This is a genomic window from Pseudomonas sp. LBUM1669 (assembly GCF_059695705.1).
In genome coordinates this window covers 4,659,545-4,887,367 of sequence record NZ_CP166784.1, presented here as the reverse complement: position 1 = coordinate 4,887,367, position 227,823 = coordinate 4,659,545, and the positions used below count along the sequence as shown (strand labels likewise).

Here is a 227,823-nt window from a genome sequence, read left to right as displayed (position 1 = left end):
TGCGGCTTGAGTTCGGTGTAGTCGTAGCGTGCGCCAGGCAGGAACGTCCAGTTGCCCCAGCTGATCTGATCCTGGGCGAACAGGCTGTAGCTGTTGATGGTCGGGTCCGGGAAGTCGCTGGCCGGTTTCAGGGTGTCGGCGGCACTCGGCGCACCGATGACCCGGCAGGCACCGGCCACGGTCAGGCACGTGCCGCTGCCGGTGCGCAGGCCGGTGACTTTGTCCTGTTTGAGGGTGGTGCCATAGGTTACGAGGTGCTCGGTGTCGGCAATGGCGAACGACTTGTCAGCCTGGGCATCGAACACCCATTGGCGATCCTTGTAGTTGGTGTCGCGGTTGCGCAGCACGGTACGCGATGGCGCGTAGATTTCTTCGGTGCTCTGGTCGGTCTTGGCGATCTGGTAGTTCAGCGACCACTTGATGTTGTCGGCCAGCACGCTGTCCAGACCGAAGCTGTGCTCCAGGCCAAAGCGTTCGCGGGTGACTGTGTCGTTGCCGTTGCGGGATTTATAGAAGCCGAAACCGCGTCCGGCGTTGAACGGGCCGCCCACGGCACTCAGCTGGTTGGTGTCGCGGTCGTCCTTGTAATGCTCGTAGGTCAGACCGAAGCGTGCGTCTTCGGCGTAGTCCCAGCCCAGTTTGGCCAGCACGTTGGTGGTGCGCACGTCCTCGGGGTTGGCCTCGGTGCGGTTCAGGCCGATGCCGCCGGTTTCGCCGTAGGATTCGGTTTCATGGCCGTTGCGTTGGCTCAAGTGCAGCAAGCCGTCGAAGTCACCGGTGCGACCGGCCACCGTGCCGGAGGTCAGCCAGCTGTCATCTGCCGAGCTGTAACCGGTTTTCAGACGTGCGCCGACGTCCTTGCCCGGCTTGATGATGTCATCCGGGTCCAGCGTGTAGTAGCTGACCGCGCCGCCGATGGCGTTGCTGCCGTAAAGCACCGACGCCGGGCCGCGCAGGATTTCCACACGTTTGACGATCTCGGGATCGACGTAGTTGCGGTTGGTCTGGGCATAAGGGCCGTTGAAGAAGCTGTCGGGCACTTGCACGCCGTCGATCTGGGTCAGTACGCGGTCGCCGTCGATGCCGCGGATGTTGTAGCCCGTGAGACCGGCACGCTGGCCAGCGCCGCCGACCGATACGCCCGGCTCGTAGCGCACCAGATCCTTGATGTTATTGACGTTGTTGCGGTCCAGGTCTTCGCGGGTCTGGACCGTCACCGTGCTCGGCACGCTGCTCACGTCCTGTTCATTTCGGGTGGCGCTGATGGTCACCTGATCCAGGTTGATGGCGCCGCTGTTGCTGCGCTTTTCCAGCACGATGTTGTTACTGCCCAGTTTGCGATAGCTCAGGTTGGTCCCCACCAACAGGCGATCGAGGGCTTTTTCCGGCGGCAACGAACCGCGCACACCCGGCGAGGCGACGCCGTCCGCCAGTTCGGCCGGCAAGCCGACTTGCCAGCCTGTCACCGTGGTAAAGGCATTGAGTGCCGAGACCAGCGACTGTTGCGGGATGGCGAACGAGTAGTCGCCCATGGTGCGCGTCGGCTGCCCGACGGCGGTGGCGGCCATGAGCGGCGCGGCACCGGCCATCAGGATGGCGGCCGTCAGCAGCGACAGCACGCGGGAAGGTGAAGAGGACTGGCGGGTATGGCGAGAGGACATCGATAGCGCTCCGTGTCGCACGAATCTTTATAGGTGCTGATTGGCATGTCGAGATGCGAATCAATTGCATTGGCTATAACGAGACGAACGAGCTTCGGCTATCGAGTAAAAATAATTCTCATTTAGTTCAGGATCACCAAAGCCGGAAATTCCTGGAGTCGGGCGGAGGTGATGTGAGCGAGGGAACGGACCACGTCCAGCGGTTGGTCGAGACGGTAATTGCCGGTCACGGCGACGTCGGCCAGCTGCTCGTTGGTGTTGATGATCCAGCCCGGGTAATAGCGGCGCAGCTCCGTCAGCACCTGGCTCAGCGGGCAGTTCTCGAACACCAGGCGCCCCTGGACCCACGCCAGATCAGTGGCCGCATCGAGCTTGGCCGGGCGATCAAAACCGTTGGGGCCGATGCGCACGCTTTCTCCGGCGGACAAGCGAATCCGCGCGTCGTCGCGAGTCGCTCGCAAGTCGACATCCCCACGCTGCACCCGAACCTGTGCCACACCGTCCAGATAGCGCACCGCAAACGCGGTATCGCGCACGCTGGCCTTGACCGGGCCGGCATCGATTTCCAGCGGCTGGCCGCGATTGGCCGGCACCTCGAAAAACGCCTCGCCCTGATACAACCGGGCCACGCGCTGTTGATCGTTGATGGTGCTGGAGAACGCCGAGTTGGTATTGAGCAGGACTTTCGAGCCGTCCTCCAGTTGCAGGCGCTGGCGTTCACCGACCACGGTCAAGTGATCGGCCTGGAGGCGCATCGGCAGGTTGCTGAAACTGAACAGGCCGAGGATCAACACGGCGGCGGTGGCCAGCGGTTTCCAGTGCGGACGCAGCCGCGACAGGACCGTCACTTTCGGCGGCCGGGCGGCCAGGTTTTGGGCGCATTCCACCACTTGCGGGCCATCCCAGATTGCCTGAGCCTTGGCGAACGCTTCGGCATGCAACGGGGCGGCGGCCAGCCAGTCATGAAACTGTCGGGTCTGTTCTTCGCTCGGACTGCCCAGCACGATCAGCCAGTCCAACGCCTGGTCCATCGCGCTTGCGGGGTCCCGCGCCGGTGAGGGCGGAGGGGGGGCGGGGGGAGGCACTGGAAGCGTGTCCGTCACGGTGTTTCCTCGGCAGTGTCTGTGCACGGCTGTTTTATGAGTGAAGCTTGAAAGTGGGCAAGGGTAGCAAAGCCCGAAAGCCAGCGCAGTCGATCCCGGCAGGTAGAGAATAAACCTACAGACTCAGTCGCCGTTTAACCGCTCGGCGACTCCGATGCAGATCGCCATGATCAGCTTCAGTTCTTTCTGCACGGTGCTCAATGAGACGTTGAGCTTTTCGGCGATTTCCAGATAACTGTGCCCGTGCAGCCGGCTGAGGATGAAAATCTGCTGCTGACGATGGCTGAGTTCACTGAGGCTCACGTTCAAACGCTCCAGCAATTGTTCGGCATGGGCAGTATCCTCGGCACTGCTGGCGGGGGCGGCAACGCTTTCCAGCACGTCCAGTGGCACGTCGTCGAGCATCGTGCGCGACTGAATGCGCCGCGCACGCAAATGGTCCAGCGCCAGGTTGCGGGCGGTCTGGAAAACGAAGGGTTCAAGGTGATCGATGGCCCGTTCACTGAGCGCCCGGGTCACTCGCAGGTAGGTCTCCTGCAAGAGGTCTTCGGCGGTGCTGTGATTGTTGACCATCCGCTCCAGCGTGCGCAGCAGAGAAACTCGCTGGGCGATGAAGACGTGATTGAAGCGAGATTGACTCACGGGAGAACCTGATCCATTTCGAGCGAATGATAATGCTTATCATCCGCTCGAGTGGTCAAGTATTGATTTGTGGTCGCTATGTAAAGCCGTCCAAACCCTGTGGGACCGGTTTACTCAGCGTTGCACAGCGCCAGGCAGTTATCGAGCATGCGGTTGGAGAAGCCCCATTCGTTGTCGTACCAGGCCAGTACCTTGAGCAGCTTGCCGCTGGACTTGGTGTGGTTGGCGTCGAAGATCGACGACAGCGGGTTGTGGTTGAAGTCGCTGGAGACCAGCGGCAGGGTGTTGTAGCCGAGAATCTTCGAGTGCTGGGCGGCTTCTTTCAGCAGCGCGTTCACTTCATCGGCCGATGCTTCGCGCTTGAGCTGCACGGTCAGATCCACCAGCGACACGTTAATCACCGGAACACGTACTGCCATGCCGGTCAGTTTGCCCGCCAGTTCCGGCAGCACCAGACCGACCGCTTCAGCGGCGCCGGTCTTGCTCGGGATCATGTTCTGGGTGGCCGAACGGGCGCGGTACGGGTCCGTGTGGTAGACGTCGGTCAGGTTCTGGTCGTTGGTGTAGGCGTGGATCGTGGTCATCAGACCGCTTTCGATACCCAGTTCGCGGTGCAGCACCTGCGCCACCGGGGCCAGGCAGTTAGTGGTGCACGAGGCGTTGGAAATGATCTGGTGCGATTGGCGCAGAATGTCGTGGTTGACCCCGTACACCACGGTGGCGTCGGCGCCTTTGGCCGGGGCCGAGATAATCACTTTGCGCGCGCCGGCCGTAATATGTGCGGCGGCTTTGGCACGGTCGGTGAACAGACCGGTGCATTCGAACACGACATCAATTTTTTCCGCGGCCCAGGGCAGGTCGGCCGGGTTGCGAATGGCGCTGACGGCAATGCGGTCGCCGTTGACGGTCAGGCTTTCCTGATCGTGCTGGACATCAGCGTCGAACGTGCCGTGAACGGTGTCGTACTTGAGCAGATGAGCGTTCATCGCGCTATCGCCCAGGTCATTGATGGCAACGATCTGCAGGTCTTGGCGATAACCTTGGGTATACAGTGCGCGCAGGACGTTGCGGCCAATTCGGCCAAAACCATTGATTGCGATTCGAAGAGTCATTTAACAGGGCCGCCGTCGTTTTGTTGTTGGAATTACAAGATTATTCGCATAAAAATAGAAAACAAGCCTTTTTAATGGCAATATTTTGTTCAATCTACAACGAGCGACCTGAATCAACTGGTCCGACCGATCAAGAAAACCGTCTGTCATCCCATCGACACCGGCTCTTGCTCAGCATAGACAATCAGGTCGCCACATCCGTTAGCCTGGAGTTCTACACATGCATCCCCGCGTAATTGAGGTCACCGAACGGCTTATCGCCCGCAGCCGTGCAACCCGTGAGGCTTACCTTGCGCTCATTCGCGATGCAGCCAGCGACGGTCCGATGCGCGGCAAGCTGCAATGCGCCAACTTCGCCCACGGCGTGGCCGGTTGCGGCACTGAAGACAAGAACAGTCTGCGGATGATGAATTCCGCCAACATTGCGATTGTTTCGTCATATAACGACATGCTCTCGGCGCATCAGCCGTACGAAGTCTTTCCTGAGCAGATCAAAAAAGCCCTGCGCGAAATCGGCTCCGTCGGCCAGTTCGCTGGCGGCACCCCGGCCATGTGCGATGGCGTGACCCAGGGCGAGCCAGGCATGGAACTGAGCCTGCCGAGCCGTGAGGTGATTGCGCTGTCCACCGCGGTGGCGCTGTCCCACAACATGTTCGATGGCGCGCTGATGCTCGGCATTTGCGACAAGATCGTCCCGGGCCTGATGATGGGCGCGTTGCGTTTCGGTCATCTGCCGACGATCTTCGTGCCGGGCGGGCCGATGGTCTCGGGCATTTCCAACAAGCAGAAAGCCGATGTGCGTCAGCGTTATGCCGAAGGCAAGGCCAGCCGCGAAGAGCTGCTGGAATCGGAAATGAAGTCCTACCACAGCCCCGGCACCTGCACCTTCTACGGCACCGCCAACACCAACCAGTTGCTGATGGAGGTCATGGGCCTGCACTTGCCGGGCGCCTCATTCGTCAATCCGAACACCCCGTTGCGCGACGCGTTGACCCGCGAAGCGGCGCATCAGGTCACGCGCTTGACCAAGCAGAACGGCGATTTCATGCCGATCGGCGAAATCGTCGACGAGCGCTCGCTGGTCAACTCCATCGTGGCGCTGCACGCCACCGGCGGCTCGACCAACCACACCCTGCACATGCCCGCCATCGCCATGGCGGCCGGCATTCAACTGACCTGGCAGGACATGGCCGACCTCTCCGAAGTCGTGCCGACCCTGAGCCACGTCTACCCGAACGGCAAAGCCGACATCAACCATTTCCAGGCGGCGGGCGGCATGTCGTTCCTGATCCGCGAACTGCTGGAAGCCGGGCTGCTGCACGAAAACGTCAACACGGTGCTGGGCCACGGCTTGAGCCGTTACACCATGGAACCGTTCCTCGAAAACGGCGAACTGGTCTGGCGCGAAGGCCCGATCGAAAGCCTCGACGAAAACATTCTTCGCCCAGTCGCGCGCGCATTCTCGCCTGAGGGCGGCTTGCGGGTGATGGAAGGCAACCTCGGGCGCGGTGTCATGAAAGTCTCGGCCGTGGCCCTGGAAAACCAGGTCGTAGAAGCGCCAGCCATGGTGTTCCAGGATCAGCAGGATTTGGCCGATGCCTTCAAGGCCGGTTTGCTCGAGAAGGATTTCGTCGCGGTGATGCGCTTCCAGGGCCCGCGCTCCAATGGCATGCCGGAGCTGCACAAGATGACGCCGTTCCTCGGCGTGCTGCAGGATCGCGGTTTCAAAGTCGCGCTGGTGACCGACGGGCGCATGTCCGGCGCGTCGGGGAAAATCCCGGCGGCGATTCATGTCAGTCCCGAAGCTTATGTCGGCGGCGCTCTTGCGCGGGTGCAAGAGGGCGATATCATCCGCGTCGATGGCGTCAAAGGCACCCTGGAGCTTAAGGTGGACGCCGACGAATTCGCAGCGCGCACGCCAGCCAAGGGCCTGTTGGGCAACAACATTGGCAGCGGTCGCGAACTGTTTGGTTTCATGCGCATGGCCTTCAGCTCCGCAGAGCAGGGCGCCAGCGCCTTTACTTCTGCCCTGGAGACGCTTAATTGAAACTGGCTTTGGTCGGTGACATCGGTGGGACCAACGCACGTTTCGCGTTGTGGAAAAACCAGCAACTGGAAGCGATCCAGGTGCTGGCGACGGCCGACCATGCCAGCCCGGAAGAGGCGATAGCCCTCTACCTGCGCGGGCTTGGCCTGGCGCCGGGTTCGATCGGTTCGGTCTGCCTGTCGGTGGCCGGCCCGGTGAGCGGTGACGAATTCAAGTTCACCAACAATCACTGGCGGCTCAGTCGCAAAGATTTTTGCAAGGCATTGCAGGTCGATCAGTTGTTGCTGGTCAATGATTTCTCGGCGATGGCGCTGGGCATGACCCGTTTGCAGCCGGACGAGTTTCGGGTGGTCTGCGAAGGCACGCCCGAGCCGCTGCGGCCTGCCGTGGTGATCGGTCCGGGCACGGGCCTGGGCGTCGGCACGTTGCTGGACCTGGGTGAAAGCCGTTTTGCCGCATTGCCAGGGGAAGGCGGTCACGTCGATCTGCCCCTGAGCAGCCCACGTGAAACTCAGTTGTGGCAGCACATCTTCAACGAGATCGGCCATGTCAGCGCTGAAACCGCGTTGAGCGGCAGCGGTTTGCCGCGGGTTTACCGGGCGATTTGTGCGGTGGACGGTCATGAGCCGGTGCTCGATACCCCGGAATCGATTACCGCTGCCGGTCTGGCCGGCGATCCGATTGCGCTGGAAGTGCTGGAACAGTTCTGCTGCTGGCTCGGCCGTGTCGCCGGCAACAACGTGCTGACCACCGGTGGACGCGGTGGCGTTTACATCGTCGGCGGGGTGATTCCACGGTTTGCCGATTTTTTCGTCGAAAGCGGCTTCGCCCGCTGCTTCGCCGACAAGGGCTGCATGAGCGATTACTTCAAAGGTATTCCGGTGTGGCTGGTGACGGCGCCGTATTCCGGCCTTGTCGGTGCGGGTGTGGCGCTCGATCAGGCCTGAGACCGAGTCGCCTCATTCGCGGGCAAGCCTCGCTCCTACAGAATTGGAGTCGTTCACAAAAATAGCGACCAACCCTATACCTGTAGGAGCGAGGCTTGCCCGCGAAGAGGCCGGAACAGACAACCTGGATTTACGCTCGATCAGGCATAATCCGCCCAATTCAAACAACAAGGACGCCGCCCCGTGAGCTCAGTCAACAAGTCGATTTTGTTGGTCGATGACGATCAAGAGATACGCGAGTTGCTGGACACCTACCTGACCCGCGCCGGTTTCCAGGTCCGTACCACGCCCGATGGTGCAGGCTTTCGCCAAGCGATGAACGACGCGCCGAGCGATCTGGTGATCCTCGATGTGATGCTGCCGGACGAAGATGGTTTCAGCCTCTGCCGCTGGATCCGCCAACACCCGCGTCAGGCGCAGGTGCCGATCATCATGCTCACCGCCAGCTCCGACGAGGCCGACCGCGTCATCGGTCTGGAACTGGGCGCCGATGACTATCTCGGCAAACCCTTCAGCCCTCGTGAATTGCAGGCGCGCATCAAGGCTCTGTTGCGCCGCGCGCAGTTCGGTCAGGAGCGTTCCGGCGGTGAAGTGCTGGCGTTCGATGACTGGCGGCTGGACATGGTCAGTCACCGGTTGTTTCACATCGATGGCGAAGAAGTGATTCTCTCCGGCGCCGATTTTGCGCTGCTGAAACTGTTCCTCGATCACCCTCAGGAAATCCTCGATCGCGACACCATCGGCAACGCCACCCGTGGCCGCGATCTGATGCCGCTGGATCGTATCGTCGACATGGCGGTCAGCCGTTTGCGTCAGCGCCTGCGTGATACCGAAAAACCGGCGCGACTGATCCGTACGGTGCGTGGCAGCGGCTACCAACTGGCCGCCAATGTGGTTGCCAGCAATGGCCACTGAGTTTTTCCGCACGCTCGCCGCCCGCGTACCGGTGCCGCGATCGTTGCTGGGGCGCATGTTGCTGCTGACCTTGTTGGCGGTGCTGTTCGCGCAGACCTTGTCGAGCGTGATCTGGGTGTCGCAACTGCGTGCCACGCAGCTTGAAGGCCTGGTGACCAGCGCCCGCAGCCTGGCCCATTCGATGACGGCCAGCGTCAGTTATTTTCGCTCGTTGCCGGTCGCGTTTCGTCCCTTGGTGCTCGACCAATTGCGCAGCATGGGCGGCACCCGTTTCGTGGTGACCCTCAACGACAAGCCCTTGGGCATGGACGTGCTGCCGATCACCCCGCGCAAGGAAGCCGTGCTCAAGGCGGTGGACCAAGTGTTGCGCGAGTCCCTCGGCCAAGACACGGATATCTCAGTGACCTTCGTCAGCCCCGAAGACCTGCGGATCTTCAACAGCGGGCTGAAACTCGATGAACTGCCGCGCTCCTGGGCGCATTACGCGCTCACGCTGGAGCCGGTGAACCCGCCGGTGCTGGTCACGCAAATCCAGATGGCGCCGGGCGAGTGGCTGTACATCGCCTCGCTCTTGCCCGAGCCTTACACCAGCCTTGAAGAGCAGGGCCTGCCGGCGCAGCAGGTGTGGTTCATCGTGCTTACCAGCGGCTTTTTGCTGTTGTTCATTGGCCTGCTGGTGCACTGGCAGAGTCGTCCGCTCAAGCGCCTGGCGCGGGCGGCGCGGGACATGTCCCTTGGTGCCGAAGTCGAACCGGTGGCCGAAGGCGGCGGCAGTGAAGTGGTTGAAGTGGGCCGCGCTTTCAATGCGATGCGCGAACGGATCAGCCGTTACCTGACTGAGCGCAGCCAGTTGTTCAGCGCGATTTCCCATGACCTGCGCACGCCGATCACCCGCTTGCGGTTGCGGGTCGAATTGCTTGAGGACGAACAGCTGCAAGCCAAGTTCGGCCGTGATCTGGATGAGCTGGAGCTGTTGGTCAAAGGCGCGCTGCAATGCGTGAAAGACACCGATATTCACGAAAACATCGAGCCGGTGGATCTTAACCATGTGCTCGATTGCCTGGTGGAACCGTACCTGGCGCCCAACGGCAATGGTCGCGTGACCCAACAAGGGCGGGCGTTGGCGGCGTACCCGGGCAAACCGCTGGCGCTCAAGCGCTGCATCGGCAACCTGATCGACAACGCGTTGAAGTATGGGCAGAACGCGCATTTGCATATTGATGACGACGAGAGCGCCTTCATCCTGCATGTCGATGACGAAGGGCCGGGCGTGCCGGAGCAGCGGATGGAGCAGGTGTTCGAACCGCACTTCCGGTTGGCCGGGCAGCAGCAGGGATATGGTTTGGGGTTGGGAATTGCGCGCAACATTGCCCACAGCCATGGTGGCGAGGTCAGCCTGCAAAACCTGCGTGAAGGCGGGTTGCGGGTGACGTTGCAGTTACCTCGTTCGATCGATTGACGCAGACCCTGTGGTGAGGGGATTTATCCCCGTTGGGTGGCGTAGCCGCCCCAAAAACTGCAATTGCGGTGTATCTGGTATATCGAGTGCAATGGTTTCACGGCTGCTTCGCAGCCGAACGGGGATAAATCCCCTCACCACAGGTTCATCACTCGCCGTAGAACCCGGCTGAATGTCACAAGCCGGTGACATAACTCGCCCCCTTCGTTACAAGCCCCGCACTGCCCGTTGTTTAGACTGCCCCCAGTCAAAACAACAAAAAAGGCACCTCATGGACACCTTCCAACCTGCATTCAGCAGTTGGCTGAACGCACCTGCCCATCAGCAATGGCTCGCGGCCGAAGGCCTGCGTCTGCTGGCGTTTGCCAAGGCTTCAAAGCTTGCTGAAGGCTTCGGCAATCTCGATGAAAAGGGCCGTCTCCCGGCCAACGCCCACGCCGAAACCATGAACACCGCACGCATGACCCACAGCTTCGCCATGGCGCACATCCAGGGCTTGCCGGGTTTTGCCGAGCTGGTCGATCACGGTATCCAGGCGCTCAGCGGCCCATTGCGCGATGCCGAACACGGCGGCTGGTTTGCAGTCGCCCATCACCGCGATGACAACACCGGCAAGGCGGCCTACCTGCACGCCTTCGTGGCTCTCGCGGCGAGTTCGGCGGTCGTCGCTCGGCGCCCCGGTGCACAAGCGTTGCTCGATGACGCGATCAATATCATCGACATGCATTTCTGGAGCGAGGAGGAGGGCGCGATGCGCGAATCCTTTGCTCGCGACTGGAGCGGTGAAGAAGCCTACCGCGGCGCCAACAGCAACATGCACGCCACCGAAGCCTTTCTCGCCCTGGCGGATGTCACCGAAGACAAACGCTGGCTGTGCCGTGCTCAACGCATCGTCGAGCGAGTGATTCATGGTCACGCCGCTGCCAACGACTATCTGGTGGTCGAGCATTTCGATCGCGATTGGCAGCCGCTGCGCGAGTACAACCACGACAACCCGGCCGACGGTTTCCGCCCCTACGGCACCACGCCGGGTCACGGTTTCGAATGGGCGCGGCTGTTGCTGCACCTCGAAGCGGCACGCGTGCAAGCCGGCATGCTCACGCCGGGTTGGCTGGCCACCGACGCGCAAAAACTCTTTGACCACAACTGCCGTCACGGTTGGGATATCGACGGTGCGCCGGGCATTGTCTACACCCTCGACTGGGGCAATCGCGCGGTGGTTCGCCATCGTTTGCACTGGACCCATTGCGAAGCCAGCGCCGCCGCCAGCGCGTTGCTTAAACGCACTGGAGATACGCAATACGAAACCTGGTACCGGCTGTTCTGGGAATTCTGTGACAGTCATTTCATCGACCGCTGCGATGGCAGTTGGCACCATGAACTCGACCCGCAAAACCGCCCGAGTGCTGATATCTGGGCCGGTAAACCGGACCTGTATCACGCCTGGCAAGCCGTCCTGATCCCGCGCCTGCCGCTGGCGCCGAGCATGGCCACGGCCTTGGGGCAGTTGTCCCAGAGCGCTCCTGTGTAACCATGTGGTGACATTCAAGCGTCCCTTCGTTACCTGCGAGGGGATAACTCCTGTTTAAAATCCTATGCAGCGCAAGCACCAGACTTGCATGCATAACAACAAGAAAGGTAATTCTAGATGAATGCGATTTCTCGCCTCGCTACTGTCATTTCTCTTGCCTCATTGCTTCCTATCTCTGCATTCCCTGTCAGTGCGCTTGCCGCCGATTCCAAAGGTTCGGTAGAAGTCGTTCACTGGTGGACGTCCGGTGGCGAAAAAGCCGCCGTCGATGTTCTTAAAGCCCAAGTCGAAAAAGACGGCTTCACCTGGAAAGACGGCGCCGTCGCCGGTGGTGGCGGTGCTACTGCCATGACCGTACTCAAAAGCCGCGCCGTGGCCGGTAACCCGCCGGGCGTCGCACAGATCAAAGGTCCGGACATCCAGGAATGGGCCAGCACCGGTTTGCTCGATACCGACGCGTTGAAAGACGTTTCCAAATCAGAGAAATGGGACAGCCTGCTCGACAAGAAAGTCTCCGATACCGTGAAGTACGAGGGTGACTACGTGGCCGTGCCGGTGAACATTCACCGCGTCAACTGGCTGTGGATCAACCCGGAAGTCTTCAAGAAAGCGGGCATCGAAAAAGCTCCGACCACACTTCAGGAATTCTACGCAGCGGGCGACAAGCTCAAGGCTGCGGGCTTCATTGCGCTTGCCCACGGTGGCCAGCCTTGGCAGGACAGCACCGTGTTCGAAGCGGTGGTGCTTTCGGTCATGGGCGTCGACGGTTACAAGAAAGCCCTGGTCGACCTGGACAACGCTGCACTGACCGGTCCTGAAATGGTCAAGTCATTGACCGAGCTGAAGAAAGTTGCGACCTACATGGACGTCGACGGCAAAGGCCAGGACTGGAACCTGGAAGCGGCCAAGGTCATCAACGGCAAGGCCGGCATGCAGATCATGGGTGACTGGGCCAAGAGCGAGTGGACAGCGGCCAAGAAAGTCGCCGGCAAGGACTACGAGTGCGTAGCGTTCCCGGGCACCGACAAGGCCTTCACCTACAACATCGACTCCCTTGCCGTGTTCAAACAGAAAGACAAGGGCACTGCTGCCGCTCAGCAGGACATTGCCAAGGTCGTGCTGGGTGAGAACTTCCAGAAAGTCTTCAGCATCAACAAGGGCTCGATCCCGGTTCGAATCGACATGCTGGGCGACATGGAGAAGTACGGTTTCGACGCCTGCGCCCAGACCGCTGCCAAGGACTTCCTGGCGGACGCCAAGTCTGGCGGCCTGCAACCGAGCATGGCGCACAACATGGCAACCACGCTGGCGGTACAAGGCGCGTTCTTTGATGTCGTGACCAACTTCATCAACGACCCGAAAGCCGATCCGGCCACGGCCGCCAAGCAACTGGGCACGGCCGTCAAAGCTGCCAAGTAATGCTTGGCCCTGTAGGAGCGAGCCTGCTCGCGATCGCGGTGTATCAGTTGATATATCCAGAGTTTGACACTCAGCTATCGCGAGCAGGCTCACTCCTACAAGGGAAGCATTTCTAACGTATTTTTTTTCTCTCGTACTGGATTTCCCCATGAGTTCTGTTGCTGTGTTCAGCAAGGCCTCGCCGTTCGATGCACTGCAGCGCTGGCTCCCGAAACTGGTGCTGGCGCCCAGCATGTTCATCGTCCTGGTGGGCTTCTATGGCTATATCCTGTGGACCTTCGTCCTGTCGTTCACCACGTCGACCTTCCTGCCGACTTACAAATGGGCGGGCCTGGCGCAATACCAGCGGCTGTTCGAAAACGACCGTTGGTGGGTAGCGAGCAAGAACCTGGCGGTTTTCGGTGGCATGTTCATCGGCATCACGCTGGTGATCGGTGTGCTGCTGGCGGTGTTTCTTGACCAGCGCATTCGTCGCGAAGGTTTCATTCGCACCATTTACCTGTACCCGATGGCGCTCTCGATGATCGTCACCGGTACCGCCTGGAAATGGCTGCTCAACCCGGGCATGGGCCTGGATAAATTGCTGCGTGACTGGGGCTGGGAAGGCTTTCGCCTGGACTGGCTGATCGACCCGGATCGCGTCGTGTATTGCCTGGTGATCGCTGCAGTCTGGCAAGCCTCGGGCTTCATTATGGCGATGTTCCTCGCCGGCCTGCGTGGCGTTGATCAATCGATCATCCGTGCTGCCCAGATCGATGGCGCGAGCATGCCGCGCATTTACCTCAAAGTGGTGTTGCCCAGCCTGCGCCCGGTGTTCTTCAGCGCGGTCATGATCCTGGCCCACATCGCGATCAAGAGTTTCGACCTGGTGGCGGCAATGACGGCCGGTGGCCCGGGTTACTCCTCCGACCTGCCTGCGATGTTCATGTATTCCTTCACCTTCAGTCGCGGCCAGATGGGCATGGGCTCGGCCAGTGCGATTCTGATGCTCGGTGCGATTCTCGCAATCATCGTGCCTTACCTGTACTCCGAGCTGAGGACCAAGCGTCATGACTAATTTCGCTGCCAAACCTTCCATCAGCCTGAGTCGCATCGCGATCTACGGCGTGCTGATCCTCGCTGTATTCCTTTACCTGATACCGCTGGTGGTCATGCTGTTGACCAGCTTCAAGACACCGGAAGACATCAACTCCGGCAACCTGCTGAGCTGGCCGACCGTGGTCAGCGGCATTGGCTGGGTCAAGGCCTGGGGCACGGTTGACGGGTACTTCTGGAACTCGATCAAGATCACCGTCCCGGCGGTGCTGATCTCCACCGCCATCGGTGCGCTGAATGGCTACGTGCTGTCGATGTGGCGCTTCCGTGGCTCGCAACTGTTCTTCGGTTTGCTGCTGTTCGGCTGCTTCCTGCCGTTCCAGACCGTCCTGCTGCCGGCCTCGTTCACCCTCGGCAAGATGGGCCTGGCCAGCACCACCACCGGCCTGGTGTTCGTGCACGTGGTCTACGGCCTGGCGTTCACCACGCTGTTCTTCCGTAACTACTACGTCAGCGTTCCCGATGCGCTGGTGAAGGCGGCGCGGCTCGATGGCGCGGGTTTCTTCACCATCTTCCGCTTGATCATCCTGCCGATGTCCACCCCGATCATCATGGTCTGCCTGATCTGGCAGTTCACCCAGATCTGGAACGACTTCCTGTTCGGCGTGGTGTTCTCCAGCGGTGATTCGCAACCCATCACAGTAGCGCTGAACAACTTGGTCAACACCAGTACCGGGGCCAAGGAATACAACGTTGATATGGCGGCGGCGATGATCGCCGGGCTGCCGACCCTGCTGGTCTATGTGGTCGCAGGCAAGTATTTCGTGCGCGGGCTGACGGCCGGCGCAGTCAAGGGGTAATCATGGCTACGCTCGAACTTCGCAATGTAAACAAGACTTACGGTCCCGGCCTGCCGGACACCCTCAAGAACATCGAACTGTCGATCAAGGACGGTGAGTTCCTGATCCTGGTCGGACCTTCGGGTTGCGGCAAGTCGACCCTGATGAATTGCATCGCCGGCCTGGAAACCATCACTGGCGGCGCAATCATGATCGATGACCAGGACGTCAGCGGCATGAGCCCGAAAGATCGCGACATCGCCATGGTGTTCCAGTCCTACGCGCTGTACCCGACCATGAGCGTGCGCGAGAACATCGCGTTCGGCTTGAAGATTCGCAAAATGCCCGCCGCCGACATCGAAGCGGAAGTGGCGCGGGTGTCCAAGCTGCTGCAGATCGAACACCTGCTCAACCGCAAGCCCGGTCAGCTCTCCGGTGGTCAGCAACAGCGTGTCGCCATGGGCCGTGCCCTGGCGCGTCGGCCGAAGATTTACCTGTTCGACGAGCCGCTGTCCAACCTCGACGCCAAGCTGCGCGTCGAGATGCGCACCGAAATGAAACTGATGCACCAGCGCCTGAAAACCACCACGGTCTACGTGACCCACGACCAGATCGAAGCAATGACCCTGGGCGACAAAGTGGCGGTGATGAAGGACGGGATCATCCAGCAGTTCGGCACGCCGAAAGATATCTACAACAACCCGGCCAACCTGTTCGTGGCGAGCTTCATCGGTTCGCCGCCGATGAACTTCATCCCCCTGCGTTTGCAGCGCAAGGAAGGTCGTCTGGTGGCGCTGCTCGACAGCGGCCAGGCGCGTTGCGAATTGCCGATGGGCATGCAGGACGCTGGTCTGGAAGACCGCGAAGTGATCCTCGGCCTGCGCCCGGAACAGATCGTTCTGGCGGGCAACGAGCCGAACGGTTTGCCGACCATTCGCGCCGAAGTCCAGGTCACCGAACCGACCGGTCCCGACACCCTGGTGTTCGTCAATCTCAACGACACCAAAGTCTGCTGCCGCCTGGCGCCGGACGTCGCGCCGAACGTGGGCGAGACCCTGACCTTGCAATTCGATCCATCGAAAGTGCTGTTGTTCGATGCCAAGACCGGTGAGCGCCTGGGGGTGGCCGGTCAACCAAAAGCCGAGAGCCACAGCGCGAACGTCGCCCAATTCAAAGGCCGCTGAAGATCAAAAACTGTAGGAGCCAGGCTTGCCGGCGAAGGCGATTTCAGGGACGCCTTCGCCGGCAAACCTGGCTCCTACAGGGGGGATATGCGGTGAGCGGCCTGTCGCGCATCGCACCTGATGTAACCGCGTTAAATAAAAACAGTTAATAACAATAAAACGAGGATGTAGGGATGAAGAAGAACAACAACGCTCAGCTTATCTGCCAGTTGTCCGCGGTTGCGGCCATGATGCTGGCCGGTAGTGTGCACGCGGCTGACGCGTTCAGCGCCGATTCCGAATGGATGACCGGTGATTGGGGTGGCGAGCGGACCAAGCTGATCGAGCAGGGTATCGACATCAAGATGGACTACGTCGGTGAAGTCGGCGGGAACCTTCACGGCGGATACAACAACGACAAGACAGCGCGTTACGCCGACCAGTTTGGCCTGGGCGTGGCGCTGGACCTGCAAAAGCTGTGGGGCTGGGATAACACCCAGGCCAAGATCCAGTTCACCAACCGTAACGGTGAGAACATCTCCAATGACCGTGTCGGCGATCCGCGTGCCGGCACCTTGAGTTCCTCCCAGGAAGTCTACGGCCGTGGCCACATGGTCCGTCTGACCCAACTGTGGATCAAGCACCAGTTCCTCGATGGCAAACTGGACGTCAAGGCCGGTTACTTCGGCGAAGGCGAAGACTTCAACACCTTCCCTTGCGAGTTCCAGAACCTGGCGTTCTGCGGTTCCCAGGTCGGTAACTGGGCGACCAACATCTGGTACAACTGGCCGGTCATGCAGGCTGCGGTTCGCGTGAAGTACAACATCTCGCCTGAGTTCTATGCGCAGATCGGCGCGTACAACCAGAACCCGTCGCAACTGGAGCACGGTAACGGCTTCAAGCTCAGCGGCAGTGGTACCAAGGGCACCGTGTTGCCAGTCGAACTGGTCTGGTTGCCGAACCCTGGCAACCTGCCGGGCGAATACCGTGTCGGTTACTACAAAAGCACAGCCAAGGCCGATGACGTTCGTGAAGACGACAACGGTAATGACGCCGCAACCAGCGGCAACGCCTATCGCAGCCACAGCAGCAAATCCGGCTACTGGTTCGTGGCGCAACAACAACTCACCACCCACAACGGTGACGCGTCTCGCGGTCTGAACATCGCAGCCAATGCCACGTTCCACGACAAGGACACCAACGTCGTCGACAACTACCAGTCGCTGATGCTGGTGTACAAGGGCCCGTTCGATGCACGTCCGAAGGATGACTTCGGTATTGGTGCCGCCCGTATCCATGTCAACGATGACGTGAAGAAAAACTCAGAGTTGGTCAACGCCTCCAACAACGTCACGGACTATCAGGACCCGCTGTTCGCGCCGCTGCGTAACACTGAGTACAACTACGAGATCAACTACGGCTTCCACGTTACCAACTGGCTGACCGTGCGTCCCAACCTGCAATACATCACTCACCCGGGCGGTGTGGATGAAGTCGACAACGCGCTGGTGGCCGGCCTGAAAATTCAGTCGGTGTTCTAACGCTGTTGCGATAAGCTCCTCTCTATGTGCGCATTTTTGCGGACAGCCCAGGCTGTCCGCTTTTTTTTGGGGCGGCGCACCCCGGGTGATTTTCAGGACAGTGGCACATGCATGAGCATCCGCTACAACGCTTCTTCAAATCCTTGCGCGAACGTCCGGTGTTTGCTTGGGAGCGCTATCAGAAGCGCGACGTGCTGGTGATCGACCATCCGCTGTGTCAGGCGGTGTTCAGCCGGCAGGGCGCGCAGTTGCTGCATTTCCAGCCAAAGGGCCAGAAACCCTGGCTCTGGTGCGCGGCGAAATGGCCGCAGGTCGGTGCGATTCGTGGCGGCGTGCCGGTGTGCTGGCCGTGGTACGGCCGTCATCCGAGCGAAAACGCCTGGCCTTCCCATGGCTGGGCACGGTTGATCGATTGGAAGCTGCTCGACAGCAGCCATGACGACGAGGGCGTGCGGCTGCATTGGCAACTTCAGCTCTGCGACTGGCAAGTGGACCTGCACGCCCACTTGGGCGAACGCATGGAATTACGCCTGAGCACCGAGCATCAGGACAGCCTGCCGTGCCAATTGAGCCAGGCGTTGCATGCGTATTGGCGTATTGGTGATGTGGGCGAGATAGCGCTGTCCGGGCTCGATGGCGCCCACGGTTACGACCAGTTGAACCGCCAGGTTTGCCAGCAGGAAGGCGAGTTGAGAGTCGAAGGCGGGTGTCAGCGGGTGTTCCAGCATGACGGTGAATTGCAGCTCAAGGACCATGCCTGGCAGCGCGAGTTGTGCATCGACACCGGTGACCATGCGGACACGGTGGTCTGGCATCCAGGGACGCGCCCACTATTGGGTGTCAGCTGGAACGAGATTTCCGGGTTTGTGTGCGTGGAAGCGGCGAGTGGCGGGACTGATAGCGTGAGTTTGGCGCCGGGGCAGAAGGCGCATTTGAGTTTGCAGGCGCGGGTTGGAGCATGATTTTTCGGTGTTGCGGCTGACGCCTTCGCGAGCAAGCCCGCTCCCACAGAGGAATGCATTTCATGTGCGGGAGCGGGCTTGTTCGCGAAGACGCAGTGCCAGTCAGCGAAAGTGTCGGGTTAATTGAACTCGTCGCCCACCGGATACCGACTCGCGTTCAGGCTCTCTTTGATCTTGCGCAAATGCGGCTGGAAATCCACGCCCCGGCGCAAGGTCATGCCGGTGGCTAGCACATCCAGCACGGTCAGCTGGATGATCCGCGACGTCATCGGCATATAGATGTCGGTGTCTTCCGGCAGCGGAATGTTCAGGCTCAAGGTGCTGGCCTTGGCCAATGGCGAACCCTCGGCCGTCAGCCCCAGCACCGAAGCCCCGTTCTCCCGGGCAATACGCGCCACTTCCACCAATTCGCGGGTGCGGCCGGTGTAGGAAATGATCACGAACAATTCGCCGGTATGCGCCACCGACGCAATCATGCGCTGCATCAGCACGTCGGCGTGGGCGGTGACCGCCAGGTTGAAGCGGAAGAATTTGTGCTGCGCATCCAGGGCTACCGGAGCCGAGGCGCCGAGGCCAAAGAAATGGATCTGCCGGGCCTGGATCAACAGGTCGACGGCGCGGCTGATAAGGTTCGGGTCCAGCGCCTGCAAGGCACTGTCCAGCGATGCGATGGCGCTGCCGAAAATCTTCTTGGTATACGCCTCCGGATTGTCATCAGCCTCGACCGCACGGCTGACATACGCCGCGCCGCTGGCCAGGCTCTGGGCCAGTTGAAGCTTGAGCTCCGGGTAGCCACTGACGCCAAACGAACGGCAGAAACGGTTGACCGTCGGCTCGCTGACTTTAGAGGCCTGGGCGAGGGCGGCGATGCTGAACCGGGTGGCCTGCTCTGGGTTGAGCAGGATCACTTCGGCGACTTTGCGTTCTGCCTTGTTCAGGTCTTCAAGGCGATTCTGGATTTGTTCCAGTAAATTTCGCACGCGGTCCATATGGTTTCCTAGGTTCGCCTACAAGAGTGCTCTGCGATGCAAGCAAGCGTGCTGCTATGCAAATTGGGACTTTGATACGGCCCCAAACGGTGGCCTATCCTACTGATGGCTCCGACCGACCACCACTCGGAATCTGTATTTTGCGAAAATGTTGTGGTTATTACTACATTTTCCCTTGAGTGATGCCTTGAAAAAAGGTATTTGTAGCTTAACTTGATAAAAGAACAAACATCATGCCTTCGATTACGGTTGAACCGTGCACCTTTGCCTTGTTCGGCGCCCTCGGCGACCTGGCCCTGCGCAAACTGTTTCCTGCCCTTTATCAACTCGATGGCGCAGGCCTGCTGCATGAGAATACGCGGATTATCGCGCTGGCCCGTGAGCCTGGCAGCGAGCAGGAACACTTGGCGTTCATCGCCTCCGAACTGCGCCGTTATGTAGGTGCCAAAGAGCTGGACGAAGCTGTGGTCGAACGCTTCCTGGCCCGTTTGAGCTACCTGCATGTCGACTTCCTCAAGGCCGACGATTACGTCGCCCTGGCCGAAATGGCCGGCAGCGCCCAGCGTGTGATTGCCTACTTCGCCACGCCGGCCGCCGTTTACGGCGCGATCTGCGAGAACCTGTCGAAGGTCGGTCTGACCGAAAACACCCGCGTCGTGCTGGAAAAACCCATCGGTTCGGACCTGGAATCCTCGCGCAAGGTCAACGATGCCGTGGCGCAGTTCTTCCCGGAGAACCGCACCTACCGCATCGACCACTACCTGGGCAAAGAGACCGTCCAGAACCTGATCGCCCTGCGTTTCGCCAACAGCCTGTTCGAAACCCAGTGGAACCAGAATTACATCTCCCACGTGGAAATCACCGTGGCCGAGAAGGTCGGGATCGAAGGCCGCTGGGGTTATTTCGACAAGGCCGGTCAGCTGCGGGACATGATCCAGAATCACCTGCTGCAACTGCTTTGCCTGATCGCCATGGACCCGCCGGCCGACCTGTCCGCCGACAGCATCCGTGACGAGAAAGTCAAAGTGCTCAAGGCCCTGGCGCCGATCAGCCCGGAAGGCCTGACCACGCAGGTGGTGCGCGGCCAGTACATCGCCGGGTACAGCGAAGGTAAATCGGTCCCCGGTTACCTGGAAGAGCCCAACTCCAATACCCAGAGCGACACCGAAACCTTCGTCGCCCTGCGTGCGGATATCCGCAACTGGCGCTGGGCCGGCGTGCCGTTCTACTTGCGTACCGGCAAGCGTATGCCGCAAAAGCTGTCGCAGATCGTCATCCACTTCAAGGAACCGTCGCACTATATTTTCGCCCCCGAGCAGCGCCTGCAAATCAGCAACAAGCTGATCATCCGCTTGCAGCCGGACGAAGGCATTTCCTTGCGTGTGATGACCAAAGAACAAGGCCTGGACAAGGGCATGCAGCTGCGCAGCGGTCCGTTGCAGCTGAATTTTTCCGACACCTATCGCAGCGCACGGATTCCCGATGCCTACGAGCGGTTGTTGCTGGAAGTGATGCGCGGCAATCAGAACCTGTTTGTCCGTAAAGATGAAATCGAAGCCGCGTGGAAGTGGTGTGACCAGTTGATCGCCGGGTGGAAAAAATCCGGTGATGCGCCCAAGCCGTATGCGGCTGGGTCCTGGGGACCGATGAGCTCCATTGCTCTGATCACGCGGGATGGGAGGTCGTGGTATGGCGATATCTGAATTGAAACTGCCTCAGGGCGTCAGCGCCCATGAGTTCAAGAGCCCGGTGCTGCTGGCCGATGGTCTGGCGCTGAATGTAGCCAAGCAACTGAGTGACGCCATCGACGCTCGCGGCACCGCGACGCTGGTGGTGTCCGGTGGCCGCAGCCCGGTGGCGTTCTTCCAGAACCTGGCCAAGCAGAAACTGGACTGGTCCAAGGTGGTCGTCACCCTGGCCGACGAGCGCTGGGTGCCGGTCGAGCATGCCGACAGCAATGCCGGTCTGCTCAAGCGTTATCTGTTGCAAGGCCCGGCGGCCAAGGCTCAGTTTCTGAGCCTGTACAGCGCCACCGCGAACCTTGAACTGGCCGCCGAGCAGGCCGACCGTTTGCTCGCCGAGTTGCCGCCGATCGACGTGCTGATCCTCGGCATGGGCGATGACGGTCACACCGCTTCGCTGTTCCCCAACAGCCCGAACCTGATCGATGCCTTGAAAGCCGACGGCACCCGTCGGTGCTATCCGATGCTGGCGCCGACCGTGCCGCATCAGCGCCTGACCATGAGCCGCGCGCTGCTGGCCTCGGCCAAGACCACCGTTTTATCGATTTCCGGTCAGTCCAAGCTGACCACTCTGAGTGCCGCATTGGCCGGTGACGATGTCGCCGCCATGCCGATTCGCGCGTTTCTGCAACCTACGTTAGAGATCTACTGGTGCCCATGAGCCAAGGAACAGCCGCTATGACAACCCCATCCCCGACCGTTTCCATGGCGGACAAAGTTGCCCTGATCGACAGCCTCTGCGCCAAGGCGCGGATCCTGCCGGTGATCACGATCGCTCGCGAGCAGGATATCCTGCCGCTTGCCGACGCCCTGGCTGCCGGTGGCCTGACTGCCCTGGAAGTGACGCTTCGTTCGCAGTTCGGCCTCAAGGCCATCCAGATTCTGCGTGAGCAGCGTCCGGAGTTGGTGACCGGTGCGGGTACTGTGCTGGATCGCACGATGCTTGCCGCTGCCGAAGCGGCGGGTTCGCAGTTCATCGTCACGCCGGGCATCACCCGTGACCTGCTCGAAGCCAGCGTCGACAGCCCGATCCCGCTGTTGCCAGGCATCAGCAACGCGTCCGGCATCATGGAAGGCTATGGCCTGGGTTATCGCCGCTTCAAGCTGTTCCCGGCGGAAGTCAGCGGTGGCGTCGCGGCCATCAAGGCCCTCGGCGGCCCGTTCGGTGAAGTGAAATTTTGCCCGACTGGCGGCGTCAGCCCGGCCAATATCAAGAGCTACATGGCGTTGAAAAACGTGATGTGCGTGGGCGGTAGCTGGATGCTTGATCCGGAGTGGATCAAGAACGGCGACTGGGCCCGCATTCAGGAATGCACCGCCGAGGCATTGGCGCTGCTGGACTGATCGGCTTTTACCAAACACTTCGTTGTGTGTTCTACGGCTTTACGGTGCGCTTGGTCGGTGCACCGTTTTTTTTTGCCTGATGAAATACCACTTGTAGGAGCGAGGCTTGCCCGCGAAGGCGTCAGTACAGTCAGCATTGAAGTGACTGGTCTGGCGCCTTCGCGGGCAAGCCTCGCACATAAGGGACATCAAGCGATACATAGTTACCGCCTCTCGCCGCCCATCCAGCGTTAACCTGCGTTCATCTTATGGAAGAGAGAACGTCATGGACGACAACAACTCCGTTGCACCCCCACCCCCGATTCACCTGCTGTCTCCCGAGCAAATTGCCGGCCCGTATTTCCGCAATCCGAAACTGATCCGGCGCAACATCAGCGAAAGCGCCGATGGCATTCCCCTGGTGCTGCGACTGGCGATTGTCGATGCCATGACGGGGGAGCCGGTGACCGGGGCCTTGGTCGATATCTGGCATTGCAATGCCCGTGGTGCGTATTCGGGCTGGAGCAAGGTCAACCCGGACCAGGAAGTCGATGTCGGTGACATCGGCTCGGTTCCGCGCACTGACGACGACACCTACCTGCGTGGCGGGCAATTCACCGACAAAAAGGGCGTGGTTCGGTTTACCACCATCTACCCGGGGTTCTATGCCGGCCGCACCTTGCACATCCATGTCGCCGTGCGCATCACGTCCGGCAACAATTTTCTCGAGGAGCGGCATGTTGCCTGGGTCGGTCAGCTCTACTTTCCCGAACCCGCCTCGCGTTCGGTGCTCAACGTCCGGGAGTACAGCGGCCGATCGGTCTCGCCGCTGAGCAACAATGAAGACACGTATTACCGGGATCAGGGCGGCGAGGCCTCGACATTGACAGTCCACACCCTCGGTCGAGACTCGAACGAGGATGGCTTTTTCGGGCATACGACCATCGGTATCGACACGTTCGCCGCTTCGACGCAAATCAAACCGGAGGACTTCGACAAATACACGGTATGACGTCAGCGCAACTCGCTCAGCGCACGGGCCAGCAGATCCATGTCGGCAGCGGTGGTTGTGAGCCCCGGTGTAATGCGAATGCATGGCCCGCTCGCCGCGCCGCTGCGGACCACGGTGAACAGGTTGTAGTCGCTGAGCAGCCGCTCGGCCATTGCCTGTTGATCGGTATGCCGGGTAAAGCGCATCGAGGTAATGCCGCAATACAGTCGCGGGTCATCGGGTGTCATGACCTCGATCTCCGGTAGCTCGCGAACTGCGTTGACCCAACGGTTGCGCAGGTAGTTGAGCCTTGTGCTCTTGGCAGCGGCGCCGCCCATAGCGAGATGCTCCTCGAACACCAGGGGCAGCGTCAGCAAGGCCGGGATGTTCGGCGTGCTGTAGGGCGTGCGGGCGCGAATATCGGTGACCGGGAAATGCATCTCGCCCATGTCCGGGTCGATGTCGGCCAAGCGCTCTGGGGCAATGTAGATAAAACCCAGCGTCAGGGGCGCGCCGATCCATTTGTGCAGATTGAAACCGGCGAAAGAAACACCCAGCTCATCCAGGTTGAACTCAATCTGGCCGAGGGCATGCGCGCCATCGAGAATCACGTCGATGCCGTGTTCTTTGGCGGCGGCAACAATGGCCTGCACGGGCATGACCAATCCAGTGCGATGGGTGACATGGGTCAGAGCCATCAATTTGAGCTTTGGATAACGCGCGAAGGCGTCACGATAAGTGGCCAGCAAGCTGTCGAAAGTTGCGGGATGCGCGTGGTCGATTTCGATCACTTCGACGCCGTGATGCCGCGCCAGCCAACGCATCGCGCCTTTGACCGTGTCGTACTCCAGATCGCAAATCAGCACCTGATCGCCCGGTTGAAGGCGATTGTAATTGCGGATCAGCGACTGCAGGCCGTCCGAAGCGTTGCGGCTGAGGGCCACGGTTTCGACTGGAACGTCGATCAGGCTGGCGAGCTGCGCCCGGATCTCAACACTATCGATCTGTTCGAAACGCTGGCGCACATACACCGAGTTGCTGCGGTTGATCAGCTCGATGTTGCGCTGGTACTCCTCGACCACGGTGCGCGACATACGCCCGAAGTACCCGTTTTCCAGGTTGATGGGCCCGGGTTCGACAGAGTAGCGGTCGGCAAAGGTCTTCCAGAAATGTTCATCACGGGCGCGACGGGTGTTCTCGGGCATGAGCTACTCGGCTTTTTTGATTGCAATGTCAGTGGCGCGGGGCAGGTTTGCCGTGTTTGGCGCGCAGCGGTTCGAGCAGGTCCGACAGACCGTTGTGGTCGATCTCCTGCATCAGGGCCAGCAATCCGCCCAGTTCGCCATGCGGGAAACCTTCCCGGGCGAACCAGTTCAGGTATTGGCCAGGCAAGTCGGCAATGATTCGACCTTTGTATTTGCCGAAGGGCATTTCACGGGTGATCAACAGTTCGAGCTTTTCAGGGTTCATCAATCGGTCGTCTTGATTCATCAGGCTGGAAAAATACAGGCATTCTGCATGCAGGCCAATTGACAGTTCATGCAAAAAAAGCGGATACAGATTTCTTTGTTTAAGATAAGTGATTGAAATATAACGGATAAATTATCAGTTCGAAGCTGGCATGCCGGGTGCAACAGCTATTGCATCTTTCATCAACCCGCAAGGAATTGAAAAATGACCGACATGAATAAAGAAGCGATCTCTGTACTCAACGACCTGATTGAAACCAGCAAAGACGGTCAGGAAGGGTTCAAGACTTGCGCTGAAGACATCAAACACCCTGAACTCAAAACCCTGTTCGTGCAACGCTCCGCCGACTGCGCCACCGCTGCGGCCGAACTTCAGAGCGCCGTGCGTTCGATGGGTGGTGATCCGGAAACGTCCACCAGTGTCAGCGGTGACCTGCACCGTCGTTGGGTCGACGTTAAAGCGATGTTCACCGGCAAGGATGAAGAAGCCGTGCTGAACGAAGCTGAACGCGGTGAAGACCATGCGCTGAAGGCTTACAAAGAAGCCATCGAAAAAATCAACAAGCACAACCTGGTGGGCATTCGTGACCTGGTTGAACGTCAGTACCACGGCGTGCAACGCAATCACGACCAGGTAAAAGCCCTGCGTAACCAGGCTCGCGCTCGCTCTTAAGCGCTCGTAGCCTGTCAAAAACGCCAGCCAGTCTGGCGTTTTTTTGTGTCTGGGATTTAACGCTGGACGGGAGATAGATAGCTCGCTAATAATTTGTTTTTCAAGTGACTTCAGTGAACCCGACTATCGTTAAAAACGTCCTTTCAAGAGTCTTCTACGTGCCTATCACTTTGCAGGCTTTGTTTGCGCCTGACCGTCGCGCTCTACAGTTCGCAATCAAAACCTTGATCGGTGGTGGCCTGGCCCTGTGGCTGGCATTGCGCTGGGGTCTTGAGCAACCCGCCTGGGCACTGATGACGGCGTTCATCGTCGCTCAGCCATTGTCTGGAATGGTGGTGCAGAAGGGGCTGGCGCGGCTGCTGGGCACATTGGTCGGAACGATCATGTCGGTGGTGTTCATGGGGTTGTTCGCCCAAACGCCTTGGCTGTTTTTATTGGCATTGGCGTTGTGGCTAGGCCTGTGTACGGCGAGTTCGACATTGCTGCGCAGTGCCTGGTCCTATTCATTTGTGCTGGCCGGTTACACGGTGGCGATCATCGCGTTACCGGCCATTACCCATCCGCTGACGGTGTTCGACCAAGCCGTGGCGCGCTGCACGGAAATCTGTCTGGGCATCCTGTGCGCCACGGCGGCCAGCGCGTTGCTGTGGCCGATGCGCGTCGAACGACAACTGGCGGATCAGGCGCGATCCGCCTGCAACAGCGGGATGATTGCTGCGCGAGCAACGCTGGCCGGCGATGCCCAGGCACGTAAAGGTTTGCTGGAAATCCTCGGGCGGATCGTCGCGGTCGATGCCCAGCGCGAACATGCCTGGTTTGAAGGTGGCCTGGGTCGGCAACGCGCACGAGCCATCAGCGGCTTGAGCCAGAAGCTCTTGATGCTGCTACGCATCGCCCGTTCGGTGCGCCGTCAGTGGAAGCAGCTAGAACCACAAGAAGCCGAGCAACTGTTGCCGTGGATGACCGAAGTTCAGGTTGCGCTCAGCGGCGACGATACGGCGACCCTGCAAGCGTTGCGGCCGAGGTTGCTCGATGCCTCCCATGACCCGCACATCAGCTGCGCGCAGAGTTACTGCCTGGCCCGTTTCACCTTGCTGCTCGATACCGCGATGGCGGCCACTGCGGCGATGAAAGCGGTGGAGGAGGGGCGCGAAACGGTCGATCCGCCACGCACCCTGGCGCCGCACCGCGACCTGTCATTGGCGCTGGTGTTCGGCGCGCGCAGTGCCTTGGCGTTTCTGGTGGTGTCGTGCTTCTGGCTGGCGACGGCCTGGCCCGCCGCGTCGGGCGCCTTGTTGCTGACGTGCGTGGTGTGCAGCCTGTTTGCCAGTCGCGAGAACGGCGCGCAGATCGGTATGAGTTTCATGCGGGGCATTTTCCTGGCGATTCCGACGGCGTTTTTCGTCGGGCAGATTCTGCTGCCGCAATGGAGCGGATTTGCCTTGCTCTGCATGGGTATGGGCGTGCCGTTGTTTTTCGGTGCGCTGGGCATGGCCAAGCCACAGATCGGCGCCACGGCCACTTCGTTCTGTCTGCATTTCATCGTGCTGGTGTCGCCGCTGAACGCGATGAAATTCGACGTCGCCACGTTCTTCAACAGCGCCCAGGCGATGGTGGTCGGTGTCGGCGCGGCGGTGCTGGCGTTTCATTTACTGATTCTGCGTAACCCGACGTGGCATGGCCGCCGCTTGCTGGCAGCGACGCTCGACGATCTGGTGCGGTTGACCCGACGTAACCTGCGGGGTGCCGAAAGCTGGTTTGGCGGACGCATGGCCGACCGCTTGCTGCAACTGGCGCGGCACTATCCCGAGTTGCCGGAGCCGGCGCGCAGTCGCTGGGATGACGGCTTGCTCGGCCTCGATATCGGCGATGAATTGTTGCATCTGCGGTTGAGCCTGGCGGTGGCGCAGGCGCCGGTCAGCGCACCTCAGCGGCGTTATCTCGAGCAGCTGGAGAAAGTCCTCGAGCAGGGCCCAGCGGGCAACCACGCCGATGCGCTGGAACAACCCAGCGAAGCCTTCTTGAAGACCTTGTACGCGTTGCCACCCAGCGACGCGGTGAAACTGGCTCAGGGCGCCGTGCTGCAATTGCAAAGCAGTTGGCGCGCCTGGTGCCGTCAACAGGAGCAAAGCCATGGGTTTGCGTGAGTGGTCGGTGGGCGGTGTGCTGCTCAGTCCGTTTCTGATTTATGTGCTGCTGGCACTGCTGGTCACCGCAGCCTTGCGCATGCTCTTGCGCCTGACACCGGTCGGCCGCTGGATCTGGCACGAAGCATTGTTTGATTGCGCCTTGTACGTTTGTGTATTGACCGTGATCACCGTCGTCCTCGGACCTTTATAAGGAGTTGAAAATGCGTACTCCAGTACGTGTCGCGGTAACCCTGTGCCTGGTGGCGGTGGCGATCTTTGCCGGCTTTCATTTGTGGCAGTACTACATGCTCACGCCCTGGACCCGGGATGCGCGGATCCGCGCCGACGTGGTGGTCATCGCCCCGGACGTCTCGGGGTGGGTGCGTGAGCTCAAGGCGTTCGATAACCAGCGGGTCAAGGCGGGCGATCTGTTGCTGAGCATCGATCGTGATCGTTTCGAAGCGGCGCTGGAGAAGGCCCAGGCGGTGGTGCAGACCCGCCAGCAACAGCTCAATCTGCGCGAACGCGAAGCCAGTCGCCGTGCCAGCCTCGGGCCGCAAGCCATCAGTGCCGAGCTGCGTGAGAACGCGCAAATCAACGCCGGCATCGCCCGTGGTGAATTGCGTGAAGCTCAGGCGGAAGCCAAGGTCGCGGAACTCAATCTGGCGCGCAGCCAGGTCCATGCGCCTCGCAACGGTCACATCACTAACCTGCGCCTGGCCCAAGGCAATTACGTGAATGCCGGGCAACCGGTGATGGCGTTGATCGATGATTCGACCTTCTATGTACAGGCGTATTTCGAGGAAACCAAGTTGTCGCGGATTCGGGTTGGCGATCCGGTGAAGGTCTGGTTGATGAGCGCGGGCGAAGCGCTGGACGGGCATGTGGAAAGCATCAGCCGCGGGATTACCGATCGCAATACCACCCCGGACGGGCAGTTGCTGGCGGAGGTAGAGCCGACGTTCAACTGGGTGAGGCTGGCGCAGCGGATTCCGGTGCGGATCAAGATTGATAAATTGCCGGAGGGAATGAATCTGAGTTCGGGGATGACGGCGAGTGTGCAGGTGCAGGAAGGGCAGTGATACCGAGGTGTCGCCCTTCGCGAGCAAGCCCGCTCCCACATTTGACCGCATTCCCATGTTGGACACGGTCAAATGTGGGAGCGGGCTTGCTCGCGAATGGTGCAGACAACACCTTAGCCGATGCTGATCGCCGGCAGCTTCGGCAGCGTTACCGTCTGCTGCTTGCGCGGTGCAAGAATCTCGGCCTCGCCATCCACCACCAATTCATCGCGCTGGTTAAACACTTGTGTGGCAATCCGAACACGAAATTTCGGCAGTTTCTCGAGGATTTCCAGGCGCACGGTCAGGGTGTCGCCAATCTTCACCGGCTTCTGAAAGCTCATCTGCTGACTGATATAAATAGTCCCCGGCCCAGGCAACTCGCAAGCCACGGCAGCGCTGATCAGCGCACCGCTGAACATGCCGTGAGCGATGCGCTCCTTGAACATGGTGCCGGCGGCGAATTCGGCGTCCAGGTGCACCGGGTTGTGATCACCCGACATCGCGGCGAACAACTGAATGTCGCGCTCTTCGACGGTCTTGCTGTAGCTGGCGGTCTGGCCTACTTCGAGGGCTTCGTAAGGGGTGTTGGTAACCTGGGTCATCTGTTTCAATTCCTGTGACAAATAAAAAATCCACAAAAAAACTATTCCGATCTGGGTGGCCGGCGGTGGCTCAGCGCCTGGGCGATCCAGTTCAACACGTCATTGATCACTTCATCGCGGTTGCTCTCGTTGAACAGTTCGTGCCTTGCCTGCGGGTAAATAGTCAGTTGCAGGTTCTGGCTCCCGGCCGCGCGCAGCGCATCGACCAGACTTTTCAGACGTTTGCCTTCGCTCACCGGATCACATTCACCGCCAATCACCAGCAACGGCAGGCCCGGATCAATCTGAGCGAGATTGGACGCTTTGCTGATTTGCTGCAACCCACCGAGCAAATCGATCCACAGCTGATTGGTGCAACGAAAGCCGCAGAGCGGGTCGTTGGCGTACAGATCGACTTCCGCCGGATCGCGGCTGAGCCAGTCGAAACGCGTGCGTACCGGTTTGAATTTTTTGTTGAACGAGCCAAACGACAGCCACTCGATCAGCGCGCTGCGGCCTTTGGGACCCTGGCGCGCTTTTTCGACACGGGCAATCTGACGTGCCGCGCGATAGAGCGCGATGGGCTGGAAGTTCGAACCGCTGAGCACCGCACCGTGCAGGCTGGCGCTGTGATGCAGCAGGTAGGCCTGGGCGATGTAGCTGCCCATGCTGTGGCCGAGTAGCACGATCGGCACGCCGGGATGTTGCTGGCCGATGTGCTGGTTGAGGCTGGCCAGGTCGCCGACCACTTTGCACCAGCCATCGTCATCGGCGAAATGGCCGAGTGTCCCGTTTTCGGCAGTTTTGCCATGTCCACGCAGGTCCGGCGCGTAGACGCCGTAACCCTGCGCGCAGAGTTTTTCCGCCAGGCGGGCGTAGCGACCACTGTGTTCGGCCATGCCATGGGCCAGCAGGATCACGGCTTTCAAAGGCGGATCGGGCAGCCACTGGTTGACGTAGAGGCGGCTGCGGTCACTCGCGGTCAGCCAGAAAGTGTCGTGGATCATGGCGATTCCTTTGCATGGGGCTGCCGGGTGGGAAAACAGCTTCGATGCATTGTATAGCGCATCCTGCGCTTGCCGTCTGATCAGGCCACGCCGCTGCAGCAAGATTCACACGGTCAATGACGCCCATTGGCATATTTGCCTGATTCGCCATAACTGCTAGTGTCCGTGAAGCCCCGCTTTTCAGAAGTGACAGAAAAGCGGCCCCGGATAGGCTCAGGTAAAGAGGACAAGAACAATGCAACCTGATTTCTGGAATGACAAACGCCCGGCCGGCGTGCCCCTGGATATTGACCTTGGGGCCTATAAGTCGGTGCTTGAGGTGTTCGAGCGTTCCTGCAAGAAATTCGCTGATCGCCCCGCCTTCAGCAACATGGGCGTGACCCTGACCTACGCCGAACTGGAACGCTACAGCCTGGCGTTCGCCGGTTATTTGCAAGCTCACACCGATCTGGTGCCGGGGGATCGCATTGCGGTGCAGATGCCCAACGTCCTGCATTACCCGATTGCCGTGTTCGGTGCCTTGCGCGCCGGGCTGATTGTGGTCAACACCAACCCGCTGTACACCGCGCGGGAGATGCGTCATCAGTTCAAGGACTCCGGTGCCCGGGCGCTGGTGTACCTGAACATGTTCGGGGCCAAGGTCCAGGAAGTGCTGCCCGACACCGATATCCAGTACCTGATCGAAGCGAAAATGGGCGACATGATGCCCGGCGCCAAGGGCTGGCTGGTCAATACTATGGTCAGCAAGGTCAAGAAGATGGTCCCGGCGTATGCCTTGCCGCAGGCGATTTCCTTCAAGAGCGCGCTGCGTCTGGGCCGGGGACTGGGTATCAAGCCGCTGAACGTCAGCCTCGACGACATCGCGGTGTTGCAATACACCGGCGGCACCACCGGCCTGGCCAAGGGCGCGATGCTGACCCACGGCAACCTGGTGGCGAACATGCAACAGGCGCGGGCCTGCCTCGGGCAGTTCGGCAGTGACGGTCAGCCGTTGCTGCGCGAAGGTCAGGAAGTGATGATCGCGCCTCTACCGCTGTACCACATCTATGCCTTCACAGCGAACTGTATGTGCATGATGGTGACCGGCAACCACAACGTGCTGATCACCAATCCGCGCGACATCGGCGGCTTCATCAAGGAGCTGAAGAAATGGCGGTTCTCGGCGCTGTTGGGGCTCAATACGCTGTTCGTTGCGCTAATGGACCACCCGGACTTCAAGACCCTGGATTTCTCCAGCCTCAAACTCACCAACTCCGGCGGCACTGCGCTGGTCAAGGCCACCGCCGAGCGCTGGGAGCAGCTCACCGGTTGCCGCATCACCGAGGGCTATGGCCTGACCGAAACCTCACCGGTGGCCTGCACTAACCCCTACGGCGACAAATCGCGGATCGGCACGGTCGGCCTGCCGGTGCCGGGTACCACGCTGAAAGTGATCAACGATGAAGGCGTCGAGCAGCCGCTGGGCGAGCGTGGCGAACTGTGCATCAAGGGCCCGCAGATCATGAAGGGTTACTGGCAGAAACCGGAAGCCACCGCCGAGGTGCTGGATGCCGAAGGCTGGTTCAAGTCCGGTGATATCGCGGTGATCGACCCGGACGGTTTTGTGCGCATCGTCGATCGCAAGAAAGACATGATCATCGTCTCGGGTTTCAACGTGTACCCGAACGAGATCGAAGACATCGTGATGGCTCACCCGAAAGTCGCCAACTGCGCGGTGATCGGTGTGCCGGACGAGCGTTCGGGGGAGGCGGTGAAGCTGTTTGTGGTGGCCCGTGAATCGGGGGTCAGCCTTGAAGAACTGAAGGCGTACTGCAAGGAAAACTTCACGGCGTACAAAGTGCCCAAGCACATTGTGTTGCGTGAGTCGTTGCCGATGACGCCGGTGGGCAAGATCCTGCGGCGGGAGTTGCGGGATATCGCGTAGTCGGTGAATGGCCGCGCTTCGCGCGGATCGCGGGCAAGCCACGCTCCTACAGGTTTTGTGCCGTTCACCGATACTGTGAACACCATCGAACCCGTAGGAGCGAGGCTTGCCCGCGAAGCTTTTAAAGATCTGAAGCCCCCGGTTTCAGGGGCTTTCGGGGCTTTTATAGAATTTTTGCTCTAAAATGACTGCTAGCAATTCATGAGTCACAATTGTGACCATAGAGGCCGCTTTTGGCTCTGGTCGACCCTTGGCAAAGCTGCTACTCTCGGCGCGCTTTGTGACGTCTCGGGCTTATAAAAGCGCAAGATTCACCGACAAACACACACCAATAATAATCGCATCAAATGCGGTGCAGAATTCGCGTTGCTGAGGAGTGGGCTTCCATGAACGAAGACTTTTGGAAGGATAAGTACCCTGCCGGGATTGCTGCCGAGATCAATCCAGACGAGTATCCGAATATTCAGGCAGTGTTGAAACGTTCCTGCCAGCGCTTCGCCGACAAACCGGCATTCAGCAACTTGGGCAAGACAATCACCTATGGTGAACTGTACGAATTGTCCGGTGCCTTTGCCGCTTACCTGCAACAGCATACCGACTTGCAGCCGGGCGATCGAATCGCCGTGCAACTGCCCAACGTGTTGCAGTACCCGGTCGCCGTATTCGGTGCCATTCGCGCCGGGCTGATCGTGGTCAACACCAACCCGCTGTACACCGCGCGGGAAATGGAACATCAATTCAACGATTCCGGTGCCAAAGCGCTGGTCTGCCTGGCCAACATGGCGCATCTGGCGGAAATCGTCGTGCCGAAAACCGGCGTCAAGCACGTGATCGTCACCGAAGTGGCCGACCTGCTGCCACCGCTCAAGCGCCTGCTGGTCAACAGCGTCATCAAGTACGTGAAGAAGATGGTCCCGGCGTATCACTTGCCCAAGGCGATCAAGTTCAACGACGTGCTGAGCAAGGGCCACGGCCAGCCAGTGGCGGAAGCCAACCCGGTCAGCAGCGACGTTGCCGTCCTGCAATACACTGGCGGCACCACCGGCGTGGCCAAGGGCGCGATGCTGACCCATCGCAACCTTGTCGCGAACATGCTGCAGTGCAAGGCGCTGATGGGTTCCAACCTCAACGAAGGCTGCGAGATCCTGATCACACCGCTGCCGCTGTACCACATCTATGCGTTCACCTTTCATTGCATGGCGATGATGCTGATCGGCAACCACAACATCCTGATCAGCAACCCGCGCGATTTGACGGCGATGGTCAAGGAACTGTCGAAGTGGAAGTTCAGCGGGTTCGTCGGCCTCAACACCCTGTTCGTGGCGCTGTGCAACAACGAAGCGTTCCGAAAGCTGGACTTCTCGGCGCTGAAAGTCACCCTGTCCGGCGGCATGGCCCTGCAACTGGCTGCCGCCGAGCGCTGGAAAGCGGTCACCGGTTGCGCCATCTGTGAAGGTTACGGCATGACCGAAACCAGCCCGGTAGCCACCGTGAACCCGATTCAGCACATTCAGATCGGCACCATCGGTATTCCGGTTCCGTCCACCGTGTGCAAAATCATCGACGATGCAGGCGTTGAACAGCCGCTGGGCGAAATCGGCGAACTGTGTGTGAAAGGTCCGCAAGTGATGAAGGGCTACTGGCAGCGTCAGGACGCCACCGATGAAATGCTCGACAGCGAAGGCTGGTTGAAAACCGGTGACATCGCGCTGATCCAGCCGGACGGCTACATGCGCATTGTCGATCGCAAGAAAGACATGATCCTGGTGTCCGGTTTCAACGTGTACCCGAACGAACTGGAAGATGTGCTGGCGACCCTGCCGGGCGTGCTGCAATGCGCGGCCATCGGCGTGCCGGACGAGAAGTCGGGCGAAGCCATCAAGATCTTCATCGTGGCCAAGCCGGGCGTGACGTTGACCAAGGAACAGGTGATGGAGCACATGCGTGCGAACGTGACCGGCTACAAAGTCCCGCGCTCCGTGGAATTCCGCGATGCGCTGCCGACCACCAACGTCGGCAAGATCCTGCGCCGCGAATTGCGCGACGAAGAGCTGAAGAAGCTCAACGCCAAGAAAGTCGGCGCGTAACAAACAAGAAGCCCCGCAGATGCGGGGCTTTTTTTATAGCGCTATCAGGACCGCTTTTGTGGCGAGGGAGCTTGCTCCCGCTCGACTGCGAAGCAGTCGCAAACCCGGCGTATGCGGTGCATCTGACGAAACGGGGTTGCAGGTTTCAGGGTTGCTTCGCAGCCCAGCGGGAGCAAGCTCCCTCGCCACAGGGGATGTGTTATTTACAGGCGAAACGGCGCGAAATTGACGTTGGTGCCCGCCGGGCGCATGTCCTGCAGGTATGAGTCCTTGTCCGCACTCAGTTCCAGGCTCAAGGCGGCTTTGCGCTTGCCTTCGTTGCGCACCACCAGGCCTTCAAGCTTCTCGCGCAGGAACACCGTCGGCACTTTCAGGTGCAGCAGTTCGTCGGTTTCCGGCGTGTGCATCAGCAGGTGAACCCATTCGTACTGACCAATGGCCAGGCGCGCCACCGGGATATCGAACCACCAGATGTTGCGGTTGCGGTTCAGTTCGGTGAAATGGCAGTTGTTGACGCCAAGCACAGCACCGCCGAGTTCCTGGTTTCTGCGGGCAATGGCCTGCTTTTTATCGAGTTTCATAACATTCCTACGGGATTGGATCTTCAGCGCCATGGCCTGAATACGTTGCGCATTCTCGGGGGTTGGTCGGCAAACATAAAGCCCAACCTGCACTGAACGATGAAATGTGTGGCTGAAAATAAATGAAACTCCGCGCAAACGCCTCCGGTCAACCTTGTGTAACGACTTTTCTCGTTCAATTGTTCACAGGAGAAACACCATGAGCAGCACTGGCGATAAAGTAAAAGGCATGGCCAACGAAGCCGTCGGCAACGTCAAGCAAGGTGTCGGCAAGGCAACTGACAACACCAAGCTGCAAACTGAAGGTAAGGTCCAGGAAAGGAAAGGCGAGGCCCAGCAAGCGGTCGGTAAAGCCAAGGACGCAATCAAGAAAGGCGTCGACAAGGCGTGATTCGGCCTTTGCTGAGCAACAGGAACGGCCATCCACGGATGGCCGTTTTTGTGTCAGCCTGAACTTGCGCACGGAAATTGTTTCAAAGTCGCCAAGTAGGCTACTTTGATGTAGAAAACGGTCCTTGAGTCGCCTCGACTTCAACCCTTTTTGCGGCGAAAGGAGACGCTAATGTTTTTCCCACACATGAAAGGCCTGCGCCTGCACCGTGTCATGGTGCGCACGGTCACCGAGTTCGTTGACGACGAGATGTCGACCTATGCCTCGGCGTTGGCCTATCAGATGCTGTTCTCGCTATTTCCCTTCATTCTGTTCCTGATCGCCCTGATCGGTTTCCTGCACCTTCCTGACTTCTTCTCCTGGCTGCGCCTGCAATCGGAACTGGTCCTGCCGCCTCAGGCGCTGGAGCAGGTGAACCCGGTCATCGACCAGCTCCAGCAATCCAAAGGTGGGTTGCTGTCGGTCGGTATCGTGATTGCGCTGTGGACCGCGTCTGCCGGTGTGCGGCTGATGATGAGCGCGATGAACGCCGCCTACGACGTGGTCGAAGGCCGGCCGGCGTGGAAGCGTTTCCCGCTGTCGATTTTCTACACCATCGGCATCGCCGGCATGCTGCTGCTGGCCGCCGCGTTGATGGTGCTCGGGCCGCAGGTGATGGGCTGGATCGCCTCGCAAGTCGGCCTTGAAGAATTCATCGTGACCCTCTGGACCATCGTGCGCTGGCCGGTGGTCGTGATTCTGTTGATGATGGCGGTGGCGTTGATTTATTACGTCATGCCCGACGTCAAACAAGAGTTTCGCTTCATTACCCCGGGCTCGGTGCTGGCGGTGGTAGTGTGGATCATCGCGTCGCTGGGTTTTGGTCTGTACGTCAAGGAGTTCGCCAACTACAACGCCATGTATGGCAGTATCGGCGCGATCATCGTGCTGTTGCTCTACTTCTATATTTCCGCCGCAGTGCTGTTGCTCGGCGCGGAGATGAATGCCGTGATCGAACACATGTCGACCGAAGGCAAGGACCCTGGCGAAAAAGTCCCCGGTGAACTCGACCACGAACCCAAACACCACGTTTCTGGACTGGGTCGGGATCACTCGATCAAGCCGCACACTGACGAAGCCATCAAATGATCCGTGAAATTCTGAAAATGGGCGATGAGCGCCTGCTGCGTATTGCTCCGCCGGTGCCGGCCGAGATGTTCGACAGCCCTGAGTTGTGGCTGCTGATCGACGACATGTTCCAGACCATGGAAAGCGTCGGCGGCGTTGGCCTGGCTGCGCCGCAGATCGGAGTCGATCTGCAACTGGTGATCTTTGGGTTCGAGCACAGCGAACGGTACCCGGACGCAGAAGCGGTGCCGCAGACCATTCTGATCAACCCGCTGATCACGCCGTTGAGCCCGCTGATGGAAGAGGGCTTTGAAGGTTGCCTGTCAGTGCCTGGCCTGCGCGGCGCGGTGGATCGTTATCAGCAGATTCGCTACGAAGGGTTCGATCCCAAGGGCCAGCCGATTGTGCGGATCGCCGAGGGATTCCATGCGCGGGTGGTGCAGCATGAATGTGATCACCTGATCGGCCGGTTGTACCCGTCGCGGATTACCGACTTCAGTAAATTCGGGTTCACCGAAGTGATGTTCCCGGATCTCGACCCTAACGCAGACGACTGAAACCACCACAAATCAAATGTGGGAGCGGCGGTGCGACGATTCGACTTGCTCGCGAATGCAGAGTGTCAGTCGACATCAATATTGACTGACATGGCCCCTTCGCGAGCAAGCCCGCTCCCACAGGTGATCTCCATCAGTCTGACGTCGGTTGTTTGGCCAGGCCCATGGCAATCATCGGTTTGCTGCGCGCGTAACGGCTCAAGCGTTCGACCATCGCATAGGGCAGGGCTGGGTCGAAGGTAAATCCACGACGCTCATAAAAGCCGCGCAGGTCCGGATGACAAAATAACCACACCGGACCTTCGACCTCCTTCACCGCCTCAGCGATCAAGGCGCCGGCGATCCCTTGTTCGCGACAAGCCGGATCGACGAACAAACCCGTCAACCAATGCCCGCCTGCCACCGGCCGTAAACACAGCGCGCCAATGATCTCCTCGCGTCTGGCGACCCACAGCTGAGCGTCGCGAACCGCTTTCATCGACGATTGGTGGGCGCGATAAAACTTGTTCATCAATGGCCATAATGGCTCGGCGAGCAGGGAGTACTGGGTGTCGGGCATGGGTTTGATCTGTCGGTGCGCAAAGCGGGCGATTATAAAAGAACGCGCGGCGGGGGATAGGTGTATACCTGATCTCACATCCCGTATGAGTGGAGTACGTATCATGGCCAAAGGCATGGATTCAAAAAAAGCGGCAAAGAAGAAACCGGCGAAAACCGCCGATGAAAAGCGCGCAGACAAGAAGGCCAAGAAGGTGGATGTGTTCGGTCATTGAGGTCCAGTCACCTTCCGTTCCCCCTGTAGGAGCTGTCGAGTGAAACGAGGCTGCGATCTTTTGATCTTCCGTATCAAGATCAAACGATCGCAGCCTCGTTTCACTCGACAGCTGCTACAGGTGATTGTCGAAACAAAAAAATAATCTGCAAGATTTCCCTGCGCCATTGCACAGAGGGGGACTGGTCCCCGATCTGAGCAACGCCATGCCCCATTACTTCGATGCCGCCCACCGAGAAGAAATCGAAACCCTGCGCCAACGCCTCACCGCTCGCACCGAATGGCCGACCTGGCTGTTGCTGGTCGGCGTGTATGTCGGTTGGTTCAGCATTGTCCTGACCAGTGATCGGTTGGGGCTGTGGTGGAGCACATTGTTGCTGATTCCGCTGGTGGTGCTCTGGTTGTCGGTGCAGCACGAATTGCTTCACGGGCATCCGACCCGTTGGACTTTGCTGAACAAACTCCTCGGCTACGTACCATTCGCCGTCTGGTATCCCTACACCCTGTATCGCGACAGCCATTTGCTGCATCACCGCGACGAAGACCTGACCCTGCCCGGCCACGACCCGGAAAGCCGTTACCTGACGGCCGAGCAGTGGCAGGGCAGTTCGCTCTTCGAACAAAGCCTGCACTGGCTGAACAAAACCGTGCTCGGGCGCTTCATGCTCGGCGCACCGCTGGCGTTGCTGGCGCTGGCGAAGGAAGAATTTCAGCGGCTGATCAACGCTGAGCGACAGGCGTGGCTGATGTGGCTGACCCACGGCGCGCTGACCTTGCTGATGCTGGTGTTCATTGCGCGCTACAGTGTGTTGCCGGTCTGGCATTACCTGTTGCTGATCAGCGTGCCGGCGCTTTCGATAGCGATGATTCGCTCCTACTATGAACACCGTCCGCACCCCCAGCCCGAGCAACGCACCGTGCTCAACGAGGCGGCCTGGCCGTGGCGCTGGCTGTTCCTGAACCTCAATTTTCACCTGGTGCATCACGACTTGCCGGGCCTGCCCTGGTACGACTTGCCACGCGCCTACTACGCGCGCCGCGAACAATGGGTGGCGCGTAGCGGCTGGTTTCTGGTGCAGGGTTATGGGCAGTTGTGGCGGGAGAATGGAGTGAAAGCCATCGATAGCCCGCGGCATCCATTCCATTGATTTTTCATGATCGACACCTGACCCCTGTGGGAGCTGTGGCGAGGGGATTTATCCCCGCTGAACTGCGAAGCGGGCCCAAGATTTTGGGGCGGCTGCGCCATCCAGCGGGGATAAATCCCCTCGCCACAAGGGCTCGCTCCCACAGGGGCGTTTCGTAGCCGGGGAGATTTTTGATGACTGAACACATCGCCGAGCTCCTGATGTACGTCGCCCCCGAGCCGATCCGCGCGGCGAACGAGCGTTGGCTCTCGCGCATCCTCGAACACCTGGGGCACGCCCGCATGAGTGCCGAAGGTCTGTCGCTGCCCGAACTCTGGTTATCGCCGGATCTGCTGCTGACCCAAACCTGCGGCTACCCGCTGATGACCGCATTGCGCGGCAAAGTCCGGGTCATCGGTCGGCCCCGTTATGAACTCCCCGACAGCAACGGTGGCAACCATTGCAGCCTGCTGCTGAGCCGCGCCGATGATCCACGGCTGACCTTGCCTGAGTTGCGCGGCAGTCGCGGGGTGATCAATGGCGAAGACTCCAACAGCGGCATGAACCTCTTGCGGCACAGCCTGGCGCCGCTGCATCGCGACGGGCAATTTTTTTCCAGTGTCGCCATCAGCGGCAGCCACCGCGAAAGCCTGCGCTGGCTGCGCGAAGAGGGTGCAGACCTGGCGGCCATCGACAGTGTGACCTTCGCCTATCTGGCGCGGCATGCCGACAAAGAAGTCGCCGGTCTACGCGTCGTCGCTCGAAGCGCGTTCAGTCCGACCTTGCCGTACATCACGGCCGCAACGCTGACCGATGAACAGGTTGAAGCGTTTCGGCAGGTGATCAACACCTCATTGAATGAGTTGCCCGATGTCGCGCAAATCCTCGGCCTGGAAGAAGTGCTGCCCGCCACCGAGACCGACTATCAAGTGATTCTCGACTATGAGCAGGAGGCTGAAGCGTTGGGATATGGGCGGTTGCGGTAGGGGCGTGGAAGAACGCAGCCTCGTTTCACTCGACAGCTGCAACAGATGGACACCAATCTCCTGTAGCAGCTGTCGAGTGAAACGAGGCTGCGTTCTTTTAACTGTTTAATGCATTAATAGAATATAAAAATGCATTTTAAGTATTTTTAAAGAATAAGGGCCCTTGCTAGGATCGCGTCACCGGATCACCGGACATTCAGCGACCCCTAACCCTTGGAGCCTCTATGTCCGGCGCCGACGCTTCCCATCGCAACAACGTGGGCGGATTGTTCCGCGCCCATTACCCTTGGCTGTGCGCACGCCTGCGCCGACACCTGGGCAGCAATCCCAGTGTCGAAGACATCGCCGCCGAAACCTTCGTGCACCTGCTCGAGTCGCCAGCGCTGACGCCAATCCGCGAGCCTCGCGCCTTGCTCACCACCATCGCCCGTCGCCTTGTTTACCAGCACTGGCGTCGCCGCGATCTGGAGCGCCAACACCTGGAACACCAGCAGCAAACCGACCTTGTCGGTGGGCGATCGCCTGAAGAATTGCTGCAGTTATCCCAAACCCTGAACAGCCTGGACCGAACCCTCGATCGCTTGCCCGGCAAAGTCCGGGCGACGTTCCTGATGTCCCGCATCGACGGTCTGACGTACCCGCAAATCGCCGCCGAGTTGGGCATTTCCCAGCGCTCGGTCAGCGTCTACATGACCCGCACCCACGCCTTGTGCGCCCAGCACAGCGCTAACCAATCCTTGACCCAGAGGTCCGCATGAGATCGATCAAAACCCTGCTCGGCAGTTCGTTGCTGGCCCTGAGCCTGGTGGCTTCCCAGGTTCCGGCAGCCGAAAAAGCCGCACCGATTCACTTCGGTGACATCACCTGGGAGAGCGGAAGCCTGATTACCGAAATCCTGCGACTGATCGTCGAGAAGGGCTACGGCTACCCGACCGATACCTTGCCGGGCAGCACCGTCAGCCTTGAAGCGGCATTGGCCAAGAACGACATTCAGGTGATCGGCGAAGAGTGGGCCGGGCGCAGTCCGGCGTGGGTCAAGGCGTCCGCCGAGGGCAAGGTGTTTGGTTTGGGCGACACGGTCAAAGGCGCCACCGAAGGTTGGTGGGTGCCCGAGTACGTGATCAAGGGCGACCCGGAACGCGGCATCAAACCGTTGGCCCCGGAGCTGAAATCCGTCGCCGACCTGGCCCGTTACAAGGACGTGTTCCGCGACCCGGAAGACCCGAGCCGCGGTCGTTTCCTCAACAGCCCGACCGGCTGGACCTCGGAGATCGTCAACAGCCAGAAACTCAAGGCCTATGACCTGACCGCCAGCTACGTCAACTTCCGTACCGGCTCCGGCGCGGCGCTGGATGCCGAGGTCGCTTCATCGATCCGTCGCGGCAAACCGGTGCTGTTTTATTACTGGTCGCCAACACCGCTGTTGGGCCGTTTCAAACTGGTAAAACTCGACGAGCCGCCGTTCGATGCCGGAGCCTGGAAGACCCTGGCCGATGCCAATCACCCGAACCCAAAAGGCACGCGCTCGATGCCGGCAAGCCTGGCGATTGGCGTGTCCGCGCCGTTCAAGGCGCAATACCCGGACCTGGTGGCGTTCTTTGAAAAGGTCGATTTTCCGATCGATCTGCTGAACCAGACGCTGGGGCAAATGAGCGAAAAACGTCAGCAACCGCGACAAGTGGCCGAGGCGTTTTTGCGCGATCAGCCGCAGATCTGGAAAGCCTGGGTGCCGGGGGAGGTGGCAACCAGGGTGAGTGCGAGTCTGTAAGTTTTCCTGATGTTTTAGCGGTGCTTGAGCGACCTCATTCGCGAGCAGGTCGCACCGTCGCTCCCACAGTGGATCTCGGGTGTACACAAATACGTTGTCCACTGACGATCCTTCTGTGGGAGCGAGCCTGCTCGCGATGGTCTTGAGACCCCCACCGACTCAGCCACCAACGCCAAATTTCTTCGCTGAACCGATTTTGTCCTCAGTACTGGCCGACTAGTGGCCTTGCTTCCCTGTACCGACTGTCTACGCTAACCCGTAGTTATCCATGTCGCTCGTCATATGACGATGGCGTCGCAAGAGTGCACACCCAAGGCACCGACACGGATCAACTAAGGAGCTGTTCGGCAAAGGGAGTTACTTATGAATACGTTAGGGCTGGCCCGGTCCCGGGCTATCAAGAGAAGGATGTCTTGATAAGAGCGTTGCTGCATGGACTCTCCGATTGAACATCATTGATCACCTGACACTTCCTCCCTTGGAGGAACGCGTGTGCCTGTTCCATAGAACGTTGTGGTGGATCCGTTGAAAGACCTAAGAACTTTCTTCAATCAAAGAACGCGCTGAAGGTGATACGACCATGTTTAACCTACATCACAAGGCTGACCTGCTGGAAATCCAACGATTCAGCTGTGCGCTGACCGAGGCCAGCGCCAAGTTGGCGGCGGTCAGTCGATCAATGGCGATGATCGAGTTCACCCCGGAAGGCATCGTGCTCGAGGCCAACGACAACTTTTGCAGTGTCATGGGCTACAGCGCCGACGAAGTGCGCGGCAAACATCATCGGATTTTTTGCGAAGAAGCTTTTTATCGCAGCGAGACTTACGCAAAGTTGTGGCGGGACCTGGCCCGTGGCGAACCGGTGAGCGGGACTTTCTTGCGCTTGAACCAGAGTGGCAAGGAGGTCTGGCTCGAGGCCAGTTATATGCCGGTGTTCGGTGCTGATCGCCAGGTTAAAAGCGTGATCAAAGTCGCCTCGGACATCACTGCTCGCATCAATCAGGAGCATGAAAACGAAAGCCTGCTGGCTGCCATCGGTCGTTCCATGGCCGTGATCGAATTTACCCCCGATGGCAAAGTCATCACGGCCAACGAAAACTTCCTGAAGACGATGCATTACTCGCTCCACGAAGTGGTGGGCCAGCACCACAGCCTGTTTTGCCACCGCGCCGAAGCTGAGTCGACGGCTTACAAGGCGTTCTGGGCGTCACTCAATCGGGGCGAATATCACTCGCATCGATTCGAACGCAAAGACAAACACGGCCATACCGTATTTCTCGAAGCCTCTTACAATCCCTTGTTCGACGCCAAGGGTCGGTTATACAAAGTGGTGAAGTTTGCCAGCGACATCACCCAGCAAGTCACCACCTTACAAACGGCTGCGGAGTCGGCGCACAGCACCTCGGTACAAAATGACGCCTGTGCGCAGAAAGGTTCTCAGGTGGTGCAGCAAACGGTGCAAATCATCCAGGACATTTCCCGGGACCTGAACGAAGCCGCGCTCAGTATCGATGCGGTCAGCAAACAATCCGACATCATCGGCACCATCGTGCAGACCATCCGCGGCATTGCCGACCAGACCAACTTGCTGGCGCTCAACGCAGCCATCGAAGCCGCACGGGCGGGGGAGCACGGTCGAGGGTTTGCGGTGGTGGCCGATGAAGTGCGCAGCCTTGCGGCACGCACGAGCCAGGCGACGCTGGAGATCGTCGATGTGGTGCGCAGGAACCGCGATCTGTCGTTGAGCGCGGTGTCGAGCATGCAGTCGAGCTTGAGCCGAACCGGACTTGGGGTGGAACTGGCGAACGAAGCGGGAGAGGTGATCCTCGAGATTCAGCAAGGGTCGCGGCATGTGGTGGATGCGATCAGTCAGTTCAGCTCGACGTTGCAGATAAACTAATTGAACGTAAACCGCCCCTCAACGAAGTTTGTTCGTCCAGGGGCGGGTGAAGGTGCGAGTTCGGCGGTTTTAGCTCGTTTGTGTTGGTGGCGTGTTTCCTAGATTAAAACGGCCTTTGATCTCTGCTGTTTTCTTAGGATCGCCCTCCCATACAGCAGTGAATTCAAACACTCCTTTAGCTCTTTTATTTTTCGAATCGTACTCGGTTATTTGGATGTGCCCTGCAGTCCCGAGCCAGGAGTTTTCTTCTCGGTCAGGGTGATAGTGGCCACCATAAGCAGGGCGGTCGGGGTTGTCGTTGTTAGGGAAATCGTATCTCTTGGCGGTTATTGGGCCTGATTTATCCCTAATATAGATTGCGACTAAACGAAGGGAGGGAGGCACCTGTCCGACGACCTCAAATTGGCTGCCGGTGATGATGGATTCAGGAACTTGTGTAGTGATTTTATGCTCAGTACCATCCGCGTTTTCAACGATGGTTGCTTCAAAAGCGTAATCGACCTGGCTCATGACTGGTTACCCTTCCTTCGGTATTTGGATCCAAAGATGTTGTGAATTAACTTCCTGAATTCGCTTAGGCAAGCGCATATGCGAAATCGAAAGCAATTCATGAACTAACTTTCAGATCAGGAGTAGGTATGATTTATCGGATCAAGACAGACGACTACTGTCAGAAATTACAGGTTGGGACGATTAGATGAAAAAAGTCGACGGATGGTTGTCTTTCGGTGGATAAGGAGAGGGCCCGCTCCAAGGGCCCTTCTTGTAGTTGAGCGCCGTTAAAGCGAAGCAAGAAACTTGTCGACCACCTGGCTGCTGCCTTTTTCACTGTTAGCGCTTTCTTTCTCGGCCTGCGCCAGTTTGATCTTGTCCTCCATGCGCTCGGCCATCTCTTTAGCGATCGCCTGCTGTTTTTCCGGTGGCATTTGCTCCACTTCTTCTTTCGTCAAACCCATCTCTTCCAGAATGGCGTCTTGCATGCGCTCTTCCGGGGTTTTGCTCATGTATTCCTTGAAGGCGTCCGAGGCTAATTGAGTCTCAGCTGGAAGTTTGGCCGACGAGGCTTGCAGCCCCACGCGTGTTTTCGCGAACGCTTCATCCACGTTGTCGCTGATTCTGCTCGCCTCACTGACTTGCTGCGTGGCGTTTTGGGTGGCCGATTGCTGTATCTGCGCGGCTTTCGCCTGAGCGTTGATTTGCATCGTTTGCAGCATCGCACCCTGAAGTCCGGCAGCGGCTTCGGCGGTAGGATCTTCGCCGGGCTTCTTGGGGAGCGGCACCGTTAACGTTTGCTGTTTAGCACTGACCAACATGATGAGTAGACCTTGTAGGCATTTGTGGTGCGGTGCTTCGAGCAAATAGTATGCCTGTAAGGAAAAATCACTATAAATCAGTCAGTTAATACGTAATGGCCGAGTGGGCTACGTGGGTTTTGCGGTCAGCCTTTGCCGCCTGACGGCAAACAGGGCGGGCATCAAGGCAAGCCGTTGCAGCCGTACTTGAGGAAGCCCGGACGTTGGGCCAGTCGTTGAAAGTACTCGTCGATGGCCGGGTAGTCGGGCCGCTCCATCGGCGTCATCAGCCAACGGTTGACGGACAGCCCGATGACAATGTCGGCAAGGGTGAAGCGTGGCCCGGCGACGTAAGCTTTGGTTGCCGCGAGCTGATGTTCGAGGATGCCCATCTTCTGGTTCCAGCCGCGCACGCCGGCCGCAATGTGATGCGGGTCCTGGAACTCCGGATCCTTGCGCACCAATGCCGTGAATGCGTAGCTCCATGAGGCATTGAGTTCGGTGGCTTGCCAATCCATCCATTGCTCGACCCGAGCGCGCGCGGCCGGTTCGTGGGGTAGCAGATCGGTGTTCTGGTGTTTGCCGGCCAGATAACGGCAGATGGTGTTGGACTCCCACAACACACCGGCGTCGTCGATGATCACGGGCACCAGCGCGTTGGGATTGAGCCGGAGAAACTCCGGCGTGTGGGTGGACGCATAACCGCCGCCCCAGTCCTCACGTTCGTAGGCAATAGCCAGTTCTTCACAGGTCCACAGGACCTTTCTGACGTTGATGGACGACGCTTTACCCAGAATTTTCAGTGCATGTTCCATTGAGCTACTCCGTTAGCGATTCGACGCTTCAGGAATCTGACAGACATTGCGCGGTTTTCAAACCGGATCCGGCAGCGCCGAGGCGGGCAAACCAAACGTGCGATCAAACAGCCAGTTGAACGCGAAGGTGTAGCACGGGATGAAAATGATCAGCGCCAAGTCCAGAAGGAAGGCCTGCACCAGGCTGATGTTCATCCACCAGGCGATCAGCGGGATGAGAAACACTATCAAGGTTAGTTGAAATCCCACGGCATGGGCGATGCGCCGTTTAACGGTGCGCGCGCGCGATGGCTGACGACTTTCCCAGCGCTCGAACAGCGTGGTGTAGATGAAATTCCAGGTCACCGCGATTGTGGTGATGATGACCGCCAACGGGCCGGTGCTGCCAGGTGAGGTGCCGGACAGCAGCGCCAGGCCCAGCGCCGAGAAGGTCATGCCAAAGACTTCGAACAGCGACACGTAGACCAGTTTGCGTTTAACGCCTTGCATGGAGTTTTGCCTCTTTCTTGCGAACTTGAAGCCAGTAGCACTGGCGAAGGCGACGAAAGATAGCTTCAATAGGCCTGACAGAAAAAGTCAGCAGCTTTCAGTTTTATTGATAGGAAGAGGAATGAATTTCAACAGTGACAGCATCGAGTTGTTCCTGGCCGTGATCGAGCGCGGTTCGTTTTCGGCGGCGGCGCGTGCGCTGGGTAAAGTGCCGTCGGCGGTGAGCATGGGCATTGCCAATCTGGAAGCCGAGCTCGGATATCCGCTGTTCGATCGCAGCCATCGCGAACCGGTGCCGACGGCGATGGCCAGTGCGCTGGTGCCGCACGCGCGGTTGATCGCCGAACAGCTCAAGCAGCTGCAGGTGCATGCAATCGAATTGTCGCTGGGGTTGGAGAGCAAGTTGTCGATTGGCGTCGTAGCGGACCTCGACAAGCGCCGTTTGCTGGCCGCGATCAAGGTCATCGCCGAGCGTCATCCGCTCCTGGAAATCGAAGTGCTCAGCGCGCCCCAGGACGATGTGCTGGCGATGCTCCACAGCGGTCGCGTCAGCGTTTGCCTGGCGTTCGCGGGGTTGAGCATGAACGTACTGGAGCGATTCCAGTTCGTCGGCACCGAGAGCGTGATCGCCACACTGGCGGCGGACAACCCGCTGTTTCAGGGCGAGGATTTGTTTCTGGAGGATCTGGTTCACGTGCGGCAAATCATCGTTGCCAGTCGCGACCTGCCGATCAGCGAAACCCGGCCTTTGGTGGGCGAATCCTATTGGCGCACCGACACCCTCGCCATGGCGCTGGAAATGGTTGAAGCCGGGTTGGGCTGGGGCAATTTTCCGCTGTCGGTCGTCCAACCGCTGCTTGATGCCGGAAGACTCAAGCGCCTGAGTTTCCGCAACATCGAGAACGGGTTGGTGCTGCCGGTGCATGCGGTGTGGCTCAAGAGCCAGCCGTTGCAGAAAGGCGCGATGGCGTTTGTCGAACTGATGGGTCGCTGAGGCAATCCCTTGTGGGAGTGAGCCTGCTCGCGATTTGGTCCTGACAGTCAACATTGATGGTGACGGACCCACCGCCATCGCAAGCAGGCTCGCTCCAACATGGGTCAGGTACTCTCGCGCACCTTCAACTCAAACCCCATGTCCTGCACCGGTTTGGCCACGGTATTCCCCGCCAGCAAGGTCAGCATCAACTCCGCCGAGCGTCGGCCAATCGCCTCGCGCGGGGTGCTGATGCTGCTCAGGCGCGGGACCATGTGCGCCGAGGCGGGCAGGTCGTTGAAACCGAGGATCGCCACTTGTTCGGGGATTTTGATCCCGCAACGCATGGCTTCAAGCAGGGCGCCCTGGGCCAGGTCGTCGTTGCCGAAGAAGATGGCATCCACGTCGGGATGACTCGCCATCAGTTGCAGAAACAGTTCGCCGCCCAGGCCGACGGACGACGCTCGTGGGGTCAGCACTTCCAGGTCGGGGTCATACAAACCGGCCTTTTGCAGGGCTTTGCGGAAACCTTCGCCGCGCAACAACGTGCGTTGATCCAACTGCGCGCCGATGTAGGCCAGGCGTTTACGCCCACGAGACAGCAAGTGTTGCGCCGCCGTTTCACCCGCCGCGAGTTGCGAAAAACCAACGCAATTGAGCCCGGCGGCGCTGTCCAGTTCCATCATGTACACGCACGGAATGTTGCTCGCCTCGATCATCCTCCGCGAACTTTCGGTGCGGTCGAAACCGGTCAGCAGCAAGCCACGGGGCTGATAGGCCATGTAATTGCGCAACAGGTTTTCTTCTTCATCACGCGAGTAATGGAAGTTGCCGATGAGCACTTCGAAGCCCTTGGGGCGCAAAACCTGATGAATGGCTTCTAGCGTATCGATGAACAGCAAGTTGGACAGCGAAGGCACCAAAACCACCACCGAATGGCTCTGGGCCGAGGCTAAGGCGCGGGCGGCAGGGTTGACCACGTAATTCAGTTCAAGGGCCGCTTTCTGCACTTTTTCCACCAGTTCGGTGGCCACCGTGCTGACGCCGCGCAAGGCGCGGGAGGCGGTGATCGGGCTGACACCAGCCAGGCGCGCAACTTCGTTCAGGGTAGGGCGGCCAGTGGTGCGCGTATTTTTATCGTTTTTAGGGGAGATCATCGGACGGCTTGCCAAACAAAATTCGAGGCACTAAGGTAGCGCTGTCTCGATGCAGCTGCAAATGCGTGAGCGGGGTTTGCCTGAACCTCGCTTTTTGGCCTTGGGTCCGAACATGCTGCAACCCACAAAAATGACAAGAAGGCGTCGGCAACTTCTGCTTTTGATCCAGTGTCATAACTGGCAAAGGTAGCGCTGTCTGCGCGCTGAGGTGTTACATGAATAATTCCATCACCGCCCTGGTCATCATGGGCGTTGCCGGTTGCGGCAAGACTTGCGTCAGCGAGGCCTTGTGCCAACTCAGCGGCGCGACCGCCATTGAAGGCGACACTTTCCACCCTGCCGCCAATATCGAAAAGATGAGCGCGGGGATCCCCCTGAACGACGACGACCGTGCCGGCTGGCTCGACAGCCTGTGCGATGAACTGCGCCGCGTCGACGCTAAAGGCCAGCGCCCGGTGCTGACCTGCTCGGCCCTCAAACACAGTTACCGTGAACGTCTGCGCAGCGCCTTGCCGGGCCTGGGCTTCGTGTTTCTTGAGCTGACCCCTGAAGTCGCCGCTGACCGTGTTTCCCATCGGCCGGGCCACTTCATGCCTTCGACACTGATCGACAGTCAGTTCGCCACCCTTGAATCCCCTGTTGGCGAGCCCTTGACCCTGGCTCTGGACGCGTCGAACCACAGCGTCGAGCAATTGGCGAAGCAAGCGCATGTCTGGTGGCAGGCCCATGGCCTGAAACAGGCCGTATGAGTTTTGCTCGAAGAGATAGCGCTGTCCTGTTGGCTTGCGAATTACCCGCTTTAATAACAACAACAACCAGGAGACACCCCTAATGTTTGGCATGTCCCACGAGACGTTCCTGCTGCTCGATGCAGTGGTCACGGTGATCGGGCTTATCGTCCTGATCACCAAGTTCAAGTTTCACCCGTTCATTGCCCTGATCATTGCCGCAGCCTTTCTCGGGCTGACCTCCGGCATGCCGATCGGCACCGTCATCAAGGCGTTCCAGGACGGCTTCGGTGGGGTGCTCGGTTTTGTCGGGATCATCCTCGCGCTGGGCACGATGCTCGGCAAAATGATGGCCGAGTCGGGCGGGGCGGATCAGATTGCCCAGACCCTGATTCGCGCGTTCGGCAAGGACAAGGTGCAGTGGGCAATGATGTTCGCGGCCTTCCTGGTCGGCATTCCGCTGTTCTTCGAAATCGGCTTCGTGCTGTTGATCCCGCTGGTGTTCATCGTCGCCCGGCGCACCGGCGTGTCGATCATCAAGATTGGTATCCCGCTGCTGGCTGGTTTGTCCGCGGTCCACGGTCTGGTGCCACCGCACCCGGGCCCGTTGCTGGCCATCGGCGTGTTCGGTGCCGACATCGGTAAAACCATTCTGTACGGCCTGATCGTTGCGCTGCCGACCGCCATTATTGCCGGTCCGATCTTCGGTACGTTCATTGCCAAGTACATTCCGGGCCATGCCAATCAGGAACTGGTGGATCAACTGGCTCGCGAGCCTCAGGCCGACACGTTGCCGAGCTTCGGTATCACCCTGGTCACCGTGTTGCTGCCGGTGTTCCTGATGTTGCTCAAGACGTTTGCCGACGTGGTACTGCCGGAAGGCAATTTCGCGCGCTCGTTCATGGACCTGATCGGTCACCCGATCTCCGCGCTGCTGCTGGCGTTGCTGCTGTCGCTGTACACCTTTGGCTACAAGCAGGGCATGGGCTCGAACACGATTCTGAAATTGCTCGACGCCAGCCTGGCACCGACCGCCGCGATCATTCTGATCATCGGTGCCGGTGGTGGCTTCAAGCAGATGCTGGTGACCAGCGGTGTGGGTGACGTGATCGGCCACATGGCGGTGAACGCGCAGATTTCGCCAATCCTGCTGGCCTGGCTGGTCGCAGCGGTAATTCGCGTGGCCACCGGTTCGGCCACCGTGGCGACCATTACCGGCGCTGGCATCGTGGTGCCGGTGGTGGGGATGATTCCAGGTGTAAACCGTGAGCTGCTGGTGCTGGCCACTGGCGCCGGTTCGCTGGTGCTGTCGCACGTCAACGACGCCGGTTTCTGGTTGGTGAAGCAATACTTCAACATGACCGTGGCTGAAACCTTCAAGACCTGGACCGCGATGGAAACCATCCTGTCCATCGTTGCGCTGGGCTTTATCCTGCTGTTGTCGATGTTCGTTTAAAAGCTTCGCGGGCAAGCCTCGCTCCTACAGGGATGTGTGAAACTGTAGGAGCGAGGCTTGCCCGCGAAGGCAATTTAGTTGGCGCTGGTTTTCTGAACCAACCCATCCGCCCGGAACATCCCGCGAATCCCGCGCACGGCCTGACGAATCCGGTCCTGGTTTTCGATCAGCGCAAAGCGCACATGATCATCCCCATACTCACCAAACCCGACACCCGGCGAGACGCAGACTTTCGCTTCGGCGAGCAGTTTCTTGGCGAACTCCAGCGAACCCAAGTGCGCATACGCCTCTGGAATCTTGGCCCAGACGTACATCGACGCTTTCGGATTCTCGACCATCCAGCCCAGTTCATGCAGGCCTTTGACCAGCACGTTGCGACGCTGCCGATACTGCTCGGCGATGTCTTTGACGCACTGCTGATCGCCTTCCAGCGCCGCAATGGCCGCGACCTGCAGCGGGGTGAACGTGCCGTAGTCGTGGTAACTCTTGATCCGCGCCAGGGCGTTGACCAGTTCGGCATTGCCGACCATGAAACCGATGCGCCAGCCCGCCATGTTGTAGCTCTTGGACAGAGTGAAAAACTCCACCGCAATGTCCTTGGCGCCCGGCACCTGCATGATCGACGGGGCTTTCCAGCCGTCGTAGACGATGTCGGCGTAAGCCAGGTCGTGCACCACCAAGACGTCGTACTGCTTGGCGAGGGCGATCACCCGCTCGAAGAAATCCAGCTCCACGCATTGAGCGGTCGGGTTCGACGGGAAGCCGAGGATCATCATCTTCGGTTTCGGGATCGAGCCGCGAATCGCGCTTTCCAGTTCGGCGAAGAAGTCCACGCCCGGGATCAGCGGCACCGAACGCACCTGGGCGCCGGCAATCACGGCACCATAGATGTGAATCGGGTAGCTGGGGTTCGGCACCAGCACGGTGTCGCCCTGGTCGAGGGTGGCCAGCATCAGATGCGCCAGGCCTTCCTTGGAACCGATGGTGACAATGGCTTCGGTTTCCGGGTCGATGTCGACCGCGTAACGATCCTTGTACCAATTGGAAATGGCCCGGCGCAGACGCGGAATACCCTTGGACGTTGAGTAACCGTGGGTGTCTTCGCGCTGGGCGACGGTCACCAGTTTTTCGACGATGTGCGGCGGAGTAGGGCCGTCAGGGTTGCCCATGCTGAAGTCGATGATGTCTTCGCCGCGACGACGGGCGGCCATCTTCAGCTCGGCAGTGATGTTGAATACGTAAGGGGGGAGTCGATCTATGCGCGCAAAGCGGCGCGGCGAACCTGGGTTAGCCATTGTTGCCTCGGTAACGTGAGCGCCCGGAACCGTCCGAGCGACGCTGGCCACTGCGGTGGCCTGTGGCGGAATGTAAGGGCTGTTGTGGCACACTGTCCAGCGACTCTGTAAACAAATTTGTCCGAAGGAACCCGGTTGATGGAATTTACCAGCGGCTTTCTGCTGAGCCTTTCGCTGTGCCTGGATATCGGCGTGGCCAACATCGCGATGATTACCCTGGCGATGCAACGCGGCTATTTTCAAGGCTTCGCGCTGGGGCTGGGAACCTGCGTCGGCGACCTGATTTACGCGGTGCTGGCGTTGGCGGGCATGACCGTTTTGCTGCAATACGAGACCGTGCGTTGGGTGCTGTGGATCGGTGGTTCTGCGTTGCTGGTGTACTTCGCGGCGAAGATGATCTACTCGGCGATTCACCATGAGGCAGTGCTGGCCCAGACCGCCGAGGTGGGGCAGAACTCTCACCGGAAAGAATTTTTCCGCGGAATCTTCCTCGCCATGTCGTCACCCAGCGCCATTCTCTGGTTCGCGGCGGTGGGCGGCACGCTGATCGCGCGTTCCGGTGGCGGCGGGGCCGTCAGCTCGGCGCTGTTTCTCGGCGGATTTCTCTGCGCCGGTCTGCTCTGGAGTGCCGGTTTGTGCTTCGCGGCCAGCCACGGTGGCAAGTTGCTGGGTGACAAGTTGCTGCGCTACTCCTACATGGCATCAGCGGCGATCTTCTGCTATTTCGCGGTGTACGTGATTCTATCGGGTTACAACGAGTTCATCGTCAAGGCTGCCGTCGAGCAGGTGCCGGGGCTCTGACTGGGCGAATCGGGTTTGGCTTCTATACTCCCAGCCGAACCCACTTTTTCGTCTCAGGAGTTGAGTCATGGATGAATTAAAAGACGTAAAACCGGCCGAGCCACGCTTCGAAAACGGGCACTTCTTGCTCATTGCCGGGCTTGGCGGACGATTTACCCAGGAAACTTCCAAGAAAATCCCCGAACTCTGGGAAAAATTCATCCCCGAAATCGGACAGATTCCCGGTCAAAAAGGCGAAGTGACCTACGGCATTTGCTGCAATCCGGATGGGAAGGGCGGTTTCGAATACATTGCAGGCGTCGAAATCAGCAAGCTCGACGACCTGCCGGAGAAGTACCGCTGGGTCGAGGTTCAACCCCAGCATTACGCGGTGTTCGAGCACAAAGGCACACTGGAGCAGTTGCCCGCGACCTTTCAGTACATCTGGAAAACCTGGCTGCCACAGTCCGGCCATCAAGCGGCAGACGCCCCGGAATTCGAACGCTACAGCGAAGACTTCAACCCGAAGCTCAACACCGGCGTGCTGGAAATCTGGCTGCCGCTCAAACAGAAATGAACCGAGCCCCGGACGGGCACTTCACCGTGCCCGTTCGTGGCTGTCGCTGACGCCTCGCATCACCCCCGCACAACCTCCGTTCCGCTCGATCTATACGCCGTCTTAATACCGCTGCCCCCAATCAGTGTCCGTCCTTGATACCCCCTCACCTAACCTGCACGGCGCAGATAAGAGCGCGTATCCAGTGCGTTTTTTGCTCTGGCGCGCTCTACCGGGACCCGATCGCGGGTGCCTTCGTTTAGTCAGGGGGAGCTGTCTTGTTATCACTCGAGTTCATCTACATCGCCAGCGGCCTGTGTGCCGCCCTGTTGTTCGCCTACCTGGGTTACGCCCTTATTCGTGCAGAAAAGTTCTGATGGCCGCAGTCATTGCGGCACAGGCTTTTTTATCAGCCCGCCAGGGCGGTCTTGAGAAAGGAAATCGGCAATGTACGACCTGATTTTTATGGGGGTTAGCGTGGTGTTTTTTGCTGCGACAGCCATGGTCATCGTCGCCATGGGCAAGATTTGAACGGAGCATCGACATGTTGAGCACTATGCTGGAATTTGCGGTGATTCTCGGGTTGATGACCGGGCTCGCCGTCTTGATGGGGAAGTGGCTGACGCGGGTTTTTACCGGGCAAAAGCATGCCTTGGCCGAGCGCGCCACTTATCGTTTGCTGGGGATCGATTCGACCGAAACCATGGGCTGGGCGCGTTATGGCTCGGCCCTGTTGCTGTCGAACGCGGCAATGATGTTGCTGGGTTACATCGTGTTGCGCCTGCAAGGTTTCATGCCGCTCAACCCCTTGGGGCTGAGCGCGCAAACACCGGATCTGGCGTTCAACACCGCGGCGTCGTTTATCACCAACACCAACTGGCAGGCGTATTCAGGTGAAACCAGCCTGTCCAACTTCAGCCAGATGGCGGTCATTACCTTCCTGATGTTCGTCGGCGCAACAGCGGGCGTTGTGGCGGCGGCGGGTTTTATTCGCGGCCTCAGTCGGTCGAATTCCGCTGATATCGGCAATTACTGGGTGGACTTCACTCGCACGCTGTACCGGGTGATGTTGCCCCTGTGTTTCGGCATGGCGCTGGTGTATGTCTGGCAAGGCATGCCCCAAACCCTGAGCTCCCAGGCCCTGGCCACCACCCTCGAAGGCGCGCAGCAGCAGTTGATCGTCGGCGCGGTGGCGAGCTTTGAGTCAATCAAACACATCGGCACCAATGGCGGCGGCTTCTTCAGCATGAACGCTGCACACCCGTTCGAGAACCCGACGCCACTGACGAACATGCTGCACATCCTTAGCATGCTGCTGATCCCGTCAGCGTTGACATACACCTTCGGCAGCATGCTGATGCGTCGACGTCAGGGCTGGGTGTTCTTTGGCACGTTCCTGGTGATGTTCGTCGGCTTTCTGAGCATCGTTTACACGGCCGAACAAAGTGGTAACCCGCTGCTGACCCGAGTGGGCGCGGACCAAGTGCTGTCGGCCACCCAGAGTGGCGGCAACATGGAAGGCAAGGAACTGCGTTTCGGGATTGCCGACACCAGCCTGTTCGTGACCACCACCACCGGCGCAACCACCGGCTCGGTGAACGCCATGCATGACTCGCTGACGCCCATGGGCGGCTTCGTACCGCTGGCGCAGATGATGCTCAACTGCGTGTTCGGCGGCGACGGCGTGGGCTTTATCAACCTGATCCAGTACGCCCTGCTGACAGTGTTTCTGGTGGGCATGATGATCGGCCGCAGTCCCGAATTCCTCGGCAAGAAGATCGAGGCTCGGGAGATCAAGCTGGTCATGCTCTCGGTACTGGCGCACCCGATCTGCATTCTCGGCTTCACCGCGCTGGCGGCACTCTGGCCGGACACCCTCAACAGCCTCAACAACCAAGGGCCCCATGGCTTCAGTGAGGTGTTGTATGCCTACACCTCGGGCACGGCCAACAACGGTTCGGCGTTCGCCGGATTGAATGCCAATACGCCGTTCTTCAACACCACCATCGGTCTTGCCATGTTGCTCGGACGCTTCTTCACCATGCTGCCGATGCTCGCAGTCGCAGGTTCCCTGGCGATGAAAAAGAACATCCCTGCCGGTGCCGGCACCATCCCGACCGCCACACCGCTGTTCATGTTCCTCGTGGTGTTCGTGGTGCTGGTCGTGGGCGGCCTGACTTTCCTGCCGGCGCTCGCGCTCGGCCCACTGGTCGAGCAACTGCAGTTGCTGTCTGGCCAGACCTACAAGTGAGGGCGCAGTGATGACTCAAATTCAACCACAAACCAAAGTGCAGTTTCTGTTTGTCGGCCTGTTACGCCCGGTGCTGATATCGGCGGCGTTCTTCATGCTGCTGACCGGGCTGGCCTACCCGTTGTTCACCACCCTGGTGGCCAACGTGCTGTTCCCGTTTCAAGCCCAGGGCAGTCTGGTTGAACGGGACGGTCTGGTGATCGGTTCGGCGGTGATCGGCCAGCATTTCACCCGGCCCGAGTATTTCCAGGGGCGCGCAAGCATGACACTTGGCGCCGATCCACTGGACCCGAGCAAGAGCGTGGCGCAGCCGTATAACGCAGGTTCCAGTGGCGCCAGCAACCTTGGCCCGACCAGCCAGAAGTTGATCGACACCGTGGCCCTGCGCGTCGAAGCCTACCGCCGACAGAATGGCCTGGCAGCCGATGCACAGGTGCCGGTGGATGCCGTCACCTCGTCGGCTTCAGGCCTGGACCCGCACATTTCGGTGGCCAACGCACAGATTCAGGCGGCGCGCGTCGCATGTCTGCGCCACCTGCCCGAAGCCGACCTGTTGAAACTGGTGAATACCCACACCGAGCAACGCACCTTCGGCCTGCTCGGCGAGCCACGGGTCAATGTGCTGCAACTCAACCTCGCGCTGGATGCTTTGAAGCCTGCGCATCAGCCACCCCTTGCGGCCAGTGAGTAAGAGAAACAACCATGAGTAAGCAAGCTCGTTTGCCTTTGTTCGACCGTGGGTTGTTGCTCACGGCGTGCCTGGATGCCTTCAAGAAGTTGCTGCCCCAGGCGCAGTGGAAGAACCCGGTGATGTTTGTGGTGTACCTGGGCAGCATTCTCACCACGCTGTTGTGGTTTCAATCACTGGGCGGCAAGGGTGAAGCCCCCAGTGGTTTCATTCTGAGCATCACGTTGTGGCTGTGGTTCACCGTGCTGTTCGCCAACTTCGCCGAAGCCCTGGCCGAGGGCCGCAGCCGGGCGCAAGCAGCCAGCCTGCGTGGGATGAAGCGCCAGACCCTGGCCAAGCTTCTGAAACAACCCCGGCATGGCTCCGCCTGGATGCCGATGCCTTCCGGCGAACTGCTCAAGGACAATGTGGTGTTGATCGAGGCGGGCGATCTGGTGCCCCTCGATGGGGTGGTGATCGAAGGCGTGGCGTCGGTGGATGAAAGCGCGATTACCGGAGAATCGGCACCGGTGATCCGCGAGGCAGGCGGCGACTTTTCATCGGTCACCGGCGGCACCAAAGTGCTGTCGGACTGGTTGGTGGTGCGTATCAGCGTCAATCCCGGCGAGTCGTTTCTGGATCGCATGATTTCCATGGTCGAATCCGCGAAACGCCAGAAGACACCCAACGAAGTGGCACTGACCATTTTGTTGGTGGGCCTGACGTTTCTGTTTCTGCTGGTGATCGTGACCCTGGGCCCGTACTCGATGTTCGCGGTGGGCATGAGCGGCGGCGACGTGGTCAGCGCAACGGTTCTGGTCGCGTTGCTGGTCTGCCTGATCCCTACGACCATTGGCGGTCTGTTGTCGGCGATCGGCGTAGCGGGCATGAGCCGGATGATGTCGGCCAACGTCATTGCCACCTCCGGGCGAGCCGTGGAAGCGGCGGGTGACGTGGATGTCTTGCTGCTGGACAAGACCGGCACCATTACCTTGGGTAATCGCCAGGCCAGCGGTTTCCTGCCGGCACCCGGGGTCAAGGAATCGGAATTGGCGGACGCGGCGCAACTGGCCTCGCTGGCCGACGAAACACCGGAAGGACGCAGCATTGTGGTGCTCGCCAAGCAGAAATTCGACCTGCGGGCGCGGGACCTCAATGCCCTGGGGGCGAGCTTCGTACATTTCACCGCGCAAACCCGCATGAGCGGCGTCGATCTGGCCGGTGGCCGGAGCATCCGCAAGGGCGCGGCAGATGCCATTCGCCAGCACGTCGAGGCGCTGGGCGGCAGCTTTCCGCCGGGATTGCAGATTAAGGTCGACGAAGTCTCGCGCCGGGGCAGTACGCCACTGGTCGTGTGCGATGGTGAAAAGGCATTGGGCGTGGTCGAGCTCAAGGACATAGTCAAGGGTGGCATCAAGGAGCGTTTTGCCGAGCTGCGGCGCATGGGCATCAAGACGGTCATGATCACCGGCGACAACCGCCTGACGGCGGCTGCGATTGCCGTGGAAGCCGGGGTTGACGACTTTCTTGCCGAGGCCCGGCCGGAAGACAAACTGCAACTGATCCGCGACTACCAGGCCCAGGGCAAGCTCGTGGCGATGACCGGCGACGGCACCAATGATGCGCCGGCACTGGCCCAGGCGGACGTGGCGGTGGCCATGAACAGTGGGACTCAGGCCGCCAAGGAAGCGGGCAATATGGTCGATCTGGACAGCAACCCGACCAAGTTGATCGAGGTGGTTGAAGTCGGCAAACAGATGCTCATGACGCGCGGCGCGTTGACCACCTTCAGCGTGGCCAACGATGTGGCCAAGTATTTTGCTATCGTACCGGCCGCATTCGTCGCGACCTATCCGCAACTGGGCGCCCTGAACGTGATGCACCTGAGCAGCCCGAATTCGGCGATTCTCAGCGCGGTGATCTTCAATGCCCTGATCATCGTGTTTCTGATTCCGCTGGCGCTCAAGGGCGTGACCTACCGAGCCATCGGCGCGGCGGCGTTGCTCAATCGCAACCTGCTGATCTATGGCCTGGGTGGCGTGCTGGTGCCGTTCGCGGGGATCAAGGTGATCGACATGCTGTTGGCCGGGCTTGGCTTGGTTTGAAAGGACTGACGGCCCGGCGCCCTCTGTGGCGCCGGGCCGTTTAAAAGGATTGTCATGCTCGAAACTGATACGTCCACCGCTTCACGTGACGGCCGTCCTGATCCCGACGCGCTGCTGGAGAAGCTGCAACAAGACGAACAGGCTGCCCTGCGCGGGAAACTGCGCATCTATTTCGGTTCCAATGCCGGGGTAGGGAAAACCTGCGCCATGCTCACCGCGGCCCAACGCGAAGTGGCCCAGGGCCGTGACCTGGTGGCTGGGGTGATAGAAACCCATGGCCGCCGGGAAACCGCTGAACTGCTCAACGGTCTGGAACTGCTGCCGCGATACAACGTGATGCATCGCGAGTGCACCCTCAGCGAGTTCGATCTGGATGCCGCGCTGGCGCGGCGTCCGGCGGTGCTGCTGGTGGATGAATTGGCCCACAGCAATGTTCCCGGTTCGCGTCACCCCAAGCGCTGGCAGGATGTCGAAGAACTGCTGCGCGCCGGCATCGACATCTGGACCACCCTGAACGTCCAGCACCTGGAAAGTCTCAACGATATTGTCAGCGGGATCATCGGCACCCGGGTGCGTGAGACCGTGCCCGATCATCTGTTCGACGCTGCCCATGAAGTGGTGGTGATCGACCTGCCACCCGATGACCTGCTGCGCCGGCTCAAGGAAGGCAAGGTCTACCTGCCGCCCCAGGCTGAGCGCGCGTCCCGGCATTTCTTTCGCAAGGGCAACTTGCTGGCCTTGCGTGAGCTGGCGCTGCGGCGCACCGCCGATCGTGTCGATGCACAGATGCGCGACTATCGCCGCGAGCGGTCCATCAACACCCTTTGGCCCGCGCGCGAGCGTTTACTGGTGGGCGTGGCAGGGTACCCTTCGGATGAGCGACTGGTTCGTGAAGCAGCGCGCTTGGCACAAAAGCTCGAGGCAGACTGGATTGTCGTCCATGTGCCTTCGGCGCAGCGTCGTGGTGCGGGGGCGAGCCGTTATGCCGCCGCCATGAAGACCCTGGCGCTGGCCGCCGAATTCGGCGCCGACACCGCCACCTTGTCGGGCATGGACGTCGCCGAGGCCTTGGTGGCGTTTGCCCGTGAACACAACGCCAACCGCCTGGTGCTGGGGCACTACCCGCGCAAGGTCTGGCAGTTCTGGCACCAGTCGGTCAGTGACCGCATCAGCCGTCGGCATCCCGAGATCGATCAGATTGTCATCGCTCATGGCCCGTTGCCCATCGTGGTTGCGGTGGCGGTCAATACTGACGCCGCGCTGCCGCCCAGCAGGGCGCCGGCGTATCTGTGGGCCAGCCTGGCCTGTTTCGCCGCCACGGCAGTGGCAGCCTTGCTGTTGCAGGTGTTCGATCTGGCCAACGTGGTCATGCTGTTTTTGCTCACGGTGGTGCTGGTCGCCTTGCGCTATGGGCGAGGGCCGGGTGTCTGGGCGGCGATGCTGGCGGTGCTGTGTTTTGATTTCTTTTTCGTCCAGCCACGCTGGTCGTTCACGGTCAACGACACCCAGTACTTTTTTACCTTCGCCCTGATGCTGGGGATTGCGTTGATCACCGGCCAGCTCACGGCACGCTTGCGCCATGAGGCTCGCACGGCGGCCGGACGTGAGCGGCGTGCGACTTCGTTGGCGAGGCTGGCGCGAGATTTGTCGGCGGCGCTGACGGTGGAGCAGATCACGGAGGTGGCGCTGCGTACTTTCAGCGGCGTATTTGAAGCGCGGGTCGGGCTGACACTGCCGGACGCCGCAGACAGTGTCCGTGCTCGTGGCGCGGGTGCATTCCCGATTGATGAAAGCATTGCCCAATGGGTTTACGACCATGGGCAACCCGCTGGCCAGGGCACCCATACGCTGGCGGCCGCGCAAGGCCGCTATTTGCCGTTGAAGGCCCCCATGCGCGTGCGCGGGGTATTAGTGCTGGAGCTGGCTGAACCGGAACGGTTGAACGAGCCTGAAGAGCAGCGTTTGCTCGAGGCCTGCATGAGCCAACTGGCAATCGCGCTGGAACGGGTGCATTTCGTCGAAGTGGCGCAAAGCACGTTGGTGCAGATGGAGGGCGAGCGCATGCGCAATACCCTGCTGGCCGCAATCTCTCATGACCTGCGCACGCCGCTGACCACCATTATCGGTGCGGCCGATGCAGCGGCGCCCCATGCGCCGCCCGGACCGCTGACACCGTTGCTGGACGGTATCCGCGATCAGGCCAGCGCCATGCAGCGGTTGATCGAAAACCTGTTGGACATGGCCCGGATGCAGGAGCGCGGTGTGCGCCTGAACCGGCAATGGCACTCGCTGGAGGAAATCGTCGGCAGCGCCTTGCGTCAACTGCGCGAGCCGTTGGCGCGGCATGTGGTGCGCACCGCGCTGTCGCCGCTGTTGCCGTTGGTGGAAGTCGATGCGCTGTTGATCGAACGCGTGCTGGTCAACCTGCTGGACAACGCTGCCAAGTACACCCCGGCCGGAACGCTGGTGCAGGTTACGGCCCGGCAAGAGCAGGACAGCATTGTGCTGGAGGTGATCGACGCCGGTCCCGGTTGTCCTCAGGGCAGCACCCCTCAGAGTTTGTTCGAACCGTTTACCCGGGGTCAGCAGGAGTCGGCCGTGGCCGGTATCGGCCTTGGGCTGGCGTTGGTCAAACGGATTGTCCTGGCCCATGGCGCAACGATCGAGGCGCAACCCCAGGCCACCTCGGGCATTCGCTTTGTCATCACACTACCGGCGGGTCACCCGCCTTCCATGGAATCGCTATGACCAGTGCACGCATCCTCATTGTCGAGGACGAGGCCAATATCCGCCGCTTCATCGGTATCGCGCTGCAGGACGAAGGTTTTCAGGTGTTCGAGGCCGACAACGTCAAACGCGCCCTGATCCACGCCGCCAGCCGTCAACCGGATCTGGTGATTGTCGATCTGGGCTTGCCCGACGGTGACGGCAAACAATTGATCAGCGAGTTGCGGGGCTGGATGACGGTGCCGATTCTGGTGCTGTCGGCCCGTGATCGTGAAGAGGAAAAAGTAGCGGCACTGGATGCGGGGGCGGACGATTATCTGGTCAAGCCCTTCGGCGTGCCCGAGCTGCTGGCGCGTATCCGCGCCCAGTTGCGCCGGCATGTACAGAACGGGACCGCCGCCGTCACCAGCAAGGTGACATTCGGCCTGATCGAAGTGGACCTTGCCACGCACGAGGTCCGGCGCGAGGACCAATCGGTGCATCTGACACCCATCGAGTATCGCTTGCTGTGCGCGCTGATTCGCGGGCAAGGCCGGGTCATGACTCATCGTCAGCTACTGTTGGAAGTGTGGGGCCTGGATTACGTCGATCGTGCGCACTACCTGCGGGTGCACATGGCGCACTTGCGGCAAAAACTGGAGGCCGATGCGGCGCAGCCGCAGCATTTCATCACCGAATTGCAGGTAGGTTATCGCCTGGTGGGGCTGTAAGGCACGGCGGGCGCTGGTTGCAGCGCCTGGCCGTGGGTCGCTCACTTGTCTTTCTTGATCCGGCGCTCGTGCAGGAAATCGATGTACAGCGTGATGAAGCCGAACGAAGAGATGCTGAATAACACGAGAAGGCCGATTTGAGTCGTGCTCATGATCAAAGTCCTGTGAGTGGGACGAGGAGCGCTCAACCTGCCGTGGCTGGGCGTCATCAATCGTCGAGGCACAGATAAATAGTACGAACCCGGGGCCTTGGGTAGCGGTTATATGAAAGCTTTACGGCGCCGTTCTTGAACCCTATGCACTTCATACGAGAGGTGGATAGGGAGCGTTCGAAAGGGAAGCAAGTATTGCTAGAATCCGCGAGCGTTATCCTGTCATCTCACTCGCCCCAAGGTCGCTGCGATCCACCATGAACTCGTCGAACCCTGTTATCCGAAACGTCCTGCCTGCTGATCTGGACCGCTGCTACGCCATCGAAATCGTTGCCTACGAAGGCGACGAAGCCGCCACCCGGGAAAAAATCGCCACGCGTATCGCCACCTGGCCCGACGGTTTTATCGTGGCCGAAGTGGACGGCGTTGTAGCCGGTTTCATCAACTCCGGTGCGGCGTTTCAGGTTGAAATGTCAGACGAAGCGTTCAAGGAACTGATTGGCCACGACCCGGCCGGGCCGCACGTCGTGATCATGTCGGTGGTGGTGCACCCGGATTATCAGGGGCAGGGGCTGGCGAAGCGGTTGATGGGCGAATTCATCGAGCGCATGCGCGCGATGGGCAAGGCCAGCATCCACCTGATGTGCAAGGAGCGGCATATTGCGCTGTATGCCGGATTCGGCTTTGCCTACATCAAGCCTTCTGCCTCCGACCATGGCGGCATGGCGTGGCATGAGATGGTGTTGGAGTTGTAACCAACCTCTACCCAGCACCGAAGATCCAATGTGGGAGCGGGCTTGCTCGCGAAGGCGGAGTGTCAGTCACGAATGATGTCGTCTGACACTCCGCCTTCGCGAGCAAGCCCGCTCCCACATTGATTTGTGTCGTGTCAGTAGAGACTGTCCCGCACCCGTGCCGGCGCTTCCCGGTCATACGTTTCGGCATCGAACTGCCCGTCGTTCAACCGCTTGTGGAACGCTCCCGCGGTCGGCAGTGCCGAGCGATCCAGATGCTTCTCGGGGTTCCACACGTCCGAACGCACCATCGCTTTCGAGCAATGGAAGTACGCCGCGTCCACCGTCACCAGCATCACCGTGCGCGCCGGTTTGCCGTTCACCGCGAAGCTCTCCAGTAACGCCGGCTCAGCGCTGATCTGCGCCGTGCCGTTGACCCGCAACGTCTCGCCGATCCCGGGAATGATGAACAGCAGCGACACCCGCGAATCGAGCACCACATTGCGCAGCGTATCGATGCGGTTGTTGCCCGGACGATCCGGGATCGCCAGGGTCTTCGGGTCGATGATCCGCACAAACCCCGGTGTGTCGCCCCGGGGCGAACCGTCCAGGCCGTCGGGGCCGACCGAGCTGATGATGACCAGCGGCGAGGCGCGGACCATTGCCTGATAGTCCTCGTTCAGAAAGGCAATCTGTTTGCGTACGGCGCGGTCGTGAGGTTGGCCGTAGATCGCTTCCAGTGCTTCGATGCTGTAGAGCATAACCACCTCAGAAAATCAGACTCATGCGCCGTTCATAACCGATCCGGCCCCTGTACGCCTCGCCGCTGTCGACCCAGCCGAATTTTGCATAGAGCGCGATGGCGGCCTCATTGTCCGCATCCACTGAGAGTTCCAGCGCCTTTATTTCCGGAAACGCCTGCCGAGCCACGTCGGGCAGGGCTTGCAGGCAGGCTTTCCCATAACCTTTGCCCTGCGCGCGGTGATCGACTTGCAACGCATGCAAGGTCGCACTGTGTTCATCGGCCCAGGCCGGCAACACGGGCGGGCGTTTGAGCAGCAGGAAGGCCACGGGAGTCTCCTCGGCCAGCAGCGCAAATCCCTTGACGCCGGGGCCGGGCTTGGACAGCAAAGTGTGCAACGCACCGTGGATGTCGCCGGAGAACTTGATCTGCTCTTTATTAACTTCGATGGCCTCGACCTGCTGGCGCTGGCGCACGTTCAGGCTTTCGTAAGGCACGAGTCGGGTTGTCACTGGAGTGTCCTTTTTCCAACAAAATAGGTGTCGGATTCTAACGAGTTTGCGTTCATGGATTATTTTTATTTCGACTGTCGATCTGGCGGTGCGCCAGACGACTAAGGGAGTCTTCACAACAAAAACCACGGAGAACCACCATGAATGCTACCCACGAAATCCAGGCCCTGATCGACACCTATCGTGAAGCGGTCATCGCCAAAAACGTCGAGAAACTCATGCCGTTGTATGCCGACGACATCGTCTCCTACGATGCGGTCAAGGCCCTGCAATTCCGCGGCAAGGCGGCTTACCGCGCGCATTGGGAAGAGTGCATGGAAATGTGCCAGGGCGCGCACAAATTCGACTTCGACCACATGAACATCGTCGCGGACGAGCACATCGCCTTCGCCCACTGGTTGGCCCATTGCGGCGGCACCAACGAGCAAGGTGAAACCCAGGCCTGCTGGATGCGCGTCACCGCCTGCTATCGGCGCGTCGACGGACAATGGCGCATCGTCCACGAACACTGGTCGGCCCCGTTCGACATGACCAGCGGCACGGCGCTGTTCAATCTGGAACCCTGATCGCCGGCTGTTTATCGGGAAGCAGCGCTAAAACGTCAATCAGCAGCCATAGTTGATCAGTTCGATCCGGGAGAGCCCACATGAAGTATCTATGCCTGGTCTACAGCAACGAGCAGGAATTGCACTCGCTGCCGGACAGCCCCCATGACGCCGAGTGCATGGCCTACGCCGAGGCGATCGAGGGCAGCGGCCGGATGATCGCGGCCGAGGCGCTGGAGTCGGTACAAACCGCGACCACGGTGCGTATGCGCAACGGCAAGCTGTCGATCACCGACGGTCCGTTCGCCGAAACCAAGGAGCAGTTGGCCGGCTTCTACCTGATCGACGCCAAGGACCTCAACGAAGCGATCCAGGTCGCCGGCAACATCCCGGCGGCCCGGGTCGGCAGCGTCGAGGTGCGTCCCGTTCGCCAATTGAATCCTTGAGTAAAAATCACAAGACAGGAGACCTGCATGAGTCCGCAACCCTATAAGCATCAGCCTGCCGAATTCGAGTTGTCCATCAGTCGGCTGATCGACGCGCCGCGCCGCAAAATCTTCCGCGCCTGGACCGAGCCGGCCCTGCTCGTTCAATGGTGGGGGCCGCACGGTATGACCACGCCGGAATGCGAAATGGACCTGTGGGTTGGCGGCCAGTTTCGCACCCTGATGCGCGCGCCGGACGGGACTGAGTATCCGACCATGGGGGTGTTTCTGGAGATCGTCGCGCCTGAGCGCCTGGTGTTCACCGACGCGTTCACTCCTGGCTGGATTCCTTCGGGTAAACCCTTCATGTCGGCCGAAGTGACCCTCGAAGACAGGGACGATAAAACCCTCTACACCGCCCGGGCCATGCACTGGTCCGAAGAAGACCGCCAGGCCCATGAGGCCATGGGGTTTTACGATGGCTGGGGACAGAGCCTCGATCGGTTGGAGACGCTGGTGACTGAAGGCATGCCGGACTGATGATTGACGCTTCGGTCACGGCTCGGGTCGAGCAGGTCTACCGCGAGGACTCGCGGCGGATTCTGGCGACGCTGATCCGTTTGCTCGGCGATTTCGACCTTGCCGAAGAGGCCTTGCACGAGGCATTTTTCGTCGCGGTCGAGCGCTGGCAGCGTGACGGCGTGCCGGACAACCCGCGCACCTGGCTGGTGTCCACCGGGCGCTTCAAGGCCATTGATGTGCTGCGTCGGCGCGCGCGTTTTGCCGCGTCCCGGCCGATGTTGATCGCTCAACTGGAGGAGCTGGAGCAGGCCGACTGGAGTGAGGAAGACGTGGAAGATGATCGCTTGCGGCTGATCTTCACCTGTTGTCACCCGGCCCTCGCGTCGGATGCCCAGGTGCCGCTCACGTTGCGCGAAGTGTGCGACCTGACCACAGAGGAAATTGCCCGCGCCTTTCTCTCGGCACCGGCAACCATCGCCCAGCGGATCGTGCGCGCCAAAGCGAAAATCCGTGACGCCAAAATCCCTTATCAAGTGCCGACGCTGGCAGAACTGCCCGAGCGTCTCGACAGTGTGCTGCGGGTGATTTACCTGGTGTTCAACGAAGGTTACTCGGCCACTGTCGGCGCCGAACTGACCCGCGAGGACCTGACACGCGAAGCGATCCGGCTCGGGCGGTTGTTGATGGAGTTGCTGCCGGAATCGGAAGTGATGGGGCTGCTGGCGTTGATGCTGTTGCATGAATCACGACGCCCGGCCCGGACGTCGGCGAGCGGTGAGTTGATTGTGCTGGATGAACAGGACCGCTCGCTGTGGGATGCCGGGATGATTGCCGAAGGTTGCGCGCTGGTGGAAGCGGCGCTGACCACCGGAACCTTCGGGCCTTATTGCCTGCAAGCCGCGATTGCGGCGGTGCACGCCGAGGCGCCCACGGCGGGGGAGACTGACTGGCAACAGATTGTGGGGTTGTATGACGTGCTGTTGGCGGCGGTGCCTTCACCGGTCATCGAGTTGAACCGGGCGGCGGCGATCTCCAGGCGGGATGGGCCGTTGGCGGGGTTGGTGTTGGTTGACGGGATTCTGGATCGGGGTGATTTGCTGGATTACCACTTGGCGCATTCGGCAAGGGCGGATTTTTGTCGGCAGTTGGGGAGGAGTGAGGAGGCGCGGATGGCGTATGAGCGGGCGCTGGAACTGACGCAGCAGGTGCCGGAGCGGCGGTTTATTGAGGCGCGGATCAAGGCGTTGAAGTGATGTGAATGTGCGGACCTCTTCGCGAGCAAGCCCGCTCCCACATTCAATCCGGTTGATTCAGGAGGAACTCGGTCAAATGTGGGAGCGGGCTTGCTCGCGAATGGCGGCACCGCTATTCCAGCATCTTGCCGAGCAACCAGCTCCCCGCCGGCCCCGGCGGATGCAGCCGCGACCACAAGGCATCGACAAACACCGGTTTTGGCCAGCCGCGCACGTCCAGTTCCACCAGTGACCCGGCGCCAAACCTCCCCACCAACCACCGCGGCAAGGGTGCCCAGCCAAACCCGCCCTGGGCCATTTCCAGCAGCATCAGGTAACTCGGCGCCGACCAGACGCGGCCCTTCGCGCGGCTTTCATACGGATTGACGATCGTCGCCAGGCGCAATTCCCGGTGCAGTTGCAACACGTCCTGATTGAGGTTACTCAGCGCCGCCAACGGATGCTCGCGGGACACGAACAGGGCAATTTCCGTGCGTTCCTCCACGGTCGAGCTGACCAGGTCCGGCGGGTAGCTGTCTTGTTTTTCCGCAAAGGCCACATGCGCCCGACCGCTTTGCACCAGCGCCATCAGGTCGTCGCATTCGGCGATCAGGCATTCGAGTTCTAGGTCCGGATAACGCTGCTCGAACGCACTGAGCGCCGCTTCGAAACGGTCGGACTGATAGGTGTCGGAAATCGCCACCGTCAGCTTCGGTTCAACCCCTTGGGACAGTTGGCTGGCAGTCATTTCCAGGCGGCTGGTGGCGGCCAGGATCTCCTCGGCCCGTTGCAGCATCACGTGCCCGGCCGGGGTCAGGCTCGGTTTGCGGCTGCTGCGGTCGAAGAGCGTCAGGTTCAGATCGATTTCCAGGCTGGCCACCGCGGCACTGATGGTCGACTGACTGCGCCCCAGTTTGCGCGCCGCCGCAGAAAACGAACCCTGCGTCGCCGCCTGGACAAACGCCTGCAACACTTCCTGAGATGCCATGAACTATCGCCTTGATCGATGGTTATTGGTTATGAAGTATCGGCGCGAGGCTGGATCATGGCAACCACAGTCACTCAGGGAGCCCTGATCATGAGCGCCAACAAATCCATCACTGAACGTATTTTTCAGGCCATCGGTTTCGAGGTGTTGGCCATTTTGATCTGTACGCCGCTGCTGGCGTGGATCATGGACAAACCGATGCTCGAGATGGGCGTCGTCACGTTGGTCATCGCCGCCCTGGCGCTGGCCTGGAACGTGGTCTTCAACGGGTTGTTCGACCGTTTGCTCAAACGCTACGGCGTCGTGCACAACGCTTGGGTACGGGTTGTCCATGCGCTGTTGTTCGAAGGCGGGCTGGTGGCGATGGGGGTGCCGCTGATTGCCTGGTGGCTGAACGTCAGCCTGTGGCAGGCGTTCGTGCTGGATATCGGCGTGTTGCTGTTTTTCCTGCCGTACACCTACGTTTATCACTGGGCGTATGACGTGGTGCGTGAGCGCATGTTGATGGTGTCTACTGCTCGCTAATCCAGAGTGAACCGTTTTTGTGGCGAGGGAGCTTGTCGGATCGCCGCACCGTCCCGCTCGAGTGCGAAGCGCTCGCAAAATCTTCGACAGTTACCGAGATTTTGGGGCTGCTTCGCAACCCAGCGGGAGCAAGCTCCCTCGCCACAGGTTTAGGGGTTACAGGAACATTCCGCCGGACGCTTCCACGCGCTGGCCGTTGATCCACTGGCTGCCCGGCGCCAGCAGTAAAGCAATCGCAGCACCGATGTCATCCGGCTGACCCACCCGACCCAACGCGGTATTGCTGGCGACGTAGCTGTTCACGTCGCTGTTATCGCGCACGGTGCCGCCGCCGAAATCGGTTTCGATGGCGCCCGGTGCCAGGGTGTTCACGGAAATGCCGCGGGCACCGAGTTCCTTGGCCTGGTAGCGGGTCAGCACTTCCATCGCGCCTTTCATCGCTGCGTAAGCGCCGTAACCCGGCAAGCTGAAACGGGTCAGACCGCTGGACACGTTGAGGATGCGCCCACCGTCCGCCATCAGCGGCAGCAGGTGCTGGGTGAGGAAGAATGGCCCTTTCAGGTGGATGTTCATCAGTAAATCGAACTGGGCGACAGTGGTGTCAACGAAGTTTGCATTCAGGCCGATACCGGCGTTGTTGAGCAAGAAGTCGAAGTGCTGGCGATCAAACCGGCTGCGCAACACATCGGCGACCTGGGTGGCAAACGCTTCGAAGCGATCGCTTTGGCTCACATCGAGTTGCAGCATCACCGCCCGAGCGCCGAGGCTCTCGATTTCGGCGACCAGGGCCTGCGCCTCATCGGCCTTGCTGTTGTAGGTGCCGATAATGTCAATGCCTTGGGCGGCCAGATGCAGGGCTGCGTTTTTGCCAAGGCCGCGGCTGGCGCCAGTGATCAGTGCGATTTTAGTGTTCATGGGGCTTGCTCCAGAGCAGTGAGTGACGCTGTGGAGGAAGTTTATTTATCCGCCCTGAAGTGATAAACAGGATGAAATCGGAATCACTGGTCGGTTAATCCGAACAATACAGGGGCAGCTCATGAACAAGCTGGAACTGCTGCGCACCTTCGTTCGCGTCAGCGAAATGTCGAGTTTTACCTTGGCGGGCGAGAGCTTGGGTCTGCCCCGATCCACGGTGTCCGAGCATGTTCAGGCATTGGAAGCGCTGTTGGGGGCACGCTTGCTTCAACGCACTACACGCCGGGTTCAAGCCACTCAGGACGGCCTGGTGCTGTACGAACGCAGCAAGGATTTGCTGTCACACATGGACGACATCGAAGGCCTGTTTCGCCAGGACCCGGCGTCACTGGTCGGACGCATTCGCATCGACATGCCGAACTCTCTGGCCCGCCAGGTGGTGATGCCGCAGCTGCCGGACTTCATGGCGCGCCACCCCAGCCTCGAACTGGAAATCAGCACCACTGACCGGCGAGTGGATCTGCTTCGGGAGGGCTTTGATTGCGTGTTGCGGGTAGGGTCGCAGCCGGACCAGTCGGTGGTCGCTCGCCGCGTGTGTGATTTCGCCATGGTCAACTGCGCGAGCCCGGCGTATCTGCAGCGCTACGGGATTCCCGAAACGCTCGAAGACCTGGCGCAGCACCGGATGGTGCATTACGTCGGCGTATTGGGGTCGCGGTCGGACGGGTTTTTGTACGAGGTCGAGGGCAAGCCGCAGCAACTGCCGATGGCGGGCAGCGTCACGGTCAACAGCACCGATGCTTATGAGCTGGCGTGTCTGGGGGGATTCGGTTTGATTCAGGCGCCGGTCAAGGGCATGCAATCGCACTTGAGCCGCGGTGATCTGGTGGCGGTGTTACCGCAGTTCAGTGCACCGTCGATGGAGGTCTCGCTGCTCTACGCCCGGCAACGGCATTTGCCGCTGCGGGTGCGAGCGTTCATGGACTGGCTGGCCAATGTCATCCAGTCCACAACCTGAAGAAGTACTCGGTCAACTGTGGGAGCGGGCTTGCTCGCGAAGGCGGCGTGTCAGTCAACTCATCTGTTGAATGTGAATCCGTCTTCGCGAGCAAGCCCGCTCCCACAGGGTTTTGTGTCAGACGTGGAAATAACCTACGCAGCTATCAAACGGCAGGCGTTTGAGCTCGATCTTGTTCAGGTCCAGCACTTCACGCAGGGCTTTGGTTTCGCCCGGGAAGTTGCGGTAGGCCACTTCGTCCAGGACCACGATCGCGCCTTTTGGCATGTACGGCAGGAAGGTTTCCAGCGCGACTTTGGTCGACTCGTACAGGTCGGTGTCGAGGATCAGCATGGCCACGACCAGGTCCGGACGGGTCTTGACCCACTCTGGCACGGTCTTGACGATGTCGCCTTTGACCAGTTCGCAACGCGGGATGCGGTTGACCGGGCGCAGCAGGTCGTTGGCGTCGATCATGTCCTGGATCAGCGACTGGTCGGTGTCGGAGAACATGGTCTCGTTGACGTCGGCCGGGTCTTCTTTTTTGTCGATGCTCTGGAAACCTTCGAACGTGTCGAAGCCCACGATCGAACGGTTGATCGCGTAAGGCTCGAGAATCATCGACAAGTGCATGTACAGCATCAGCGAGTTGCCCTTGTACACGCCGCACTCGATGATCGCGCCCGGTACTTCAGCGACTTTCTTGAACAGTTCCATGCGCGACAGCGCAGCGGTCACGCCGATGCGGTTGGCGAAGACGAACGGTGCGTCGGCCACGTACTCGGCATCGACCCTTTTCAGAACGTTGGCACGGGTTTCGTTGTACTGGGCCTCGGCAGGCGTGATGCGACGCTTGGTCATTGCTGGATTCCTTGGAAATTCGAGAAGTCGTGGGCGTGGAAATAGTCTTTGAAACCGGCGCCGACATCAGGGCAGGCGCTGTCGACGTTGATCGCGCCGCGCTTGTGCTTGAGGTCGTCGAGGTGCATCAGGCGGAAGTCCACACTGAAGCGGGTTTGATTGGTGTGGTTGGCGACCGTGCCGTGCAGGTGTGAGCCGGAGAAAATCAGCATCTCACCGGTGTTGCCGGCGATGCGCACTTCCGACGCGGTGTTGATCGCTTCCATCGGCACCGGGTGCACGCGGACTTCCTCTTTGAGGTTGTCCTTGGCCTTGTGCCGCTGGTTGCTGATCCAATCGTTGAGGCTCCATTCGCTGGAGGTGTTCTTCACCGGCACGTCGAAGTAACCGGCGTTGATCATCATGGTCTGGTCGGGGCTGATGGTGTGCACCGGCATCCAGGTGTTGATCTGGCAATCGACGCTGCCGTACCACGTGTCGCGATGCGGTTTGTAGGCATAGCTGACACCGGCGTGCAGATAGTCATAGTTCGGCACCACGCGAATGCGCGGCACGTCGAAAATGTATTCGTGCGGGTCGACGCCGATCTCGTCGATAAACGACAGGATCAGGTCCTTGGCGCGCTGGCTGTTGGTGAATTGGCCCTTGAGGCGTGTCACCAGAACCACGAATTCTTCCACCGGCATCAGCGTGTGCAGGGCCTTGTGGTTGGTCTCACCGTCGAAGGCGGCGGTGATGCTTTCCTGGGCGAACTCACACAGCTCTTTGGCCGCACGCAGTTGAGTGTTCAGGAAAATGTCGCCGGCGTAGATGGCTTCTTTGAAGTCAGCTTTGTGTTGAAGCTGATTGATGTACAGATTCACGATTCCACTCCTGAATGCATCGAGTCTCTTATGAGTCGGCCACACGTTAGCAAACTGAAGTGCAATCCGGCGGGTGGTGGATCAATAAAAACGCAAACACCTGAATTTGCGACGAAATGCGTTGTCCCGCGCAAAAAAATCCCTGTAGGAGCGAGGCTTGTCCGCGAAGGCGGTGTGTCATTCAACGATATTGTCGACTGACACACCGCCTTCGCGGGCAAGCCTCGCTCCTACAGGGGGTATGTGTTGACTAGAAAAGTTGGGTAAACAGCCAGTACAAACTGCCCGACAACAGAATCGCCGCCGGCAAGGTCAGCACCCAGGCCATCAGCAGGTTGCGGATGGTCTTCATCTGCAAGCCGCCGCCGTTGGCGACCATGCTCCCGGCCACGCCCGAGGACAACACGTGTGTGGTCGACACCGGCAAGCCGAACATGTCCGCTGCGCCGATGGTCAGCATGGCCACGGTTTCGGCCGAGGCGCCCTGGGCGTAGGTCAGGTGGGTCTTGCCGATTTTTTCGCCAACGGTCACCACGATGCGCTTCCAGCCGACCATGGTGCCCAGCCCGAGCGCAATCGCCACGGCGATCTTCACCCACAGCGGAATGAAGCGCGTCGAGTTATCGATCTGTTGCTTGAACAGTTGCAGTTTGCCGGTGGTGTCGGCGTCGAAGTTGCCGACTTTGTTCTTATCCATCAGGCGAATGGTTTCGCTGGTCAGGTACATGTCGTTTCGCACGTTGCCCACGGCCTCGGCCGGTACTTTGGACAGCGATCCGTAACCCTTGACCTGCGCGCCGATGCTGCCAGTCAGGGCGGCGAGGGCCGGGATCAGTTGCGGCGTGGCTTCCTTGCTGCGCACGTATTCGGAGAGCACCGGACGCGGATCGGCCGGGGCCGGCATCGGCGCGCTTTTCACCAGCGCTTGCTGGGTGACTTCGGCGACAGCGGCGAACTGCAGCGCCTGGTCGGCCGGCATGGTGCGGTTCAGCGCATAGGCCATCGGCAGCGTGCCGACCAGAATCAGCATGATCAGGCCCATGCCTTTCTGGCCGTCGTTGGAACCGTGGGCGAACGAGACGCCGGTGCAGGTCACGATCAACATGCCGCGAATCCACCACGGCGGTGGCGTGTTGCCGACCGGTGCTTTGTACAGCGCGCGATTCTTGACGAACGCACGCAAGGCCAGCAGCAACAGCGCGGCAAAGCCGAAGCCGACCAGCGGCGATAACAGCAACGCGTACCCGATCTTGGTCGCCTGTGCCCAGTCCACGCCGCTGGTGCCGTCGTGGCCGTGCATCAGGGCATTGGCCACGCCGACGCCGATGATCGAACCGATCAAGGTGTGCGACGACGAGGCCGGCAAGCCCAGCCACCAGGTGCCGAGGTTCCACAGGATCGCCGCGATCAACAGGGCGAAGATCATCGCGAAACCGGCGGATGACCCGACCTGCAGAATCAGCTCTACGGGCAGCAGGGCGATGATGCCGAACGCCACCGCGCCACTCGACAGCAGCACTCCGAGGAAGTTGAAGAACCCGGACCACGCCACCGCAAAGTTCGGCGGCATCGAGTTGGTGTAAATCACCGTGGCCACGGCGTTGGCGGTGTCGTGGAAACCGTTGACGAATTCAAAACCCAGTGCGATCAACAGCGCCACGCCCAACAGCAGAAACGGCGTCCAGGTGGTGACCACCGTGCCGAGTTCGTTCATGTCGTGCATCAGGCTGTAAGCGGTGAACAACAGCCCACTGGCCAGCACCCCGAAAAACACCACGAGGGTGAACAGGCTGGGTTTTTTATCGAGCTGCGGTTTGGCGCTACTGGCGGGAGCCTGGGTTTTGGCGGTGTAGGAAGGCGTGGCCATGGTGGACAATCCTGAGGAAGGAAGGAGTGTCCGTCATGATCGTTGCCAAATGTTACAGAGGAACTGCCTTGGATCAGGGTTTGGGGTTTTTGCATTCGCGTTAATCAGAATTTACCCCGGGTTTGAGGCAGGGCACGACTGTGGCGAGGGAGCTTGCTCCCGCTCGACTGCGAAGCAGTCGCAAAACCTGCTGGCAGGGTGTGGCTGGAAGAATGCCGGGGCCGCTGCGCGACCCAACGGGAGCAAGCTCCCTCGCCACAGGGGTTCGATGGTGTTCCCGAAATCAATAATCCTGGCGCTTTCGAAACGCCCAACGCCCCGCAATCACGGTAAACGTCGCGACCAGCGCCACCAGAATCCAGAACCCCTCCGGATCCCCCGACAATGGCACCCCACCCACGTTCATGCCAAAAAAACCGGCAATGATGTTGATCGGCAGCGCCAGCACCGTCACCACGGTCAGGGTGAACAGCGTGCGGTTGCTCTGCTCGTTCAGGTTGGCCGCGATCTCTTCCTGCAACAGTTTGATCCGCTCGCCGAGCGCCGTGAGGTCGTTGATGATCAGCGCAAACTCCTCGGTGGACTTGCGCAGCTCCTTGACGTCATCCTTCTGCAACCAGGGCGGCGGCCGGTTGAGCAACCGCAATAACGAGCCCGGCTCCAGCGCCAGCAAGCGTTGCAGACGCACCAGCACCCGGCGATTGGCACCCAGTTCTGCTCGGTTGCTCGACAGTCGCGAAGACAGCAACTCATCTTCGATGTGATCGACACTGAGGCTGGTCTTGCGCACGATCTGGGTCAGCACCTCGCCCTGATCGCGCAGCAAATGCACGAGCAATTCCAGCGGTGAGCGAAAGCACTCACCGGCCTTTACTGACGAGCGCAGCTTGTCCACCGAGTGCAGCGGTTGCAGGCGCGCGCTGATGATCAGCCGGCTGCGGGCGCACACCCACAACGTCGATACATCCGACGACACCATGCTGCTGAGGTTGAACACCACGTCGTTGACCACCGCCAGCAACGCCGAATCCACATGTTCGATGCGGGTGGATCGCGAGCCTTCGTGCAAGGCTTCGAAAAACTCGTCCGGCAGTTCCAGATGGCTTTTCATCCAGCGCTCGCAAGCCGCATGCGCGAGGTTCAGGTGCAGCCACAAGAATTCGTCGCTCTCATCCGGCTGTTGCAGGCATTGCAACGCCTTGGCCGAATCAATCTCCCGGCCACGCTCGCCGGGGCGAAAACTGAAACCGTAGAGCAGACCGAACAAGTCCGGATCGCGATGGCTTTGGTCGATGCTGTGGTTCATGAGGGCTCGCAAGGGGAGGCGCCTGTCGCGGGTTTCACAGGTTCACTTGAGCCGCATCATCGCAAGCCAGGATGACGGTTGTGTAACGGAAAAATAACCGCAAACGATTGCATTACCGGTGGTCGGAATTGATTCAAGAACCGCTCTGGCATGCCGATCCCGCTTAAGTTACCTTGCGCGGCTTCGGCCATGAGCCAAGTTTCAGACAGGGATGTCCGCACACCTTTCACGCTGTGTTTGCTGCGTGTCTCACCCCCTGTCATGAGTATCACTCGATGCTGCAAAAATCCCTGAGAGCACAAATCCTCGCCTTGTTGAGCGGCAGCCTGCTGGCCATGCTGTTGATCGCCCTGGCTTGCTTTCACTTTCTGTCCAACGGCGTTCAGAACTACGCGAACCTGATCGAAGGCCCGTTGCGCACCTCGCAGTTGATCGACGAAGCCAACCTGCAGTTCAAGGTGCAGGTTCAGGAATGGAAAAACGTCCTGTTGCGTGGCAAGCAACCGGCCGACCTGGACAAATACTGGAAGCAGTTCGAAGACCGTCAGCGCGATGTACAGGGCATTCTCGGCGAACTGGCCGCACAGAAGGGCATCGAGCTACAACTCAAGACCCGCATCGAACGCCTGCGTGACGAACACCGTTTGCTGGGCGCTGCCTATCAAAAGGGCCGTGATGCCTACGTGGCGGCCGGTGCCGACCCAACGGCTGGCGACGCTGCGGTCAAGGGTGTCGACCGTGCCGCCAGCGAACAGATGACCGAGTTGGTCAGCGAATTGCGCAAGCAGGGGACCGAGCAATCGAAGCAGATCAGCGCCGAAGCCGATCGCACGGTGTTGCTGGGGCTCATTGTGATGCTCGTCTCGGGGCTGCTGATCGGGCTGTTGAGCCTGTGGCTGGTCAATCGCTACCTGGTTGAACCGATCCGCAAACTGATCGACTACGTCGCGCAACTCAGCCAGGGCAAGTTTGCCGACCGTGTGGCCAGCACCCGTCAGGATGAGCTGGGCAAGTTGGCGGTCGCGGCCAACACCTTGCGTGATTTCCTCGCCGAAACGTTCAGCCGTTTGCAGCGCAGCGCCAAGGACCTGGACAGCGCCAGCGGTGAATTGAATTCGATCGCCGGCCTCATGGCCAGTGGCACCAACGAGCAGTTCAACCGCACCGATCAGGTGGCCACGGCGATGACCGAAATGTCGGCCACCGCACAGGAAGTCGCCCGTCACGCCGCCGATGCGGCACGTGCCGCCGACGATGCCGACCAGTCCGCCCAGCAAGGCGAAAAAGTCATGCAGGGCACCATTCACACCATCACCCGGATGCGCGGCGAAATTGCCAATACCGCCACGGTCATCCGCCAGCTGGAAACCGACAGCGGACGCATCGGCAAGGTGCTCGAAGTGATTCGCGGCATCGCCGAACAAACCAACCTGCTGGCGCTTAACGCGGCAATCGAAGCGGCCCGTGCCGGTGAAGCCGGGCGCGGTTTTGCGGTGGTCGCCGATGAAGTGCGCAGCCTGGCCCAGCGCACGGCGGCGTCGATCATCGAGATCAACCAGATCATCCAGACCGTGCAAACCGGTGCGGTGGACGCGGCCCAGGCAATTGAAAGCGGTCAGTCGCGCAGTGAAGAAAGTGTTGAGCAAGTGACCCAGGCCGGCGCCATGCTGGAGCGGATCACCCACGCCGTAGAGGCCATCCGCGACATGAACCGCCAGATCGCCACCGCCGCCGAAGAGCAGACCTCGGTGGCCGAGGACATTTCACGCAACCTGACTGAAATCACCAGCATCGCCAGCACCAACCTGGACAACGTGCAGCGCACTGAAGCGGCTGGCCGTAATTTGCACGGGTTGTCGGGGCAGTTGAATGAAGTGACGGCGCGTCTGAGCGCGTAATGGAAATGGTTGTGTAGCGGTTTGCTTGCGCAGTCGTTACACCGTCGATTCCAAGTCCGCTCCATGGGACTGCGCAAGCTTCACTGTCTGAAGCCGACAGGCAAAAAAAAGCCGCACGATCCGAAGATCGTGCGGCTTTGTTTTTTGCGTGTATCAGGTGTCTTGTTTGTCGCTCAGGACTTTGCCGGTGGTGGCATCGAAGTCCACGTCGAATTCTTTGCCATCAGCGGTTTTCAGTTCCACTTCGTACTCGTAGTTGTTGAAGTGGTTGTCCAGATCGGTGTCGGTGATGGTCGCACCCGGGTGCAGTTTCAGAGCAGCCTGGTTCATTTCTTCCAGTGGCTTGATCTTGCCGCTCTTGACCAGCTCAGGGATCTGGTCGACGCGAACGTCAGCCTGAGCCAGGCCAGCGGTGAGGGTCAGGGTAGCGGCAGTGAACAGGGCAGTCAGGGTTTTCATGGGGTTCTTTCCTTGGGGTGATCTGTTTAAGTGAGTCCAGATTAACTGTGGCAACTTAATTCACCCTTAATTCCAAAAACCGTGTCGTTTGGAAGGTTTCGCGGGCAATCCGACTTGCCCGCGAAGAAAACGACGCGGTGTCGTGCCAGCTACCGATCAGTACCCGTTGTTCTGCAGCAACTGCGCCACCGTCCCGGCCGCCGGGCGTTTGTAGAACTTGAGCAATTCGCTGGCGCGGTTGGTGAAGATGCCATCGACGCCGGCGTCCATGACTTTCTGGTAATCAACCGCTTCGTCGATGGTGTAGACGTGCACCAGCAGGCCCTGATCGTGGGTGTATTGGTTCATCCACGGTTTCACCAGGTCCGAATAGCTCTGGTCGCCACCCTTGGTCAACGCAGCCGAAGGACCGGTGCCGATCGCACCCTGCGCCTTGGCGTACTCGACCCATTGCTGGAATTCGGCTTTGTCTTTCGGTTCCTGTTTGGCGTAGTAAGTGGCCTTGTCCTTGTCGCCGGACTCGGCAAACGTCACTTTGGATTTCGGCTCGATGCTGCCTTCGCCGACCCACAGCAGCAGGATCTTCGGCACTTGCGGCATTTCCTTCTCGAGCAGTTCGAGGCTGCTCTTCTCGAAGGTTTGCAGCACGACCTTGCCTTTGCCCTGGCCGACCGCCAGATTGCTTTTCGCCAGTTTGGAGCCGGCCGGGCTCAGCCAGCCGCGATCCTGCAATTTATCCTTGAGGTCGCGCTCGAGGCCGGGGAATTGCTTTGGCTCTTTGGTTTCGATGTACAGACCGGGCTTGTGCAGCGGATTGCCCTGGGCGATGTCGATGATTTCGTCGAGGGTCAGAATCTTCAGGCCGACGTAGGAAGGACGTGCGCGATCCGGGTACGCGGCGTTGAACCAGCTGCCGGCATCCAGGGTTTTCAGTTCGGCGAGGGTGAACGCGTTGGCCGGGCTGTCCTTGCGATCGGGGAATTTGGTGGCGACGTCGGTGGTGCGTTGCAGGTTGTTGTCGTGCAGGGCGAATAGCACGCCGTCTTTGCTGCGTTGCAGGTCCAATTCCAGGTAATCGGCGCCCAGGTCACGGGCCAGTTTATAAGACGCAGCGGTGGATTCAGGTGCATCGTAGGACGCGCCGCGGTGGGCGATCACCGCCGGGTGCGGGATGCCCAAATGGGTGGCCAGGGCAGTCGGGCTGGGCTCGTTGGCGGCCTGTGCCTGGCCGAAGCCCAGCAGCATGCTCAGCAGCAGGGCGCTTTTGGTGAAGGTAACAGGCATGGTCGAGGTCCTTTCGCGATGAGTTTTCAAAGACGTCTCTTTTAACAACTGAGCGCCGCCAGCGCTATCGCCAGACCGACATAAACGTGTTTAAAGCAGATTTTTTCAGCGCTTTTGTGCGGTTCTTTGCAGTACTCTTGGCCTCGGCGTTTCCCCGGCAGAGGGAAATCCGATTGCTTGTCCTTGCGTGTAAACCATCGTTCACCGGTCGTTAACGACCTTTTGTGAGGTTTATATGCGCATCACTTCCGAGCTTATCTGCCAGGCCGCCGACCAACTCAAAGGCTTCGTCGGACTCAATCGCAAGACCGGCCATTACATTGTGCGTTTCAGCGAAGACTCGTTTGGCATGGACGTGGCTGATGACGGGATCATTCCCACCCGTGAGTTTGTCTGGGCGTCGGGGCCGGGGCAGGCGATGACGCTCAAGCGTGAGCTGATTCAGTTGTTGCTGGACCAGAATATTGATGACCGGATCAACGTGACCGAGCCGTTGCGGGTGTACATGAATCGGCGGGAAGTGCCGGAGATTTCGGCGGTGCGGAGTCTTGTTCAGGGCTGAAGTTTTGCTGTGTCTGGACTGGCCTCTTCGCGGGCAAGCCTCGCTCCTACGGGTTATCGGTGCCCTCTGTAGGAGCGAGGCTTGCCCGCGAAGGCGGCCTGAATAGCACCGCATCATTCACTGCTTGAACGCATACGCCCGCTCCACCTTGCACACCCGCGTATGACACGCCGAATACCACGTCGACCGCCCCCGCTCACGAATCTCACTGTGCTCAGGATGATGTTTCCACGCCAGAATCGCCGCCTCGCTGGCCCAGTAGGAAACGGTAATCCCCAGCCCATCCTCGCCCCGAGCCGATTCAACACCGAGAAACCCCGGTTGCTCGCGGGCCAGTTCCACCATGCGTTCGGCGGCCTTGGCGTAGCCTTGATCGCTGTCGGTGCGCACAGAGGTAAAAATCACCGCGTAGTACGGCGCTGATGGCGTATCGGCAATCATGCTTGTTGCCTTTTGCAGGCTTCGACCAACGCCCGGGCCAGCGGCGGCAGCGTGCCGTTGAGCGCGGTGCGTTCGGGTTGGAACAGGGTGGCGACGAAAAACGGATGACCCTGGAGCTCCACCGCCCGCAAGTCGCCGGTCGAGTCATGGCCAACGGCGCACAACTCTTGGGTCAGCAGCTCACGCTCGAACGCTGGATTCACGCCATAGCGGCAGCGGTATCCCTCAACGATCTCGGCGCTTTCGTACACGTTGGCGATCAACGAGCCTTCAACCAGATGAATGCTGTCGGTGGCTTCCACCAATGAACAGGTCAGCGGCGTGAGTAACGCGCGCGCAGCATCGGGATGGGTTTCGCCGTGCTCGGCGTCTTTCCAACCCAATACGTTTCGAGCGAACTCAAGCACCGCGTGTTGAAAACCGCCGCAGGTGCCGAGGAACGGTCGCTGCTGTTCACGGGCAAAACGGATCGCCCGTAATGCGCCGTCCATGTCGCGGTAAGGGCTGGCGGGCACGCACCAGAAACCGTCGAAGTGTTGCAAAGGGGTGGCGGTGCTTATGTGATCGGTGGCCAGCCACTGAAATTGCACGTCCAGTTTCAGCTGTTCGGCCGCCAGGCCGAGCGCAACGGGGATGGCTTGGTGGGCGGTGACCTGTGGGTCGTAGTCACCGATCAGGGCGATGCGGATGGCAGTGCTTTCCATGAATGATCTCGACGCTTGTTGATACCTGGCGGCCACTATAGATTGGCGTTCACGCATTCAATATTGGCGTTATCCCAAGTGATCAATGCAGCGACGCACTATCGACTCGACTACCCAGACCTGGCGCTGATTCTCGCCTTGGTGCGCGGCGGCTCTCTGGCTCGGGCGTCGGCGCTATTGAAGGTCGACGTCTCGACGGTGTTTCGCGCCGTTCGCCGACTGGAAGCCGCGCTGGGCCAGCAACTGTTCGAAAAGAGCCGCGCCGGCTACCTGCCGACCACGCTTGCACAGACCCTGGCCGAGCAAGCTGAACGGGCGGAACAAGCGCTGGACGCGGCGCGCATTGGCGTGGAGCAGGGCGGTGAAGTCATCAGCGGCACGGTGCGGCTGACCTGCACCGACTCCGTTCTGCAAGGCTTGCTGCTGCCAGCACTGGCGCAGTTCATGCCATCCTACCCGGCGCTGACCCTCGAACTGAGCACCTCCAACGACTTCGCCAACCTCAGCCGCCGGGATGCCGACATCGCCTTGCGACTGACTCGCACACCGCCCGAGCATTTGGTCGGACGACGTCTGGCGGATATTTCCTATCGGGTCTGTGCCAGCGCGGCGTACCTGAAATCGGTCGATCCTGAAGACTTGGCCTCACTGACCTGGATCGCGCCGGATGACTTTCTTCCCGACCATCCCACCGTTGCCTGGCGGCGCCAGCAACTGCCCGGCGTCACGCCCGGTTATCGCTGCAACAGCATGTTGTCGGTGACCGAGTTGGTACGTGCCGGGCTGGGCGTCGCGGCGTTACCGGACTTTTTGATCGGTGACCACCTGCAACCGCTGACCGGTCCGTTGCACGGCTACGACACCGCGCTGTGGTTGCTGACCCGTCCGGACTGCCGTGCGTTGCGCTCGGTGGTGACGTTGTTCGATGAGCTGGGGCGGGCGCTTCAATTACCGTGACCGGGTGCTAATTCTTCGGATGATCTTTCACTAAATGCTGATGCATTTCCGAGGTGAGGTTTTCAATGCGCTCGGTCAGGGTCTTGGTCATTTCCGTCAGCCGGGTGTTCTGCTCAAGCAACTCCAGCAGTTGCGCGGTGTTCTGTGCCGCTTGTGCCTGTCGTTCGCTGTTGGCCACGGCGATGGATTCGCGGTGCAGCGCGTCGGCATCGGACTGGGCTTTGTCCCGCGCCGCCTGACGGGTCTGGGCCAGCAGAATCAGGGGGGCGGCATACGCCGCTTGCAGGCTGAACGCCAGGTTGAGCAGGATGAACGGATAAACGTCGAACTGGGTCACGCCAGAGACGTTAAGGCATATCCAGACCGCGACGATCAGCGTTTGGGCGCCCAGGAAAGTCGGTGTACCGAAGAACCGCGCAAAGGCCTCGGCGCGCAGGGCAAACTTGTCGTTGCCGAACGTCGGCGCCAAGTGAGCGTGGGCGCGGTGAAAGCGCAGGTGATCGACGGCAGCGACGGGTTTGGTTTCGTGGGTCGGGGTGGTCATGATGCTCTCTGCATGGCGCTGGGACTGACGCTCACTATAGCCCCCGCGCCAGTTTCATTCTGAAACACATTGCCGCGTTTTATTCAGCGCGTCCCGTGATCGATCTTCCGGCAGAGATTGTCATTTATGGCAGCTCGATTCAGCGCTGATAACAGGCCAGGAACATGTCCAGCGCCGACTCCACCACGGTGCTTTGCATTTCGTCTGAAAGCGCCGGAAGCCCCATGGAAATCTGCGGCCAGAACGCAAAGGATTTGAGCATTCCCTGGATCTGCTGCGCGGCAAATTCGGGATCGACCGGCTTCAATCGACCGTCCGCCTGGGCGGCTCGGATCCACACGGTCAGGCCCTCTTCACGCTCACCCATCCGGGCCACCATGTTCTGCGCGCGCTCGGGAGAATGGATGGTGGCAGCGATCGCCACCCGCGCCAGGTCGAGAAAATTGTCATCGCCCAGCATCTGCAACTTCGCCTGCAACATCAGGCGCATTTGCTCGCGCAGAGGCAGGTCAGGGCGGTAGGACGTTTCCTGTTCGGCCGTCACCCTTGCCCACAGTTGATTGAGGATCTCGGCGAACAATTCTTCCTTGCTGGGGAAGTGGTTGTACACCGTGCGCTTCGACACGCCGGCGGTGGCGGCGATCTTGTCCATGCTGGTGATGTCGAAACCGTTGGCACGGAATTCGGCAATCGCCGCCTGGATGATGGCTTCGCGTTTTCGGTCGGTGAGGCGCTGTGGAGCTGTCATAAGTACGCTTCGGCAGTGGGCAGAGAAGAATTACACTCGGCAGTTTACTTGTGATCGGCTTTGATGCAACCTAGAAACTACACTGTGCAGTGTAATGTTTCGTTAATCCTGCACAGTGAACAATAGAATCTTCGGCTGATGCGTGCGTGCTTTGGCCATTTATCGTCCCACCGTGAAACACCGCTCTGTGCGGTTTTTCTGGAGTTCCTCAGTCATGGCCAATTCAATTTCCCCTGCGGACAACGCCTCCACGCCTGAAGCTTCCCGTCAGGCACAAGGGCTGTTTCAAAATCATGTGCCTGTGCAACGTGAAGGCTTCCGAAAAATGCTGCGCATCATGTGGAGCATGATTTTCCACAAGCCGCGCAACACCCGCCCGACAGCGCCCGTCCCGGTGCAAGCCCTGACCCAGGCCGCGTTGATTGCTGCCCCCAACCACAGCGTCTATCGCCTCGGTCACTCCACCGTACTGCTGAAACTGCGGGACAAATTCTGGATCACCGACCCGGTCTTCGCCGAGCGCGCCTCACCGGTGCAGTGGGCCGGCCCCAAGCGTTTTCACCAGCCACCGATCAGTCTTGAAGAATTGCCGCCTATAGAAGCGGTGATCCTGTCCCACGACCACTATGACCACCTCGATTATCAAACGGTGCTCAAACTGGCGGACAAGACCAACTACTTCCTGGCACCACTGGGCGTGGGCGACACCCTGATCAACTGGGGCGTCGATGCGAGCAAAGTGCGCCAACTCGATTGGTGGCAGGGCACGGAAGTGCATGGCATCCAGTTTATTGCCACACCGTCCCAGCACTTTTCCGGGCGCGGCCTGTTCGATGGCAACAGCACGCTCTGGGCCTCGTGGGTGATGATCGATGGCGACACGCGGATCTTCTTCAGCGGCGACAGCGGTTATTTCGATGGCTTCAAACGCATCGGCGAACAGCACGGCCCGTTCGACCTGACCCTCATGGAAACCGGCGCCTACAACGTCGAGTGGCCGCACATTCACATGCAGCCTGAAGAAACCCTGCAAGCGCACATCGACCTCAAAGGACGCTGGTTATTGCCTATTCACAACGGCACCTTCGATTTGTCGATGCACGCCTGGTTCGAGCCCTTCGACCGGATCCTCGCGTTGGCCTGGGAACGTAATGTGTCGATCACCACGCCGCAAATGGGCGAGGCGTTCAACGTCATGTATCCGCAGCGGGGGAGAACCTGGTGGTCCGGATTGGAAAATGAAAGCGATCTGGTCGTCACTCAGAACGCCTGATCCTCTGCCGTCGGGCCGCTCGCCATGGAGCGGCCCGCGATCTTCGCCACCGTCAGGTCGCGAACATTCCCGTCGAGAATTTCATCCATTTCCCCCGCCGACAGCCCTAGCCTTTGCGCCGCTTCCACCTTGCCCAACTGACCGGTGTCGAGCAGCATGCCGATCTTCATGAGGAACTCGGCCTTGGCCCTCATCTCCCCCGCATCCGCATCACCCGAAGACGGATGACCGTGCCTGTCGCATTCATCGATTCCATTCATCTGCTGACTCCTCACTCAACCATCGCGTAGTCCGCCCGACCCACCGGATCAGGCGTCGACCCTTTCACATTCATCCCCCGACCCGGCGCAAATCCCGGGAAGAACACCAGGCCTTCGGATTCAAACCGATACGCCAACGCCAGCCGGGTGACGTCCAGCACATCGCGTTCATCCTCAAATCGCACAATGGCGTCCACGGAGACACCGGATTCCTCCGAGAGCTCCTCCACACTCCAACCCAGCATCGCTCGGGCCTGGGCACAGTGGGCCGGGGTGAATTGGAAAAGGGCGATACGTTCCAAGGTGATTTTCATCGCAAGAGAGGCCATGGTGTTCTCCGGGCTCGAGAGTGCTAATCCAAAAAGTACTGTGATTTTGTACAGTTGTTTTGCGCCCGGATCAAACTCATTTTTTGATTTTTACTGTTTCGCCCCCTCCATCCAGACGGACGGTGCCTGTCCCAGCACACGGCGAAACATGGTCGAGAATGCCGCCGGGCTGTCATAACCGAAATCCAGTGCAATACGCGTCACTGGCGTACCCGCCGCCAACCGCGCCAGGGCCAGCACCACACAGGCCCGCTGGCGCCATTGGCTGAAACTCAGGCCTGTCTGTTGGCGGAACAGCCGATTGAACGTGCGCAAGCTGATGTGCAAATGATCAGCCCATTGTTGTGGCGATTGATGCGCGTCGGGCCGCTGCAAAAAGCCTTGGCACAACCCCAGCAACCGCACATCGACCGGTAGGGGAATGTGCAACGGCAAGTGAGCACTGCGCGCCAGCTCATGCAGCAACAAGTCGATCAGCGCGCCATCGCGCCCGGCCTCGTCATACGCCAGCGGGACCTCCACCGCCTCCATCAACAAGTGCCGCATCAACGGCGACACACTGATCACCTGGCAACGAGCCCCCAGATCAACCGTGCCTGGTTCGATGTACAAACTGCGCGTGCTCACCCCCAGCATCAGCACTTCATGCGCCACTCCCGCCGGAATCCACACCGCCCGCTGCGGCGGCACCACCCAATTGCCGTCGTGCGTGCTGACCTGCATCACCCCCGTCGCGCCGTACAGGAGTTGTGCCCGCCGATGCGTATGACGGGGCAACACCTGACCGTGGGAATAATCCGTACCGACCGCCACCACCGAGCGGGGCGTGTCATCCAGCAAATTAATCGAAACATTGCGCATTGAGCGGATTCTCGCGGTTGGCGTAAACGCGAACATTATTGGCTGACTTGCTGAAGCTGGCCAAGGCGCAGCGCTCTATTGTCGACCGTTCTCAATCAACGGACGACGCGTGATGGTTTATCTCTTATTGGCATTTTTCGGCTGCATGACCGGTGTCACGGCGGTGTTGTTCGGTTTTGGTGGCGGCTTCGTCGTGGTGCCATTGCTCTACCGCCTGCTCACGGCCAGCCACGGTGTCGACGACTCTATCGGCCAATCGGCGATGCACATTGCAGTGGCCACTTCGACTGCCGTGATGATCGTCAATGCGCTGATCGCCACCCGAAAACATCACCGCGCCGGTCATCTCATTCGCCATTACCTGTGGCCGTTGGGCGGATTCATCGGCCTGGGCGCAATCGTCGGAGCAGGCGCCGCGATGTGGGTGAGTGGTGAGTTGATCCGTTATGCGTTCATCGCGTACCTGGGCGTAACCATCGTCGACTGCCTGTTTCGACGCGGTTTTCTCACAGCGTCCGACACCACAATCCCACGGCGATTGGGGAGGGCAGAAGTGTCTGGCGGTGGCGTAGGAATCGGCGCGATCGCGACGTTTCTCGGCGTGGGCGGCAGCGTCATGACCGTGCCGTTGTTGCGGCGTTGCGGGCTGAGCATGAGTCAGGCGACGTCCATGGCCAATCCGTTAAGCCTGCCGGTGGCGCTGGCCGGGACGCTGACTTACATGGCGATGGCGGGGTTCAGTGAGTTTGATCTGGGACCGTGGTTTATCGGCTATGTGGATCTGCTGGCGTTTGCGGTGTTGACGATGGGATCGTTGGTGGGGATTCGGCTGGCTACGCCTTGGATCGGGCGGATACCGGATCGGGTGCATGCGCGGGTGTATGTGGGTTTGCTGCTGTTGGTGATGCTGAGTATGTGGGCCAGCTAAATCACCGCTCTATTTCAGGGTTGGTATCCGCAGTTTTTTTCGCAAGAATGAATCTTTGCGCTGACACCATTTTTCGCGGGAGGATGTCATGTCCGTGCGAGAGGACTGACCATCACACACAGTATTAATCACAGGACCAGGGATGTTGATCTTCAATTGCACCGAAGCTGCCAGCAACTTTTTCAGTCGCGTCCACAAGGGCAAGAAAATCAGCCCTGTGGAGAAGCCACCATCGCCCGTTATCGAGGACGATGAGCCGGTTGAATTTGCCGAACAGTGGCTGGTCCACGCCATCACCGTTCAGCGCAAGCACGTGTTGTTCGTCATCCACGTGCAAACCCGTTATTGCATGATTTTCGCGGACGCGAAAAAAGCGGATATCGACGGTTTTGTTCACCGTTTTGCCGAGCGCTGGATAAACGGCCTGATGCGCCATGCGGTGCAGCACGACATCCTTCGCTGGGTAGATGACGAGCCGATGATGGAGCGTTTCCTGGAGAGTTGCGGTGAGTACGTATTTTACAAACGCGGTCATCGCGGTGCGCAAAAGCACATCAATGAAATCGCATGGGTATTTGAGGACTGCGCCGCCGAATGGGGAACGTTGCCCTCGGACGAGTTCTCGGCTGCGCGCTTCGATGGCGATATGAACGACACCCCACGAAGTAGCAAAGGGCACAAGGACTATTACTACCCCGATGAGGAAATGATCGTTCATTGGTTGCGCCGTTATGGCGGCCTTGATGAGCCTAAGGTTCAGGCAGCCCGTGAACGGCGCATGGAAGTGAAACGGGAAATATGGGCGTTCGAAAGGCAGCTTAATCTCGAAGCGCAATGAGCCGTCGTGATAACGCCGTGATCCGGTTTCTTAACCCTTGAACCCCGGCGCTTCCCGAATAATGAAGTGATCCAGGTTCTCAATATTCGCACTGAACACCCCGAACGTCTGCTCGGGGTTTTTCTTGCTCGGCACCTGTTTCAGCTCCGGCGTCACGCCATAAAAGAAGCAATACAACTCCGCCTCACTGTCGATGGCATGCTTGATCTCTTCCAGAAACGCTTTGCGCTTGCGGTAGTTCTCGATCAGCTTCTTGCTCAGGTAAACGTTGACTGAATAAGGCTTCTTCTTCGCCTCATCCGCCTGCTTGAACCAGACCTTCTGTTCGAAATCGATGCGAAAGCTCTGGGTGTAATCCTTGATCTCCTTGATCTTGCCCCAGTAAATCAGCCCCTTATTGTCCGTCAGGTATTCGATCTTCTTGAAGAACGACCCATAAGGCGCCGTGTGCTCGCCAATCTTCAGCGGCATGCGCTTGAGCAGGTCCTTGTCCTCGAAGTTCGACACAAAACACTCCACCGGGTGGGCGAAGACACTGGTCTTGTCCGGTGCCGTTTCGCGGCTCGGGTGCTCTGTGTGGCTAGCCACAGTGGTTGGCTTCGGATCGTCCCGCACCACATCCGCCGCCACCGCCGGGTTCGACGGCTTACGCACATACTCACGCCGCGTCAGCAACAACTCCGACGGGAAATGCTCCTCGCGACTGTCATCCGTTTCCGCACCGTCCGCGTCCACACCTGACGCCGACGCCTTGAGACTGACATAAGGACACTCCGCCACATGCCGAGTACTGGGCGTGTTCTTGAAGTGCGGGGTGCGCACGTAATTCACGTTCTTGGCGTTGAACGTCGTCAGCACATTCAACCCATCGAACGCCGCCCTGCAGGCCTCATTGGGACATTGGAAGTGTTCCTTGGCGGAATCGAACTCCATCGTCTCGTCGAAATTCAAATCGCGCACGTCATAGATCGACAGCTTGTCGTCGAGGCTGAGGCAGTAGGCGAGGTCGAATTTCATGGCGGGTCTCGGGTCCTTGAGTGGGGAAGGGTATTAATAGCGGGAGGCGGGGCGGGTTGCACTGACTGTTTTCAACACACCGCAAAATCTGCGGCAACACACCAAACCTGTGGGAGCGAGCCTGCTCGCGATTCCCAACATCAACTCAGTCTATCTACCTCGCGCTGACTCAGTAGCAACACGATAACTGTGGCGAGGGAGCTTGCTCCCGCTGGGCTGCGCAGCAGACCCAAACCTGGCAAGCGCGGTGCATCAGACAGATCAAGTTGTTTGCTGGGCGACTGCTTCGCAGCCGAACGGGAGCAAGCTCCCTCGCCACGAATTGCATTCAGCTCGATTACTCACGTCTCAGCCGTGTGACGTTGTCATAAAGCCAAGCAGTAAACTCATTCCTATCGCTTGAGTAGTGACAACGTCTATGACAATTAGGGCATAACGCCACGGCGTTGTTCGGACGATCCGAGCCTTTCTTGGCCAAATGCTTAACATGATGGACTTCAAGGTAAGGCAATCCGTCAGAGCGCAGAAAAGGAGCTTTTTGCTTGCATCCTTCGCAGCAGCCTTCGGATTGTTTCAATATCCAATCGGAGATCTTCTTCGCCCGTGCATACCTAATCGTTGCGGTGCTGATCTGTGTGGGATTCAGAATTCCTTCCGGCACGTCGTCAGCATGGGGTGGAGCAGCCTCTAACAGCCTATAAGTTACCTGTTGGTTCGCTGGCTCGGGTGTAAGACGGAAGCGGTCGATATTTTTCTCTGCAAGTATTTTTCGAACCCGGCTGCTGATTCCGGTGCCGACGTTTTTTGCAGGTACATAGCCAACAATGTGTCTCAGACCCATTTGCGCCATTACGGCCGAAATGTTTTGCATGCGGTACTCAACCGATGAAGCACTGCGCTTGCTCAACGGTCCTTCGCGCAAAAGACGATTCTCGTCAGCCTTTTTTATCGGTTGATTGCTCAATTCGAGACTCAGCATCTTTAGGTAAGCATCAACCGAAGCCTCTAGCTCTCGGTCATCCCAGCCAGTTCTTTCTTTTGGAGTGTCCATACAATCGCCGAGGGTTGAAAACCCTCGGACGATACTGAGTGGCCATTACGACGTCTACGAAAATTCCTACAGAAAAGACCGACGTATCGCTCAATCGATTCATACAAAGACACCGCTGCGCTAACCCACCGAATGCTTCGACGATTGAAAGGCCTCCAAAACCTTCCGCCACCAAGGCTTCACCACCGGCACCCGCCGCCGTGTGCGATTGAGCAACAGATAAGGCATGTCCCGTAGCCGAATCCAACCTTCATCCTGCCAATGCAACAGACTCAACGACATTTCCGGCCAATCCAACAAACTCAACATCGGTCGATCCGCATTCTTTGACGGCGCCGCATCGCGCAAGGCCGGCACCACTTGATGAGTCAGCCACTCGCGCAACAGCCGATTCCCCGGCGCGTAGTGATAAACCAACAATGCATACACACCGGACTCGCTAAGCATCAGCCGATTTTCCGGTTGTCCGTGGTAGTCGATCAGCAAGGTGTGCCGCTGATCCTCATCCAGTTTGCTGACTACGCGATCGCTCAGATGGAAACCCATCAAACGCCCCAGATCGCGGGCGCAGAACCATGGTTGATTTTCCAGGAGGAGGGCGTGGAGTTCGAGGTTTAGGCGGGTAAAAACAGTGGGGATGTAAGGATCAGACATGATCGGCCTCCTGGAACGGAAGCAAATTGTCTGCGGTGCAGATGTAGGTCATTTCCTTCAATAGGAAGGGAAAACGCTTAGGCATATCCATTACCTCTACTTGATAGCTTTCTTAGGGCTAAGGCGCCGGGAGTTAAGAAACCCCAAGTAGAAGGCCGGACATATTCCCCTTACGGGTCTTGTATTAGCCCACTCCCGGCATAGCAGAGGATTCTTCGCACCCACGAGAATACCGTAGGCACAAAAAAGCCGCATCTTTCGGGAGCGGTCAGGCCGCTACTTGAGGCGTTTCTTAGGCGCCGGACCTTTGAGGGTATTGGCTGGATGTGATGCGGTCAAGTGGGGCGTTGCAACAAAAAAACAGACTGGCTGAATAGCTTGATTTTGCAGAATTTCAGCTACTCTCAAGAATCATTTTATGGGTGGGGGAGATTGATTGTTGCTTTAAGAGATAAGCGTCAGCCGATCTACGACATGACCAAGGAGTAAGTAAATGTTTAAGAAAATAAAAACAATCAAAGGGATGGCAGTTTATTCTGATTTTGATTGGGATGCTTCAGTTAGAGAATCTAATGGGCGAATTAGCGAATTTAAAGGGATTAATATTATTTACGGAAGGAATTACTCTGGAAAAACTACACTTTCAAGGATATTTAGGTCCTTAGAGACTGGTGTTATTTCGGATAAATATACGGCGCCAAAATTCGAGCTTGAATTAACTGCTGGTGGAAGCGTAGATCAAGGGCATGTACCTTTAAAGCAAGCCAAGGTGAGGGTGTTTAATGAGGATTTTGTTAGGGAAAATTTAAAGTTCATAATTGATCCTGATGATAGTATAAATTCATTCGCTATATTGGGGGAAGATAATAATCGATTAGAGAGTGAGATAAAGCTCAAGGAGGATGAACTTGGCTCAGAGGAGGGGGGTGTAGGGAAATCGAGTGTGGCAAAGGAGAAATTGATAGCGTTAAATGTTGCGCGTAAAAATGCTGAAGATGCGAAAAACTCCTTGGATTTAAAAATTTCTGAGAAGGCAAATAATAAAGAGACTGGAATAAAGCATAATAAATTTTTTGGAGATGCTACGTATAATGCACCTAAGCTGGTAAAAGATATTGATGCAGTATTGGATCAGAATTTCCAGTGTGTTAAGGATGATGATGCTCCAGCTTTAGAGTCATTACTTAAAGAGGAGGTCAAGGCCGAGATAAATGAATTTTCAGTTTTTGACCCAGCGTTTGATAGATTGGCCGCTAGAACTAAATTATTGATTGAGAAGAAAATCTCAGTAACTCAGCCCCTAAGGGAGTTGCTGGAGGATAGTCTATTAGAGGATTGGGTTCGAAAGGGGCGCTCGCTACATAAAGATAAAAGGGATAGTTGCGGTTTTTGCGGGTCGCCATTGCCTCAAGACTTATGGAGTAAACTCGACTTTCACTTTAATAAAGAGTCTGAAGAACTTAGGGGGAGTATATTAAGTCTTGTGTTTGATATTGAGAGCGAGATAAAAAGAGCGGTTTCATTGCCAAAAATAGACGTGGCTTCTTTTTATGCCTCCTTTCGGGTTGAAGTGCTGAGTGCTGAGGTTCAGATTAACTTGTTGCTAACTGAATATCGAACCATTTTGGAAGGTTTGGTTGATGCTTTAAAAACCAGGTTGGGCGATATATTTCATTCGAAGGAATTTGTTGATGTTAAAGATCTTGGCCCGGCTATCGTAGCTGTTGTTGAACAATTAAATTTGATTGTTAATAAATCGAATGAATTTACAAAAGTCCTTGGTGGCGAAAAGAAAAGTGCTCAGATTGGCCTAAGATTGAGAGATGTATTTCGATTTGTCACAGATGTCAATTTAAGTGAGGAGAGAATAAAAATCGCTGAGTTGGAGAAAAAGCGTGCTGATTCTGACTTGGAGTGGAAGGCTGCTAAAGCAGAAGTTGATGAGCTTGTTCGTGACCTTGATAAGCTAAAAGCTCAGCTTAAAGATGAAAGTAAGGGGGCAGACCGAGTTAATGAATATTTAAATGACTTTTTTGGCCATAAGGCATTATCGCTTAAGTCAGAGGAGGTCGAGTCTGGATATAAGTTTGAAGTTGTGAGAAATGGAGTTAAAGCACACCATCTTAGTGAGGGTGAGTGCAGTTTGATTGCGTTTTGTTATTTTATGGCTAAGTTGCATGATGTTGAGACGAAAGGACATAAGCCTGTTATTTATATAGATGATCCAATCTCAAGTCTCGATAGTAATCACATATTTTTTATATTTAGCTTGATAAATAGTGAGATCGTGAGATCTGGCAATTTTGGGCAGCTTTTTGTGTCGACGCATAACCTTGACTTTTTAAAGTATCTTAAGCGACTTGTCCCTAAAGACATAGCGGGGAAAGGTGAGGAGCGAAGATACTTCATAATTGAAAACGCAGGCGCTGTTAGCACCTTGAGGCTAATGCCTGGATATCTAAAATCCTATGTGACTGAATTTAATTATTTGTTTCATCAGATCTTTAAGTGTGCAAATGCCGGTGACGTGCCGGCAGAAAATGAGCACGATTGTTATTATAACTATGGAAATAATGCTCGAAAGTTTTTGGAAGCCTTCTTGTATTATAAATACCCAAATGCGGACGAAAAAGACTCGACCAAGCTGGAGAGGTTTTTCGGTGACGATAGTCGCTCATCGTTGCTCACGGAGCGGATTCACAATGAGTATTCCCATCTAGCTGGAGTATTTGAGAGAAGTATTAGTCCGGTTGATGTTCCTGAGATGAAAAGATCTGCTCAATTTATTTTGAATAAAATGAAGGAGAAAGATTCTGATCAATATTCCGCATTTATGGAAAGTATCGGAAATCCCGTTGCAAGTTTTTAGATCTTTACTTTAAGTGGTTATATCATTTGAGAGTGAGATAGAAAATAAAAAGCCCTGACCTAAGTCAGGGCTTTTAGAGGGCTTATCAAATAAAGTAGATTCGATGAAATCTAGATTGGTAGGAAATCAATCCCAGCTCAACGCCCCACCAGTCTGATACTCAATAACCCGCGTCTCAAAGAAATTCTTCTCTTTCTTCAAGTCCATAATCTCGCTCATCCAGGGGAACGGGTTAGTCGTCCCTGGATACTCTTCCTTCAGACCAATCTGGCTCAAACGACGGTTAGCGATGAACTTCAGGTAGTCCTCCATCATCGCCGCGTTCATGCCCAACACACCACGAGGCATGGTGTCGCGAGCGTATTCGATCTCCAACTGAGTCCCCTGCAGAATCATCTGCGAAGCCTCTTCCTTCATCTCAGCATCCCACAAGTGCGGGTTTTCGATTTTGATCTGGTTGATCACGTCGATGCCGAAGTTCAGGTGCATGGATTCGTCGCGCAGGATGTATTGGAACTGCTCGGCGACGCCGGTCATTTTGTTGCGGCGGCCCATGGAGAGGATTTGGGTGAAGCCGCAGTAGAAGAAGATGCCTTCCAGAACGCAGTAGTAGGCGATCAGGTTGCGCAGCAGTTCTTTGTCGGTTTCGACGGTGCCGGTTTCGAACTTCGGATCGGAGATCGAACGGGTGTATTTGAGGCCCCAGGTGGCTTTTTTCGCGACCGATGGGATCTCGTGGTACATGTTGAAGATCTCGCCTTCATCCATGGCCAGCGATTCGATGCAGTACTGGTAGGCGTGGGTGTGGATCGCCTCTTCGAAGGCCTGGCGCAGGATGTACTGGCGGCATTCCGGGTTGGTGATCAGGCGGTACACGGCCAGGACCAGGTTGTTGGCAACCAGGGAGTCGGCGGTGGAGAAGAAGCCGAGGTTGCGCATGACGATGCGGCGCTCGTCGTCGGTCAGGCCTTCCGGGTCTTTCCAGAGGGCGATGTCGGCGGTCATGTTGACTTCTTGCGGCATCCAGTGGTTTGCGCAACCGTCCAGATACTTCTGCCAGGCCCAGTCGTACTTGAAAGGTACGAGTTGGTTGAGGTCGGCGCGGCAGTTGATCATGCGCTTTTCGTCGACGGCGACACGGGCGGAGGCGCCTTCGAGTTCGGCGAGGCCTTCGGCGATGTCGAGGTTGTCCAGGGCAGCTTTGGCACGGGCGATGGCGGCAGAGTCGGTCGCGGTGACGGCGCGAGCTTCTTGAGCGGCGACACCACCAGCGGTGTCGAGTCGGTCCATGTTGGCTTCAGTCGCGTGGCCGGCGTTTGCGCCTTTTACCACGGTCTCGCCGCTGTCTTCTTTGTCGAATTCGTCCCAGCTCAGCATGACGTGTCGTCTCCTGCGTGAGGGCCAGATGCCCGTGTGAAAACTGATTGGTTGTTTTTCACACGGCCGTACTGGCCGCGTTGGATAGCGTTTTTTGCAGCGGTACACGCAGGCAAATAAACATAATTTTGTACGGGGTTCCGAGAGCCTCTGAGAGGCGCAGAAATCGGTGAGGACTTCGGCGTGGGCTTCAGACTGGCTTTTCGTCCCTGTAAGGGAATATTGCAGGCCCGTTTAAGCCGGCATTATAGGGAAATTTTTGCCGGCGTGGTGCGGCGAATCGGCTCATGGAGTGGCCGAAAGGGATGGTTTTTGGAGCAAACCGAGGTATTACAGGGCTTTGGCCGGTGCAGATTTTTTTTCGTTAATTTTGACGCTGAATCGAATTTGTTCAAAAAACAGCCAAAAACTGCGTTTTTCACTACATCTTGTGTTTTGCAAGGGGTTTCACCGCTTCAAAACACAACTGAGCCCGGCCGAAGCCGGGCTGGAATCGACCGTTAGCGATCAGCTGACAGGGTCCGATTCGGTGCAGTCACGATCAGCCGTTGGTGCAGCCGTTACCCATGATGCTGTAGCGCAGGATGTGGCGTTGACCTTGGGAGTCGTCGTATTCCATTTTTACCGGAACAACTTCGCACACATTGGGGACTTCACTCATGGAGATAACTTTGGCGACGTCCAAGTGAGTCGAGTAAGTGTATTCCTCGATGGCTGGTTTCTGCTGTGCGACATCAGTCGGGACCTCGTCTGCCATGGCGGTTGCGCACAGGCTGCTGAGGGCCAGAACTAATAAAGCTTTCATTTCAGATTTACCTTTTAGAGGTCGAATGGGGTCACGCAACCTTTTTGGGGTTGCGTGTGGAGCTTGATTAAAGAGTCTTGGATTAACTGCCTTCGTGGGGGCTGCAACTTGGTTAATCACGTTGCCTTGTTGGCGAGGCGGATTTTAGGCGTGGGGGGTGCATTCATATAGGTGGGGTTTTGATAAACACCTTTGACGGATTTCGTAACAATCAGCGAATAAGGTGGTAGGAAGGAATAAATGGCGGTTTCGGCGGAGGGGTTATTCAGGGAGACCGCGTTATCGTTTTTCGCGGGCAAGCCTCGCTCCTACAGGGGTTGCGGTGTGTTTGGGAGGTGTGTTCTGGGCTTATCACGGTAATTTGTAGGGGCTTGTTACTACCATCGTCGAATGGTTCTATAGGCGCGGCCCGGCTACAACTGGAGCCATACAAAAACAACTATTCCACCGAGGTAAGAAAGATGAGTGCGGCTTCTCTGTATCCCGTTCGTCCCGAGGTTCTGGCCAATACGCTGACTGACGAGGCAACCTACAAAGCCATGTACCAGCAGTCGGTCGTCAACCCGGACGGCTTCTGGCGCGAGCAAGCCAAGCGCCTCGACTGGATCAAGCCTTTCACCACGGTGAAACAGACCTCCTTCGACGATCACCATGTCGACATCAAATGGTTCGCCGACGGCACCCTGAACGTTTCCTACAACTGCCTCGACCGTCATCTGGCCGAGCGCGGCGATCAAGTCGCGATCATTTGGGAAGGGGATGACCCTGCCGAAAGTCGCAACATCACCTACCGCGAGCTGCACGAACAAGTCTGCAAGTTCGCCAACGCCTTGCGCGGCCAGGATGTACACCGCGGCGACGTGGTGACTATCTATATGCCGATGATCCCCGAAGCCGTGGTCGCCATGCTGGCCTGCACCCGGATCGGCGCGATTCACTCGGTGGTGTTCGGTGGTTTCTCGCCGGAAGCCCTGGCCGGTCGCATCATCGACTGCAAATCCAAAGTGGTGATCACCGCTGACGAAGGCATTCGTGCCGGCAAGAAGATCCCGCTCAAGACCAACGTCGACGACGCGCTGACCAACCCGGAAACCAGCAGCATTCAGAAGGTCATCGTGTGCAAGCGCACCGGTGGCAACATCAAGTGGAACCAGCACCGCGACATCTGGTACGAAGACCTGATGAAAGTGGCGGGCAGTGTCTGCGCGCCGAAAGAGATGGGCGCCGAAGAAGCGCTGTTCATTCTTTACACCTCCGGTTCCACCGGTAAGCCCAAGGGTGTGCAGCACACCACTGGCGGTTACCTGCTTTACGCCGCCATGACCCACGAGCGCGTGTTCGACTACCGCCCGGGCGAAATCTACTGGTGCACCGCCGATGTCGGCTGGGTCACTGGCCACAGCTATATCGTCTACGGCCCATTGGCCAACGGCGCGACCACGCTGCTGTTCGAAGGCGTGCCGAACTATCCGGACATCACCCGGGTGGCGAAGATCGTCGACAAGCACAAGGTCAACATCCTCTACACCGCGCCGACTGCGATCCGCGCGATGATGGCGTCGGGTCAAGCCGCTGTTGAAGGTGCTGATGGCAGCAGTTTGCGCCTGCTCGGTTCGGTGGGTGAGCCGATCAACCCGGAAGCCTGGGACTGGTACTACAAGAATGTGGGCAAGTCCCGTTGCCCGATCGTCGATACATGGTGGCAGACCGAAACCGGCGGCAACATGATGAGCCCGCTGCCGGGCGCTCACGCCCTCAAGCCGGGTTCGGCGGCACGTCCGTTCTTCGGTGTGGTGCCAGCGTTGGTCGACAACCTGGGCAACATCATCGAAGGCGTCGCCGAGGGCAACCTGGTGATTCTCGATTCGTGGCCAGGCCAGGCGCGCACGCTGTACGGCGACCATGACCGCTTCGTCGACACCTACTTCAAGACCTTCCGTGGCATGTACTTTACCGGCGACGGCGCACGTCGCGACGAAGACGGTTACTACTGGATCACGGGGCGCGTGGACGACGTGCTCAACGTGTCCGGCCACCGCATGGGCACCGCCGAGATCGAAAGCGCGATGGTCGCTCACCCGAAAGTCGCCGAGGCTGCCGTGGTCGGCGTGCCGCACGACATCAAAGGGCAGGGCATTTATGTCTACGTCACGTTGATTGGTGGCGAAGAGCCGAGCGAGCAACTGCGTCTGGAATTGAAAAACTGGGTACGTAAGGAAATTGGCCCGATTGCTTCGCCGGATGTGATCCAGTGGGCGCCGGGGCTGCCGAAAACCCGTTCGGGCAAGATCATGCGCCGGATTCTGCGCAAGATTGCGACCGCCGAATACGATGGGTTGGGGGATATTTCGACCCTGTCGGATCCGGGTGTGGTGCAGCATTTGATTGATGAACACAAGATCATGAACGTCGCGTAACCCGCCGTTCCTGAGTCATCGAAGCCCCGCCGGCATTGCGCCGGGTGGGGCTTTTTCATGTCTGGTGTTTTTGTGTGGGTAGTTCGGGCCTCTTCGCGGGCAAGCCTCGCTCCTACGGGGCTGCGTCGTATGCAAATGAAATGATCAACCAAACCTCGTAGGAGCGAGGCTTGCCCCCGAAGAGGCCCGTTCAGACACCGCATAAACAACGCCCAATAATTATCGGCTTCACTTGTAGGCGCTTTCCCACTGTTACCCACCCCTATTCAAGTAACTGAATGTGTAACCGTGCGCTCCGAGACGGGGCATTGGGAAACGCCAACCCCCATTTCCGGGGCTCTCCAGCCCAGCCAAAAAATAAGAGATAACGCTGCGCTTGCCGGATTAGAAGGGTTTGCCAATAATAGGCCCGCAATTTGCAATGTAGATCGGTTCACTGTCTTTTGCTCTTGCATGAATTTGCAAGGCTGTCAACGCGCTCAAACGGCTTTCTCGGTGCTTCTGTAATTAGTTGTCGCATTGAAGAAATATCGGCTTCGGGCCTGTCGTTAGAATGCCGATCACTCGCTCGTTGTGGCTCGCGTTGAAAAAAGCGCGCGATTCCTACGACGCAGCATCGCTTACCGGTTCCACTCATTCGCATATTGGGCTGTCGCTCACTCTGCCGTTTTAGCCCTTTACCGATGGAGTCCCAAGATGAAGAAACTCGTGCTGCTTGGCGCACTGGCACTGTCCGTGCTGTCCCTGCCGACTTTCGCTGATGAAAAACCTCTGAAAATCGGTATCGAAGCGGCTTACCCTCCGTTCGCGTCCAAAGCACCGGACGGCAGCATCGTTGGTTTCGACTACGACATCGGCAACGCCCTGTGCGAAGAGATGAAGGTCAAGTGCGTGTGGGTCGAGCAAGAGTTCGACGGTCTGATCCCGGCGCTTAAAGTGCGCAAGATCGACGCGATCCTGTCGTCCATGTCGATCACTGAAGACCGCAAGAAATCCGTGGACTTCACCAACAAGTACTACAACACCCCGGCTCGCCTGGTCATGAAGGCTGGCACTCAAGTCAGCGAAGGTCTGACTGAGTTGAAGGGCAAAAACATCGGCGTGCAACGTGGTTCGATCCACGAGCGCTTCGCCCGCGAAGTCCTGGCCCCGCTGGGTGCCGAGATCAAGCCTTACGGTTCGCAGAACGAAATCTACCTCGACGTGGCTGCTGGCCGCCTCGACGGCACCGTGGCAGACGCTACGCTGCTGGATGACGGTTTCCTGAAAACCGACGCCGGCAAAGGTTTCGCCTTCGTTGGCCCGGCCTTCACCGACGTCAAATACTTCGGCGACGGCGTGGGTATCGCGGTTCGCAAGGGCGACGCGCTGAAAGACAAGATCAACACCGCGATCGCTGCCATTCGCGAGAACGGCAAGTACAAGCAAATCCAGGACAAATACTTCGCCTTCGACATCTACGGCAAGTAACACGTCCCGGCGACAAGTCCGAAATGGCGCAAGCAACAGGATCTCTGAGGTTTGCGCCATTTTTTCATCCCAACATTCGAGGACCTGAATCATGTTGAAAGGCTACGGGGCTGTCATCCTCGATGGCGCATGGCTGACGCTTCAGCTCGCCTTGTCGTCCATGGTCCTGGCCATCTTTCTGGGCCTGATCGGCGTTGCATTGCGTCTGTCGCCGGTTCGCTGGCTGGCCTGGCTGGGCGACCTGTATTCCACGGTAATCCGCGGTATTCCCGATCTGGTACTGATCCTGCTGATTTTTTACGGCGGTCAGGACCTGCTCAATCGCGTGGCGCCGATGCTCGGCTTTGACGATTACATCGACCTGAACCCGCTGGCCGCCGGTATCGGCACCCTGGGCTTCATCTTCGGTGCGTACCTGTCGGAAACCTTCCGTGGCGCCTTCATGGCGATCCCCAAAGGTCAGGCAGAAGCCGGCATGGCCTACGGCATGAGCAGTTTCCAGGTGTTCTTCCGGGTATTGGTGCCGCAGATGATCCGTCTGGCCATTCCGGGTTTCACCAACAACTGGCTGGTACTGACCAAGGCCACCGCGCTGATTTCGGTGGTGGGTCTGCAAGACATGATGTTCAAGGCCAAGCAGGCGGCAGATGCCACCCGCGAGCCTTTCACCTTCTTCCTCGCAGTGGCGGCGATGTACCTGGTCATTACCAGTGTCTCGTTGCTGGCATTGCGTCACCTTGAGAAGCGCTACTCGGTAGGCGTAAGGGCGGCTGATCTATGATCTTCGACTACAACGTCATTTGGGAGGCCTTGCCGCTGTACTTTGGCGGCCTGGTGACCACCCTCAAATTGCTCGCGCTGTCGCTGTTCTTCGGTCTGCTGGCGGCTTTGCCACTTGGCCTGATGCGTGTCTCGAAGAATGCTGTCGTGAACATGAGCGCCTGGCTTTTCACCTACGTGATCCGCGGCACGCCGATGCTGGTGCAGCTGTTCTTGATCTACTACGGTCTGGCGCAGTTTGAAGCGGTACGTGAAAGCTTCTTGTGGCCGTGGCTGTCCAGCGCGACGTTCTGTGCGTGCCTGGCCTTTGCGATCAACACCAGCGCCTACACCGCTGAAATCATCGCCGGCAGCCTGCGCGCCACGCCGAACGGCGAGATCGAAGCCGCCAAGGCGATGGGCATGTCGCGCTACAAAATGTACAAGCGCATCCTGCTGCCGTCGGCCCTGCGCCGGGCGCTGCCGCAGTACAGCAACGAAGTGATCATGATGCTGCAGACCACCAGTCTGGCGTCCATCGTGACCCTGATCGACATCACCGGTGCCGCGCGCACGGTCAACGCCCAGTACTACTTGCCGTTCGAGGCGTACATCACGGCTGGCGTGTTCTACCTGTGCCTGACCTTCATTCTGGTGAAGCTGTTCAAACTGGCCGAGCGCCGCTGGCTGGGCTATCTGGCCCCGCGGAAGCACTGATATGGAACGCATCGATCATTCATTGCCGTGGAACCACCTGGGCAGCGAACGCCAGATTTCGGTGTTCCGCTTCGGCAAAGGCGAGCGCAAGGCCTACATCCAGGCCAGCCTGCACGCCGATGAATTGCCGGGGATGCGCACGGCCTGGGAGCTGAAAAAGCGCCTGACCGAACTCGAAGCCCAAGGCCTGCTCAACGGTGTGATCGAACTGGTGCCGGTGGCCAATCCACTGGGCCTGGGGCAACTGTTGCAAGGCAGCCATCAAGGTCGTTTCGAGGCGGGCAGTGGCAAGAACTTCAACCGGGATTTCGTCGAGCTGAGCGCGCCAGTGGCCGCTGAGCTTGAAGGGCGCCTGGGCGATGATCCTCACGCCAATATCCGCTTGATCCGTCAGGCCATGAGCGACGCACTGGCGGCATTGCCTCCGGCGGCGAGCCAGTTGCAAGGCATGCAGCGCATCTTGCTCAGCCACGCTTGCACCGCTGATGTCGTGCTGGATTTGCATTGCGATGCCGAAGCGGCGCTGCACATGTACGCCTTGCCGCAACACTGGCCGCAATGGCGCTCGCTGGCCGCGCACCTGAATGTGAAAGTGGGGCTGCTGGCGGAAGATTCCGGCGGCAGTTCCTTTGACGAGGCTTGCTCGCTGCCGTGGCTGCGTTTGTCGCGTCAGTTTCCTGATGCACAGATTCCGCTGGCCTGCCTGGCGACTACCATTGAGTTAGGTGGTCAGGCCGATACCGGTCGCGCAGACGCCGAGGCTTACGCCGAAGGCATTCTGGCGTTCCTCGCCGAGCAAGGCTTGATCAGCGGCGAATGGCCGAAGCCTGCGCAAGAAGCGTGCGAAGGCCTGCCGTTCGAAGGCACCGAATTGCTGTTCGCGCCGCACCCGGGCGTGATCAGCTTTTTGCGTAAACCCGGCGAGTGGATCGAAGCCGGCGACGAGATTTTCGAAGTGATCGATCCGTTATCGGATCGGGTCAGCACGGTGTGTGCTGGTACGTCCGGGGTGCTGTTTGCCATTGAACGGCTGCGTTATGCCCAACCCGGTTTCTGGCTGGCCAAGGTGGCGGGGCGCGAAGCGCTGCGTCACGGGCGCTTGCTCAACGACTGACTGACTGTTTTTGTGAGAACCGACCGCATGTACAAACTTGAAGTCCAAGACCTGCATAAACGCTATGGCAGTCACGAAGTGCTCAAGGGCGTGTCCCTGAAAGCGGCGGCTGGCGATGTGATCAGCATCATCGGCTCCAGTGGCTCCGGCAAAAGTACCTTCCTGCGCTGCATCAACCTGCTGGAGCAGCCGCACGCAGGCAAGATTCTGCTCAACAACGAAGAGCTGAAACTGGTCGCCAACAAGGACGGCGCGCTGAAGGCGGCCGACCCGAAACAGCTGCAACGCATGCGTTCGCGCCTGTCGATGGTGTTCCAGCATTTCAACCTGTGGTCGCACATGACCGCACTGGAAAACATCATGGAAGCGCCGGTTCACGTGCTGGGCATGTCCAAGGCCGAAGCCCGCGAGAAAGCCGAGCACTACCTTAACAAGGTGGGCGTGGCCCATCGCAAAGACGCTTACCCGGGCCACATGTCCGGCGGCGAGCAGCAGCGCGTGGCGATTGCCCGTGCGTTGGCGATGGAACCTGAGGTGATGCTGTTCGACGAACCGACGTCGGCCCTCGACCCGGAACTGGTTGGCGACGTACTGAAGGTGATGCAGGCCCTGGCGCTGGAAGGCCGGACCATGGTCGTGGTGACGCACGAAATGGGCTTTGCCCGTGAAGTGTCGAACCAGTTGGTGTTCCTGCACAAAGGCGTCGTCGAAGAAAGCGGCAACCCGCGTGAGGTGCTGGTCAATCCACAGTCTGAACGCTTGCAACAATTTCTCTCGGGCAGCCTGAAGTAAACCGAACTCCCGTTGCGCACCGGGATAGTGCATGCTTCGCAACCTGGAAGCTGACCTAGATCCCTTGTAGGAGCGAGGCTTGCCCGCGAATGCGGTGGTTCAGACAGCCATGATGTTGACTGATGCACCGCATTCGCGGGCAAGCCTCGCTCCTACAGGGGATCGTTGTTGGTTTTGAGATTTGCGTTCATTTACGGGCTAGCATTGGCCCATGCCTTCATCACTGTTTTCGTTTCGGATTGCCCGCCATGACTGCCCATCGAATTGGTTTCCTGATTTGGCCCAGCACTAAAGCACTGACGCTTGCGCTGGCTGAGGAGGCCTTGCGTGTTGCCCAGCGTGTGCATCCGGATGTTGTCTACGAATTGTCGTTTCTGCAGGCCGAACCGCCGACCGAAGGCGCCTGGCAATTGCCGGGTGAGCCGTGGGCCGGCAAGCTCGAAAACTTCCAGAAACTGTTTCTGCTCGCCGATGAGCCGCCGACCACCCTCGCGCCGGCGCTCAGCAGTTCGCTGAAACAACTGGTGCGCGCCGGTTGCGTGATCGGTGGTTTGTCCGCCGGTGTCTACCCGTTGGCGCAATTGGGTTTGCTCGACGGTTACCGCGCTGCCGTGCATTGGCGCTGGCAGGACGATTTCGCCGAGCGTTTCCCCAAAGTGATCGCCACCAGCCACCTGTTCGATTGGGATCGCGATCGACTGACCGCGTGTGGCGGCCTGTCGGTTCTCGATCTGTTGCTGGCCGTGCTGGCCCGTGATCACGGCGCCGAACTGGCCGGTGCCGTCTCCGAAGAACTGGTGGTCGAGCGTATCCGCGAGGGCGGTGAACGCCAGCGCATTCCGCTGCAGAACCGCCTCGGTTCCAGCCATCCAAAGCTCACCCAGGCGGTGTTGCTGATGGAAGCCAACATCGAAGAGCCGCTGACCACCGACGAAATCGCCCAACACGTGTGCGTGTCCCGTCGACAGCTGGAGCGGATCTTCAAGCAATACCTCAACCGCGTGCCGAGCCAGTACTACCTGGAGCTGCGCCTGAACAAGGCCCGGCAGATGTTGATGCAAACCAGCAAGTCGATTATCCAGATCGGCCTGTCGTGTGGCTTTTCTTCGGGGCCGCACTTCTCCAGCGCCTACCGCAACTTCTTCGGCGCCACGCCGCGGGAAGATCGCAACCAGCGGCGCAGCAGCAGTCCATTCGAGTTGTCGTCGGTGCCGTCCGAGCGCGGCTGATTTACTCGTCGATCTCGGAACCCTCTGAGGTGGACACCTGCATTTCACCTCGGTTGATGACCTCGTCCACGCCAAAATCCGCACGGGTCAGTTCAAAGTAGCGGACCAGTCGCGCAAGGCTTTCCTCCGAAAACGGATTGCCTCTCAAGGTGATGTTTTCAGCCACCTCCACTGGCAATTCCAGCAGGTCGCTCGGCACCTCGGTAATCGCATTCATGCTCAGGTCGGCCCAGTCCAGATCCGTCAGCTGAAGCAGGCCATCGGGTATGTCAGTGATGCCGGCGTCGTTGAGCAGCACGGTCGACAGTTCGGGCATTTGGCTTAGATCCGGCGTGCGCCCCAGCGGGTTGAAGCCCAGGTCGAGGTAATCCAGCTGCACCATTCCCGCCAATGCACTTGCCGTCTCTGCCGACAGGCTGACCCGGCACTCGGGAAGCGACAGCGTGCGCAGTCGCCCCATATTGAAGACCGAATCGGGAATGTCACCAAGGTCACACTCGCGCAGCCTCAGGCTCTTGAGGTTGGAAAAGGATTCGAGGAAACGCCCGAGTCGCGTAGCACCCTGGGCACTGTGCACCTCCAGCGCGGAAACATGACTGAAGTCTGCACTCAGGGTCGGCAGTTCTCCATTGATGACCGGACGAACCCTGAGTTCGAACGTCGGCTCAAGTGTGTCGTTGAAATCATCCAGTTCAGACTCACGCTGCCAGCACTTCTCAAGCGCCTGCTTGAATTCGTCTCGGTTGGCGTGCTCGGCAGCAAGTTGGTCGGCGCTGAATGCTTCGCCTGTCACGGGGTGCCGGTCCGGAACATCGGCGGTCCAGGCAGACAAATCATTTTTCAGTTGGGTGAGCTCTTCTTCAAGACGCGTCAGGTAGGTGCGGCCATCCTCCAGGCTTCCCGGCAATTCGTAGACGAACTCGCTTGCCTGCTCGACTTCCATGCTGGGGTACAGCGCCTTGACCCGATCAACATCGGCCTCGGGGGCAAAGACACCCATGTCGTAGGCGGTCTCGAAGTGGTGTTGTTTGATCAATTCTCGGGCGCTGTTCGAAAGCGGGTTGTGTGTGAGGTGCAGGCCGCGCTTGTCATACAGCGAACTCTCGAATAACCCGGCAGGCAACTCGCTGATGCGGTTGTTCATCAGCAGGAGGGTTTCAAGCTTCGGGTGTTGTAGAAGGCTGGCCGGAATCCCTGTCAGGCCGGTGTCGCTCAGGTCCAGGTGCTCCAGTTCGCTCATCGTGTCGATACGCGGCAGGGTTTCAAACGTATTTTTGTACAGGTCCAGCATGGCCAGTTTGTTCAATGACGTCAGTTTCGACCAAGCGGCGGCGTCGACCGTGATGCCGCAATCGTTTAACACCAAGGCGTGAAGGTCTGGCATTCGACTGATGGGGTCGGGGAGGGTGGCCAGGGAAAAGCGGCGCAACTCCAGGCGGCGCAGCCCGCTGAAACCCTGTAGAAACGCGGGAATGTCCTGCGCGCTGCGGGTACCTTCCAGGGACAGCAGCGACACATGGCTGAAGTCGGCATTCAGTGACGGCAAGTCGCCGAGGATCGGCTCTGCAAACCTGAGCACATATTGGGTCACGCCCTCCGGTGTGTCGAAATCCCGGTTGGACTGTCGGCGCCAGCTACGCTGGACTTCCCGGGCCAGCAAGCGGCGATTGTTTCGCTCGGCTTGTTGCTCCAGCTCGCTGAGTGGGTTCCCGGTTTCAGGATGGGCAGTGGGTGAGTCACTGACCCAGGCACGCAGGTCCTGATGCAGTCGGGCCAACTCCCTCCTCAAACGTGAAAGTTCTACGCGAGCACCATCGGGATGAAGTTGCAGTCCCTGAACAATGGACTGCATTTCTTCCGGAGGCAGGTTGGGGTAAACCTCGCGAACCCGGTCGTTGAGCGTCGGTGTCTCGCGGTTGATTCGACTGTAGCCCTCGGCACCACCGGGCAGGCGCATCGTGGTCGGGTCATAGAACGGTTTTCGATGGGGATTTTTTGCGAACAGCCTGCGTAAACCCGGTTGCTCCAGCGCGTGTTCGGCGATGCGCTGTTTAAGTGCCCGGGCGTCTGCGATCGAAGGGTTCAGCTTATTGCGTTGCGCATCCGGCAGCGCCCGGAACAGGGCCTGATAAAAATCCCCCGGCGTCGAACCATCGTCTTGGTGAACCTGGTAAGTCCCGTCTTCAGCGCGAATCAGTATTTTCTGAATCGGCGCATCGGGCTGTCCAATGCTGTCGCGTAACGTCCCCTCGGCCGAGTAGTCCCGCACTTCGATACGCAACTCGGCTGGTAAATCGGGCAGTGAGTTCAGGCTTTGCAAGGCCAGTCGGTGGGTGTCGGTGGTGTCCAGCGCTTCGGAATAAAAGCCTTCACTGGCCCGGGTCGCGCGCACGGCTTCCATGGCTTTGAGCGCAGCATCCTTGAGTCGCTGGGGTGTGCGGCCGGAGTGCAGCTGCTTCAGTTCGGTGCCGGACGCGTTGCTCACCAGTTCCTCTGCGATATCGGTGGGTAATCCCTTTACGTCATCGAGCAGCCGCTGGACTTGCAGGTCATCGGTTTTTTCCAGTTCGCGATAGCGTAGATCGAACAGCGATCTGCGGTAATTGCGGGTGAGTTCGGCGGTCCGCTGTCTGAAGGCTGATGTTTGGGCTTGCGGGGTCGGCATCGGCGTGTCGACAGGCCAGGCGTCGTAGCCGCTCAGCAGCTGATGTTGCAGGGTCACATCGGCCTTTCGATAGTGCTCGGGTTGATCACTGCCGATCTGCTCGATAAAGGTGTCGATGTCCCGGTTGATCTTGAAGCGCTTGATCGTGTCGGTCAGCAGCGAAGGTGGGCGGTAATGTTCGGCATGCATCTCGCGCACGGCGTTGTCGTGAAAACCGCTGACCCGCAGGACCTGCTCGCGCTCGGCGTTGCTGAACGACTCGACATCCTCGCCGAGACGACGCATGACCGTTTCCCGATCCCACTCCAGCGGTTGCTCCAGCTCGGTGTGCCAGGCGCCGTGGTTGTTGTGCAGTAAAGAAGGCTGATAAGCATCGGCGCGGGTTGGGTGCTCGATCTGAAACGCGCCGGATGTGCCGTCGGGTTTCACGGCATACAGTTTTCCTTCCAGGGGCAGCAGCGTCTTGCCCCCGTGGCGATACAGGCCAAGCTGATCGGGTTTTGCGCCTTCGGGCAGGCTCTGTGCGTGTTCGTAAGGGGTTAGATCCTGCTTCCAGTAGCGGACTTTTCCTTTCGGTGTTGCGACGGGTTTGAGCGGGTCGACCAGCGCGACCGCTTCGCGCGAAAGCAAGCGGCTGAAGGCGCCTGCAGCGATCACACCACCCACCGCGAATGTACCCACCTCAACTACTGTTTCAGCGAGTGCGATCAGATGCCCGACGGCCTCTTTTTTCAGTCCTTCGGCCAACTCCACAATGCCTTCGAAGGTTTCATCGAGTAACTGGTAGGCCATGTAACCCAGCATCACTTCGCCCAGAAGCGGGACGAACGGCAATGCCACGAACGTCGCGATTTCAAGGAGTATCGATGCCACTTTGCTGAAGGCGTCCCACGATGCCCATCGTGCGTTTCGGTCGGCAGAGGCGGTGGAGACGGCCAGCGTGCTGGCATCGTTGAGGATCTTGTTCAGTTGTCGCTGATAGAGAAGATTCCACAGGTCCGCGTTGAACGGCGTCATCGAGAACCGCAGGTTGGGCCTGTCGATGGGCGTTTCACGCCAGCTCGGCAGTGGGTCGCCACGCATGTGCTGGTGCCAGGTCACGCGCTGGAGGCGGCGGTTGAGATCCGCGAAAAAATGCCCCCTTTCCTTATGCTCGACGAAGCGGCTGAAAAATGTCTGGTAGGCCGATGCGCGCAGCTTGCGGGTCAGCTCGTTCATGAACGCCAGGGTGTTCGGGTATTCCTTGAGCGGATGCTCGGGATCGTCGGGAATGTAGGCGATGATCCGCGTTCCCTTGCGTGCGCGCTCCAGGCTCGCTGCGAAAATGACAATCCCGGTCAGGGAGGAGGACATGATGGTCAGGTCATGGCCGTACAGCGGTTGGCCATTGAGGCGCGCCCCCGAACGTCCTTCCACAAGGCGCAGGATCGAGTGATAGGCATCCTCTGGAATATCCTTGCGGATATGGGCCATTTGCAGCGCCGCTTTGAGTGCCGTTTTGTGCGAGCTGATCACCTTCGCTTTCAACACCGCGCCAGCCACCGGGTTGGTCAGCCCCAGGTTGTCTTTGAGGTACGTGTTGTACCGGGCGCCGATGTCCAGTTCCCGGCACAGCCGCACAAAGGCTGCGACGGTCAGTTTCTGTTTGATCGCCGGCAGCGTATCGAACTGCCCTGCGGGCGATGGTTCGGTAATGAACGTCGAGGCGGGCTCGTAAGCATCAGCCGCCATTTCCGATTCCTGGAAGTTATGCAGGGCGGCGTCGAGCAGCGACACGGTCCAGGTGCGTGCGGCGCCCGTCTTGATTGCGAACCAGGGCACTGTTTGCGGGATGTACAGGCGCAGGAAAGTGGTGTTGACGTCCAGTTCCAGATCAAATCGGGTTTTCAAGGCTTCGCTTAGAAGAGGTTCGGCGAAGGCGCGTGCGCTTTGCAGTTTCGACAGCGTTGAGTCCAGGCGATTTCGCTGGGTCCAGTGTTCCTGACTGAGCTTTTTCAGCGACTGGTGTTGCAGGGATGTCGCGGTGCTGTGCCAGTGCGGCGTGGCAAGCGAGGCGGTTTTGAGGGCATCTCGTGTGGTGGCCGATGCTTCCAATACCCAGGTCGGCAGATTGTTGAACAGGTGATGGTAGTGATCGTCCGGCTGCGTGGCGGATTCATTGCCGGTGGCATTAGAGGGGCGATCGTTTTCGTGTCGACTCATGCGCTATTCCCTTAGCGTTTGGATGAGTCGCCAGCAAAACAGACGATGACGGGTCTGGTGCGGTACATATTTACCGCACCACTGGACAAGCCTGCCTATAACCTGTGCCGGCGGTTTAAACTGCGCCTTTGCGACCCTATATGTCGCATTGCCGTAAACCCGGCTGAAACCGGGGTTTGCGCTATAAGAAGTTGTCGCTTGGCGACAAGGCCGGGCTGAAAACTGTCCTTACAATCCCCCCATCGCTCGCCAGTTTCCGGCGAGTGTTCCTCTTCAGGAGACTCCGATGTCCGTTGAGCACGCTGCGGTAGAACGCGCCGATTTCGACCAGGTAATGGTTCCCAACTACGCGCCTGCCGCATTCATTCCTGTGCGTGGCGCCGGTTCCCGTGTCTGGGACCAGTCTGGCCGCGAGCTGATCGACTTCGCCGGCGGGATTGCCGTTAACGTATTGGGCCACGCGCACCCGGCGCTGGTCGGTGCCTTGACCGAGCAGGCGAACAAGCTGTGGCACGTGTCCAACGTGTTCACCAATGAGCCGGCGTTGCGCCTGGCGCGTAAGCTGATCGACGCGACCTTTGCCGAACGCGTGTTCTTCTGCAACTCCGGCGCCGAAGCTAACGAGGCCGCCTTCAAGCTGGCCCGTCGCGTCGCGTTCGATCGTTACGGCAGCGAGAAGTACGAAATCATCGCCGCGCTCAACAGCTTCCACGGCCGTACCCTGTTCACCGTGAACGTTGGTGGTCAGTCGAAGTACTCCGACGGCTTCGGTCCTAAAATTACCGGTATCACCCACGTTCCTTATAACGATCTGGCGGCTTTGAAAGCGGCTGTTTCGGATAAGACCTGTGCCGTGGTGCTGGAGCCGATCCAGGGCGAAGGCGGCGTCTTGCCGGCCGAACTGGCTTACCTGCAAGGCGCCCGCGAGCTGTGCTCCGAGCACAACGCGCTGCTGGTGTTCGATGAAGTGCAAACCGGTATGGGCCGCAGCGGCAAATTGTTTGCCTATCAGCATTACGGCGTGACCCCGGACATCCTGACCAGCGCCAAGAGCCTGGGCGGCGGTTTTCCGATCGCGGCGATGCTGACTACCGAAGACCTGGCCAAACACTTGGTCGTTGGCACTCACGGCACCACTTACGGCGGCAACCCGCTGGCGTGCGCTGTCGCTGAAGCCGTCATCGACGTGATCAATACCCCTGAAGTGCTGAGCGGTGTCAACGCCAAGCACGACAAGTTCAAGGCCCGTCTGGAGCAGATCGGCGAGAAATACGGCCTGTTCACTCAGGTGCGTGGCCTGGGCCTGTTGATCGGTTGCGTGCTGAGCGATGCCTGGAAAGGCAAGGCCAAAGACATCTTCAACGCCGCCGAGCGTGAAGGCCTGATGATTCTGCAAGCCGGCCCTGACGTGATTCGTTTCGCGCCAAGCCTGGTGGTTGAAGACGCCGATATCGATGCTGGCCTGGATCGTTTCGAGCGCGCTGCGGCCAAGCTGACGCAAGCCTGATAGACCCTTCGGCGCCGGGCTTTCCGGGCGTCGAACCCAATTTTTATGCCGGACCCGCTCTTCTGTAGGAGCGATGCTTGCCCGCGAAGGCGGCGTGTCAGCCACCATCATCATCGGCTGACACGCCGCCTTCGCGGGCAAGCCTCGCTCCTACCAGGGGCCGGCTTATTTCCCCCAAAAGAGTTACGAGAAAGGAGTGACACCATGCTGGTGATGCGCCCCGCGCAAATGGCTGATCTGGGCGAGGTACAGCGTCTGGCTGCGGACAGCCCGATTGGTGTCACTTCCTTGCCGGATGACGTTGAACGCCTGAGCGACAAGATCGCGGCAAGCGAAGCCTCGTTTTCCGCTGAAGTCAGCTTCAACGGTGAAGAGAGCTATTTCTTCGTCCTCGAAGATTCGGTCACCGGCAAATTGGTCGGTTGCTCTGCAATCGTTGCCTCCGCCGGTTATTCCGAGCCGTTCTACAGCTTTCGCAATGAAACCTTTGTGCACGCCTCCCGCGAGCTGAAGATTCATAACAAGATTCACGTGCTCTCGCAGTGCCACGATCTGACCGGCAACAGCTTGCTGACCAGTTTCTACGTGCAGCGTGAGCTGGTGGGTTCGCCTTGGGCCGAGCTCAACTCCCGTGGTCGCTTGCTGTTCGTCGCCAGCCATCCGGAGCGTTTTGCCGATTCCGTGGTGACCGAGATCGTCGGTTACAGCGACGAAAATGGCGATTCGCCGTTCTGGGACGCCATCGGTCGCAACTTCTTCGACCTCAACTACGCCGAAGCCGAGCGTCTGTGCGGCCTGAAAAGCCGGACCTTCCTCGCCGAACTGATGCCGCATTATCCGATCTACGTGCCTTTGCTGCCGGACACCGCTCAAGAAGCGATGGGCCAGGTGCATCCGCGCGCGCAGATCACCTTCGACATCCTGATGCGCGAAGGCTTCGAGACCGATCACTACATCGACATTTTCGACGGCGGCCCGACGTTGCATGCCCGCGTCTCCGGGATCCGTTCGATCGCGCAGAGCCGTGTGGTGCCGGTGAAAATCGGCGAGGCGGTCAAAGGCGTCGGTCGTCAGTACCTGGTGGCCAACGCCCAGTTGCAGGATTACCGCGCCGTATTGCTCGAGCTCGATTACGCGCCGGGCAAACCCGTGACCCTGAATCTGGAAGCGGCCGAAGCCCTGGGCGTCGGTGAAGGTGCCAGCGTGCGCCTGGTGGCGGTTTAACGACTGCTTGAGTGTTTAGAAAGCAGCGAAGTTTCGCGGGTGGCGCAAGCGGCCCGTTTGAGGAGATAGCATGATCGTTCGTCCTGTACGCAGCAGCGATTTACCCGCTCTGATCGACCTGGCCCGCAGCACCGGCACCGGCCTGACCACCTTGCCGGCCAACGAAGAACGTCTGGCCCATCGGGTCGGCTGGGCCGAGAAGACCTTTCGCGGTGAAGCCGGGCGGGGCGATGCAGACTACCTGTTCGTGCTCGAAGACGACGACGGCCGCGTGGTGGGCATTTCCGCCATCGCCGGCGCTGTCGGCCTGCGTGAGCCTTGGTACAACTTCCGGGTCGGCCTGACGGTCAGCGCCTCGCAAGAGCTGAACATCTACCGCGAGATCCCGACGCTGTTCCTGGCCAACGACCTGACCGGCAACTCTGAATTGTGCTCGCTGTTCCTCCACGCCGATTACCGCACAGGCCTCAACGGCCGCATGCTGGCCAAGGCGCGGATGCTGTTCATCGCTGAGTTCTCGCAGCTGTTTGGCAACAAGATCATTGCCGAGATGCGCGGCGTGTCCGACGAAGCCGGGCGCTCGCCATTCTGGGAGAGCCTGGGCCGTCACTTTTTCAAGATGGAATTCAGCCAGGCCGATTACCTGACCGGCGTGGGCAACAAGGCGTTCATCGCCGAACTGATGCCGAAATTCCCGCTGTACACCTGCTTTCTCTCGCCAGACGCCCGCAACGTCATCGGTCAGGTTCACCCGGACACCGAGCCGGCGCTGGCCATGCTCAAGAGCGAAGGTTTCAGCTACCAAGGCTACGTCGACATCTTCGACGCCGGCCCTGCGGTCGAGTGCGAAACCAGCAAGATCCGCGCAGTGCGCGACAGCCAGGCACTGGTGTTGGCCATCGGCACACCGGGTGATGACGCTACACCGTTCCTGATTCACAACCGCAAGCGCGAAGACTGCCGGATCACTGCCGCACCAGCACGCTTCGCCGCCGGCACGCTGGTCGTTGATCCGCTGACCGCCAAACGTCTTCAACTCAACGCCGGCGATCAAGTGCGCGCCGTTCCGTTGTCTGCTGCCAGGGAGTCGAAATAATGAATTCGCTATACATCGCAGGTGAATGGCTGGCCGGTCAGGGCGAAGCCTTCCAGTCGCTGAACCCGGTGACCCAGCAAGTGCTGTGGACCGGCGAAGGCGCGACCGCCGCTCAGGTTGAGTCGGCCGTGCAAGCGGCTCGTCAGGCGTTCCCGGGCTGGGCCCGTCGCACCCTGGACGAGCGCATCAGCGTGCTGGAAGCTTTTGCTGCTGCGCTGAAGAACAACGCTGACGAACTGGCCCGCACCATTGGTGAGGAAACCGGCAAGCCGTTGTGGGAAGCAGCAACTGAAGTGACCAGCATGGTCAACAAGATTGCGATCTCGGTGCAGAGCTACCGCGAACGTACCGGCGAGAAGAGCGGCCCGCTGGGCGACGCCACCGCCGTGTTGCGCCACAAGCCGCACGGCGTGGTGGCGGTGTTCGGGCCTTACAACTTCCCGGGTCATTTGCCGAACGGTCACATCGTGCCGGCACTGTTGGCCGGTAACAGCGTGCTGTTCAAGCCCAGCGAATTGACCCCGAAAGTCGCCGAACTGACGGTTAAATGCTGGATCGAAGCGGGTCTGCCAGCGGGCGTGTTGAACCTGCTGCAAGGCGCTCGCGAAACCGGTATCGCCCTGGCGGCGAACCCGGGCATCGACGGTCTGTTCTTCACCGGTTCGAGTCGCACCGGCAATCACCTGCATCAGCAATTCGCCGGTCGTCCGGACAAGATCCTCGCGCTGGAGATGGGCGGTAACAACCCGCTGGTGGTGGATCAGGTCGCAGACCTCGATGCTGCCGTTTACACCATCATCCAGTCTGCATTCATTTCCGCCGGTCAGCGTTGCACCTGTGCCCGCCGCTTGCTGGTGCCGCAGGGCGCCTGGGGCGATACGTTGCTGGCGCGTCTGGTGGCGGTCAGTTCGACGATTGAAGTCGGTGCGTTTGATCAGCAACCGGCACCGTTCATGGGCTCGGTGATTTCTCTCGGTGCTGCGAAAGCGCTGATGGATGCGCAAGAACACCTGCTGGCCAATGGCGCTGTGGCGCTGCTGGAAATGACTCAGCCTCAGGCGCAAGCCGCGTTGCTGACACCGGGCATCCTGGACGTGACGGGCGTCGCCGATCGTCCTGACGAGGAGCTGTTTGGTCCGTTGCTGCAAGTGATCCGCTACGCTGATTTTGAAGCAGCAATTGCTGAAGCCAACGACACTGACTATGGGCTGGCGGCTGGTTTGCTGTCGGATTCCGAAGCGCGTTATCAGCAGTTCTGGCTGGAAAGCCGTGCCGGCATTGTGAACTGGAACAAACAGCTGACCGGTGCTGCGAGCAGCGCGCCATTCGGCGGCGTCGGCGCCTCGGGCAACCACCGCGCCAGCGCCTACTACGCCGCAGATTATTGCGCGTACCCGGTGGCGTCGCTGGAAACCCCGAGCCTGACCTTGCCGACCGCGCTGACCCCAGGCGTGCGCATGTCGTAAGACCGCTTTCGCGGGCAAGCCTCCCTCCTATAAAGGTTACGCAAAACCTGTAGGAGCGAGGCTAGCCCGCGAAGGCCACAACCCGGTCTTACTGAATAGTTACCAGATGCCTATAACAACAGATTCTCGTGGAGCCTCGCTGATGAAATCCTATGAAGTCAATTTTGACGGTCTAGTGGGGCCGACCCATAACTACGGCGGCCTGTCCTACGGCAACGTCGCGTCCCAGAGCAACAGCCAGCAGTCTTCGAACCCGAAGGAAGCTGCGCTGCAAGGCCTGGCGAAAATGAAAGCGCTGATGGAAATGGGCTTTCAGCAAGGCGTTCTGGCACCCCAGGAGCGTCCTGACATCGCCGCCCTGCGCCGACTGGGCTTCAGCGGCACCGACGCGCAAGTGATCGAGAAAGCCGCCAAAGAGGCGATGCCTTTGCTGGTCGCCAGTTGCTCGGCGTCGAGCATGTGGGTGGCCAACGCCGCCACGGTCAGCCCGAGTGCCGACACCGCCGATGGTCGCGTGCATTTCACCGCAGCCAACCTCAATTGCAAGTACCACCGCAGCATCGAACACCCGACCACCAGCCGCGTGCTGGGGGCGATGTTCGCTGACCAGACGCACTTCGCTCACCACGCCGCGTTGCCGGCGGTGGCGCAGTTCGGTGACGAAGGTGCGGCCAACCACACGCGTTTCTGCCGTGAATACGGTGAAGCCGGCGTCGAGTTTTTCGTGTTCGGTCGCAGCGCGTTCGATAACCGCTACCCGGCACCACAGAAGTACCCGGCGCGTCAGACTCTTGAAGCCTCACAAGCGGTTGTTCGCCTGCACGGCTTGAGCGATGACGGCGTGGTCTACGCCCAGCAGAACCCTTCGGTGATCGATCAGGGCGTGTTCCACAACGACGTGATCGCGGTGGGTAACGGCGAGGTGCTGTTCTATCACGAGGACGCATTCCTCGACACCGAGCAAATGCTCGCTGAATTGCAGGGCAAACTCGCAAAAGTCGGTGGGAAATTCCAGTCAATCTGCGTACCGCGTTCTGCCGTCACCGTCGAAGACGCCGTTCGTTCCTACCTGTTCAATAGCCAGCTGCTGACGCGTTCTGACGGTTCGATGCTGTTGATCGTGCCGGAAGAGTGCCGTGGCAACGAACGCGTGTGGCAATACCTGCAAGGTTTGACCAGCTCCGGCGGCCTGATCCGCGAAGTGAAAGTTTTCGACCTGAAACAAAGCATGCAGAACGGCGGTGGCCCGGCTTGCCTGCGGTTGCGTGTCGCCCTGAATGAAACCGAACTGGCGGCGGTCAACCCAGGGGTTATCATGACGGCACCGTTGTACGGCACGCTGACCGAATGGGTCGACAAGCACTACCGCGACCGCATGACCGAAAACGATCTCGCGGACCCGCAATTGCTGCTTGAGTGCCGGACGGCACTGGATGAACTGACGCAAATCCTTAAACTGGGCGCGGTTTATCCTTTCCAGATCAATTGAACGTCGAGAGCGTAAAAAACATGAGCGATACCCTGCAGCTGATCCTTGAAGACACCGACGGCACGCAACTGGAAACTTCCTGCACCCGCGTCGCGGTCCTGTGGCAAGGCAAAGAGCTGTGGATCCAGCAGGACGGCCGTGGCCAGTTGCTGATCGGCGTGGACGTTGAAGAAGGTGATGCTGAATACGCAAACCTGCTGCTGCGCCCATTGGCGACTAATCTGGTAAGTCTGCAACTGGAAATGGAACCGGCTGAAGTCGGCGACGAAGACCATGTGCACGGCCCGGATTGCGCACACGACCACTAAGGAAACCGCTCTATGCTCGCCCTCGGCAAACTGCTTGAACTGACCCTCGCCGGCCGCGAACCGGCGGAGAAGACTCAACTGACTGTCGAAGGCGTGCGCATGCGCTGGTTGAGCGAAGGTGCGCTGGAAGTCCGGCCGCCTGAAGCTCGCGACAATGGCCTGGACTTGCTGCTGTCAGCGGGAATCCACGGCAATGAAACAGCGCCGATCGAGCTGCTCGATCGCCTGTTGCATGACATCGCCCGCGGCGACTTGAAACCGCGCGCACGTATTCTGTTCCTGTTCGGCAACCCGGAAGCGATTCGCAAAGGCGATCGCTTCATCGAGCAGGACGTCAATCGGCTGTTCAACGGCCGTCACGAACAAAGCAGCGGCTCCGAAGCCTTGCGCGCTTGTGAGCTTGAGCGGCTGGCGGCGAGTTTCTTCAGCCTGCCGGACCGTAGCCGTCTGCATTACGACCTGCACACCGCGATTCGTGGCTCGAAAATCGAGCAGTTCGCGTTGTATCCCTGGAAAGAGGGGCGCCAGCATTCGCGCCTGGAGCTGGCCCGCTTGCGTGCTGCCGGCATGGAAGCGGTGCTGTTGCAGAACAAGCCGTCGATCGTGTTCAGCTCCTACACCTACGACAAGCTCGGTGCCGAGTCTTTCACCCTTGAGCTGGGCAAGGCGCGGCCGTTCGGGCAGAACGACGGGGTTAACGTCTCGCTGCTTGAGACCCGCCTCCAGCAGATCATCGAAGGCACCGAGCCTGCGGTGACCGACGAAGCCCTGGACGGTTTGCAGTTGTTCAGCGTGGCGCGGGAAATCATCAAGCACAGCGATAGCTTCCGCCTGCACTTGCCGGCGGACATCGAGAACTTTTCGGAATTGGAAGTGGGTTATGTGCTGGCCGAAGACATTGCCCAGACCCGCTGGATCATCGAAGAGAAGGGCGCCCGGATCATTTTCCCGAACCCCAAGGTCAAAAACGGCCTGCGTGCCGGCATCCTGATCGTGCCCGCCACCGACGAAAACCTGGCATAACAGACGCAGTGGTCCCCTGTAGGAGCGAGGCTTGCCCGCGAAAGCGATTTTAAATTCAACATCAATGTTGATGATGAAATCGCCTTCGCGGGCAAGCCTCGCTCCTACGGGGGCTGGCTCGGTGTTTAGACGGCTACCGCGCGTGGCTCGCTGCGACGCAACGCACGCATCTTGTGCAGCGTATCCGCGCAGGTCTTCGCCGCTTCCTGGCCTTTATGCACAAAATGCTCGAAGAAGAACTTCTGATGTTCTTCGCCGGCATGGAAGTGGTGCGGGGTTAAAACCACCGAGAACACCGGCACTTCGGTTTCCAGCTGAACCTGCATCAGCCCGCTGATCACCGACTGGGCGACGAATTCGTGACGGTAGATGCCGCCGTCGACCACCAGGCCCGCAGCGACGATGCCGGCATAACGGCCGGACTTGGCCAGCAGCTTGGCGTGCAGTGGAATTTCAAAGGCGCCGCCGACTTCGAAGAAATCGATCTCCGATTCCTGATACCCCTGGGCAATCATTTCGGCAACGAAGCCCTTACGGCTCTGGTCGACGATTTCCTTGTGCCAGCAGGCCTGGATGAACGCAACGCGCTCGCCCTGATGGTTTTTGCTTTTGCTATCGATTGCGGTGGGTTGCATGTTCTGACTCCTGTTTATGTAAAAAACAGGGCATATGAATCGAATGGGATTTAAGGGTACGCACGCTCGCACGAATGCCCGCGGACGGCCCTTTGGCGCCAATCCCGTTCTCTCTTCATCCGGACTATGACCGTCGGCCCCGGGATCACACCGGGTCTGCTGACCTTGCCGCCAGACACCGCCGAAGCCGTGTCTGTCACCAAGCGCTCGCGGGCTATGCGCATTGCGCGCAATTACCGCCGGTGGGGAGTTGCACCCCGCCCTGAGAACGTTTTGCCGCCAGATTGTTTGGCGGCGCAGCGTTTTTAACACATATTTCGTGCCTGTGCATTGCGGCTATCTGATGATTGCTATCGACTTTTTCGCTCACTTGACGGGTCTTTTCATTCGCCTGGGGTTGATTAATCGTTGTCATGGCCGCAGTAATTCCTACCTGAAAGGGATTTCCCCTGCTTACCGAGGCCCGATTCATGAGCGTTATCGATCTACGCAGCGACACCGTCACCCAACCGACCGCCGGGATGCTCGACGCGATGGCCAGTGCGGCCACCGGTGACGACGTCTATGGTGAAGATCCGACGGTCAATCGCCTGGAAGCGGAATTGGCAAAACGGTTGGGTTTTGCCGCTGCGTTGTTCGTGCCGACCGGCACCATGAGCAACTTGCTGGGCCTGATGGCTCATTGCGAACGGGGTGACGAATACATCGTCGGCCAGCAAGCGCACACGTATAAGTACGAAGGTGGCGGCGCGGCGGTGCTCGGTTCGATCCAGCCGCAGCCGCTGGAAGTGCAGGCCGACGGCTCGCTGGACCTGGCGCACGTCGCCGCCGCGATCAAGCCGGACGACTTCCATTTCGCCCGCACGCGGTTGTTGGCGCTGGAAAACACCATGCAGGGCAAAGTCCTGCCGCTGGAGTATCTTGCCCGGGCACGCAGCTTTACCCGTGAACATGGCTTGCAGCTGCACCTTGACGGCGCCCGGCTCTACAACGCGGCCGTCAAGTTGGGGGTTGATGCCCGCGAGATTACACAGCACTTCGATTCGGTCTCGGTCTGCCTGTCCAAAGGCCTGGGCGCGCCGATCGGTTCGGTGTTGTGCGGCTCGGCAGAGTTGATCGGCAAGGCTCGCCGCCTGCGCAAGATGGTCGGCGGCGGCATGCGCCAGGCCGGTCTTTTGGCGGCGGCGGGGCTCTATGCGCTGGATAACAACGTTCAGCGTCTGGCCGACGATCACGCCAATGCGCAATTTCTGGCTGACGGACTGCAAAAGGCCGGTTACGACGTCGAGCCGGTGCAGACCAACATGGTTTATGTGCAAATGGGCGACAAGGCCGAGGCGATCAAGGCCTTTGCGGCCGAGCGTGGCATTAAGCTGAGCGCTGCCGGACGCCTTCGGATGGTCACGCACATGGACGTCAGTCGCGCTCAAATCGAGCAAGTTGTGGCGACATTCGTCGACTTTTCTCGCAACTGATCGCCTTGGCGGTCCAATTGACTGTTTCTATCGTATAAACACGCTGTACCCCGCGCGCTGGGCCGATATAATGCGGCCCTTTGCCGTCGCTTCGTCTGTTGACGTTTCGCACAGGCCTTTGGCCGCAGCCTCCGTGGAAGAACCTAATGAAAAGCGCAGAAATCCGTGAAGCCTTCCTTCGCTTCTTCGAAGAGCAAGGCCACACCCGTGTAGCCTCCAGCTCTTTGATTCCGGGCAACGACCCAACCCTGCTGTTCACTAACGCGGGGATGAACCAGTTCAAGGACTGCTTCCTGGGCCAGGAAAAGCGCGCGTACACCCGTGCGACAAGCAGTCAGAAATGCGTGCGCGCCGGTGGCAAGAACAGCGACCTGGAAAACGTCGGTTATACCGCTCGTCACCACACGTTTTTCGAAATGCTGGGTAACTTCAGCTTCGGCGATTATTTCAAGCACGACGCGATCACCTACGCCTGGACCTTCCTGACCGGTGTCCTGGAACTGCCCAAGGAAAAACTTTGGGTAACGGTTTATGCCTCGGATGACGAGGCCTATGACATCTGGACCAAACAAATCGGTGTGCCAGTCGAGCGCATGATTCGCATCGGCGACAACAAAGGCGCGCCGTACGCGTCCGACAACTTCTGGACCATGGGCGATACCGGCCCGTGCGGCCCTTGCACCGAGATTTTCTACGATCACGGCGACCACATCTGGGGCGGCCCACCGGGTTCGCCGGAAGAAGATGGCGACCGTTACATCGAGATCTGGAACAACGTGTTCATGCAGTTCAACCGTACCGCCGATGGCGTGTTGCATCCGCTGCCAGCGCCGTCGGTAGACACCGGCATGGGCCTGGAGCGGATCAGTGCGGTGATGCAGCATGTTCACTCCAACTATGAAATCGATCTGTTCAAGAACCTGCTGAGCGCTTCGGCCAAGGCGATTGGCTGCAGCAACGACGACCAGTCTTCGCTCAAGGTTGTCTCCGACCACATCCGTTCGTGCGGTTTCCTGATTGCCGACGGCGTATTGCCGTCCAACGAAGGCCGCGGCTATGTACTGCGCCGGATCATTCGTCGGGCATGCCGTCACGGTAACAAGCTGGGCGCGACCGGTAGCTTCTTCTACAAGATCGTCGCGGCGCTGGTGGCCGAGATGGGCGAAGCCTTCCCGGAACTCAAGCAGCAACAGGCCAATATCGAGCGCGTACTCAAGGCCGAAGAAGAGCAGTTCTCCAAGACCCTGGAGCACGGCTTGAAGATTCTCGAGCAGGATCTGCTGGAACTTAAAGGCACCGTGGTGCCGGGCGACGTGGTGTTCAAGCTGTATGACACCTACGGTTTTCCGATGGACTTGACCGCTGACATCGCTCGCGAACGCAACCTGACGGTCGACGAAGTCGGCTTCGAGCGCGAAATGGAAGCCCAGCGTGTGCGGGCGCGTTCGGCCAGCTCGTTCGGCCTGGACTACAACACGTTGGTCAAGGTTGACGTGGCGACCGAGTTCACCGGCTACAAGGCCACCAGCGGTTCGGCCAAAATTGTCGCTGTCTATAAGGAAGGCCGGTCGGTCGACGTGTTAAGTGAAGGCGAAGAGGGCGTGATTGTTCTCAATCAGACCCCGTTCTACGCTGAGTCCGGCGGCCAGATTGGCGATTGCGGCTATCTGCAAGTCGGCAGCAGCCGTTTCGACGTGCGCGATACCACCAAGACTGGCGGTGCGTTCTTGCATCACGGCGTGCTGGTGTCGGGCAGCCTGACCATCGGTGCGCCGGTAGAAACTCATGTTGATGCCGAAGTGCGCCACGCGACGTCGCTGAACCACTCGGCCACTCACTTGCTGCACGCCGCGTTGCGTAAAGTGCTGGGCGATCACGTTCAGCAGAAAGGCTCGTTGGTCGACAGTCAGCGCCTGCGCTTTGACTTCAGCCACTTCGAAGCCATCAAGCCTGAGCAACTGAAGGCCCTGGAAGACATCGTCAACGCCGAGATTCGCAAGAACTCCGCCGTTGAAACCGAAGAAACCGACATCGAGACCGCCAAGAAAAAAGGCGCCATGGCGCTGTTTGGCGAGAAGTACGGCGACAACGTGCGCGTGCTGAGCATGGGCGGTGATTTCTCCGTCGAGCTGTGCGGTGGCATCCACGCCAACCGTACCGGCGACATCGGCCTGCTGAAAATCATCAGCGAAGGCGGTGTTGCTTCGGGCGTGCGTCGTATCGAGGCAGTCACCGGTGCTGCGGCACTGGCCTACTTGAACGCTGCAGAAGAACAACTCAAGGAAGCGGCCAGCCTGGTCAAGGGCAGCCGCGACAACCTGATCGACAAGCTGTCGGCTGTGCTGGAGCGCAACCGTCTGTTGGAGAAGCAACTCGAGCAGTTGCAAGCCAAGGCGGCCAGCGCAGCGGGCGACGATCTGTCGGCCTCTGCCCTGGACGTCAAAGGCGTGAAAGTGCTGGCCGTGCGTCTGGACGGTCAGGACGCCAAGGCGCTGCTGGCGCTGGTCGATCAGCTGAAAAACAAACTCGGCCGCGCAGTGATCCTGCTCGGCAGTGTCCATGAGGAAAAGGTCGTTCTGGTTGCAGGCGTAACCAAGGACCTGACTGGCCAACTCAAAGCCGGTGATTTGATGAAGCAAGCCGCTGCGGCAGTGGGCGGGAAGGGCGGCGGTCGTCCGGACATGGCGCAAGGCGGTGGTACTGACGCTGGCGCACTGGACGCGGCACTCGCCCTGACTGTTCCATTTGTAGAGCAGGGTTTATAAGGCAGGGTGTCCGCCCCGTCGTCTAGTGGCGGGCCGGAACGCTGTTTGAGTGATTATTTGGGCGCCCTTCATGGGCAGAGGCGGCTTTGAAATGGCTTTGATCGTACAGAAATTTGGAGGCACCTCAGTCGGCACTGTCGAGAGAATCGAGCAGGTCGCCGACAAGGTTAAGAAATTCCGCGATGCCGGCGATGACCTGGTGGTTGTCCTGTCTGCAATGAGCGGCGAAACCAACCGTCTGATCGATCTGGCCAAGCAAATCAGTGGCGACGGCCAACCGGTTCCGCGTGAGCTGGATGTGATCGTTTCCACGGGCGAGCAGGTGACGATTGCACTGTTGGCCATGGCGCTGATCAAGCGCGGCGTGCCTGCGGTGTCGTACACCGGCAATCAGGTGCGGATTCTGACGGACAGCGCACACAATAAAGCGCGTATCTTGCAGATTGATGACCAGAAGATTCGCGGTGATCTGAAGGCAGGTCGCGTGGTGGTTGTCGCCGGTTTCCAGGGTGTCGACGAGCACGGCAACATCACCACCCTCGGTCGTGGCGGTTCCGACACCACCGGCGTGGCACTGGCGGCGGCCTTGAAGGCTGATGAATGTCAGATCTACACCGATGTCGATGGCGTCTACACCACCGACCCGCGTGTGGTGTCCGTGGCCCAGCGCCTGGACAAGATTACCTTCGAAGAGATGCTGGAAATGGCCAGCCTCGGTTCCAAGGTGTTGCAGATCCGTGCGGTGGAATTCGCCGGCAAGTACAACGTTCCGCTGCGCGTACTGCACAGCTTCAAGGAGGGTCCGGGCACCCTCATTACTATTGATGAAGAGGAAACCATGGAACAGCCGATCATTTCCGGCATCGCTTTCAACCGCGATGAAGCCAAGCTGACCATCCGTGGCGTGCCAGACACCCCGGGCGTGGCGTTCAAAATTCTCGGCCCGATCAGTGCCGCGAACATCGAAGTCGACATGATCGTGCAGAACGTTGCGCACGATAACACCACCGACTTCACCTTCACCGTGCACCGCAATGACTTCCAGGCCGCACAAACCGTGCTGGAAAACACCGCGCGTGAGATCGGTGCCCGTGAAGTGGTGGGGGACATCAAGATCGCCAAGGTCTCGATCGTCGGCGTCGGCATGCGTTCCCACGCAGGCGTGGCCAGCCGCATGTTCGAATCCCTGGCGAAAGAAAGCATCAACATCCAGATGATCTCGACGTCGGAAATCAAAGTCTCCGTTGTGATCGAAGAGAAGTACCTGGAACTGGCTGTGCGCGCCCTGCACACGGCTTTCGAACTGGACGCACCAGCTCGCCAAGGCGAGTAATGCGTTTGCCGAAGGGCGCGGTCTGACCGCGTCCTTTGTCTTTTTTGAATAGCGCGACCCAGGAACTGTTCTTTTGCTCGCGCTGGTCAATACTCAGGCATGTAGGGCTGCGATCGTTTTCGGTTGTAGGTCGAGTGCCTTTTTTTTGCAGACTGTTGTCCCTGAAATGAAATGCGTGAGGAGAAAGGTATGCTGATTCTGACTCGTCGGTGCGCAGAAAGCCTGATTATTGGTGATGGCGAAATCACCGTGACCGTGCTCGGCGTCAAAGGAAATCAAGTGCGTATTGGCGTTAACGCACCTAAAGAGGTTGCGGTTCACCGTGAGGAAATCTACTTGCGGATAAAGAAAGAGAAGGACGACGAACCAAGCCATTAATTTTTATCGTTTTTTATGTTTGCAAACGGGGAAGAAGCTGGTTAATATACGCCCCGTGTTGCGGAGAGCTGGCCGAGTGGCCGAAGGCGCTCCCCTGCTAAGGGAGTACACCTCAAAAGGGTGTCGGGGGTTCGAATCCCCCGTTCTCCGCCATTATTTGCGTAGTACGTTGTAATCTAGCTTTTTCGGTAAGTGTTTGAAATTACTAGAAAAAGTGCTTTACATAGAGATTAGACGGCCTATAATGCGCGGCAACAAATGCACTCGTAGCTCAGCTGGATAGAGTACTCGGCTACGAACCGAGCGGTCACAGGTTCGAATCCTGTCGAGTGCACCATTTAAGAGTTGTTTGCAGCAATGCGAATGACTTGGCTTCAACCAGTTGTGATCTGGTATAAAAACACAAATGCACTCGTAGCTCAGCTGGATAGAGTACTCGGCTACGAACCGAGCGGTCACAGGTTCGAATCCTGTCGAGTGCACCAAACACCAAAAAGCCCGCGTTTAACGCGGGCTTTTTGCCGTCTGGGATTTGGCTTTTTCCTTGGTACATCCTTTCTCATCGAACTCCACGTGTGCGCTGCGACCTCGCTTGAGCTCGTAGCGGTAGCTCGTTGCGGAATTCCTGATACTGATCTTGTCCGGCTTGCCCAGGGCGCTCTCGACGTCCTGTTGTGTCATGCCGGCGACTATCCGTTGATTGATGATTGCTTCGCGCCGTTCCTTGTTGGATATCAGGTTTCCACACTTGTCCTCAGATTGGCCGACAACGGTTGGCTCCTTCCTTCTGGTTTTCGTCGTGGGAGTTTCCCGAGCGTCGGCCTCCGGCATGAGCGCCACCGGGTTGCCGGGCGTGAAGGTGCGCACTTCCTGCAGAGAGAGGCTTTCACCGTCCGTGCAACTCAAAGTCGTGAAGGTGAGGCGACCGTCGGGTGCTTCGCAACGGTGAAGGGTGGTTGCCTGCAACCGGGGCGAAAGGCAGAGCAGGGCAAGCAGTAAAAAATAAAGGGTAATCGATGGCATCAAACGTCCTCCATGACGGTCCATGTCAGGGTAGCCGTTACATTTTTCGACGAGGGTGTGTTTTCTTTTCAGAATGAGTCGTCGCAATTGGAGCGATCAGGGCTGCACTCAGCTTTGTCTTGCAACCGCTTGTTTCAGCCATGATTTTTTAACGTTTAAAACCGTCGGGCGGTGTATCATTGCGCCCGTCAGCCCCGCCGGGGCTTGTGGAATACCTCCATGGACTTACCCAGTAGTTACTCAGTATCCCGTTTTTCCAATCATGAATTGACTGATTGATCCTTCCGGCGTGCCCCGCTGCTGGGAGTGGAGTTCGCCTATGTCTGAAGTTGAAGTAAAGAAAACGCAGGAAAGCTTGCAAGACCGCCTCGCTCAAGTCGTTGAGCTGCTGCAGCGCCAGCGGGTGGTCGAAGACCTGACTCATCGCCAGGAGGGTCCGCATCACGACCGGGTCGAGAACCTGGTTCACCGGCAAAACCTCGTCGAGCTGCAACGCAAGCTTGATGATCTGCACTCCGCCGACGTTGCCTACATCCTTGAAGCCTTGCCGCTGGACGATCGTCTGACGCTCTGGCAATTGGTCAAGGCAGATCGCGACGGCGACATTCTTCTCGAAGTATCCGACTCGGTTCGTGAAACCCTGATCGCCGACATGGACGATCACGAGCTCCTGGCTGCGGCCAAGGACATGGACGCCGACGAACTTGCTGACCTGGCTTCCGAGCTGCCGCGAGACGTTGTCCACGAGCTGATGGAAACCCTCGATGGTCAACAGCGTGAGCGCGTCCGCTCCGCGTTGTCTTATGACGAGGAGCAAGTCGGTGCGCTGATGGACTTCGAGATGGTGACCATCCGTGAGGATGTCAGTCTCGAAGTCGTCCTGCGTTACTTGCGTCGTCTCAAGGAGCTGCCGGGCCACACAGACAAACTGTTTGTGGTCGACTACGACGGCGTGCTCAAGGGCGTGCTGCCGATCAAGCGTTTGCTCGTCAATGATCCGGAAAAGCAGGTTTCGGAAGTCATGGCCAGCGACCCGGTGAGTTTTCACCCGGACGAAGACGCCTACGACGCCGCTCAGGCGTTTGAACGTTACGACTTGATCTCGGCGCCTGTGGTCGACAAGAACGGCAAGCTGATCGGCCGTCTGACCATCGATGAAATGGTCGACCTGATCCGTGAAGAGAGCGAAAACGAAGTGCTCAACATGGCGGGTCTGCGCGAAGAAGAAGATATTTTCGCCTCCGTCTGGAAATCCCTGCGTAACCGTTGGGCCTGGCTGGCGGTCAATCTGATCACCGCGTTTATCGCATCCCGGGTGATCGGCCTGTTCGAAGGCTCCATCGAAAAACTGGTAGCGCTGGCGGCATTAATGCCGATCGTGGCGGGTATCGGTGGTAACTCGGGTAACCAGACCATCACCATGATCGTTCGAGCCATGGCGCTGGACCAGGTGAGCACCGGCAACACTTCGCGATTGATGCGCAAAGAGCTGGCCGTCGGTTTGATCAATGGCCTGGTCTGGGGGGGCGTGATTGGTGTCGTGGCGTATCTGCTTTATGGCAGTTGGTCCCTGGGCGTGGTGATGACTGCGGCCATGACACTCAACCTCTTGCTGGCGGCGTTGATGGGGGTCTTGATCCCGATGACCTTGGCGCGGCTTGGGCGCGACCCTGCGATGGGTGCCAGTGTGATGATTACCGCCATGACCGACAGCGGCGGGTTCTTCATCTTCCTCGGGCTCGCGACGATTTTCCTGCTCTGACTGACCTGCTTTAAAAAACCCGCCGAATCGGCGGGTTTTTTATGGCCGAATTTCAGGCAAAAAAAAGCCAGCGATTAAGCTGGCTTGAGCGTTCGGGTTAAATCAGGAAGCGTCTGCGGCCATTTCGGCGTCATGGGCAATCAGCGAAACAAGAGCATTTTGCTGACGGTGGGAGAGTTGGCGGAAGCGTTGCAGCAGTTCACGTTCGTGCAATGACAGCTCCGGGCTGTCCAGGCGCATGCTTAATTCTTCGCCCAGTGCACCTTCCTGAATAAGACTCTGCTCAAGGCGCGCAATGATTTCGGAGTTCATGCTGCGATGATGATTGCGAGCCACCTCGGCAATGCGTTCACGCATTCCGTCTGGCAGACGTACGACGAACTTGTCAGCCGTACGGCTGGAATAAATTGCCTGTTTCAATGGGCGCATATATTTAACCGGTTAGTTCAGGGGAGCGGTTCTCGGGATTGGCCGCAGGATGTCTGTTAGGACAAGCGCTCTGGCCAAATGTTCAACCTGAATTGATAGAGGCTCGCATCATGCCTCAAAGCAGCCAGATCATTGGCGTCAATTCTGTGACAAATATTGAGCTAGGTAAAGGCGTTATGCCAGCACCCTTATCAGAAATGCGGACTGGTTGGAAAACTTCGCACCAAGTCCGTATCGCTGACCGTGTCGCCTACCCCATCAGGTGATGCCCGAAGACGCCTGAAGGTGCATGCTATGCGGATTCGATCCTTGGTCCTTACCTTATACAGGATAGTGGCAAATGGCCGATTTACTAGTGGAGGACCCGCATAGGGGGATGATTCAGGATGGATGGCAGGTTGATTTACTTGATGGGGCCTTCCGGATCCGGCAAGGACAGCCTCATCGAAGCGGCCCGACAACCTTTACGCTCGATAAACGGCGAAGTGGTACGACGGGTCATTACGCGTTCGGCTGAATCCGTAGGCGAAGATGCCATCGGAGTTTCTCGCGAGGAGTTCGCGCAACGCAGCGCCAAGGGTGACTTCGCGCTGTCGTGGCACGCCAATGGCCTGGATTACGGCATTCCGGTCCAGATCGACCATTGGCTGAGGGACGGCTGTCATGTGTTGGTCAACGGCTCTCGCGGCCACCTGACCCAGGCGCTACGACGCTACCCCACGCTGCTGCCGGTTTTGTTGACGGTCAAGGACGAGGTGTTGCGCGAGCGCCTGATGAGGCGTGGTCGTGAGAGTATTGAGGAAATTGAAGCCAGATTGCGCCGCAACGGGCTGTTTGCGGCGGAGGATTCCCTGGGTGACACGCAGATCTATCGTCTCGACAACTCTGGCGAGCTTGCCGACACCGTCGCCAATCTTCTGAAATTGCTGAACGTCAGCGCAAAACCGGATCGAACTTGATTTTGCGCCCGACAATAAGCGCCAGCACGAACAACGCGCCGAATACGCCGCAGGCAATCAGGGGCAGGGTGGCGACCGCATCCGGGGCCCATGACAAATGTAGAACGCCGCTCAGTAAGGCAAGGATTAAGCATCCTGCGGCTGATTTGGACATGCTGTGCTCCTGATAGGGTGATTCAAAATACCAAGCGTTCCGAAGACTGCGACACCAGCGGGTAAGTGTGCTGATTCACGTCCTGGCCAACAAAGCCGCGCTGATCGTTTATGACCGCCAACTGCGGGGCTTTTTGCAGCTGGAGGTAATGGGGCATTTGTTGCGCAACCTGCACAGCGCCATTCTCGGGGGCGAAATGAACACCCAGCAGGGCGGTAAGGGCGATCGCATTCGAGAGTAAAAGGACGCTGTTCATGAGGCTGACCTCGGTTGTTCGTGAGAACAGCTAAAGCAGTCAGCGTGCCAGAGTCTAGCGGCTATTAAATCCTTTAAAAACAAAGAATTAACTTATTGTTCAAAGAAGCCGTCGTTGCAAATTGCAATGATGGCATTTTGAGAGGATGCAATTTGCACGGTAAATTAAGCCACGGTAACGAAGGGCGTCTGCCTACACTTAAAAAGCCTACGGACGACATGACAAAATCAGGCCTGCCCGTTAACATGCACGCCGTCCATCGCATCGCATTGCTTGCGGGCGACTTGTGTCTCAGTAGCTCAATTGGATAGAGCATCCCCCTCCTAAGGGGAAGGTTGGCAGTTCGAACCTGCCCTGGGACACCATATATTTAGCGCCTCTCCGGCCATTCTTGTGTTGAACGGTTTTTATCGTGACAGCAGGGTGACAGCAGGAGGAATCTAAAAGCCTCGCTACGGTTTACCTAGCGGGGCTTTTTTGTGCGAAAAGGAAGGTTACTTTCAGGGGGGGGATGGTGAGAAAGCACGCATCGTTTACTGAGCGCAACTTTGAGACGGCGGAAGATCTATGGCTGGCTCTATCACCGACAGCTAAGCTTACCGATGGGCCAGAGAACTTCATTTATCGAGGTCAGGCTGACGCGAGTTGGTCACTGATTCCTTCCATCCTGCGCCCTCGCAACCAGCCACCCATTACGTCCTATGACGATATGGTTGATGCCAGTGAGATGGTTTTTTTTGAACTGATCATCTTGAGCGGCTTTGCGGATCACTGTGATGCTATCGGTATTTCCATCCCCAATGACTCTCAAGGCTTCCGCGAGTTTGCGATCAATACGCAGACGGCTGATAGGTACTACAAAGATCCGTCACTTTGGCCGAATCCTCACGTGCTGGATTTGATGGCAATGGCCCAGCACCATGGAGTGCCAACGCGCTTACTTGATTGGACGACTAAACCGTTCACGGCCCTTTACTTTGCGGCAAGCTCTGCGATCGCCGACTATGCAAATTGGTCTGATACGAAGCGCTTAGCTATCTGGGCGATGAACCGTGATCAGCTTGGGCTTCATCCCAAAATTACTCTACACAACTCGCCGGGCGCAATTAGTAGGCATCTTGCCGCGCAGGGTGGTTTGTTCACTGTTCATCCTCACTCGGGATTCCGCGCTGGCCAGTTCACAGTGCAAGGGCTAGAAGAATATTTTGCCGATATCCCTGGCCCGATGATTAAGTTCACCCTGCCAGTTTACGAGTCCGTCAAATTACTTCAGCTGTGTCGCAAGGCGGGATTCAGCGGAGCGAATGTCTACCCCACAGCTGACGGCGCGGGTAGAGCCGTTATGGATGACCTTAACAGTGAAGGGGCACGTAGATTCTGGAATCGCACGGAAATTTTAGTTAGGTAACGATGATTCACCGTCCCTGACCTGCGCACAGCTGTAGTCGAACAATTTGCGTGAAATGCCGTTGCTCGGATGCCACTACCTGTAACACGGTTTGAGGGTGCGTCCCCTTGCCCCTATAGCAACGCCTCCTCCAGCGAGGGAAGAAGTCTTATTGGTTGGCGGCATCGGATGCCTTTCAGATGTCATCACCCGGCTTTGCTCGGGTGTAACACCTATCAGTGATGTAACACCACCTTTCGATCACACAGTGCGAACGTGTAACGCATGAAAAGTCCTTTAATTACAATCTGTTAGTGTATTTCGTAACGCGTGTAACACCGGTAACACGGTTTGAGGGGGCACCCCTTGCCCTCTGTGGCTACGTCTCCTCCAGCGACGGAGAAGTCCTATTGGTTGGCGGCATCTGATACCTCACTCTGATCGCTAGCTCTGATGTCGCTACCCGGCTATACGAACGCTAAACCGCCAAGTGGATGGACTTATGTGATGGACCTACATAGGGCAATGATCCGGCATGATTTGCTGTAGGCGGTCTGAAGCGTTACTTCATCAAAATGGTACGCCAAAAGACACAGGGGGACTCTGGCGCTCTTTGAGGGATACGGCAGGCCGGGCAGGGCGCCGATTTTTACGGGTCCTCCCCGAGGGCCGCCCACTACACGGGTTATCGAACTCGCGGAATCTCTCTAGCTGAAACCTTTGCAGGGATGTCCGTCTTTCCAAGTGGAAGACGGGCCTCATCACTGATAACGATCACGTATGTGCTGGTTGTAGTATGCGCCCTTGGATACAGCGGATATCAACCCGTTGTGTATAGCCATGGGGACGTTGTAGAAGTCGTAGGAATGTCCCTGTTGAAAACGGATCCGCATCTGTTTGGTGCCTGGATCATAACCAACAGCGGTCATTGCACTGGAGTACACGGCAATCATTTCCATGACATCTCTCCCGCTGATTGATCGTCAACAGATACTAGTCGAGTTGCCGGGTACTGCCGTCCCGTCCGCCAAAAGGCGCCGGGGACCCTGAGGACTTTCAAAGGACACGGGGTCGGAAACCCGCGTGACTGAGTTAGTGGGAGGTTTCCAAAGTTACTGAAATTTCAGTCATTGAAATTGAAAGAATTCGGTTGAAAAAGGGTCATCGTTACCGCATCGGTAATGATGACCCTTTGTGTTGCTGATAACGCACACGCCGAGCTGTCAACCGAGTCAACCTGTCAACCAATGTAGAAAAATCGGCCACTACCAAGATCGCGTGGGTTCTATGCCCCGTGTCATTGATAAAAGCTCAGGGTCCCCGGAGACCTCCCAACATCTTGTGCAATTGCACTGGTGAACAGTGTGTTCACCCGGTTCACCTGTTCACTAAGCTGGGCAGCTGTCCGCTAATAAAGTCCGGCGGGTTTCCGACCCCGTGTATGTCTCGATGTCTCAGGGGCCCCGGCTCCTGCTGGAATCTCCTCGCTGGTGGAGTTCATTGCTAATGGGGTGCGGGGACAGATACCTATCAAATACCGTGTTACGCTAGTTACAGGTGTTACAAGTTGATGTAACTCTATGAATTTAAAGAGGATAAGTGCCGTAACACCTGCGTGGAGCCTCCCCGTGTTTGGTGTAACACTGCGGAAAGGTGTTACGCCTGTAGTCAATCGGCAGGAACCAAGGAAACCCAGCGCTTAAGGTTCGCTGTCGGCCAAAACAGGACGACCGAGGGCCTAAACTCAGACTTTTCCTACAGACTCGTTCCAACCGGTGCGGTAATCTCCCGGAGCCTACAAAAACGCTTTTGGCCTCCACCCGGAGGTTTTTTTGCACGACAAGGACGACGAATGACTCCCTCCGCTCGATTGGGTGACAAGCATGTCTGCCCAATGCCCGGTCACGGCACTACCCCGATTGCTTCCGCCAGTGGCGACGTAAACATTAATTTCATGGGCTCTGCTCGTGTTGGCGATACCTGTGGCTGTGGAGCCGTAATCACCACAGGGTTCCCATCCATTCAGGTGAACGGGCGTCCTATGGCCCACTTAGGCAGCCCAACCAGCCACGGCGGAACGATCATTACCGGGTCAGGTGATGTTGGTGGCGGTTTTGTCATGGGTGATGCTGGTGGTACAACCATCATCAACTTCATGTCGCTTGGCGCGTTCCGTCCAGATGGCACTGTGGATGATGAGAAAATGGCCACACTGCTCGCTGACCCAAAGTTGAAAGAGAAAGCTGTTGCTGCAAACGCTCTGGTAGACCCAAAAGCCGCGCCGAAAAAGCCAGAAGTGAAGCCTGAACCAAAAGCCCCCGTCACATGCAAAGACCCGGACATGATGGAACAGGTGGCCAGCTATATCGCTGGGGAAATGAACCGCAACATCAAACACCCATCTGTACTGAAAATGAAGAAGCTAACCAGCTTTGACGCGGCAGCGGAAAATGCAAAATTTCAAAAACTTCCCTGGTATGCACGCCTTTCACCGCCTAATTTCCAAGCGATGGAGCTCGGTAACACTGCTGCTGCGATGGCCCTTTGGACTGAGCGGGTTGCTCAAGGTCGGAAATGGGATCACAAGGTACCGATTGGGGAAGAGTTCGGCGGACCTTGGCAGAAACATGGTCAGGTGGACTATTTCTACGACATCTGGTCGAACATCCACTATGGCTATGTAGGCCGCGCGGGTGGTCTTTCTGAAAGCGTTCTTCTGGACGGCGCTGGGCTTGAGCAAATTGCCTCAGACTCCGTTCGGAAAGTTCAAAAGTGGGGAGAGCGGAAAGGGCCTCACCGCTCAGCAGACATTGAAGGAATGCGGGCCTGGGACGACATAGGCGATCGGGTCTCAATCAGCATTGGCGTCAAACTGTACAAGCAGCACCCAAACGGCGGGATTACGGCGAAAATGCTCCTGGACGAAGTTTTAGCACTACCACGTTCAAGCTGGGGAGATGGCACACGTGACCACGTCTGCAAATAAACCGAAACGGCATTTATGGCGCTGGGTGGTGGCGCTACTACTTGCCCCCATCGTCTTTTGGTATGTCGCCACACCTCAAGTGAGCTTCCATTTCTCTGACAAGGGACAGGGACGTCTCGGTTACATTTTGAATGTTCAGCACGACATCTCAAAGGGTGAGATCTACCCAGGGGAAGCCACTGGTGGGGCTGGACACATCTTCCCGAACAAGCAATTTTTTATGGAGTTCGATTGGAACAACGGTGGAAAATCGCACTGTATCCGGGTTAAACCGAAGTGGCCGACCACTGATGTGTACATCGGGGCAGATGGTGCTATCGATAGCCGCACTGATGGCCGACTTATTGAAGCGTGTGGGGCACTACCAAAATAGAACACTCCGAGAACCTGGCCCTTTGTTTGACGTGACGGCACAGGGCTAGGGGAGACTGCTTCGGGCCATTGGCGGACATTCGCACCAGCCCCGCTTGAGAATAAATGCGGATACCGGATGGAGCGAGGTCATACGACTGCATTCCTCATTTTTTTATCAAGTTGACTTGCGTGGGAACCGGTTTCCCGTCTACCTTTTGTTACTTAATGCTGGCTTGATGCCTCCACCGCTACAACTCAAGGAGCGAGCTGTGCCATACACGCCAAATCCCCAGCACCGTAATGGCGGCTATGCGGCAGTAAAGTCGCAATGGTCTATCTCGCAGCCTGAGGAAGTCGCGTGCTTCGATCTCGCGGTTCAGGCCGAATGGGCATTCAGAAACAGCTTTTGGGGATTGCACATAGGAGCTGCCGGTCTTGGACCTTTAGGAGTGGCTCCTCCGCCGTCATCTTGCCAACTACATATCGCAAAATTTGTAGGCGATGCGATTGGCAACTGGCATGGTTATCCTGTTGCTCATTGGCTCTCCCCTTATGACAAGCCAAGTGAAACGATTCTTTCTTCTTGGTTTGAACTAGGCCTGATTAGTAAGCCCAAAATGGCCAAAATTCATAGGGGCAAACAATGCGCTCTGTAAAGCTCACTATTGCGGGAAGCTACTGGGATTCGCAAATATACTCGGGAGAGCTATTACTGTTCGACAATGATGGAGGTTTGCATCGTATTGACTGGTCAAGCTTTGTAGACCAAATCGCCTTTAAAAATGACGATATCCAGACTGCCGTGCGTGTCGCTTTTTCAGATAGCGATCTTTTTTATAATCCGAAGGTTGTAAAAATATTGCGCGACCCGGATTTAGAAGCGCCTATTAAAGCACAGCTTTCCAAACTGTCGAGTCTTGAGCTTCACGAAAGTAAAGAGTCATGGGAGAAAATCTGGACAACAGAAAGCACGCCTTTCAACTTTTTACCAACCGACACAGAAATTTACTATAACAATATCTTTGCAGGTGGGAATGAAGGCCTATACTCCGCACCCCGCCAAGGGCGTCCCAGCGGTCGATTCGCTTCAACTTTTAAGCCCAAGCGTCACCATGATGCGACAGTGCTCCAAGTAAAAGCTTCCGATAGTTACACAGCTATTGCTACCGCTTCAGGCGGCGATGGGCTATTCGATTTTTCTTTATTGAAAGGCTCCGGAGAAACGCTGAGCAAAGCACGAAAAATCGCGGAAAGACCATGCAATGCGTGCGACTGGGCTTTTCAGAGCGTGCTTGGGTGGAGTGCAAACTCGGCTTTTATGGCTTCGTTTAGAGAAGAGAAAGAACCGAATTCAAAGAAAATTATCAGAATAGTCGACAGAGTTATTGACCAAAGCGAAATATTTCAGAGTTCATCTGATAAAGACAGCTTTACTTGGGGTGCCCGTGAAAAACTCTATAAGCTGACAGACGGGCACATAGAGATTCAGCACTATCGGGCAAATGAAAAAAAATCTAAAAATAAATATAACAAGAAATTCAACGCAATTGGTTCGTTGGATTTTAAAAATCCATCGCCTGTGGTTATTGCGTCTGGTACGGCCTCTTTCGGAACTGTGCTTGAATTCTGCGACAGAGTACTTGTACTGCGTAGTGATGGATCGGAGGAGGAATTTCTAGAGGAACCCGTTCATTGGCGAATTTTCCCAAGATCTGAACATTACAGCAATCAATTGCATATAATTTATGAGGATAGACTCGTAGTTGTATCCTTTGTGCATGATTATTTTGTTGATCAGAGTTCAAAGTTATTTGGGTTTTCCAAAGGTAAAAATGAATATTCGGAATTTGACTCGGAACCTAATTTTTAAGGTGCTGAATAACAGCTGAGTCGTCCATGCTTTCCTAGACGAATCTGGCGGCGAAGGAAACCGATAGTAACTGGACATGCCATGACCGACAGAAGCGCTGTTGATACTATTCGAGGGTATTTTTACCAGTTCGACCTGTCCATTCTCAGCGTCTTACAACTGGCGGCGCCGGACGATTGCATCGAGATCGAATGTACCGAGGACATCGATATTCGAACTGCGACCGACGTCACGGCTACGCAGTGTAAATATTACGCGAAAACCGAATATAACCACTCCGTCATCAAAGACGCGGTGAAGCACATGGTGTCCCATTTCTGTGAAAGTTTGGCGGGAACGAAACCGAAAGTTTTGTATTCTATTAAGGGGCATTACCTCTCCGGGCAGGAAAAATTAGACAATAAAATAGACGTCGACTTCCTTAAAAGACACTTCCTAACCTACACGAAGAAAAAAGTTACCTACTATCATCACTTAGACTTAGGTCTCTCCGATGCCGACCTTGAGGAGTTTCTAAAGCGTCTCAGTATCGACGTGAGGGCGAAAGAATTTGACGATCAATTCCGCGAAGTGATAAAGACTCTTCAAGCTATTTTTGGAGGAACACCTTTCTCTGCTGAATACTTTTACTACAACAACGCACTAGCAGTTATCCGGGAGCTCTCAATCAGAGCTGCGCCAGCGGACCGGTCAATTACGAGAAAGACGTTTTTAACAAGGATCAACACCTCCACTGTCCTATTCAATGAATGGTTCGTCGAGAAGAAGGGTAAGAGGGCCCACTTAGCCGCGCTTCGCAAAGAGTACTTCACGGAGTTCAACGTATCCCCGTTCGAACGCTTCTTCCTGGTAGAGGTTGACATGGGGTCGTATGATCGAGGTGAACTCAAGGATTTATTCTTCGAGATTTCCAAGAAATGGGCCAAGTTGTCCGCGCGGGAGCCTTCTCCTTTCTGCCCATATATCTATGTCCATGGAGTCGCAGATAACGAGCTCGTTTTACTAAAGCGAGAGCTCTGTATGGAAGGATTCAAGTTGATAGACGGCCACGATTTCCAGGGCTCGGATTTCAGTTGTCATTCAATCATACAGAAGGCGACGCATGGTAATGGGATAAAAATTAAGGTTCTAAACTCACTTTCCTGCGTCGAACAAACTGTGGAAGCCATTACGAAAACACGGCGTATCTATCAGTTCTACTTGGGTGACTGCTATTACGGTTACGATAAGCCAGCAGTTAAACACGTCAAGATACAGGTAGAACGGCTATCGGACGTCAAATCCATCATCTAACACAGGTACGTGGACATGGTATATGCAAAGGAAGAAGAGCAAATCAACGCCCAAGTGATCGCGGTCTTCCCCGACAAGGTGCGCATTGTCGTAGATGACCTCGAAGACTTTAAGGTAGCGGAAGAATCCTTAAAGGTTGGTTCTTACCTCAAGATCGCGGACAACGAGAATGCAATCCTTATCGCAATTATCGAGAACTTCCAGATCGCGGTCAGCGCGCACGGTAAGCGGGATTATATTATCGAAGCTTTTCCCCTCGGTATCTTGAGAGACGGCAAATTCGAACGCGGCGGCGATTCGCTCGCGATTCCACCGAAGGAAGTGCAGCCCGCGACCATCGCCGACATTAAGAAGATTTACGACGACTCGGTTCCGAAGGAAACAAGGTTTCTATTTTCGACTCTGGCTTCGAACGGGAACGTGCCCGTGCCCGTGAACGGCAATAAGTTCTTCAATAAGCACATTGCTGTGGTCGGCTCCACCGGCTCCGGCAAATCGCATACACTGGCTACAATTATTCAGAGAGCTGTACAGGGAAAAGACGGCGATTTTTCACTCAATAACTCGCACGTAATAATTTTCGACATCCACTCTGAGTATAAGTCGGCATTTCCTTCCGCAAACCATATCGATATCTCGAATCTCGTCTTGCCATATTGGATGCTTAACAGTGAAGAGCTTGAAGAGTTCTTTCTCGACACCGAAGCTAACGATCATAACCAGAGGAATATTTTCAAGGAAGCGATTGTTAGGGATCGACGCGCAAAATTCAATGGTTCCGAAGTCGAAAAGCAAAAAATCCACCTCGATACACCGATCGTTTTCGACATTAAAGAGGTACTTGCGTATGCAGTCGCAAAAAACGAAGAAATGGTCGATACTGGAGAAGTCTACGCGTCTAGCAACAAGGAAAAGGGCGGGCAGCCTAAATACACACAGGGTAGTCTCTATGGGAAGTTGACCAACTTCGTGAATAGACTAGAGAATAAAGTGAACGACAGTAGACTCGATTTTTTTCTAGGTGAAAAATCAAAAACTATCACGTTCGAAGAAACACTAAAAAGGCTCCTTGGGTACACTTCGAAAAGCGAGTCGAACGTTACCGTTATTGATCTTAGTGGAGTACCGTTCGAGGTGCTGAGCATAACAGTCTCACTCATCTCGCGCCTTATTTTCGAACATGGGTACATTTACAAACGCATCCGTTGCGCCAAAGATCCTAGCGAAAAGGTCAACAACGACGTGCCAATCCTGCTTGTGTACGAGGAGGCGCACAAGTATGTGCCTAACAGCGACCTTTCCAAGTATCGTTCATCCAAAGTCTCCATTGAGCGTATTGCGAAGGAGGGGCGGAAGTATGGTGTCACCTTGTTGTTAGCGAGTCAGCGTCCTTCCGAAATATCCGAAACGATCTTTTCTCAGTGCAGCAACTTCATTGCGATGCGCCTTACTAATCCTGCAGACCAAGGGTACGTGAAGAAGCTACTTCCGGACTCGCTTGGCTCGTTGATCGACAAAATGACATCGTTCAGGCAAGGGGAAGCTTTACTGGTAGGTGAATCCATCATACTTCCGTCAATTGTCCAGATCGACCCGTGTGCTGACGCACCATCCTCAAACGACATCCCCTACTGGCAGCTCTGGAAGGAAGAATGGAGAGCCATGGACTTCGCGACAATCAAGGCAGAGTGGTACAAGTAACCTCCGCGCACATGCACGTAGGGGCTTAAAGGGAGCGGCGAGCCTTTGCTCTTGGCCGAAAGCGGTATTTGATCTTTGCAGTGGAAAGCTACGATATGGGAGATTCGTCAGGAGGCTGTGAGCTGACGACGAAATTATTCACTTTGAGTCAAAGGTCGTAACTAAAAAGGGCCCGTCTGGGCCCTTTTTCAGATGAAGCTGTCTTACTTCTTCAGCCATCCTTCGACGACGTCCGCTCCGTGCTCTGCTTTCCACTCTTTCAACGCTTTGTGGTTCCCACCTTTGGTTTCGATCACTTCCCCGGTATTCGGGTTTTTGTAGACCTTGAGTTCGCGTGGCTTTCGTGTGCTGGCGGCCGGAGACGCAGATTGGCGTCGGGCAGTGGTTTGTGGATCGAGCAGGTTAATGATGTGCTTCAGGCTGAAACCATACTGATCGAGCAGCTTGCGCAGCTTCGTTTCGAACTCCATTTCTTTCTTCAGTCCATCATCGCCTTTCAGTGCTTCCAGTGCCTGGAGTTGCTCGGCGAGATGTTTTTCCAACTGACGGTATTCTGCGAGTTTTGACATTTTGATTCCCTTGTTCTGAGAGGCTGTACGTGTTTATTAGGATGGTAGCGCTGGTTACAAGTTCAGCACTATTTCCGGCGATTCAGTTGGCCTTCAATATGAGCCATTTCCGCTTTAATCGCGTTAATGGTCAGCGTTTGTATCTGACTGGTTTTACCCGGACGCGCGTCGATGGTTTTCAGCAAGGCATTCAGATGGTCTTTCCGAGTTCTGAGCGTGTCAGACCAGCTCGCGCTGTTCTGTAGTGGCTTGTTCATTGTGTTCATCCTTGCGTTGTTCTTGATTGCTCACATCTTCGGGCTGTCGCGGTATTGGCAGACTGCTGAGCTGGACTAAGTCCCGCGCGCTGTATTGACGAGAGCGGTCTATTAGCTCGTGCCACCCCCACCGCCCATGATTTTCGCCTCGCTCGGGTACGGCCAGTTTCATAAGCCCTACCGGGTCATGTCCCAGCAGGTTGTAGTTGGCCCACAGCTTGCCACCCACCTCTAACAACGCTTTTGCGGCCTCGTTCCATTGCTCCTCCAGTACTGTCTGCGAAAGCCAGAGAGCGGTGCGTTCTATCCCTTTATGCTTTTCTTGTGCTTCGGCGATGTATTTATCTACGGTGACCAGCTCCTGCTCCAGAGCAGCCATGATCAGGTGTTGCCGACGGTTATGTTCGGCGGCTGCTGTCAGATTCTTCGCAGCCTTTTGTGCGTCGGCGTTGGCGGTCTGCTCGCCTTCGGTGTCGCCCCATGCGACGGCCTGCGCGTACGCAGTGGCTGCGTCCGTTTCGGCCTGACGGGCTTTGGCCATGTCCTCAACCGCCTGTTGTTGGATCTGTGCCAGACGGGTGCTGAGGCTCTGGCGCTTTTCGTTTAGCTCCTGTTCATCCGCTTTCCAGTTATCCATCGCTTCGATGTAACCCGCCATCAAGGAATCGCAATTGGCGAGGTTCTCACGGCGACTGATCTTCCTATCTAATAGGTCGGCATTGAGATTGCGCGAATCGAAATTCCGTTTCAGGTCGTTGTACTTATCCCGCAATTCGCGTTTTCGATCCGGCTCGATGGGGTCTTCACTTTCCAGCACGGCCTCAAGCGGCAGCATTTCGGCGTGCAGTCGTTCTGCCTCGCTCAGCAGTTGGTCGCGACGGTCTTTCAGGTCTTGAATCTCGTTCATCTGTTTAGTCTCTGTTCAATTCGATTGTGGGTTGGTTGAGTGGCTGGCGAGGCCGGGAATGAGCCGGCGCTACCTCGATCAGCAGAGATGCCCTCAGGCAGCCCGAGCCTCGCTCTCATCCATTCCCGGAATCGTCTTCACGATGTAGCAGCGTTGCGGGCCGAGCCCGGGCAGACGGACCAAGCTATATGCCTTGCCATCGCTCCCAGGCTCTAGAGCGCCGCGCTGTAGCAGTTCCTTGTTCACAGCATTGATGTTCATTCCCCGGAAAATCTCCGAGCGCCATGACTCGGGCAGCACGTAGTAGGTATTGGTGGTGTGTAGGGAGTCGCCCAAGCCGTGCTCCAGCGTCTTGCGAAAGCCGAGGCGGTCGATGGTGCGCGGGCCGTGTTCGTCGATCTTTGCCGCCGCCGATTCCCAGCGGGTGAAACGGCTTTCGCCGAAGCGCTCGATGACCTGGCGCAACCGCGCCAATATCGCATCGCCCTCGAAATTACCGGCGCCGCCACGCTCGTTCATCCAGGCGTTGAGGCATACGCGAGCGGCGGTGGTGGCGGTTCCATCCGGCCAGCCGGTGATACCCATGGCGGTGGCCAGCTCACCCGCTGCCGCCGCGAGGCCGAAACGAGCGGCTGCCCGGTGTGCCTGTCCGCTGGCCGAGGCCGGTAGCGACTGAGCGATAAACCCTTCCAGCGTGCGACGCAGGATGGCGGACCAACCGTGACGTTTGCCCGGTTCGCACAGCGCAGTGAGGAAAGCGGTGAGTGGAGTGCCGTAATACTTCGCTACCCGCGCCTTGAGCGCGTCGGCCAGTGCAGCCGCATCCTCGAAGCCGTTGAGTGCGTCGAACATGCCGAGGCCTTTGCTCGCATCGGCCGGAACGGCGAGCATGCGTACCTCCATGCCCGCTTTCAGCTCCTTGTTGGCTTCGGCCATGTGCTGAGCCAGCGTCTTCTCTCCGGTGGAGAGAAACAGCAGACGCCACTCCTGTACCTGTCGGCCTGCTTGCCCTCGATCATTGGCGCGTGCCTTGCCAGTGCCGTTGCCCAGCATGTATACCGTCTCGCCGATGATGCGCGGATCGCACATGCCGATTTCATCCAGCACCAAAAGGCCGTCGGAATGCGCGGCGGCGATGGATTCCAGCGCGTTGTCGGTGGAGCGCCAGGAGCGCACCAGACGCGGCCCGCCGTAGATCGAAGCGGCGACTTGCAGGTGCGTGGTCTTGCCGCCTGAACTGTCGCCGTACAAGTGAAAGCCGCCTGACTCATGGCCGAGCATGTGCAGCAGTGGGCCGGCAAAGGCCACGCCGACGACAAACGTCAGACGATGGTTACCGACGCACAGTGCGCCGATCTGCTCCTGCCATTGCTCAAGCGAGCCTGCTTCGCTGATCGGCGGAAGCTGACAACCCGCCTCGTAAAAGTGCAGGTGTTCGCTGTGTGCGCCGACCTGTTGCTCTGGCAGCAGAAAGGCGCTGTCGTGCCAGCCCAAGCGGGTGACCAGTCGTGCCCGTTGCGCGCTGTCGAAGCCGCCGAGGTAACTTTGTAGGTCATTGCGTGCATTGCGTCCGGAGCGACTACCGGCGAGACGCAGACCCATGTCCACCAGCGGGCCAAGCACGTCTTTGCCGAAGTCGCCGGTCATGGTGCGCGCCGGGATGTTCCAGCGTTTTTTGGCGCCGTCTGGATCGTCGAACTCGACCAGTAGGCCCCAGTTCTGACCTTTGTCATCGCGGGTACGGGCGAGTATTTCCAGAGGCGAACACACTGGGCGTGATTCGCCGTCATCGCCCGCATAAAACACACCTTCGGACGTGAGGCGAAAGCCGCTGGGCACCAGGTCATTTTTTGGCTTCGAGGGACGCTTGGCAGCTGCTTTTGCCTTCGGTTCCAGCTTGGCTTTGGCCTGCTCAGGCTCCGATTTTTCCACAGCCAAACCGAACAGTTCACCGCTGCTTTCCAGCTCGGCGAGATGGGCAGATGTCCAGCCTTTGGCGAGCGCATCGGCCGCATCGTCGCCATCATCCCATTGACCACCTTTGGCGAAGGCGGTGAGGTCGTTCTTCAACGTGGGCTTGCGTTTGAATACGTCCAACGCGATGAACCGGATTGAGGCGGCACCGATTTCACGCAGATTGTCTGCGACAGCTTCCATGCAGGCTTTGCCGCTGTCATCGTTGTCCGGCCACAACAGCACGTCGCGGCTCTTAAGCGGTGTCAGATCGGCTTTGTGCCAGGAGTTGGAGCCGTTCGGCCAGCAGGTGGCCACGTAGCCCGGAAGCAGTTCAGTGGCGGCGTCGGCGGCTTTCTCACCTTCGCACAGGACGGCCGGTGCGTCAGCGCGTTGGGCTAGTTCATCAAGACGCAGCAGTGGGCGCGGATCTGGTAGACCCTGCCAGCGCCATTGCTGCGTTTGACCGTCGGCCCGTTGGCACCAGGTCAACGGTGCAAACACCTTGCGCGGTTTGCCGTCTTCATCCGGGCCCAAGTTGAAGCGATAGAGGGCCATGAGCGGCTGGCCCTGCGCATCACGGTAGATCCACACTTTGGACGGTGCGCCGTGTTGCCGATGCTTTGCCGGGCACTTGTTCATGGCCTCGGCCGGGATTGGCTGAATGGCAATCCACTCAGGTGCTTTGGTCTTGGCGGGCGCTGGCTTTGCTTGGGCACCGCCGGGCGATACGTTCAGCAGATCTGCCAACTTATTGCAGGCCTCGACGTCGGTGCCGCCGTCCAGATAACGCACCAGATCGATCAGGTCACCGCCCTTGTCGCCGGTGGCGAAGTCAGACCAGGTGCCCTTGCTCAAACTGATTTTTAACGAACCGGCGCGCTTATCGCTGCGGGTCGGGTTCGGGGCGGTGTATTCCTTGCCGCCATCCACGCGCTTACCGTTGGGCAGCCAGTGCGACAGGATACGATCAATGTCTTTGAGCGCGGCGGCTTTTACGTCGGCGAAGCTTAGGCGTTTACTGGTGGTATTTTTGTGTTGGGTCATGTGTCGACCCTTGACGCAAATAGCGCGTCGTTGATGTCGTCGATCAGGGCTTTGGCCATCTCGCCCAGGTACAGAGCAGGCCAACTGAAACGTTCGCCGTGGTCGCTCATGGCAGCTTCAAAAGAGAGCTGATTGGCGTGCTGCTGGAATTGCGAAGCCATCTCCAGCGCATCTTCGACCGGTATACCGGCGTTGACTCGAAACAGCTTCTGATTAGTAGCGTTCACGCGTGTAAACGCAGCTCGGCCAAGTGTGGTGGGTGGCGTCATAGCGCACCGCCTTTCTGCTCCATAGGAACAGAGGAGGCGTCACCATGCAGCGTGAGGGTTTTGATGAGGCCCAAGGTGCCGCGCACGTCCCAAATAACCGCAGCCAGTACGTGATTGGCTAAGCGAGGTCTGTCGCCTTCGCTTTCAAAGTGGTCTTCGAGTAGGGTCAACACCGAGTCAGCGCGTGCAATTGCGCAGGTGATAGCGTCGATCGGCACACCGGCTTCAACGCCTTTGTCTACGCAGAGCAGATCTTCGGGCAGGGTGAAACTCAGGACATTGTTCATTGATGCACCCCTGCGATTCCAAAGTCTTCATTTTTGTTTTTTTGAGCGCTGTAGCCTGCCCATTCAGCGGAGTCCGTATCTTGCTTAGTGGGGATAGCACGCGGTACTTCCACTCTAGAGACGCCACGACAGCGGAGTGCCTCAAGGTCAATCAAACGTGTCGTTTTCGACAAGCTGTGCCTATCAAGGATCACGCCCTTATGGTCTATCAAATGGATGGTGATATGCTTTGGCGGTTGCATTGTGGTCTGCTCAGATTTGCTGTGCGACAGTCGAGTCAGTGGTACGAACACTGGCTCGACACTTCTTTCTACTAAAGCCAGTCCTAGGGCCAGTCTTCTAGGGAGCATCCCAGCCAATATTGCCCCCTCGACCGCTACCGCGTTCACCGGGCGCCTTCCTTTGCTGCGCGTTCAATCCAAGCCTTGAGCTCAGTCATCAAAATCAGACGACGCCGCCCGAGTTTGAAAGCCTTAAGGTCGCCAGAAGCGATGAGCTCATAAACTCCTGATCTTGAATAGCCAACCACGCGGGCAGCGTCCTCAACGCTAACTGCAAGAGGTGCGATGTGTTCGGGGTTGTTCATTAGCTTGTCCTTGAACGATGGGGCGGACTGTACGATACTAGTCCTGACGTAAACATCCTATTTGTAAGTAACATCATCTGCAAGCAAAAAGTTTGTAGACATCGTGAGGCGAGTAAATGGCAAATCGTTCGAAGAAGGTTGTTCTATCGGCTAGGGTCGATCCCTACCTTAAAGCTGCGCTTGAACTGCTGGCGGCATCACGCAACGAGAAAATCGTGAAAATCCTGGAGTCATGCCTTGAGAATGGGATGAATGACAGAACCATCACGAACCCGTTTAAAGCTCCGCAAAAGCTGGAAAAAATCAGTTTCATGGTCGCATTCACTTCAATCTGGTCGGAAAATGAAACTCTCTATAAGCTACGCGCAGGAACGCTCGGGCCTGATTTCGCCGGAGAGGAATTATCGACGGTCGCTATGTTTATCAATGACGATAAGTATTTCGATGGCGAGTTCGATGTTTTCGGGGATTTGAACGGTTCGACAGATAAGTTTGGGTTCAAGCCGCGAATGCAGCCCCGGGTGAACCTTGCCTTGGTAGAGAAGGAATGGCCAATTGTTGAGGAATATGTAAGATTTCTTGCAAACAATAAGCCGCTTCAGCCGGGCTATTCCGATTACAAAAGTATGCGGGCTCAATCTCTGGCTAAATGAGCTCAACCGCCGCGGCTTTTGTTTCCGGCGCCAAGTGGGCATATCGAAGGGTCATCTTGATGTCGGCGTGCCCAAGCAGATCCCGTACCGTGTTGAGCGGTACGCCGGCCATTACCAGGCGTGACGCGAAGTCGTGACGCATATCGTGCCAGCGGAAGTCCTCGATTTTGGAACGCACCATTAGATTAAGCCAGGCACTTTTAACATCCTCCAGGCGGCCACCGGCCTGACTTGGGAAGACGTATCGAGACTTCCCGACCTGCTTCTTCCAATTGTCCAGCACACCGAAGGTTTCTTTGTTCATCGGGATATGCCGCGTGTCGCTTGTTTTGGTGGTGGAGCCGCTAACGGTAATCGTCTTGGTGGGGAAGCTCACCGCTGACCATTTTAAGTCGAACAGCTCACCTCGTCTCATGCCGGTATTCAGCGACACCAGCACCATGGGCTTCAGATGATCAGTGAAGGGCAGCTCCAGCAAACTTTGCAGTTGATCTTTACCACGGTCTGCCCGCCACTTGTTCGCAGTCTCGCGCTCGGCCCGCGCTTCATCTTGGCGCGCGTCCAAACCCTCGCGCAGGCGCTTGGCCTCATCCTGGTCCAGATATCGAACCTTGCCCATTGAGTCGACTTTGAGTTGTTTCAGCTTGGCCAGTGGATGCGTAGCGATGTACTCCCATTCAACGGCCCGGCTGAACACGCCGCTGATCGAGCCCATTTTTCTATTCACTGTCGATGGCTTGTTTCCGGCTTGCATCCATCGGGTACGGATCTGCTCAAAATCGCGACCAGTAATAGAGTCGAGACGCTGAGACATGATCGCCTCGAAGTTGTTGTCGAGCGTGTGCAGGGTTTTCTCATGCCCTTTGTGGTGCATTTTGAACCAAGGCATATAGGTGTCGTCGATGAACTGGCGCAAGGAGGGGAGGGCGGCACCTTGCCTCCCCTGAGCAACGGCCAACGGCTCGCCATGGGCGTGCGCATCAGCGAGGTACTGGGCCGCTTCGGTGCGCGCCTGATCAAGCGTAACCACTCCGACGCGGCCGAGGGTGGCATTCTTGTTGCGGCCCCAGGTGACCATGTACGATTTATGCCCACTCGGCAGCACGCGGATGAACAAGCCTGGCTGCACAGTGTCATGCACGCGGTAAGCCTTAGGCTCAGAGGGCAGTCCATTGATGAGCTTTTGAGTAATCTTCGTTTTCAAGCGATCCAGCTCCGTGACAGCACCGTGGCAGCAAAAAGAACTATACGGGACCGTTTTCATGGACGCAACCGGACGAAAACCCCAGTAATTGCTGGTCTTGATCAAGCCTGGCAGCTTCTAAATTGACCCTCCTAAGGGGAAGGTTGGCAGTTCGAACCTGCCCTGGGACACCACTGATTTTCAGCATCGCGCTGTGACAAAGCCCCGCCGGAGAAATCCTCCGGCGGGGCTTTTTTGTGCCCGGTCAACCCGACGATCTACATGGCAAGTCCGTCATTGCTGTGCCTTACTCCTCGTACCACTCCGGGAGCGAAGCAATGCGACACAGAGGCGCACATTTCTGGTTATGGACCAACACCCGGCTACCTCTCCACACCCATGAAGAAGTGCTCAGCGATGGTGTGCAGGTCGAGGTGCAGGCGCGGGTCAGTCATGAGGGTGTCACCCAGGTCTTCATTGGTATTTACGCTGACAGTGGCTGGGCGATTTGCGAGGAGTTTCACGACAGGACGGTGGGCGAGTATTACTTCGCAGCGTTGAAGTGGGGCGCTCAGCGGGCGAGAGCGCTGGTGGCGGACACTCAGGCGTTTGTCGCGCCGCATCGGGTGCAGTTGACCTTGGGGACGGTGATTACCGATGAGCCGACATTGGCGCTGCGGCGGATGGAAATGACTGACCGGGAGCGTTTGAAGATCCGTTCCGCAGACGCCTGGTCGGAATACCTTGCTGCCAAAGCCGCGATGCTTGAGCTGATGCGCGCAACCAAAGTCGATCCCACTGTCTGGGCGGATCACAAGGAGCGACTCCGTCAGGCGATTGATCGGCGCGTCAGCGTGCAACGCGCCTATTTGCGGTGACTCATTTGCCGATCGATAAACTCGAAGAGCGCCGAAGTGCCTCGATGGTTTCGATCAGGTCATCGTAGGACACCGGTTTGCCGATGTGCTGGTCGAAGCCCGATTGTCTGGATTTTTGTATATCGCTGTTGGTGCCATAGCCCGTCAGGGCAATAGCCGGTACATCCTTGAGGAGTGGTAGTTGGCGTAATGCACTCATCAGCTCGTGACCGTTCATGACCGGCATGCCCAGGTCCGAAATAATGAGGTCGAAGTGCGTGCCTTTTGCGGCGTCCAGAGCGGCCACCGGACGGTCGAAGGCAATCACTTGCGCGTCTTCCATTTCCAGCAACATCTTCAAGGTTTCCAGCACCTCGGCAGAGTCGTCGACCAGCAGGATCGTCAAACCGCTCAGCCTTCCGGCACTCTCGTCGACTTGGGCGCCCGCTTGAGCTTCACCATCAGTCTTGGCCATCGGCAAGTAGACACTGAACGTACAACCTGCGCCCAACCCGGGTGAGTTCACTTCAACCGAGCCCCGTTGTGCTTCTGTCAATTGGCGGACCAGCGACAGGCCAATCCCCAGCCCTTCACGGTTGTGGGTGGCATGCTGCTTTTCAGCCTGCCCGAACAGGTTGAACACGTGCTCAAGGTTCTCGGCGGCGATGCCGGTGCCGTTGTCTATGACGTCCAGTCGCACCCTGTTCCCATCCTGGCTGGCGACCAGTTGCACCTGCCCGGTGGGTGGGGTGAATTTCAGTGCGTTGTTCACCAGGTTCCAGATGATCTGCTCCAGGCGCGTCGGATCTGCATGAACCATCAATGGCCGCGAAGGCACTTGCAACTTCACCGTGGTTTCGTGTCGCTCGTTGAGGACGACGTTGTGGATGTCACGTAGCACGCTGCCCAGGTCCACGGCCACCGGTTGCAGCTTTAGCTTGCCGGTACGCACGCGTGCAACATCCAGCAGATCATCGATGATCCGGGCCTGGCTGTTGACGGCATCGCAGATCGTGTTGACGGCCTTGGCGGCCGGAGCCACAGACTTGGTCGCCGGCAGGCGGCGCAGCAGTTCCGCGTTGAGCTGGATCAGGTTCAGCGGATGCTTGAGCTCATGGGACATGACCGCGAAGAACTCATCCTTGAGGTAGTTGGTGTTGCGGGTCTCGGCCAGCTCCTGGCTCTGTGCTTCGTGCTGGCGCTGGTGGCCGGTCAGGTCCCGGGCGATTTTCACGTAGCCCTGCAGGTTGTCGCCGCTGAGCAGGGTCACCTCGGCGCTGCAATAGAACTTGCTGCCGTCCTTGCGCTGATGCCAGCGTTCGTCCTCGGTGCGGCCATGGGTGCGCGCGGCCAGCAGTTCGGTTTCGGGCACGCCGGAGGCGCGGTCTTCGGCCGGAAAAATGAAATCGTAATAAGCGCCTTCGGCCTCGGCCTTGCTGTAGCCGAAAATCAACTCGGCGCCTTTGTTCCAGCTGGTGATCACGCCTTGTTCATCGAGGGTGATGATCGCGTAATCACGGGTGCTTTCGGCCACCAGACGCATGCGCTCTTCGCCCAGACGCAGTTCTTCTTCGGCCTCCCGGCGTTTGGTGATGTCGATGAAGGTCAGCACCGTGCCATCGATGTGGTCTTCGCTGGAGCGGTAGGGCAGCAGGCGGGCGATGTACCAGCGGTTGTCGGTGCTGCTGACTTCGCGCTCGATCATGTTCAATGACTCGAACACCAGTGCCGCGTCACGCGTCAGGTCGTCGTAATCCAGGCGATGCGTGATGTCGAGCAACGAGCGCCCGGTATCCACCGGCAACATGCTGAAAATGTCCGTGGCGCGCGGGGTGAACCATTTGATCCGCATGCTGCGGTCGACGAACACCGTGGCGATGTCGGTCGAGGCGATCAGGTTGGTCAGGTAGTCGTTGATCTTGTCGGTTTCTTCAACTTTGGTTTTTAACTCGTAGTTGACCGTCAGCAACTCTTCGTTGATCGACTGCAGTTCTTCCTTACTGGTCTCCAGTTCTTCAGTGGCCGAGCGCAGCTCTTCGTTGATCGCCTGCATTTCTTCGTTGGAAGCCTTGAGCTCTTCGCTGGAGACTTCCGATTGTTCGATGGTGTCCTGCAAGTGCAATTTGGTGCGTTGCAGTTCGCGTTCAAGGTTGGACAGCACCTGGTTTTCGGTTTGCAGCAGGGTGGCGGCTTGCTCGGAAGGATCGACTTCGGCCTCTTCGAAAATCACCAGTACGAATTCGCCGTCCGACTCTTCGTCCTTATAAGGCTGCGCAATCAGGTCGACCTTGTAGCGCCGGTTGTCACGGGAGATCGGCACCGCGCGGGATTTCACCACCAAACCGCTCTGCTGGACCTGAAACAGTGTGGTGCGGATTTCCAGGCGCAACTCGGGAAGGATCAGCGTCAGCAGGTTGCGTGACAACTCACCGCCCACATAGCGCAGGAAACGTCCGGCGCTTTCGCTCATGTGCAGGATGTCGGCGTTGGCATCGACAATCATGCTCGGCGGCGCCGCGCGTTCGAGGGCGCGCTGATGAATGTCGGCAAAGGACAGTTTGCGCTGCACTGCGTTTTGCGGCGTCTCACGGGAAACATCGGTGCGCACGTAACCGCCACGCGGCATGGTCGGGGTGCGTCGGCTACTGGTGGTGCCGGTCTTGGCGCGGAAGATCCGGTTGCGTTTGTCCACCGGGGCGAACAGCTCGTGGCAAGCGTCCGCGCTCTCGGAAGAGCCCAGGAACAGGAAGCCGCCCGGACGCAGTGCGAAGTGGAACATCTGCAGGATTTCACGCTGCACTTCGCGATCCAGATAGATCAACAGGTTGCGACAGACGATCAGGTCGATTTGCGAGAAGGGCGGGTCGGACAACAGGCTGTGTTTGGCAAACAGGACCTTTTCGCGAATCTCCTTGCGAATCCGGTAGTGGTCGTCTTCCTTAAGGAAGTAATGCCGCAGGCGCGTCGGTGGCACATCGGTCACGATCGCTTGCGGGTACAGACCGGCTCGACCGACGCTGATGGCGCGCTCGTCGATGTCGGTGGCGAACAGTTGCATCGAGGCTTTGCTGGCGTCCAGTTGCAGTTGATCGTTGAGCAGCATCGCCAGGCTGTAGGCTTCTTCGCCCGTGGAACAACCAGCGGACCAGACGCGGATTTCTTCCTTCTCGGGCTGCGCCGACACGGCGGCACTGACCAGTTGCGGCAGCACGTCCCGTTCCAGGGCTTCGAAAGCCTCGCGGTCACGGAAGAAGTTGGTCACGCCAATCAACATGTCGCCCAGCAAGGCTTTGGTTTCTTCGGGATTGCTTTGCAGGTAGCGCAAATAAGCCCCCAGGTCTGGCTGGGTCGTGACCTGCATCCGGCGCTCGATCCGCCGCAACACGGTCGCGCGTTTGTAGTGCTTGAAGTCATGACCGGTGCCGGTGCGCAACTGGATCAGTATGTCGTGCAACATCTGTTCGGCGAGCACCGCGTCCCGCTCGGACACGGAGGCGAAGGTCTGCAGTTCCGGGTCGTTGGCGGTGGGCAGGTTGATTTCCTGCGAGTTGTGCCACAGCTCCAGCAGTTTTTGCGGCATTTCCACCGCCGGCAACACCAGATCGACATTGCCGGTTTCGATGGCCGCGCGAGGCATGCCGTCAAACTCGGCATCTTCCGGCGCCTGGGCCACGGTGATGCCGCCGTGTTCCTTGATGCGCGACAGCCCGACCGCGCCATCGGAGCCACTGCCTGACAGCACCAGGCAGAAGGCACGCTCGCGGTGGACTTCAGCCAGGTCGCGGAAGAACAGATCAATCGAGGCGTGTCGAGTCTCGCGCGGGTCGTTGCTGCTGACTTCAAGCACACCGTCGTTCATGGTCAGCCGCTGAGCCGGTGAAATGACATAAACGTGGTTTTTTTCGATCGGCACCGTTTCGGTGACTTGCAGGACTGGCATCCGGGTCGATTCCTGGATGATCTTGTCCGCAATGCTCTGGTGATCGGGCGACAGGTGAAGAATGATCACGAACGCCATGCCGTTGTCATGCGGCATGTTCTCGAAAAACAGTTTGATGGCTTGCAGCCCACCCGCCGACGCGCCAATGCCAACCACTGGAAATTCCAGGGTGCTGGGCTTCAGGGCCGTTCGCTCAGGAGCTGGGGCCGAGTGCTGGGGGGTGCGGGTCATTTCTTCTGCCTTTGCCGGCGACTTCGGTCTATTGAGAGCTGCGGTTATAAAAAACGCGTCAATAAAGCAGGATAATCCCGTTTTTCAATAACACCTTCAAATATTTAGAGACACTTGATTAGCCGGAGTTCTCAAGGGAACGGCACTCCTGGCCGATAACCCGAACGGTCATGGTCTTCTACTCAAATTGCCTGGAAATCTTCGATGCTGTCGTATCACCAAAAGAGTTTTCTGATCGTCGATGATTTCTCGGATTTCCGCAGTTCCGTCAGGTCCATGCTGCGTGAACTGGGGGTCAAGGACGTCGACACTGCGGACACCGGGGAGCAGGCGCTGCGTATGTGTTCGCAGAAGGCCTACGATTTCATCCTGCAGGATTTCCACCTCGGCGACGGCAAGAAGAACGGTCAGCAAGTCCTCGAAGACTTGATGATCGAGAAGCTGATCAGCCATGAAAGTGTGTTTGTCATGGTGACCGCCGAAACCAGCCAGGCCATGGTGCTCAGCGCGCTGGAACACGAACCTGACGCTTATCTGACCAAGCCATTCAACCGTTCCGGCCTGGCCCAGCGCCTGGAGCGCCTGGAACAACGCAAGAACCTGCTCAAGCCGATCCTGCAAGCGCTCGATCGTGGCAAACCGCTCGAAGTGCTCAACGCCTGCATCGAGCTGTGCAAGAAGGACATCCGTTATTCGCCGCTGTGCCTGCGTTACCGCGCGGACGCCTTGCGCGACCTGAATCAGAACGAAGCGCTGGAGCGCCTCTACGACAGCATCATTGCCGATCGCCCGTTGCCGTGGGCGTTTGCCGGGCTCGGCAAGTTGCTGTTCAAGCGCGGCCAGGTCAGCCAGGCCAAAGGCATCTACGAAAAAGCCCTGAAAGTGTTTCCGATGATGCCGGCGCTGTATGACGGCATGGCCGACGTGCTGGTGGTCGAAGGGGATACCAAGGGCGCGCAGAAAGTATTGGAAGAAGCCATTCGCCTGTCGCCGCTGGCGGTGCGCCGGCAAGCGCTGTTGGGCAAACTGGCGATGACCAACGAAGATTTCGACACGGCCTCCAAGGCTTATCGCCAGGCCGTGTCCCAAGGCGCTCAATCGCGCTTCAAGGATGCCGAAAGCAACCTGGGCCTGGCCCATGCCTTGATCAGCAAAGGCAGCGAGAAAGGCCTGGATACCCGCACCCGACTGGAAATCAACACGACCCTCAGTCTGGTGGCCAAGGAAAATCCCAGCGATCCCGGCCTGCAGATTCGTGCACGCCTGATGAAAGCCACCAGCCTGTTGCTCAACGACGCCGAAACCGCCGAGAAGCTAACCGAGCAGGCGATGATGCGCCTTGATGGCATGGAGCAGTTCATGAGCGCCGAAGCGGCGCTGCTGGTGGCCAAGCAGCTGCAAATGCTCGGCCAGGCGAGCGCCGGCGCGTCGATGTTGAAAAACTGTGCGGAAATCTACGGTGACGATCCGATGGTGATGCAAGGGATCGCCAAACTGACCGATGACCCGACGATTCTCAGTCAGAGCAACGCGGCTTCCGAACTCAACCGTCAAGGCGTGCAGGTGTACAAGACCGGCAACCTGGCCGAAGCCCGGGCGGTGTTTCGCAAGGCCCTGCACATGCAACCGAAGAACATCAGTATCGCGCTGAACATGGCGCAGTCGCTGCTGCACGGCACGGACACCAGCGTACCGTCGGCCGAACTCGATGAATGCCGGGCCTGCCTGAAACTGGTCGGCATGATGCCCGACACCGACGCGCGTTATCCGCGCTACCAGAAACTGAAAATCAAGGCGTTCAGCGGATGAGCCAAGACAACACGACACTGGATTTCTCGACGGTGATTGCCTCCACCGTGCACGACATGAAGAACTCGCTGGCCATGCTCATGCAGGCCCACAGCCAATGGCTGGCCCGCCTGCCCGATCCAGAGCGGCACAGCCCGGAGCAGGGCGTCATCGAGTACGAATTCGCTCACCTCAACGGCATGCTCGTGCAGTTGCTGGGGCTGTACAAGCTGGGCGTCAATCAACTGCCATTGCAGCCGGCCTACCATGAGCTGGATGATTTCCTCGAGGCGCAACTGGCTTGCCATCAAGAGGTGTTTGCCAGTCGGGGCATCGTCGCGACCTATGAAGTCGACCCGTTGAGCCCCCTGGGTTTCTTCGACCGGGAGCTGGTGGCCTCGGTGCTGGCCAACTGCATCAACAACGCCATTCGTTACGCCCGCCAGTCGTTGCTGATCAGCGTCGGCGACGAGGCCGGCGAATTGGTGCTGACCGTCAACGACGATGGCGACGGTTATCCAGCGGAGATGATCGAGCTTCAGGCGGACTATGTGCAGGGCATCAACTACAGCAGTAGCAGCACCGGCCTGGGCCTGTACTTCGCCGGGCGGATTGCCGCGTTGCACCAGCGCAATGGCGTGGGTGGGCGCACCCGGATCAGCAACGGCGGCCCGTTGGGCGGCGGGGTATTCAGCCTCTATTTGCCGTGACGTTTCTTTTTGTGTGGCGCTGCTTGATATTCCGAACAGGCGGAGCCTATTTTGTACGGGTCGCCGTTCGCGGCTCGCACAATTACAAAGGATTGCGTCATGACAACCGATGGCCAGCGTTCACTCGCGCAGCGATTGACGGGCATTGATGAGATTGAATGTGTTACGCCGGATTTGAACGGCGTGCCCCGTGGCAAGGTAATGACCGCCGAGGGGTTTCTCGAAGGACGGCGTTTGCAGATGGCGCGGGGTGTGCTGCTGCAATGCATCATGGGCGGATATCCGCCAGCACGTTTTTACGGCAGCGATGATGGCGACCTGGCGCTGGTGCCTGACCCGGCGCACATCCACCGCCTGCCCTGGAGCCAGCAACCGCGGGCACTGGCCATTTGCGACGCCGATGAACTGACCGGCGAAAGCTCGAAGTTGTCGACCCGTGGCCAACTCAAGGCGGTCATTGCCCGTTACGCGGCGCTGGGCCTGGCGCCGGTGGTGGCGACCGAGCTGGAATTCTTCGTGTTCGCGCCCAATCCCGACCCGACGCAACCGTTCCAGCCGCCGCTGGGCCTGGACGGTCGTCGCGAGGAGGGGCATTCGGCGTTCAGTGTCAGTTCCAATAACGGTTTGCGGCCGTTCTTCAATGAAGTCTATGCCGGCATGGCGGCCCTGGGCTTGCCGCGTGACACTTTCATGCACGAGATGGGCGTCAGCCAGTTCGAGATCAACTTGCTGCACGGTGATCCGTTGCTGCTAGCCGACCAGACGTTCCTGTTCAAGCATCTGCTCAAAGAAGTCGCGCTCAAGCACGGCCTGACCGTGGTGTGCATGGCCAAGCCGCTGGCGCACACGCCGGGCAGTTCGATGCACATTCACCAGAGCATCGTCGAGATCGGCAGCGGACGGAATGTGTTCAGCGACAAGGCCGGTCAGCCGACGGCGACCTTCCGGCATTTCATTGGTGGCCAGCAGGCCGGTATGGCGGATTTCACCGCGCTGTTTGCGCCGAACGTCAATTCCTATCAGCGCTTGTGCCATCCGTTTGCTTCGCCGAACAATGCCTGCTGGTCCCACGACAACCGTGCCGCCGGATTGCGCATTCCGGCCAGTTCGCCGGCCGCTCGTCGGGTGGAAAACCGCTTGCCGGGGGCCGACGCGAATCCGTATCTGGCGATCGCCGCCAGTCTTGCCGCCGGTTTGTATGGCATTGAAAACGAACTGGAGCCGAGTGAGGCGATCCAGGGTGAGTTCGAGGTGCCAGATAATCTTTCATTGCCGTGTACCTTGCATGCCGCTCTTGAGCGTCTGAAACGTAGCCAATTGGCGAGGGAACTGTTCGGCAAGGAGTTCATCGAAGGCTACGTCGCTTCGAAGACCATGGAGTTGACCAGCTTCTTTGATGAAATTACGCCCTGGGAGCGCCGTGTCCTGGCCGCCCAGGCCTGACGACCTTTCGTCTTCGGGCTATCTTTTCGGATAGCCCGTTTCTTACCGCAAGGAGCCGCTCGGAACGCCGATGCGCCAAATCTGGAAACCTTTTCGAGCGCTTTATTTTGCCTCGCTGATGATGTTGATCGGCTCAGGCTTGCTGAGTACGTACCTGGGCTTGCGCCTGGCGGCGGATAACGTCGACAGCTTGTGGGTCGGTGCGTTGATGGCGGCCAACTATTTCGGCCTGGTGCTGGGCGGCAAGATCGGTCACCGACTGATCGCCCGGGTTGGGCATATTCGGGCCTATTCAGCCTGCGCGGGGATTGTTGGTGCGGCGGTGCTCGGCCACGGCCTGATCGACTGGCTGCCTGCCTGGATTTTTCTGCGGGTGATCGTCGGTCTGGGCATGATGTGCCAGTACATGGTTATCGAGAGCTGGCTCAATGAGCAGGCCGAAGCCTCACAGCGTGGGGCGGTGTTCAGCGGCTACATGATCGCCTCGTATCTGGGGCTGGTGCTGGGTCAGCTGATTCTGGTCATGCACCCGGCGCTGGGCCTGGAATTGCTGATGCTGGTCGCCTTGTGCTTCGCTCTGTGCCTGGTGCCGGTGGCACTGACCCGGCGGATTCACCCGGCACCGCTGCATCCCGCGCCAATGGAGCCGCGCTTCTTCATCAAGCGGGTGCCGCAGTCATTGAGCACGGTGCTGGGGGCGGGGCTGATCATTGGCTCCTTCTACGGTCTGGCGCCGTTGTATGCCTCGCAGCAAGGGCTGTCCACCGAGCAGGTCGGTCTGTTCATGGGTAGCTGCATTTTTGCCGGGCTGCTGGTGCAGTGGCCGCTGGGCTGGCTCTCCGACCGTTATGACCGGGCGTTGTTGATCCGCTGTTTTGCAGTGGTCCTGGCCCTGACCGCGTTACCTCTGGCAATCATGCAGCAGGTGCCGCTGGAGGTTCTGTTTGTTGCCGGGTTCTTCTGTTCGCTGGTGATGTTCTGCCTGTATCCGCTGGCCGTGGCGTTCTCCAATGACCACGTCGAAGGTGATCGTCGCGTGTCCCTGACCGCGATGTTGCTGGTGACCTACGGCGTTGGCGCCAGTATCGGGCCGTTGGTGGCCGGGGTCCTGATGAAGCTGTTTGGCAGCCACATGCTGTATGCCTTCTTCAGTTTCTTCGCGTTGGTGCTGGTGTGGCGGATTCGCCCGAAAGCCGTCACCAACCTGCACCAGGTCGAAGATGCGCCGCTGCATCACGTGGCCATGCCGGACAGCATGTCGAGTTCGCCGCTGGTGGCGTGCCTTGATCCGCGGGTCGATGAGCAAGTGGTGCAGGATCAGATGCAAAACCCGATCAACCCAGAACCTGCGCCTGAACCAGAGCCAGAGCCAGATCCCGAAACCGATCCGCCACCAGAAGACCCGGACACGGGGCGCGAGCAAAGCTTTACCGAGGCCAGGCCTTAAGCCTGCGCATAAAAAAACGGGCAGTCACCGCGAGGGACTGCCCGTTTTTTGTTGAAAGTGCCGTATTACATGTCGTCTTTGTCGAAGCGGCGCGCTTCACGCTGAAGCTGATAGACGAATCGTTCGACCTGGCGCTGCACCAGTCCGCTCATGTTGTGAAAGCGGATGCCGGCGAAGGTGGTGGAGATCCTTTCTTCGAAGTGCAGATAACGCAGTTCCACTGGCGCGGTCATGCTGCCAAAGGGCAGGTCGGCAATAAAGCGGTCGTAGACCTGACCCAATTGCAGCCTGGCGGTGATGTCACCTTCAAAGCGCAGCTTGCAGCCAGTGGCGGAAATGTCGAGCAGCTTGCCTCTGATCGGGAACTTGAGCTTTTCACCGCCCAGTTCGACATCCACCAGTTGCGCCAGCTTCAACGCAGCCCGGAAGGCATTGCGGCGCTGGTGGTAGACCACTTCATCGGGGAGAGTGCCACGGTAGCAGCGACCGCCACCGGACTCATCGATGGTCAGCGTGCCATTGCTTTCCCACGCAATGCGCACGCCCTCGTGGAATCCTTCAACCCGAAATGATTCGCCGGCCAGCAGATAGCGTTCGCCATCGCGAGGGACCATCTCATCCAGGGCAATCATGTTGCCGTCACGGTCGACGTCTACCAGATAGCTCTGGAAGCGCTGGTTACGTTCGTGGAACGTGATGATCAGCGGGTCATGGCTCTCTTGCAGCTGCCGCAGGTTACCGGCGATCTCCATCGGCGTGGATAGCACCTTGGGTGGCTGCGGAGAATCTTCCGCGTTTAAGGCATTGAACACGGTTCATCATTCTCCAGACAAAATATGACTGCGACTTGCCAGCATACTGCCAGCATGTGAGGCGTCTTGATAGAGCGTGCTCATTAACAGGCTCAAGCCTGACTAAGCGGGCGCGGCTTCGCTAGCTTGGAGGTTGATCCGCGGGCATCGTAAAGCGCTGGCGGTTCGCCGCCGGTGAGGATTTTCAGCTGATTGGCCGTGGCGGCCTGCTGGACCAGGATCGACTGGCCATTATTGACGTTGGCCGCTTGGCATTGAGCCAGCAGATCGGTCAGTTTCTCGCTCTGTTCCAGCAATTGATCGCCGATGCTCGACTGGCTGGCAAGTTGCTCCAGGCCACTACGATCGGTCGGCAGATTCAGGCTGGCGAGGATTTCACTGCGCTTGCGGCCATGCTGTTCAAGCAGAATGATCATTGCCTGTTTCTGCGCCAGAATATCTTCGAGCAGCGGCATGTCGCGACCGTGCAAGGCGAGGGACTCGGTTTGCAGTAACTCCAGCAAGTATTGCGCTGGAGCAAAGTCGTCGGTGATCAGTTGCAGTAAATTAGTGTCGTGCATGGCTGGCCTTGGGGTTTAAGCGTCCAAAAGCCTGGCGCAGGCCGTGGCCTAGCGCTGGGCTTCGAAGTTGAGCAGTTTGCTGGCTACACGGTTGCTGTCGACTTTATAGCTGCCATCGGCAATCGCTGCTTTCAACTCGGCCACGCGGGCGTTGTCGACGGCAGGCTGATCGCGCAGCTTGTCAGTGACCTTCTGCAACTGTTGAGCCTCATTGCTGAGGTGTACCGATTCCCCGCTTTTGGCTGTACTGGCCTGTTCGGCCGGGGTATTCAGCGGCGCGGATTTGCCGGTTTCGGCGGTTTCCTTCGCGGTGCTGGTACGCGTACTACCGGTAAGTGACGAGGAGCTGTTCAAACGGCTGAAATCGATGACCATGATAAAAAACCTCTGGGTATTTGGACGCTTGCCATGTTTTCGGCTCTCCCTGCGAAAACTTTAGGCCCATTTATCAATGAGCTTGCATGCGCCAGCGCTTGTCCTGCCTGCGGCACAGTTTAGGGAACAGCCGGGCGGCGCGCCATCTTTCACCAGCAGATCGTACTACATGGCCACTTCCACCTGGCCCGGCGCGGTGACTTGCGCCTTGATGACCCGTTGGGAGTTGAGGTTTTTCACACGAATCTGTTCACGCAGGCCGCCATTGGACAGCGCCTCGCCTGGCATACGCACGCTGAGCGTACCACTGTGGGCGGTAATCACCACTTGATCGCCCTTGCTGATGACTTCCGCCTGTTCGAGATGGACCAGCGTCAGGACCTGATTAGCGACCGTTGGTCGGGTAAGTTTCTGCCCGACAGCCTGTTCCAGGGAGGTGAAATAACCCTGGTTGATCAAGCTGATATCCCGCTCGCGCAACATGACATCGCCGGGCTCGATGACCCCGGCGCGTTTGAGCGGCCGAGTGGTGGTGACAACGTCCCGAAACAGGCGGACTTGAGCGGGTACGAAGACTGTCCAGGGTGATGTGCTGTCGCAGCGGACCTTGACTGTGACCCGCCCGATCGGGGTCGCCGGGCTCTCCAGGGTGGCTGTCAATTCCTTGTCGCACATGGGCATGCGCAGTCGCGGATCGAGCTGGTTGACCTCGATTTCGTAGCGTCCTTCCGTTTGACTGGTGGCCAAATAGTCTTCTACGGTGAACTCAAGAAAGCCCTGAGTGACGCCGATAAGCATGTCAGGCAAGGTAACCGCGTCAGCAAGGGCAGGGCTGCCAGCGTTGAACAGGCAGACGGCCGACATCGCGCAAAGCAATTTGCGGGTCATTGATGTCAGGCGTCGGAAAAATGTCGGTTCTGTGTTCATAAGAGTTAAAAAGCAAGCGCCGTGCCGTTTAGCAATGAACGTGCGTCGCAACACACTTAAGCGTTGGTGTAGGAGTCTGTGCATGGCTGGTGTAATGGATGCAGTAAACCAGCGCACGCAACTGGTTGGGCAGAATCGCCTTGAGCTGTTGTTGTTCCGTCTCGACGGTCAGCAGCTGTATGGGATCAACGTGTTCAAGGTTCGGGAAGTGCTGCAATGCCCCAAACTGACCCTGATGCCCAAGTCCAGTCCTGTCGTGTGCGGTGTGGCAAATATCCGGGGGGCGACCATTCCGATTCTTGATCTGGCAATGGCGACCGGCTCCGGGGCACTTAAAGATCAAAGCAAACCGTTCGTGATCATCACGGAGTACAACACCAAGACCCAGGGTTTCCTGGTGCGATCGGTGGAGCGCATCGTCAACATGAACTGGGAGGAGATTCATCCGCCACCCAAGGGCACGGGACGCGATCATTACCTGACGGCTGTGACTCGGGTCGACAATCAGTTAGTCGAAATCATCGACGTCGAGAAAGTGCTGGCGGAAGTGGCGCCGACACCGGAAGCGATTTCGGTCGGCGTGGTGGATGTCGAAACCCAGCACAAGGCGCTGTCCTTGCGGGTATTGACGGTCGATGACTCGTCGGTGGCGCGCAAGCAGGTGACTCGTTGCCTGCAAACGGTCGGCGTCGAAGTGGTGGCATTGAACGACGGCAGGCAAGCGCTGGATTACTTGCGCAAGCTGGTCGATGAGGGCAAGAAGCCGGAAGAAGAGTTCCTGATGATGATTTCCGACATCGAGATGCCGGAGATGGACGGGTACACCCTGACGGCCGAGATCCGCAACGACCCGCGCATGCAAAAGCTTCATATCATCCTGCATACTTCGTTGTCGGGTGTATTCAATCAGGCAATGGTCAAGAAGGTCGGCGCGGATGACTTCCTTGCCAAATTCCGTCCTGATGACCTGGCATCCCGGGTAGTTGACCGGATCAAAGCAGCAGATATCAGCTAGGGGCCTTCTGCCCCTGGTGGTTAACACGATTTAAGAGGCGGCATCTTTGTCTACGGGTAATTTGGATTTCGAACAGTTCCGGGTATTCCTGGAAAAAGCCTGTGGCATTTTGCTCGGTGAAAACAAGCAGTACCTGGTCTCGAGCCGTCTCAACAAACTGATGGAGCAGCAGGGCATCAAGTCCTTGGGTGAGCTGGTTCAGCGCATCCAGACCCAGCCGCGCAGCGGTTTGCGCGAGATGGTGGTGGATGCGATGACCACCAACGAAACCCTGTGGTTTCGTGACACCTATCCGTTTGAAGTCTTGAAGAACAAGGTGTTGCCCGAAGCGATCAAGGCGGCCCCCGGCCAGCGTCTGCGGATCTGGTCGGCGGCGTGCTCGTCGGGTCAGGAACCGTATTCGCTGTCGATGTCCATCGATGAGTTCGAGCGGGTCAACATGGGGCAGTTGAAGATGGGTGCGCAGATTGTCGCGACTGATCTGTCCGGCACCATGCTGACCAACTGCAAGACCGGCGAGTACGACAGCCTTGCCATCGGCCGTGGTCTGTCGCCCGAGCGCCTTCAGCGTTACTTCGACCCCAAAGGGCCGGGACGCTGGGCCATCAAAGCGCCGATCAAAAGCCGCGTGGAGTTTCGCTCGTTCAACCTGCTGGACAGCTACGCAGCCCTGGGCAAGTTCGACATCGTGTTCTGCCGCAACGTGCTGATCTACTTTTCCGCCGAGGTGAAGAAAGACATCCTGTTGCGCATTCACAGCACGCTCAAGCCGGGCGGTTATCTGTTCCTGGGCGCCTCCGAAGCGCTGAACGGTTTGCCGGATCATTACCAGATGGTCCAGTGCAGCCCGGGGATCATTTACCAGGCGAAGTGATGGGTTGGCAGCATCAAAAAACGGGAGTCCTCAGGGGCTCCCGTTTTTTTTGCCCGATGATTTCCCACGAGCGCCGCACCCCCTGTAGGAGCGAAGCTTGCCCGCGAAGGCGGTGGGTCAGTCAATGATGATGCTGTCTGACACACCGCCTTCGCGGGCAAGCCTCGCTCCTACAGTTGTCGGTGTTGCCAGAGATAAGCGGCAGAAAAGCGGCAGGCGGCGGACATCGGTTGCCGCTTTTCTGGCATTGCCGCCTTGCCACTGCCCGCAAAGCCCCGGTTTCCGGGCTTTTTTGAATTGGCACGCCGCTTGCTATGTCTCTGTTACGAAAAATCAGGTCACCCGAAGGTTTCCCGACATGAGCATCAGCTTCGATAAAGCGCTCGGTATCCACGAACAAGCCCTTGGCTTCCGCGCACAGCGTGCCGAAGTCCTGGCCAACAACATCGCCAACGCCGACACCCCGAACTACAAGGCTCGGGACCTGGAGTTCTCCAAAGTGCTCGCCGCACAGAACGAGAAAACCAAGGGTGGCACGTTTGCGTTGAACATGACCAATAACCGTCATATCGAGGCCGAAGGCCTGGGCAATGGCGACGAGTCGCTGATGTATCGCACGCCGATGCAGCCGTCGATCGACCAGAACACCGTGGACGCCCAACTGGAACAGTCGAACTACGCGGAAAACGCCGTCGGCTTCCAGGCCAGCTTCACCCTGCTCAACAGCAAATTCAAAGGGCTGATGTCAGCCCTGCGCGGAGAGTAATTCATGTCTCTATCCAGTGTTTTCAACATTGCCGGTAGCGGCATGAGTGCCCAGACCACGCGCTTGAACACCGTGGCCTCGAACATCGCCAACGCCGAAACCGTCTCGTCGAGCATCGACCAGACCTATCGCGCCCGTCACCCAGTGTTCGCCACCATGTTCCAGGGCGGACAGAGCGGCGGCAGCGATTCGCTGTTCCAGAACCAGGACGCCGCCGGTCAAGGCGTGCAAGTGCTGGGCGTGGTCGAAGACCAGAGCAACCTTGACGCGCGTTACGAGCCGAACCATCCGGCCGCCGATGCCAAGGGCTACGTCTACTACCCGAACGTCAACGTCGTCGAAGAAATGGCCGACATGATTTCCGCCAGTCGCTCGTTCCAGACCAACGCCGAAATGATGAACACCGCCAAAACCATGATGCAGAAGGTCCTGACCCTCGGTCAGTGATAAGGGGCGACTCAGATGAGTGTTACCGATACCACCAGCGGCTTGAACATCAAGGACGTCCTGGCCAATTCGTCGGTCAAGACCAATACCGGTGCTGACGGTTTGACCGCAGCGACCAACAGCGCCACTGGCAAGAAGGCGTTGGGCAAGGATGCGTTCCTGCAATTGCTGGTCACCCAGCTGAAAAACCAGAACCCGCTGGAACCGCAAGACAACGGCGAGTTCGTGGCCCAGTTGGCGCAGTTCAGTAGCCTGGAAGGCATCACCACGCTGAACGAAACGGTCAGCGGCATTGCCGGCAACTACAACTCGTCGCAAGCGCTGCAAGCGTCTTCGCTGGTGGGCCGCTCGGTGGTCGCGCAGACCGACACAGCGGTCGTCGATACCTCCAAGAGCTTCAACGGCACGGCCGTGGTTCCGGCATCGGTGGATCCGGTGACGATCAAGATCACCGGCGCCGATGGCAAAGTGGTCCGCACCATCGACCTGGGCAGTCAGAAGGCCGGCAACGCCAGTTTCATCTGGGACGGCAAGAACGATGCGGGCGAAGTGGCCAAGGCTGGCACATACAAATTTGCCGCCACCGCAACCTACGACAGCAAGGCGACCTCGCTGGTGACTTACCTGCCGGCAACCGTCAATAGCGTGACCATCAGCCAGACCGGCGGTGAGTTGATGCTGAACCTGGCAGGCCTGGGCAGCGTTGCCCTGTCCAAAGTACAGACCATTGGTATATAGAGCCGACTAACACGGCACAAAGGAGTGGAATATGTCTTTCAATATCGGCCTTAGCGGTCTCTATGCAGCCAACAAACAACTGGACGTGACCGGCAACAACATCGCCAACGTCGCGACCACCGGTTTCAAATCGTCCCGTGCAGAATTCGAAGACGTGTACTCGGCCACGCGCCTGGGTACCGGCAGCAAGACCATCGGCAACGGCGTGCGTCTGGCCAACGTTTCCCAGCAGTTCAGTCAGGGCGACGTGAACAACACCGGCAACGTGCTGGACATGGGTATCCAGGGCAACGGTTTCTTCATCCTCAGCGACAACGGTTCCCTGAGCTACACCCGTGCCGGTGCGTTCAAGACTGACGCTGAAAACTACGTGATCGACAACAACGGTAACCGTCTGCAAGGTTACGGCGTTGATGACAACGGCAAGATCATCAATGGCGTGCTGACCGACCTGAAGATCGACACCTCGAGCCTGTCGCCAAAGGCGACCACTCGCGTCGACCAGACCATGAACCTTAACTCCTCGGAAACCCTTCCGACCGTTACGCCGTTCAACCCGGCCGAGCCATTGAGCTATAACAAGCCAATCTCCACCCCGATCTACGACAGCCAGGGTAACCAGCACACTCTGGATCAGTATTACGTAAAAACCGGTACTAACGCTTGGACCATACATTCCTATGTGGACGGTCGTTCGCCTTCCAACCCGGCCACCGAGCCACCGGTGCCAGTGACTGCCACCGTGACGTTCAACTCTGACGGTACCGTCAACACCATGACCGGCAGTGCGGGTTTTGCCGTGACCGGCAAAACCTTCAAACTGACCGGCTGGGTGCCAGGCGTGGTGACCAATGCCAACGTGACGCCGAAAGTCTGGGGTCCTAACGGTTCGGTTCCGGCGACCGGTGGCCTGACCTTCGACATGACCAAGACCACCTCTTTCAACTCGGCGACGGCCCGTACCCAGCAATATCAGGACGGCTACGCCACTGGCCAGATCTCCAGCCTGACCATCGACGAAAGCGGTGTCATGACCGCCAACTTCAGCAACCAGCAAACCAAGGCCATCGGCCAGGTAGCGGTCGCCAGCTTCGCCAACGAGCAAGGCCTGCAGCCAATCGGCGGTACCCGCTGGAAAGAAACCTTTGCCTCGGGCGTGGCCGGTGTCGATGCACCGAAAACCGGTACGCTGGGTTCGGTGGTTTCCAACTCCCTGGAAGAGTCCAACGTCAACCTGACCAATGAATTGGTCGAGCTGATCAAGGCGCAGAGCAACTACCAGGCGAACGCCAAGACCATCTCCACCCAGAGCACCATCATGCAGACCATCATTCAGATGACCTGATGCAGGCTGGCGCTGAATAAAGAGCCCCTCGCAAGAGGGGCTTTTTTATGGCCGGGATTTGTCCCTGGCGTAGACATCTTGGTTATCAGTGCTGGCCTCATCGTCGGAACGCCGCCCGGAGCAGGCTCTCTCCTACAGTTGATCGCATTCCTCCGAGCCAACTCGGTCCCCTGTAGGAGCGAGACTGCTCCGGGCGGCGTTCCGACGAAGGCGTCAGCCCGGCCACCACTTTCCTCCAGTCAAAAGAAAACCCCCGACAATCCAGAGGACTGATCGGGGGTTATCCAGGCAAGCGCTTTTCAGCGCTCACCGGCTCAGCTTATTGGCAAGCTTCGCAATCCGGCTCGTCGATGGCGCAAGCCTTTGGCACTGGAGCAGGGCCGGCAGGTGCTGCCAGGACCGAATCTTCACCGTGGTTGCCGCCGCTGGAAACAGCGTTCAGCTTGCCGGTGTTGATGGTCGACTTCTCGGTGCTGGTCGCGGCCAGGGCACGGAGGTAGTAAGTGGTTTTCAGACCACGGTACCAGGCCATGCGGTAGGTCACGTCCAGCTTCTTGCCCGAGGCGCCAGCGATGTACAGGTTCAGCGATTGAGCCTGGTCGATCCACTTCTGACGACGGCTTGCCGCGTCAACGATCCACTTGGTGTCCACTTCGAAAGCCGTCGCGTAGAGCTCTTTGAGTTCTTGCGGGATGCGCTCGATCTGTTGCACCGAACCGTCGTAGTACTTCAGGTCGTTGATCATGACCGAGTCCCACAGACCTCGGGCCTTCAGGTCGCGAACCAGGTACGGGTTGATCACGGTGAATTCGCCCGACAGGTTCGATTTCACGTAGAGGTTCTGGTAGGTCGGTTCGATCGACTGCGAGACGCCAGTGATGTTGGCGATGGTCGCGGTCGGTGCGATGGCCATGATGTTGGAGTTACGAATGCCTTTCTGCACACGGGCACGAACCGGTGCCCAGTCCAGGGATTCGTTCAGGTCAACGTCGATGTACTTCTGGCCACGTTGCTCGATCAGGATCTGTTGCGAATCCAGCGGCAGGATGCCTTTGGACCACAGCGAACCCTGGAACGTCTCGTAGGCGCCGCGCTCGTCGGCCAGGTCGCAGGAAGCCTGGATCGCGTAGTAGCTGACCGCTTCCATCGACTTGTCGGCGAACTCGACGGCCGCGTCGGAACCGTAAGGAATGTGCTGCAGGTACAAAGCGTCCTGGAAACCCATGATGCCCAGGCCGACCGGACGGTGCTTGAAGTTGGAATTCTTCGCTTGCGGCACCGAGTAGTAGTTGATGTCGATCACGTTATCGAGCATGCGAACGGCGGTGTTCACGGTGCGTTCCAGCTTGGCGGTGTCCAGCTTGCCGTTGACGATGTGGTTCGGCAGGTTGATCGAGCCCAGGTTGCAAACGGCGATCTCGTCCTTGTTGGTGTTCAAGGTGATCTCGGTGCACAGGTTCGAGCTGTGAACCACGCCGACGTGCTGCTGCGGGCTGCGCAGGTTGCACGGGTCTTTGAAGGTCAGCCATGGGTGGCCGGTTTCAAACAGCATGGACAGCATTTTGCGCCACAGGTCTTTGGCCTGGATGGTCTTGAACAGCTTGATCTTGCCTGGGTACTGGGACAGGGCTTCGTAGTACTCGTAACGCTCTTCGAAGGCCTTGCCGGTCAGGTCGTGCAGGTCCGGAACTTCGGATGGCGAGAACAGGGTCCACGGGCCGTCATCGAAGACGCGCTTCATGAACAGGTCAGGGATCCAGTTGGCGGTGTTCATGTCGTGGGTACGACGGCGATCATCACCGGTGTTCTTGCGCAGCTCGATGAACTCTTCGATGTCCATGTGCCAGGTTTCCAGGTAGGCACACACAGCGCCTTTGCGCTTGCCACCCTGGTTGACGGCAACGGCGGTGTCGTTCACCACTTTCAGGAACGGTACGACGCCCTGGGATTTGCCGTTGGTGCCCTTGATGTACGAGCCCAATGCACGAACAGGGGTCCAGTCGTTGCCCAGGCCGCCGGCGAATTTCGACAACATGGCGTTGTCGTGGATCGCGTGGTAGATGCCCGACAGGTCATCCGGCACGGTGGTCAGGTAGCAGCTCGACAGCTGTGGACGCAGGGTACCGGCGTTGAACAGGGTCGGAGTCGACGACATGTAGTCGAAGGACGACAACAGGTTGTAGAACTCGATCGCACGGTCTTCTTTCTGCTTCTCTTCGATCGCCAGGCCCATGGCCACGCGCATGAAGAAGATTTGCGGCAGTTCGAAGCGGATACCGTCCTTGTGGATGAAGTAACGGTCGTACAGGGTTTGCAGGCCCAGGTAGGTGAACTGTTGATCGCGCTCGTGGTTGATCGCCTTGCCGAGTTTTTCCAGGTCAAAGGTGGCCAGGACCGGGTTCAGCAATTCGAATTCGATACCCTTGGCGATGTACGCAGGCAAGGCCTTGGCGTACAGGTCGACCATTTCGTGGTGAGTCGCGCTTTCGGCAACTTCCAGGAAGCTCAGGCCTTCGGCACGCAGGGTGTCCATCAGCAGGCGGGCGGTCACGAACGAGTAGTTCGGCTCACGCTCGACCAGGGTACGGGCGGTCATCACCAGGGCGGTGTTGACGTCGGTCAGGGCCACACCGTCGTACAGGTTTTTCAGGGTTTCGCGCTGGATCAGGTCGCCGTCGACTTCTTCCAGGCCTTCGCACGCTTCAGTGACGATGGTGTTCAGGCGGCCCATGTCCAAAGGAGCAAAGGTGCCATCGGCGCGGGTGATGCGGATCGACGGGTGAGCGTTGACTGCTTCTTCCGCCGGTGCGTGGGCAGCCCGTTCTTTCGAACGACCGTCACGGTAGATCACGTAGTCGCGGGCCACTTTCTGCTCGCCGGCACGCATCAGGGCCAGTTCGACCTGGTCCTGGATTTCTTCGATGTGGATGGTGCCGCCCGAAGGCATGCGACGCTTGAAGGTCGCGGTGACTTGTTCGGTCAGGCGGGCAACGGTGTCATGGATTCGCGACGAGGCGGCAGCGGTGCCGCCCTCAACTGCGAGAAACGCTTTGGTGATCGCGACGGTGATCTTGTCATCGGTATAAGGAACGACAGTGCCGTTACGCTTGATCACGCGCAGTTGGCCAGGCGCGGTGGCGGACAGATCCGAAGTCGAATCAGCGGCCTGCGGCAAGGTGCCCTGCGGGTTCTCGCGAGTTGTGTCGGTTTGCATGGGGGAGTGTCTCCACATTCTCTATGTTTGTTTGAGCACCTTCATGGTGCCCACCGTTCTGTCCTGAAGCACTACAACCGACGGGCGTCGGGCATAACAACTTCGGGACAGTAGGAAAAGGCTAATGATGCCGCTTCCTTGCCGAAGTCTTTGGTCGCGAGCCGGGGCCCGAAACCGGATTCCATTCAGGGTGACAGTAATGACTGCAACACCCGTACCGTTCCGGCTGTTCTGGCCTCAAAAAACGGTGCCATCCGCAGGTGCGGTTTGGGCTTTCAAAATCACGCTTGGTTCAACCGGAAACAGCAATAAAGCGCTTGAGTTTCTGGTCTGAAATGTGGTTGGGCTTTTTCAGTCAAAACCCTACATGTAGGGTTTTTTTCGCGCCGAGGTACAAGATAATGCGTTTTGGAGGGTGTTGCAACGTACTACCTGTGGATAAACCTGTGCGTAAATTGTGTGTGAAACGTGGAACGGGCGTGTAGGCCGCGACCTAGCTGGAGCGGACCGTTTTTCACTGATTTTCAGCGACTGAAGACAGTCATTCGGATTTTTAAGGGCGCGAACCCTATCACAAAAAATCGCGTTGTCCGAACGCATTTGCCGGCTTGTGTTCTCGGCGCTCGGCGTTTATACAATCGGCCAGTGTGTACGCATTCTTATCCTCCCCAATCATTACAAAAAGACGGGCGGATCCTTCCTTATAAGTGTTGTTGGCAAGCAGAGGTCACCGTGGAGCAAGAAGCCTGGCAGGTATTGATTGTGGAGGACGACCAGCGTCTGGCCGAACTGACCCGCGAATACCTGGAAGCCAATGGCCTGCGCGTATCGATCGAGGGTAATGGCGCCCTGGCCGCGGCCCGCATCATCAATGAAAAGCCGGACCTGGTGATCCTCGACCTGATGCTGCCGGGCGAAGACGGCCTGAGCATTTGCCGCAAAGTCCGCGACAAGTATGACGGCCCGATCCTGATGCTCACCGCCCGTACCGACGACACTGACCAGATTCTCGGCCTCGATTTGGGCGCCGACGACTACGTGTGCAAACCGGTGCGCCCGCGTCTGCTGCTGGCGCGCATCCAGGCGCTGTTGCGCCGCAGTGAAGCCCCTGAAGTGGCCCCGGTGAAACAACGGCGCCTGCAGTTCGGCCCGCTGGTGGTGGACAACGCATTGCGCGAAGCCTGGCTGAATGACAGCGGCATCGAACTCACCAGCGCCGAATTTGATCTGCTGTGGCTGCTGGTCGCCAACGCCGGGCGCATCCTGTCCCGGGAAGAGATTTTCACCGCCCTGCGCGGCATCGGCTATGACGGCCAGGATCGCTCCATCGACGTGCGCATCTCGCGCATCCGCCCGAAAATCGGCGACGACCCGGAGCACCCGCGACTGATCAAAACCATCCGCAGTAAAGGGTATCTGTTCGTTCCGGAAGCCTGCACCCTGTGAACTCGATCTTCCTGCGCATCTACGGCGGCATGTGCGCGGCGCTGATTCTGGTCGCGGTGCTTGGCGTACTGGCCTTGCACCTGCTCAACCAGGTGCGCAGCGAGCAATACCGCGAACGCCTGGCTCACGGCACCTTTTCGCTGATGGCCGACAACCTGAACCCCATGAACGAAACCGAGCGCCACCGGGCCTTGCTGGTGTGGGAGCGTTTGCTCGGGATTCCGTTGGCGCTGAAGACCTTCGCCCAGACCGATCTCGACCTGACGCAGCGCACCCGCGTCCTGCGCGGCCAGGCGCTGGTGGAACAGACCGGCCCGCATGCGGCGAAGGTGTATCGACTGGTCAGCGACAAGGAACAGCTTGTTCTCACCGGTGAAGTCCAGCAGATCAGCGAGCAACTGGCGCGAGCGACTATCTACCTGCTGGCCGACGAACTGGTGCGTGTGCCGGTGGCCGAACAGCCCAAGCGTCTGGCGCAATTGAAACAAGACAAGGGCTTTGGTTTCGACTTGCGCCTGGTCACCGTCGACCAGGCGGACATGGACGAAGACCAGAGTCGCCGTATCTCCGAAGGCGACACCGTGATGGCGCTGGGCAAGGGCGGTGATTCGATCCGGGTGTTCGCCGGCATGGTCGGCACGCCGTGGGTCCTGGAAATTGGCCCGCTGTACCAGATGAATCCTTATCCGCCCGAATGGCTGGTGCTGATCGCGGCCCTTGGTTTGAGCCTGATCGGTTTGATTGTCTATCTATTGGTGCGACAACTTGAGCGCCGCTTGCGTGGCCTCGAAGCCGCCGCCACGCGCATTGCCAAGGGCAGCCTGGAAACCCGCGTGCCGGCGCGCGGCGCGGATTCGGTGGGGCGACTGGCCTCGGCGTTCAACGGCATGGCCGAGCACTTGCAGCAGTTGCTGGCGATCCAGCGTGAACTGGTGCGCGCGGTGTCCCACGAATTGCGCACTCCAGTGGCGCGCCTGCGTTTTGGCCTGGAAATGATCGGCTCGGCCACTACACCGCAGGCCTTGGAGAAATACCGCGAAGGCATGGACCACGACATCGAGGACCTCGACAAGCTGGTGGACGAAATGCTGACCTACGCGCGTTTGGAGCAGGGCTCGCCAGCGCTGAATTTCCAGCGGATCGATCTGGATGCGTTGATCAATCAAGTGATCGAGGAATTGGCGCCGTTACGCGCCGACGTCACCGTGCAGCGCGGGTTGTGTTTGTCCGCCGCCGATTGCGACGATGCCTGGGTCGAGGCCGAGCCGCGCTATTTACACCGGGCGATCCAGAACCTGGTGAGCAACGCCATGCGCCATGCTTCGTCGCGGGTGACCGTCAGCTATCAGGTGGGGCAGCAGCGTTGCCGGGTAGACATCGAAGACGACGGGCCGGGTGTGCCGGAGTCGGCGTGGGAGAAAATCTTCACGCCGTTCCTGCGCCTTGATGACAGCCGCACCCGGGCCTCGGGTGGGCATGGCTTGGGACTTTCCATCGTGCGACGGATCATCCATTGGCATGACGGGCGGGCGTTGATCAGCAAGAGCAAGAGTCTGGGCGGGGCGTGCTTCAGCCTGAGTTGGCCGCGGAATCAGGAGAAGCGCTGAGAGGTGTGGTGAATGTTCCATCGCCTTCTCGGGCAAGCCTTGCTCCTACAGCGTTCGCGTAGGCCCCCGTAGGAGCGAGGCTTGCCCGCGAAGAGGCCCGACCCGACACTAAAGATCTCAAGCCTTGATACTGACCAGACTCAACAACTGCCCATCCACCACCCCAAACTGCGCCTCCAGCTCGGTGCCATTGCGCCATTCGCTGGACAGGTCCGTGAGCAATCGCAGCCGCACTTCACCCGCCTCGGTCCACTCCAGCACCTCAGCATGCTCAAAATAAAACCGCTGCCGAACAATCGGATACAGCGCCTTGAACAGACTCTCCTTCACCGAAAACGTCAGCGTGACCAGCATCGCCAACTGATCACTGTGGCCTGCGGCCATGCGCTGCAATTCCGGCGGGGTGAGGATTTCCCCGGCCAGGCGTTCGGCCCGTTCAGGGTTGAGCAGGTTTTCCAGGTCCATTCCCAAACCACGCCAATCAGCTTTTTTCGCCACAATCGCCGCAGCCCGGCCGGTGCTGTGGGTGATTGAGCCGCTGATATGCGCAGGCCAGACCGGCGCCCGGTCTTCACCGATGGCCGGGCTGAAACTCAGCCCTTCCAGCTGCTGCAACGCCCCCCGGGCGCAGACCCGGCCGGCCAGAAACTCGGCCTGACGCTTGGCGACCGAGCGCTGGATGCTCGCTGGCGGCTCGATGGCACTGCGTTGGAAATCATCGCTGGCCAGTAGGGAGGTATCGAAATGCGTGCTCAACAGCACCGTATCAGGCAGCACAAACGGCAGCGGCCAATGGGCATCGAGCGGGGTGCAGCAGGCGGGTAGGGCGGGGGTGGAATTCATGTCGGGCATTTTGCCGGGTTGCCTTGTGGCTGGGTAGTCCTGACGTTAGACCGCGTTATCGTTCTTCGCGGGCAAGCCTCGCTCCAACAGGTTTTGTGTTGTTCCGCCATTTCGTGATCGGCTCAAAACCTGTAGGAGCGAGGCTTGCCCGCGAAGGCCACGCCTCGGTCTTTCTGCTCAACCAAAAATCTTCTTGAAAAACGCCTGCATATCCGCCCAGGACTTTTCATCCGCCGCTTTGCTGTAGCCGATATCCGGCCCACCATGGTCGCCGTGGCCCAGCCGATCCGCGTCCGGATTACTGAACCCGTGCTTGGCGCCCTCAAGGCTGACGAACTGGTAATCAGCCCCGGCCTTGTCCATCTCAGCCTTGAACGCCGCGACATTATCCGCCGTCACCATGCTGTCCAGCGCGCCATGCTCCACCAGGATTTTCGCTTTCACGCTGCCCGGCGTTGCCGGCGTTTTGGTCGCCAGCGCGCCGTGGAAACTCACCACGCCCGCCAGCGGCACGCCTTGACGCGCTGCATTCAGCACCACGGCACCACCGAAGCAGTAACCGATGGCAGCGACTTTATCCGGATTGGTCTGTGGCTGTTTCTTCAGCAAATCGAGCCCGGCCTGGAAACGGGCGCTGGACGCGGCACTGTCTTTCAATGCCGCTTGCATGAAGGCCATGGCGTCCTTGGGATGCTCGGTGTTCTTGCCATCGCCATACATATCAATGGCCAGTGCGCTGTAACCCAGACTGGCCAGATCGCGGGCGCGGCGCTTGGTGTAGTCGTTGAGGCCCCACCATTCGTGCACCACCACCACGCCCGGACGTTGGCCTTTAATAGCATCGTCGTAAGCGTAATAGCCGATCAGCTTCGTGCCGTCGGGGCTCTGATAGGGGATTTCCTCAGTCTTGATTGCGGCGTGGCTGAGCCCGCTCAAGGCCAGTAATAAAAGGGCGAGAAAAACGCGCATGGTCAGATCTCCTACATAAAAGTCATCAAAACAGCCGGGTGGAGTTGATTCAGCTCAGGTTCAGAGTGCGTTCAGGGGGAGTTCAGGGGTGGGCGCGTAACCTTGCCCCGTACCCAAAAAGCAAATAGCGCATGAGGAAACTCCCCAATGACTCACTTCAAAAAACTGCTTCTGGCTTTCACCGTCCTGGGCGCGAGCACCGCGGCTTACGCCTCCAACGACAATTTCGCCAGCCTTACTCTTGGACAGACCAGCGACAAGGTCAGAAAGTCCCACGCCCTGAATGACAACCTCAACAGCCCGAACGCCGACGGCGTGATCGGCAAGGACACCACCTGGGGTGTGCGTCTGGGCCAGCAAAACAGCCAGGGCCGCTACTACGCCACTTACGACAACGTGTCGGGTTCGCACAATGGCATTAAACTGCGTCAGGAAAACCTGTTGGGCAGCTACGATCTGTTCTACCCGGTGGGCAGCAGCACCAAATTGTTCGGCGGTGCCACGGCCGGCCTGACCAAAATGACCCAGGAATCCCCAGGTTTCAGCCGCGACAGCAACATCGGTTACGCCATCGGCGGCCAGGTTGGCGTGTTGCAGCAAGTGTCGCAAAACACCTCGGTCGAGCTGGGTTACCGTTACCTGCGCAGCAACGCCAGCACCGAGATGAGCGAGCGCGGTGGCAGCAAACAGGGTTCGCTGGACCTGACCAGCAGCGCCCAGACCTACCTGTCGGCGAACTACGCTTTCTGATAAGTAATGTCTGTCAGATAAGCACAATCCCTGTAGGAGCGAGCCTGCTCGCGATGGGGCCAGCACATTCGACATTGATGTCGACTGACGCACCGCTATCGCGAGCAGGCTCACTCCCACAGGTTCCACGAGCTGACTGAACACTGTGCTGCTGGAGATAACGATTTGCCTAGGAGAGCGATATGAAACTGCTGGTCGTCGAAGATGAAGCGCTGTTGCGCCATCACCTGCAAACCCGCCTGACGGACAGCGGCCACGTGGTCGAGTCCGTGGCCAACGCCGAGGAGGCGCTGTACCAGACCGAGCAGTTCAACCATGACCTGGCGGTAATCGACCTCGGCTTGCCGGGCATAAGCGGGCTCGACCTGATCCGTCACCTGCGCTCGCGCGGCAAGACCTTCCCGATCCTGATCCTCACCGCGCGTGGCAACTGGCAGGACAAGGTCGAAGGCCTCGCCGCCGGCGCCGACGATTACGTGGTCAAGCCGTTCCAGTTCGAAGAGCTCGATGCGCGCCTGAATGCCTTGCTGCGCCGCTCCAGCGGTTTCACCCAGTCGACCATCGTCGCCGGGCCGCTGCTGCTCGACCTCAATCGCAAACAAGCGTCCCTCGATGAACAACCGCTGGCGCTGACCGCCTACGAGTATCGAATCCTCGAGTACCTGATGCGGCATCACCAGCAAGTGGTGGCCAAGGACCGCTTGATGGAGCAGCTCTATCCGGATGACGACGAGCGCGATCCGAACGTCATCGAAGTGCTGGTCGGCCGTCTGCGCCGCAAACTCGAAGGCCCGGCCGGTTTCAAACCGATCGACACCGTGCGTGGTCTCGGCTACCTGTTCAATGAGCGCTGCACTTGATTCGCTCCCTTCGTGTCCGATTGATGCTTGCCGCCGCCACCCTGGCGGTGCTGTTCATGCTGGCGTTACTGCCAGCGATGCAGGGCGCGTTCAGCCTGGCGTTACAGGATTCCATCGAGCAACGCCTGGCGTCGGACGTAAACACGTTGATTTCCGCCGCGCGGGTGGAAAACAACTCCCTGCAGATGCCGGCGCAGTTGCCCGATGAGCGCTTTAACCTGACCGACAGCCGCTTGCTCGGCTACATCTATGACCGCGAAGGTCATTTGGTCTGGCGCTCGAAGGCCACCGGCGAAGAGAAGATCAACTACAAACCGCGTTACGACGGACGCGGCAATGAGTTCGCGCGCATTAGCGAGGCCGACGGTCAGGAATTCTTCGTCTACGACGTCGAGGTCAAACTGCTCGGCGGCAAAAGCGCGGCGTTCAGCATCGTCGCCCTGCAACCGGTGCGTGAATACGAAGTCACCCTCGAAGGCCTGCGCGAAAACCTCTACCTCGGTTTCGGCGCCGCGTTGCTGGTGCTGCTCGCGTTGCTGTGGATCGGCCTGACCTGGGGCTTGCAGGCCTTGCGCCGACTCAGTCAGGAACTCGACGAAATCGAAAGCGGCGCCCGCGAAAGCCTCAGCGAACAACACCCGCGCGAACTGCTGCGCCTCACCGGCTCCCTTAACCGCTTGCTCCACAGCGAACGCGAGCAGCGCAGCCGCTACCGCGACTCCCTCGACGACCTGGCCCACAGCCTGAAAACCCCGCTGACCGTGCTGCAAGGCGTCAGCGAAGACATGGCCCAGCGCCCGGAAAACCGCGATCAGGCGTGGGTGCTGCAAACCCAGATCGAACGCATGAGCCAGCAGATCGGCTATCAACTGCAACGCGCCAGCCTGCGCAAAAGCGGCCTGGTACGCCACCAGGTGCGCCTGCAACCGGTGCTGCAAAGCCTCTGCGACACGCTGGACAAGGTCTACCGCGACAAACGCGTGCGCGTCGCTTTTGATTTGCCGGATCAGTGCTACGTGCCGATCGAACAGGGCGCCTTGCTGGAAATGATGGGTAACCTGCTGGAAAACGCCTATCGGCTGTGCCTGAGCGAAGTACGCATCAGCGTGCGCGAAACCCTCGCCGGGGTTGAGTTGTGCGTTGAAGATGACGGGCCGGGCGTACCGTCGGATCAGCGTGCGCGGATTCTGCAAAGGGGTGAACGGCTGGATCGCCAGCATCCGGGGCAGGGGATCGGGTTGGCGGTGGTCAAGGACATTATCGAGAGCTACAACGCGAAGCTGACGCTGGGGGATTCGCCGATGGGCGGGGCGGCGTTCCGGATTCATTTTCCGGTGGTTTGATCGCAGGGTTTGATGGTGTTCCGACGGGCCTCATCGCGAGCAAGCCCGCTCCCACAGTAGGCTATGTCGTTCACAACGTTTGTGTTCTGACTCGAAACCTGTGGGAGCGAGCCTGCTCGCGATGAGGCCCGCCAGTTCAACCCAATAATCACTTCTGTCAAACATGAAAAGCCCCGCATCAACCCGACTTATGAGCTGACCATTCGTCGCAAAACGCCGCTGACCTGTTATTTCTGACAGTAGCCGGTTTCTCCCTACCAGTGTGTGATGGCCTTGGGGCCCGAGAGGGCTAAAAACCTCACACTCAGGGAGAAAATAATGGACATCCAGTCAGCGGCGTTGAACGCAATATTTGTACTGTTTCCGGTGCACATCCCAGGTTGGGTGTCGCCGGTGAAACCTGCCGATCTCGCTCACGGCGGTATTCCAAAATCCCTCTACGATGGACAGGCACGGGGCCTCGAATGCCTGGTTGATCCATGGCAGGAGCTTCAACTTCTCTCCAGGACCATGGCCGTTGATGATCGCGTTGACTTGTATGTCAATGACGACCCCACGCCCGTTACCGGTAAAACCGTCGCTCCGGGAGAGGAACAACAGCGCATCCGGCTGTATGTGCCGCACGGCCGCTTGCGCAACGGCGTCAACCGATTGCATTACAAGGTCACCCGTGTCAGTGGGAACAGCAGCGAAGACTCTCGGGATTTGAATGTGCTGTATTACCTGCGAACTCCCGGTGAGCCAGCGCCGCAGGGGCTGGATCTGGTGATCCCGCCCGATGTGATCAAGGATGGGGTCAGCGCCGCACGGGCGGCGCAAGGCGTGGCGTTCGGGTTCACCTATTCCAACCGGCGAGCCTATGACCGCATTCGCTTTCAGTTAGGCGATGAGTCGGTTGATTGGGAGATCACCGACGCTTCGGTGCCGGTGACCAAAACACTGTTCACCGACGCGTTCCAGCAGGTGGGTGACAACCCGTACCTGCAGGTTGATTTTCGCGTTTTTGACCAGCTGGGCAACTCCAACCAGTCGTCCACCAAAGAGATAGATGTTCACCTTGGCCGTCTCAATCTCTCGGCGGCAATCCTGCGAGAAATCCCGTCCGAGAACAATGACGATCCCAATACTGTGGACCTCGCAAAATTGAACGGTAATCCCTTATCGGCGTTGATCCACCTTATTGAAACGATCTGGAAAGTGGGCGATTCGATCAAGCTGGTTTTTACCGCCGAGTTGAATGGCGGTGTCGTTGCGACTCACGAAGAAACCTCGCCTATCACGCAAGTACCAAGTCAGTTTGTGTGGAGTATTCCAAACAACAAGATCATCGCCAGGAGCACGTTGACGGTGGTGTATCAGTTGGTCCGAAACGGTACGGTTATCGCTACCTCGACGCCCGCCAGGGCGCAGGTGATTGGTGAGCCTGTAGTGGATGAAAGGCCAACCATCACCTCGGTAAGAAAATCCGGGGGGAGCGCAATTCTTCCGGGTGACACGATCACTGATGTGAACGTGACCTTGGAAGGCAAGGCAAGCAAAGGCCAGTTGGTCCAGATCCTCAATATGAACGCCGCTGCAGGGCCGCCTGTTCAAACCAGTCAAACTGACGGCAGATGGACCGTTTCTGTCACCGTGGCGGTAGGTTCTCAAAGCTTCACGGCCAAAGCGCTATACGGAAGTAAGTTGGTATCTACTCCGCCGTGGCATTTTAATGTTGTTCGCCCCTTGATTATCGACACATCGACAATGGAACTGAACGGTTTAGCGGTCTATGTGAGTGGGTGGAATGAAACGGATGACCCCATCAACAATAACAACGCAACGCGCCGGCCGACTACGGGGCAACTACCGATAACGTATAAGTCGGGCAACTCGAGTATTGCGTTTGTCTCCCAGGAAGGAAAGGTTACGGGGCGCATGAATGGGAGTACCTATATTGAAGTTGAAGACGCTAACGGCAGCGCCGGCAAGTATCCGGTAACAGTCTCTAATGTATATCAAGTGGTGTTCAGCCCCACAATGCTGACGCCCCAGCAGGCAGTGGTTTGGGCTCGAGAACAAGGGCAGACGGGGGATGCAATTTTGCTTAACAGGTTTATTTCCCCTATGAGTATCAGGTATGACAAATATAAGGTGGATAACCTTCCACAATATCCGTCGATGACTCAAATGGGTAATGATGGGTATGTTAGAAGAGGTTGGGTGTCGACAATCAGGGTCGATAATTTGAATCGAAACTGGATTACTTGTATTACAGAATGGTTCCGTCCGGACGGGTCAACACAGCGATCTATTCCCATAATAGGTACACTGCCCGTCAACGCACCTGCAAACGGGGTGCCGTATGTTACCAGCGCCAAAGCATTTGCGATCATTCCGTTGAATTACTCATAGAGAAAGACTCGAGGGGAAAAGGAAGGCAAGGGAAAAGGGGACGCATTTATTTGTTGTTTTTTGTTCGTCCCTGCCTTCCTTCCTACTGGTATCTGATCAAGCAATAAACGGAGACGTTTAAAAGACATCTCCAGACACTCACTCAGGCTACACATCCTTGCGCCGCTGCCTACGACTACGCCAGAATCCGCCGGCTTGTGCGCCTTGGGCGCGGGCTCTATCGTTTGCGGGTCGCTGACGAATCAGCGATCGGGTTTAGCGATCCGATCCCATCACAGACGTAAAAGCGCCCAAGAGTTGATTGCAGTTTTTAGTGCCTGCAATTCGCGTAATGGTGGCTGTGCGCGGGAGACCTTCGAGGTCTACCCGGGGTTTCTGTGTCCCGGATCGCTAACCTGCGTACAGCCGCCACCTTTACTTGTTTAGCGATAGGTCGTGGTGGCTCAACCAATCACGGAGCTTCATATGTTCAAGATCACACCCAACCCACCAGAATCCGACGACGTTTCCCCCTACGAAACCGCCGACTCCAAAAAAATCAACGAAGCCGCCGACCGCGCCCTCGATTACTACCTCAAACCGGTCATCCCCAAAGACACGCCGCGCAAACCCAGCACGATTTACTTCGTGGCCGCTGATACCGATGACGAGACCCTGCTGGTCAACGCCTGTGAATCCATGGCGTCGGCAAGTGTGATGCTGAGTAATTTTGCAGGGTTGATGGAGGGGCCGCATCGCAACACGGTGCTGGGGATTCAACAGGTGGTGATGCTGGGGGAGTTGGCGGTGAATCGGATGCTGGACAGGCTTGATCCGGCGTAGGCGTTCGGTCAGGTAGACCGCGTTATCGTTCTTCGCGAGCAAGCCCGCTCCCACAGGGGGCTTCGGTGATCACAAAATTTGTGGATCCCCGAGATCAATGTGGGAGCGGGCTTGCTCGCGAAGGGGCCAGTCAATTCAACGCAGATTCAGTTCTCTTGCGCGCGATAGGCCCCCGGCGTCAACCCGGTCCATTTCTTGAAAGCCCGGTGAAACGCCGAAGGCTCTGAAAACCCCAACTGCTCGGCAATCTGCTGCAACGACAGATCCGCCCGCCCCAGGTGATAAATCGCAATGTCCCGCCGCAACTGATCCTTCAATTCCTGAAAACTCGACCCTTCTTCACGCAAATGCCGGCGCAAGGTCTGGGGGCTGATGTGCAGGTGCGCGGCCACCGCTTCCAGGTCCGGCCAGCGTGCACTGTCGCGGCTGAGCAAGCGGCGCAGCTGACTGCTCAGACTGTCGCCGTCATCCGGACGCGACAGCAGGTCGGCGGGGGAGTGTTGGAGGAAATGCTTGAGGGTGCGTTCGTCCTGCAACAACGGCATGTTCAAGTAGCGGCTATGAAACAGCAGGCTGCTTTGCGCCGAGGAAAACACCATGGGGCAGGGGAACAGCAAGTCATATTCGGCCCCGTGCTCGGGCCGTGGATAACTGAACGTCGCCTGCTCCAGCCGAATGCGTTGGCCGATCAGCCAGCTGCCGAGGCGATGCCACACCATCAATTGGCTTTCGGTGAGGAAATGGTCGGGGTCCTGGAACTTCGAATCATCGAGGCTCAGGCGGACCATTTCGTCTTCGCGGGTCAGGGTCAGGCGCGGGCCCTCGGGGAAAAGGCTATAAAACAATAAGCCGCGATGCAGAGCCTTATCGAGGTTGCGGCAGTGGATCACGGCGTGGCACATCATCGCGAAAGTCCCGGTTTTACTGGGTGTCGGCCCGAAACCGAGGTACTCGTCGTCGAGGGCCAGCCACAACCCCTGGATCAATCGCGTGAACTGTTCCGGCGCAATCCGCGCACGCGGCTCCTCCAGCAACTCGGGGCTGATGCCGAGTTGTTGCAGCAGGTTTGAATAGTCATAACCCAAGCGGCGCGCGCCACCGAGGACGGCACGGGCGAAATGACTGGCGATGGTGCGTTCACGCATAGCAGGCAGGTCCGACGCATTGAACGACGGATGGTAGTCGCCAGTCCTGACGATGAACAGGCGGATATCCGCCAAATTGTAGGACGAGGTCTGGTCGATGGGCGGAAATCCGCCACATTGTTGTAACCGGTCGGTGACAAGGTTGAACCTGTAACCCTTGATGTCAAAAGGCGCGCAGGTTTTTTGACGAAGGTGGCACGGGCCTTGCGATGCAACGAGCAGATGCCTGCCGTGCGCAGCTCGACAAAACAAATCCCTCCAGTGCAGGAGGGTTCGCAATTGAAGTGTCTTGGGCAACAGATGGATGTTGTCACGGGGCACTCTTGAGGAACTTTGCAATGACGACTCGTCAGCCACTGTACAAATCCCTGTATTTCCAGGTGATCGTTGCTATTGCCATCGGCATTTTGCTCGGTCACTTCTACCCGCAGACCGGTGTGGCCCTCAAGCCGCTGGGTGACGGGTTCATCAAACTGATCAAAATGGTCATTGCACCGATCATCTTCTGCACCGTCGTCAGCGGTATCGCGGGCATGCAGAACATGAAATCGGTGGGCAAGACCGGCGGCTATGCGCTGCTGTACTTCGAAATTGTTTCCACCATCGCGCTGTTGATCGGCCTGGTCGTGGTTAACGTCGTGCAACCGGGTGCCGGCATGCACATCGACGTGACCACCCTGGATACCAGCAAAATTGCTGGCTTCATCTCGGCCGGTAAAGACCAGAGCATCATCGCCTTTATCCTCAACGTCATCCCGAACACCATCGTCGGGGCCTTCGCCAACGGCGACATCCTGCAAGTGCTGATGTTCTCGGTGATCTTCGGTTTCGCGCTGCATCGCCTGGGTGCTTACGGCAAGCCGGTGCTGGACTTCATCGATCGCTTTGCCCACGTGATGTTCAACATCATCAACATGATCATGAAGCTCGCTCCAGTCGGTGCCTTCGGCGCCATGGCGTTCACCATCGGTGCCTACGGTGTCGGCTCGCTGGTGCAGCTGGGCCAGTTGATGATTTGCTTCTACATCACCTGCATCCTGTTTGTGGTGCTGGTGCTGGGCGCCATCTGCCGCGCGCACGGTTTCAGTGTGCTGAAGCTGATTCGCTACATCCGTGAAGAGCTGCTGATCGTGCTGGGTACTTCCTCTTCGGAATCCGCTCTGCCGCGCATGCTGATCAAAATGGAACGCCTGGGTGCACAGAAATCCGTTGTCGGCCTCGTGATCCCGACCGGCTACTCGTTCAACCTCGACGGTACTTCGATCTACCTGACCATGGCCGCTGTGTTCATCGCTCAGGCGACTGATACCCCAATGGACCTCACTCACCAGATCACATTGCTGCTGGTGCTGCTGTTGTCCTCCAAAGGTGCGGCCGGTGTGACCGGCAGTGGCTTCATCGTGCTGGCGGCCACCTTATCGGCTGTGGGTACTCTGCCGGTTGCCGGCCTGGCGCTGATCCTCGGTATCGACCGCTTCATGTCCGAAGCCCGTGCACTGACCAACCTCGTTGGTAACGCTGTTGCGACCCTGGTCGTGGCCAAGTGGGTGAAAGAGCTGGATGAAGACAAGCTGCAAGTCGAGCTGGCTTCCGGTGGTCGCGGTATCTCCGACACTCGTGAAGAAGACGATCTGGGTGTGGCCGAAGGTCCAACCCCGACTAACGTCAAGTAAGACTGCCTGAAATGAAAAACCCGCTTCGGCGGGTTTTTTCTTGCCCGGGATTTGAGCGTAACGGTCACCGCTGCTGACACTTCAGGTGATTGCTGCAATGCGTTTGCCTGCCTAGGCTGGAGGCATCGTTCACGGAGGTCGCTCATGCCCGGTCCACTGGCATCACTCAAGGTTCTGGATTTCTCGACACTGCTGCCGGGGCCGTTTGCCTCGTTGTTGCTGGCGGACATGGGCGCTGAAGTCTTGCGCATCGAATCGCCGACCCGCATGGATTTGCTGCGGGTGTTGCCGCCGCACGATCACGGGGTATCGGCCAGCCACGCCTACCTCAATCGCAACAAGCGCAGCCTGGCGCTGGACCTCAAACAGCCCGAGGCGCTGGAGGTGATCAAGCAGTTGCTGGCGGACCACGATATTGTGCTGGAGCAGTTCCGCCCCGGTGTGATGGAACGCCTGGGCCTGGGTTATGACGCGTTGAAGGCGATCAATCCACGGCTGATCTACGTGTCGATTACCGGTTATGGCCAGACCGGCCCCTACAAGGACCGCGCCGGCCACGACATCAACTACCTGGCGCTGGCGGGGCTGGCGAGCTACACCGGCCGCACCGAGAGCGGGCCGCTGCCGTTGGGCATGCAGGTGGCGGATGTCGCCGGCGGCTCGTTGCATGGAGTGATCGGGTTGCTGGCGGCGGTGATCGCCCGGCATCAGACCGGGGTGGGGCAGCATCTGGATGTGAGCATGACCGACTGCGCCTTCAGCCTGAACGCTATGGCCGGCGCCGGGTACCTGGCCTGTGGCGTGGAGCCGGGCAGGGAGGATCAGATGCTCAATGGCGGCAGTTTCTACGACTATTACCGCTCGCGAGACGGGCGCTGGTTATCGGTGGGCAGTCTGGAACCGGCCTTCATGCAGCAACTGTGCAGCGCGCTGGGACGGCCGGAACTGGCGGCAAAGGGCCTGTCGCCCAAACCCGCCGAGCAACGGGCGCTGAAGAATGAGTTGAAAGCCGAATTCGAGAAGCATGACTTTGCGCAGTTGTGCGAGTTGTTTGCCGGGGTCGATGCCTGTGTCGAGCCGGTGCTGAGTGTGGGCGAGGCAGTGCAGCATCCGCAGCTGCAGGCGCGGAAGTTGGTGACGCGGGTGCCACGGGGGGATGGTTCTGCGCAGTTGCAAATGGCCTGCCCGTTGAAGTTCTCAGAGGGGTTGCCGGAGCCACGGCATATCGGCGCGGTGTTGGGGCAGCATACGGATCAGGTGTTGGAGGAGTTGGGGTTGAGTGCTGAGCGTATTGCAGAATTGCGCCGTGCCAAGGTGATTCTCTAGCGACTGTACCGGCCTCTTCGCGGGCAAGCCTCGCTCCCACAGATATTGAATTGAGCACAAGATTTATGAACGACGCAGATCCTGTGGGAGCGAGGCTTGCCCGCGAAGAGGCCGGCCGAAACACCACAACCTGACTATTCGACCCGCATCTCCCCACTGAACACCAACGTGCTCCGGCAGCGCCGACACAAATACCGCCGCCCCTGTCTCACCAGACCATGGCGCTGGGCCGAAAACGGGAAATCGCTGTCAACGCACGGGCATTTGTAGATGTAGCGCGTCACGCTGCGGCGTTTGACGTCGTAGGTGTGGCAGCGATTGGGCGGCAGTTCGTACACGCCACGCATGATCAGTTGCCACTCTTCGCCGTGCGGCTGAATGCGGTCGCCAAACAGTTGGTGGGCGATCAGGTGCGCCACTTCGTGGGCCACAGTCTGCTTGAGGAAGTCTTCGGTGTTTTCCCGGTACAGTTGCGGATTGAAGCGCAGCAGGTTCTCGTGCAAATGCGCGACACCGGCTTTTTGACCGCGCAGCTTGAGGCTCACCACGGGACGTTTGAAGGTTCGTTTGAAAAAGGATTCGGCCAGTTGGTAACAGTCTTCGACGCGGGTATTGAGTTGCTCGGGCATGCTTGATGGATCTCCAGAGACGTCGAGTATGCCGCAACCCTGGGGCCTTGCGAATCGCCGAGGCGCCGAATGGTCGTTACCTCTCACACATTAGAAGGCCGCCTTGCGGCGGCCTGTGTTGGCAGATCTTGTTTTTGGGTGGTGAGTTGCTAACTGGTGTAGACCGGCCCCACGCCGAGTCCCCAGACAATCACTGTAAACGCCATGATGGCGACCAGCACCACCAGGCCTACGGCAAGTACCGAACTGGAAAACAGGAAGCCCTCGTCTGATGGAATGTTCATGAAAGTGGGTAGCCCCACATACAGCAAGTACACCGTGTAGCAGATGGCCGCCGTCCCGACGATCATCCCCAGCCACATATGTGGGTACAACGCCGCCAGACCGCCGATGAACAGCGGGGTCGCGGTGTAGGTCGCAAATGCAACGCAGCGGGCCAGGCTTGGATTGGCGTCATAGGTACGGGCCATCCAGTGGATGAATGCGCCCATGACCGCGACGCCGCCGAGCATCGCCAGGTATGACATGATCGTCATCCATAGCGCGCTTTCCTGCGTCAGCATGACCGGCGCTCGATTGCCGATAACCCAACCGACCTGAGTGGTGCCGATAAACGCCGACACAGCGGGAATTGCCGCCAGAATCAGCGTGTGAGTCAGGTACATGTGGCTGATGCTTTCCTCTTGGTCGCCACGGATTTCTTTCCATTCCTGGTCGGGGTGGGTGAAGAGCCCCACTACGTGATGGATCATGCCAGTCACTCCTCTTGTTTTTACCGTCGCCCCCCAGTGGAGCGCCTACAGGCCAAAGTGGCCAAGTAAGTCAAAGGTCTGGATATGTGTGCGACCTTATGTCGCAGTATAGAAAGGTCTTAACGGCGCAGGTTGCAGGGCGTTAGAGCAAATTGCGCTGTAAACCTCCCTGCTAATCGCCGCAGGGTCTTGCGCGACCTATGTGGCGAGGGAGCTTGCTCCCGGTCGGCTGCGCAGCAGTCGCAAAAACGGTCGACGGGGTTTGTCTGACACAATGGGACAGGATGGTTTCGGGGCCGCTGCGCGACCCAACGGGAGCAAGCTCCCTCGCCACAGGGGGATGCTCAGCTCAGATAAAGTGCAGTCGCCAGGCACTTCGCTGACGATGGGTTTTTGCGTAAAATGCCGGCTTTTCGTCACCCTCACGGATTTCGCGTCATGGGCACTCTTACGGTCAATCAGAACAAACTGCAAAAGCGCCTTCGCCGTCAGGCGGGGGAGGCTGTTGCCGATTTCAACATGATTGAAGACGGCGACAAGGTCATGGTCTGCCTGTCCGGTGGCAAGGACAGCTACACCCTGCTCGACGTGCTCTTGCACTTGCAGAAGGTCGCTCCGATCAAGTTCGAGATCGTGGCCGTGAACATGGACCAGAAGCAGCCCGGCTTCCCTGAACACGTGCTGCCGGCCTATCTGAAAGCGCTGGGCATCGAATATCACATCGTCGAGAAAGACACCTACTCGGTGGTCAAGGAGCTGATCCCGGAAGGCAAGACCACGTGCTCGCTTTGCTCGCGTCTGCGTCGCGGCACGCTCTACACCTTTGCCGACGAAATCGGCGCGACCAAAATGGCCCTCGGTCACCACCGCGACGACATCGTCGAGACGTTCTTCCTCAACATGTTCTTCAACGGTTCGCTCAAGGCCATGCCGCCAAAGCTGCGCGCCGACGACGGCCGCAACGTGGTGATCCGGCCGCTGGCCTACTGCAACGAGAAAGACATTCAGGCCTACTCGGATTTCAAGCAATTCCCGATCATCCCGTGCAACCTCTGCGGTTCCCAGGAAAACCTGCAACGTCAGGTGGTCAAGGACATGCTGCAAGAGTGGGAACGCAATACCCCGGGCCGCACCGAAAGCATTTTCCGCAGCTTGCAGAACGTGCAGCCGTCGCAGCTGGCGGACCGTAACCTGTTCGACTTCACCAGCCTCAAGATTGATGAAACCGCCGCTTCGCGGTTCGTCAACGTCGTCAACCTCTAAACACAATCACTGTGGGAGCCAGCCTGCTGGCGATCGCGGTGGGTCAGACACCTCATTGTTGACTGACCCGCCGCCATCGCCAGCAGGCTGGCTCCCACAGTGGTCTATTCACTTATTCATCAGGAGAGGGCATGCGCGATTACAAGTGGCTGCACGAATACTGTCTGAACCGCTTCGGCTCAGCAGCTGAACTGGAAGCCCATCTGCCCGTTCCCAAGACCCCGGCGCAATTGCGCAAGATCAGCGACGACCGCTACCTCTCGACCATGGCCCTGCGCGTGTTTCGCGCCGGGCTCAAGCACAGCCTGGTGGATGCCAAGTGGCCGTCGTTCGAAGAAGTGTTCTTTAAGTTCGACCCGGAAAAGGTCGTGCTGATGAGCGCCGAACACCTTGAGCGCCTGATGCAGGACGCGCGGATCATCCGTCACCTGGGCAAGCTCAAGAGCGTGCCGCGCAATGCGCAGTTCGTGCTGGACGTGGCGCATGAGCAGGGCAGCTTTGGCGCATTGATCGCCGATTGGCCGGTGACGGATATCGTCGGTCTGTGGACCTACCTGAAAAAGCGCGGCCATCAATTGGGTGGGCTGTCGGCACCGCGTTTCTTGCGCATGGTCGGCAAGGACACGTTTGTGCCGAGCTATGACGTGGTAGCGGGGCTGAACGCGCAGAAGATCGTCGACAAGGTGCCGACCAGCCAGCGGGACCTGGCGTTGGTGCAGGATGTGTTCAACCAGTGGCATGAGCAGAGTGGCGGGCGGGCGATGAGCCAGATTTCGATGATGCTGGCGTATACCGTCAACCATTAACACCGAGTTGCGCCTTTCGCGAGCAAGCTTCGCTCCTACAGGTACGGTGGCGCCCTTGTAGGAGCGAGGCTTGCCCGCGAAGGCGTCAGATCAGGCGACGGAGATCTCGCCTTCACCCGCCAACTTGCGATTCAACTGAAACCGCCACCGCACATACAGCAGCGCCGAGCAGAACACCGCCAGGCTCGCGCCCATCTCCAGTAGACCAAACAGCTGCCGGTTCGGGTCATACGCGGCCAGTGCGCCCTTGATGAAATACAGATTCACCACAAAACACATCCACGAATGCCCCCGTGCGCTGCCGATGATCATCCCCGGCGCCAGCAATAGCAGGGGCACCAGTTCGATCAGCAAAATCACCCACGGCCTGGCACCGTGCAGGTCGGCAAATACCAGGTAATAGACGCACAGCAGCCCTACCAGCCCGAAAAAGCACAGCAGGCTGATCGCGCGCATCGCCCGGACCCGCGGTTCGAGCCATTCGATCGAGGGCAGAATCTTCGGCTTTTTCGCCACGTCAGTTCCCCAGTTTTTGCGCAGTCTTCGCCAGACGCAGGCCCAGGGCCCGGCACAGCGCGACTTCGTGTTCATTCAAACCCTGTTTGCCATCCGCCCCGGCGTGATGACTGGCGCCATACGGCGTGCCGCCGCCACGGGTTTCCAGCAGGGCCGATTCGCTATACGGCAGGCCGGTGATCAACATGCCGTGGTGCAGCAACGGCAACATCATCGACAGCAGCGTGGTTTCCTGGCCACCGTGCAGGCTCGCGGTAGAGGTGAACACCCCGGCCGGCTTGCCCACCAGCGCGCCCGTCAGCCAAAGATTGCTGGTGCCGTCGAGGAAGTACTTGAGCGGCGCGGCCATATTGCCGAACCGGGTCGGGCTGCCCATGGCCAGGCCCGCGCAGTGCTTCAGGTCGTCGAGGCTGGCGTACAGCGCGCCTTCATCGGGGATGTCCGGCGACACGGCTTCGCATTCGGTCGAGATCGGCGGGACCGTGCGCAGGCGCGCTTCCATCCCGGCCTGCTCGACGCCACGGGCAATCTGCCGGGCCATTTCATTGGTCGAGCCGCTGCGGCTGTAATACAGAACCAGAATGTACGGCGCGCTCACGGCAGCAACTCCAGCACATTCTCCGGCGGACGGCCGATGATGGCTTTGTCGCCGACTTCGAGAATCGGTCGTTCCATGAGTTTGGGGTGGGCGGCGATGGCGGCAATCAATTGCGCCTCGCTCAGGCTGCTGTCGGCCAGGTTGAGGGTTTTGTACTCGTCCTCACCGGTGCGCAGCAGTTGCCGGGCGCCGATGCCGAGTTTGGTCAGCAGGCTCTGGATTCGCGCGGCGTCCAGCGGGGTTTCCAGGTAGCGGACCACGGTCGGCGTCAGGCCTCGGGCTTCCAGCAGTTCGAGCGCACCGCGGGATTTCGAGCAGCGCGGATTGTGATAAAGCGTCAGATCGGTCATGTGCGGGTCGCATCTTGCGTAAGGTGGCGGCTATTCTAACTGTGCAGCGCGTAATCCAGAACCTCGGGAGGCGATGGGTCGCAGGCGCATTCAATTTTGAACAAGGATTACGACATGACAAGACGACTGGCAGCAGCATTGGCGATCATCGGTGCGTTGATGCTGGGGGGCTGTGGCAACGACTATGGCATCGACCAGAACGGCCAGAAAGTCGCCGCCGAACGTCTGGACAAACAATGGGTGGTGCTCAACTACTGGGCCGAATGGTGTGGCCCGTGCCGTACCGAGATCCCGGAGTTGAACGCTCTGGCCGATCAACTGAAGGACAAGAAGATCGGTGTATTCGGGGTCAATTTCGACAATGTGCAGGGGGAAGAGCTGAAAAGCGCCAGTGAAAAGCTGGGGATCAAGTTCACCGTGCTGGCGTCGGACCCTGCGGAGCTTTTTGACTTGCCGCGCAGTGAAGCGTTGCCGGTGACGTACATCATCGATAACAAGGGCAAGGTGCGCGAGCAGTTGATGGGCGAGCAGACCGCAGAGGGGGTGATGGCCAAGCTGGAGGCGTTGCAGGCGCTCAAGTGATTGCGCATGGATCTTGTGGCGAGGGAGCTTGCTCCCGCTGGGCTGCGAAGCAGCCCTAAAACCCGTCACCTCGGTTCATCAGTTGAACCGCATGTACCGGTTTTGCGACTGCTGCGCAGTCGAGCGGGAGCAAGCTCCCTCGCCACAGGTATTCACTTGGCTACAGGCCAGGGTTATCAACCCTCTTCAAGCCACCAACGCAACGGCTTGCCTTCAGCCGGCCAGAATCGCATCTGCTCGATCGGCGAAACATCCCAGCGCTGCACATTTTCCAGGGCTTGCATGAAGCGCTTTTCCTGCTCCATCACGGCTGGTGCGCACATTTTTCGGGTGCTGCCGATCTTGCCGAAGCTCAGCTTGTCGCCTTCCAGCGTGTACGGCGCAAACCAGTGGTTGCAGCCGCCATTGCCGTAGGCCCGACCGTCTTCACCGAGGGTGATGGTCAGGTGGCTGTAATCCATCAGCGGACGTTCGCCGATCCATTCCAGAATGTAGCTGCGGTTTTGTTGCAATTTCACCGGCTCGGCGGCGCAGCCCAGCAGGCTGGCACCGACCAGGGCGGTCAGGGCGAGGCGTTTCATCACGCGGGCTCCTGGCATTTCGGGCACAGGTGCTTCTCGCCAACGGTGGTCCAGCCCAGCTCGGCAATCCGCGCGGTGGCGGCAGGCTTTTCAGCCTTGTTGCCCAGTTTGGCGTCGGCCGCAAACTCAAAGCTCAGCTCTTTGGCACAGCTGTCGCAGTTGACTTTCCAGGTGTGGATCGCCAATTCGCCGAACACCGGACCACTGGCCACCGCGACCCATTGGCCGGGCGGGTTGATCAAGTGGCGAACCGTTTCCACGGTCAGGCGCATGGACAAGTCCTTGGCACCTTTGAGGGTCACGACCAGCACGTCATTATTACGAATCGAGCCGCCGTTGCCGGTGACTTGATAGCGCCCCGGCACAAGGGCGCGGCATTCGGTGAGGGTGTGTTGCGGGTTCATCAGGCTGTAGCGGAAATCGTGTTCGACCATGGGTCCTCCAAATATGCGCGGTATGCTATCACGGGCCTGCTCGCAGCATGGCGCGGGCAGATGACCTTCGATCTGGTTCAAATCACCGGCCGACTCATGGCACACTGCCGCTTTTGCATTTCTAAGGAACGGACATGGCGTTAATCGAATGTTATGAGTGCAAGCAAAGCATCAGCTCCACGGCGCCTGCTTGCATCCATTGCGGTGCACCGGCCGGAACGGTGCAAACGGCCACTTCGACGGCAGCGCCTGTGCAGGGACGCGTTTCTTTCGGTCGATTGCCGGCCGATGAGAAAGTCGCCAGGGTGACCCCGGCCGCGTTCGGACGTAAGCGAAAAACCGCAGTTGAAGCCGAGGTGGCGGCGCCGATACCTGCGTCCACCACGGGCGTGCGTCCGGTGGAACTGTGGCTGAAACTGATGATTTTCTTTCTGCCGCCGTTTTTTGTCTGGTTCTTGCTGCGTCGCGGGCATTCGCTTGGGCAACGCTTGCTGGGGTTCGGCTGGCTGGGCCTGATGATCGTTTTGTCCAAAGCCTGATCGAGTCAGCCCTAGACCCGATTCTGCGGCGCGCCAGCGGCCCAGGCCGCGATGTTCTGCAGGGTCGTCGTGGCAATCGCGTCCAGGGCTTCGCGGGTCAGGAAGGCCTGGTGCGCGGTGATGATCACGTTCGGAAAGGTCAGCAGCCGCGCCAGCACATCGTCCTGCAGCGGCAGGTCGGAACGGTCCTCAAAGAACAGCTGCGCTTCCTCTTCATAGACATCCAGCCCCAGATACCCCAATTGGCCGTCCTTCAGCGCGTCGATCAGCGCTGGTGTGTCCACCAGACCGCCACGCCCGGTGTTGATCAACATCGCGCCGGGCTGCAGGTGCGCCAGTGATTCGCGGTTGATCAAATGTTTGCTCTGCTCATTGAGCGGGCAGTGCAGGCTGATGATCTGCGATTCTGCCAGCAGCTCCGGCAAGCTCAGGTAGCGGGCGCCGAGGGCTTCGACGAACGGGTTGGGGTAGGGGTCGTAGGCCAGCAACCGGCAACCGAAACCGTTCATGATTTTCGCGAAGGTCGCGCCAATCTGCCCGGTGCCGACCACGCCGACCGTCTTGCCCACCAAGTCGAAACCGGTCAGGCCGTGCAGGCTGAAATCCCCTTCGCGGGTGCGGTTATAGGCGCGGTGCAGGCGGCGGTTGAGCGCGAGGATCAGCGCCACCGCGTGCTCGGCCACCGCGTGCGGCGAATAGGCCGGAACCCGCACAATCGATAGCCCCAACAGCTTCGCCGCCGCCAGATCGACATGGTTGTAACCGGCCGAGCGCAGGGCGATCAAGCGTGTGCCGCCCGCTGCCAGACGTTCCAGCACCGGAGCGCTCAAGTCATCATTGATGAACGCGCAGACCACCTCGTGATGCTCCGCCAGCGCCACCGTATCGACGCTCAGCCGTGCCGATTGAAAGTGCAACTCGAGACCGGCGGGCAGCTCGGTGCCGAGAAAACTGTCGCGGTCGTAGGTCTGGCTGCTGAAAAGAATCGTGCGCATACGGTCCTCCTGGAGATTTTTCGAGTCATGTGTGGCGGTGCACCGTTCCATTGTGGGAGCGAGCCTGCTCGCGATGACGGTTTTACATTCAACATCTGCGTTGTCTGTAAGTCCGCTAACGCGAGCAGGCTCGTCCCACAGTTGGAATGGTGCCGAGACGGACGGAACCCGGTGAGCTTAGCGCCGATGCTGGTCGGCGCCATTGCGCTGCATCAAGCGTTTATCCGGGCGTGGGCGGTCAGGCGATTGATTGCCCGGTCGAGTTCTTCCAGTGCACCGGGGGCTTTCGGGTCCTGTTGCTTGAGCAGGGTTTCGCTGCGCTGGCAGGCGGCGCGCAATTGCGGGACTCCGCAGTAACGAGTCGCGCCGTGCAGACGGTGGACGCGTTCGATCAAGGCGTTGTTGTCATTGGTTTCCCGGGCCAGGCGAATGGCCTCGCGGTCGGCTTCAAGAGATGCCAGCAGCATCGCCAGCATGTCCGCCGCCAGATCAGCCTTGCCGGCGGCCAGGCGCAGGCCTTCTTCGTGATCGAGCACCAGCAATTCGTGGCTGCTGCCATGGCTGTCGCTGGAACGCTCCGGCCCGTGATTGCGCAACGCCAGGCCGGTCCACTTCAACACCACCTGCGCCAGTTGCCGCTCGCTGATCGGTTTGGTCAGGTAGTCATCCATGCCGCTTTGCAGCAGCGCGCGTTTTTCGTTGGCCATGGCGTGGGCGGTGAGGGCGACAATCGGCAGCGGCGTGCAATGCCGCTCGCTTTCCCACTGACGAATCGCCTCGGTGCTTTGACGCCCGTCCATGCCGGGCATTTGCACGTCCATCAACACAAGGTCAAACGTCTCGTTTTGCACTGCTTTGACTGCCGCATAACCACTTTCCACCGCGAGCACCTTGGCGCCCATGTCTTCGAGCAGGGTTTGCACCAGCAGCAAGTTGGCCGGGTTGTCGTCGACGCACAGCACCTTCGGCGCGCGGCTCGATACCGGTTCGCCGGGTTCGCTGCGCTGCTGGCGCGGGTTGACCAGATCGGACAATGCCCGCCGCAACTTGCGGGTGCAGGCCGGCTTGGCCTGAAGCTGGCTATGCGGGTTGGGCACCGAAAGGTGGAACAGCGTCTGTTCAGTGGTCGGGCACAGCACCAACACTTTGCAGCCCAGATGCTCAAGGTCCCAGATGTGCTGGTTGAGGCGCTCCGGTGGCATGTCGTTGCTGGTGATGCCGAGCACCGCCAGATCGATCGCCTGATCGGTCTGATGCGCGCCGGTCACGCCATTGGCCAGGCTCTCCAGGGTATTGAACGGCGTGACAGCCAGGCCGCAATCTTCCAGCTGATGCTGCAAGGCCTGACGGGCCAGTTCATGGTTTTCCAGGACCGCCACGCGGCGTCCGAGCAGCGGCGGGCCGGGCAGGTCTTCGGCGTCGTCGCGGGTCTTGGGCAGGCTGAGGCTGATCCAGAATTCAGAACCTTCGCCCGGCGTGCTGTCGACGCCGATCTCGCCGCCCATCTGTTCGATCAGGCGCTTGGAAATCACCAGACCCAGGCCAGTGCCACCTGGCTGGCGGGACAGCGAGTTATCAGCCTGGCTGAACGCCTGGAACAGGGCGCGCACGTCCTGGTTCGACAGTCCGATACCGGTGTCCTGAATGCTGATGCGCAGTTGCACGCTGTCTTCGTGTTCTTCTTCGAGCATGGCCCGGGCGACGATGGTGCCTTCGCGGGTGAACTTGATCGCGTTGCTCACCAGGTTGGTGAGGATCTGCTTGAGCCGCAGCGGATCGCCTACCAGCGACAACGGTGTGTCGCGATAAACCAGACTCACCAACTCAAGCTGTTTGGCATGGGCGGCCGGGGCGAGGATGGTCAGGGTGTCCTGCAGCAGGTCGCGCAGGTTGAACGGAATATTGTCGAGCACCAGTTTGCCGGCCTCGATTTTCGAGAAGTCGAGGATCTCGTTGATGATCCCCAGCAGACTGTCGGCGGACTTTTCGATGGTGCCCAGATAGTCGAGCTGACGCGGTGTCAGTTCGCTTTTTTGCAGCAGATGCGTGAAGCCGAGAATGCCATTGAGCGGGGTGCGGATTTCATGGCTCATGTTGGCCAGGAATTCCGATTTGATCCGGCTCGCTTCCAGGGCTTCCTTGCGCGCCAGGTCCAGTTCGATGTTCTGGATCTCGATGGTTTCCAGGTTCTGGCGCACGTCTTCGGTGGCCTGGTCGACGCTGTTCTGCAATTCTTCCTGAGCATTTTGCAGCGTGCCGGCCATGCGGTTGATGCCGGACGCGAGCTCATCCAGTTCCTGACTGCCGAGGGGCGGCAGGCGGGTTTCCAGGTGACCATCCTTGAGTTGCGCCACCGCCAGTTTGATCTGGCTGATCGGCCGATTGATGGTCCGGCCCATGCGCAAGGCGAGCAGCGCCGCACCCGCCAGGCCCGCGCCGATCAGCAGCAGGCTGGCGAACAGACTGCGGTAACCGCGCAGCAGCATACCGCTATGGGACAGTTCGAGTTCGACCCAGCCCAGCAGTCGGTCGGATTCATCAGGTATCAAGTCGCCGGCGAGGTTGCGGTGCTTGCCGAATACCGGCAGCAGATAACGCGTCGCATCGTTGCCACTGCGGCGCAGCATCTGCGAGCCACTGCCCATCGGCGCCGGGTTGAGCATGGTCGGGCCGGCATGGGCCACGGGCGTGCGGTCGGCGGCGAGGAAGGTCACGGCGCGCACGTCCGGTGTTTCCAGCGACTGGGTGGCGATACGCTCCAGCAACTCGTTGTCTTTGTGACCCATGGCCGGGGCCACCAAGGGCGCGAGCTGTTCGGCGATCATCTCACCGCGCTGCATCAGTTGGGTTTGCAGGTCGGATTGCTGCGTCCAGGTGAAATAGCCGCCCAGGACCAGCGCCATCAGGCTGGTCGGCAACAGGGTCAGCAACAGCACGCGGCCTTTAATTCCCAGTTTCTTGAGCACGCATCTCTCCTGCATCCAGCTATTGATTGACCTGCGCGTGCATCCGGCACGCGCCACCGGGCCAGTGTAGCGATTTGCAGGCAGGCAATCTTCGTAAAATTGATGTCGTCATTCGTCGGCCGGATCGCCGCTTTTGCGCCAAGGGCAAACCTTGGGTTGCCCATCGTCAGGCAATCTTGAATAATCGCCAACTGAGAATTATTTGCAGATAATCATGACTCCCATCTGTGTTGACCATCCCCGCATTCTGTCCATTGAAGACGACCTCGTGCTCGGCGCTTATGTGCACGAACATTTGGGCCGTTGTGGTTTTCAGGTGACCTGGTGCCAGAACGGGCAAGAAGGCCTGGACATTGCCCGCCAGCAGCCCTTCGAGTTGGTGCTGATGGACATTTTGCTGCCAGGGCTGAACGGGTTGAACGTGCTGACGCAACTGCGCCAGAGCCATTCGACCCCGGTGGTGCTGATGTCAGCCCTGGGCGCCGAGGCGGATCGCATCAGCGGTTTTCGCCTGGGGGCCGATGATTACCTGCCCAAACCCTTCAGCATGGCCGAGTTGCGCGTGCGCATCGAAGCGATCCTGCGCCGGGTGGCACTCGACCGTCGGCCGGAGCCGGCGGTGGCAGCGTCCTCGGTCGACAGCCTGCGTTTCAACGACGAGCTCAGTGAGGTTTTCTATGGCGAACACGCCGCCGGCCTGACCCGCAGCGAGTATCGATTGCTGGACACGCTGAATCGCAATGGCGATGAAGTGCTGAGCAAGGCTTTCCTTTATCAGCACGTGCTGCAACGCGGATTTGCCGCCCATGACCGCAGCCTCGACATGCACATCAGTCAGATCCGCCGCAAACTCAAAGGCATCGGCTACACCGAGCGGGAAGTGCGTACTGTCTGGGGCAAGGGTTACGTGTTGAGTGCCAGCGATGAAATGGTCTGACCTGCCGGGCCGGCACTCGCTGTTCTGGAAACTGGCGTGTCTGTTGGTGGCGTTCTGTCTGCTGATGATCTGGCTGAGCTGGTCCTGGGGTCGCTACATGGAGCAGCGAAACCAGTTTTTGTCGGATCAGGCCCGAGGCACGCTGACGGGGTATGCCGCCGAGGCCGAACAGGCGTGGCGTCAAGGGCAGCGTGCGGGCGTCGATCGCTGGCTGCAAACCATGCGACAGCGCGAAACGGGCTGGGCAGGTGTCATTGGCGGTGATTTACAGTCGTTAAGCAACCAGCCGCTTACAGACACGGAAATCGAGCGTCTGACCTTTCTCCGTGGCCTGGATTGGCCCATTCACAAGAAACGCATGCCGTGGCTGCGCGTGCCGTTTCCCGGCGATCCGAGCGCTGGCAATCTGGTCATTGAGCTGCCGCAGCGCTTCATGCCCGGCCAGTACCGGGTGTTCTGGCGCGTGATCACCAACGGCGTGATCCCCGGCCTGTTCACCCTTTTATTGTGTGTCGGTCTTTATCGATTGCTGGTGGTGCCGTTGAACCAATTGCGCGAACAGGCCAATGCCTGGCGTGTCGACCAGTTGAACGTGCGCGTGTCGAGCACCACCACCAATCGTTCGGATGAACTCGGCGAACTGGGCAGGGCGTTCGATCACATGTCCGAGCGCTTGCAAAGCACCGTCGCCTTGCAACAGCAATTGCTGCGCGACTTGTCCCACGAACTGCGCACGCCGCTGAGCCGTCTGCGGGTCGCCAGCGAAAGCGAGCAGGGGCTGGCGCAATTGCGCGAGCGCATCGGGCGGGAAGTCGACGGCATGCAGCGCCTGGTGGAAGACACGCTGCAACTGGCCTGGCTCGACACCGAGCGCGCACCGTTGCCCGACGAAGCGATCCAGGTCCAGGCGCTGTGGGAAATGCTCACGGAAAATGCCTGCTATGAAAGCGGCTGGCCAGCGAGTCAGTTGCAGTGTCTGGTGAATTCGTCGTGTTGGGTTCGGGGCAATCTCAACACCTTGTCCCAAGCGCTGGAAAACATTCTGCGCAATGCCATTCGTCATTCTCCGAGTGGCGGCATTGTTCGTTTCTGCGGGCAACGTGAGGGCGATTTCTGGCATTTGTGGCTGGAGGATGAGGGCGGCGGCGTGGCTGAGGCGGATCTGGAGCGGATCTTCTGCCCGTTCATTCGACTCGACGGCTCGCGGCCGGGGGATGGCGGATTCGGGTTGGGATTGAGCATTGCGAGGAATGCGGTGAAGCGTCAGGGGGGGAGTATTTGGGCTGAGAACACTGGGTGTGGGTTGCGGCTGAATATTCGGTTGGTGGCTGATGATGGCGGTGTCAGTGAAGACCCCATCGCGAGCAGGCTCGCTCCCACAGTGGATGGGTGTCGGCCACAAACAGTGTGATCAAACCCAATCCTTGTGGGAGCGAGCTTGCTCGCGATGAGGTCCGTCGGGTCACTATCACGGAAAAGTCTCACCGCTGGTGAGACTGTTTTCCTGGACCCAACAACTGTCGGATCTATAAGAGCTGTCGCGCTGAAGTGAAAGTCGTACCCCCAGTGCGACAATTCCTGATCGAGCAACCTGATCATTTTCTCCCAGTGCAAAAACCTTGTTTAACGCTGCACTGTTCAGACGCAGCGGTGTCCAGTCGGCAAAAGTGTCAGCACTGCTGACACAAACCCGCCACTCGGCGCGAGCGATGTTCAATCAAAGTTTTCGTGCTGCTGCCCAGATCTATATCGCGCAGATAGCTTAGCGTTGAAACAGCCGCTTATTCCCATAAGCCATAAGCACCGCACTTTGCGTGATATGGCCTCGGTCGGTTTGCCGGTATGATAGGCGCCCCCGCAGTCTGGATTGCGAATACGCCATGACCTTGCAGTACCCAACCATCGCCGATTGCGTCGGCAACACCCCGCTGGTCCGTTTGCAGCGCCTGCCTGGCGTTACCAGCAATACCCTTTTGCTCAAGCTCGAAGGGAATAACCCGGCGGGTTCGGTCAAGGACCGGCCGGCGCTGTCGATGATTACCCGCGCTGAATTGCGCGGGCAGATCCACGCCGGCGATACGCTGATCGAAGCGACTTCGGGTAACACCGGTATCGCGCTGGCCATGGCTGCCGCGATCAAGGGTTACAAGATGATCCTGATCATGCCGGACAACTCCAGCGCCGAACGTAAGGCCGCGATGACGGCTTATGGCGCCGAGCTGATTCTGGTGACCCAGGAAGAAGGCATGGAAGGCGCGCGCGACCTCGCTCAGCGAATGGAAGCCGAAGGCCGTGGCAAGGTGCTGGATCAGTTCGCCAACGGCGACAATCCTGAAGCGCACTACACCACCACAGGCCCGGAAATCTGGCGCCAGACCGAGGGCACCATCACTCATTTCGTCAGTTCGATGGGCACCACCGGCACCATCATGGGCGTGTCGCGCTACTTGAAAGAGCAGAACGACAACGTGCAGATCGTCGGCCTGCAACCGATGGAAGGCTCGGCAATTCCGGGCATCCGTCGCTGGCCGCAGGAATACCTGCCGAAGATTTATCAAGCCGAGCGCGTGGACCGGATCGTCGACATGGCGCAAAGCGAAGCCGAAGACGTAACCCGTCGTCTGGCTCGCGAAGAAGGCATCTTCTGCGGCGTGTCCTCAGGCGGTGCGGTGGCAGCGATGCTGCGCCTGTCCAAAGAAGTTGAAAACGCGGTGATCGTCGCGATCATCTGCGACCGTGGCGACCGTTACTTGTCGACCGGCATTTTCGACGCGCCCAACTGATGGCCAAGCAAGAGAGAGGCCTGCGCTTCCAACCCACCGGTGGCAGCAAGGCCCCGCAAATTCCCACCGGCAAAAAGCAGCGCTTGAGCATCGAGCGCCTGGCCAATGACGGTCGCGGAATCGCGTTTTTCGAAGGTCGCACCTGGTTCGTCATCGGCGCATTGGCCGGTGAAGAAATCGAGGCGCGCGTGTTGGGCGCCCACGGCAAAGTGGTCGAGGCGCGCACCGAGCGGGTGTTCCAGGCCAGCGAATTGCGTCGTCCGGCACCGTGTCCGCATGCCGGTCGTTGCGGCGGTTGCAGCGTGCAACATCTGCCGCACACCGAACAACTCGCCCTCAAACAGCGCATGCTCGCCGAGCAACTGTCCAAGGTCGCCGGTGTCGAACCCCAAGAATGGGCAGCGCCGTTGAGCGGTCCGGAATTCGGTTACCGCCGTCGTGCCCGAGTGGCGGTGCGTTGGGACATGAAGGCGAAAAAACTCGAAGTGGGTTTCCGTGCGGCGGGCAGTCAGGACATCGTGGCGATCAACGAATGCCCGGTGCTGGTCCAGCCCTTGCAGCCGATCATGACCCGCTTGCCGGAAATGCTTCGACGCTTGAGCAAACCTCAGGCGCTGGGGCATGTGGAATTGTTCGCCGGATCGTCATTGGCGGTTTTGCTGCGACACATGGCGCCGTTGTCCGACGCCGACATGACGATCCTCAAGGATTTCTGCGCGTTCCATGAGGCCCAGTTGTGGCTGCACGGAGAAGGTGAACCGCAACCGGTCGAGGCTGATCAGTCGCTGGGGTATCGCCTTGAGCAGTGGGATCTGAACCTGGCGTATCGGCCGGGTGATTTCATCCAGGTCAATGCCGGGGTCAACGAAGCGATGATTGCCCAAGCGCTGGACTGGTTGAAGCCGACGTCGGAAGAGCGGGTTCTCGATCTATTCTGTGGGTTAGGCAACTTTGCATTACCGCTGGCCAAAGCCGTTCGTGAAGTGGTCGCAATCGAAGGCGTACAAGCGATGGTCGAGCGGGCCGCTGAAAACGCGGCTAGCAATAATCTGCATAACGCCCATTTTTTTCAGGCCGATTTATCCCAGCCTTTGACCGATGCCGAATGGGCGCGCGAAGGCTTTTGTGCGGTACTCTTGGACCCACCGCGTGACGGTGCTTTCGAGCTCGTGCGCAAGCTGGCGTCCCTGGGCGCCAAGCGGTTGGTGTACGTGTCGTGCAACCCGGCAACGCTGGCGCGCGATACGGTCGAATTGATCAAGCAGGGCTACCGGTTAAAACGTGCCGGGATTCTCGATATGTTTCCTCAGACGGCACATGTCGAGGCCATGGCGTTATTTGAAGCGAGCTAGGACGGCTCGTCTGGTCCGACTGGCCGCCCGTGCAGCTCTTGCAGTAGCCCCGTGAGGGCAATCGGGCAATGAAGGTCAGCGATTTGACGCATTGAATCTGCGTCGTAGGGAAGGTAAGCAAGATGGTACAGGTGAGAGCACACCAGCCGATCAACACCGACGGCAGTATCAATCTCGAGGCTTGGCTCGATCATGCGGTCAGTGTCGATCTGGCACTGGATCGCGAAGCCTTGAAGGACGCGTGCGAGTTCGCTCGCACGTCTGAACAGCAAGCCAATGCGGCGAAGAATCTATGGTCCGAAGGGACCTCGAGTTTCCGCACCGGCCTTGAGATCGCCGAGATTCTCGCCGACCTTAAACTGGATCAGGATTCGTTGGTCGCGGCGGTCCTGTACCGCGGCGTGCGCGAAGGCCAGATCGAACTGCCGGCGGTCAGCCAGCGCTTCGGTCCGGTGGTCGCCAAACTGATCGACGGCGTGTTGCGCATGGCGGCGATCAGCGCCAGCCTGAGCCCCCGTCAATCGCTGGTGCTGGGAACCCAGGGCCAGGTCGAGAACCTGCGCAAGATGCTCGTGGCCATGGTCGACGACGTTCGCGTCGCGCTGATCAAATTGGCCGAACGCACCTGCGCGATCCGTGCGGTGAAAACCGCGGACGACGAAAAGCGTAATCGCGTTGCCCGTGAAGTCTTCGACATTTACGCGCCGCTGGCTCACCGTCTCGGTATCGGTCATATCAAATGGGAACTGGAGGATTTGTCCTTCCGTTACCTCGAGCCCGATCAGTACAAGCAGATCGCCAAGTTGCTCCATGAGCGGCGTCTGGATCGCGAGCGCTTCATCGCCGACGTGATGACCCAGCTCAAAGACGAACTGCAGGCCACCGGTGTCGATGCCGACATCAGCGGCCGGGCCAAACACATCTATTCGATCTGGCGCAAAATGCAGCGCAAGGGGCTGGAGTTCAGCCAGATCTACGACGTGCGCGCCGTGCGTGTGCTGGTGCCGGAAATGCGCGACTGCTACACCGCGCTGGGTATCGTCCACACGTTGTGGCGGCACATCCCGAAGGAATTCGACGACTACATCGCCAACCCGAAAGAGAACGGCTACCGCTCGCTGCACACTGCGGTGATCGGCCCCGAGGGCAAGGTGCTGGAAGTGCAGATCCGCACCCACGCCATGCACGAAGAAGCCGAACTGGGCGTGTGCGCGCACTGGAAGTACAAGGGCACCGACGTCAAGTCTGGCTCCAATCACTACGAAGAGAAAATCTCCTGGCTGCGTCAGGTGCTCGAGTGGCATGAAGAGCTGGGCGATATCGGTGGTCTGGCCGAACAACTGCGGGTCGATATCGAGCCGGACCGGGTCTACATCTTCACCCCGGACGGTCACGCCATCGACTTGCCGAAGGGCGCGACGCCGCTGGACTTCGCCTACCGCGTGCACACCGAAATCGGTCACAACTGCCGTGGCGCGAAGATCAACGGGCGCATCGTACCGCTCAACTACAGCCTGCAAACCGGTGAGCAGGTCGAGATCATCACCAGCAAGCACGGCACGCCGAGCCGCGACTGGCTGAACCCGAACCTGGGTTACATCACCACCTCGCGGGCACGGGCGAAGATCGTCCATTGGTTCAAATTGCAGGCTCGCGATCAGAACGTCGCGGCAGGTAAAACCTTGCTCGAACGTGAACTCAGTCGTCTTGGCTTGCCAGCGGTGGACTTCGACAAGCTGGCCGACAAGGCCAACATGAAGACCGCCGAGGACATGTACGCCGCGTTGGGCGCCGGCGATTTGCGCCTGGCGCAACTGGTGAACCTGGCGCAACAACTGGTCGAGCCGGAACGCGGCAACGAGCAGCTGGAACTGATCCCGCGCAAAGCCACCGGCTACAAACCGGGCAAGCGCGGGGACATCCAGATCCAGGGCGTCGGCAACCTGATGACGCAAATGGCCGGCTGCTGCCAGCCGTTGCCGGGGGATGCCATCGTCGGATACATCACCCAGGGCCGTGGCGTGAGCATTCACCGTCAGGATTGCGCCTCGGTGCTGCAACTGGGCGGACGCGAGCCAGAGCGGATCATCCAGGTCAGCTGGGGCCCGGTGCCGGTGCTCACCTACCCGGTGGACATCATCATCCGCGCCTACGACCGTTCCGGGTTGCTGCGCGACGTCTCGCAAGTGCTGCTCAATGAACGGATCAACGTGCTGGCGGTCAACACCCGCTCGAACAAAGAGGACAACACTGCGCTGATGTCCCTGACCATCGAGATTCCGGGGCTGGATGCACTGGGGCGGTTGCTGGGACGGATTTCCCAACTGCCGAACATCATCGAAACCCGGCGTAACCGCACGCCGTGATGATGATCCCTGTAGGAGCGAGGCTTGCCCGCGAAGGCACCATACCTGACACACCGCCTTCGCGGGCAAGCCTCGCTCCTACAGGGTTACGGTTGCGCCCGACATACCGCATTGCAGATGTAGAGATTGATTGATGTATTCACTTGAAGACTTGCTGCACCTGATGAGCCGTCTGCGTGACCCGCAGTTCGGCTGTCCGTGGGATATCAAGCAAACCTACGCCACCATCGTCCCGCACACCCTTGAGGAAGCCTACGAAGTCGCTGACGCGATCGAGCGTGGTGACTTCGATCATTTGCAGGGTGAGTTGGGCGATTTGCTGTTCCAGGTGGTTTATTACAGCCAACTGGCCCGGGAAGAAGGGCGCTTCGAATTCGCCGGCGTGATCGATAGCATCACCCGCAAGCTGATCCGTCGTCATCCTCATGTGTTCCCGACCGGCGATCTGTACGCGCCGCTGGATGTTCCGCGTCTGAGTGAAGAACAGGTCAAGCAGCGCTGGGAAGAGATCAAGGCTGAAGAACGCGCCGAGAAATCATCCGCGCCCGAACAGCTGTCCTTGCTCGACGATGTACCCGCCGCGCTGCCAGCATTGTCCCGCTCAGCGAAGTTGCAAAAGCGCGCGGGGCAGGTCGGTTTCGACTGGCCGGACGCCTTGCCGGTGCTGGACAAGGTCCGCGAGGAACTTGATGAGGTGCTCGAAGCCATGGCCGACAATGACTCGGCAGCGATTGCCGATGAAGTCGGTGACCTGCTGTTTTCCGTGGTCAATCTGGCGCGTCATTTGAAGGTCGATCCGGAAACTGCACTGCGTGGCGCCAACAGCAAGTTCGAAAGACGCTTCCGTTTTATCGAACAGGCATTGCGCGACACCCACCGTCCCATGGAAGATTGCACCCTCGAAGAGTTGGACGCCTTGTGGGGCGAAGCCAAACGTCAGGAAAAGAATTTGCCCAGCTGCGGTTGAGCAGTGGCCTAAGTGAGAAATAAGCACCATGAGCATTTCCCTTCGCGACCAGTTGCTCAAAGCAGGGCTGGTCAACCAAAAGCAGGCCAAACAGGTCGGCAAAGAGAAGCAGAAGCAGCAACGCCTGGCCCATAAAGGCCAGATTGAACTCGATGACTCACAGCAGCGAGCGGCTCAGGAAGCCATGGCCGAGAAGGTCAAGCGCGATCAGGAACTGAACCGCCAGCAACAGGAGAAAGCCGAGGCAAAGGCCCGTGCGGCCCAGGTCAAACAATTGATCGAAGTCTCGCGCCTGCCGAAGTTGACCACCGAGGACTACTACAACTTCGTTGACGACAAGAAGGTCAAGCGCATCTCCGTCAACACCCTGATGCGCAACCAGCTGAGCAATGGCTTCCTGGCGATCGTGCACCATGCCGGCGGGTACGAAGTGATCCCGCGTGAGGCGGCCCTGAAGATCCAGGAGCGCGACCCGCAGCGGATCGTGCAGCTGAACGTCAAGACTGAAGAAGTCGCTGCCGAAGATGATCCATACGCGGCCTATCAGATCCCTCATGATCTGATGTGGTAAGCCTTTAAAGGCTTCTACAACGACAAACCCCGCTCATGGCGGGGTTTGTCGTTTTCAATGCTGTCATTGCTTATGCGGATCGGAGCGCTCGTTGCTGCTCCAGTTTTTCCAGTTCGGCCTTGTAGCTGTGGGCGTCGGTTTCGGAATGAAACATCCCCACCAGCATGTCTTGTTGATGTACATCCCAGATACGGATACCGGCGGCTATGCCTTCATGGGATTTATGTGAATCGTCGCGTTCAGTTACTTTTACAGTCATCTGCTAGCTCCAATCTCTGTTATCTGCAGCAAGGCGTGTGCAGGACTCTGTTATATGTTTGGTTAGCCTGCTAAGTAAACGACTGGGTTCAGTAACGAATTTTTGCGAAATCGGCAAAAGTCCTGCAGCCCGCCAAACACGCGGCATTCGGTCACAGGGCATTGAGTTTCATGACAAAAGCTTCATGTTCGCCGTGAATATATCGCGGGTAGAACACGCTACCTGTAGGAGCCAGGCTTGCCGGCGAAGGCGTCCTTGAATGCGCCTTCGCCGGCAAGCCTGGCTCCTACAAAAAGCATTGCAGTGCACATTTTTCAGGCACAAAAAAAACGCCCCGAACCAGTCGGGGCGTTTTTGTTTGCTGCGAGACGGCGGGGTATTACTTACCGGTCCAGCGCTTCAGTACCAGGGTGGCGTTGGTGCCACCGAAGCCGAAGCTGTTGCTCATCACGGTGTTGATGGTGGCGTCTTCGCGCGTTTTGGTCAGGATCGGCATGTCTGCCACTTCCGGGTCCAATTCTTCGATGTTGGCGGAACCCGCCATGAAGTTGCCTTCCATCATCAGCATGCAGTAGATCGCTTCGTGAACGCCGGCGGCGCCCAGGGAGTGACCCGACAGGCTCTTGGTGGAGCTGATGGCCGGGGCCTTGTCGCCGAACACTTCACGCACACCTTTCATTTCCGCGACGTCGCCGACCGGAGTCGAAGTGCCGTGGGTGTTCAGGTAGTCGATTGGAGTATCAACGGTGGACATGGCCATCTGCATGCAGCGGATGGCGCCTTCGCCGCTTGGGGCGACCATGTCGTAGCCGTCGGAGGTCGCGCCGTAGCCAACGATTTCCGCGTAGATCTTCGCGCCGCGTGCCAGAGCGTGTTCCAGCTCTTCGACCACGACCATGCCGCCACCGCCGGCGATGACGAAACCGTCACGCTTGGCGTCGTAGGCACGGGAAGCTTTTTCCGGGGTTTCGTTGTACTGGCTGGACAGTGCGCCCATGGCGTCGAACAGGAACGACTGGCTCCAATGCTCTTCTTCACCGCCGCCGGCGAACACGACGTCCTGCTTGCCCATCTGGATCTGCTCCATGGCGTTGCCGATGCAGTGAGCACTGGTGGCGCAGGCAGAAGCGATGGAGTAATTCAGGCCCTTGATCTTGAACGGCGTGGCCAGGCAAGCGGAAACGGTGCTGCTCATGGTCCGCGTGACGCGGTATGGGCCAACGCGCTTCACGCCTTTCTCGCGCAGGATGTCCAGCGCTTCCATCTGATTCAGCGTGGAGGCGCCACCGGAACCGGCGATCAGGCCGGTACGCGGGTTGGAGACTTGCTCATCGCTCAGGCCGGAGTCTGCGATGGCGTCTTTCATGGCCAGGTAGGCGTAAGCCGCCGCGTGGCCGACGAAGCGATAGATCTTGCGATCGATCAGCTCTTCGAGGGGAAGGTCAATGGAGCCGGAAACCTGGCTACGCAGACCCATTTCGGCATATTCCGGGTTGAACCGGATGCCAGGGCGGCTTGCACGCAGGTTAGCGGAGACGGTCTCTTTGTCATTGCCCAGGCACGATACGATGCCCAGACCAGTGATAACGACGCGGCGCATGCGGATAACCCTTAGAAGTTGTCAGTGGAGGTGAAAACGCCGACCCGAAGGCCTTCGGCGGTGTAGATCTCGCGGCCGTCGACACTGACCGAACCATCGGCGATGGCCAGGTTCAGCTTGCCTTTCAACACGCGCTTGATCTGAATGTTATAGGTGACTTTCTTGGCGGTCGGCAGGACCTGACCAAAGAATTTCACTTCGCCCGAACCCAGCGCACGGCCACGGCCCGGCAGACCTTGCCAGCCGAGGAAGAAACCGACCAGTTGCCACATGGCGTCGAGGCCCAGGCAGCCTGGCATCACCGGATCACCTTCGAAGTGGCAGGCGAAAAACCACAGGTCCGGAGTGATATCCAGCTCGGCGACCAATTCACCTTTGCCGTACTTGCCACCCTCGGCACTGATATGGGTGATGCGATCCACCATCAGCATGTTCGGGGCGGGCAGTTGTGCGTTACCTGGGCCGAACAGCTCACCGCGACTGCAGCGCAGCAGGTCTTCCCGAGTAAAGGCGTTTTGTTGGGTCATGCGAGCTCCTCAATAGTCCCATGCGGCAGGGTGGGGCAAATCTTCCCGGCCGACCGAGGCGTTCATGCCTCGAGTCAGCAGCCTACTCATAGACTATTGCGTTGTGGTGAAAGTCACAGCACCAAGGACATGAATGTACACTTGTGCACTGAAATTATTATTCAAGCCCCTTTTCGGGCCTGTTCGGGTGCCTAAGACTGCCGCACTTTCGCCTTTCACGCCAGTCGCAGATGGTCGAAAGGCCTGCACTACTGCACCCAGCGCTGCAGAATTTGCTGCAGATCAGCGCGTTTGAAGGGCTTGGCCAGGTAATCGTTCATTCCAGCCGATAAACAGGCTTCACGGTCGCCCTGCAACGCATTGGCGGTCAGGGCGATGATCGGTAAGTCTACGCAGCCGGGCAGCAGACGAATGTGGCGGGTTGCTTCATATCCGTCGATGATCGGCAGTCGGCAATCCATCAGAATCGCTTCGAACATCAGGCTCTCGGCACTTCGTATCGCCTGCGCGCCATCGGTCGCGACGCTGACAGTAAAGCCCAGACTGCGCAACATTGCTTCGATGACCGTCTGGTTGACCGGGTTGTCCTCCACCAGCAGCACATTGCGCCCTTCGCCATGGCCGTCGCCGGCCTTTGTGCGTGGCTTCAATTGCGGCAGTGACTGCTTATGAAGGGCCAGAGGAATTTCCAAGGTGAACACCGAGCCCAGGCCTTCTTCGCTCTGGGCGCGCAAGGTGCCGCCCATGCGTTCGGCCAGGGTGCGGGCAATCGGCAATCCCAGCCCGGTGCCGCCGTAACGCCTTGAAATAGAACTGTCGGCCTGCTGGAACGCATTGAACATCAATTCCAGGCTTTCGGCCGAAATGCCAATCCCGCTGTCGCGCACGGTGCAAGTGAACCACAGCAGTTCGTGATCCAGGGACTGCCATTGCGGTTCGATACTGACGCGGCCTTGCTCGGTGAACTTCAGTGCATTGCCGATCAGGTTGACCAGAATCTGCCGGATCCGCGTCGGGTCGCCCTGAACCTGCAAGGCGCGCATGTCCTCGGGAATCGCCAAGGCCAGATCGAGCCCACGTTGCGCCGCGCTGTGCTGGAACGACTGGGCGCAGCTGCTGATCAGGTCCGCGAGGTTGAACGGAATGTGTTCAAGCTCCAGTTCCGAACGCTCGATGCGCGAGAAGTCGAGAATGTCGTTGATGACTTTGAGCAGGTGTTCGGTCGACTCCGAAGCCAGCGCCGCATACTCGATCTGCTCCTCGGTCATGTCGGTGGTTTCCAGCAGTTGCAGCATGCCCAACACGCCATTCATCGGTGTGCGCAGTTCGTGGCTCATCATCGCCAGGAAGTCGGACTTGGCATTGTTGGCCTTCTCAGCTTCTTCGCGGGTCTGGATCAATTGCGCCATGGCCTGATGCTGCTCACGGCTGGCCTGCTCGAGACCCTGCGCGAGGTTGTTGATGTGCTGCGACAACGCGCCCAACTCAGTGTCATCGACGATCGGCAGCGGCGTTTTGTAGTCGCCGTCCTGGATCGCCTTCACGGCGTGGCCGATGTCGCGGATCGGCTGCGACAGGCTGCCGGCAAGGCGCCGGGCCACCAGAAAGGTAAACAGCAGCGCGAACAAAGCGAGAATCCCTGCCTTGAACAGGATTTCCTGCTGGCGCTGGCTGAAGGCGTCGTTGGACAAGCCGACGATCACCCGGCCCAGATAGTCCTCGGGCGGGGCCGAGTTGGCGGCTTTGCTGCCCTGGAAGAAATCATTGTTCAGCGCGATCCGTTGCAGCCGCACTGGCGCCTGGAATACTTCGACCTGGTGCGAGCGGGCATGGGTTTCCGACGGTTGCTCGACGTACACCAGAATCCGGTTGGCGCTGTCCTGGACTTCGAGAAAACGCACGTTGGGCGTGGCCAGCGTGGCCTTCAGCAAACTTTCGAGGACCTCGTTGTTGCCCGAGATCACCCCGTATTCCGTGGCGGGGGCCAGTTGGTTGGCGATCAGCTGGCCGGTGTGGTTGAGCTCCTGGCGCAGGTCCTGGATCCGCACGAAGGTGAAGAAACTGATCAGCAGCAACGTCAGCAACAGGGCGGGGCCGAGGCTGATGATCTGTGTGCGGGTGTTGATGTCCCAACCGCGACGGAAGGTCATGGGCGGCTTTCTCCTTCGGCCAACTGTGTTGCGACAGATGCATCATTCATCTGTTCAATCCCTAATGAACGAGCCACTTGCGGGTTACTCAAGACTTTAAAGTGTTGCGGATAGAGCATCCGTGGCCAATTCGTCGTAGGTCGGTCGAGCAATTCGTCGAGCACCACCAGCCAATCACTCTGATCGCTGTAGGTGCTGGCCAGGCTGCCGGCCTTGACGAAGGCTGCGTTGGGACCGACCAGCGCCAGTTGCCGCGCGTAGCTGCTCAGTAAAAGGTTTTTCGCGGTTTTCGGGTTGTACAAATCGGGATCGTCCAGGCCCAGCAGCACGTCGCTGTTTTTCAGCAACGTCTGCAAGGGACGGCTGTCATTGGTGTTGTCCCAGCGCTCCGTGACCAGTTCAAACCCTAGGGGTTGGGCGGCCCGATGCAGTTCTTCCAGGAGGAATTCGCTGTGACTGTCGTACAGCACGCCAACCCGGCGTGCCTGGGGCAGGACAAGTCGGGTCAGGCGCAGTTGCCGATCCAGTGGCGGATCACTCCATAGCAGGCTGAGCTGCGGCGGCAGGTTCGTGCCAAAGCGTTGCCGGGCTTGCAGGCGGCTGATGCGCAGCACCAGCGTCGCCGGGCCTTTGGCCTCTTGCAGGCGCCAGTCGAGGCTCGGCAGATCGAGCAGAATCAAGCGAGTGGCGGCCGGCAGTTTGTCGGGCGCCGGAAGGCTCGCCAGTGGCTGGAAGCGCACGTTATCCGTGGGGCGCAGTTCGCTCAGTGCCTGCGCGAAGGATTGCACGCCGGGACTGTCTTCGGCGCCGGTCAGCAGAATGTCGGCGGCCTGAATCGGCAGGCTGCCGAGCAAGCTGGCAAACACCAGGCACAACCCTGCCAGCAGGCGGCCAAGGGTTGGCGACTTCCGCGACAGGCGATGCAGCATTTAAAACGTCAGCTCCGCGCTGAAGTAGAGCACCCGGCGCTCGTCGTAGTTGTTGTCGACGAAGGTGGTGGGTTGATTGTCGAGTCGCTGCTGGAGCACGCCGGCCAGTTCCAGATTGGCCTTGCCCAGGCCGATGCGTTTGGCGATGCGCGTGTCGACGCGCTCGAAGCGGTAACCGTTGAGGGCGTCGTCCCCGTAATAGAAGAGGGCGCTGTTCCAGCCGTGGCCCCAGTTGCGCAGCCAACCGGCGGAACCGCTGTTGCGCGCCGTCAGTCGCTCATCCTGTGGATTGCTCGCCTCGGCATCGACGTAGGCGTAAGTCAGGCGCAGGCGGTCGGCGCTGCTCAGGCGCCAGTCCAGCTGGGTTTCCGCGCCCTTGAAACGCGAGCTGTTGGAATTGCTGGCGATGTACTGATTGTTGCGCAGGGGTTCGCTGATCATGCCGCTGATTTCGTCGTAGAACAGCTTTACATCGACCGTCAGCCCAAGCTCCGCGAAGTAGCCGTTGTAGCCCAGCTCGCGCGAACGCATGCGTTCTTGTTCGAGGTCGCCGGGGCCGCGGGTCTTGACGAAATACCGGGCGCTGGTCTGGCCGTAGGCACTGGGCCGCAGGTTGGTCACCTGGTAACTCCAGTTGACGTTGTTCTCGAACATGTCCGGTGAGCGGATGGCTTCCGAATACACGGCGCGCAGGCCATGACGCGGGTTGATCAGGTAATTGACCGCCACCCGCGGGGTCAGCGAGCTGCCGGTCAATTGCGTGTCTTCGAACATCGCGCCGCCCTGCAGCAACCAGTGCTCGGTGGCGCGCCACTCGAGTTGGCCGAATGCCCGCCAGGTGGTGTCGTCGAGCGTGCCATTGAAGTAGGTCTCGGAATCTGCCCGGTCGTAACGATAGTTCATGCCGCTGACCAGGCGCAGACTGTCGGACAGGCTGAGGGTGTCTTGCAGTTCAAGGTCGTAGCGCGTTTCCCGGGCGCTCTGGTCGATATCGCCACAGAGGGTTTGCCGGGCGCCGGTGCGCCATTGCGCCAGCACTTGATTACCCAGTGCACGTTCCGCCACCGTGCCGGCGGGTGCACCAGGGCCGGTAAAACGCTCGATGTTGCGCGCCAGGCGTTCGGTGTAGTTCGGGTTGAGCTGCCAGAGTTCGGTCAGTTCAGGGCTGAACGAAACTTCGGCATCACAGGCACGCCAGGTCTGCTGGCGGTCCCAATGCTGCGCCGACCCCTGGATATAAAGGCTGTGATCAGGATTGATGTCCAGGTTCCAGCGCAACGAACCGGCGTAGTCCTTGGCAACGACGTCGGAATTGTTCCCGGCAGCGGTAATCCCGGAGAACACCGGGCGGTAGGTATAAGGCCGCTGGTTGCTTCCGTCCTTGGCGTTCAACTGCCAGTCGATGCTTTGGTTTTCACTCAGCGTCTGGCTGACGGCAAGGTTGAAGCGGTTCAAACGGCGACTGTCGCGATAATCGGCACCGTTGCGGTGGGTATCGAAGCCGTCATCTTCTTGGCCGGACAGCGACAGGCGCAGGTCGCCGCCGTCCCAACCCAGGCCCTGGCTGGCATAAAAGTCATTGATGCCGCGCTGACCACGGGTGACTTTCATCCGCGTGCCGTGGCTGTCGGCCGGGTTGCGCGTGATGATGTTGACCACCGCCATCAGCGCGTTGGCGCCATAGCTGACCGTGTTGGGGCCGCGGAAAACCTCGATGCGCTCGATGTCTTCCATGGCCACCGGAATATCACTCCAGTCCACCGTGGCCAGGCCGGCGCGGTACACCGAACGGCCGTCGATCAGCACCTGCATGCGCCGCGCTTCCGTAGCGTTGGTGCCGTGGTAGTTCACCGCCGCCTGGTTGCCGCTGATATTGCCGACCATCATGCCTGGCACCAGGCGCAGCAATTCGCTGATATCCCGCGCGCCACTGGCGTTGATCAGTTCGCTGTCGATCACCGTCATGCTTCCCGGGACGGCGGCCGGCGACTGCTTCAGGCGGGTGGCCGTGAGCACTTGCGGCAGCGGTTCGTTGTCGAGAAACAAGTCGTCGGCCAGCAATGGCGAGCTGAAAAGCAGGGCCAGAACCAGCGGCGAGCGGGGTGAAGGAGAGCCAAACGACACGAAACGTCCTTGATAGTGATGAGATGGCGCGCATGTTAACCGAGCTGATCGACTTTTCCATTCACGATGCCGGCATTTTCCTAGGATTTATTGGTCTTCTTCCTACAAGTGCCGGTAATTGATACGGGGGCTGGCCGCCACTGGGACGCTCCGTATAATGCCGACATCGCCACTGGTATGGATTAACGGATTGCATATGACTGAACAGCGCCCAATTGCGGTCCTGGGAGGCGGAAGTTTTGGTACCGCCGTGGCTAATCTGTTGGCCGAGAACGGGCATCAGGTCCGGCAGTGGATGCGTGACCCCGAACAGGCCGAGTCCATCCGGGTCAATCGCGAGAACCCGCGTTACCTCAAAGGCATCAAGATTCTTCCGGCGGTGGAACCGGTGACCGATTTGCAAGCGACCCTGGACGCTTGCGACTTGTGCTTTGTCGCGCTGCCGTCCAGCGCGCTGCGCTCGGTATTGGTCCCGCACGCCGAACGGTTGAGTGGCAAATTGCTGGTCAGCCTGACCAAAGGCATTGAAGCCCACACGTTCAAGCTGATGAGCGAGATCCTCGAAGAAATCGCCCCGCAAGCGCGCATCGGTGTGCTGTCCGGGCCGAACCTGGCCCGCGAAATCGCCGAACACGCGCTGACCGCCACGGTGGTGGCCAGCGAAGACGAAGAACTCTGCCAACGGGTTCAGGAAGCGCTGCATGGCCGCACCTTCCGGGTGTACGCCAGCGCCGACCGTTTCGGCGTGGAGCTGGGCGGGGCGCTGAAAAATGTGTACGCGATCATCGCCGGCATGGCGGTGGCGCTGGGCATGGGTGAAAACACCAAGAGCATGCTGATCACCCGGGCGTTGGCGGAAATGACCCGCTTCGCGGTGAATCAGGGCGCGAACCCGATGACGTTCCTGGGGTTGGCGGGCGTTGGCGACTTGATCGTCACGTGCTCATCGCCGAAAAGCCGCAACTATCAGGTCGGGTTCGCCCTTGGCCAGGGGTTGAGCCTGGAAGACGCGGTGACCCGTCTGGGCGAGGTCGCCGAAGGCGTGAACACGCTCAAAGTGCTCAAGTCCAAGGCCCAGGAAGTGGGCGTCTATATGCCGCTGGTCGCCGGGTTGCACGCGATCCTGTTCGAAGGGCGCACGCTCAATCAAGTGATTGAACTGTTGATGCGCGGCGAACCCAAAACTGATGTCGACTTCATTTCCACCAGCGGTTTCAACTGATCACGCTTTCGAGATAAAGCAGGGAGTTGCACATGAACGATCCGAAAACAGAGGCCACCTACGAGTCCATTCTGCTGCGGGTGTTATGGATGATCGTCTTCTTGCTGGTCTGGCAAGTGGCGCAGTTCATCCTGGGCGCGGTGGTGCTGGTGCAACTGATCTATCGTTTGATTTATGGCGCCCCGAGCGCCAGCCTGATGAACTTCGGCGACAGCCTGAGCCAGTTCCTGTCGCAGATTGGTCGTTTCGGCACCTTCCACAGCGACCAGAAACCCTGGCCGTTCGCCGACTGGCCGACGCCGCGTACCCCGGAAGGCGAAGCGCCGCACGCTGTGCCGCCCGCGCCACATCCGGTCCGAGATGAGGAGCCGAAACTATGAAACTCTGGGTATTGCGTCATGGTGAAGCCGAGCCATACGGCAGTCGTCCTGATTCCGAGCGGGCATTGACCGCCCACGGTCGTGAAGAAGTGCTGCGCACCGCTGCCGAGTTGATCGGCAAGCCGATTACCGCGATCTATGCCAGTCCTTTTCTGCGAGCGCAGGAGACCGCGATGCTGGTACGTGAGGCGCTGGGGTTCGCGCCGGAGATCCGCACCGTTGAATGGCTGACCCCCGACAATCGCCCGCAAGCGGTGGCCGAGCAATTGGTGTCTGTCGATCACGCGTTGCTGGTCAGCCATAACCCGTTGGTGGGTAACCTGTTGGGTTACCTTCAGAACGGGCATGTGCAAGATCCGGAATCGGTGAAAACGGCCGGCCTTGCAGAACTCGAAGGTGACTTGCCGCTGGCCGGCGCAATGAAACTCAAAGGCATCAAACACCCGTAACTGCGTTGGCTTCTGGCTCTTTTAGGAGCGAGGCTTGCCCGGGAAGCTGTTGGCGTCTTTAAAGGCCCCTTCGCGGGCAAGCCTCGCTCCTACAGGGGGTGGCGGCGTTGCGGGATTTTGTATGAAATAGTCAACCAAGCAACCGCTTGGTTGACTACGCTTGCTCCAGACCAAAAATAAAGGAGCGAGTCGCATGTCTGCTGCTTTTCGTTTGCCGCTGGACGTCTTTTACGAGCGTGAAGCCCGTCATCCCCGCCAGCGGTTTCTGGTCCAGCCTACCGGCGGCGGACAAGTCGAGACCCTGAGCTGGGCCGACGTCGGCCACCAGGCTCGCTGCGCCGCGCACTGGCTGCGGGCCCGCGAATTGCCCCAAGGCAGTCACATCGCCCTGATCTCGAAAAACTGCGCCCACTGGATCATCGCCGACCTGGCGATCTGGATGGCCGGCCATGTGTCGGTGCCGTTGTACCCGAATCTCACCGCTGAGTCCGTTGCGCAAGTGCTCGAACACTCCGAGGCGGCGCTGGCGTTCATCGGCAAGCTCGATGACTGGCCGGGCATGTCACGCGGGGTCAGCGCCAATCTGCCGACCATCAGCCTGCCACTCCATCCGCCCGGCACCTTCGATTTCAGTTGGGCCGACTTGCAACGCACCTCGCCGATCCAGGACGATCCCAAACCCGCCGCAGACCAGCTGGCGACCATCATTTACACCTCCGGCACCACCGGGGTGCCCAAAGGCGTGATGCACAGCTTCGGCAATCTGGGCTTTGCCACCACGCGCGGCACTCAGCTGTTTGGCCTCAACGAGTCGGACCGATTGTTGTCCTACCTGCCGCTATGCCATGTCGCCGAGCGAATGTTCGTCGAGCTGGCGTCGATTTACACCGGGCAAACCGTATTCTTTGCCGAAAGCCTCGACACCTTCCTCACGGATCTGCAGCGTGCGCGGCCGACCGCATTGTTTGGCGTGCCGCGGATCTGGACCAAATTCCAGATGGGCGTGTACAGCAAAATCCCGGCAAAACGTCTCGATTTTCTGCTGGGCCTGCCCTTTATTGGCAAGCGGGTAGGGCACAAAGTGCTCGCCGGGCTGGGGCTGGATGCGTTGCGCGTGGCGTTGTCCGGTGCGGCGCCCGTGCCGCAGACCCTGTTGCTGTGGTACCGCAAGCTGGGGCTGGATGTGCTGGAGGTCTACGGCATGACCGAAAGCTGCGGTTACTCCCACATCGGCCGGCCCGGCGATAACAAACCCGGCTGGATCGGCAAGCCTTGCCCGGAGGTTGAAGTGCGGATCGCCGATAACGGCGAAGTCATGGTGCGCAGCGGTGCAACCATGCTCGGCTATTTCAAGGAGCCCGAGAAAACCGCAGAAACCATCACCGAGGACGGCTTCCTGCGCACCGGCGACAAGGGCGAGGAAGATGCCGAAGGCAACCTGCGCCTGACCGGGCGACTGAAGGAAATCTTCAAGACCAGCAAAGGCAAATACGTCGCCCCAGCGCCGATCGAAAATCGGCTGGCGGTGCATTCGCGCATCGAACAGGTGTGCGTGGTCGGCGATGGCTTGAGTGCGCCTCTGGGTTTGTGCGTACTGTCGGCGGTGGGCCAACAGGATGCTGGGGGAGCGGCGAGGGCGGGGTTGCATTTAAGCCTGGAAAAGTTGCTGGAGGAGGTCAATGGCGTGCTCGACAAACACGAACGCTTGCACCGGTTGGTGGTGGTCAAAGACAGTTGGGCCGTGGAAAACGGCTTCCTGACGCCGACCCTGAAGATCAAGCGCAACGTGATCGAAGCGGCTTACGGCGCTCGCTTCGAAGAATGGAGCGAGCGCAGCGAGACGGTGCTGTGGCAGGATTGAGCCACGAATAAAACCAACAAAGGAAAGCAAGATGAGTCTGTGGCGTACCACTCCCAACGTCGAGCAGTTGAACGCAATCCAGAAAAATACCATCGGCGAAGTGCTGGATATTCGCTTCGAAGCCTTTGATGACGAGTCCCTGACCGCGAGCATGGTCATTGACCACCGCACCCACCAGCCTTACGGCTTGCTGCACGGCGGCGCGTCGGTGGTGCTGGCCGAGACAGTCGGTTCCATGGCCAGTTACCTGTGCATCGATGCCAGCAAGTTCTATTGCGTTGGCCTGGAAATCAACGCCAACCACTTGCGCGGACTGCGCAGTGGGCGGGTGACGGCGGTGGCCAAGCCGATTCACATCGGTCGCACGACACATGTCTGGGATATCCGCTTGAGCAGTGATGAGGGTAAGGCCAGTTGTGTGTCGCGGTTGACCATGGCGGTCGTGCCGTTGGGCGAGAATCCACCGACCCGCTGAAACGCACCCCTGTAGCAGCTGTCGAGCCCCGGACGCAGCCTCGCCGGGGCTCGATAGCTGCTACACAGATCTTCATCAGGTTTAACTTTTGAGCCATGCCCCTGACGGGACTGTCATCATTCCTGGCACTTACAGTCATTGCCGCGGCCTCGCGTCTTACGGACAATCAACCTTTGTTCTCGCTCATGGATTTGCCGGTATGTCGCAACAGATTTTTTTCGCCCACGCCAATGGCTTTCCTTCGGGCACCTACGGCAAGTTGTTCGCGGCGCTGGCGCCCGAGTATCAGGTGACGCATCTGGAACAGCACGCCCACGACCCGCGTTTCCCGGCGGACGACAATTGGCACAACCTGGTGGATGAGCTGATCCATCACCTCAAACAGCAACCGGAACCGGTCTGGGGCGTCGGCCACTCCTTCGGTGGCGTGTTGCACCTGCACGCGGCGTTGCGTTGCCCTGAACTGTATCGAGGCGTGGTGATGCTCGATTCGCCGGTGCTGACCCGCGCCGATCAATGGGTGATCCGTGCGGCCAAGCGTTTCGGATTCATCGACCGCCTGACCCCTGCCGGCCGCACATTGGGGCGCCGGGAAGAGTTCGCCGATCTGGAAGCGGCGCGGCGCTATTTCGCCGGTAAAACCCTGTTCCGCAGCTTCGACCCGGAATGCTTCGACGCTTACCTGCAACACGGTTTGCAAAAAGTCGGCGACAAGCTGCGCCTGCGTTTTGACCCGGCCACGGAAATCAGCATCTACCGCGGTGTCCCGCACACCAGCCCCGGTCGCGCACGGCAGTTGAAAGTGCCGCTGGCGGTGGTTCGCGGGCACAAGAGCCGGGTGGTGATGCGTCACCATGCAAGCTCCGTCGGGCGCATGCCACTGGGTGAGTCACTGACCATGCCCGGTGGCCACATGTTCCCCCTCGAACGTCCGCAAGACACCGCCACGCTGCTGAAAAACCTGTTCAGCCGCTGGGAAGGTCGTCGCCAGCAGGATTGCGCATGAGCCACGTCGTCGAAGAAGTTCGCCTGAGCCTGCCGCACATCGAACTGGCCGCGCACCTGTTCGGTCCCGAAGACGGCCTGCCAGTGATCGCCTTGCACGGCTGGCTGGACAACGCCAACAGCTTCGCCCGGCTGGCACCGAAGCTCAAAGGCTTGCGCATCATCGCCCTGGACATGGCCGGTCACGGTCACTCCGGGCATCGCCCCACCGGTGCCGGTTACGCGATGTGGGACTACGCCCACGACGTGCTGCAAGTGGCCGAACAGCTGGGGCTGGAGCGTTTTGCACTGCTGGGGCACTCCATGGGTGCGATCGCTTCGTTGATCATCGCCGGGTCGATGCCGGAACGCGTCACGCATCTGGCGTTGATCGACGGCATCATTCCTCCTACAGACAAAGGCGAAAATGCCGCCGAACGCATGGGCATGGCCCTGCAAGCGCAACTGGATCTGCGGGAAAAACGCAAACCGGTCTACAGCACCCTGGACCGTGCCATCGAGGCGCGCATGAAAGGCCTGGTGGCGGTCAGTCGCGAAGCCGCCGAGCTATTGGCCCAGCGCGGACTCATGCCAGTGCCGGGCGGTTACACGTGGCGCACCGACAACCGCCTCACGCTGCCGTCGCCGCTGCGTCTGACCACCGAGCAGGCCATGGCCTTCGTCCAGAGGGTCAGTTGCCCTGCGTTGCTGGTGGTTGCAGCCGACGGCATGCTCGCCAAACATCCCGAGTTGCTGGAGCGTCTACCCTTTAGCCGTGAACAGCTGCCTGGCGGCCATCATTTACACCTGAATGACGAACCCGGCGCCGACCTTGTCGCAGACTGTTTCAATCGGTTCTTCGCCGTTCCTTGACTTGCGCCGGGCAACTGTCGAGGCTGGGCGGGTTGAAATGGGAGACAACCATGATAGATCTCTACACCGCTGCGACCCCGAATGGCCACAAGGTCTCTATCGTGCTCGAGGAACTCGGCCTGCCCTACACGGTGCACGCCTTGAGTTTCGACAAAAAGGAACAGAAGTCACCGGACTTCCTCAAGATCAATCCCAATGGCCGGATTCCGGCGATTGTCGACCGCGCCAACGGCGATTTCGCCGTGTTCGAATCCGGTGCCATCCTGATTTACCTCGCTGAATTGAGCGGCAAACTGCTGCCCAAGGACCCGAAAGGGCGCTCGGTCGTCCTGCAATGGCTGATGTTCCAGATGGGTGGAGTCGGGCCGATGCAGGGCCAGGCCAACGTGTTTTTCCGCTACTTTCCGGAAAAACTCCAGGGCGCCATCGACCGCTATCAACATGAAACCCGTCGCCTCTATGAGGTGCTCGATACGCGCCTGCAAGCCGTGGAGTTTCTGGCCGGTGAATACAGCATTGCCGACATCGCCACTTATCCGTGGGTCCGTGGCCATGAGTGGTCGGGTGTCGAGGTCGACGGTTTGCCGGCCTTGCAGCGCTGGATGGCAACCATGGAAGCGCGTCCGGCGGTCCAGCGTGGTTTGCTGGTGCCCGAGCGCATCGATGATGCCAGTGTCGTCAAGGGTGCCCAGGCCATGCTGATCCGATGAGTCTATCCATGCGTTCATTCAGTGTGCTGGCGCTGTGTTGTTTCAGTCCCTTGTTATTTGCCGCCGATGTCCCGGGCAGTCAGGACTTGCCGATCGTGCCGCGTATGGCCGATGCGCAGATCGTTGACTATCGCCCCGGCGTTGAGCTTGAGCGGATTTATCCGCTGGGCTCGATCCGTAAGATCAGCGGCCAGTTGCGCTTCGATGGTCAGGTCAGCGCCCGGGGAACGGCGACATCGGTGACCTATGAGTTGCCGCCGGAGCATTCGTCAACCGACGCTTTCACCGCCGCGCGTGAAGCGTTGCAGAAGCAGGGCGCCGGCTTGCTGTTCTGGTGTCAGGCGCGTGATTGCGGTGAAAGCAGCCTCTGGGCCAATGATGTCTTTGGCAACGCCAAGTTGTACGGTGCCGACGATCAACAGGCGTACTTGTTGTTGCGTCTGGCGGCACCCCGGGACAATACGTTGGTGGCGCTTTACAGCATCACTCGCGGCAATCGCAAAGCCTATCTGCACGTCGAGCAGTTCGACGCTGCGGCGCCGCTGGGTGATTTGCTGCCGACGTCGGCGACCTTGCTGCGAGAGCTGAAAAGTACGGGTGAGCTCGATTTCCCCAAATTGAGCGCCGATCCTGATGCCACCTGGCTGCGCCTGATTTCTCGCGGCTTGAACCTCGACACCACCTTGCGGGTCAGTGTTTCCGGGTCGAATGCCGAAGCCTGGCGCCAGGCGCTGATCGGGCAGGGCGTGCGGGCGGCGCGAATGGAAGCCGGCAGCGCCGAAAGCCCAGGCCTGCACATCGAACTGTTGCGATAAGCTTCATCAGGCAAACGCGGCTGGCGCGTTTGCCTGCTCTTTGTTGACTGATTTTTTCGAGAACCTACATGCTCAATAACGATCGGCTGTTGGTGCAGATCCTGCTCCTGGTGCTGTTTGGCGCGAGCCTCTGGGTGATGGCGCCGTTCTGGTCGGCCTTGTTCTGGGGCGCGGTGCTGGCATTCGCCAGTTGGCCGCTGATGCGGTTGTTGACCCGCTGGCTCAATGGCCGGGAATCCCTGGCCGCGCTGGTGTTGACACTGGGCTGGATGTTGCTGGTGGCGGTGCCACTGGTCTGGCTCGGGTTCAACCTGGCGGATCACGTGCGTGATGCCACGGCGTTCATCAAGGATGTGCAGATGGATGGTTTGCCGGAAGCCCCGACCTGGCTGGGCGGCGTTCCTTTGGTGGGCGAGCGGTTGGTGGTGATCTGGAACAGCATCGACCAGCAAGGCGCGGCGATGATGGTGGCGGTCAAACCGTATCTGGGCCAGGTCGGTAACTGGTTGCTGGCACGCAGCGCGCAGATTGGCGGCGGGATTCTCGAACTGACATTGAGCATTGTGTTCGTGTTCTTTTTCTACCGTGACGGGCCGCGGCTGGCGGCGTTTGTCCATGGGCTGCTGGAGCGCCTGATCGGTGATCGCGCCGGGTACTACATCGAACTCGTGGCCGGGACGGTGCAGCGGGTGGTGAACGGGGTGATCGGCACGGCGGCGGCGCAGGCAGTCCTTGCGTTGATCGGGTTCTTGATTGCCGGGGTGCCCGGGGCGCTGGTGCTGGGCATCGTGACGTTCATGCTCAGCCTGATTCCGATGGGGCCACCGCTGGTGTGGATTCCGGCCACCGCGTGGCTGGCCTGGAAGGGTGAGTACGGGATGGCGGTGTTTCTCGGGATCTGGGGCATGTTCATTATCAGTGGCGTCGACAACGTGCTTAAGCCGTACCTGATCAGCCGGGGCGGGAATTTGCCGTTGGTGATCGTGTTGTTGGGCGTGTTTGGCGGGTTGATTGCGTTTGGGTTTATCGGGCTGTTTATCGGGCCGACGTTGCTGGCGGTTGCGTACAGTCTGTTGACGGACTGGAGCAAGAGTCATGCGCGGGTAGAAGATCGCCGGCCTTGAGATTTTCGGTGGGACTGAGGGCCTAAAATTCGTGGGCAAGCCTCGCTCCTACAGGTCAGATGCCGGCCACTATTCCGTGTGCAACATCAAACCTGTAAGAGCGAGGCTTGCCCGCGAAGCTTTTGACTCAGGTCGATACGTTCAGGTACTTGCCCACGCTCGCCACGTTATCGAGCGAATACTGCTTGCTCAGATTGGCGATCATTTTGTTCAGCGCTTCATTGACGTTGAATTGGGCAGTGGAGTTGTCGCTGGTTTTCTCGCGATCCGTTTGCAACGCAGCTTTCAGTTCATCACTGCTGACCCCGTCGCTGCTGTCACTGTCCAGCACTTTGAGCAACGCGGCGCTGGTGTCGGTGCTGGTCGATGAGGTGCTGTTGCTGGCCTGCAGCGCGCTTCTCAGTTCGGTGGCGGTCACGCTGCCATCGCTGTCCGTATCCAGCTGGCTGAACAATTCTTCGCTGGACACCAGCTGCGGTGGCGGTGGCGGCGGGGTCAGGCTGGCGGCGAGTTCGTCCTTGCTGACGGTGCCGTCCTGGTTCTTGTCCAGGGCCGAGAAGATTTCTTTACTGTCGGCACTGCTGCCAGCGTTGTTCAGACCGTTGCTCAATTCGTCGCTGCTGATGGCGCCGTCACCGTCGGCGTCCAGGGCGCTGATGAGCGCGTCGGCCAGTTCGGTGTTGGGTGCCTGGTCATGCGGCGGTTGCGGCGGCGGTGCCATTGCCGCCATTTCCTCGCTGCTCAAGCTGCCGCTCTCGTCGCTGTCCAGATTGCCGAAATGCTTGCTCAAACTGACCAGCAGGCCGTCGTCGGTTTTCTGCGACAGGGCGCTTTCAAGTTCGCCCTGATCCACCGCGCCGTCGCTGTTGCTGTCGAGCTTGGCGAACAGTTCTTTCTGGAATTGCTGGCTGCGGGCGTTGTTGGTCGAGGTGCTGCTGGTGCTGGTATAGCTCGTGTAGTTGCTGACACTACCAATCATTGGACTCGCTCCATGGAATGGAAAACCGGCGGTGCACCGGCTTATGCAGCGTCAAGGGGCAAGGTGTCGTGGGTGTGTGGAGTTTGTACCGTTCGGTACACACAGGTTTCGCGTCAGATCCCAACCCTGTGGGAGCGGGCTTGCTCGCGAATGCGGTGTGTCAGGCAATATCAATGTCGACTGACACTCCCTCATTCGCGAGCAAGCCCGCTCCCACAAGGCATTTTAGAGTGGCTCAGGTGCGGGGCAGGCGAATGACGGCGGTGAGACCGCCGCCGGGTGTTTCTTCCAGGCTCAGCTGCCCACCCAGCCGTTCCGACGCCTCGCGAGCGATGGTCATACCGAGCCCGACGCCGCCCGAATTGCGATTACGCGAACCTTCCAGACGAAAGAACGGCTCGAACACTGCTTCTCGTTTGTCCGCCGCAATGCCGGGGCCGCGGTCGATGACGCGGATCACCAATTGCTCACGGTTGTCTTCGAGGGTGATCCGCGCGTGCCCGGCATAGCGCAGGGCGTTGTCCAGCAGATTATTGATGCACGAGCGCAAAGCCATCGGCTGCACTAGCAGTGGCGCGCAGTGGCCGCGGGCCTGGACGTCGGCTCCCTGGTCCTGGGCGTTTTCGCTCAAGGATTCCACCAGCGCCTGCACGTCCATCCATTGCCCGGCTTCGCTGGTGCGCTGTTCGTGCAAATAGGTGAGGGTGGCATCGAGCATGCTGATCATGTCGTCCAAGTCCTGGCGCATCTGACCTTGCAGCTTGTCGTCCTCGATCTGCTCCAGCCGCAGCTTGAGGCGAGAGAGTGGCGTGCGTAGGTCGTGGGACACCGCGCCGAGCATCCGCGAGCGCTGCTGCAGCTGTTCGATAATGCGTTTCTGCATCAAATTGAAGGTGTAGGCCGCTTGCCGGGCTTCCCGTGGGCCGGATTCATCCAGCGGCGGGCTGTCGAGGTTTTCGCTCAAGCGTTCGGCGGCGTCGCTCAGCCGCTGGATTGGCCGGCTGAGCAGTTTGGCGCCGTACCAGGCGGCGATGATCAGCGAGACAAACTGGAACGTCAGCGGCACCAACGGGCCGCCAAACCATGGCCGCGGTGGCCGTCTTTCGAAGCGCGGGTCCATCGGTGGGCGCTGTCCGTCCATGCCTTCGGCAAACGCCGGCGGCGGAGGAGGCGGTGGTGGGCCGTAATGGTGAAACCAGGCAAATGCCAACAGGTGCGCCAGGATGATCGCCAGCAGCAGCACGCCAAACAGGCGGCCGAACAGCGTATCGAAGCGCGCCCGCATCAGCCAATGTCTCTTGCGTCGAATAGATAACCTTCACCGCGAACGGTTTTGATCAACTGCGGGGCTTTCGGGTCATCGCCGAGCTTCTGGCGCAGGCGCGAGACCAGCAGGTCGATGCTGCGATCAAACGCTTCGATCGAACGACCGCGGGCGGCGTCCAGCAGTTGTTCACGGCTGAGCACCCGGCGCGGACGCTCGATGAACACCCACAGTAGGCGGAATTCGGCGTTGGACAGCGGCACCACCAAACCATCGGCGGCGATCAATTGGCGTAGCACGCTGTTCAGGCGCCAGTTGTCGAAGCGAATATTCGCACGTTGTTCGGTGCGATCGTCGCGCACTCGACGCAGAATAGTCTGAATCCGTGCCACCAATTCTCGCGGTTCGAAGGGCTTGGCCATGTAGTCGTCGGCGCCCAGTTCCAGGCCGATGATCCGGTCGGTGGGTTCACATCGAGCGGTGAGCATCAGGATCGGAATGTCCGATTCGGCGCGCAGCCAGCGGCACAGGGACAAGCCATCTTCGCCGGGCAGCATCAGGTCGAGCACCACCACGTCGAAATGCTCCGCTTGCAACGCCAGGCGCATGGCCGCGCCATCGGTGACGCCGCTGGCGTGAATATTGAACCGGGCCAGGTAGTCGATCATCAGTTCGCGGATCGGGATGTCATCGTCGACGATCAGGGCGCGAATGCTCCAGCGTTTGTCGTCAGCGGGTGCTTTTTGATCGTCATTCAGAGGTGCTGGGGTGCTGTGCATGCGTGCGTTCATCTGCCAGGTAGGCTGCCAACCACAAAGATGGGCTGCGAGGTTGTGGTTCCAGCATAGGCGTCCGGCCCGGAGGCGGGAAGTGCTGTAAGGACGTGTTGCGGCTGCCGAGGGTAGCGAGGAAGGGTGTTGTGGGCGTGTCGTGTGTGTATCGAACTCGACACAATCGGCGCAGGGGCTAGTCTTGCTGGAGTCTTCGGGACGATTTACCGATCATCGGGTCCCGCAGTGGCGCTGGTTCCGCTACAATGCGCGCCGATTTCGTCCTGCCTGAGAGCCCGCACATGTCCGTCTGCCAGACTCCTATCATCGTCGCCCTGGATTTCCCCACCCGTGACGCCGCACTGAAGCTGGCCGACCAGTTGGACCCTAAGCTGTGCCGGGTCAAAGTCGGTAAGGAACTGTTCACCAGCTGCGCCTCGGAAATCGTCGGTACCTTGCGTGACAAGGGTTTCGAAGTGTTCCTGGACCTCAAGTTCCACGACATCCCGAACACCACCGCCATGGCGGTAAAAGCCGCGGCGGAAATGGGCGTGTGGATGGTCAACGTGCATTGCTCCGGCGGTCTGCGCATGATGGCCGCCTGCCGTGAAGTGCTCGATCAGCGTACCGGCCCCAAACCGCTGTTGATCGGCGTGACCGTGCTGACCAGCATGGAACGTGAAGATCTGGCGGGTATCGGCCTGGATATCGAGCCACAAGAGCAAGTTCTGCGTCTGGCCGCACTGGCGGAAAAAGCCGGGATGGACGGTCTGGTGTGCTCGGCCCTGGAAGCCCAGGCCCTGAAGTCGGCGCACCCGTCGCTGCAACTGGTGACCCCGGGGATTCGCCCGGCGGGCAGCGCCCAGGACGATCAGCGCCGTATCCTGACCCCGCGTCAGGCGCTGGATGCCGGTTCTGATTATCTGGTCATTGGTCGTCCGATCAGCCAGGCGGCGGATCCGGCGAAGGCGTTGGCCGCCGTAGTCGCCGAACTCGCCTGACCAAACGCTGAAGATCCAAATGTGGGAGCGGGCTTACTCGCGAAGGCGGTGTATCAGTCAATATCAATGTCGACTGACACTCCTCTTCGCGAGCAAGCCCGCTCCCACATTGGTTTGTTGCGCATTGAAATGTCGGGTTAAACCTTCAGAACCAACTTCCCGAAATTCTCGCCGCTGAACAGTTTCATCAGCGTCTCCGGGAAGGTCTCCAGCCCTTCAACAATATCTTCCTTGCTCTTGAGTTGCCCCTTGGTCATCCACCCAGCCATTTCCTGTCCGGCGGCGGCGAACTGCGCGGCGTAGTCCATCACCACGAAGCCTTCCATTCGCGCGCGATTGACCAGCAACGACAGGTAGTTGGCCGGGCCCTTGACCGCTTCCTTGTTGTTGTACTGGCTGATGGCACCACAAATCACCACCCGCGCTTTCATGGCGAGGCGACCCAGCACAGCGTCGAGGATATCGCCGCCGACGTTATCGAAATACACGTCCACACCTTTCGGACATTCACGCTTAAGGCCCGCATGCACGTCTTCGTTCTTGTAGTCGATGACGCCGTCAAACCCCAGTTCGTCGATCAGGAACTTGCACTTGTCCGCGCCGCCCGCGATGCCGATCACGCGGCAGCCTTTGATCTTGGCGATCTGCCCGGCAATGCTGCCCACCGCACCGGCCGCGCCGGACAGCACCACGGTGTCACCTTCCTTCGGTGCGCCGACATCGAGCAGTGCGAAGTAGGCGGTCATCCCGGTCATGCCCAGCGCGGACAGGTAACGGGGCAACGGTGCGAGTTTCGGATCGACCTTGTAGAAACCGCGTGGCTCGCCGAGGAAATAATCCTGCACGCCCAAGGCTCCGTTGACGTAGTCCCCGACCGCAAATCCAGGATTGTTCGAGGCAACGACTTTGCCTACACCCAATGCGCGCATGACTTCGCCGATACCGACCGGCGGAATGTAGGACTTGCCCTCGTTCATCCAGCCACGCATGGCCGGGTCCAGGGACAGGTATTCGTTTTTGACCAGGATCTGACCCGCAGCCGGTTCGCCGACTGGCACTTCCTGATAGGTAAAGGTCTCGCGGGTCGCCTCGCCCACCGGACGTTTGGCGAGCAGGAACTGGCGATTGGTCTGGGAAGTCATGACAGGCACTCAAGATGAATGAAGCTTTGTTGATAGCCCTTCATGATCGATGCCGCAAGTTTGGCTGATGCGGCGAATGCACGTCGATCCAGTACAGTGATAGTCAGGGCCGCAGTTCTATCACTGCAACTCATGGCCGCCCAACCGGGCTTCTGATAGTGCTGCCGTGCCACACGCCCCTGTGGCTAGACTGAGAACACGCGATCCCCCGCATTCTTCTCTTTGAGGGCATAACAATGAGCATGACGTTTTCCGGCCAGGTCGCTGTGGTGACTGGCGCTGCCAACGGTATTGGCCGCGCGACCGCCCAGGCATTCGCCGCTGAAGGGTTGAAAGTGGTGGTGGCCGACATGGACACGGCCGGGGGCGAAGGCACTGTGGCACTGATTCGTACAGCGGGCGGCGAAGCGACCTTCGTGCGTTGCAACGTCACGCTGGAAAGCGATGTAAAAAATCTGATGGACGAGGTGGTGAATACCTACGGCCGTCTGGATTACGCCTTCAACAACGCCGGCATCGAGATCGAGAAAGGCAAACTGGCGGAAGGCACGATCGACGAGTTCGACGCGATCATGGGCGTCAACGTCAAAGGCGTCTGGCTGTGCATGAAGTACCAGCTGCCATTGCTGCTGGCCCAGGGCGGCGGCGCGATCGTCAACACCGCTTCGGTCGCGGGCCTTGGTGCGGCGCCGAAGATGAGCATTTACGCGGCGTCGAAACATGCGGTCATCGGCCTGACCAAGTCGGCGGCGATCGAATACGCCAAGAAAAAGATTCGCGTGAACGCGGTGTGCCCGGCAGTGATCGACACCGACATGTTCCGTCGTGCCTATGAAGCGGACCCGAAGAAGGGCGAGTTCGCTAACGCTATGCACCCGGTCGGCCGCATCGGCAAGGTCGAGGAAATCGCCAGCGCCGTGCTGTATCTGTGCAGCGACGGCGCGGCGTTCACCACCGGTCACTCGCTGGCAGTGGACGGTGGTGTCACGGCGTTCTGACCCATCAAGACCTGCCCCGTAGGAAAAAGCCCGCATACGTGCGGGTTTTTTCATGGTGCTGTGGAAGAGGACGGACAATGTGTTTCAAATGGTTAGAACCGAGGGTTTTGGCGGCGTTGTCGCACATCCGATCCAGCGCAGCTGTGATTAACTGCTCCCCGCAAATGGACAGGAGTTTGCTTGCTCATGGAATTGAGAATCGATCGACAGGCATTGGTGCCGGTCGTACAGCAAATCGTCGATGCATTGGCCGTCTGGCTCCGTCAGAGTGAGGTGCTGCCAGGCACGCGTTTACCTTCTGCGCGGCACATCGCGCGGGTCAATCTGCTCAGTCAGTCCAGCGTTGTCGAAGCGTGTGAACGGCTGGTGACTCAAGGTGTGCTGGCGTCGCGTCATGGCGCCGGTTTCATTGTCGCCACGCCAACGCTGGTCGCCCAGGGGCAACAGGATTGCCACTGGTTCGAAGGGGTGGAACTGAAACAGGGCGGGTTCTCGGGCGAACTTAAGCTGGGTTGTGGCGGGTTGCCGGAGAGCTGGCGCGAAACTGACGACCTGAGCTACGCGATTCGTCAGGTCAGCCGTACCGACATGGCCGGGTTGTTCAACTACAGCACCTCCCGAGGCCTGCCTGCCTTGCGTCTGCAAATTCTCAAACGCCTTGGACAGCTCGGTATCGAGGTAGACGAAAATCGTATTCTGACCACCGCAGGTGCCAGTCAGGGGCTCGACCTGATCGTGCGCACCTTGCTCAAACCGGGTGATTGCGTGGTGGTGGAAAGTCCGGGGTATGCACTGTTGTTTGACCTGCTCAGGCTGCACGGCGTGACGATGGTCGAGGTGCCGCGCACCCCGCGCGGGCCCGACACGGCGCAACTGGAAGCACTCTTGGTAAAGCACGGCCCCCGCGCGCTATTCATCAACAGTTTCTACCACAACCCGACGGGCAGTTGCCTGACGCCCGCGGTGGCGCAGCAGGTTTTGCAATTGACCAAGACCCATGGCGTGTTGGTGATTGAAGATGACGTCTATGCGGATTTGCACTACGGTCCCGGCACGCGCCTTGCTGCGTTGGGGGTCGATGACAACGTGATCTATGTTGGCAGCTACTCGAAAACCCTCAGCAGTTCATTGCGGGTCGGCTTTGTCGTGGCCAGTGAAGGAGTCATATCGCGATTGGCCGAGGTCAAGATGATCAGCAGCATGGGCGCCTCCAGGTTCTGCGAGTCGGTGCTGACTTGCCTGTTGGCTAGCGGCGCGTACCGCAAACTGGTGCAGCGTCAGCGCCAGCGTTTGAACTCGGACAGAGAGGCGGCCTTGCAAGTGCTCGAAGACGCCGAGTGGGAGGTTTTCGGCAAGCCGGCTGGTGGCCTGTTCATCTGGGCGCGATCGCGGATGTCCGACTACGCTCAGGTGCGCACACAGGCCCGGCGCTTCGGTGTGCTGCTGTCTTCTGCCACGGCCTTCAGTCCTGGCGGCCATGCGAATGATTGGCTGCGCATCAACGTCGCTTATGCCTGCGATCCTCGTGCCCGGGCATTTTTTCAGGCAACCGCTGCGAATCGACCTAAAGCGTTCTGAAAACGACGTGGGCGTAGCTTTTTGCCATTATTCCGACGCCAGAGACTTGTGCTGGCGTATGCCCGTTGCGAATCTGCGTCAACAGACTATGTCAGGGGACTAAGTGCAATGATTTCGGCCGTGCAAGGACGTTTTGCCAACCTCGGTATGGCAAAAAAAATGGGTGTCGGGTTTGTCTTGGTGCTGCTGCTGACGGCCCTGGTGGCAGCCATCGGCGTTTGGTCCCTGCAAACCATCAGTCATCGCTTCGACGGGCTCAAGCAAATGTCGTTGCTCAACAGCGGTTTGCTCAAGGTGCGGTTGCTTGAACAGGAATACGCCTTGCGCGGCAACCCGAAAACCGCCGATGCCCTGCGCGAGGGTGTTGATGGCCTGATCGCTTTGGCGACGCAGCTCAAGGCTGCTTCAGCGGCCAACGTGCCAGTGATGAATGACGTCGAGCAGTCCCTGGGGGCTTATCGCAAGGCCTTCGATGAGTTCGTCTCGCTGAGTCAGGCCAAGGACCTGGCCCTGGAAATGGCCAGTTGGTCGGTGTCCAGCGTGGCCAATAACCTGGATGTCCTGCAAGCAGGGCTTGCCGACGATGGCGCCTATACCTTGAAGGAGTCCGAAGGCAAGGACGGCGGGCAGTTCATCGAGCAAGCCAATCAGGTCAGCGAGGTGTCGCGGTTGATGCTGCAGGCTATGAACGAAGCACGTGTGCGTCTGGACCAGAGCCGCAAGGGTGATGACAGCGCAGGCCAGGGCAAGATCGAGCAGGCCGATCAGGCGCAGGTTCAGGCCGAGCAGTTGAAAACCACGGTCAAGGATGAGGGCTATCAGACCGTCCTCAACGAAGTGGCAGGTCACATCACCAGTTTTAGCGAGAAATTGACGGAGTACACCGGTCTGTTGGCCCAGGAAAAAACCGTCTATCAGCAACTGCACCAGCGTGCTGCACAAGTGGTGGAACGGGTTGATCAGGCTTATGTCGCCGAAGACCAGTCGATGCAGGCAGAACTGAAAAAGAACTCGATGCTGATCATCGGCTCCTCGGCCTTGGCGTTGCTGGTCGGGTTGATCGCGGCGTGGGTCATTACCCGATTGATCGTGGCGCCGCTGCGCAGTGTGATTCGTGTCGCACAACAGATCGCTGCGGGTGATTTGAGCGCGACCGTTGAAGTGACGCGCCGTGACGAGATCGGCCAGTTGATGCAGGCCATGCAACAGATGGGGGCGGGGCTGAGCACCATCGTCAGTGGTTTGCAGGCCGGTATCGAGCAGTTGGCGAGTTCGGCGCAATCGCTGTCGGCGGTCACTGAGCAGACCAACCTGGAGGTCAGTAGCCAGAAGGAAGAAACCGAGCAGGTCGCCACGGCGATGAATCAGATGACGGCGACGGTGCACGATGTGGCGCGTAACGCGGAGGAAGCCGCTCAGGCTGCTCAAACGGCGGACGGTAAGGTGGAAAGTGGCCAGCAGGTGGTGCGTCAGAGCATGGCGCGGATCGAGCAGCTGGCGGACTCGGCGACGTCGGCCAGTTCGAGCATCGAAAGCCTGAGTGCGGAAATCCAGAACATCGGCACGGTGCTCAGTGTGATCAAGAGTGTCGCCGAGCAAACCAACCTGTTGGCGCTCAATGCGGCGATCGAGGCGGCACGGGCCGGCGAGCAGGGCAGGGGGTTCGCGGTCGTGGCGGATGAGGTTCGGGCATTGGCCAAGCGCACTCAGCAATCGACCGAGGAGATTGAGCGCCTGGTGAGCGCCTTGCGTTCGGCGGCGCAGTCGTCGGTGCAGCAGATTCAAAACAGTGGTGAGCTGGTGAAGCTGGCGGTGAGTGACGCGTTGCAGACTGAGAGTGCGCTGGGAAGTATTGCGGCGGCGGTGTCGTTGATTCAGCAGATGAACCAGCAGATTGCGGCGGCAGCCGAGGAGCAGAGTTCGGTGGCCGAGGAGATTAATCGCAGTGTGACGAGTATTCGGGCGAGTGCGGATCAGTCTTCGTTGGCGATGCGGGGGAATGCGGCTTCTAGTATTGAGCTGGCGCAATTGGGGGTTGAGTTGAAGGGGATGGTCGGGCACTTTCGGCTCTGATCTGTCTCCCGGTGTATGTGCACAGATCTAGTGTAGGAGCGAGGCTTGCCCGCGAAGGCGGCCTGATAGCCGACCTGTCTCTCTCAGGTGTACATATCCATTCCTGCGGTAACGGCGGCTGGCGGTTTCGCCCTTACGGCGACTCACTTTTTTTACAAACGCCTAAAAAAAGTAAGCAAAAAAAACGCTCGCCCCAAGCGTCCGGCCCCTCGCCTAGGCTCGGCGTTCCTTCGCTCCGGCATCCATCCGGGGACACTGCCCTCCGGTCTGCTTCGCGACGACCTACATGCAGCGTGTTCGACTGCGTCGAACGGCGCTACGCGCCACTCCCCGGATGAACACC

General features: G+C 58.8%; 212 protein-coding genes, 4 tRNA genes, 3 pseudogenes and 1 riboswitch (1 of these 220 running past the window's edge). Of the genes and pseudogenes, 135 read left to right on the top strand and 84 right to left on the bottom strand.

What is annotated here, in order from left to right:
* The 4 genes from ACA051_RS22685 to gap all read right to left on the bottom strand — a co-directional run.
* Positions 1 to 1,661: the 5' portion of a TonB-dependent receptor gene (locus ACA051_RS22685; protein ID WP_497372006.1), read on the bottom strand. It extends 904 nt beyond the left edge of the window; 1,661 of the gene's 2,565 nt are visible here — the first part of the coding sequence; its start codon is at positions 1,659 to 1,661; its stop codon lies beyond the left edge, outside the window.
* A 122-nt stretch (positions 1,662 to 1,783) separates the two neighbouring features.
* A complete protein-coding gene (locus ACA051_RS22680; protein ID WP_497304861.1) occupies positions 1,784 to 2,692 on the bottom strand; it encodes a FecR family protein in 909 nt (302 codons plus the stop codon).
* 195 nt (positions 2,693 to 2,887) lie between these two features.
* Positions 2,888 to 3,406 (bottom strand): RNA polymerase sigma factor, encoded by a 519-nt coding sequence (locus ACA051_RS22675; protein ID WP_403107308.1) that lies wholly within the window; start codon positions 3,404 to 3,406, stop codon positions 2,888 to 2,890.
* A 110-nt stretch (positions 3,407 to 3,516) separates the two neighbouring features.
* Positions 3,517 to 4,518 (bottom strand): type I glyceraldehyde-3-phosphate dehydrogenase, encoded by a 1,002-nt coding sequence (gene gap / locus ACA051_RS22670; protein WP_497372004.1) that lies wholly within the window; start codon positions 4,516 to 4,518, stop codon positions 3,517 to 3,519.
* A gap of 220 nt (positions 4,519 to 4,738) precedes the next feature.
* Between gap and edd the strand changes: the two genes are divergently transcribed.
* The 11 genes from edd to ACA051_RS22615 all read left to right on the top strand — a co-directional run bounded on the left by edd (position 4,739) and on the right by ACA051_RS22615 (position 18,376).
* Positions 4,739 to 6,565, top strand: coding sequence for a phosphogluconate dehydratase (edd, locus tag ACA051_RS22665; protein WP_497304857.1), 1,827 nt, complete (start codon positions 4,739 to 4,741; stop codon positions 6,563 to 6,565).
* The gene (locus ACA051_RS22660; protein ID WP_497372002.1) at positions 6,562 to 7,512 is read left to right on the top strand and encodes a glucokinase; all 951 of its coding nucleotides are present in this window, start codon (positions 6,562 to 6,564) and stop codon (positions 7,510 to 7,512) included. Before edd ends, ACA051_RS22660 begins: the two co-directional genes overlap by 4 nt.
* Before the next feature lie 183 nt (positions 7,513 to 7,695).
* The gene (locus ACA051_RS22655; protein ID WP_497304853.1) at positions 7,696 to 8,427 is read left to right on the top strand and encodes a response regulator; all 732 of its coding nucleotides are present in this window, start codon (positions 7,696 to 7,698) and stop codon (positions 8,425 to 8,427) included.
* Positions 8,417 to 9,886 (top strand): ATP-binding protein, encoded by a 1,470-nt coding sequence (locus ACA051_RS22650; RefSeq protein WP_497304851.1) that lies wholly within the window; start codon positions 8,417 to 8,419, stop codon positions 9,884 to 9,886. The genes ACA051_RS22655 and ACA051_RS22650 overlap by 11 nt, the downstream gene beginning before the upstream one ends.
* A gap of 271 nt (positions 9,887 to 10,157) precedes the next feature.
* The gene (locus ACA051_RS22645; RefSeq protein WP_497372000.1) at positions 10,158 to 11,417 is read left to right on the top strand and encodes a D-mannose isomerase; all 1,260 of its coding nucleotides are present in this window, start codon (positions 10,158 to 10,160) and stop codon (positions 11,415 to 11,417) included.
* Between the two features lie 117 nt (positions 11,418 to 11,534).
* Positions 11,535 to 12,836, top strand: coding sequence for an ABC transporter substrate-binding protein (locus ACA051_RS22640; protein ID WP_497371998.1), 1,302 nt, complete (start codon positions 11,535 to 11,537; stop codon positions 12,834 to 12,836).
* A 148-nt stretch (positions 12,837 to 12,984) separates the two neighbouring features.
* Positions 12,985 to 13,893 carry a carbohydrate ABC transporter permease gene (locus tag ACA051_RS22635; RefSeq protein WP_427635767.1) on the top strand — a complete coding sequence of 303 codons (909 nt, stop codon included), beginning with the start codon at positions 12,985 to 12,987 and terminating at the stop codon, positions 13,891 to 13,893.
* On the top strand, positions 13,886 to 14,731 hold the full coding sequence (locus ACA051_RS22630) for a carbohydrate ABC transporter permease (RefSeq protein ID WP_077748691.1): 846 nt from the start codon (positions 13,886 to 13,888) through the stop codon (positions 14,729 to 14,731). Before ACA051_RS22635 ends, ACA051_RS22630 begins: the two co-directional genes overlap by 8 nt.
* A gap of 2 nt (positions 14,732 to 14,733) precedes the next feature.
* Positions 14,734 to 15,894, top strand: a complete 1,161-nt coding sequence (locus tag ACA051_RS22625; protein ID WP_497304845.1) for an ABC transporter ATP-binding protein — start codon at positions 14,734 to 14,736, stop codon at positions 15,892 to 15,894.
* Positions 15,895 to 16,067: 173 nt separating this feature from the next.
* A complete protein-coding gene (locus ACA051_RS22620; RefSeq protein WP_497371996.1) occupies positions 16,068 to 17,414 on the top strand; it encodes a carbohydrate porin in 1,347 nt (448 codons plus the stop codon).
* 107 nt (positions 17,415 to 17,521) lie between these two features.
* Entirely contained in the window at positions 17,522 to 18,376 is an 855-nt protein-coding gene (locus tag ACA051_RS22615) for a D-hexose-6-phosphate mutarotase (RefSeq protein WP_497304841.1), read from the top strand.
* Between the two features lie 119 nt (positions 18,377 to 18,495).
* Here ACA051_RS22615 and ACA051_RS22610 read toward each other — a convergent pair whose 3' ends face one another.
* Positions 18,496 to 19,356 carry a MurR/RpiR family transcriptional regulator gene (locus ACA051_RS22610; protein WP_172825977.1) on the bottom strand — a complete coding sequence of 287 codons (861 nt, stop codon included), beginning with the start codon at positions 19,354 to 19,356 and terminating at the stop codon, positions 18,496 to 18,498.
* 242 nt (positions 19,357 to 19,598) lie between these two features.
* On the opposite strand from ACA051_RS22610, the gene zwf reads away from it, so the two are divergent.
* The 4 genes from zwf (at position 19,599) to ACA051_RS22590 (ending at position 23,442) form a co-directional block, all read left to right on the top strand.
* Positions 19,599 to 21,068, top strand: a complete 1,470-nt coding sequence (zwf, locus tag ACA051_RS22605) for a glucose-6-phosphate dehydrogenase (protein ID WP_497371994.1) — start codon at positions 19,599 to 19,601, stop codon at positions 21,066 to 21,068.
* Entirely contained in the window at positions 21,055 to 21,768 is a 714-nt protein-coding gene (gene pgl, locus ACA051_RS22600; protein WP_497304838.1) for a 6-phosphogluconolactonase, read from the top strand. The genes zwf and pgl overlap by 14 nt, the downstream gene beginning before the upstream one ends.
* 17 nt (positions 21,769 to 21,785) lie before the next feature.
* Positions 21,786 to 22,451: a bifunctional 4-hydroxy-2-oxoglutarate aldolase/2-dehydro-3-deoxy-phosphogluconate aldolase gene (locus tag ACA051_RS22595; RefSeq protein WP_497304836.1), complete on the top strand. Its 666-nt coding sequence runs from the start codon at positions 21,786 to 21,788 to the stop codon at positions 22,449 to 22,451.
* Between the two features lie 265 nt (positions 22,452 to 22,716).
* A complete protein-coding gene (locus ACA051_RS22590) occupies positions 22,717 to 23,442 on the top strand; it encodes an intradiol ring-cleavage dioxygenase (RefSeq protein WP_497304834.1) in 726 nt (241 codons plus the stop codon).
* A gap of 2 nt (positions 23,443 to 23,444) precedes the next feature.
* Here the strand turns inward: ACA051_RS22590 and ACA051_RS22585 are convergent, their stop codons facing one another.
* On the bottom strand, positions 23,445 to 24,626 hold the full coding sequence (locus tag ACA051_RS22585; RefSeq protein WP_497371992.1) for an aminotransferase class V-fold PLP-dependent enzyme: 1,182 nt from the start codon (positions 24,624 to 24,626) through the stop codon (positions 23,445 to 23,447).
* 28 nt (positions 24,627 to 24,654) lie between these two features.
* Positions 24,655 to 24,891, bottom strand: coding sequence for a DUF3820 family protein (locus tag ACA051_RS22580; RefSeq protein WP_010457368.1), 237 nt, complete (start codon positions 24,889 to 24,891; stop codon positions 24,655 to 24,657).
* A 204-nt stretch (positions 24,892 to 25,095) separates the two neighbouring features.
* On the opposite strand from ACA051_RS22580, the gene ACA051_RS22575 reads away from it, so the two are divergent.
* The 4 genes from ACA051_RS22575 to ACA051_RS22560 all read left to right on the top strand — a co-directional run bounded on the left by ACA051_RS22575 (position 25,096) and on the right by ACA051_RS22560 (position 28,774).
* Positions 25,096 to 25,563: a ferritin-like domain-containing protein gene (locus ACA051_RS22575; RefSeq protein WP_497295586.1), complete on the top strand. Its 468-nt coding sequence runs from the start codon at positions 25,096 to 25,098 to the stop codon at positions 25,561 to 25,563.
* Positions 25,564 to 25,721: 158 nt separating this feature from the next.
* The gene (locus ACA051_RS22570) at positions 25,722 to 27,710 is read left to right on the top strand and encodes an FUSC family protein (protein WP_497371990.1); all 1,989 of its coding nucleotides are present in this window, start codon (positions 25,722 to 25,724) and stop codon (positions 27,708 to 27,710) included.
* Positions 27,697 to 27,903 carry a DUF1656 domain-containing protein gene (locus ACA051_RS22565; protein WP_497295583.1) on the top strand — a complete coding sequence of 69 codons (207 nt, stop codon included), beginning with the start codon at positions 27,697 to 27,699 and terminating at the stop codon, positions 27,901 to 27,903. The genes ACA051_RS22570 and ACA051_RS22565 overlap by 14 nt, the downstream gene beginning before the upstream one ends.
* 10 nt (positions 27,904 to 27,913) lie before the next feature.
* Positions 27,914 to 28,774 carry an efflux RND transporter periplasmic adaptor subunit gene (locus ACA051_RS22560; RefSeq protein WP_497371988.1) on the top strand — a complete coding sequence of 287 codons (861 nt, stop codon included), beginning with the start codon at positions 27,914 to 27,916 and terminating at the stop codon, positions 28,772 to 28,774.
* 113 nt (positions 28,775 to 28,887) lie between these two features.
* Here ACA051_RS22560 and ACA051_RS22555 read toward each other — a convergent pair whose 3' ends face one another.
* Together ACA051_RS22555 and ACA051_RS22550 are read right to left on the bottom strand one after the other, a co-directional pair.
* Positions 28,888 to 29,358, bottom strand: a complete 471-nt coding sequence (locus ACA051_RS22555) for a MaoC family dehydratase (RefSeq protein WP_497304825.1) — start codon at positions 29,356 to 29,358, stop codon at positions 28,888 to 28,890.
* A 41-nt stretch (positions 29,359 to 29,399) separates the two neighbouring features.
* Complete coding sequence (locus ACA051_RS22550) at positions 29,400 to 30,344, bottom strand: alpha/beta hydrolase (RefSeq protein WP_497304823.1); 945 nt, start codon at positions 30,342 to 30,344, stop codon at positions 29,400 to 29,402.
* A 235-nt stretch (positions 30,345 to 30,579) separates the two neighbouring features.
* Between ACA051_RS22550 and fadD2 the strand changes: the two genes are divergently transcribed.
* Complete coding sequence (gene fadD2 / locus ACA051_RS22545; RefSeq protein ID WP_497371986.1) at positions 30,580 to 32,268, top strand: long-chain-fatty-acid--CoA ligase FadD2; 1,689 nt, start codon at positions 30,580 to 30,582, stop codon at positions 32,266 to 32,268.
* 386 nt (positions 32,269 to 32,654) lie between these two features.
* On the top strand, positions 32,655 to 34,355 hold the full coding sequence (gene fadD1, locus ACA051_RS22540) for a long-chain-fatty-acid--CoA ligase FadD1 (RefSeq protein WP_497371984.1): 1,701 nt from the start codon (positions 32,655 to 32,657) through the stop codon (positions 34,353 to 34,355).
* A 203-nt stretch (positions 34,356 to 34,558) separates the two neighbouring features.
* Here the strand turns inward: fadD1 and ACA051_RS22535 are convergent, their stop codons facing one another.
* The gene (locus tag ACA051_RS22535) at positions 34,559 to 34,936 is read right to left on the bottom strand and encodes a hypothetical protein (protein ID WP_010457352.1); all 378 of its coding nucleotides are present in this window, start codon (positions 34,934 to 34,936) and stop codon (positions 34,559 to 34,561) included.
* A 199-nt stretch (positions 34,937 to 35,135) separates the two neighbouring features.
* Between ACA051_RS22535 and ACA051_RS22530 the strand changes: the two genes are divergently transcribed.
* The 3 genes from ACA051_RS22530 to def all read left to right on the top strand — a co-directional run bounded on the left by ACA051_RS22530 (position 35,136) and on the right by def (position 36,991).
* A complete protein-coding gene (locus ACA051_RS22530; protein WP_403108416.1) occupies positions 35,136 to 35,327 on the top strand; it encodes a CsbD family protein in 192 nt (63 codons plus the stop codon).
* Positions 35,328 to 35,498: 171 nt separating this feature from the next.
* On the top strand, positions 35,499 to 36,455 hold the full coding sequence (locus ACA051_RS22525) for a YihY/virulence factor BrkB family protein (protein ID WP_497304818.1): 957 nt from the start codon (positions 35,499 to 35,501) through the stop codon (positions 36,453 to 36,455).
* Complete coding sequence (gene def, locus ACA051_RS22520; RefSeq protein ID WP_497304816.1) at positions 36,452 to 36,991, top strand: peptide deformylase; 540 nt, start codon at positions 36,452 to 36,454, stop codon at positions 36,989 to 36,991. Before ACA051_RS22525 ends, def begins: the two co-directional genes overlap by 4 nt.
* Positions 36,992 to 37,124: 133 nt before the next feature.
* On the opposite strand, the gene ACA051_RS22515 is transcribed toward def, so the two are convergent.
* Positions 37,125 to 37,550 (bottom strand): GNAT family N-acetyltransferase, encoded by a 426-nt coding sequence (locus tag ACA051_RS22515; protein WP_497304814.1) that lies wholly within the window; start codon positions 37,548 to 37,550, stop codon positions 37,125 to 37,127.
* Between the two features lie 419 nt (positions 37,551 to 37,969).
* Here ACA051_RS22515 and ACA051_RS22510 point away from each other — a divergent pair, with 419 nt between their 5' ends.
* From ACA051_RS22510 to ACA051_RS22485, 6 genes and pseudogenes are all read left to right on the top strand, one after another.
* Positions 37,970 to 38,911, top strand: a complete 942-nt coding sequence (locus tag ACA051_RS22510) for a fatty acid desaturase (protein ID WP_497371982.1) — start codon at positions 37,970 to 37,972, stop codon at positions 38,909 to 38,911.
* A gap of 173 nt (positions 38,912 to 39,084) precedes the next feature.
* The gene (locus ACA051_RS22505) at positions 39,085 to 39,876 is read left to right on the top strand and encodes a phosphate/phosphite/phosphonate ABC transporter substrate-binding protein (protein WP_497304810.1); all 792 of its coding nucleotides are present in this window, start codon (positions 39,085 to 39,087) and stop codon (positions 39,874 to 39,876) included.
* A 224-nt stretch (positions 39,877 to 40,100) separates the two neighbouring features.
* A complete protein-coding gene (locus tag ACA051_RS22500) occupies positions 40,101 to 40,634 on the top strand; it encodes a sigma-70 family RNA polymerase sigma factor (protein ID WP_497371980.1) in 534 nt (177 codons plus the stop codon).
* Positions 40,631 to 41,644, top strand: a complete 1,014-nt coding sequence (locus tag ACA051_RS22495) for an ABC transporter substrate-binding protein (protein ID WP_497304806.1) — start codon at positions 40,631 to 40,633, stop codon at positions 41,642 to 41,644. Before ACA051_RS22500 ends, ACA051_RS22495 begins: the two co-directional genes overlap by 4 nt.
* 580 nt (positions 41,645 to 42,224) lie before the next feature.
* Positions 42,225 to 42,953 (top strand): annotated as a pseudogene (locus ACA051_RS22490) (PAS domain-containing protein); the annotation flags it as partial.
* 18 nt (positions 42,954 to 42,971) lie between these two features.
* Positions 42,972 to 43,544, top strand: coding sequence for a methyl-accepting chemotaxis protein (locus tag ACA051_RS22485; protein WP_497375620.1), 573 nt, complete (start codon positions 42,972 to 42,974; stop codon positions 43,542 to 43,544).
* 69 nt (positions 43,545 to 43,613) lie between these two features.
* On the opposite strand, the gene ACA051_RS22480 is transcribed toward ACA051_RS22485, so the two are convergent.
* The 4 genes from ACA051_RS22480 to ACA051_RS22465 form a co-directional block, all read right to left on the bottom strand.
* Complete coding sequence (locus ACA051_RS22480; protein ID WP_497304805.1) at positions 43,614 to 44,054, bottom strand: hypothetical protein; 441 nt, start codon at positions 44,052 to 44,054, stop codon at positions 43,614 to 43,616.
* Positions 44,055 to 44,323: 269 nt separating this feature from the next.
* A complete protein-coding gene (locus ACA051_RS22475) occupies positions 44,324 to 44,857 on the bottom strand; it encodes a hypothetical protein (protein ID WP_497304804.1) in 534 nt (177 codons plus the stop codon).
* Positions 44,858 to 45,018: 161 nt separating this feature from the next.
* Positions 45,019 to 45,651: a glutathione S-transferase family protein gene (locus ACA051_RS22470; protein WP_497304802.1), complete on the bottom strand. Its 633-nt coding sequence runs from the start codon at positions 45,649 to 45,651 to the stop codon at positions 45,019 to 45,021.
* Between the two features lie 57 nt (positions 45,652 to 45,708).
* Positions 45,709 to 46,140, bottom strand: coding sequence for a PACE efflux transporter (locus tag ACA051_RS22465; RefSeq protein WP_497304800.1), 432 nt, complete (start codon positions 46,138 to 46,140; stop codon positions 45,709 to 45,711).
* 121 nt (positions 46,141 to 46,261) lie between these two features.
* On the opposite strand from ACA051_RS22465, the gene ACA051_RS22460 reads away from it, so the two are divergent.
* A complete protein-coding gene (locus ACA051_RS22460; RefSeq protein WP_497371978.1) occupies positions 46,262 to 47,134 on the top strand; it encodes a LysR family transcriptional regulator in 873 nt (290 codons plus the stop codon).
* A gap of 104 nt (positions 47,135 to 47,238) precedes the next feature.
* On the opposite strand, the gene gntR is transcribed toward ACA051_RS22460, so the two are convergent.
* On the bottom strand, positions 47,239 to 48,270 hold the full coding sequence (gene gntR, locus ACA051_RS22455) for an HTH-type transcriptional regulator GntR (RefSeq protein WP_497304797.1): 1,032 nt from the start codon (positions 48,268 to 48,270) through the stop codon (positions 47,239 to 47,241).
* 215 nt (positions 48,271 to 48,485) lie between these two features.
* Between gntR and ACA051_RS22450 the strand changes: the two genes are divergently transcribed.
* Positions 48,486 to 49,019 (top strand): gluconokinase, encoded by a 534-nt coding sequence (locus tag ACA051_RS22450; RefSeq protein ID WP_497371976.1) that lies wholly within the window; start codon positions 48,486 to 48,488, stop codon positions 49,017 to 49,019.
* Between the two features lie 82 nt (positions 49,020 to 49,101).
* Entirely contained in the window at positions 49,102 to 50,454 is a 1,353-nt protein-coding gene (locus tag ACA051_RS22445; RefSeq protein WP_497304794.1) for a GntP family permease, read from the top strand.
* A gap of 74 nt (positions 50,455 to 50,528) precedes the next feature.
* Here ACA051_RS22445 and alaC read toward each other — a convergent pair whose 3' ends face one another.
* Positions 50,529 to 51,749, bottom strand: a complete 1,221-nt coding sequence (alaC, locus tag ACA051_RS22440) for an alanine transaminase (RefSeq protein ID WP_497304792.1) — start codon at positions 51,747 to 51,749, stop codon at positions 50,529 to 50,531.
* 138 nt (positions 51,750 to 51,887) lie between these two features.
* Between alaC and ACA051_RS22435 the strand changes: the two genes are divergently transcribed.
* From ACA051_RS22435 to ACA051_RS22395, 9 genes are all read left to right on the top strand, one after another.
* Positions 51,888 to 52,550: a LysE family translocator gene (locus tag ACA051_RS22435; protein ID WP_497304790.1), complete on the top strand. Its 663-nt coding sequence runs from the start codon at positions 51,888 to 51,890 to the stop codon at positions 52,548 to 52,550.
* Between the two features lie 67 nt (positions 52,551 to 52,617).
* A complete protein-coding gene (locus ACA051_RS22430) occupies positions 52,618 to 53,106 on the top strand; it encodes a GyrI-like domain-containing protein (RefSeq protein WP_497304789.1) in 489 nt (162 codons plus the stop codon).
* 257 nt (positions 53,107 to 53,363) lie between these two features.
* Positions 53,364 to 53,462: a K(+)-transporting ATPase subunit F gene (gene kdpF, locus ACA051_RS22425; RefSeq protein ID WP_497304787.1), complete on the top strand. Its 99-nt coding sequence runs from the start codon at positions 53,364 to 53,366 to the stop codon at positions 53,460 to 53,462.
* Between the two features lie 167 nt (positions 53,463 to 53,629).
* The gene (kdpA, locus tag ACA051_RS22420; protein WP_497304786.1) at positions 53,630 to 55,336 is read left to right on the top strand and encodes a potassium-transporting ATPase subunit KdpA; all 1,707 of its coding nucleotides are present in this window, start codon (positions 53,630 to 53,632) and stop codon (positions 55,334 to 55,336) included.
* A 10-nt stretch (positions 55,337 to 55,346) separates the two neighbouring features.
* The gene (gene kdpC, locus ACA051_RS22415) at positions 55,347 to 56,027 is read left to right on the top strand and encodes a K(+)-transporting ATPase subunit C (protein WP_497371974.1); all 681 of its coding nucleotides are present in this window, start codon (positions 55,347 to 55,349) and stop codon (positions 56,025 to 56,027) included.
* An 11-nt stretch (positions 56,028 to 56,038) separates the two neighbouring features.
* Entirely contained in the window at positions 56,039 to 58,108 is a 2,070-nt protein-coding gene (gene kdpB / locus ACA051_RS22410) for a potassium-transporting ATPase subunit KdpB (RefSeq protein ID WP_497304782.1), read from the top strand.
* Between the two features lie 54 nt (positions 58,109 to 58,162).
* On the top strand, positions 58,163 to 60,856 hold the full coding sequence (locus tag ACA051_RS22405) for a DUF4118 domain-containing protein (RefSeq protein WP_497371972.1): 2,694 nt from the start codon (positions 58,163 to 58,165) through the stop codon (positions 60,854 to 60,856).
* Positions 60,853 to 61,545 carry a response regulator gene (locus tag ACA051_RS22400; RefSeq protein ID WP_497304779.1) on the top strand — a complete coding sequence of 231 codons (693 nt, stop codon included), beginning with the start codon at positions 60,853 to 60,855 and terminating at the stop codon, positions 61,543 to 61,545. The genes ACA051_RS22405 and ACA051_RS22400 overlap by 4 nt, the downstream gene beginning before the upstream one ends.
* Positions 61,546 to 61,954: 409 nt before the next feature.
* Entirely contained in the window at positions 61,955 to 62,452 is a 498-nt protein-coding gene (locus ACA051_RS22395; RefSeq protein ID WP_497371970.1) for a GNAT family N-acetyltransferase, read from the top strand.
* A gap of 134 nt (positions 62,453 to 62,586) precedes the next feature.
* Here the strand turns inward: ACA051_RS22395 and ACA051_RS22390 are convergent, their stop codons facing one another.
* Together ACA051_RS22390 and ACA051_RS22385 are read right to left on the bottom strand one after the other, a co-directional pair.
* Positions 62,587 to 63,192, bottom strand: a complete 606-nt coding sequence (locus ACA051_RS22390; RefSeq protein ID WP_497371969.1) for a pyridoxamine 5'-phosphate oxidase family protein — start codon at positions 63,190 to 63,192, stop codon at positions 62,587 to 62,589.
* Between the two features lie 7 nt (positions 63,193 to 63,199).
* Complete coding sequence (locus tag ACA051_RS22385; protein WP_497304774.1) at positions 63,200 to 63,685, bottom strand: GNAT family N-acetyltransferase; 486 nt, start codon at positions 63,683 to 63,685, stop codon at positions 63,200 to 63,202.
* Positions 63,686 to 63,825: 140 nt separating this feature from the next.
* On the opposite strand from ACA051_RS22385, the gene ACA051_RS22380 reads away from it, so the two are divergent.
* The 4 genes from ACA051_RS22380 (at position 63,826) to ACA051_RS22365 (ending at position 66,430) form a co-directional block, all read left to right on the top strand.
* Entirely contained in the window at positions 63,826 to 64,251 is a 426-nt protein-coding gene (locus ACA051_RS22380; protein WP_497304772.1) for a YybH family protein, read from the top strand.
* 80 nt (positions 64,252 to 64,331) lie between these two features.
* A complete protein-coding gene (locus tag ACA051_RS22375) occupies positions 64,332 to 64,676 on the top strand; it encodes a YciI family protein (protein WP_497304770.1) in 345 nt (114 codons plus the stop codon).
* 27 nt (positions 64,677 to 64,703) lie between these two features.
* Entirely contained in the window at positions 64,704 to 65,195 is a 492-nt protein-coding gene (locus tag ACA051_RS22370; RefSeq protein ID WP_497371967.1) for an SRPBCC family protein, read from the top strand.
* The gene (locus tag ACA051_RS22365) at positions 65,195 to 66,430 is read left to right on the top strand and encodes an RNA polymerase sigma factor (protein WP_497371965.1); all 1,236 of its coding nucleotides are present in this window, start codon (positions 65,195 to 65,197) and stop codon (positions 66,428 to 66,430) included. Before ACA051_RS22370 ends, ACA051_RS22365 begins: the two co-directional genes overlap by 1 nt.
* 112 nt (positions 66,431 to 66,542) lie before the next feature.
* Here ACA051_RS22365 and ACA051_RS22360 read toward each other — a convergent pair whose 3' ends face one another.
* On the bottom strand, positions 66,543 to 67,397 hold the full coding sequence (locus tag ACA051_RS22360) for a LysR family transcriptional regulator (RefSeq protein WP_497304764.1): 855 nt from the start codon (positions 67,395 to 67,397) through the stop codon (positions 66,543 to 66,545).
* Positions 67,398 to 67,487: 90 nt separating this feature from the next.
* On the opposite strand from ACA051_RS22360, the gene ACA051_RS22355 reads away from it, so the two are divergent.
* Complete coding sequence (locus tag ACA051_RS22355; RefSeq protein WP_497304763.1) at positions 67,488 to 67,922, top strand: multidrug/biocide efflux PACE transporter; 435 nt, start codon at positions 67,488 to 67,490, stop codon at positions 67,920 to 67,922.
* 156 nt (positions 67,923 to 68,078) lie between these two features.
* On the opposite strand, the gene ACA051_RS22350 is transcribed toward ACA051_RS22355, so the two are convergent.
* The gene (locus ACA051_RS22350; protein WP_497371963.1) at positions 68,079 to 68,837 is read right to left on the bottom strand and encodes an SDR family NAD(P)-dependent oxidoreductase; all 759 of its coding nucleotides are present in this window, start codon (positions 68,835 to 68,837) and stop codon (positions 68,079 to 68,081) included.
* 121 nt (positions 68,838 to 68,958) lie between these two features.
* Between ACA051_RS22350 and ACA051_RS22345 the strand changes: the two genes are divergently transcribed.
* Complete coding sequence (locus tag ACA051_RS22345; protein WP_497304759.1) at positions 68,959 to 69,855, top strand: LysR family transcriptional regulator; 897 nt, start codon at positions 68,959 to 68,961, stop codon at positions 69,853 to 69,855.
* Positions 69,856 to 69,972: 117 nt separating this feature from the next.
* Here the strand turns inward: ACA051_RS22345 and ACA051_RS22340 are convergent, their stop codons facing one another.
* From ACA051_RS22340 to ACA051_RS22325, 4 genes are all read right to left on the bottom strand, one after another.
* Positions 69,973 to 70,695: a TylF/MycF/NovP-related O-methyltransferase gene (locus ACA051_RS22340; protein WP_046031989.1), complete on the bottom strand. Its 723-nt coding sequence runs from the start codon at positions 70,693 to 70,695 to the stop codon at positions 69,973 to 69,975.
* Positions 70,692 to 71,558 carry a 2OG-Fe(II) oxygenase family protein gene (locus tag ACA051_RS22335; protein ID WP_497304757.1) on the bottom strand — a complete coding sequence of 289 codons (867 nt, stop codon included), beginning with the start codon at positions 71,556 to 71,558 and terminating at the stop codon, positions 70,692 to 70,694. Before ACA051_RS22335 ends, ACA051_RS22340 begins: the two co-directional genes overlap by 4 nt.
* Positions 71,559 to 71,808: 250 nt before the next feature.
* Complete coding sequence (locus ACA051_RS22330; protein ID WP_497304756.1) at positions 71,809 to 73,425, bottom strand: inorganic phosphate transporter; 1,617 nt, start codon at positions 73,423 to 73,425, stop codon at positions 71,809 to 71,811.
* Between the two features lie 283 nt (positions 73,426 to 73,708).
* On the bottom strand, positions 73,709 to 74,731 hold the full coding sequence (locus ACA051_RS22325; protein WP_497304754.1) for a transporter: 1,023 nt from the start codon (positions 74,729 to 74,731) through the stop codon (positions 73,709 to 73,711).
* Between the two features lie 275 nt (positions 74,732 to 75,006).
* On the opposite strand from ACA051_RS22325, the pseudogene ACA051_RS22320 reads away from it, so the two are divergent.
* Together ACA051_RS22320 and ACA051_RS22315 are read left to right on the top strand one after the other, a co-directional pair.
* Positions 75,007 to 75,696 (top strand): annotated as a pseudogene (locus ACA051_RS22320) (methyl-accepting chemotaxis protein); the annotation flags it as partial.
* 165 nt (positions 75,697 to 75,861) lie between these two features.
* On the top strand, positions 75,862 to 76,629 hold the full coding sequence (locus tag ACA051_RS22315; protein ID WP_497310646.1) for a methyl-accepting chemotaxis protein: 768 nt from the start codon (positions 75,862 to 75,864) through the stop codon (positions 76,627 to 76,629).
* A 153-nt stretch (positions 76,630 to 76,782) separates the two neighbouring features.
* Here the strand turns inward: ACA051_RS22315 and ACA051_RS22310 are convergent, their stop codons facing one another.
* On the bottom strand, positions 76,783 to 77,088 hold the full coding sequence (locus ACA051_RS22310; protein ID WP_497304753.1) for a PepSY domain-containing protein: 306 nt from the start codon (positions 77,086 to 77,088) through the stop codon (positions 76,783 to 76,785).
* Between the two features lie 156 nt (positions 77,089 to 77,244).
* Complete coding sequence (locus tag ACA051_RS22305; protein ID WP_497304752.1) at positions 77,245 to 78,372, bottom strand: glycerophosphodiester phosphodiesterase; 1,128 nt, start codon at positions 78,370 to 78,372, stop codon at positions 77,245 to 77,247.
* Between the two features lie 235 nt (positions 78,373 to 78,607).
* On the opposite strand from ACA051_RS22305, the gene ACA051_RS22300 reads away from it, so the two are divergent.
* Positions 78,608 to 78,934, top strand: coding sequence for a DUF2025 family protein (locus tag ACA051_RS22300; RefSeq protein WP_497371961.1), 327 nt, complete (start codon positions 78,608 to 78,610; stop codon positions 78,932 to 78,934).
* 117 nt (positions 78,935 to 79,051) lie between these two features.
* Here ACA051_RS22300 and ACA051_RS22295 read toward each other — a convergent pair whose 3' ends face one another.
* A complete protein-coding gene (locus ACA051_RS22295; RefSeq protein ID WP_497371959.1) occupies positions 79,052 to 79,375 on the bottom strand; it encodes an antibiotic biosynthesis monooxygenase family protein in 324 nt (107 codons plus the stop codon).
* Positions 79,372 to 80,079 (bottom strand): CTP synthase C-terminal region-related (seleno)protein, encoded by a 708-nt coding sequence (locus tag ACA051_RS22290; protein ID WP_497371957.1) that lies wholly within the window; start codon positions 80,077 to 80,079, stop codon positions 79,372 to 79,374. Before ACA051_RS22290 ends, ACA051_RS22295 begins: the two co-directional genes overlap by 4 nt.
* 15 nt (positions 80,080 to 80,094) lie before the next feature.
* Here ACA051_RS22290 and ACA051_RS22285 point away from each other — a divergent pair, with 15 nt between their 5' ends.
* Positions 80,095 to 81,036, top strand: coding sequence for a LysR family transcriptional regulator (locus ACA051_RS22285; RefSeq protein WP_497304745.1), 942 nt, complete (start codon positions 80,095 to 80,097; stop codon positions 81,034 to 81,036).
* 7 nt (positions 81,037 to 81,043) lie between these two features.
* Here ACA051_RS22285 and ACA051_RS22280 read toward each other — a convergent pair whose 3' ends face one another.
* Positions 81,044 to 81,580, bottom strand: coding sequence for a DUF1003 domain-containing protein (locus tag ACA051_RS22280; protein ID WP_497371955.1), 537 nt, complete (start codon positions 81,578 to 81,580; stop codon positions 81,044 to 81,046).
* 139 nt (positions 81,581 to 81,719) lie between these two features.
* Positions 81,720 to 82,328 (bottom strand): TetR/AcrR family transcriptional regulator, encoded by a 609-nt coding sequence (locus ACA051_RS22275; protein WP_094471087.1) that lies wholly within the window; start codon positions 82,326 to 82,328, stop codon positions 81,720 to 81,722.
* A 214-nt stretch (positions 82,329 to 82,542) separates the two neighbouring features.
* Here ACA051_RS22275 and ACA051_RS22270 point away from each other — a divergent pair, with 214 nt between their 5' ends.
* Positions 82,543 to 83,601: an MBL fold metallo-hydrolase gene (locus tag ACA051_RS22270; RefSeq protein ID WP_497371953.1), complete on the top strand. Its 1,059-nt coding sequence runs from the start codon at positions 82,543 to 82,545 to the stop codon at positions 83,599 to 83,601.
* Here ACA051_RS22270 and ACA051_RS22265 read toward each other — a convergent pair.
* The 3 genes from ACA051_RS22265 to ACA051_RS22255 all read right to left on the bottom strand — a co-directional run bounded on the left by ACA051_RS22265 (position 83,589) and on the right by ACA051_RS22255 (position 85,051).
* Positions 83,589 to 83,861, bottom strand: a complete 273-nt coding sequence (locus tag ACA051_RS22265) for an XRE family transcriptional regulator (RefSeq protein WP_497304740.1) — start codon at positions 83,859 to 83,861, stop codon at positions 83,589 to 83,591. The two genes, ACA051_RS22270 and ACA051_RS22265, sit on opposite strands and share 13 nt — an antisense overlap.
* An 11-nt stretch (positions 83,862 to 83,872) precedes the next feature.
* On the bottom strand, positions 83,873 to 84,190 hold the full coding sequence (locus ACA051_RS22260; RefSeq protein ID WP_497304739.1) for a helix-turn-helix domain-containing protein: 318 nt from the start codon (positions 84,188 to 84,190) through the stop codon (positions 83,873 to 83,875).
* 90 nt (positions 84,191 to 84,280) lie between these two features.
* Positions 84,281 to 85,051, bottom strand: a complete 771-nt coding sequence (locus ACA051_RS22255; protein ID WP_497371951.1) for an AraC family transcriptional regulator — start codon at positions 85,049 to 85,051, stop codon at positions 84,281 to 84,283.
* A 112-nt stretch (positions 85,052 to 85,163) separates the two neighbouring features.
* On the opposite strand from ACA051_RS22255, the gene ACA051_RS22250 reads away from it, so the two are divergent.
* On the top strand, positions 85,164 to 85,979 hold the full coding sequence (locus ACA051_RS22250) for a sulfite exporter TauE/SafE family protein (RefSeq protein ID WP_497371949.1): 816 nt from the start codon (positions 85,164 to 85,166) through the stop codon (positions 85,977 to 85,979).
* 142 nt (positions 85,980 to 86,121) lie between these two features.
* Positions 86,122 to 86,817: a DUF6933 domain-containing protein gene (locus tag ACA051_RS22245; RefSeq protein WP_497371947.1), complete on the top strand. Its 696-nt coding sequence runs from the start codon at positions 86,122 to 86,124 to the stop codon at positions 86,815 to 86,817.
* 30 nt (positions 86,818 to 86,847) lie between these two features.
* Here the strand turns inward: ACA051_RS22245 and ACA051_RS22240 are convergent, their stop codons facing one another.
* The 3 genes from ACA051_RS22240 to ACA051_RS22230 form a co-directional block, all read right to left on the bottom strand.
* A complete protein-coding gene (locus ACA051_RS22240) occupies positions 86,848 to 87,834 on the bottom strand; it encodes a hypothetical protein (protein WP_497371945.1) in 987 nt (328 codons plus the stop codon).
* Positions 87,835 to 88,171: 337 nt separating this feature from the next.
* On the bottom strand, positions 88,172 to 88,885 hold the full coding sequence (locus ACA051_RS22235; protein ID WP_497371943.1) for an HNH endonuclease: 714 nt from the start codon (positions 88,883 to 88,885) through the stop codon (positions 88,172 to 88,174).
* Between the two features lie 120 nt (positions 88,886 to 89,005).
* The gene (locus ACA051_RS22230; RefSeq protein ID WP_497371941.1) at positions 89,006 to 89,539 is read right to left on the bottom strand and encodes a BRO-N domain-containing protein; all 534 of its coding nucleotides are present in this window, start codon (positions 89,537 to 89,539) and stop codon (positions 89,006 to 89,008) included.
* Positions 89,540 to 90,032: 493 nt separating this feature from the next.
* Here ACA051_RS22230 and ACA051_RS22225 point away from each other — a divergent pair, with 493 nt between their 5' ends.
* Positions 90,033 to 92,408 (top strand): AAA family ATPase, encoded by a 2,376-nt coding sequence (locus ACA051_RS22225; RefSeq protein WP_497371939.1) that lies wholly within the window; start codon positions 90,033 to 90,035, stop codon positions 92,406 to 92,408.
* 126 nt (positions 92,409 to 92,534) lie between these two features.
* Here the strand turns inward: ACA051_RS22225 and ACA051_RS22220 are convergent, their stop codons facing one another.
* From ACA051_RS22220 to ACA051_RS22210, 3 genes are all read right to left on the bottom strand, one after another.
* The gene (locus ACA051_RS22220; protein WP_084322765.1) at positions 92,535 to 93,785 is read right to left on the bottom strand and encodes a ribonucleotide-diphosphate reductase subunit beta; all 1,251 of its coding nucleotides are present in this window, start codon (positions 93,783 to 93,785) and stop codon (positions 92,535 to 92,537) included.
* Between the two features lie 541 nt (positions 93,786 to 94,326).
* Positions 94,327 to 94,590, bottom strand: coding sequence for a DUF2790 domain-containing protein (locus ACA051_RS22215; protein ID WP_094471096.1), 264 nt, complete (start codon positions 94,588 to 94,590; stop codon positions 94,327 to 94,329).
* Positions 94,591 to 94,706: 116 nt separating this feature from the next.
* Positions 94,707 to 94,889 (bottom strand): hypothetical protein, encoded by a 183-nt coding sequence (locus tag ACA051_RS22210; RefSeq protein WP_497304722.1) that lies wholly within the window; start codon positions 94,887 to 94,889, stop codon positions 94,707 to 94,709.
* A 162-nt stretch (positions 94,890 to 95,051) separates the two neighbouring features.
* Between ACA051_RS22210 and acs the strand changes: the two genes are divergently transcribed.
* The 7 genes from acs (at position 95,052) to ACA051_RS22175 (ending at position 103,088) form a co-directional block, all read left to right on the top strand.
* Positions 95,052 to 97,007, top strand: coding sequence for an acetate--CoA ligase (gene acs / locus ACA051_RS22205; protein WP_497304720.1), 1,956 nt, complete (start codon positions 95,052 to 95,054; stop codon positions 97,005 to 97,007).
* Positions 97,008 to 97,703: 696 nt separating this feature from the next.
* Complete coding sequence (locus ACA051_RS22200; RefSeq protein ID WP_219097190.1) at positions 97,704 to 98,477, top strand: ABC transporter substrate-binding protein; 774 nt, start codon at positions 97,704 to 97,706, stop codon at positions 98,475 to 98,477.
* 91 nt (positions 98,478 to 98,568) lie between these two features.
* The gene (locus tag ACA051_RS22195) at positions 98,569 to 99,258 is read left to right on the top strand and encodes an ABC transporter permease (protein ID WP_010457254.1); all 690 of its coding nucleotides are present in this window, start codon (positions 98,569 to 98,571) and stop codon (positions 99,256 to 99,258) included.
* The gene (locus ACA051_RS22190) at positions 99,255 to 99,953 is read left to right on the top strand and encodes an ABC transporter permease (RefSeq protein ID WP_109634106.1); all 699 of its coding nucleotides are present in this window, start codon (positions 99,255 to 99,257) and stop codon (positions 99,951 to 99,953) included. The genes ACA051_RS22195 and ACA051_RS22190 overlap by 4 nt, the downstream gene beginning before the upstream one ends.
* Before the next feature lies 1 nt (position 99,954).
* Positions 99,955 to 101,067 (top strand): M14 family metallopeptidase, encoded by a 1,113-nt coding sequence (locus tag ACA051_RS22185; RefSeq protein WP_497304717.1) that lies wholly within the window; start codon positions 99,955 to 99,957, stop codon positions 101,065 to 101,067.
* A gap of 27 nt (positions 101,068 to 101,094) precedes the next feature.
* The gene (locus tag ACA051_RS22180) at positions 101,095 to 101,859 is read left to right on the top strand and encodes an ABC transporter ATP-binding protein (protein ID WP_008154324.1); all 765 of its coding nucleotides are present in this window, start codon (positions 101,095 to 101,097) and stop codon (positions 101,857 to 101,859) included.
* Positions 101,860 to 102,107: 248 nt separating this feature from the next.
* Entirely contained in the window at positions 102,108 to 103,088 is a 981-nt protein-coding gene (locus ACA051_RS22175) for a GlxA family transcriptional regulator (RefSeq protein ID WP_010457247.1), read from the top strand.
* A 1-nt stretch (position 103,089) separates the two neighbouring features.
* On the opposite strand, the gene ACA051_RS22170 is transcribed toward ACA051_RS22175, so the two are convergent.
* Complete coding sequence (locus ACA051_RS22170) at positions 103,090 to 107,955, bottom strand: dermonecrotic toxin domain-containing protein (protein WP_497371937.1); 4,866 nt, start codon at positions 107,953 to 107,955, stop codon at positions 103,090 to 103,092.
* 286 nt (positions 107,956 to 108,241) lie between these two features.
* Between ACA051_RS22170 and ACA051_RS22165 the strand changes: the two genes are divergently transcribed.
* The 7 genes from ACA051_RS22165 (at position 108,242) to astE (ending at position 116,068) form a co-directional block, all read left to right on the top strand.
* Positions 108,242 to 109,462, top strand: a complete 1,221-nt coding sequence (locus ACA051_RS22165; RefSeq protein ID WP_497371935.1) for an aspartate aminotransferase family protein — start codon at positions 108,242 to 108,244, stop codon at positions 109,460 to 109,462.
* A 204-nt stretch (positions 109,463 to 109,666) separates the two neighbouring features.
* Positions 109,667 to 110,686, top strand: a complete 1,020-nt coding sequence (gene aruF / locus ACA051_RS22160) for an arginine/ornithine succinyltransferase subunit alpha (RefSeq protein WP_497304712.1) — start codon at positions 109,667 to 109,669, stop codon at positions 110,684 to 110,686.
* A 70-nt stretch (positions 110,687 to 110,756) separates the two neighbouring features.
* Positions 110,757 to 111,782, top strand: coding sequence for an arginine N-succinyltransferase (astA, locus tag ACA051_RS22155; protein ID WP_497304710.1), 1,026 nt, complete (start codon positions 110,757 to 110,759; stop codon positions 111,780 to 111,782).
* On the top strand, positions 111,779 to 113,248 hold the full coding sequence (gene astD / locus ACA051_RS22150; RefSeq protein WP_497310645.1) for a succinylglutamate-semialdehyde dehydrogenase: 1,470 nt from the start codon (positions 111,779 to 111,781) through the stop codon (positions 113,246 to 113,248). Before astA ends, astD begins: the two co-directional genes overlap by 4 nt.
* 142 nt (positions 113,249 to 113,390) lie before the next feature.
* Positions 113,391 to 114,737 carry an N-succinylarginine dihydrolase gene (gene astB, locus ACA051_RS22145; RefSeq protein ID WP_497371933.1) on the top strand — a complete coding sequence of 449 codons (1,347 nt, stop codon included), beginning with the start codon at positions 113,391 to 113,393 and terminating at the stop codon, positions 114,735 to 114,737.
* Positions 114,738 to 114,757: 20 nt separating this feature from the next.
* Positions 114,758 to 115,045: a hypothetical protein gene (locus ACA051_RS22140; protein WP_010457234.1), complete on the top strand. Its 288-nt coding sequence runs from the start codon at positions 114,758 to 114,760 to the stop codon at positions 115,043 to 115,045.
* Between the two features lie 12 nt (positions 115,046 to 115,057).
* Positions 115,058 to 116,068, top strand: a complete 1,011-nt coding sequence (astE, locus tag ACA051_RS22135; RefSeq protein WP_497304706.1) for a succinylglutamate desuccinylase — start codon at positions 115,058 to 115,060, stop codon at positions 116,066 to 116,068.
* Positions 116,069 to 116,193: 125 nt separating this feature from the next.
* On the opposite strand, the gene ACA051_RS22130 is transcribed toward astE, so the two are convergent.
* Entirely contained in the window at positions 116,194 to 116,703 is a 510-nt protein-coding gene (locus ACA051_RS22130) for a 6,7-dimethyl-8-ribityllumazine synthase (RefSeq protein WP_007943897.1), read from the bottom strand.
* 102 nt (positions 116,704 to 116,805) lie between these two features.
* A riboswitch (FMN riboswitch) is annotated at positions 116,806 to 116,977 on the bottom strand.
* 196 nt (positions 116,978 to 117,173) lie between these two features.
* On the opposite strand from ACA051_RS22130, the gene ltaE reads away from it, so the two are divergent.
* The 7 genes from ltaE to ACA051_RS22095 all read left to right on the top strand — a co-directional run bounded on the left by ltaE (position 117,174) and on the right by ACA051_RS22095 (position 123,139).
* Positions 117,174 to 118,178 carry a low-specificity L-threonine aldolase gene (gene ltaE / locus ACA051_RS22125; protein WP_497304704.1) on the top strand — a complete coding sequence of 335 codons (1,005 nt, stop codon included), beginning with the start codon at positions 117,174 to 117,176 and terminating at the stop codon, positions 118,176 to 118,178.
* A 146-nt stretch (positions 118,179 to 118,324) separates the two neighbouring features.
* Positions 118,325 to 120,943 (top strand): alanine--tRNA ligase, encoded by a 2,619-nt coding sequence (gene alaS, locus ACA051_RS22120; protein WP_497371931.1) that lies wholly within the window; start codon positions 118,325 to 118,327, stop codon positions 120,941 to 120,943.
* Between the two features lie 91 nt (positions 120,944 to 121,034).
* Positions 121,035 to 122,276, top strand: coding sequence for an aspartate kinase (locus ACA051_RS22115; protein WP_031319071.1), 1,242 nt, complete (start codon positions 121,035 to 121,037; stop codon positions 122,274 to 122,276).
* A gap of 189 nt (positions 122,277 to 122,465) precedes the next feature.
* Positions 122,466 to 122,654 carry a carbon storage regulator CsrA gene (gene csrA, locus ACA051_RS22110; protein ID WP_003178872.1) on the top strand — a complete coding sequence of 63 codons (189 nt, stop codon included), beginning with the start codon at positions 122,466 to 122,468 and terminating at the stop codon, positions 122,652 to 122,654.
* A 62-nt stretch (positions 122,655 to 122,716) separates the two neighbouring features.
* Positions 122,717 to 122,807: transfer RNA gene (locus ACA051_RS22105), tRNA-Ser, on the top strand.
* A gap of 107 nt (positions 122,808 to 122,914) precedes the next feature.
* Positions 122,915 to 122,991, top strand: a tRNA-Arg gene (locus ACA051_RS22100).
* A gap of 71 nt (positions 122,992 to 123,062) precedes the next feature.
* A tRNA-Arg gene (locus ACA051_RS22095) sits at positions 123,063 to 123,139 on the top strand.
* Between the two features lie 19 nt (positions 123,140 to 123,158).
* Here ACA051_RS22095 and ACA051_RS22090 read toward each other — a convergent pair.
* Entirely contained in the window at positions 123,159 to 123,677 is a 519-nt protein-coding gene (locus ACA051_RS22090; protein ID WP_497371929.1) for a cell envelope protein SmpA, read from the bottom strand.
* 319 nt (positions 123,678 to 123,996) lie between these two features.
* Between ACA051_RS22090 and mgtE the strand changes: the two genes are divergently transcribed.
* A complete protein-coding gene (gene mgtE / locus ACA051_RS22085) occupies positions 123,997 to 125,439 on the top strand; it encodes a magnesium transporter (RefSeq protein ID WP_010457218.1) in 1,443 nt (480 codons plus the stop codon).
* A 102-nt stretch (positions 125,440 to 125,541) separates the two neighbouring features.
* Here mgtE and ACA051_RS22080 read toward each other — a convergent pair whose 3' ends face one another.
* Positions 125,542 to 125,868: an Arc family DNA-binding protein gene (locus ACA051_RS22080; RefSeq protein WP_003178899.1), complete on the bottom strand. Its 327-nt coding sequence runs from the start codon at positions 125,866 to 125,868 to the stop codon at positions 125,542 to 125,544.
* Positions 125,869 to 126,254: 386 nt separating this feature from the next.
* Here ACA051_RS22080 and phnN point away from each other — a divergent pair, with 386 nt between their 5' ends.
* Positions 126,255 to 126,827 carry a phosphonate metabolism protein/1,5-bisphosphokinase (PRPP-forming) PhnN gene (gene phnN, locus ACA051_RS22075; protein WP_497371927.1) on the top strand — a complete coding sequence of 191 codons (573 nt, stop codon included), beginning with the start codon at positions 126,255 to 126,257 and terminating at the stop codon, positions 126,825 to 126,827.
* Here phnN and ACA051_RS22070 read toward each other — a convergent pair.
* Positions 126,802 to 126,981 carry a PA3371 family protein gene (locus ACA051_RS22070; protein WP_497304697.1) on the bottom strand — a complete coding sequence of 60 codons (180 nt, stop codon included), beginning with the start codon at positions 126,979 to 126,981 and terminating at the stop codon, positions 126,802 to 126,804. The genes phnN and ACA051_RS22070 overlap by 26 nt on opposite strands.
* A 22-nt stretch (positions 126,982 to 127,003) precedes the next feature.
* A complete protein-coding gene (locus tag ACA051_RS22065; RefSeq protein WP_497304695.1) occupies positions 127,004 to 127,237 on the bottom strand; it encodes a hypothetical protein in 234 nt (77 codons plus the stop codon).
* 288 nt (positions 127,238 to 127,525) lie between these two features.
* On the opposite strand from ACA051_RS22065, the gene ACA051_RS22060 reads away from it, so the two are divergent.
* Positions 127,526 to 127,602: transfer RNA gene (locus tag ACA051_RS22060), tRNA-Arg, on the top strand.
* Between the two features lie 146 nt (positions 127,603 to 127,748).
* Positions 127,749 to 128,645, top strand: coding sequence for an FRG domain-containing protein (locus tag ACA051_RS22055; RefSeq protein WP_497371925.1), 897 nt, complete (start codon positions 127,749 to 127,751; stop codon positions 128,643 to 128,645).
* A 740-nt stretch (positions 128,646 to 129,385) separates the two neighbouring features.
* On the opposite strand, the gene ACA051_RS22050 is transcribed toward ACA051_RS22055, so the two are convergent.
* Positions 129,386 to 129,583, bottom strand: a complete 198-nt coding sequence (locus tag ACA051_RS22050) for a KTSC domain-containing protein (RefSeq protein ID WP_172791488.1) — start codon at positions 129,581 to 129,583, stop codon at positions 129,386 to 129,388.
* An 893-nt stretch (positions 129,584 to 130,476) separates the two neighbouring features.
* On the opposite strand from ACA051_RS22050, the gene ACA051_RS22045 reads away from it, so the two are divergent.
* The 6 genes from ACA051_RS22045 to ACA051_RS22020 all read left to right on the top strand — a co-directional run bounded on the left by ACA051_RS22045 (position 130,477) and on the right by ACA051_RS22020 (position 136,828).
* On the top strand, positions 130,477 to 131,610 hold the full coding sequence (locus tag ACA051_RS22045; RefSeq protein ID WP_497371923.1) for a polymorphic toxin type 44 domain-containing protein: 1,134 nt from the start codon (positions 130,477 to 130,479) through the stop codon (positions 131,608 to 131,610).
* Positions 131,591 to 131,983, top strand: a complete 393-nt coding sequence (locus ACA051_RS22040) for a hypothetical protein (RefSeq protein ID WP_497371921.1) — start codon at positions 131,591 to 131,593, stop codon at positions 131,981 to 131,983. Before ACA051_RS22045 ends, ACA051_RS22040 begins: the two co-directional genes overlap by 20 nt.
* A 250-nt stretch (positions 131,984 to 132,233) precedes the next feature.
* Positions 132,234 to 132,620 (top strand): hypothetical protein, encoded by a 387-nt coding sequence (locus ACA051_RS22035; RefSeq protein WP_124302461.1) that lies wholly within the window; start codon positions 132,234 to 132,236, stop codon positions 132,618 to 132,620.
* Positions 132,608 to 133,834 (top strand): hypothetical protein, encoded by a 1,227-nt coding sequence (locus ACA051_RS22030; RefSeq protein WP_497371919.1) that lies wholly within the window; start codon positions 132,608 to 132,610, stop codon positions 133,832 to 133,834. The genes ACA051_RS22035 and ACA051_RS22030 overlap by 13 nt, the downstream gene beginning before the upstream one ends.
* 81 nt (positions 133,835 to 133,915) lie before the next feature.
* Positions 133,916 to 135,127, top strand: a complete 1,212-nt coding sequence (locus ACA051_RS22025; RefSeq protein WP_497371917.1) for a DUF4297 family anti-phage-associated protein — start codon at positions 133,916 to 133,918, stop codon at positions 135,125 to 135,127.
* 15 nt (positions 135,128 to 135,142) lie between these two features.
* Positions 135,143 to 136,828 carry an ATP-binding protein gene (locus ACA051_RS22020; RefSeq protein ID WP_497371915.1) on the top strand — a complete coding sequence of 562 codons (1,686 nt, stop codon included), beginning with the start codon at positions 135,143 to 135,145 and terminating at the stop codon, positions 136,826 to 136,828.
* Positions 136,829 to 137,031: 203 nt separating this feature from the next.
* On the opposite strand, the gene ACA051_RS22015 is transcribed toward ACA051_RS22020, so the two are convergent.
* The 7 genes from ACA051_RS22015 to ACA051_RS21985 form a co-directional block, all read right to left on the bottom strand.
* Positions 137,032 to 137,397 (bottom strand): histone-like nucleoid-structuring protein, MvaT/MvaU family, encoded by a 366-nt coding sequence (locus ACA051_RS22015; protein WP_497371913.1) that lies wholly within the window; start codon positions 137,395 to 137,397, stop codon positions 137,032 to 137,034.
* A 68-nt stretch (positions 137,398 to 137,465) separates the two neighbouring features.
* Positions 137,466 to 137,654 carry a hypothetical protein gene (locus tag ACA051_RS22010; protein ID WP_497371911.1) on the bottom strand — a complete coding sequence of 63 codons (189 nt, stop codon included), beginning with the start codon at positions 137,652 to 137,654 and terminating at the stop codon, positions 137,466 to 137,468.
* On the bottom strand, positions 137,617 to 138,561 hold the full coding sequence (locus tag ACA051_RS22005) for a chromosome segregation protein SMC (protein WP_497371909.1): 945 nt from the start codon (positions 138,559 to 138,561) through the stop codon (positions 137,617 to 137,619). The genes ACA051_RS22010 and ACA051_RS22005 overlap by 38 nt, the downstream gene beginning before the upstream one ends.
* A 93-nt stretch (positions 138,562 to 138,654) precedes the next feature.
* Complete coding sequence (locus tag ACA051_RS22000; RefSeq protein ID WP_497371907.1) at positions 138,655 to 141,561, bottom strand: DUF927 domain-containing protein; 2,907 nt, start codon at positions 141,559 to 141,561, stop codon at positions 138,655 to 138,657.
* Positions 141,558 to 141,830: a DUF3077 domain-containing protein gene (locus tag ACA051_RS21995; protein ID WP_477746842.1), complete on the bottom strand. Its 273-nt coding sequence runs from the start codon at positions 141,828 to 141,830 to the stop codon at positions 141,558 to 141,560. Before ACA051_RS21995 ends, ACA051_RS22000 begins: the two co-directional genes overlap by 4 nt.
* Entirely contained in the window at positions 141,827 to 142,117 is a 291-nt protein-coding gene (locus ACA051_RS21990; protein WP_477746841.1) for a hypothetical protein, read from the bottom strand. The genes ACA051_RS21995 and ACA051_RS21990 overlap by 4 nt, the downstream gene beginning before the upstream one ends.
* Positions 142,118 to 142,502: 385 nt before the next feature.
* Positions 142,503 to 142,703 (bottom strand): helix-turn-helix domain-containing protein, encoded by a 201-nt coding sequence (locus ACA051_RS21985; protein ID WP_122683291.1) that lies wholly within the window; start codon positions 142,701 to 142,703, stop codon positions 142,503 to 142,505.
* 116 nt (positions 142,704 to 142,819) lie between these two features.
* Here ACA051_RS21985 and ACA051_RS21980 point away from each other — a divergent pair, with 116 nt between their 5' ends.
* Complete coding sequence (locus ACA051_RS21980) at positions 142,820 to 143,356, top strand: hypothetical protein (RefSeq protein ID WP_497371904.1); 537 nt, start codon at positions 142,820 to 142,822, stop codon at positions 143,354 to 143,356.
* On the opposite strand, the gene ACA051_RS21975 is transcribed toward ACA051_RS21980, so the two are convergent.
* Complete coding sequence (locus ACA051_RS21975; RefSeq protein ID WP_497375618.1) at positions 143,349 to 144,560, bottom strand: site-specific integrase; 1,212 nt, start codon at positions 144,558 to 144,560, stop codon at positions 143,349 to 143,351. The two genes, ACA051_RS21980 and ACA051_RS21975, sit on opposite strands and share 8 nt — an antisense overlap.
* Before the next feature lie 317 nt (positions 144,561 to 144,877).
* On the opposite strand from ACA051_RS21975, the gene ACA051_RS21970 reads away from it, so the two are divergent.
* Positions 144,878 to 145,417, top strand: a complete 540-nt coding sequence (locus tag ACA051_RS21970; protein ID WP_497304693.1) for a hypothetical protein — start codon at positions 144,878 to 144,880, stop codon at positions 145,415 to 145,417.
* Between the two features lies 1 nt (position 145,418).
* On the opposite strand, the gene ACA051_RS21965 is transcribed toward ACA051_RS21970, so the two are convergent.
* Positions 145,419 to 149,567: a CheR family methyltransferase gene (locus ACA051_RS21965; RefSeq protein ID WP_497371902.1), complete on the bottom strand. Its 4,149-nt coding sequence runs from the start codon at positions 149,565 to 149,567 to the stop codon at positions 145,419 to 145,421.
* A gap of 204 nt (positions 149,568 to 149,771) precedes the next feature.
* Between ACA051_RS21965 and ACA051_RS21960 the strand changes: the two genes are divergently transcribed.
* The 4 genes from ACA051_RS21960 to ACA051_RS21945 all read left to right on the top strand — a co-directional run bounded on the left by ACA051_RS21960 (position 149,772) and on the right by ACA051_RS21945 (position 154,955).
* The gene (locus ACA051_RS21960; protein WP_497304689.1) at positions 149,772 to 151,376 is read left to right on the top strand and encodes a response regulator; all 1,605 of its coding nucleotides are present in this window, start codon (positions 149,772 to 149,774) and stop codon (positions 151,374 to 151,376) included.
* The gene (locus ACA051_RS21955) at positions 151,373 to 152,065 is read left to right on the top strand and encodes a sensor histidine kinase (RefSeq protein WP_497304687.1); all 693 of its coding nucleotides are present in this window, start codon (positions 151,373 to 151,375) and stop codon (positions 152,063 to 152,065) included. The genes ACA051_RS21960 and ACA051_RS21955 overlap by 4 nt, the downstream gene beginning before the upstream one ends.
* A 201-nt stretch (positions 152,066 to 152,266) precedes the next feature.
* A complete protein-coding gene (locus tag ACA051_RS21950) occupies positions 152,267 to 153,508 on the top strand; it encodes a glutamine synthetase family protein (protein WP_497310644.1) in 1,242 nt (413 codons plus the stop codon).
* A 70-nt stretch (positions 153,509 to 153,578) separates the two neighbouring features.
* A complete protein-coding gene (locus ACA051_RS21945; protein ID WP_497371900.1) occupies positions 153,579 to 154,955 on the top strand; it encodes an MFS transporter in 1,377 nt (458 codons plus the stop codon).
* A 65-nt stretch (positions 154,956 to 155,020) separates the two neighbouring features.
* Here the strand turns inward: ACA051_RS21945 and ACA051_RS21940 are convergent, their stop codons facing one another.
* From ACA051_RS21940 to flgA, 4 genes are all read right to left on the bottom strand, one after another.
* On the bottom strand, positions 155,021 to 155,767 hold the full coding sequence (locus ACA051_RS21940) for a flagellar brake protein (RefSeq protein WP_497304684.1): 747 nt from the start codon (positions 155,765 to 155,767) through the stop codon (positions 155,021 to 155,023).
* A 92-nt stretch (positions 155,768 to 155,859) separates the two neighbouring features.
* Positions 155,860 to 156,327, bottom strand: a complete 468-nt coding sequence (locus ACA051_RS21935) for a flagella synthesis protein FlgN (protein WP_497304682.1) — start codon at positions 156,325 to 156,327, stop codon at positions 155,860 to 155,862.
* Between the two features lie 48 nt (positions 156,328 to 156,375).
* The gene (gene flgM, locus ACA051_RS21930; RefSeq protein ID WP_109633993.1) at positions 156,376 to 156,702 is read right to left on the bottom strand and encodes a flagellar biosynthesis anti-sigma factor FlgM; all 327 of its coding nucleotides are present in this window, start codon (positions 156,700 to 156,702) and stop codon (positions 156,376 to 156,378) included.
* A 165-nt stretch (positions 156,703 to 156,867) separates the two neighbouring features.
* Positions 156,868 to 157,629, bottom strand: coding sequence for a flagellar basal body P-ring formation chaperone FlgA (gene flgA, locus ACA051_RS21925; protein ID WP_497371898.1), 762 nt, complete (start codon positions 157,627 to 157,629; stop codon positions 156,868 to 156,870).
* An 82-nt stretch (positions 157,630 to 157,711) separates the two neighbouring features.
* On the opposite strand from flgA, the gene ACA051_RS21920 reads away from it, so the two are divergent.
* From ACA051_RS21920 to flgE, 6 genes are all read left to right on the top strand, one after another.
* The gene (locus ACA051_RS21920) at positions 157,712 to 158,644 is read left to right on the top strand and encodes a chemotaxis protein CheV (RefSeq protein ID WP_497304679.1); all 933 of its coding nucleotides are present in this window, start codon (positions 157,712 to 157,714) and stop codon (positions 158,642 to 158,644) included.
* Positions 158,645 to 158,690: 46 nt separating this feature from the next.
* On the top strand, positions 158,691 to 159,518 hold the full coding sequence (gene cheR / locus ACA051_RS21915) for a protein-glutamate O-methyltransferase CheR (RefSeq protein WP_010457158.1): 828 nt from the start codon (positions 158,691 to 158,693) through the stop codon (positions 159,516 to 159,518).
* Positions 159,519 to 159,876: 358 nt separating this feature from the next.
* On the top strand, positions 159,877 to 160,284 hold the full coding sequence (gene flgB, locus ACA051_RS21910) for a flagellar basal body rod protein FlgB (RefSeq protein WP_010457156.1): 408 nt from the start codon (positions 159,877 to 159,879) through the stop codon (positions 160,282 to 160,284).
* A gap of 3 nt (positions 160,285 to 160,287) precedes the next feature.
* Positions 160,288 to 160,731, top strand: coding sequence for a flagellar basal body rod protein FlgC (gene flgC, locus ACA051_RS21905; RefSeq protein ID WP_010457154.1), 444 nt, complete (start codon positions 160,288 to 160,290; stop codon positions 160,729 to 160,731).
* A gap of 15 nt (positions 160,732 to 160,746) precedes the next feature.
* Positions 160,747 to 161,469: a flagellar hook assembly protein FlgD gene (flgD, locus tag ACA051_RS21900; RefSeq protein ID WP_497304677.1), complete on the top strand. Its 723-nt coding sequence runs from the start codon at positions 160,747 to 160,749 to the stop codon at positions 161,467 to 161,469.
* Between the two features lie 31 nt (positions 161,470 to 161,500).
* Positions 161,501 to 162,814, top strand: a complete 1,314-nt coding sequence (gene flgE, locus ACA051_RS21895; protein ID WP_497371896.1) for a flagellar hook protein FlgE — start codon at positions 161,501 to 161,503, stop codon at positions 162,812 to 162,814.
* 319 nt (positions 162,815 to 163,133) lie between these two features.
* Here the strand turns inward: flgE and ACA051_RS21890 are convergent, their stop codons facing one another.
* Positions 163,134 to 166,028 carry a ribonucleoside-diphosphate reductase subunit alpha gene (locus ACA051_RS21890; RefSeq protein WP_497304674.1) on the bottom strand — a complete coding sequence of 965 codons (2,895 nt, stop codon included), beginning with the start codon at positions 166,026 to 166,028 and terminating at the stop codon, positions 163,134 to 163,136.
* A 199-nt stretch (positions 166,029 to 166,227) separates the two neighbouring features.
* Between ACA051_RS21890 and ACA051_RS21885 the strand changes: the two genes are divergently transcribed.
* The 3 genes from ACA051_RS21885 to ACA051_RS21875 all read left to right on the top strand — a co-directional run bounded on the left by ACA051_RS21885 (position 166,228) and on the right by ACA051_RS21875 (position 169,081).
* Positions 166,228 to 166,362, top strand: coding sequence for a hypothetical protein (locus ACA051_RS21885; protein ID WP_497371894.1), 135 nt, complete (start codon positions 166,228 to 166,230; stop codon positions 166,360 to 166,362).
* A 398-nt stretch (positions 166,363 to 166,760) separates the two neighbouring features.
* Positions 166,761 to 167,474: a response regulator gene (locus ACA051_RS21880; RefSeq protein WP_497304673.1), complete on the top strand. Its 714-nt coding sequence runs from the start codon at positions 166,761 to 166,763 to the stop codon at positions 167,472 to 167,474.
* Complete coding sequence (locus ACA051_RS21875) at positions 167,471 to 169,081, top strand: ATP-binding protein (RefSeq protein ID WP_497304671.1); 1,611 nt, start codon at positions 167,471 to 167,473, stop codon at positions 169,079 to 169,081. Before ACA051_RS21880 ends, ACA051_RS21875 begins: the two co-directional genes overlap by 4 nt.
* A 117-nt stretch (positions 169,082 to 169,198) precedes the next feature.
* On the opposite strand, the gene ACA051_RS21870 is transcribed toward ACA051_RS21875, so the two are convergent.
* On the bottom strand, positions 169,199 to 169,924 hold the full coding sequence (locus tag ACA051_RS21870) for a 4'-phosphopantetheinyl transferase family protein (RefSeq protein WP_497304669.1): 726 nt from the start codon (positions 169,922 to 169,924) through the stop codon (positions 169,199 to 169,201).
* 177 nt (positions 169,925 to 170,101) lie between these two features.
* Positions 170,102 to 170,893: a dienelactone hydrolase family protein gene (locus tag ACA051_RS21865; protein ID WP_497304667.1), complete on the bottom strand. Its 792-nt coding sequence runs from the start codon at positions 170,891 to 170,893 to the stop codon at positions 170,102 to 170,104.
* A gap of 147 nt (positions 170,894 to 171,040) precedes the next feature.
* On the opposite strand from ACA051_RS21865, the gene ACA051_RS21860 reads away from it, so the two are divergent.
* From ACA051_RS21860 to ACA051_RS21840, 5 genes are all read left to right on the top strand, one after another.
* The gene (locus ACA051_RS21860) at positions 171,041 to 171,643 is read left to right on the top strand and encodes a hypothetical protein (protein WP_497304665.1); all 603 of its coding nucleotides are present in this window, start codon (positions 171,041 to 171,043) and stop codon (positions 171,641 to 171,643) included.
* Between the two features lie 182 nt (positions 171,644 to 171,825).
* Positions 171,826 to 172,503 carry a response regulator gene (locus tag ACA051_RS21855; protein ID WP_497304664.1) on the top strand — a complete coding sequence of 226 codons (678 nt, stop codon included), beginning with the start codon at positions 171,826 to 171,828 and terminating at the stop codon, positions 172,501 to 172,503.
* Complete coding sequence (locus tag ACA051_RS21850; RefSeq protein ID WP_497304663.1) at positions 172,500 to 173,846, top strand: ATP-binding protein; 1,347 nt, start codon at positions 172,500 to 172,502, stop codon at positions 173,844 to 173,846. Before ACA051_RS21855 ends, ACA051_RS21850 begins: the two co-directional genes overlap by 4 nt.
* Positions 173,847 to 174,164: 318 nt before the next feature.
* Complete coding sequence (locus ACA051_RS21845) at positions 174,165 to 176,240, top strand: immunoglobulin-like domain-containing protein (protein WP_497371892.1); 2,076 nt, start codon at positions 174,165 to 174,167, stop codon at positions 176,238 to 176,240.
* Between the two features lie 465 nt (positions 176,241 to 176,705).
* On the top strand, positions 176,706 to 177,062 hold the full coding sequence (locus tag ACA051_RS21840) for a DUF6124 family protein (protein ID WP_497371890.1): 357 nt from the start codon (positions 176,706 to 176,708) through the stop codon (positions 177,060 to 177,062).
* A 146-nt stretch (positions 177,063 to 177,208) separates the two neighbouring features.
* Here ACA051_RS21840 and ACA051_RS21835 read toward each other — a convergent pair whose 3' ends face one another.
* Positions 177,209 to 178,207 (bottom strand): AraC family transcriptional regulator, encoded by a 999-nt coding sequence (locus ACA051_RS21835; protein ID WP_497310643.1) that lies wholly within the window; start codon positions 178,205 to 178,207, stop codon positions 177,209 to 177,211.
* A 338-nt stretch (positions 178,208 to 178,545) separates the two neighbouring features.
* Here ACA051_RS21835 and ACA051_RS21830 point away from each other — a divergent pair, with 338 nt between their 5' ends.
* Together ACA051_RS21830 and ACA051_RS21825 are read left to right on the top strand one after the other, a co-directional pair.
* Positions 178,546 to 179,880: a dicarboxylate/amino acid:cation symporter gene (locus ACA051_RS21830; RefSeq protein ID WP_497304659.1), complete on the top strand. Its 1,335-nt coding sequence runs from the start codon at positions 178,546 to 178,548 to the stop codon at positions 179,878 to 179,880.
* 144 nt (positions 179,881 to 180,024) lie between these two features.
* Entirely contained in the window at positions 180,025 to 181,206 is a 1,182-nt protein-coding gene (locus ACA051_RS21825; RefSeq protein WP_497371888.1) for a CaiB/BaiF CoA transferase family protein, read from the top strand.
* A 134-nt stretch (positions 181,207 to 181,340) separates the two neighbouring features.
* On the opposite strand, the gene ACA051_RS21820 is transcribed toward ACA051_RS21825, so the two are convergent.
* Together ACA051_RS21820 and ACA051_RS21815 are read right to left on the bottom strand one after the other, a co-directional pair.
* Positions 181,341 to 181,835, bottom strand: a complete 495-nt coding sequence (locus ACA051_RS21820) for a SprT family zinc-dependent metalloprotease (protein ID WP_010457127.1) — start codon at positions 181,833 to 181,835, stop codon at positions 181,341 to 181,343.
* 149 nt (positions 181,836 to 181,984) lie between these two features.
* Positions 181,985 to 182,587: a Yip1 family protein gene (locus ACA051_RS21815; protein ID WP_497371886.1), complete on the bottom strand. Its 603-nt coding sequence runs from the start codon at positions 182,585 to 182,587 to the stop codon at positions 181,985 to 181,987.
* 438 nt (positions 182,588 to 183,025) lie between these two features.
* On the opposite strand from ACA051_RS21815, the gene ttcA reads away from it, so the two are divergent.
* Positions 183,026 to 183,850: a tRNA 2-thiocytidine(32) synthetase TtcA gene (gene ttcA / locus ACA051_RS21810; protein ID WP_497371884.1), complete on the top strand. Its 825-nt coding sequence runs from the start codon at positions 183,026 to 183,028 to the stop codon at positions 183,848 to 183,850.
* A gap of 131 nt (positions 183,851 to 183,981) precedes the next feature.
* Entirely contained in the window at positions 183,982 to 184,656 is a 675-nt protein-coding gene (locus ACA051_RS21805; protein WP_497304651.1) for a DNA-3-methyladenine glycosylase I, read from the top strand.
* Between the two features lie 90 nt (positions 184,657 to 184,746).
* Here ACA051_RS21805 and ACA051_RS21800 read toward each other — a convergent pair whose 3' ends face one another.
* The 3 genes from ACA051_RS21800 to arsC are packed head-to-tail and all read right to left on the bottom strand — an operon-like array spanning position 184,747 to position 186,120.
* A complete protein-coding gene (locus tag ACA051_RS21800; RefSeq protein ID WP_497304649.1) occupies positions 184,747 to 185,172 on the bottom strand; it encodes a DUF2069 domain-containing protein in 426 nt (141 codons plus the stop codon).
* 1 nt (position 185,173) lies between these two features.
* The gene (gene wrbA, locus ACA051_RS21795; protein ID WP_219097163.1) at positions 185,174 to 185,770 is read right to left on the bottom strand and encodes an NAD(P)H:quinone oxidoreductase; all 597 of its coding nucleotides are present in this window, start codon (positions 185,768 to 185,770) and stop codon (positions 185,174 to 185,176) included.
* Positions 185,767 to 186,120 (bottom strand): arsenate reductase (glutaredoxin), encoded by a 354-nt coding sequence (gene arsC / locus ACA051_RS21790; protein ID WP_497304647.1) that lies wholly within the window; start codon positions 186,118 to 186,120, stop codon positions 185,767 to 185,769. Before arsC ends, wrbA begins: the two co-directional genes overlap by 4 nt.
* A 114-nt stretch (positions 186,121 to 186,234) precedes the next feature.
* Between arsC and ACA051_RS21785 the strand changes: the two genes are divergently transcribed.
* A complete protein-coding gene (locus ACA051_RS21785; protein ID WP_497304645.1) occupies positions 186,235 to 186,702 on the top strand; it encodes a TlpA disulfide reductase family protein in 468 nt (155 codons plus the stop codon).
* A 176-nt stretch (positions 186,703 to 186,878) separates the two neighbouring features.
* Here ACA051_RS21785 and ACA051_RS21780 read toward each other — a convergent pair whose 3' ends face one another.
* Complete coding sequence (locus ACA051_RS21780; protein ID WP_010457111.1) at positions 186,879 to 187,283, bottom strand: META domain-containing protein; 405 nt, start codon at positions 187,281 to 187,283, stop codon at positions 186,879 to 186,881.
* Entirely contained in the window at positions 187,283 to 187,717 is a 435-nt protein-coding gene (locus tag ACA051_RS21775) for a hypothetical protein (protein ID WP_497304643.1), read from the bottom strand. The genes ACA051_RS21780 and ACA051_RS21775 overlap by 1 nt, the downstream gene beginning before the upstream one ends.
* A gap of 134 nt (positions 187,718 to 187,851) precedes the next feature.
* Between ACA051_RS21775 and ACA051_RS21770 the strand changes: the two genes are divergently transcribed.
* Positions 187,852 to 188,256, top strand: a complete 405-nt coding sequence (locus tag ACA051_RS21770; protein ID WP_497371882.1) for a hypothetical protein — start codon at positions 187,852 to 187,854, stop codon at positions 188,254 to 188,256.
* An 11-nt stretch (positions 188,257 to 188,267) separates the two neighbouring features.
* On the opposite strand, the gene ACA051_RS21765 is transcribed toward ACA051_RS21770, so the two are convergent.
* Together ACA051_RS21765 and ACA051_RS21760 are read right to left on the bottom strand one after the other, a co-directional pair.
* Positions 188,268 to 189,251: a 2-hydroxyacid dehydrogenase gene (locus ACA051_RS21765; RefSeq protein WP_497371880.1), complete on the bottom strand. Its 984-nt coding sequence runs from the start codon at positions 189,249 to 189,251 to the stop codon at positions 188,268 to 188,270.
* 212 nt (positions 189,252 to 189,463) lie between these two features.
* Positions 189,464 to 192,217 carry a response regulator gene (locus tag ACA051_RS21760; protein WP_497371878.1) on the bottom strand — a complete coding sequence of 918 codons (2,754 nt, stop codon included), beginning with the start codon at positions 192,215 to 192,217 and terminating at the stop codon, positions 189,464 to 189,466.
* A gap of 214 nt (positions 192,218 to 192,431) precedes the next feature.
* On the opposite strand from ACA051_RS21760, the gene ACA051_RS21755 reads away from it, so the two are divergent.
* Together ACA051_RS21755 and ACA051_RS21750 are read left to right on the top strand one after the other, a co-directional pair.
* Positions 192,432 to 193,154: a response regulator transcription factor gene (locus ACA051_RS21755; protein ID WP_497304635.1), complete on the top strand. Its 723-nt coding sequence runs from the start codon at positions 192,432 to 192,434 to the stop codon at positions 193,152 to 193,154.
* Positions 193,141 to 194,565 (top strand): sensor histidine kinase, encoded by a 1,425-nt coding sequence (locus tag ACA051_RS21750; protein WP_497371876.1) that lies wholly within the window; start codon positions 193,141 to 193,143, stop codon positions 194,563 to 194,565. Before ACA051_RS21755 ends, ACA051_RS21750 begins: the two co-directional genes overlap by 14 nt.
* Positions 194,566 to 194,622: 57 nt before the next feature.
* Here the strand turns inward: ACA051_RS21750 and ACA051_RS21745 are convergent, their stop codons facing one another.
* The gene (locus ACA051_RS21745; protein ID WP_497371874.1) at positions 194,623 to 194,871 is read right to left on the bottom strand and encodes a hypothetical protein; all 249 of its coding nucleotides are present in this window, start codon (positions 194,869 to 194,871) and stop codon (positions 194,623 to 194,625) included.
* Between the two features lie 163 nt (positions 194,872 to 195,034).
* Here ACA051_RS21745 and cysM point away from each other — a divergent pair, with 163 nt between their 5' ends.
* The 5 genes from cysM (at position 195,035) to ACA051_RS21720 (ending at position 201,193) form a co-directional block, all read left to right on the top strand.
* On the top strand, positions 195,035 to 195,937 hold the full coding sequence (cysM, locus tag ACA051_RS21740; protein ID WP_497304631.1) for a cysteine synthase CysM: 903 nt from the start codon (positions 195,035 to 195,037) through the stop codon (positions 195,935 to 195,937).
* A complete protein-coding gene (gene rlmD, locus ACA051_RS21735) occupies positions 195,937 to 197,289 on the top strand; it encodes a 23S rRNA (uracil(1939)-C(5))-methyltransferase RlmD (protein ID WP_497371872.1) in 1,353 nt (450 codons plus the stop codon). Before cysM ends, rlmD begins: the two co-directional genes overlap by 1 nt.
* A gap of 122 nt (positions 197,290 to 197,411) precedes the next feature.
* Positions 197,412 to 199,655: a GTP diphosphokinase gene (relA, locus tag ACA051_RS21730; RefSeq protein WP_497304628.1), complete on the top strand. Its 2,244-nt coding sequence runs from the start codon at positions 197,412 to 197,414 to the stop codon at positions 199,653 to 199,655.
* 133 nt (positions 199,656 to 199,788) lie between these two features.
* Positions 199,789 to 200,622 (top strand): nucleoside triphosphate pyrophosphohydrolase, encoded by an 834-nt coding sequence (gene mazG / locus ACA051_RS21725; protein WP_157711400.1) that lies wholly within the window; start codon positions 199,789 to 199,791, stop codon positions 200,620 to 200,622.
* Between the two features lie 28 nt (positions 200,623 to 200,650).
* Positions 200,651 to 201,193 carry a DUF2058 domain-containing protein gene (locus tag ACA051_RS21720; protein ID WP_497371870.1) on the top strand — a complete coding sequence of 181 codons (543 nt, stop codon included), beginning with the start codon at positions 200,651 to 200,653 and terminating at the stop codon, positions 201,191 to 201,193.
* Between the two features lie 70 nt (positions 201,194 to 201,263).
* On the opposite strand, the gene ACA051_RS21715 is transcribed toward ACA051_RS21720, so the two are convergent.
* The 6 genes from ACA051_RS21715 to ACA051_RS21690 form a co-directional block, all read right to left on the bottom strand.
* Positions 201,264 to 201,452 (bottom strand): hypothetical protein, encoded by a 189-nt coding sequence (locus ACA051_RS21715; protein WP_497304627.1) that lies wholly within the window; start codon positions 201,450 to 201,452, stop codon positions 201,264 to 201,266.
* A 379-nt stretch (positions 201,453 to 201,831) separates the two neighbouring features.
* On the bottom strand, positions 201,832 to 203,052 hold the full coding sequence (fabB, locus tag ACA051_RS21710; protein WP_497304625.1) for a beta-ketoacyl-ACP synthase I: 1,221 nt from the start codon (positions 203,050 to 203,052) through the stop codon (positions 201,832 to 201,834).
* A gap of 11 nt (positions 203,053 to 203,063) precedes the next feature.
* A complete protein-coding gene (gene fabA / locus ACA051_RS21705) occupies positions 203,064 to 203,579 on the bottom strand; it encodes a 3-hydroxyacyl-[acyl-carrier-protein] dehydratase FabA (RefSeq protein WP_008148022.1) in 516 nt (171 codons plus the stop codon).
* Between the two features lie 248 nt (positions 203,580 to 203,827).
* A complete protein-coding gene (locus tag ACA051_RS21700) occupies positions 203,828 to 205,729 on the bottom strand; it encodes an ATP-binding protein (protein WP_497371868.1) in 1,902 nt (633 codons plus the stop codon).
* Positions 205,726 to 206,658 (bottom strand): ABC transporter substrate-binding protein, encoded by a 933-nt coding sequence (locus tag ACA051_RS21695; protein ID WP_497371866.1) that lies wholly within the window; start codon positions 206,656 to 206,658, stop codon positions 205,726 to 205,728. The genes ACA051_RS21700 and ACA051_RS21695 overlap by 4 nt, the downstream gene beginning before the upstream one ends.
* Positions 206,659 to 208,782 carry a TonB-dependent receptor plug domain-containing protein gene (locus tag ACA051_RS21690; protein WP_497371864.1) on the bottom strand — a complete coding sequence of 708 codons (2,124 nt, stop codon included), beginning with the start codon at positions 208,780 to 208,782 and terminating at the stop codon, positions 206,659 to 206,661.
* Positions 208,783 to 208,978: 196 nt separating this feature from the next.
* On the opposite strand from ACA051_RS21690, the gene ACA051_RS21685 reads away from it, so the two are divergent.
* The 10 genes from ACA051_RS21685 (at position 208,979) to ACA051_RS21640 (ending at position 217,675) form a co-directional block, all read left to right on the top strand.
* Positions 208,979 to 210,004 (top strand): NAD(P)H-dependent glycerol-3-phosphate dehydrogenase, encoded by a 1,026-nt coding sequence (locus tag ACA051_RS21685; protein WP_497371862.1) that lies wholly within the window; start codon positions 208,979 to 208,981, stop codon positions 210,002 to 210,004.
* Between the two features lie 32 nt (positions 210,005 to 210,036).
* The gene (locus tag ACA051_RS21680) at positions 210,037 to 210,384 is read left to right on the top strand and encodes a DUF4389 domain-containing protein (RefSeq protein ID WP_497371860.1); all 348 of its coding nucleotides are present in this window, start codon (positions 210,037 to 210,039) and stop codon (positions 210,382 to 210,384) included.
* Entirely contained in the window at positions 210,381 to 210,833 is a 453-nt protein-coding gene (gene sixA, locus ACA051_RS21675; RefSeq protein ID WP_497371858.1) for a phosphohistidine phosphatase SixA, read from the top strand. The genes ACA051_RS21680 and sixA overlap by 4 nt, the downstream gene beginning before the upstream one ends.
* Before the next feature lie 193 nt (positions 210,834 to 211,026).
* Positions 211,027 to 212,694 (top strand): AMP-binding protein, encoded by a 1,668-nt coding sequence (locus tag ACA051_RS21670; protein ID WP_497371856.1) that lies wholly within the window; start codon positions 211,027 to 211,029, stop codon positions 212,692 to 212,694.
* A gap of 31 nt (positions 212,695 to 212,725) precedes the next feature.
* Positions 212,726 to 213,169, top strand: coding sequence for a hotdog fold thioesterase (locus ACA051_RS21665; RefSeq protein ID WP_497304611.1), 444 nt, complete (start codon positions 212,726 to 212,728; stop codon positions 213,167 to 213,169).
* A gap of 199 nt (positions 213,170 to 213,368) precedes the next feature.
* Positions 213,369 to 214,175: an alpha/beta fold hydrolase gene (locus tag ACA051_RS21660; RefSeq protein ID WP_497304609.1), complete on the top strand. Its 807-nt coding sequence runs from the start codon at positions 213,369 to 213,371 to the stop codon at positions 214,173 to 214,175.
* Positions 214,172 to 215,026, top strand: coding sequence for an alpha/beta hydrolase (locus ACA051_RS21655; protein WP_497304607.1), 855 nt, complete (start codon positions 214,172 to 214,174; stop codon positions 215,024 to 215,026). The genes ACA051_RS21660 and ACA051_RS21655 overlap by 4 nt, the downstream gene beginning before the upstream one ends.
* A 50-nt stretch (positions 215,027 to 215,076) precedes the next feature.
* The gene (locus ACA051_RS21650) at positions 215,077 to 215,736 is read left to right on the top strand and encodes a glutathione S-transferase family protein (protein WP_497304606.1); all 660 of its coding nucleotides are present in this window, start codon (positions 215,077 to 215,079) and stop codon (positions 215,734 to 215,736) included.
* 8 nt (positions 215,737 to 215,744) lie between these two features.
* On the top strand, positions 215,745 to 216,551 hold the full coding sequence (locus tag ACA051_RS21645) for a DUF4892 domain-containing protein (RefSeq protein ID WP_497304604.1): 807 nt from the start codon (positions 215,745 to 215,747) through the stop codon (positions 216,549 to 216,551).
* 68 nt (positions 216,552 to 216,619) lie between these two features.
* The gene (locus ACA051_RS21640) at positions 216,620 to 217,675 is read left to right on the top strand and encodes an AI-2E family transporter (RefSeq protein WP_497304602.1); all 1,056 of its coding nucleotides are present in this window, start codon (positions 216,620 to 216,622) and stop codon (positions 217,673 to 217,675) included.
* A 127-nt stretch (positions 217,676 to 217,802) separates the two neighbouring features.
* Here the strand turns inward: ACA051_RS21640 and xopAW are convergent, their stop codons facing one another.
* The 3 genes from xopAW to ACA051_RS21625 form a co-directional block, all read right to left on the bottom strand.
* Positions 217,803 to 218,654, bottom strand: coding sequence for a XopAW family type III secretion system calcium-binding effector (xopAW, locus tag ACA051_RS21635; RefSeq protein ID WP_497371854.1), 852 nt, complete (start codon positions 218,652 to 218,654; stop codon positions 217,803 to 217,805).
* A gap of 235 nt (positions 218,655 to 218,889) precedes the next feature.
* A complete protein-coding gene (locus tag ACA051_RS21630; protein ID WP_497371852.1) occupies positions 218,890 to 219,939 on the bottom strand; it encodes a sensor histidine kinase in 1,050 nt (349 codons plus the stop codon).
* Positions 219,939 to 220,697, bottom strand: coding sequence for a response regulator (locus ACA051_RS21625; RefSeq protein WP_497295406.1), 759 nt, complete (start codon positions 220,695 to 220,697; stop codon positions 219,939 to 219,941). Before ACA051_RS21625 ends, ACA051_RS21630 begins: the two co-directional genes overlap by 1 nt.
* A gap of 293 nt (positions 220,698 to 220,990) precedes the next feature.
* Between ACA051_RS21625 and pyrF the strand changes: the two genes are divergently transcribed.
* Complete coding sequence (pyrF, locus tag ACA051_RS21620) at positions 220,991 to 221,689, top strand: orotidine-5'-phosphate decarboxylase (protein ID WP_027924005.1); 699 nt, start codon at positions 220,991 to 220,993, stop codon at positions 221,687 to 221,689.
* A 137-nt stretch (positions 221,690 to 221,826) separates the two neighbouring features.
* Here the strand turns inward: pyrF and ACA051_RS21615 are convergent, their stop codons facing one another.
* The gene (locus ACA051_RS21615; protein WP_497371850.1) at positions 221,827 to 222,831 is read right to left on the bottom strand and encodes an NADP-dependent oxidoreductase; all 1,005 of its coding nucleotides are present in this window, start codon (positions 222,829 to 222,831) and stop codon (positions 221,827 to 221,829) included.
* Positions 222,832 to 223,067: 236 nt separating this feature from the next.
* On the opposite strand from ACA051_RS21615, the gene ACA051_RS21610 reads away from it, so the two are divergent.
* The 4 genes and pseudogenes from ACA051_RS21610 to ACA051_RS21595 all read left to right on the top strand — a co-directional run bounded on the left by ACA051_RS21610 (position 223,068) and on the right by ACA051_RS21595 (position 227,480).
* On the top strand, positions 223,068 to 223,829 hold the full coding sequence (locus tag ACA051_RS21610; protein ID WP_461991780.1) for an SDR family oxidoreductase: 762 nt from the start codon (positions 223,068 to 223,070) through the stop codon (positions 223,827 to 223,829).
* Between the two features lie 186 nt (positions 223,830 to 224,015).
* On the top strand, positions 224,016 to 225,407 hold the full coding sequence (locus ACA051_RS21605) for an aminotransferase-like domain-containing protein (RefSeq protein WP_497371848.1): 1,392 nt from the start codon (positions 224,016 to 224,018) through the stop codon (positions 225,405 to 225,407).
* Positions 225,408 to 225,515: 108 nt separating this feature from the next.
* Positions 225,516 to 226,571 (top strand): annotated as a pseudogene (locus tag ACA051_RS21600) (HAMP domain-containing protein); the annotation flags it as partial.
* A 27-nt stretch (positions 226,572 to 226,598) separates the two neighbouring features.
* The gene (locus ACA051_RS21595) at positions 226,599 to 227,480 is read left to right on the top strand and encodes a methyl-accepting chemotaxis protein (RefSeq protein ID WP_370655173.1); all 882 of its coding nucleotides are present in this window, start codon (positions 226,599 to 226,601) and stop codon (positions 227,478 to 227,480) included.
* Positions 227,481 to 227,823: the final 343 nt, after the last annotated feature.

Coding starts and splice junctions, on each gene's coding strand:
- ACA051_RS22515 (WP_497304814.1), bottom strand. CDS start 37,550: ATGCCCGACACCCAGTACTCCCTGCTCGCCGAGCCATTATGGCCATTG.
- zwf (WP_497371994.1), top strand. CDS start 19,599: ATGCCTTCGATTACGGTTGAACCGTGCACCTTTGCCTTGTTCGGCGCC.
- ACA051_RS22460 (WP_497371978.1), top strand. CDS start 46,262: ATGAATTTCAACAGTGACAGCATCGAGTTGTTCCTGGCCGTGATCGAG.
- ACA051_RS21650 (WP_497304606.1), top strand. CDS start 215,077: ATGATAGATCTCTACACCGCTGCGACCCCGAATGGCCACAAGGTCTCT.
- ACA051_RS22250 (WP_497371949.1), top strand. CDS start 85,164: ATGGTTTATCTCTTATTGGCATTTTTCGGCTGCATGACCGGTGTCACG.
- ACA051_RS22225 (WP_497371939.1), top strand. CDS start 90,033: ATGTTTAAGAAAATAAAAACAATCAAAGGGATGGCAGTTTATTCTGAT.
- ACA051_RS21630 (WP_497371852.1), bottom strand. CDS start 219,939: ATGCGGGCGCGCTTCGATACGCTGTTCGGCCGCCTGTTTGGCGTGCTG.
- kdpA (WP_497304786.1), top strand. CDS start 53,630: ATGTTGAGCACTATGCTGGAATTTGCGGTGATTCTCGGGTTGATGACC.
- ACA051_RS22565 (WP_497295583.1), top strand. CDS start 27,697: ATGGGTTTGCGTGAGTGGTCGGTGGGCGGTGTGCTGCTCAGTCCGTTT.
- ACA051_RS21615 (WP_497371850.1), bottom strand. CDS start 222,831: ATGACTTCCCAGACCAATCGCCAGTTCCTGCTCGCCAAACGTCCGGTG.
- ACA051_RS21665 (WP_497304611.1), top strand. CDS start 212,726: ATGAGTCTGTGGCGTACCACTCCCAACGTCGAGCAGTTGAACGCAATC.
- ACA051_RS21935 (WP_497304682.1), bottom strand. CDS start 156,327: ATGCACGACACTAATTTACTGCAACTGATCACCGACGACTTTGCTCCA.
- rlmD (WP_497371872.1), top strand. CDS start 195,937: ATGGCCAAGCAAGAGAGAGGCCTGCGCTTCCAACCCACCGGTGGCAGC.
- gap (WP_497372004.1), bottom strand. CDS start 4,518: ATGACTCTTCGAATCGCAATCAATGGTTTTGGCCGAATTGGCCGCAAC.
- ACA051_RS22375 (WP_497304770.1), top strand. CDS start 64,332: ATGAAGTATCTATGCCTGGTCTACAGCAACGAGCAGGAATTGCACTCG.
- ACA051_RS22475 (WP_497304804.1), bottom strand. CDS start 44,857: ATGTTGGTCAGTGCTAAACAGCAAACGTTAACGGTGCCGCTCCCCAAG.
- ACA051_RS22195 (WP_010457254.1), top strand. CDS start 98,569: ATGTTGAAAGGCTACGGGGCTGTCATCCTCGATGGCGCATGGCTGACG.
- flgD (WP_497304677.1), top strand. CDS start 160,747: ATGAGTGTTACCGATACCACCAGCGGCTTGAACATCAAGGACGTCCTG.
- ACA051_RS21920 (WP_497304679.1), top strand. CDS start 157,712: ATGGCTGGTGTAATGGATGCAGTAAACCAGCGCACGCAACTGGTTGGG.
- ACA051_RS22585 (WP_497371992.1), bottom strand. CDS start 24,626: ATGCCCGAGAACACCCGTCGCGCCCGTGATGAACATTTCTGGAAGACC.
- ACA051_RS21780 (WP_010457111.1), bottom strand. CDS start 187,283: ATGAAACGCCTCGCCCTGACCGCCCTGGTCGGTGCCAGCCTGCTGGGC.
- ACA051_RS22330 (WP_497304756.1), bottom strand. CDS start 73,425: ATGGCCACGCCTTCCTACACCGCCAAAACCCAGGCTCCCGCCAGTAGC.
- flgC (WP_010457154.1), top strand. CDS start 160,288: ATGTCTCTATCCAGTGTTTTCAACATTGCCGGTAGCGGCATGAGTGCC.
- ACA051_RS22405 (WP_497371972.1), top strand. CDS start 58,163: ATGCTCGAAACTGATACGTCCACCGCTTCACGTGACGGCCGTCCTGAT.
- fadD2 (WP_497371986.1), top strand. CDS start 30,580: ATGCAACCTGATTTCTGGAATGACAAACGCCCGGCCGGCGTGCCCCTG.
- relA (WP_497304628.1), top strand. CDS start 197,412: ATGGTACAGGTGAGAGCACACCAGCCGATCAACACCGACGGCAGTATC.
- ACA051_RS22215 (WP_094471096.1), bottom strand. CDS start 94,590: ATGAAAGCTTTATTAGTTCTGGCCCTCAGCAGCCTGTGCGCAACCGCC.
- ACA051_RS22555 (WP_497304825.1), bottom strand. CDS start 29,358: ATGACCCAGGTTACCAACACCCCTTACGAAGCCCTCGAAGTAGGCCAG.
- ACA051_RS21825 (WP_497371888.1), top strand. CDS start 180,025: ATGCCCGGTCCACTGGCATCACTCAAGGTTCTGGATTTCTCGACACTG.
- ACA051_RS22065 (WP_497304695.1), bottom strand. CDS start 127,237: ATGAACAGCGTCCTTTTACTCTCGAATGCGATCGCCCTTACCGCCCTG.
- ACA051_RS22070 (WP_497304697.1), bottom strand. CDS start 126,981: ATGTCCAAATCAGCCGCAGGATGCTTAATCCTTGCCTTACTGAGCGGC.
- ACA051_RS22590 (WP_497304834.1), top strand. CDS start 22,717: ATGGACGACAACAACTCCGTTGCACCCCCACCCCCGATTCACCTGCTG.
- ACA051_RS22045 (WP_497371923.1), top strand. CDS start 130,477: ATGACTCCCTCCGCTCGATTGGGTGACAAGCATGTCTGCCCAATGCCC.
- ACA051_RS22400 (WP_497304779.1), top strand. CDS start 60,853: ATGACCAGTGCACGCATCCTCATTGTCGAGGACGAGGCCAATATCCGC.
- ACA051_RS22295 (WP_497371959.1), bottom strand. CDS start 79,375: ATGATTGCCGATACGCCATCAGCGCCGTACTACGCGGTGATTTTTACC.
- ACA051_RS21655 (WP_497304607.1), top strand. CDS start 214,172: ATGAGCCACGTCGTCGAAGAAGTTCGCCTGAGCCTGCCGCACATCGAA.
- ACA051_RS22645 (WP_497372000.1), top strand. CDS start 10,158: ATGGACACCTTCCAACCTGCATTCAGCAGTTGGCTGAACGCACCTGCC.
- ACA051_RS22465 (WP_497304800.1), bottom strand. CDS start 46,140: ATGCAAGGCGTTAAACGCAAACTGGTCTACGTGTCGCTGTTCGAAGTC.
- edd (WP_497304857.1), top strand. CDS start 4,739: ATGCATCCCCGCGTAATTGAGGTCACCGAACGGCTTATCGCCCGCAGC.
- ACA051_RS22445 (WP_497304794.1), top strand. CDS start 49,102: ATGTTTGGCATGTCCCACGAGACGTTCCTGCTGCTCGATGCAGTGGTC.
- kdpB (WP_497304782.1), top strand. CDS start 56,039: ATGAGTAAGCAAGCTCGTTTGCCTTTGTTCGACCGTGGGTTGTTGCTC.
- ACA051_RS21995 (WP_477746842.1), bottom strand. CDS start 141,830: ATGACGCCACCCACCACACTTGGCCGAGCTGCGTTTACACGCGTGAAC.
- ACA051_RS21960 (WP_497304689.1), top strand. CDS start 149,772: ATGCTGTCGTATCACCAAAAGAGTTTTCTGATCGTCGATGATTTCTCG.
- ACA051_RS22305 (WP_497304752.1), bottom strand. CDS start 78,372: ATGCCTGTTACCTTCACCAAAAGCGCCCTGCTGCTGAGCATGCTGCTG.
- ACA051_RS21770 (WP_497371882.1), top strand. CDS start 187,852: ATGGCGTTAATCGAATGTTATGAGTGCAAGCAAAGCATCAGCTCCACG.
- ACA051_RS22240 (WP_497371945.1), bottom strand. CDS start 87,834: ATGAAATTCGACCTCGCCTACTGCCTCAGCCTCGACGACAAGCTGTCG.
- ACA051_RS22165 (WP_497371935.1), top strand. CDS start 108,242: ATGTCCGTTGAGCACGCTGCGGTAGAACGCGCCGATTTCGACCAGGTA.
- ACA051_RS22325 (WP_497304754.1), bottom strand. CDS start 74,731: ATGAACCACAGCATCGACCAAAGCCATCGCGATCCGGACTTGTTCGGT.
- ACA051_RS22525 (WP_497304818.1), top strand. CDS start 35,499: ATGTTTTTCCCACACATGAAAGGCCTGCGCCTGCACCGTGTCATGGTG.
- ACA051_RS22625 (WP_497304845.1), top strand. CDS start 14,734: ATGGCTACGCTCGAACTTCGCAATGTAAACAAGACTTACGGTCCCGGC.
- aruF (WP_497304712.1), top strand. CDS start 109,667: ATGCTGGTGATGCGCCCCGCGCAAATGGCTGATCTGGGCGAGGTACAG.
- ACA051_RS21765 (WP_497371880.1), bottom strand. CDS start 189,251: ATGCGCACGATTCTTTTCAGCAGCCAGACCTACGACCGCGACAGTTTT.
- ACA051_RS21980 (WP_497371904.1), top strand. CDS start 142,820: ATGGCAAATCGTTCGAAGAAGGTTGTTCTATCGGCTAGGGTCGATCCC.
- kdpC (WP_497371974.1), top strand. CDS start 55,347: ATGACTCAAATTCAACCACAAACCAAAGTGCAGTTTCTGTTTGTCGGC.
- ACA051_RS21835 (WP_497310643.1), bottom strand. CDS start 178,207: ATGCGTGAACGCACCATCGCCAGTCATTTCGCCCGTGCCGTCCTCGGT.
- ACA051_RS22000 (WP_497371907.1), bottom strand. CDS start 141,561: ATGACCCAACACAAAAATACCACCAGTAAACGCCTAAGCTTCGCCGAC.
- ACA051_RS22255 (WP_497371951.1), bottom strand. CDS start 85,051: ATGCGCAATGTTTCGATTAATTTGCTGGATGACACGCCCCGCTCGGTG.
- ACA051_RS22275 (WP_094471087.1), bottom strand. CDS start 82,328: ATGACAGCTCCACAGCGCCTCACCGACCGAAAACGCGAAGCCATCATC.
- ACA051_RS21680 (WP_497371860.1), top strand. CDS start 210,037: ATGAACGATCCGAAAACAGAGGCCACCTACGAGTCCATTCTGCTGCGG.
- ACA051_RS21715 (WP_497304627.1), bottom strand. CDS start 201,452: ATGACTGTAAAAGTAACTGAACGCGACGATTCACATAAATCCCATGAA.
- ACA051_RS22370 (WP_497371967.1), top strand. CDS start 64,704: ATGAGTCCGCAACCCTATAAGCATCAGCCTGCCGAATTCGAGTTGTCC.
- flgE (WP_497371896.1), top strand. CDS start 161,501: ATGTCTTTCAATATCGGCCTTAGCGGTCTCTATGCAGCCAACAAACAA.
- ACA051_RS22615 (WP_497304841.1), top strand. CDS start 17,522: ATGCATGAGCATCCGCTACAACGCTTCTTCAAATCCTTGCGCGAACGT.
- ACA051_RS22290 (WP_497371957.1), bottom strand. CDS start 80,079: ATGGAAAGCACTGCCATCCGCATCGCCCTGATCGGTGACTACGACCCA.
- ACA051_RS22435 (WP_497304790.1), top strand. CDS start 51,888: ATGGAATTTACCAGCGGCTTTCTGCTGAGCCTTTCGCTGTGCCTGGAT.
- ACA051_RS22140 (WP_010457234.1), top strand. CDS start 114,758: ATGAGCGATACCCTGCAGCTGATCCTTGAAGACACCGACGGCACGCAA.
- alaC (WP_497304792.1), bottom strand. CDS start 51,749: ATGGCTAACCCAGGTTCGCCGCGCCGCTTTGCGCGCATAGATCGACTC.
- ACA051_RS22450 (WP_497371976.1), top strand. CDS start 48,486: ATGAATAATTCCATCACCGCCCTGGTCATCATGGGCGTTGCCGGTTGC.
- acs (WP_497304720.1), top strand. CDS start 95,052: ATGAGTGCGGCTTCTCTGTATCCCGTTCGTCCCGAGGTTCTGGCCAAT.
- ACA051_RS21750 (WP_497371876.1), top strand. CDS start 193,141: ATGAAATGGTCTGACCTGCCGGGCCGGCACTCGCTGTTCTGGAAACTG.
- ACA051_RS22390 (WP_497371969.1), bottom strand. CDS start 63,192: ATGCTCTACAGCATCGAAGCACTGGAAGCGATCTACGGCCAACCTCAC.
- mgtE (WP_010457218.1), top strand. CDS start 123,997: ATGTCTGAAGTTGAAGTAAAGAAAACGCAGGAAAGCTTGCAAGACCGC.
- ACA051_RS21870 (WP_497304669.1), bottom strand. CDS start 169,924: ATGAATTCCACCCCCGCCCTACCCGCCTGCTGCACCCCGCTCGATGCC.
- ACA051_RS22365 (WP_497371965.1), top strand. CDS start 65,195: ATGATTGACGCTTCGGTCACGGCTCGGGTCGAGCAGGTCTACCGCGAG.
- ACA051_RS21595 (WP_370655173.1), top strand. CDS start 226,599: ATGCAGGCCATGCAACAGATGGGGGCGGGGCTGAGCACCATCGTCAGT.
- fadD1 (WP_497371984.1), top strand. CDS start 32,655: ATGAACGAAGACTTTTGGAAGGATAAGTACCCTGCCGGGATTGCTGCC.
- ACA051_RS21785 (WP_497304645.1), top strand. CDS start 186,235: ATGACAAGACGACTGGCAGCAGCATTGGCGATCATCGGTGCGTTGATG.
- astA (WP_497304710.1), top strand. CDS start 110,757: ATGATCGTTCGTCCTGTACGCAGCAGCGATTTACCCGCTCTGATCGAC.
- ACA051_RS21645 (WP_497304604.1), top strand. CDS start 215,745: ATGCGTTCATTCAGTGTGCTGGCGCTGTGTTGTTTCAGTCCCTTGTTA.
- ACA051_RS22200 (WP_219097190.1), top strand. CDS start 97,704: ATGAAGAAACTCGTGCTGCTTGGCGCACTGGCACTGTCCGTGCTGTCC.
- ACA051_RS22020 (WP_497371915.1), top strand. CDS start 135,143: ATGGTATATGCAAAGGAAGAAGAGCAAATCAACGCCCAAGTGATCGCG.
- ACA051_RS22190 (WP_109634106.1), top strand. CDS start 99,255: ATGATCTTCGACTACAACGTCATTTGGGAGGCCTTGCCGCTGTACTTT.
- ACA051_RS21955 (WP_497304687.1), top strand. CDS start 151,373: ATGAGCCAAGACAACACGACACTGGATTTCTCGACGGTGATTGCCTCC.
- csrA (WP_003178872.1), top strand. CDS start 122,466: ATGCTGATTCTGACTCGTCGGTGCGCAGAAAGCCTGATTATTGGTGAT.
- ACA051_RS22220 (WP_084322765.1), bottom strand. CDS start 93,785: ATGCTGAGCTGGGACGAATTCGACAAAGAAGACAGCGGCGAGACCGTG.
- ACA051_RS21890 (WP_497304674.1), bottom strand. CDS start 166,028: ATGCAAACCGACACAACTCGCGAGAACCCGCAGGGCACCTTGCCGCAG.
- ACA051_RS21685 (WP_497371862.1), top strand. CDS start 208,979: ATGACTGAACAGCGCCCAATTGCGGTCCTGGGAGGCGGAAGTTTTGGT.
- ACA051_RS21700 (WP_497371868.1), bottom strand. CDS start 205,729: ATGACCTTCCGTCGCGGTTGGGACATCAACACCCGCACACAGATCATC.
- ACA051_RS21625 (WP_497295406.1), bottom strand. CDS start 220,697: ATGCACAGCACCCCAGCACCTCTGAATGACGATCAAAAAGCACCCGCT.
- ACA051_RS21640 (WP_497304602.1), top strand. CDS start 216,620: ATGCTCAATAACGATCGGCTGTTGGTGCAGATCCTGCTCCTGGTGCTG.
- fabB (WP_497304625.1), bottom strand. CDS start 203,052: ATGCGCCGCGTCGTTATCACTGGTCTGGGCATCGTATCGTGCCTGGGC.
- ACA051_RS22470 (WP_497304802.1), bottom strand. CDS start 45,651: ATGGAACATGCACTGAAAATTCTGGGTAAAGCGTCGTCCATCAACGTC.
- ACA051_RS22530 (WP_403108416.1), top strand. CDS start 35,136: ATGAGCAGCACTGGCGATAAAGTAAAAGGCATGGCCAACGAAGCCGTC.
- ACA051_RS22315 (WP_497310646.1), top strand. CDS start 75,862: ATGGCCAGTGGCACCAACGAGCAGTTCAACCGCACCGATCAGGTGGCC.
- astE (WP_497304706.1), top strand. CDS start 115,058: ATGCTCGCCCTCGGCAAACTGCTTGAACTGACCCTCGCCGGCCGCGAA.
- ACA051_RS22260 (WP_497304739.1), bottom strand. CDS start 84,190: ATGGCCTCTCTTGCGATGAAAATCACCTTGGAACGTATCGCCCTTTTC.
- ACA051_RS21865 (WP_497304667.1), bottom strand. CDS start 170,893: ATGCGCGTTTTTCTCGCCCTTTTATTACTGGCCTTGAGCGGGCTCAGC.
- ACA051_RS21950 (WP_497310644.1), top strand. CDS start 152,267: ATGACCGCCGAGGGGTTTCTCGAAGGACGGCGTTTGCAGATGGCGCGG.
- ACA051_RS22030 (WP_497371919.1), top strand. CDS start 132,608: ATGCGCTCTGTAAAGCTCACTATTGCGGGAAGCTACTGGGATTCGCAA.
- ACA051_RS22310 (WP_497304753.1), bottom strand. CDS start 77,088: ATGAAAACCCTGACTGCCCTGTTCACTGCCGCTACCCTGACCCTCACC.
- flgB (WP_010457156.1), top strand. CDS start 159,877: ATGAGCATCAGCTTCGATAAAGCGCTCGGTATCCACGAACAAGCCCTT.
- ACA051_RS21805 (WP_497304651.1), top strand. CDS start 183,982: ATGCGCGATTACAAGTGGCTGCACGAATACTGTCTGAACCGCTTCGGC.
- ACA051_RS22280 (WP_497371955.1), bottom strand. CDS start 81,580: ATGACCACCCCGACCCACGAAACCAAACCCGTCGCTGCCGTCGATCAC.
- ACA051_RS22550 (WP_497304823.1), bottom strand. CDS start 30,344: ATGATCCACGACACTTTCTGGCTGACCGCGAGTGACCGCAGCCGCCTC.
- ACA051_RS22580 (WP_010457368.1), bottom strand. CDS start 24,891: ATGAACCCTGAAAAGCTCGAACTGTTGATCACCCGTGAAATGCCCTTC.
- ACA051_RS22380 (WP_497304772.1), top strand. CDS start 63,826: ATGAATGCTACCCACGAAATCCAGGCCCTGATCGACACCTATCGTGAA.
- ACA051_RS22005 (WP_497371909.1), bottom strand. CDS start 138,561: ATGAACGAGATTCAAGACCTGAAAGACCGTCGCGACCAACTGCTGAGC.
- xopAW (WP_497371854.1), bottom strand. CDS start 218,654: ATGATTGGTAGTGTCAGCAACTACACGAGCTATACCAGCACCAGCAGC.
- ACA051_RS22495 (WP_497304806.1), top strand. CDS start 40,631: ATGAGATCGATCAAAACCCTGCTCGGCAGTTCGTTGCTGGCCCTGAGC.
- ACA051_RS21970 (WP_497304693.1), top strand. CDS start 144,878: ATGCGACACAGAGGCGCACATTTCTGGTTATGGACCAACACCCGGCTA.
- ACA051_RS21830 (WP_497304659.1), top strand. CDS start 178,546: ATGACGACTCGTCAGCCACTGTACAAATCCCTGTATTTCCAGGTGATC.
- pgl (WP_497304838.1), top strand. CDS start 21,055: ATGGCGATATCTGAATTGAAACTGCCTCAGGGCGTCAGCGCCCATGAG.
- ACA051_RS21845 (WP_497371892.1), top strand. CDS start 174,165: ATGGACATCCAGTCAGCGGCGTTGAACGCAATATTTGTACTGTTTCCG.
- phnN (WP_497371927.1), top strand. CDS start 126,255: ATGGATGGCAGGTTGATTTACTTGATGGGGCCTTCCGGATCCGGCAAG.
- ACA051_RS22115 (WP_031319071.1), top strand. CDS start 121,035: ATGGCTTTGATCGTACAGAAATTTGGAGGCACCTCAGTCGGCACTGTC.
- ACA051_RS21815 (WP_497371886.1), bottom strand. CDS start 182,587: ATGATCCATCACGTAGTGGGGCTCTTCACCCACCCCGACCAGGAATGG.
- mazG (WP_157711400.1), top strand. CDS start 199,789: ATGTATTCACTTGAAGACTTGCTGCACCTGATGAGCCGTCTGCGTGAC.
- ACA051_RS22480 (WP_497304805.1), bottom strand. CDS start 44,054: ATGAGCCAGGTCGATTACGCTTTTGAAGCAACCATCGTTGAAAACGCG.
- ACA051_RS22025 (WP_497371917.1), top strand. CDS start 133,916: ATGACCGACAGAAGCGCTGTTGATACTATTCGAGGGTATTTTTACCAG.
- ACA051_RS22010 (WP_497371911.1), bottom strand. CDS start 137,654: ATGAACAAGCCACTACAGAACAGCGCGAGCTGGTCTGACACGCTCAGA.
- ACA051_RS21610 (WP_461991780.1), top strand. CDS start 223,068: ATGAGCATGACGTTTTCCGGCCAGGTCGCTGTGGTGACTGGCGCTGCC.
- ACA051_RS22080 (WP_003178899.1), bottom strand. CDS start 125,868: ATGCGCCCATTGAAACAGGCAATTTATTCCAGCCGTACGGCTGACAAG.
- pyrF (WP_027924005.1), top strand. CDS start 220,991: ATGTCCGTCTGCCAGACTCCTATCATCGTCGCCCTGGATTTCCCCACC.
- ACA051_RS21660 (WP_497304609.1), top strand. CDS start 213,369: ATGTCGCAACAGATTTTTTTCGCCCACGCCAATGGCTTTCCTTCGGGC.
- ACA051_RS22340 (WP_046031989.1), bottom strand. CDS start 70,695: ATGACCAAGCGTCGCATCACGCCTGCCGAGGCCCAGTACAACGAAACC.
- ACA051_RS22620 (WP_497371996.1), top strand. CDS start 16,068: ATGAAGAAGAACAACAACGCTCAGCTTATCTGCCAGTTGTCCGCGGTT.
- cysM (WP_497304631.1), top strand. CDS start 195,035: ATGACCTTGCAGTACCCAACCATCGCCGATTGCGTCGGCAACACCCCG.
- ACA051_RS22300 (WP_497371961.1), top strand. CDS start 78,608: ATGCGCATCACTTCCGAGCTTATCTGCCAGGCCGCCGACCAACTCAAA.
- ACA051_RS22270 (WP_497371953.1), top strand. CDS start 82,543: ATGGCCAATTCAATTTCCCCTGCGGACAACGCCTCCACGCCTGAAGCT.
- ACA051_RS22175 (WP_010457247.1), top strand. CDS start 102,108: ATGACTGCCCATCGAATTGGTTTCCTGATTTGGCCCAGCACTAAAGCA.
- ACA051_RS22055 (WP_497371925.1), top strand. CDS start 127,749: ATGGTGAGAAAGCACGCATCGTTTACTGAGCGCAACTTTGAGACGGCG.
- ACA051_RS21945 (WP_497371900.1), top strand. CDS start 153,579: ATGCGCCAAATCTGGAAACCTTTTCGAGCGCTTTATTTTGCCTCGCTG.
- ACA051_RS22235 (WP_497371943.1), bottom strand. CDS start 88,885: ATGGACACTCCAAAAGAAAGAACTGGCTGGGATGACCGAGAGCTAGAG.
- ACA051_RS22015 (WP_497371913.1), bottom strand. CDS start 137,397: ATGTCAAAACTCGCAGAATACCGTCAGTTGGAAAAACATCTCGCCGAG.
- ACA051_RS22355 (WP_497304763.1), top strand. CDS start 67,488: ATGAGCGCCAACAAATCCATCACTGAACGTATTTTTCAGGCCATCGGT.
- ACA051_RS22170 (WP_497371937.1), bottom strand. CDS start 107,955: ATGAGTCGACACGAAAACGATCGCCCCTCTAATGCCACCGGCAATGAA.
- def (WP_497304816.1), top strand. CDS start 36,452: ATGATCCGTGAAATTCTGAAAATGGGCGATGAGCGCCTGCTGCGTATT.
- ACA051_RS21720 (WP_497371870.1), top strand. CDS start 200,651: ATGAGCATTTCCCTTCGCGACCAGTTGCTCAAAGCAGGGCTGGTCAAC.
- ACA051_RS21990 (WP_477746841.1), bottom strand. CDS start 142,117: ATGAACAATGTCCTGAGTTTCACCCTGCCCGAAGATCTGCTCTGCGTA.
- ACA051_RS22360 (WP_497304764.1), bottom strand. CDS start 67,397: ATGGCATCTCAGGAAGTGTTGCAGGCGTTTGTCCAGGCGGCGACGCAG.
- ACA051_RS22510 (WP_497371982.1), top strand. CDS start 37,970: ATGCCCCATTACTTCGATGCCGCCCACCGAGAAGAAATCGAAACCCTG.
- ltaE (WP_497304704.1), top strand. CDS start 117,174: ATGAGCGTTATCGATCTACGCAGCGACACCGTCACCCAACCGACCGCC.
- ACA051_RS22535 (WP_010457352.1), bottom strand. CDS start 34,936: ATGAAACTCGATAAAAAGCAGGCCATTGCCCGCAGAAACCAGGAACTC.
- ACA051_RS22560 (WP_497371988.1), top strand. CDS start 27,914: ATGCGTACTCCAGTACGTGTCGCGGTAACCCTGTGCCTGGTGGCGGTG.
- ACA051_RS21820 (WP_010457127.1), bottom strand. CDS start 181,835: ATGCCCGAGCAACTCAATACCCGCGTCGAAGACTGTTACCAACTGGCC.
- ACA051_RS21775 (WP_497304643.1), bottom strand. CDS start 187,717: ATGGTCGAACACGATTTCCGCTACAGCCTGATGAACCCGCAACACACC.
- ACA051_RS22345 (WP_497304759.1), top strand. CDS start 68,959: ATGAACAAGCTGGAACTGCTGCGCACCTTCGTTCGCGTCAGCGAAATG.
- ACA051_RS22630 (WP_077748691.1), top strand. CDS start 13,886: ATGACTAATTTCGCTGCCAAACCTTCCATCAGCCTGAGTCGCATCGCG.
- alaS (WP_497371931.1), top strand. CDS start 118,325: ATGAAAAGCGCAGAAATCCGTGAAGCCTTCCTTCGCTTCTTCGAAGAG.
- ACA051_RS22640 (WP_497371998.1), top strand. CDS start 11,535: ATGAATGCGATTTCTCGCCTCGCTACTGTCATTTCTCTTGCCTCATTG.
- ACA051_RS22575 (WP_497295586.1), top strand. CDS start 25,096: ATGACCGACATGAATAAAGAAGCGATCTCTGTACTCAACGACCTGATT.
- flgA (WP_497371898.1), bottom strand. CDS start 157,629: ATGAACACAGAACCGACATTTTTCCGACGCCTGACATCAATGACCCGC.
- ACA051_RS21885 (WP_497371894.1), top strand. CDS start 166,228: ATGACTGCAACACCCGTACCGTTCCGGCTGTTCTGGCCTCAAAAAACG.
- ACA051_RS21985 (WP_122683291.1), bottom strand. CDS start 142,703: ATGAACAACCCCGAACACATCGCACCTCTTGCAGTTAGCGTTGAGGAC.
- ACA051_RS22505 (WP_497304810.1), top strand. CDS start 39,085: ATGACTGAACACATCGCCGAGCTCCTGATGTACGTCGCCCCCGAGCCG.
- ACA051_RS22245 (WP_497371947.1), top strand. CDS start 86,122: ATGTTGATCTTCAATTGCACCGAAGCTGCCAGCAACTTTTTCAGTCGC.
- ACA051_RS21840 (WP_497371890.1), top strand. CDS start 176,706: ATGTTCAAGATCACACCCAACCCACCAGAATCCGACGACGTTTCCCCC.
- fabA (WP_008148022.1), bottom strand. CDS start 203,579: ATGACCCAACAAAACGCCTTTACTCGGGAAGACCTGCTGCGCTGCAGT.
- ACA051_RS22650 (WP_497304851.1), top strand. CDS start 8,417: ATGGCCACTGAGTTTTTCCGCACGCTCGCCGCCCGCGTACCGGTGCCG.
- ACA051_RS22050 (WP_172791488.1), bottom strand. CDS start 129,583: ATGGAAATGATTGCCGTGTACTCCAGTGCAATGACCGCTGTTGGTTAT.
- ACA051_RS22180 (WP_008154324.1), top strand. CDS start 101,095: ATGTACAAACTTGAAGTCCAAGACCTGCATAAACGCTATGGCAGTCAC.
- ACA051_RS22595 (WP_497304836.1), top strand. CDS start 21,786: ATGACAACCCCATCCCCGACCGTTTCCATGGCGGACAAAGTTGCCCTG.
- ACA051_RS22090 (WP_497371929.1), bottom strand. CDS start 123,677: ATGCCATCGATTACCCTTTATTTTTTACTGCTTGCCCTGCTCTGCCTT.
- flgM (WP_109633993.1), bottom strand. CDS start 156,702: ATGGTCATCGATTTCAGCCGTTTGAACAGCTCCTCGTCACTTACCGGT.
- sixA (WP_497371858.1), top strand. CDS start 210,381: ATGAAACTCTGGGTATTGCGTCATGGTGAAGCCGAGCCATACGGCAGT.
- ACA051_RS21965 (WP_497371902.1), bottom strand. CDS start 149,567: ATGACCCGCACCCCCCAGCACTCGGCCCCAGCTCCTGAGCGAACGGCC.
- arsC (WP_497304647.1), bottom strand. CDS start 186,120: ATGACCGATCTGACGCTTTATCACAATCCGCGCTGCTCGAAATCCCGC.
- ACA051_RS22635 (WP_427635767.1), top strand. CDS start 12,985: ATGAGTTCTGTTGCTGTGTTCAGCAAGGCCTCGCCGTTCGATGCACTG.
- ACA051_RS22680 (WP_497304861.1), bottom strand. CDS start 2,692: ATGGACCAGGCGTTGGACTGGCTGATCGTGCTGGGCAGTCCGAGCGAA.
- ACA051_RS21755 (WP_497304635.1), top strand. CDS start 192,432: ATGACTCCCATCTGTGTTGACCATCCCCGCATTCTGTCCATTGAAGAC.
- ACA051_RS22130 (WP_007943897.1), bottom strand. CDS start 116,703: ATGCAACCCACCGCAATCGATAGCAAAAGCAAAAACCATCAGGGCGAG.
- ACA051_RS22430 (WP_497304789.1), top strand. CDS start 52,618: ATGGATGAATTAAAAGACGTAAAACCGGCCGAGCCACGCTTCGAAAAC.
- ACA051_RS21605 (WP_497371848.1), top strand. CDS start 224,016: ATGGAATTGAGAATCGATCGACAGGCATTGGTGCCGGTCGTACAGCAA.
- ACA051_RS21670 (WP_497371856.1), top strand. CDS start 211,027: ATGTCTGCTGCTTTTCGTTTGCCGCTGGACGTCTTTTACGAGCGTGAA.
- ACA051_RS22185 (WP_497304717.1), top strand. CDS start 99,955: ATGGAACGCATCGATCATTCATTGCCGTGGAACCACCTGGGCAGCGAA.
- ACA051_RS22395 (WP_497371970.1), top strand. CDS start 61,955: ATGAACTCGTCGAACCCTGTTATCCGAAACGTCCTGCCTGCTGATCTG.
- ACA051_RS22230 (WP_497371941.1), bottom strand. CDS start 89,539: ATGTCTGATCCTTACATCCCCACTGTTTTTACCCGCCTAAACCTCGAA.
- ttcA (WP_497371884.1), top strand. CDS start 183,026: ATGGGCACTCTTACGGTCAATCAGAACAAACTGCAAAAGCGCCTTCGC.
- ACA051_RS21860 (WP_497304665.1), top strand. CDS start 171,041: ATGACTCACTTCAAAAAACTGCTTCTGGCTTTCACCGTCCTGGGCGCG.
- ACA051_RS21695 (WP_497371866.1), bottom strand. CDS start 206,658: ATGCTGCATCGCCTGTCGCGGAAGTCGCCAACCCTTGGCCGCCTGCTG.
- gntR (WP_497304797.1), bottom strand. CDS start 48,270: ATGATCTCCCCTAAAAACGATAAAAATACGCGCACCACTGGCCGCCCT.
- ACA051_RS22265 (WP_497304740.1), bottom strand. CDS start 83,861: ATGAATGGAATCGATGAATGCGACAGGCACGGTCATCCGTCTTCGGGT.
- ACA051_RS21855 (WP_497304664.1), top strand. CDS start 171,826: ATGAAACTGCTGGTCGTCGAAGATGAAGCGCTGTTGCGCCATCACCTG.
- ACA051_RS22500 (WP_497371980.1), top strand. CDS start 40,101: ATGTCCGGCGCCGACGCTTCCCATCGCAACAACGTGGGCGGATTGTTC.
- ACA051_RS22350 (WP_497371963.1), bottom strand. CDS start 68,837: ATGAACACTAAAATCGCACTGATCACTGGCGCCAGCCGCGGCCTTGGC.
- astB (WP_497371933.1), top strand. CDS start 113,391: ATGAAATCCTATGAAGTCAATTTTGACGGTCTAGTGGGGCCGACCCAT.